At 72.4% G+C, this 230686-nt stretch carries 180 protein-coding genes, 5 pseudogenes and 1 riboswitch (2 of these 186 cut by a window edge); of the genes and pseudogenes, 102 read left to right on the forward strand and 83 right to left on the reverse strand.

Annotated elements, in window-relative coordinates; all coding sequences use genetic code 11:
* On the forward strand, positions 1-1297 hold the 3' portion of the coding sequence (locus ABD339_RS10965; protein WP_344564716.1) for a bifunctional glycosyltransferase family 2/GtrA family protein. It extends 224 nt beyond the left edge of the window; the window shows 1297 of its 1521 coding nt (coding positions 225-1521); its start codon lies beyond the left edge, outside the window; its stop codon occupies positions 1295-1297.
* Positions 1294-3513: an ArnT family glycosyltransferase gene (locus ABD339_RS10970; RefSeq protein ID WP_344564718.1), complete on the forward strand. Its 2220-nt coding sequence runs from the start codon at positions 1294-1296 to the stop codon at positions 3511-3513. The genes ABD339_RS10965 and ABD339_RS10970 overlap by 4 nt, the downstream gene beginning before the upstream one ends.
* A gap of 97 nt (positions 3514-3610) precedes the next feature.
* Here ABD339_RS10970 and ABD339_RS10975 read toward each other — a convergent pair whose 3' ends face one another.
* Entirely contained in the window at positions 3611-4195 is a 585-nt protein-coding gene (locus ABD339_RS10975) for a hypothetical protein (RefSeq protein ID WP_344564720.1), read from the reverse strand.
* Positions 4196-4866: 671 nt separating this feature from the next.
* Here ABD339_RS10975 and ABD339_RS10980 point away from each other — a divergent pair.
* The 3 genes from ABD339_RS10980 to ABD339_RS10990 all read left to right on the forward strand — a co-directional run bounded on the left by ABD339_RS10980 (position 4867) and on the right by ABD339_RS10990 (position 7686).
* The gene (locus tag ABD339_RS10980; RefSeq protein WP_344564722.1) at positions 4867-5262 is read left to right on the forward strand and encodes a hypothetical protein; all 396 of its coding nucleotides are present in this window, start codon (positions 4867-4869) and stop codon (positions 5260-5262) included.
* Between the two features lie 331 nt (positions 5263-5593).
* Entirely contained in the window at positions 5594-6688 is a 1095-nt protein-coding gene (locus tag ABD339_RS10985; protein ID WP_425575955.1) for a cation diffusion facilitator family transporter, read from the forward strand.
* A gap of 224 nt (positions 6689-6912) precedes the next feature.
* Positions 6913-7686 carry an SDR family NAD(P)-dependent oxidoreductase gene (locus ABD339_RS10990; protein ID WP_344564724.1) on the forward strand — a complete coding sequence of 258 codons (774 nt, stop codon included), beginning with the start codon at positions 6913-6915 and terminating at the stop codon, positions 7684-7686.
* Here ABD339_RS10990 and ABD339_RS10995 read toward each other — a convergent pair.
* The gene (locus ABD339_RS10995) at positions 7661-8629 is read right to left on the reverse strand and encodes an NmrA family NAD(P)-binding protein (protein ID WP_344564726.1); all 969 of its coding nucleotides are present in this window, start codon (positions 8627-8629) and stop codon (positions 7661-7663) included. The genes ABD339_RS10990 and ABD339_RS10995 overlap by 26 nt on opposite strands.
* Before the next feature lie 135 nt (positions 8630-8764).
* On the opposite strand from ABD339_RS10995, the gene ABD339_RS11000 reads away from it, so the two are divergent.
* Together ABD339_RS11000 and ABD339_RS11005 are read left to right on the forward strand one after the other, a co-directional pair.
* Entirely contained in the window at positions 8765-9706 is a 942-nt protein-coding gene (locus ABD339_RS11000; protein WP_344564728.1) for an SbtR family transcriptional regulator, read from the forward strand.
* A gap of 430 nt (positions 9707-10136) precedes the next feature.
* Positions 10137-11102: a helix-turn-helix transcriptional regulator gene (locus ABD339_RS11005; protein ID WP_344564730.1), complete on the forward strand. Its 966-nt coding sequence runs from the start codon at positions 10137-10139 to the stop codon at positions 11100-11102.
* A 72-nt stretch (positions 11103-11174) separates the two neighbouring features.
* On the opposite strand, the gene ABD339_RS11010 is transcribed toward ABD339_RS11005, so the two are convergent.
* Both ABD339_RS11010 and metE read right to left on the reverse strand, forming a co-directional pair.
* On the reverse strand, positions 11175-11927 hold the full coding sequence (locus ABD339_RS11010; RefSeq protein ID WP_344564732.1) for a uracil-DNA glycosylase: 753 nt from the start codon (positions 11925-11927) through the stop codon (positions 11175-11177).
* Positions 11928-12112: 185 nt separating this feature from the next.
* Positions 12113-14443, reverse strand: coding sequence for a 5-methyltetrahydropteroyltriglutamate--homocysteine S-methyltransferase (gene metE / locus ABD339_RS11015; protein ID WP_344564734.1), 2331 nt, complete (start codon positions 14441-14443; stop codon positions 12113-12115).
* 178 nt (positions 14444-14621) lie between these two features.
* Positions 14622-14844, reverse strand: a riboswitch (cobalamin riboswitch).
* 226 nt (positions 14845-15070) lie between these two features.
* Between metE and ABD339_RS11020 the strand changes: the two genes are divergently transcribed.
* Positions 15071-15502, forward strand: coding sequence for a CBS domain-containing protein (locus ABD339_RS11020; protein WP_344564736.1), 432 nt, complete (start codon positions 15071-15073; stop codon positions 15500-15502).
* Between the two features lie 87 nt (positions 15503-15589).
* A complete protein-coding gene (locus ABD339_RS11025) occupies positions 15590-16561 on the forward strand; it encodes an NADP-dependent oxidoreductase (RefSeq protein WP_344564737.1) in 972 nt (323 codons plus the stop codon).
* Between the two features lie 26 nt (positions 16562-16587).
* On the opposite strand, the gene ABD339_RS11030 is transcribed toward ABD339_RS11025, so the two are convergent.
* Positions 16588-16947 (reverse strand): ester cyclase, encoded by a 360-nt coding sequence (locus tag ABD339_RS11030; RefSeq protein ID WP_344564738.1) that lies wholly within the window; start codon positions 16945-16947, stop codon positions 16588-16590.
* 127 nt (positions 16948-17074) lie between these two features.
* On the opposite strand from ABD339_RS11030, the gene ABD339_RS11035 reads away from it, so the two are divergent.
* Positions 17075-17785: a maleylpyruvate isomerase N-terminal domain-containing protein gene (locus ABD339_RS11035; protein ID WP_344564739.1), complete on the forward strand. Its 711-nt coding sequence runs from the start codon at positions 17075-17077 to the stop codon at positions 17783-17785.
* A gap of 184 nt (positions 17786-17969) precedes the next feature.
* Positions 17970-18842 carry an alpha/beta fold hydrolase gene (locus ABD339_RS11040; RefSeq protein WP_344564741.1) on the forward strand — a complete coding sequence of 291 codons (873 nt, stop codon included), beginning with the start codon at positions 17970-17972 and terminating at the stop codon, positions 18840-18842.
* A gap of 218 nt (positions 18843-19060) precedes the next feature.
* On the opposite strand, the gene ABD339_RS11045 is transcribed toward ABD339_RS11040, so the two are convergent.
* The 4 genes from ABD339_RS11045 to ABD339_RS11060 all read right to left on the reverse strand — a co-directional run bounded on the left by ABD339_RS11045 (position 19061) and on the right by ABD339_RS11060 (position 23514).
* Complete coding sequence (locus ABD339_RS11045; RefSeq protein ID WP_344564743.1) at positions 19061-20020, reverse strand: UbiA family prenyltransferase; 960 nt, start codon at positions 20018-20020, stop codon at positions 19061-19063.
* Positions 20017-21405: a 4-hydroxybenzoate 3-monooxygenase gene (locus ABD339_RS11050; RefSeq protein ID WP_344564745.1), complete on the reverse strand. Its 1389-nt coding sequence runs from the start codon at positions 21403-21405 to the stop codon at positions 20017-20019. Before ABD339_RS11050 ends, ABD339_RS11045 begins: the two co-directional genes overlap by 4 nt.
* Positions 21406-21487: 82 nt before the next feature.
* The gene (locus ABD339_RS11055) at positions 21488-22285 is read right to left on the reverse strand and encodes a class I SAM-dependent methyltransferase (RefSeq protein WP_344564748.1); all 798 of its coding nucleotides are present in this window, start codon (positions 22283-22285) and stop codon (positions 21488-21490) included.
* Positions 22282-23514, reverse strand: a complete 1233-nt coding sequence (locus ABD339_RS11060) for a polyprenyl synthetase family protein (protein WP_344564752.1) — start codon at positions 23512-23514, stop codon at positions 22282-22284. Before ABD339_RS11060 ends, ABD339_RS11055 begins: the two co-directional genes overlap by 4 nt.
* Positions 23515-24027: 513 nt before the next feature.
* Here ABD339_RS11060 and ABD339_RS11065 point away from each other — a divergent pair.
* The 5 genes from ABD339_RS11065 to ABD339_RS11085 all read left to right on the forward strand — a co-directional run bounded on the left by ABD339_RS11065 (position 24028) and on the right by ABD339_RS11085 (position 31123).
* Entirely contained in the window at positions 24028-25008 is a 981-nt protein-coding gene (locus ABD339_RS11065) for an Lrp/AsnC family transcriptional regulator (protein WP_344565063.1), read from the forward strand.
* A 96-nt stretch (positions 25009-25104) separates the two neighbouring features.
* Positions 25105-26055: a polysaccharide deacetylase family protein gene (locus ABD339_RS11070; RefSeq protein ID WP_344564754.1), complete on the forward strand. Its 951-nt coding sequence runs from the start codon at positions 25105-25107 to the stop codon at positions 26053-26055.
* Positions 26052-27371, forward strand: coding sequence for an MFS transporter (locus ABD339_RS11075; RefSeq protein ID WP_344564756.1), 1320 nt, complete (start codon positions 26052-26054; stop codon positions 27369-27371). Before ABD339_RS11070 ends, ABD339_RS11075 begins: the two co-directional genes overlap by 4 nt.
* Positions 27371-28315, forward strand: a complete 945-nt coding sequence (locus ABD339_RS11080) for an SDR family NAD(P)-dependent oxidoreductase (RefSeq protein WP_344564757.1) — start codon at positions 27371-27373, stop codon at positions 28313-28315. Before ABD339_RS11075 ends, ABD339_RS11080 begins: the two co-directional genes overlap by 1 nt.
* 498 nt (positions 28316-28813) lie before the next feature.
* The gene (locus ABD339_RS11085) at positions 28814-31123 is read left to right on the forward strand and encodes a 2-dehydropantoate 2-reductase (protein WP_344564759.1); all 2310 of its coding nucleotides are present in this window, start codon (positions 28814-28816) and stop codon (positions 31121-31123) included.
* Between the two features lie 212 nt (positions 31124-31335).
* Here the strand turns inward: ABD339_RS11085 and ABD339_RS11090 are convergent, their stop codons facing one another.
* Positions 31336-31941, reverse strand: coding sequence for a hypothetical protein (locus ABD339_RS11090; protein WP_344564760.1), 606 nt, complete (start codon positions 31939-31941; stop codon positions 31336-31338).
* A gap of 206 nt (positions 31942-32147) precedes the next feature.
* Between ABD339_RS11090 and ABD339_RS11095 the strand changes: the two genes are divergently transcribed.
* Genes ABD339_RS11095 through ABD339_RS11105 form a run of 3 tightly spaced genes read left to right on the forward strand, consistent with a single transcriptional unit; the run spans position 32148 to position 35174 of the window.
* The gene (locus tag ABD339_RS11095) at positions 32148-32678 is read left to right on the forward strand and encodes a GNAT family N-acetyltransferase (RefSeq protein ID WP_344564762.1); all 531 of its coding nucleotides are present in this window, start codon (positions 32148-32150) and stop codon (positions 32676-32678) included.
* On the forward strand, positions 32671-33408 hold the full coding sequence (locus ABD339_RS11100; protein ID WP_344564764.1) for an ATP-binding cassette domain-containing protein: 738 nt from the start codon (positions 32671-32673) through the stop codon (positions 33406-33408). The genes ABD339_RS11095 and ABD339_RS11100 overlap by 8 nt, the downstream gene beginning before the upstream one ends.
* Positions 33405-35174 carry a hypothetical protein gene (locus ABD339_RS11105; protein WP_344564766.1) on the forward strand — a complete coding sequence of 590 codons (1770 nt, stop codon included), beginning with the start codon at positions 33405-33407 and terminating at the stop codon, positions 35172-35174. Before ABD339_RS11100 ends, ABD339_RS11105 begins: the two co-directional genes overlap by 4 nt.
* A gap of 78 nt (positions 35175-35252) precedes the next feature.
* On the opposite strand, the gene ABD339_RS11110 is transcribed toward ABD339_RS11105, so the two are convergent.
* The 6 genes from ABD339_RS11110 to ABD339_RS11135 form a co-directional block, all read right to left on the reverse strand.
* Entirely contained in the window at positions 35253-36194 is a 942-nt protein-coding gene (locus ABD339_RS11110; protein ID WP_344564768.1) for a metallophosphoesterase family protein, read from the reverse strand.
* A 523-nt stretch (positions 36195-36717) separates the two neighbouring features.
* On the reverse strand, positions 36718-38181 hold the full coding sequence (locus ABD339_RS11115; protein ID WP_344564770.1) for an aldehyde dehydrogenase family protein: 1464 nt from the start codon (positions 38179-38181) through the stop codon (positions 36718-36720).
* Positions 38182-38227: 46 nt separating this feature from the next.
* On the reverse strand, positions 38228-39343 hold the full coding sequence (locus tag ABD339_RS11120; protein ID WP_344564772.1) for an inosamine-phosphate amidinotransferase 1: 1116 nt from the start codon (positions 39341-39343) through the stop codon (positions 38228-38230).
* A gap of 73 nt (positions 39344-39416) precedes the next feature.
* On the reverse strand, positions 39417-40739 hold the full coding sequence (locus tag ABD339_RS11125) for an ATP-grasp domain-containing protein (protein WP_344564774.1): 1323 nt from the start codon (positions 40737-40739) through the stop codon (positions 39417-39419).
* A gap of 30 nt (positions 40740-40769) precedes the next feature.
* A complete protein-coding gene (locus ABD339_RS11130; RefSeq protein WP_344564776.1) occupies positions 40770-41606 on the reverse strand; it encodes an SDR family NAD(P)-dependent oxidoreductase in 837 nt (278 codons plus the stop codon).
* A gap of 16 nt (positions 41607-41622) precedes the next feature.
* Entirely contained in the window at positions 41623-42705 is a 1083-nt protein-coding gene (locus tag ABD339_RS11135) for an SIS domain-containing protein (protein ID WP_344564779.1), read from the reverse strand.
* Between the two features lie 487 nt (positions 42706-43192).
* Between ABD339_RS11135 and ABD339_RS11140 the strand changes: the two genes are divergently transcribed.
* From ABD339_RS11140 to ABD339_RS11150, 3 genes are all read left to right on the forward strand, one after another.
* Positions 43193-44485 (forward strand): phosphoribosylamine--glycine ligase, encoded by a 1293-nt coding sequence (locus tag ABD339_RS11140; RefSeq protein WP_344564781.1) that lies wholly within the window; start codon positions 43193-43195, stop codon positions 44483-44485.
* 45 nt (positions 44486-44530) lie between these two features.
* Complete coding sequence (gene ilvN / locus ABD339_RS11145) at positions 44531-44800, forward strand: acetolactate synthase small subunit (RefSeq protein WP_344564783.1); 270 nt, start codon at positions 44531-44533, stop codon at positions 44798-44800.
* Positions 44801-44902: 102 nt separating this feature from the next.
* A complete protein-coding gene (locus tag ABD339_RS11150) occupies positions 44903-46165 on the forward strand; it encodes a multidrug effflux MFS transporter (RefSeq protein WP_344564785.1) in 1263 nt (420 codons plus the stop codon).
* Positions 46166-46284: 119 nt separating this feature from the next.
* Here the strand turns inward: ABD339_RS11150 and ABD339_RS11155 are convergent, their stop codons facing one another.
* Positions 46285-47196, reverse strand: a complete 912-nt coding sequence (locus ABD339_RS11155; protein WP_344564787.1) for a LysR family transcriptional regulator ArgP — start codon at positions 47194-47196, stop codon at positions 46285-46287.
* Positions 47197-47290: 94 nt separating this feature from the next.
* Between ABD339_RS11155 and ABD339_RS11160 the strand changes: the two genes are divergently transcribed.
* Complete coding sequence (locus tag ABD339_RS11160; protein WP_344564789.1) at positions 47291-47908, forward strand: LysE/ArgO family amino acid transporter; 618 nt, start codon at positions 47291-47293, stop codon at positions 47906-47908.
* 165 nt (positions 47909-48073) lie between these two features.
* On the opposite strand, the gene ABD339_RS11165 is transcribed toward ABD339_RS11160, so the two are convergent.
* The 6 genes from ABD339_RS11165 to ABD339_RS11190 all read right to left on the reverse strand — a co-directional run bounded on the left by ABD339_RS11165 (position 48074) and on the right by ABD339_RS11190 (position 53516).
* Positions 48074-49213, reverse strand: a complete 1140-nt coding sequence (locus tag ABD339_RS11165; protein ID WP_344564791.1) for a PP2C family protein-serine/threonine phosphatase — start codon at positions 49211-49213, stop codon at positions 48074-48076.
* Between the two features lie 186 nt (positions 49214-49399).
* The gene (locus tag ABD339_RS11170) at positions 49400-50011 is read right to left on the reverse strand and encodes a GTP-binding protein (protein WP_344564793.1); all 612 of its coding nucleotides are present in this window, start codon (positions 50009-50011) and stop codon (positions 49400-49402) included.
* Positions 49992-50345, reverse strand: a complete 354-nt coding sequence (locus ABD339_RS11175) for a DUF742 domain-containing protein (RefSeq protein WP_344564795.1) — start codon at positions 50343-50345, stop codon at positions 49992-49994. The genes ABD339_RS11170 and ABD339_RS11175 overlap by 20 nt, the downstream gene beginning before the upstream one ends.
* Positions 50342-50746, reverse strand: a complete 405-nt coding sequence (locus ABD339_RS11180) for a roadblock/LC7 domain-containing protein (protein ID WP_344564797.1) — start codon at positions 50744-50746, stop codon at positions 50342-50344. Before ABD339_RS11180 ends, ABD339_RS11175 begins: the two co-directional genes overlap by 4 nt.
* Positions 50747-50749: 3 nt before the next feature.
* Positions 50750-52489 (reverse strand): sensor histidine kinase, encoded by a 1740-nt coding sequence (locus tag ABD339_RS11185; RefSeq protein ID WP_344564799.1) that lies wholly within the window; start codon positions 52487-52489, stop codon positions 50750-50752.
* A 529-nt stretch (positions 52490-53018) separates the two neighbouring features.
* The gene (locus ABD339_RS11190) at positions 53019-53516 is read right to left on the reverse strand and encodes an STAS domain-containing protein (protein ID WP_344564801.1); all 498 of its coding nucleotides are present in this window, start codon (positions 53514-53516) and stop codon (positions 53019-53021) included.
* A 703-nt stretch (positions 53517-54219) separates the two neighbouring features.
* Between ABD339_RS11190 and ABD339_RS11195 the strand changes: the two genes are divergently transcribed.
* A complete protein-coding gene (locus ABD339_RS11195; RefSeq protein ID WP_344564803.1) occupies positions 54220-54651 on the forward strand; it encodes an ATP-binding protein in 432 nt (143 codons plus the stop codon).
* 672 nt (positions 54652-55323) lie between these two features.
* On the opposite strand, the gene ABD339_RS11200 is transcribed toward ABD339_RS11195, so the two are convergent.
* The 6 genes and pseudogenes from ABD339_RS11200 to ABD339_RS11225 form a co-directional block, all read right to left on the reverse strand.
* The gene (locus ABD339_RS11200) at positions 55324-56061 is read right to left on the reverse strand and encodes an alpha/beta hydrolase (protein WP_344564805.1); all 738 of its coding nucleotides are present in this window, start codon (positions 56059-56061) and stop codon (positions 55324-55326) included.
* A 210-nt stretch (positions 56062-56271) separates the two neighbouring features.
* The gene (nrfD, locus tag ABD339_RS11205) at positions 56272-57393 is read right to left on the reverse strand and encodes an NrfD/PsrC family molybdoenzyme membrane anchor subunit (protein WP_344564806.1); all 1122 of its coding nucleotides are present in this window, start codon (positions 57391-57393) and stop codon (positions 56272-56274) included.
* Positions 57390-58368: pseudogene (locus ABD339_RS11210) on the reverse strand (4Fe-4S dicluster domain-containing protein). The gene nrfD and the pseudogene ABD339_RS11210 overlap by 4 nt, the downstream one beginning before the upstream one ends.
* Positions 58365-61628, reverse strand: a complete 3264-nt coding sequence (fdh, locus tag ABD339_RS11215; protein ID WP_344564807.1) for a formate dehydrogenase — start codon at positions 61626-61628, stop codon at positions 58365-58367. The pseudogene ABD339_RS11210 and the gene fdh overlap by 4 nt, the downstream one beginning before the upstream one ends.
* Positions 61629-61755: 127 nt before the next feature.
* The gene (ku, locus tag ABD339_RS11220) at positions 61756-62874 is read right to left on the reverse strand and encodes a non-homologous end joining protein Ku (protein ID WP_344564809.1); all 1119 of its coding nucleotides are present in this window, start codon (positions 62872-62874) and stop codon (positions 61756-61758) included.
* Between the two features lie 247 nt (positions 62875-63121).
* Positions 63122-63571: an SRPBCC family protein gene (locus tag ABD339_RS11225; protein WP_344564811.1), complete on the reverse strand. Its 450-nt coding sequence runs from the start codon at positions 63569-63571 to the stop codon at positions 63122-63124.
* A gap of 431 nt (positions 63572-64002) precedes the next feature.
* Here ABD339_RS11225 and ABD339_RS11230 point away from each other — a divergent pair, with 431 nt between their 5' ends.
* Positions 64003-65103 (forward strand): polyprenyl synthetase family protein, encoded by a 1101-nt coding sequence (locus tag ABD339_RS11230; RefSeq protein WP_344564813.1) that lies wholly within the window; start codon positions 64003-64005, stop codon positions 65101-65103.
* Here the strand turns inward: ABD339_RS11230 and ABD339_RS11235 are convergent.
* Positions 65090-66058 (reverse strand): CPBP family glutamic-type intramembrane protease, encoded by a 969-nt coding sequence (locus tag ABD339_RS11235; protein WP_344564815.1) that lies wholly within the window; start codon positions 66056-66058, stop codon positions 65090-65092. The two genes, ABD339_RS11230 and ABD339_RS11235, sit on opposite strands and share 14 nt — an antisense overlap.
* A 531-nt stretch (positions 66059-66589) precedes the next feature.
* On the opposite strand from ABD339_RS11235, the gene ABD339_RS11240 reads away from it, so the two are divergent.
* The 4 genes from ABD339_RS11240 to ABD339_RS11255 all read left to right on the forward strand — a co-directional run bounded on the left by ABD339_RS11240 (position 66590) and on the right by ABD339_RS11255 (position 70593).
* A complete protein-coding gene (locus ABD339_RS11240) occupies positions 66590-67891 on the forward strand; it encodes a CapA family protein (RefSeq protein ID WP_425575956.1) in 1302 nt (433 codons plus the stop codon).
* Positions 67892-68231: 340 nt separating this feature from the next.
* Positions 68232-68396: a hypothetical protein gene (locus tag ABD339_RS11245; RefSeq protein WP_344564817.1), complete on the forward strand. Its 165-nt coding sequence runs from the start codon at positions 68232-68234 to the stop codon at positions 68394-68396.
* Positions 68397-68793: 397 nt separating this feature from the next.
* On the forward strand, positions 68794-68919 hold the full coding sequence (locus ABD339_RS11250; RefSeq protein WP_344564819.1) for a hypothetical protein: 126 nt from the start codon (positions 68794-68796) through the stop codon (positions 68917-68919).
* A gap of 9 nt (positions 68920-68928) precedes the next feature.
* Positions 68929-70593, forward strand: coding sequence for an alpha/beta hydrolase (locus tag ABD339_RS11255; protein ID WP_344564821.1), 1665 nt, complete (start codon positions 68929-68931; stop codon positions 70591-70593).
* A gap of 331 nt (positions 70594-70924) precedes the next feature.
* Here ABD339_RS11255 and ABD339_RS11260 read toward each other — a convergent pair whose 3' ends face one another.
* Together ABD339_RS11260 and ABD339_RS11265 are read right to left on the reverse strand one after the other, a co-directional pair.
* A complete protein-coding gene (locus ABD339_RS11260; RefSeq protein WP_344564822.1) occupies positions 70925-72097 on the reverse strand; it encodes a S8 family peptidase in 1173 nt (390 codons plus the stop codon).
* A complete protein-coding gene (locus ABD339_RS11265) occupies positions 72094-72882 on the reverse strand; it encodes a hypothetical protein (protein WP_344564824.1) in 789 nt (262 codons plus the stop codon). The genes ABD339_RS11260 and ABD339_RS11265 overlap by 4 nt, the downstream gene beginning before the upstream one ends.
* A 660-nt stretch (positions 72883-73542) precedes the next feature.
* Here ABD339_RS11265 and ABD339_RS11270 point away from each other — a divergent pair.
* The 3 genes and pseudogenes from ABD339_RS11270 (at position 73543) to ABD339_RS11280 (ending at position 77083) form a co-directional block, all read left to right on the forward strand.
* Positions 73543-74562, forward strand: a complete 1020-nt coding sequence (locus ABD339_RS11270; protein ID WP_344564827.1) for a LacI family DNA-binding transcriptional regulator — start codon at positions 73543-73545, stop codon at positions 74560-74562.
* Positions 74563-74806: 244 nt separating this feature from the next.
* A pseudogene (locus ABD339_RS11275) lies at positions 74807-75489 on the forward strand (alpha-amylase family glycosyl hydrolase).
* Between the two features lie 265 nt (positions 75490-75754).
* Positions 75755-77083: a right-handed parallel beta-helix repeat-containing protein gene (locus tag ABD339_RS11280; RefSeq protein WP_425575965.1), complete on the forward strand. Its 1329-nt coding sequence runs from the start codon at positions 75755-75757 to the stop codon at positions 77081-77083.
* Between the two features lie 163 nt (positions 77084-77246).
* On the opposite strand, the gene ABD339_RS11285 is transcribed toward ABD339_RS11280, so the two are convergent.
* The gene (locus ABD339_RS11285; protein ID WP_344564828.1) at positions 77247-78689 is read right to left on the reverse strand and encodes a GntP family permease; all 1443 of its coding nucleotides are present in this window, start codon (positions 78687-78689) and stop codon (positions 77247-77249) included.
* Between the two features lie 324 nt (positions 78690-79013).
* On the opposite strand from ABD339_RS11285, the gene ABD339_RS11290 reads away from it, so the two are divergent.
* The 13 genes from ABD339_RS11290 (at position 79014) to ABD339_RS11350 (ending at position 93828) form a co-directional block, all read left to right on the forward strand.
* Positions 79014-80438 (forward strand): FAD-binding protein, encoded by a 1425-nt coding sequence (locus ABD339_RS11290; protein ID WP_344564830.1) that lies wholly within the window; start codon positions 79014-79016, stop codon positions 80436-80438.
* 213 nt (positions 80439-80651) lie between these two features.
* Positions 80652-82190, forward strand: coding sequence for an MFS transporter (locus ABD339_RS11295; protein ID WP_344564832.1), 1539 nt, complete (start codon positions 80652-80654; stop codon positions 82188-82190).
* 87 nt (positions 82191-82277) lie between these two features.
* Positions 82278-83336, forward strand: coding sequence for an acyl-CoA synthetase family protein (locus tag ABD339_RS11300; protein ID WP_344564834.1), 1059 nt, complete (start codon positions 82278-82280; stop codon positions 83334-83336).
* A complete protein-coding gene (locus ABD339_RS11305) occupies positions 83336-84706 on the forward strand; it encodes an aldehyde dehydrogenase family protein (RefSeq protein WP_344564836.1) in 1371 nt (456 codons plus the stop codon). The genes ABD339_RS11300 and ABD339_RS11305 overlap by 1 nt, the downstream gene beginning before the upstream one ends.
* Positions 84707-84805: 99 nt before the next feature.
* Positions 84806-85216 (forward strand): tyrosinase family oxidase copper chaperone, encoded by a 411-nt coding sequence (locus ABD339_RS11310; protein WP_344564838.1) that lies wholly within the window; start codon positions 84806-84808, stop codon positions 85214-85216.
* Complete coding sequence (locus ABD339_RS11315; protein ID WP_344564840.1) at positions 85213-86130, forward strand: tyrosinase family protein; 918 nt, start codon at positions 85213-85215, stop codon at positions 86128-86130. Before ABD339_RS11310 ends, ABD339_RS11315 begins: the two co-directional genes overlap by 4 nt.
* A 232-nt stretch (positions 86131-86362) precedes the next feature.
* Entirely contained in the window at positions 86363-87157 is a 795-nt protein-coding gene (locus ABD339_RS11320) for an AfsR/SARP family transcriptional regulator (protein WP_344564842.1), read from the forward strand.
* Between the two features lie 78 nt (positions 87158-87235).
* Positions 87236-88063, forward strand: a complete 828-nt coding sequence (locus tag ABD339_RS11325) for a 2-amino-3,7-dideoxy-D-threo-hept-6-ulosonate synthase (protein ID WP_344564844.1) — start codon at positions 87236-87238, stop codon at positions 88061-88063.
* A complete protein-coding gene (locus ABD339_RS11330) occupies positions 88060-89163 on the forward strand; it encodes a 3-dehydroquinate synthase II family protein (RefSeq protein WP_344564846.1) in 1104 nt (367 codons plus the stop codon). Before ABD339_RS11325 ends, ABD339_RS11330 begins: the two co-directional genes overlap by 4 nt.
* Positions 89164-89167: 4 nt before the next feature.
* Complete coding sequence (locus ABD339_RS11335; RefSeq protein ID WP_344564848.1) at positions 89168-89950, forward strand: amidohydrolase family protein; 783 nt, start codon at positions 89168-89170, stop codon at positions 89948-89950.
* Positions 89937-91274, forward strand: a complete 1338-nt coding sequence (locus tag ABD339_RS11340) for a phenylacetate--CoA ligase family protein (protein WP_344564850.1) — start codon at positions 89937-89939, stop codon at positions 91272-91274. The genes ABD339_RS11335 and ABD339_RS11340 overlap by 14 nt, the downstream gene beginning before the upstream one ends.
* Positions 91275-91384: 110 nt before the next feature.
* Positions 91385-92446, forward strand: a complete 1062-nt coding sequence (locus ABD339_RS11345) for an NAD(P)-dependent alcohol dehydrogenase (protein WP_344564852.1) — start codon at positions 91385-91387, stop codon at positions 92444-92446.
* Positions 92447-92700: 254 nt separating this feature from the next.
* Positions 92701-93828: a response regulator transcription factor gene (locus ABD339_RS11350; RefSeq protein WP_344564854.1), complete on the forward strand. Its 1128-nt coding sequence runs from the start codon at positions 92701-92703 to the stop codon at positions 93826-93828.
* A gap of 82 nt (positions 93829-93910) precedes the next feature.
* On the opposite strand, the gene ABD339_RS11355 is transcribed toward ABD339_RS11350, so the two are convergent.
* From ABD339_RS11355 to ABD339_RS11370, 4 genes are all read right to left on the reverse strand, one after another.
* Complete coding sequence (locus ABD339_RS11355) at positions 93911-95218, reverse strand: phenylacetate--CoA ligase family protein (protein ID WP_344564856.1); 1308 nt, start codon at positions 95216-95218, stop codon at positions 93911-93913.
* Entirely contained in the window at positions 95215-95991 is a 777-nt protein-coding gene (locus ABD339_RS11360) for an amidohydrolase family protein (protein WP_344564858.1), read from the reverse strand. Before ABD339_RS11360 ends, ABD339_RS11355 begins: the two co-directional genes overlap by 4 nt.
* 122 nt (positions 95992-96113) lie before the next feature.
* Positions 96114-97757, reverse strand: coding sequence for an FAD-dependent monooxygenase (locus ABD339_RS11365; RefSeq protein ID WP_344564860.1), 1644 nt, complete (start codon positions 97755-97757; stop codon positions 96114-96116).
* A gap of 115 nt (positions 97758-97872) precedes the next feature.
* The gene (locus ABD339_RS11370; RefSeq protein WP_344564861.1) at positions 97873-98364 is read right to left on the reverse strand and encodes a MarR family winged helix-turn-helix transcriptional regulator; all 492 of its coding nucleotides are present in this window, start codon (positions 98362-98364) and stop codon (positions 97873-97875) included.
* A 96-nt stretch (positions 98365-98460) separates the two neighbouring features.
* Here ABD339_RS11370 and ABD339_RS11375 point away from each other — a divergent pair, with 96 nt between their 5' ends.
* Positions 98461-100254 carry a DHA2 family efflux MFS transporter permease subunit gene (locus ABD339_RS11375; protein WP_344564864.1) on the forward strand — a complete coding sequence of 598 codons (1794 nt, stop codon included), beginning with the start codon at positions 98461-98463 and terminating at the stop codon, positions 100252-100254.
* 283 nt (positions 100255-100537) lie between these two features.
* On the opposite strand, the gene ABD339_RS11380 is transcribed toward ABD339_RS11375, so the two are convergent.
* The 7 genes from ABD339_RS11380 to ABD339_RS11410 form a co-directional block, all read right to left on the reverse strand.
* Positions 100538-101779, reverse strand: a complete 1242-nt coding sequence (locus ABD339_RS11380) for an aspartate kinase (protein ID WP_344564866.1) — start codon at positions 101777-101779, stop codon at positions 100538-100540.
* 143 nt (positions 101780-101922) lie between these two features.
* On the reverse strand, positions 101923-102963 hold the full coding sequence (locus tag ABD339_RS11385) for a methyltransferase (RefSeq protein WP_344564868.1): 1041 nt from the start codon (positions 102961-102963) through the stop codon (positions 101923-101925).
* Positions 102964-103124: 161 nt separating this feature from the next.
* On the reverse strand, positions 103125-103817 hold the full coding sequence (locus ABD339_RS11390; RefSeq protein ID WP_344564870.1) for an HAD family hydrolase: 693 nt from the start codon (positions 103815-103817) through the stop codon (positions 103125-103127).
* Between the two features lies 1 nt (position 103818).
* Positions 103819-104748 carry a pseudouridine-5'-phosphate glycosidase gene (locus ABD339_RS11395; RefSeq protein WP_344564872.1) on the reverse strand — a complete coding sequence of 310 codons (930 nt, stop codon included), beginning with the start codon at positions 104746-104748 and terminating at the stop codon, positions 103819-103821.
* Positions 104749-104905: 157 nt separating this feature from the next.
* Entirely contained in the window at positions 104906-105991 is a 1086-nt protein-coding gene (locus ABD339_RS11400) for an aldo/keto reductase (RefSeq protein ID WP_344564874.1), read from the reverse strand.
* Between the two features lie 135 nt (positions 105992-106126).
* Positions 106127-107044: an SDR family oxidoreductase gene (locus tag ABD339_RS11405; RefSeq protein ID WP_344564876.1), complete on the reverse strand. Its 918-nt coding sequence runs from the start codon at positions 107042-107044 to the stop codon at positions 106127-106129.
* A 167-nt stretch (positions 107045-107211) separates the two neighbouring features.
* A complete protein-coding gene (locus tag ABD339_RS11410; protein ID WP_344564878.1) occupies positions 107212-108909 on the reverse strand; it encodes a carboxylesterase family protein in 1698 nt (565 codons plus the stop codon).
* A 589-nt stretch (positions 108910-109498) separates the two neighbouring features.
* On the opposite strand from ABD339_RS11410, the gene ABD339_RS11415 reads away from it, so the two are divergent.
* The 9 genes from ABD339_RS11415 (at position 109499) to ABD339_RS11455 (ending at position 121730) form a co-directional block, all read left to right on the forward strand.
* On the forward strand, positions 109499-112324 hold the full coding sequence (locus ABD339_RS11415) for a LuxR C-terminal-related transcriptional regulator (RefSeq protein ID WP_344564880.1): 2826 nt from the start codon (positions 109499-109501) through the stop codon (positions 112322-112324).
* Positions 112325-112459: 135 nt separating this feature from the next.
* Positions 112460-114688, forward strand: coding sequence for an anthranilate synthase family protein (locus tag ABD339_RS11420; RefSeq protein ID WP_344564882.1), 2229 nt, complete (start codon positions 112460-112462; stop codon positions 114686-114688).
* On the forward strand, positions 114685-115908 hold the full coding sequence (locus tag ABD339_RS11425; RefSeq protein ID WP_344564884.1) for a 3-deoxy-7-phosphoheptulonate synthase: 1224 nt from the start codon (positions 114685-114687) through the stop codon (positions 115906-115908). The genes ABD339_RS11420 and ABD339_RS11425 overlap by 4 nt, the downstream gene beginning before the upstream one ends.
* Positions 115909-116004: 96 nt before the next feature.
* Positions 116005-116805 (forward strand): 2,3-dihydro-2,3-dihydroxybenzoate dehydrogenase, encoded by an 801-nt coding sequence (locus tag ABD339_RS11430; RefSeq protein WP_344564886.1) that lies wholly within the window; start codon positions 116005-116007, stop codon positions 116803-116805.
* 29 nt (positions 116806-116834) lie between these two features.
* Complete coding sequence (locus ABD339_RS11435; RefSeq protein WP_425575957.1) at positions 116835-117536, forward strand: isochorismatase family protein; 702 nt, start codon at positions 116835-116837, stop codon at positions 117534-117536.
* Entirely contained in the window at positions 117526-118155 is a 630-nt protein-coding gene (locus ABD339_RS11440) for a UbiX family flavin prenyltransferase (protein WP_344564888.1), read from the forward strand. The genes ABD339_RS11435 and ABD339_RS11440 overlap by 11 nt, the downstream gene beginning before the upstream one ends.
* Before the next feature lie 127 nt (positions 118156-118282).
* The gene (locus ABD339_RS11445; RefSeq protein WP_344564890.1) at positions 118283-119710 is read left to right on the forward strand and encodes a non-oxidative hydroxyarylic acid decarboxylases subunit C; all 1428 of its coding nucleotides are present in this window, start codon (positions 118283-118285) and stop codon (positions 119708-119710) included.
* A complete protein-coding gene (locus ABD339_RS11450; RefSeq protein ID WP_344564892.1) occupies positions 119707-120036 on the forward strand; it encodes a non-oxidative hydroxyarylic acid decarboxylases subunit D in 330 nt (109 codons plus the stop codon). Before ABD339_RS11445 ends, ABD339_RS11450 begins: the two co-directional genes overlap by 4 nt.
* 2 nt (positions 120037-120038) lie before the next feature.
* Entirely contained in the window at positions 120039-121730 is a 1692-nt protein-coding gene (locus tag ABD339_RS11455; protein ID WP_344564894.1) for a hypothetical protein, read from the forward strand.
* Positions 121731-121880: 150 nt separating this feature from the next.
* Here the strand turns inward: ABD339_RS11455 and ABD339_RS11460 are convergent, their stop codons facing one another.
* From ABD339_RS11460 to ABD339_RS33760, 6 genes are all read right to left on the reverse strand, one after another.
* The gene (locus tag ABD339_RS11460; protein ID WP_344564896.1) at positions 121881-123407 is read right to left on the reverse strand and encodes an FAD-binding oxidoreductase; all 1527 of its coding nucleotides are present in this window, start codon (positions 123405-123407) and stop codon (positions 121881-121883) included.
* Between the two features lie 350 nt (positions 123408-123757).
* The gene (gene meaB / locus ABD339_RS11465) at positions 123758-124774 is read right to left on the reverse strand and encodes a methylmalonyl Co-A mutase-associated GTPase MeaB (RefSeq protein ID WP_344564898.1); all 1017 of its coding nucleotides are present in this window, start codon (positions 124772-124774) and stop codon (positions 123758-123760) included.
* Positions 124775-124778: 4 nt separating this feature from the next.
* Positions 124779-127052: a methylmalonyl-CoA mutase gene (scpA, locus tag ABD339_RS11470; RefSeq protein ID WP_344564900.1), complete on the reverse strand. Its 2274-nt coding sequence runs from the start codon at positions 127050-127052 to the stop codon at positions 124779-124781.
* Positions 127049-128953, reverse strand: a complete 1905-nt coding sequence (locus tag ABD339_RS11475) for a methylmalonyl-CoA mutase family protein (RefSeq protein WP_344564902.1) — start codon at positions 128951-128953, stop codon at positions 127049-127051. Before ABD339_RS11475 ends, scpA begins: the two co-directional genes overlap by 4 nt.
* Before the next feature lie 222 nt (positions 128954-129175).
* Entirely contained in the window at positions 129176-129958 is a 783-nt protein-coding gene (locus tag ABD339_RS11480; protein ID WP_344564904.1) for an endonuclease V, read from the reverse strand.
* A gap of 60 nt (positions 129959-130018) precedes the next feature.
* A complete protein-coding gene (locus ABD339_RS33760; protein WP_425575958.1) occupies positions 130019-130633 on the reverse strand; it encodes a hypothetical protein in 615 nt (204 codons plus the stop codon).
* Between the two features lie 316 nt (positions 130634-130949).
* Between ABD339_RS33760 and ABD339_RS11490 the strand changes: the two genes are divergently transcribed.
* From ABD339_RS11490 to ABD339_RS11500, 3 genes are all read left to right on the forward strand, one after another.
* Positions 130950-131624 (forward strand): hypothetical protein, encoded by a 675-nt coding sequence (locus ABD339_RS11490; RefSeq protein WP_344564906.1) that lies wholly within the window; start codon positions 130950-130952, stop codon positions 131622-131624.
* A gap of 410 nt (positions 131625-132034) precedes the next feature.
* Positions 132035-133303 (forward strand): phenylacetate--CoA ligase PaaK, encoded by a 1269-nt coding sequence (gene paaK, locus ABD339_RS11495; protein ID WP_344565071.1) that lies wholly within the window; start codon positions 132035-132037, stop codon positions 133301-133303.
* Between the two features lie 57 nt (positions 133304-133360).
* Positions 133361-134968 carry a hypothetical protein gene (locus tag ABD339_RS11500; protein WP_344564908.1) on the forward strand — a complete coding sequence of 536 codons (1608 nt, stop codon included), beginning with the start codon at positions 133361-133363 and terminating at the stop codon, positions 134966-134968.
* Positions 134969-135066: 98 nt separating this feature from the next.
* Here ABD339_RS11500 and ABD339_RS11505 read toward each other — a convergent pair whose 3' ends face one another.
* Together ABD339_RS11505 and ABD339_RS11510 are read right to left on the reverse strand one after the other, a co-directional pair.
* Positions 135067-136260, reverse strand: a complete 1194-nt coding sequence (locus tag ABD339_RS11505) for a zinc-dependent alcohol dehydrogenase (RefSeq protein WP_344564910.1) — start codon at positions 136258-136260, stop codon at positions 135067-135069.
* Entirely contained in the window at positions 136257-137270 is a 1014-nt protein-coding gene (locus tag ABD339_RS11510; protein ID WP_344564912.1) for an SDR family NAD(P)-dependent oxidoreductase, read from the reverse strand. The genes ABD339_RS11505 and ABD339_RS11510 overlap by 4 nt, the downstream gene beginning before the upstream one ends.
* 170 nt (positions 137271-137440) lie before the next feature.
* Between ABD339_RS11510 and ABD339_RS11515 the strand changes: the two genes are divergently transcribed.
* The 3 genes from ABD339_RS11515 (at position 137441) to ABD339_RS11525 (ending at position 139892) form a co-directional block, all read left to right on the forward strand.
* Positions 137441-138403: a TIGR03557 family F420-dependent LLM class oxidoreductase gene (locus ABD339_RS11515; protein WP_344564914.1), complete on the forward strand. Its 963-nt coding sequence runs from the start codon at positions 137441-137443 to the stop codon at positions 138401-138403.
* 182 nt (positions 138404-138585) lie between these two features.
* The gene (locus ABD339_RS11520) at positions 138586-138993 is read left to right on the forward strand and encodes a RidA family protein (RefSeq protein ID WP_344564916.1); all 408 of its coding nucleotides are present in this window, start codon (positions 138586-138588) and stop codon (positions 138991-138993) included.
* 374 nt (positions 138994-139367) lie between these two features.
* The gene (locus tag ABD339_RS11525; protein ID WP_344564918.1) at positions 139368-139892 is read left to right on the forward strand and encodes a TerD family protein; all 525 of its coding nucleotides are present in this window, start codon (positions 139368-139370) and stop codon (positions 139890-139892) included.
* Positions 139893-140007: 115 nt separating this feature from the next.
* On the opposite strand, the gene ABD339_RS11530 is transcribed toward ABD339_RS11525, so the two are convergent.
* Both ABD339_RS11530 and ABD339_RS11535 read right to left on the reverse strand, forming a co-directional pair.
* On the reverse strand, positions 140008-141915 hold the full coding sequence (locus ABD339_RS11530; RefSeq protein WP_344565075.1) for an OmpL47-type beta-barrel domain-containing protein: 1908 nt from the start codon (positions 141913-141915) through the stop codon (positions 140008-140010).
* A 110-nt stretch (positions 141916-142025) separates the two neighbouring features.
* Positions 142026-144512, reverse strand: coding sequence for a ThuA domain-containing protein (locus ABD339_RS11535; protein WP_344564920.1), 2487 nt, complete (start codon positions 144510-144512; stop codon positions 142026-142028).
* 244 nt (positions 144513-144756) lie between these two features.
* Between ABD339_RS11535 and ABD339_RS11540 the strand changes: the two genes are divergently transcribed.
* From ABD339_RS11540 to ABD339_RS11550, 3 genes are all read left to right on the forward strand, one after another.
* Positions 144757-145740: a multicopper oxidase domain-containing protein gene (locus ABD339_RS11540; protein WP_344564922.1), complete on the forward strand. Its 984-nt coding sequence runs from the start codon at positions 144757-144759 to the stop codon at positions 145738-145740.
* A 276-nt stretch (positions 145741-146016) separates the two neighbouring features.
* Positions 146017-146220 (forward strand): cold-shock protein, encoded by a 204-nt coding sequence (locus ABD339_RS11545; protein ID WP_028436804.1) that lies wholly within the window; start codon positions 146017-146019, stop codon positions 146218-146220.
* A 195-nt stretch (positions 146221-146415) separates the two neighbouring features.
* Complete coding sequence (locus tag ABD339_RS11550; protein WP_344564924.1) at positions 146416-148071, forward strand: DEAD/DEAH box helicase; 1656 nt, start codon at positions 146416-146418, stop codon at positions 148069-148071.
* Positions 148072-148281: 210 nt separating this feature from the next.
* On the opposite strand, the gene ABD339_RS11555 is transcribed toward ABD339_RS11550, so the two are convergent.
* Positions 148282-150018, reverse strand: coding sequence for an L-lactate permease (locus ABD339_RS11555; RefSeq protein ID WP_344564926.1), 1737 nt, complete (start codon positions 150016-150018; stop codon positions 148282-148284).
* A gap of 165 nt (positions 150019-150183) precedes the next feature.
* On the opposite strand from ABD339_RS11555, the gene ABD339_RS11560 reads away from it, so the two are divergent.
* From ABD339_RS11560 to ABD339_RS11570, 3 genes are all read left to right on the forward strand, one after another.
* Positions 150184-150642, forward strand: a complete 459-nt coding sequence (locus ABD339_RS11560) for a BlaI/MecI/CopY family transcriptional regulator (RefSeq protein WP_425575959.1) — start codon at positions 150184-150186, stop codon at positions 150640-150642.
* Between the two features lie 3 nt (positions 150643-150645).
* Entirely contained in the window at positions 150646-151593 is a 948-nt protein-coding gene (locus tag ABD339_RS11565) for a M56 family metallopeptidase (protein ID WP_344564928.1), read from the forward strand.
* A 144-nt stretch (positions 151594-151737) separates the two neighbouring features.
* Positions 151738-153174: an LCP family protein gene (locus ABD339_RS11570; RefSeq protein WP_425575960.1), complete on the forward strand. Its 1437-nt coding sequence runs from the start codon at positions 151738-151740 to the stop codon at positions 153172-153174.
* Here ABD339_RS11570 and ABD339_RS11575 read toward each other — a convergent pair.
* Positions 153140-154105 (reverse strand): hypothetical protein, encoded by a 966-nt coding sequence (locus ABD339_RS11575; protein ID WP_344564930.1) that lies wholly within the window; start codon positions 154103-154105, stop codon positions 153140-153142. The genes ABD339_RS11570 and ABD339_RS11575 overlap by 35 nt on opposite strands.
* Before the next feature lie 67 nt (positions 154106-154172).
* Between ABD339_RS11575 and ABD339_RS11580 the strand changes: the two genes are divergently transcribed.
* The 3 genes from ABD339_RS11580 (at position 154173) to ABD339_RS11590 (ending at position 156759) form a co-directional block, all read left to right on the forward strand.
* Positions 154173-155690: an FAD-binding oxidoreductase gene (locus tag ABD339_RS11580; RefSeq protein WP_344564932.1), complete on the forward strand. Its 1518-nt coding sequence runs from the start codon at positions 154173-154175 to the stop codon at positions 155688-155690.
* On the forward strand, positions 155687-156499 hold the full coding sequence (locus tag ABD339_RS11585) for a class I SAM-dependent methyltransferase (protein ID WP_344564934.1): 813 nt from the start codon (positions 155687-155689) through the stop codon (positions 156497-156499). Before ABD339_RS11580 ends, ABD339_RS11585 begins: the two co-directional genes overlap by 4 nt.
* Before the next feature lie 131 nt (positions 156500-156630).
* Positions 156631-156759, forward strand: coding sequence for a hypothetical protein (locus ABD339_RS11590; RefSeq protein ID WP_344564936.1), 129 nt, complete (start codon positions 156631-156633; stop codon positions 156757-156759).
* A 150-nt stretch (positions 156760-156909) separates the two neighbouring features.
* Here the strand turns inward: ABD339_RS11590 and ABD339_RS11595 are convergent, their stop codons facing one another.
* Together ABD339_RS11595 and ABD339_RS11600 are read right to left on the reverse strand one after the other, a co-directional pair.
* The gene (locus ABD339_RS11595; RefSeq protein WP_344564938.1) at positions 156910-159195 is read right to left on the reverse strand and encodes a TOMM precursor leader peptide-binding protein; all 2286 of its coding nucleotides are present in this window, start codon (positions 159193-159195) and stop codon (positions 156910-156912) included.
* Complete coding sequence (locus ABD339_RS11600) at positions 159192-161393, reverse strand: hypothetical protein (RefSeq protein WP_344564940.1); 2202 nt, start codon at positions 161391-161393, stop codon at positions 159192-159194. Before ABD339_RS11600 ends, ABD339_RS11595 begins: the two co-directional genes overlap by 4 nt.
* A 352-nt stretch (positions 161394-161745) precedes the next feature.
* Here ABD339_RS11600 and ABD339_RS11605 point away from each other — a divergent pair, with 352 nt between their 5' ends.
* The 7 genes from ABD339_RS11605 (at position 161746) to fabF (ending at position 172195) form a co-directional block, all read left to right on the forward strand.
* Complete coding sequence (locus tag ABD339_RS11605) at positions 161746-161910, forward strand: hypothetical protein (RefSeq protein ID WP_344564941.1); 165 nt, start codon at positions 161746-161748, stop codon at positions 161908-161910.
* A gap of 140 nt (positions 161911-162050) precedes the next feature.
* A complete protein-coding gene (locus tag ABD339_RS11610; protein ID WP_344564942.1) occupies positions 162051-162542 on the forward strand; it encodes a YchJ family protein in 492 nt (163 codons plus the stop codon).
* An 828-nt stretch (positions 162543-163370) separates the two neighbouring features.
* Positions 163371-166670 carry a 3-phosphoshikimate 1-carboxyvinyltransferase gene (gene aroA / locus ABD339_RS11615; protein ID WP_344564944.1) on the forward strand — a complete coding sequence of 1100 codons (3300 nt, stop codon included), beginning with the start codon at positions 163371-163373 and terminating at the stop codon, positions 166668-166670.
* The gene (locus ABD339_RS11620; protein ID WP_344564946.1) at positions 166667-167839 is read left to right on the forward strand and encodes an acyl-CoA dehydrogenase family protein; all 1173 of its coding nucleotides are present in this window, start codon (positions 166667-166669) and stop codon (positions 167837-167839) included. Before aroA ends, ABD339_RS11620 begins: the two co-directional genes overlap by 4 nt.
* On the forward strand, positions 167836-168687 hold the full coding sequence (chcA, locus tag ABD339_RS11625; protein ID WP_344564948.1) for a 1-cyclohexenylcarbonyl-CoA reductase: 852 nt from the start codon (positions 167836-167838) through the stop codon (positions 168685-168687). The genes ABD339_RS11620 and chcA overlap by 4 nt, the downstream gene beginning before the upstream one ends.
* 75 nt (positions 168688-168762) lie before the next feature.
* A complete protein-coding gene (locus tag ABD339_RS11630; RefSeq protein ID WP_344564950.1) occupies positions 168763-170802 on the forward strand; it encodes an oxidoreductase in 2040 nt (679 codons plus the stop codon).
* Positions 170803-170977: 175 nt separating this feature from the next.
* A complete protein-coding gene (gene fabF, locus ABD339_RS11635; RefSeq protein WP_344565081.1) occupies positions 170978-172195 on the forward strand; it encodes a beta-ketoacyl-ACP synthase II in 1218 nt (405 codons plus the stop codon).
* Between the two features lie 61 nt (positions 172196-172256).
* On the opposite strand, the pseudogene ABD339_RS11640 reads toward fabF, so the two are convergent.
* From ABD339_RS11640 to ABD339_RS11650, 3 genes and pseudogenes are all read right to left on the reverse strand, one after another.
* Positions 172257-172562 (reverse strand): annotated as a pseudogene (locus ABD339_RS11640) (helix-turn-helix domain-containing protein); the annotation flags it as partial.
* A 332-nt stretch (positions 172563-172894) separates the two neighbouring features.
* On the reverse strand, positions 172895-173788 hold the full coding sequence (locus ABD339_RS11645; protein WP_344565087.1) for an Fpg/Nei family DNA glycosylase: 894 nt from the start codon (positions 173786-173788) through the stop codon (positions 172895-172897).
* A 110-nt stretch (positions 173789-173898) separates the two neighbouring features.
* On the reverse strand, positions 173899-174324 hold the full coding sequence (locus tag ABD339_RS11650; RefSeq protein WP_344564953.1) for an OsmC family protein: 426 nt from the start codon (positions 174322-174324) through the stop codon (positions 173899-173901).
* 630 nt (positions 174325-174954) lie between these two features.
* Between ABD339_RS11650 and ABD339_RS11655 the strand changes: the two genes are divergently transcribed.
* Entirely contained in the window at positions 174955-175524 is a 570-nt protein-coding gene (locus tag ABD339_RS11655; RefSeq protein ID WP_344564955.1) for a glycoside hydrolase family 25 protein, read from the forward strand.
* Positions 175525-176177: 653 nt separating this feature from the next.
* Positions 176178-176477 (forward strand): hypothetical protein, encoded by a 300-nt coding sequence (locus ABD339_RS11660; protein WP_344564956.1) that lies wholly within the window; start codon positions 176178-176180, stop codon positions 176475-176477.
* A 226-nt stretch (positions 176478-176703) separates the two neighbouring features.
* On the opposite strand, the gene ABD339_RS11665 is transcribed toward ABD339_RS11660, so the two are convergent.
* The gene (locus tag ABD339_RS11665; protein WP_344564957.1) at positions 176704-178575 is read right to left on the reverse strand and encodes a CoA transferase; all 1872 of its coding nucleotides are present in this window, start codon (positions 178573-178575) and stop codon (positions 176704-176706) included.
* A gap of 100 nt (positions 178576-178675) precedes the next feature.
* On the opposite strand from ABD339_RS11665, the pseudogene ABD339_RS11670 reads away from it, so the two are divergent.
* A pseudogene (locus tag ABD339_RS11670) lies at positions 178676-179868 on the forward strand (WD40/YVTN/BNR-like repeat-containing protein).
* Between the two features lie 30 nt (positions 179869-179898).
* Here the strand turns inward: ABD339_RS11670 and ABD339_RS11675 are convergent.
* A complete protein-coding gene (locus ABD339_RS11675; RefSeq protein WP_344564959.1) occupies positions 179899-180942 on the reverse strand; it encodes a LysR family transcriptional regulator in 1044 nt (347 codons plus the stop codon).
* A 201-nt stretch (positions 180943-181143) separates the two neighbouring features.
* Between ABD339_RS11675 and ABD339_RS11680 the strand changes: the two genes are divergently transcribed.
* Positions 181144-182700: an MFS transporter gene (locus ABD339_RS11680; protein ID WP_344564961.1), complete on the forward strand. Its 1557-nt coding sequence runs from the start codon at positions 181144-181146 to the stop codon at positions 182698-182700.
* 222 nt (positions 182701-182922) lie between these two features.
* On the opposite strand, the gene ABD339_RS11685 is transcribed toward ABD339_RS11680, so the two are convergent.
* From ABD339_RS11685 to ABD339_RS11700, 4 genes are all read right to left on the reverse strand, one after another.
* Positions 182923-183777 carry a DeoR/GlpR family DNA-binding transcription regulator gene (locus ABD339_RS11685; RefSeq protein ID WP_344564963.1) on the reverse strand — a complete coding sequence of 285 codons (855 nt, stop codon included), beginning with the start codon at positions 183775-183777 and terminating at the stop codon, positions 182923-182925.
* Positions 183774-184637 carry a class II fructose-bisphosphate aldolase gene (locus tag ABD339_RS11690; RefSeq protein ID WP_344564965.1) on the reverse strand — a complete coding sequence of 288 codons (864 nt, stop codon included), beginning with the start codon at positions 184635-184637 and terminating at the stop codon, positions 183774-183776. The genes ABD339_RS11685 and ABD339_RS11690 overlap by 4 nt, the downstream gene beginning before the upstream one ends.
* A gap of 277 nt (positions 184638-184914) precedes the next feature.
* The gene (locus tag ABD339_RS11695) at positions 184915-185808 is read right to left on the reverse strand and encodes an SIS domain-containing protein (protein WP_344564967.1); all 894 of its coding nucleotides are present in this window, start codon (positions 185806-185808) and stop codon (positions 184915-184917) included.
* A gap of 28 nt (positions 185809-185836) precedes the next feature.
* A complete protein-coding gene (locus ABD339_RS11700; RefSeq protein ID WP_344564969.1) occupies positions 185837-186529 on the reverse strand; it encodes a DUF1203 domain-containing protein in 693 nt (230 codons plus the stop codon).
* A 219-nt stretch (positions 186530-186748) separates the two neighbouring features.
* Between ABD339_RS11700 and ABD339_RS11705 the strand changes: the two genes are divergently transcribed.
* From ABD339_RS11705 to ABD339_RS11715, 3 genes are all read left to right on the forward strand, one after another.
* Positions 186749-187915 carry a CaiB/BaiF CoA transferase family protein gene (locus tag ABD339_RS11705; protein WP_344564973.1) on the forward strand — a complete coding sequence of 389 codons (1167 nt, stop codon included), beginning with the start codon at positions 186749-186751 and terminating at the stop codon, positions 187913-187915.
* A 75-nt stretch (positions 187916-187990) separates the two neighbouring features.
* Complete coding sequence (locus ABD339_RS11710) at positions 187991-189205, forward strand: acetyl-CoA C-acetyltransferase (protein ID WP_344564975.1); 1215 nt, start codon at positions 187991-187993, stop codon at positions 189203-189205.
* Between the two features lie 213 nt (positions 189206-189418).
* Positions 189419-191677 carry a 3-hydroxyacyl-CoA dehydrogenase NAD-binding domain-containing protein gene (locus ABD339_RS11715; RefSeq protein WP_344564977.1) on the forward strand — a complete coding sequence of 753 codons (2259 nt, stop codon included), beginning with the start codon at positions 189419-189421 and terminating at the stop codon, positions 191675-191677.
* A 232-nt stretch (positions 191678-191909) separates the two neighbouring features.
* Here the strand turns inward: ABD339_RS11715 and ABD339_RS11720 are convergent, their stop codons facing one another.
* On the reverse strand, positions 191910-192680 hold the full coding sequence (locus ABD339_RS11720) for a MerR family transcriptional regulator (protein WP_344564979.1): 771 nt from the start codon (positions 192678-192680) through the stop codon (positions 191910-191912).
* 507 nt (positions 192681-193187) lie between these two features.
* Here ABD339_RS11720 and ABD339_RS11725 point away from each other — a divergent pair.
* Positions 193188-194684, forward strand: a complete 1497-nt coding sequence (locus tag ABD339_RS11725) for an amino acid permease (RefSeq protein WP_344564981.1) — start codon at positions 193188-193190, stop codon at positions 194682-194684.
* A 298-nt stretch (positions 194685-194982) separates the two neighbouring features.
* On the opposite strand, the gene ABD339_RS11730 is transcribed toward ABD339_RS11725, so the two are convergent.
* From ABD339_RS11730 to ABD339_RS11755, 6 genes are read right to left on the reverse strand one after another with little or no spacing between them, the layout of a single operon-like run.
* A complete protein-coding gene (locus tag ABD339_RS11730) occupies positions 194983-195747 on the reverse strand; it encodes a cytochrome P450 (RefSeq protein WP_344564983.1) in 765 nt (254 codons plus the stop codon).
* A complete protein-coding gene (locus ABD339_RS11735) occupies positions 195680-196234 on the reverse strand; it encodes a hypothetical protein (RefSeq protein ID WP_344564985.1) in 555 nt (184 codons plus the stop codon). Before ABD339_RS11735 ends, ABD339_RS11730 begins: the two co-directional genes overlap by 68 nt.
* Positions 196231-196872: a GTP-binding protein gene (locus ABD339_RS11740; protein ID WP_425575961.1), complete on the reverse strand. Its 642-nt coding sequence runs from the start codon at positions 196870-196872 to the stop codon at positions 196231-196233. Before ABD339_RS11740 ends, ABD339_RS11735 begins: the two co-directional genes overlap by 4 nt.
* On the reverse strand, positions 196853-197215 hold the full coding sequence (locus ABD339_RS11745; RefSeq protein WP_344564989.1) for a DUF742 domain-containing protein: 363 nt from the start codon (positions 197213-197215) through the stop codon (positions 196853-196855). The genes ABD339_RS11740 and ABD339_RS11745 overlap by 20 nt, the downstream gene beginning before the upstream one ends.
* Positions 197212-197640: a roadblock/LC7 domain-containing protein gene (locus tag ABD339_RS11750; RefSeq protein WP_344564991.1), complete on the reverse strand. Its 429-nt coding sequence runs from the start codon at positions 197638-197640 to the stop codon at positions 197212-197214. The genes ABD339_RS11745 and ABD339_RS11750 overlap by 4 nt, the downstream gene beginning before the upstream one ends.
* Positions 197637-199430, reverse strand: a complete 1794-nt coding sequence (locus tag ABD339_RS11755; protein ID WP_344564993.1) for a sensor histidine kinase — start codon at positions 199428-199430, stop codon at positions 197637-197639. The genes ABD339_RS11750 and ABD339_RS11755 overlap by 4 nt, the downstream gene beginning before the upstream one ends.
* Before the next feature lie 367 nt (positions 199431-199797).
* On the opposite strand from ABD339_RS11755, the gene ABD339_RS11760 reads away from it, so the two are divergent.
* Positions 199798-200718 carry an oxygenase MpaB family protein gene (locus ABD339_RS11760; RefSeq protein WP_425575962.1) on the forward strand — a complete coding sequence of 307 codons (921 nt, stop codon included), beginning with the start codon at positions 199798-199800 and terminating at the stop codon, positions 200716-200718.
* A gap of 36 nt (positions 200719-200754) precedes the next feature.
* Here ABD339_RS11760 and ABD339_RS11765 read toward each other — a convergent pair whose 3' ends face one another.
* Positions 200755-202242 carry a M1 family metallopeptidase gene (locus ABD339_RS11765; protein WP_344564995.1) on the reverse strand — a complete coding sequence of 496 codons (1488 nt, stop codon included), beginning with the start codon at positions 202240-202242 and terminating at the stop codon, positions 200755-200757.
* 179 nt (positions 202243-202421) lie between these two features.
* On the opposite strand from ABD339_RS11765, the pseudogene ABD339_RS11770 reads away from it, so the two are divergent.
* Positions 202422-202706: pseudogene (locus ABD339_RS11770) on the forward strand (carboxypeptidase); the annotation flags it as partial.
* Here ABD339_RS11770 and ABD339_RS11775 read toward each other — a convergent pair.
* Entirely contained in the window at positions 202682-203662 is a 981-nt protein-coding gene (locus ABD339_RS11775) for an FAD-dependent oxidoreductase (RefSeq protein WP_344564997.1), read from the reverse strand. The pseudogene ABD339_RS11770 and the gene ABD339_RS11775 sit on opposite strands and share 25 nt — an antisense overlap.
* 154 nt (positions 203663-203816) lie before the next feature.
* Positions 203817-205436: an ABC-F family ATP-binding cassette domain-containing protein gene (locus tag ABD339_RS11780; protein ID WP_344564999.1), complete on the reverse strand. Its 1620-nt coding sequence runs from the start codon at positions 205434-205436 to the stop codon at positions 203817-203819.
* Positions 205437-205738: 302 nt separating this feature from the next.
* Here ABD339_RS11780 and ABD339_RS11785 point away from each other — a divergent pair, with 302 nt between their 5' ends.
* Positions 205739-206458 carry a nitroreductase family protein gene (locus ABD339_RS11785; RefSeq protein ID WP_425575963.1) on the forward strand — a complete coding sequence of 240 codons (720 nt, stop codon included), beginning with the start codon at positions 205739-205741 and terminating at the stop codon, positions 206456-206458.
* 147 nt (positions 206459-206605) lie between these two features.
* Here ABD339_RS11785 and ABD339_RS11790 read toward each other — a convergent pair whose 3' ends face one another.
* From ABD339_RS11790 to ABD339_RS11800, 3 genes are all read right to left on the reverse strand, one after another.
* On the reverse strand, positions 206606-209056 hold the full coding sequence (locus ABD339_RS11790) for a Tex family protein (RefSeq protein WP_344565001.1): 2451 nt from the start codon (positions 209054-209056) through the stop codon (positions 206606-206608).
* Positions 209057-209224: 168 nt separating this feature from the next.
* Entirely contained in the window at positions 209225-210097 is an 873-nt protein-coding gene (locus tag ABD339_RS11795) for an SCO6745 family protein (RefSeq protein WP_344565003.1), read from the reverse strand.
* A 153-nt stretch (positions 210098-210250) separates the two neighbouring features.
* Positions 210251-211069, reverse strand: a complete 819-nt coding sequence (locus ABD339_RS11800) for an enoyl-CoA hydratase/isomerase family protein (protein WP_344565005.1) — start codon at positions 211067-211069, stop codon at positions 210251-210253.
* Positions 211070-211652: 583 nt separating this feature from the next.
* Here ABD339_RS11800 and ABD339_RS11805 point away from each other — a divergent pair.
* Positions 211653-212057, forward strand: a complete 405-nt coding sequence (locus tag ABD339_RS11805) for an ATP-binding protein (protein WP_344565090.1) — start codon at positions 211653-211655, stop codon at positions 212055-212057.
* Positions 212058-212089: 32 nt separating this feature from the next.
* On the opposite strand, the gene idi is transcribed toward ABD339_RS11805, so the two are convergent.
* Together idi and galE are read right to left on the reverse strand one after the other, a co-directional pair.
* Positions 212090-212650 carry an isopentenyl-diphosphate Delta-isomerase gene (idi, locus tag ABD339_RS11810; protein WP_344565007.1) on the reverse strand — a complete coding sequence of 187 codons (561 nt, stop codon included), beginning with the start codon at positions 212648-212650 and terminating at the stop codon, positions 212090-212092.
* Between the two features lie 119 nt (positions 212651-212769).
* Positions 212770-213780: a UDP-glucose 4-epimerase GalE gene (gene galE, locus ABD339_RS11815; protein WP_344565009.1), complete on the reverse strand. Its 1011-nt coding sequence runs from the start codon at positions 213778-213780 to the stop codon at positions 212770-212772.
* 261 nt (positions 213781-214041) lie between these two features.
* Here galE and ABD339_RS11820 point away from each other — a divergent pair, with 261 nt between their 5' ends.
* From ABD339_RS11820 to ABD339_RS11850, 7 genes are all read left to right on the forward strand, one after another.
* Positions 214042-215835, forward strand: coding sequence for a DUF5941 domain-containing protein (locus ABD339_RS11820; protein WP_344565092.1), 1794 nt, complete (start codon positions 214042-214044; stop codon positions 215833-215835).
* Complete coding sequence (locus ABD339_RS11825) at positions 215832-216569, forward strand: phosphocholine cytidylyltransferase family protein (RefSeq protein ID WP_344565011.1); 738 nt, start codon at positions 215832-215834, stop codon at positions 216567-216569. The genes ABD339_RS11820 and ABD339_RS11825 overlap by 4 nt, the downstream gene beginning before the upstream one ends.
* Entirely contained in the window at positions 216557-217618 is a 1062-nt protein-coding gene (locus tag ABD339_RS11830) for an iron-containing alcohol dehydrogenase family protein (protein WP_344565013.1), read from the forward strand. Before ABD339_RS11825 ends, ABD339_RS11830 begins: the two co-directional genes overlap by 13 nt.
* On the forward strand, positions 217596-218375 hold the full coding sequence (locus ABD339_RS11835) for a CDP-alcohol phosphatidyltransferase family protein (protein ID WP_344565015.1): 780 nt from the start codon (positions 217596-217598) through the stop codon (positions 218373-218375). The genes ABD339_RS11830 and ABD339_RS11835 overlap by 23 nt, the downstream gene beginning before the upstream one ends.
* 17 nt (positions 218376-218392) lie before the next feature.
* The gene (locus ABD339_RS11840) at positions 218393-219265 is read left to right on the forward strand and encodes a glycosyltransferase family 2 protein (protein WP_344565017.1); all 873 of its coding nucleotides are present in this window, start codon (positions 218393-218395) and stop codon (positions 219263-219265) included.
* Positions 219266-219331: 66 nt separating this feature from the next.
* Complete coding sequence (locus ABD339_RS11845) at positions 219332-220276, forward strand: ABC transporter permease (RefSeq protein ID WP_344565019.1); 945 nt, start codon at positions 219332-219334, stop codon at positions 220274-220276.
* Positions 220263-221108, forward strand: a complete 846-nt coding sequence (locus ABD339_RS11850) for an ABC transporter ATP-binding protein (RefSeq protein ID WP_344565021.1) — start codon at positions 220263-220265, stop codon at positions 221106-221108. Before ABD339_RS11845 ends, ABD339_RS11850 begins: the two co-directional genes overlap by 14 nt.
* A gap of 144 nt (positions 221109-221252) precedes the next feature.
* On the opposite strand, the gene ABD339_RS11855 is transcribed toward ABD339_RS11850, so the two are convergent.
* A complete protein-coding gene (locus ABD339_RS11855; RefSeq protein ID WP_344565023.1) occupies positions 221253-223499 on the reverse strand; it encodes an MMPL family transporter in 2247 nt (748 codons plus the stop codon).
* A 124-nt stretch (positions 223500-223623) separates the two neighbouring features.
* On the opposite strand from ABD339_RS11855, the gene ABD339_RS11860 reads away from it, so the two are divergent.
* From ABD339_RS11860 to shc, 6 genes are all read left to right on the forward strand, one after another.
* Complete coding sequence (locus ABD339_RS11860) at positions 223624-224328, forward strand: TetR/AcrR family transcriptional regulator (RefSeq protein WP_344565025.1); 705 nt, start codon at positions 223624-223626, stop codon at positions 224326-224328.
* 275 nt (positions 224329-224603) lie between these two features.
* A complete protein-coding gene (gene hpnC, locus ABD339_RS11865) occupies positions 224604-225506 on the forward strand; it encodes a squalene synthase HpnC (protein ID WP_344565027.1) in 903 nt (300 codons plus the stop codon).
* An 8-nt stretch (positions 225507-225514) separates the two neighbouring features.
* The gene (gene hpnD, locus ABD339_RS11870) at positions 225515-226477 is read left to right on the forward strand and encodes a presqualene diphosphate synthase HpnD (RefSeq protein ID WP_344565029.1); all 963 of its coding nucleotides are present in this window, start codon (positions 225515-225517) and stop codon (positions 226475-226477) included.
* A gap of 90 nt (positions 226478-226567) precedes the next feature.
* Positions 226568-228028: a hydroxysqualene dehydroxylase HpnE gene (hpnE, locus tag ABD339_RS11875; RefSeq protein WP_344565031.1), complete on the forward strand. Its 1461-nt coding sequence runs from the start codon at positions 226568-226570 to the stop codon at positions 228026-228028.
* Entirely contained in the window at positions 228015-229187 is a 1173-nt protein-coding gene (locus ABD339_RS11880) for a polyprenyl synthetase family protein (RefSeq protein ID WP_344565033.1), read from the forward strand. The genes hpnE and ABD339_RS11880 overlap by 14 nt, the downstream gene beginning before the upstream one ends.
* 65 nt (positions 229188-229252) lie before the next feature.
* Positions 229253-230686, forward strand: the 5' portion of a protein-coding gene (gene shc / locus ABD339_RS11885; protein ID WP_344565035.1) for a squalene--hopene cyclase. The gene runs 567 nt beyond the window's last position; 1434 of the gene's 2001 nt are visible here — the first part of the coding sequence; the start codon lies at positions 229253-229255; its stop codon lies off the right edge, out of view.

Genomic DNA, 230686 nt, shown 5'->3' on the forward strand with positions numbered 1-230686 from the left:
CACCTTCCTCACCGGAAACTTCCCCTACGGCTTCCGCATCACCATCGCCGACAACGCCAGCGTGGACCGCACCCCCGAGGTGGCGGCGGCGCTCGACGGCGCCTACGGAGAAGTGCGGTCCGTACGGCTGGAGGAAAAGGGCCGGGGCCGGGCGCTGCGCACCGTGTGGAGCGCCTCGGACGCGCCCGTGCGCGCCTATATGGACGTGGACTTGTCCACCGACCTCAACGCGCTGCTGCCACTGGTGGCCCCCCTCATCTCCGGCCACTCCGACCTCGCCATCGGCACCCGCCTGGCAGGGGGGTCCCGGGTCGTGCGGGGCGCCAAGCGCGAGGTCATCTCGCGGGCCTACAACCTGATCCTGCGCGGGTCGCTGGCCGCCCGCTTCTCGGACGCGCAGTGCGGCTTCAAGGCCATCAGGGGCGAGGTCGCCGCGCGGCTGCTGCCGCTGGTGGAGGACACCGGCTGGTTCTTCGACACCGAGCTGCTGGTCCTCGCCCAGCGCGCCGGACTGCGTATCCACGAGGTCCCGGTGGACTGGGTGGACGACCCCGACAGCCGCGTCCACCTGGTCTCCACCGCCGTCGCCGACCTCAAGGGCGTCTGGCGGGTGGGGCGCGCGCTGGCCACCGGGGCGCTGCCCCTGGCCCGGCTGCGCCGCCCCTTCGGCGACGACCCCCGGGACCGCGAACTGGCCGGTGTGCCCGGCGGACTCGCCCGCCAGCTCCTGGGCTTCTGCGCCGTCGGCGTGGTGAGCACGCTGCTCTACCTCGCGCTGTATTCGCTGCTGCGCACGAGCGCGGCGCCCCAGCTGGCGAACGTGCTGGCGCTGCTCTTGTCGGCCCTCGCCAACACCGCGGCAAACCGCCGGCTCACCTTCGGCGTACGGGGCCGCGAGCGCGCGGTGCGGCATCAGGCGCAGGGGCTCGTGGTGTTCGCCGTCGGACTGGCGCTGACCAGCGGCTCGCTGGCCGCGCTGGACGCCGCCGATACGGGCGCCTCGCACGGCAGCGAACTCGCCGTGCTCGTCGTGGCCAACCTCGCCGCGACCGTGGTGCGCTTCCTCCTCTTCCGCACCTGGGTCTTCCACCCCGGCGCGACGCGGGCGGCCTCCCCGTCCGAGCCGTCGTCGTCCGCGTCCGCGTCCGCGTCCCCGGCCACGGGCCCGCGCCCGCACCCGGCCACCGGTACGCCCCCGCACCCGGCCACGTCCGCTCCGACGGCCGCTTCCGCTTCCGCCCCCAGCCCTGACCCGGCCGCCCGCCCGACCGGGCACGACGAACGGACCCGCGCATGACCGCCGCCCCCGCCTCGGCGCACCCGCACTCCCCGGACCGGGCCGCCCCCGACGACGCGCCGACCCGGACGCCCGGCCCGCTCTCGCGCCGGGAGCGCGGCGCCTACTGGGCCCTGCTGGCGGCCACCGCCGTGCTGTTCCTGTGGGGCCTCGGCGCCTCCGGGTACGCCAACTCCTTCTACTCGGCAGCCGCCCAGGCAGGGGGTGCCAGCTGGAAGGCGATGCTCTTCGGCTCGCTCGACGCGGGCAACGCCATCACCGTGGACAAACCCCCGGCGGCACTGTGGCCGATGGCGCTGTCCGTACGCCTCTTCGGGCTCGGCTCCTGGCAGATCCTCGTGCCGCAGGCCCTGATGGGTGTCGGCACGGTGGCCGTGCTGTACGCGGCGGTGCGCCGCCGCTTCGGGCACGGCGCGGGCCTGCTGGCGGGGGCGCTGCTGGCCCTGACACCGGTCGCGGCGCTGATGTTCCGCTTCAACAACCCGGACGCGCTGCTGTGCCTGCTGATGGTCTCGGCGATCGCCTGCGTACTGCGCGCGCTGGAAGGGGCCCGCACCAAGTGGCTGGTGCTGGCGGGGGCCTGCTTCGGCCTCGCCTTCCTCACCAAGACCCTCCAGGCATGGCTGATCCTTCCGCCGTCGGCCCTCGTGTACCTGGTGTGCGCCCCGGTCCGGCCGCTGCGCCGGGTGGGCCAACTCCTGCTCGGCGGGCTGGCGATGGTGGTCAGCTGCGGCTGGTACGTCGCGCTGGCCGAACTGTGGCCCGCCGGCTCCCGCCCGTACATGGGCGGCTCGCAGCACAACAGCTTTCTGGAACTGACCCTCGGCTACAACGGCCTCGGCCGCCTCACCGGCAACGAGACGGGCAGCGTCGGCGGTGGCGGCAACGGCGGTGGTCCCGGCGGTGGCGGCCCCGGCGGCGGGGGAGGCGGCGGCTGGGGCGAGACGGGCATCGGACGGCTCTTCAACGACTCCATGGGCGGCCAGATCTCCTGGCTGCTGCCCGCCGCGCTGGTCCTGCTGGCGGCCGGGCTGGTCGTGACGCGCCGCGCCGCGCGTACGGACGCGGCGCGCGCGGCGTTCCTGGTCTGGGGCGGTGCGCTGCTGATGACGGCGGCCACCTTCAGCTTCATGTCCGGGATCTTTCACGAGTACTACAACATCGCGCTGGCGCCCTACATTTGCGCGCTCGTCGCGATGGGCTGGACCACCCTGTGGCGGCGCCGCGCGCACCCGGCGGCCTCGGCGGCGCTGGCGGTGACGGCCACCGGCACGGCGGTCTGGTCCTGCGTACTGCTCGGCCGCGCCGACGGCTGGCTGTCATGGCTGCGCTGGACGGTGCTCGCGGTCGGCGTCATCGCGGCGGTCGCGCTGCTCGCGGAGCCGCGGATCTCCCCTCGGACGGCCTCGCCCCGGCGAGCGTCCTGGCTGGCGGCGGGCCTGGGCCTCGCGGCGATGGCCGCGGGACCGGTGGCGTACACCCTGAACACGGTCGCCACCCCGCACACCGGCTCCATCATCACGGCGGGGCCCGCCGTCGCGCGCGGCGGCCCGGGCGGGGGTGGCGGCGGCCCGCAGCCCCCGCAAGGCGCCCAGGGCGGAAACGCCAACACCGGCAACGCCAACACCGGTAAGGGCAACGGGAACACGGGCAAGCACCGGCAGCAGGGCGGGCTCCCGGCTCGGGGGCAGGGTGGCGTGCCCGGCGGCACCCCCGGTCAGGGCGGCCCTCCCCAGGGCAACACCCAGGGCCAGGCCCAGGGGAAGTCCGCCCACGGGAGCGCCCACCCCGGCCGTGGCGGCATGGGCCGCATGGGTGGGGGCGGCATGGGCGGCCTCCTGAACGGCAGTCAGGTCAGCGAGAAGGCCAGGAAACTGCTGGAGAAGGAGGCGGGCTCCTACCCTTGGGCCGGGGCCGCGGTGGGGTCCCAGAACGCCGCCAGCTATCAACTCGCCACCGGAAAGCCGGTGATGGCGATCGGCGGCTTCAACGGAAGCGATCCGTATCCCACGCTCGCGGGCTTCAAGAAGTATGTGAAGGAAGGGAAGATCCACTACTTCATCGCCGGTTCAGGCGGCCCGGGCGGCGGCCCCGGCGGCGGGCCCGGGAGTTCGGGTACCGCCTCCGGGATCAGTACGTGGGTGCAGAAGCACTACAAGAAGGTCGCCGTCGGCGACGCCGTCTTCTACGACCTGACCAGCCCAAAGTCGTCCTGACGCCAGGCCGGTCGGCTCGCATGCGACCCCCGGACCGGCCCCGCGCGGGGCCGGTCCGGTCCACCCGTCGCCGGGCGGAAAGGGGTGGCGGCCAGGCTCACGTGCCGCCGAGCACCGCCGCCGGGACGAGGTCCGGGTTGAACAACTCGTTGATGGCCAGCACCGGGTCGTCGCGGTGCCACAGGACGTACGTCTTGAAGGCCGCCAGCCGGCCGACGGCCCCGGGCCACGGGCGGCAGCCCACGTCCAGGACCGTGCGCCGGTGACCGGTGCCCAAGCCGTGCAGCGCCTCGCCCAGCGGAACCGTGGCGTCGGTGAGACATCTCTCAAGTCCGGCGCACTTGTCCAGCCGGGCCACCACCAGGTTCATCGACACGGTGGGCCCGTCCTCGCCCGCACCCAGCAGCGAAGCGCGTACGAGCAGTTCGCTCTCCTCGGCCACGCCCAGCAGCGCGGCGGCCCCGGCCGGGGCCGTGCCGCCTGGTATCCGCCGGCACTCCGCGCGCCGTACCCGCAGCCGGCTGCCCACCCAGGCACCCAGGAGCGTAGTGGTGAGCCCTTCACTGCTCAGCAGCATGCGGGTCGCGGGGGAGTCGAACAGCGAAACGGGCTGCCTGATCTCCCCGGACCGCTGGAAGACGACATCTGTCTCGGCCAGGAGGGAAAGCGTGGGCCACAGCATGGAACCTCATGATGTGAGTGATTCCGAGACCTGACCAATGCCGGGGAAATGCGTTTCGCCCCGGCACCGCTCATTCTCGGCTGATGACAGTCCTGTTCCTATCTGCGGGGAAAACTCCCGGTGGAGTACGGGGGGAATTCTCACACGGAAGTGTGACCGGAGGTTCGATATTCGGTGCTCTCCGGGGTGCTGGCACCGCATGCCGGACACCGTCTGCGCCGTGTGCCGACACGGCGGCACCGGGGAAGCGCCGCGTGCCTCCGGCGCCCGGCCCGCAATGCGGGAGCGGGATGTCCGGCCCGCAATGTGCGAAAGGGAAGAGGGTGAATGGCTCCGCCTCGGCCGTATCCGCCGTCGCCCGACTCCTGCCGTCTTCGTGTTCCTGGGCTGTGCGGACTTGACCCGCGTTCCCGTTTCGCCGCCTCTCGTGACGCGGATAGAGCGGGCCGGGCGGGCGGGTGGAGAATTCCGGACCGCCGGCCCGGGGTGCCACCGGCTGATCGGGACCGTGCCGATGAGAGGGGTGAATGGGGACAGGTGGTGATGAAGCCCTGCGTTCCGCTTCCCGCTCCCCCGGGGAGCGGGCCACGGCAAGGGGCGCGTATGGTCCTCTACCGGTCGTCGCACGACGACTTTGGAACATTCGCACGTATCAGGGAGGACCGGCCGCGATGCCGACCGATCACCAACCCGGGGCGCCGATCTACGACAGCCTCATCGAAGAACAGGGCGATGTGCTGGCCGCGGCTCGCGAAGCCGCGGAGGGCGTGCGGGCGCAGTCCGAGGGCCTGCGGGAGATCAGCGCCGGGGTCCGAACGAGCGCGGATGCGGACGCGGGTGCGCACACGCACACGCATCTGGGCGCGGGCGCGGAAGCAAACACGCATACGAGCGTGAACACGGGCGCGAGCGCGGATGCGCAAGCCGGCGCCGGGGCCGAGGCTGTGCCCGGACCGGACGCTGGTGCCACAGGAACTGCTGGCGCCACTGGTGCCGCTGGTGCTGCGGACGCCGACTGGGGCGCCGGGCAGCAGTACGGGCTCGAATCGGCCCCGGAGAACGTCTGAGGCCGCGGAACGCGCGCGGCTCATGGCGCACCCGCGACGCCGAGTTCCGATGTGCCTGAGGTGGCGGGGAGGCTGAGGCCCCCGAGACGCCCGAGGTGTCCGCATCGACGAGGCGCCCCGGCGCCTGACGGCCCGGGCCCGAGCCCTCCCCGCACCGTTCGTACCGCTCGCCTCGCTCCCCTCACCCACACCACGCACCCATCCCGCCCCGCCCCGGACCTGGGCGCGCCCTTCCCTGCCCCGAGCGCCCCGTCTCGGCTCCCGCGACGCGGGTACCTGGCCCCGGTGCGTGACGAGGTCGCGCCACGGACGACGAGCCGAGAGGGAGCCGATGAGCGGGCAGGACACGCGGACGGACACGGCCACGGACACGGGCGCGGACACGCGCACGGACATGGACACGCACACGGGCCGGGACGGCGAGACAAAGGTCACTGTCTGGGTAGCCCTGGGCGCCAACCTGTTGATCGCCGTGGCCAAACTCGCCGGTGGTCTGCTGTCGGCCTCCCCGGCGCTGCTCTCGGAGGCGGCGCACTCGGTGGCCGACAGCCTCAACGAGGTCTTCCTGCTCGCGTCGCTCAAGCGCAGCAAGCGGCCACCCGACGCCGGACACCCCTTCGGCTACGGCAAGGAGCGGTTCTTCTGGTCGCTGATTGCGGCCGTCGGGATCTTCGTCACCGGAGGCTGCTTCTCCTTCTTCCAGGGGTTCGAGGCCCTCACCACGGGCAGCTCCGAGACGAGGACCGGCTATGCCGTCGGGCTGAGTGTCCTGTTCGTCGCGCTGCTGGCGGAGGGCGCCTCGCTGGTACGGGCCCTGCTCCAGGTCCGGGCGCAGGCCCGTGCGGCGGGCCGGCGCATGCGGACCGAGGTACGGCGCAGCAACGACCCGGCGCTGCGCACGGTACTGGCCGAGGACGGCACCGCCTGCCTCGGAGTGCTGCTCGCGCTCGTCGGCATGGGGCTCCACATGGCCACCGGCGAGGTCGTCTACGAGGCCGTCGCCTCGCTGCTCATCGGGACGCTGCTGGTCTACATCGCGTACGCGCTCGGCCGCAGCGCCAAGGACCAGCTGATCGGTGAGGCGGCGGACCCGGAGTTGCAGCGTCGCATCCGCGACTACCTCGGCGAGCAGCCGGAGATCGATACCGTCACCGCGGCTCTCACCATGCACTTGGGGCCCGACTCCGTGATGCTCGCCGCCCGCGTCGATCTCGTCCCCGACCTGGACAGCGAAGTCGTCGAAGCCGCGCTGGTGCGCATCAAACACGGGCTGGAGCGGGAGTGTCCGGGCCTGGACCAGGTCTTCCTCGATGTCATCGATGCCTCCGCAGAGGACCGCCGCCACGCCCTCCGCGAACGCGCGGCGCTGGACCGCCGCCTGGAAGCGGCGGAGGAAGCGGCGGAAGCGGCGGAAGCGGCGAAGTAGGTGTGAGGCGACATCGCCCCTCGCCGCGCTGCCGCCCCTGCCCCCTGCCGCCCTCTCGGCGCCGGGGCCCGCTCCGGTCGCACGCGTTCCCCGTTTCCTGCCACGAGTCGGCGTTGACATGGGGTGGAACACTGTCGCAAGCTGCGGGCCACTTACCGGCGGGAGCCGGTCATCAGCGGGGAAGCGACCCGCGGGGAATTCAGCAGCGGGGAAAGGGGCCGCACGTGGGGGACGGCACGTTCCGTGGAGCGCTCGTGACGGGTGCCTCGCGCGGTATCGGACGCGCGACGGCGATCGCCCTGGCGGCGAACGGACACCGGGTCGCCGTCCACTACGGGCACCACCGCGAGGACGCCGAGCACACTCTCGCCCTCCTGCCCGGCGAGGGGCACACGGTCGTCGGCGGGGACCTGGCCGATCCGTCCGCCGCGCGCCACATCGTCGATGAGGCTGTGCGGGGCCTGCCCGCCCTCGATGTCCTGGTGAACAACGCCGCTGTGGCCCCGGGTCCGGCCAACCGGCACCGGATCGGCGAGGTCGGCTGGGAGGCGTGGACCGAGGCGTGGAACTCGATGATCAGCACCAACCTTCTCGGAGCGGCGAACGTCACCTGGGCCTTCGCCGACCAGCTGATCCGTCGCGGCGCGCCCGGCAGCATCGTCAACGTGGGCTCCCGGGGCGCCTACCGCGGCGAGCCCGACCACCCGGCCTACGGGGCGGGCAAGGCCGCCCTCCAGGCGTTCGGCCAGTCGATCGCGGTAGCCCTGGCGCCCCATCAGATCGCTGTCACCTCGGTGGCGCCGGGTTTCGTCGCCACGGAGCGGCAGGCCGCGAAGCTGGCCGGCGCCGAGGGCGACACGGTGCGGGCGCAGAGCCCGTTCGGCCGGGTGGGGTCAGCGGAGGAGATCGCCGAGGCCGTCGTCTACCTCGCCTCGCCGGGCGCGGTCTGGTCCTCGGGCGCCGTACTCGACCTCAACGGGGCCTCCTACCTGCGGTGACGCCCTCCACGGGGCCGAGCAGCGCGGTGAAGGCGGCGGTGCCGGTCTGCTTCAGCCAGGCGTCGAAGGTCAGCAGGCCGGGATGGAGCGTGCGCAGAGCCTCGGTGTCGACCAGTTCGTACAGGCCGTCGTTGAGCGACTGGATGCCGCGCGCCGCCTGCTCGCTCCGTGCGCGGATGGTCTCGATGGGGACCTGCACGTACGGGACGGTCCGGCCGGTGGCGCGGCTGATCGCGGCGGCCGTCTCCGGCGGGGTGAGGGTGTCCCCCGCGAGATCGAACGCGCGGCCCCGGAAGCGGGCCGGGTCCTCGAACGCGAAGGCGGCGAAGGCGGCGATGTCCGCCAGGGCGATGAACTGCTGGCGCGTGCGGGGCTCGTAGGGCGTCGCCAGCGCACCGTCCCGCAGACCCCACACGGGGTGGAGCAGGTTCTCCATGAAGGAGGCCGGGCGCAGCACCGTCGCCGGGATACCGAGGGAGGCGATGTGGTCCTCTACCGCGCGCTTGCTCTCCAACGTGGTGAGCCCGGTGGATTGCCGGGCGCCGAAGGCCGAGGCGTAGACGAGGTGACCGGCGCCCGCCGCGCGTGCGGCGTCCGCGACGGCCCGGCCCCGGCGTACCTCGTCCGCCGGACCGTAGCCGGGCGGCAGGCCGGGCATGCCGGGGGTGGGCTGGACGCTGAAGACGCCGTGGGCCCCCTCGACGGCGGCGCGGAGTGAGGCGGGGTCGTCCATGTCGCCCGTCAGCACCTCGGCGCCCGCCTCGGCGAGGGCGCGCGCCGCAGGTCCCGACGCGTCGCGGGTCAGGGCGCGGACGTGCCAGCCGTCGGCGAGCAGCCGCCCCGCGGTGGCGCCGCCCTGCTGGCCGGTCGCACCGGTGACGAGGACGGTCTTCCCGGCCCTGGGCACAGTCGTCGGCGTGGTCGTGGGCGCGGTCGTGGACATGGAAGCCTCCGGATACAATCGGAACGGGCAACCCGGTTAACGTAGCGGAACGCGCGACCCGGATGTCAAGTGCGGCCCGCGGGCGACCCGGTCGGGTGTTCGCGGACGCTGGAGGAGAAGCGCGGAGGGAAGCACATGGCGCAGGAGACGGCTTCGTCGCCGGTCCCGGCCGGGCGGGCCGACGGCAGGCGGAACAGGGCGCGCGTGCTGGCGGCGGCCAGAGCCTCGTTCGCGGCCGAGGGCAGAATCGCACCCCTCGGCGAGATCGCCCGCCGTGCGGGGGTGGGCGCCGGGACGGTTTACCGGCACTTTCCCTCCAAGAAGGCACTGTTCGAGGCGGTCATCACCGAAAGCGTCGAGGAATTCGTCGCCGAGGGGCGCGAGTTGGTCGCGGCGGGGAACGCCACGGGGGCCGGAGGGGCCGTCGGCCCCCGAGCCTCCGGGGAGACCCCGGAAGCCGGGGGCGCGGGTGCGGCGTTCTTCGGTTTCGTTACGCGCGTGGTCGAGCACGCCTCGCTCAACCGTGCGCTGTGCGAGGCGCTCGCGCAGCGCGTGGTCGAGCACGCCTCGCTCAACCGTGCGCTGTGCGAGGCGCTCGCGCGCGAGGCCCCGGACGGCAGCCCGCCGGAGACCGCGCCGGACGCCCGGCGCGAATACGGCCGCATCCTGGCCACACTGCTGGAACGCGCCCAGGCGGCGGGAGCGGTCAGGCCCGATGTCACCCCCGCGGAGGTGCAGGCGCTGCTGGTGGGGTGCGCGGCGATGGAACAGCGGCAGGAGAGGGAGCGGCGGCCCAAGGGCCCCGGCGGGGGCGGCGCGCGGGCCGGGGCCGGAGCGGGAATCAGGGCCGGGGTGCTGACGGCGGTCATGTGCGACGGGCTGCGCGCGGAACCGGCGTCCGTAACGGAACCTGGTGACGAAACCCTCGGCGAGGCGGCCGGGCGACGTCTCGGACCCCAGCCCTGCGGCATGTGCGGTGCCCCCGTCCCCACCGCCAGAACCGGCCGCCCCGCCCGCTTCTGCGGAGCAGCCTGCCGACAGAAGGCCCACCGGCGCCGGGCACGCGGGCGGTCGTGACGGTGACGATGGCGGTGGCGGAGGGCGGCTTCGCGGCGGCACGGGGCGCCGGGCCCGGCCCCGGCCCGGAAGTCCCCTCCTCGCACGGCGACGCCGGCTGCGGGGCGAGCGGACTGCCGTCGGTGCCCGCGCAGCGCGCGGTGCCCGCGCCACGCCCGCGCCGCGCCGCGCACATGCCCGCGCGCGTGAAGGTGCGCGTACGCGTGCGCGGGTACGGCGGGTACGTACGCCGGATTCGGTCCGGGCGGCGGGGGGCGGGCAAGATAGGGGCGGCCGGGAGGCGCGAACGTCCCTCGTGTTGACCGGCCCGGGGCCCAACACCCCCGCGGTTGCGGGCCCCCTCTCCGCCGGGGCGGCCGGTCCGCCTGACCCCCGCCTCGTCGGACCCGCACGGCCGACCGCTCGCACCGCTCTCCCCGAGGAGGCCACGTTGCCTTCCACACCCGCCACCCGCTCGACGCCCGTCACACCGGCGACGTCCTCGCCGGGCTCCGCGCCCGCCCTGTCCGCCGCCCGCTCCCCGGCACGCTCCGACCACGCGGACGCGTTCCGGCACGCCATTCGCCTGGCCCGCCGCCGCGCCGGGGTGCGGGTCGTCTTCGGCGGGCAGGTGGAGGACGGGGCGCTGGGGCTCACGGAGTTCGCCGGGACGCACGGCGATGCCATGGTCGGCCTGCGCGTGGCGCCGGGCAGGGGGCTGGGCGGCTACGTCCTCGCACACCAACGCCCGTACGCCGTCAACGACTACGTACCGGCGGCCACCATCACCCACGACTACGACAGCCCCGTCGTCCGGGAGGGGCTTCGCGCCATCGCCGCCGCGCCCGTCTCCGTCCAGGGCGGGGTGCGCGGGGTGCTGTACGCCGCGGTCAAGGACGCCGCGCCGCTGGGGGACCGTACGACCGGTGTGCTCATGGACGCCGCGCGGCGGCTCGCCGGGGAGATCGCGGTGCGGGACGAGGTCGAGCGGCGCGTCCGGCGGATGGAGACCGCCGCACAGGCGCCGCCCCCGCCGCCTTCACCCGGAACGGACGCGCTGCGTGATCTGCACGCCGAACTGCGCGGTATCGCCCATGAGATCGAGGACACGGCGCTGCGTGACCGGCTGCGGCACGCCTGCGACCGCTTTCTGCGCGTGGGCGCTACCGGGGCGCCGGGCGCCGGAACCGGCGGCGGGGACCAGAGTCGCGGCGCGCCGGTGCCCCGGCTCTCGCCCCGTGAACTGGACGTGCTCTCCTACGTCGCACTCGGCTGCACCAACGCCGAGGCCGCGCGACGGCTCTGCCTGGAGGCCGAGACGGTCAAGGCGTATCTGCGCAGCGCCACCCGCAAACTGGGAGCGCACGGCCGCCACCAGGCGGTCGCCGCCGCCCGCCGCCACGGCCTGCTGCCCTGAACGCCAGGGCGCCGGAGGGTTGTTCGCGGTACCGGGGCGCGGCGGGTGGCGGGCATGAGGGGCCGGAGGCGCTCACTTCCTGTGCCGGCCCAGCGGGATACCGGCTTCCTCGGCCGCCGCGCCGAGGACCTCCCGCAGCATGGCGGGGGTCAGCTTGCCGGTGAAAGTGTTCTGCTGGCTGACGTGGTAGCAGCCGTGGAGCGTCAGTTCCGGGCCGTCGCCGCTGTGCGGCAGCAGGACCCGGGCGCCGTGGCCGAAGGCCGGGCGGGGGCGCGGAACCGTCCAGCCGGCGGCGCGCAGCACCGGCAGTACCGCCTGCCAGCCGAAGGCGCCCAGCGCGACGATGCCGCGCACGGTGGGCCGCAACAGCTCCAGCTCGCGGGCCAGCCAGGGGCGGCAGGTGTCCCGTTCGCCGGGGGTGGGCTTGTTCGCGGGCGGCGCGCAGTGCACCGGCGCGGTGCAGCGCACCCCGCGCAGCTCCAGCCCGTCGCCCCGGTGGACGGAGTGGGGCCGGCTGGCGAGGCCGAGCGCGTGCAGGGCCTCCACGAGTACGTCGCCCGCGCGGTCCCCCGTGAACATGCGGCCCGTGCGGTTGCCGCCGTGCGCCGCCGGGGCCAGGCCGACCAGCAGCATCCGGGCATCCGTCGGCCCGAACCCCGGTACGGGCCGCGCCCAGTAGTCCCAGTCGGCGAACGCGCGGCGCTTCACGCGCGCGGCCTCCTCCCGCCACTCCACCAGCCGTGGGCAGGACCGGCAGTCGGTCAGCGCCGTGCCGAGCGCCGCCAGATCGTGCGCGGCGGCTGCCCGCTCCTCGGGGTACGTCATCCGCTACCACCCTCTCCGTCCCGCTCCGCGTCCCGTGCTCCGCCCGCCCGGGCCGGTGCCTCTCCTCCGGGTACCCCGCTTCCCCACCATGATCGCCCGCCCGCCCGCCCGCCTGCCTGCCCGCCCGCCCTCCTGCCTGCCCGGCCGGGACGGCAGCCGCGTCCCGGCCGGGTACCGCCGGTCGGTCAGTGCGTGGCGGCGTCGGGGAGTTCCGCGCGGACCGTCCGGGCGGCGGCGACCAGGTTCTCCAGCGAGGCGCGGGTCTCGGGCCAGGCGCGGGTCTTCAGTCCGCAGTCGGGGTTGACCCACAGGCGGTCGGCGGGGATGGCCTCAAGTCCCTTGCGGAGCAGGCCCGCCGCCTCCCCGGCGCTGGGGACGCGCGGGGAGTGGATGTCGTACACGCCGGGGCCGGCCTCGCGCGGGTAGCCGTGCGCGGCCAGCTCGCGGGCCACCTGCATATGGGAGCGGGCCGCCTCCAGGCTGATGACGTCGGCGTCCAGGTCGTCGATGGCCTGGACGATGTCGCCGAACTCCGCGTAGCACATGTGGGTGTGGATCTGGGTGTCCGGGCGCACCCCGGCGGTGGTGAGGCGGAACGCCTCGGTCGCCCACGCCAGATACCCGTCCCGGTCGGCGGCGCGCAGCGGCAGCGTCTCGCGCAGCGCGGGCTCGTCCACCTGGATGACGGAGGTGCCCGCGGCCTCCAGGTCGGCCACTTCGTCGCGCAGCGCGAGCGCCACCTGCCGTGCCGTGTCGCCGAGCGGCTGGTCGTCGCGGACGAAGGACCAGGCCAGCATGGTGACGGGCCCGGTCAGCATGCCTTTGACGGGCCGTTCGGTCAGTGACTGCGCGTACGACGTCCAGCGCACGGTCAACGGGTCGGGCCGGGAGATGTCCCCGGCCAGTACCGGCGGGCGCACATAGCGGGTGCCGTAGGACTGCACCCAGCCGTGCCGGGTGGCCAGGTAGCCGCTGAGCCGTTCGGCGAAGTACTGCACCATGTCGTTGCGTTCGGGCTCGCCGTGTACGAGCACATCGATGCCGGTCTCCTCCTGGAAGGCCACCACCTCGCCGATCTCGGCCTCGATGCGCTCCTCGTACGCCGCTGTGCCGATACGGCCGGCGCGCAGGTCGGCGCGGGCTGTGCGCAGTTGCGGCGTCTGTGGGAACGAGCCGATCGTGGTGGTCGGCAGCAGCGGCAGCCCCAGGTGGGCGCGCTGCGCCGGGGCACGCTGGGGGTAGGCGGGGAAGCGCCGGGTGTCCGCGTCGGTCACGGCGGCGGCGCGGGCGCGCACAGCCGGGTCGTGGATGAGCGGGGAGCCCGAGCGGGAGGTCAAGTCGGCCCGGTTGGCGGCGAGTTGTCCGGACACGGCCTCGGTGCCGTGGCTCAGTCCGCGGGCGAGGGTGACGATCTCGCCGGTCTTCTGGCGGGCGAAGGCGAGCCAGCGGGCGATTCCGGGGTCGATGTCGCGCTCGGCGGTGGCGTCCAGCGGGACGTGCAGCAGCGAGCAGGAGGCCGCGACATCGACCCGGCCGGCGAGGCCGAGCAGGGTGCCGAGGGTCGCCAGGGACTTCTCCAGGTCGTTGATCCAGATGTTGCGCCCATCGACGATCCCGGCGACCAGCCGCCTGCCCGGCAGCCCGCCCACGGCCGCGAGCGCTTCCACGTTGCCCGCCGCCGGCCCTGTGAAGTCCAGCGCGAGGCCCTCGATGGGCGTCCTGGTCAATGCGGGCAAGGCGTCGCCGAGCCGGTCGAAGTACGAGGCGACCAGGAGCTTGGGGCGGTCGGTGCCTGCCGCGAGTTCCCGGTAGGCGCGGCCGGTCGCCTCCAGCTCGGCCGGCGTGCGGTCCTGGACCAGCGCGGGCTCGTCCAGCTGCACCCATTCGGCGCCGGCTGCCCGCAAGTCGGCGAGGACCTCCGCGTAGACGGGCAGCAGCCGCTCCAGCAGCGTCAGCGGCTCGAAGTCCGCCGCGACCCCCGGCGCCGGCTTGGCCAGCAGCAGATAGGTGACGGGTCCGACGAGGACGGGCCGGGCCGCCGTCAGGCCGAGAGCGAGGGCTTCCCTCAGTTCGGCGACCTGCTTGGCGGAGTCGGCCGCGAACACGGTGTCGGGCCCCAACTCGGGTACCAGGTAGTGGTAGTTGGTGTCGAACCACTTGGTCATCTCCAGCGGCGCCACCTCCTGGGTGCCGCGGGCCATCGCGAAGTAGCCGTCCAGCGCGTCGGCTTCGACGGCGGCGCGGTGCCGGTCGGGGATCGCGCCGGTCATGACGGTGGTGTCCAGCATGTGGTCGTAGTAGGAGAAGTCCCCGGTGGGCACCTCGTGGATGCCGCTGTCGGCGAGCTGCCGCCAGGTGGCGCGGCGCAGGCGGGCGGCGGTCTCCCGGAGGGCCGCCGCGCTGACGCGGCCCTTCCAGTACCCCTCGATGGCCTTCTTCAGTTCCCGGTCGGGGCCCTGGCGCGGGTAGCCGTACACGGTGGCGTGCGCTGCTGCGGCTGCGGACTCGGCTGTCACGGAACTCTCCTTCGCGAGCGTGTCTCCAGCGGTCCCGGCACGGACGCGGAGGTGAAGGAGGGTGGCCCGGCGCGAGGGCGCGCCCGGCTGCGCACGCCTGTCCGCCTGCTCTCGACTCCCCGGACGGGTCCGGGGTGCCCCCAACCCGCCCGCGAGGTCACCGGGGCCGCACGCGGTCGGCGCGTGCGGGCAACGGGCAGGTCTTCGGACTCGCGGGCACGCCTGCCGGTCTCCCGGCGGGCACCTACTGGCCGTCGCTTCCCGGGACCGTACGGGCCCAGTGCTCATGACGGCGGTCGTTCCCGCTCACCGCTGCGGGGCAGTCCCGGATTCCCACCGGGTTCCCTCTTACGACGCCTCCCGCCTGGCGGGCGGGGCGAACCAGCTGCCCGCTCAGCGTAGACGGCGCCGCACGGCGGTGACCAGTGCGCACGCGACGGTCGCCGACCCGACCGTCCGGAGGGTTCGCCCCGCTCCTTCCGACGGTCGCTCCCGTCTCGTTCCGCACCGCCCGCCCCTGGTGTTTCGGCCCCCGCGCCGTTGGCAACCCGGTGGGCGCCGCCCCGTCGAGGGGCGGATACGGCACGAGTGCACGAACCCGAGAGAAGCGAAGCAGGAGGGTCAGCGATGACCACGACAACACGCACGGTCCGCGACATCATGACCAGCGGCGCCGACTGTGTACGGACCGACCAGACGGCGGCGGACGCCGCCCGGCTGATGAAGGAGCTGGGCGTGGGCGCGCTGCCCATCTGCGGCAAGGACGACAAACTCAAGGGCGTGGTCACCGACCGTGACCTCGTGGTGAAGGTGTACGGCGCCGACCGGGACCCGGCCGAGTACTCCGCGGGCAGCCTGAGCCAGCACGAGGCCGTCACCATCGGCGCCGACGACAGCCCCGAGGACGTCCTCGCGACCATGGCCCAGCACCGGGTACGCCGGCTGCCCGTGATCGACGGGGACCAGCTCGTCGGCATGGTCGCCGTAGCGGATGTCGCCCGCACCCTGCCCCACCCGGACACGGGCGCACTCGTGGACGCGCTGTCCGCGGACTACTGAGGCGGACAAGGCAGCAAGGGCAGCTCCCGGGGAAGCGGACCGCCAGGGCGGCTCCGGGAAGCCCCCGGTGAAGACGATGAGCGCGAGATGAGCACGATGGGCACGATGCGTGCGATCAGCCAGGACGCCTTCGGCGGGCCCGAGGCGTTGAAGCCGGTGGAGAAGACCAGGCCATCGCCCCTGCCGACCGAGGTGCTGGTGCGGGTGATGGCGGCCGGGGTGAACCCGGTGGACATCAAGACCCGCTCCGGCGACGGCATGGCCGCCGTCCTGGGCGATCCCCCCTTCACCGTCGGCTGGGACGTCTCCGGGATCGTGGAAGAGGTGGGCTTCGGCGTCCACACCCTCCAGCCCGGCGACGAGGTCTACGGGATGCCCTGGTTCCCCCGCGAGGCCGGCGCGTACGCGGAGTATGTGACCGCGCCCTCACGGCAGTTCGCCCGTAAGCCGCAGTCGCTGGACCACGAGCACGCGGCGGGCGTGCCGCTGGCGGCGCTCACCGCCTGGCAGACGGTGGTGGACGCCGCCGCCGTCCAGGAAGGGCAGCGGGTGCTGGTGCACGCCGCCGCCGGGGGAGTGGGCCACTTCGCCGTGCAACTCGCCAAGCACCTGGGCGCACATGTCATCGGCACCGCGCGGGCGCCCAAGCACGCCTGGCTGCGCGAGCTGGGCGCCGACAAGCTCATCGACTACACCTGGGAGCGCTTCGAGGACCTGGTCAGTGAGGTGGATGTCGTCATCGACCTCATCGGCGAGGGCGCCGACCGTACGAGCACCCGCTCCCTGGCGACCCTGCGCGAGAACGGCCTGCTCGTCGCCGTCCCCTCGGGCGTCCCCGGGGAGGTGCGGAGCGCGGCACGGGAGCGCGGCCTGCGCGCCACCGGATTCCTCGTCGAACCGGACGGGCACGCGCTGGCCCGGCTCGCACAGCTCATCGACGACGGCGCGATCCACGTCGAGGTCGAGGACGCGCTTCCGCTGGAGGAGGCCGGCGAGGCCCACCGGCGCAGCGAGACGGGCCGCACCAGGGGCAAACTCGTCCTGCGGGTCGCCTCCTGACGCGGTGTCCGCGAGAGGGCGGCCGGTCAGCCGGTCTGCACGGAGGCCACCCAGTATTCGGTGAAGCGGCCGTCCCGGATCTGGAGGATGTCGTTGCCGAAGAAGACGGCCACGCCGTCCTCCGTCCCGCCGTTCCCGCTCCACCGGCCCGCCACATAGCCGTCGCCCGCGAAGGGCCCGACCTGCACCTCGAAGCGCAGCGAGGTGAACATCCCGTGGGTCCGGGCGATCGTCTCGACCAGCTCGCCGGGGCCGTGGACGTCGTGCTCGGGCCAGTGGCCGACGAAATCCTCGGAGACCAGTTCGCGCGCGGCGTCGGCCGAGCCGTTCCACGCCTCTTCGATCCACCGGCGGTACAGCTCCTTGGCAGCGGCGTCGTCGCTCATACGGTCAGTCAAACACCGGCACCACAGGCGTACAACCGCACCAACCGCTGCCGCCGCCGTGTCCGCCCACGACTCCGCCGGGTGCCCGCCAGGATTTCCGGGCGGCCGGTCAGGCTACCCATGGCCCATGTCCCCCACCCGGGTCGAGGCGACCCTGCCTGAGCTGGCCCCCTTCGTCCGCGCCGTGCAGGCGCGGCGCCCCGACGACGGGACCTGGTGCGAGGCGTGGACAGTCCGCGACGTTCTCGTGCACCAGACGGGCAACGCCGGGGAACTCGCCCGGGTCCTCCGGGCGTTCCACGCGGGGGCGCCCGTGGAGACCAGAGGCTTCGACCGCGAGGAGCCCTACCGGCGGATGTCCGACGCCGAACTCTGGGACGCCTTTCTGAACCGCTGCGAACAGCTCACCGAGGTCACCGAAGCCGCCGTGCAGGACCTGTCACCGGATACGGAGGTGATGTGGACGAGCCGGTCCGTGCGGGTGCCCTCCTTCGCGGAACATATGCGCGAGGAGCTGATCTTGCACCGTTGGGCCCTGACCGGCGACGACCGCACCGCGGTGCGGGCCCTCACCGAGCCGTGGATGACGGAACACAGTGTGTTCTCGGTCGGCCGGCCCCTGCTGCGGAGGGGATACGCCGGACTGGATCTGGGACCCGAAGGACGGGTCGAGGGCCGCCTGCGCACCCCGGGCATGGACGATGTCGTGGTCGCCGCCGACGCCGAGGGCGGCAGTATCCGGCTCGCGGGCCGTCGTCCCGCCGACCCCTCCCGCTGGCACAGCTCCGCCGGCCCGGAGACCTTGCGCAGGGTGCGGGCCCTCCTCAGCGGCTACTGACTGCTCCGGCCGCCGTGAGGCGCGGCTTGACGGGCGAGGCATGACGGGCGAGGCGTGACGCCGGATTCGACCGTGTGGGCCGCTGACCGCTCGGTGCCGTGTCACTCTTTCCGGTGGTTGCCCGGTGCGGACGCGCCAGGGCTCCGTCGTCCCTGCACCGCCCGCGACCCGTGCGAGGAGAGCGATGACCGTGGACAGCGCCGGACAGCGATGGCTGCCCCGCCACCGGGTGGAGGGGCCCGACGGGGCGCCCGCCGTATTCCTCGGGCCCTCCATGGGGACCTCCTCGCGCGTGTGGGACCCGCAGGCGGGCGCACTGGCCCGCACGCACCGTGTCGTGCGCTGGGAACTCCCGGGCCACGGCCGCGACGGGGAGGACAGCGAGGGCGGCAGCGACGGCAGTGGCGGAGGGGGTGGCGGCGAGGGCGGTGGCGGCGGCTCGGAACTGCCGCCGAAGGGCGCGGACGTCGGCTGGCTGGGGGAGGGGGTGCTCTCACTGGCGGACGCGCTGGGCGTCGGGCGGTTCGCCTACGCGGGCATCTCGCTCGGCGGCGCCGTGGGCACCTGGCTCGCCGCCCACCACCCGCGGCGGCTGAACTCGCTGGCGCTGCTGTGCACTTCGGCGCGCTTCGGGCCGCCCGAGGAGTGGTACGAGCGCGCCGCGCTCGTACGTGCCGAGGGCACCGGACCGATGGCCCGCCTCGTGCAGGGCCGCTGGTTCACCCCGCCTTTCGCGGACAGCGACACCGCGCGGACCCTCGTCGAGGACACGCGCACCGCCGACCCGGTGGCCTACGCCCGGCTGTGCGAGGTGCTGGCCGGCTTCGATCTGCGCGCGGAACTCCCCCGCGTCACGGTGCCCACGCTGGTCCTCGCGGGCCGCGAGGACCTCGCGACGCCCGTCACCCATGCCCGGGAACTGGCCGACGGCATCCCCGGCGCCCGACTCGTCGAGATACCTGATGCCGCGCACCTGGCCAACGTCGAGCGCCCCGCCCCCGTACTCGCCGCACTGCGCGCCCACTTGGCCCGGCCGGGGGCGCCGCCGTCGCAGTGAAGGGGCCGGAGGGGCGAAACGGCGCGGGGCTGACGGCCTCAGTGGCGGCGGGCGGTCAGCGCGAAGCGGCGGCAGATGACCGAAAGTGTGCGCAGTACGTCGTCCTCACCCGTCTCGGCGACCTCGACGCCCAGCGGCTCCAGGCGGCGCCGGGCCACCGGCACATGGGGCGGATATCGGCCTCAGCTCAGCTCAGTGCATCGCAGCCCAGCCTCAGCTCAGCTCAGCGCGAGCGCTGCGATGAAGGCCGCGAGCACGCAGACGGGATGGAAGCTGGCCCGGTTGAACAGGGAGAGGGCGGGGCCGGACTCCGGACGCCGCAGCAGGCGCAGCCCCGGCACGACCAGGGTGACGGCCCCCGCCAGCAAGGTGCCCACCAGTCCGGCCGTGCCGAAGGAGCCGACCGTGACCACCGCCAGCGCACCCGCGGACAGCGCCGCGAGGACGAGAAGGGCGAAGGCCAGCACGGCGCTTCGCCGGGGGCCGTGGACGACCGGCACGGTACGGATGCCCAGCGGGGCGTCGTCGGCGAGGTCGGCCAGGTCGTTGGGGATGTTGCGCCCGCCGGTCTCCCAGGCGGCCATCCACAGCGCGAACAGGCCCAGCCGCAGTGGATCGACGCGGTCGGTGAACGCGAACCAGCCCGCCGAGGCCCCCACCGCGACCATCACGCCGCTCAGCACGCACTTGTACGCGGTGACCGTCGCCAGTCGGCAGTACACGGCTTCCAGCAGCGCCGCCACGACGAACAGCAGCACACACACCCAGCTGAGCGCGGCGGCCACCATCAGGGCCACCGCGCTCAGCCCCAGCACCCACGTCAGCGCCACGGCGAACGAGAGCCGCTCACCGGCCAGCGGGTGCCGGGCCCCGGCCCCGTCGAGGTCGGGCGCGACCCGGCCCTCGGGACCGGGCGCCGCCCCGTGGGGGAGGGGTGCCGCGCGGCCGTCGGCGCCTTCCGCGCGGCGGCGGTCCAGGTGCGCATCCAGCAGGTCGTTGGCGGCGAAGACCGCGAAGAACCCGGCGAAGGCCCCGGCCACGGCCATCGCCAGCCGGCCCGGCGCCGGCTCGGTGTCCGCGAGCAGCATCGCGACCAGCGGCTGGGCCACGCTCAACGCGGCCTGTGTGCCCCGCGAGAGCCCGTACAGCGCTTTGACATGCTCGACCGCCGTCGTCACCGGGCCGCCTCCACCGGGCACGAGGAACCTGTACACGGGGAACCTGGACGCGAGGAATCTGGACACGGGGAACCTGGAGAGGACGGGGTGGGCGACGGCGGGGGGAGGGGTGGGGCCGCCGGGCCCGGTACCGTCGCGCCGGAGCCCACGTACTCCCGCGCGAAGACCGCGCCCGTCGGCCCCGGTTCGATGAGCCGCTGGATCCGCTCCCGCTTCAGGCGCAGCGTGAACGGGGCGCCGCCGCTCGCCTCCGGAGCGGACAGATGCAGCAGCCGCAGCAACTGGTCGGAGAACTCCTGTACGCGCCAGGCGTGCGCCAGCCGCCGCCGCGAGTACGTCTCCAGCTCCGCTACGTCCCCGTCCCGGTAGTGGCGGACGAGGGCGTGGGCGAGGTCGGCGGCGTCGGCGACGGCGAGGTTCAAGCCCTTGGCCCCCGAGGGCGTCAGCAGGTGCGCCGCGTCGCCCGCGAGGAACAGCCGCCCGTACCGGAGATGCCGGCCGACGGCGCCGCGCATGCGCAGCACCCCGGCCTCCAGGACCCGGCCGACGCGCGGCAGCGCGTCCCGCGCGCCGGACAGCCGCGCCGCCAGCCGCTCCCGCGCCCGCGCCTCGGGCCACCGGCCGGCCTCGTCACCCGCCGGGACCTGGAGGTAGACGCGGGCGAGCCCGCCGGTGCGCGGCATCACCCCGGCGAACCCGTCCTCGTGCACGGCGTACAGCACGCCCTCGACCTGCCGGTCCACCTCCGTCAGCAGCGTGAGCCAGTCGTAGGGGTAGCGGTGGGTCAGCTCGCCGCGCATGTCCTCGGGCAGGGCGGCGCGGGCGATCCCGTGCCGGCCGTCGCACCCCACCACGTAGTCGCACTCGACGGTCAGCTCCGCGCACTCGATGCGCGCGGCCCCCGCCCCCGTGGCACCGCTCTCCTCCGCTCCCGTCCTCCCGGCTCCCGTTCCCCCTCCCCCGTCCGGTGCGGGGTGGACGGCTGTGGCGGGACAGCCGAAGAACGGGAGCCGTCCCGCCTCCTCCAGCCGCGCGATCAGATCCCGTACGAGGAACTGCTGCGGGTAGACCCAGTGCTGGGCCCCGCCAGTACGCGCGGCGTAGTCGAACCGCAGCCGGTCGCCCTCGCACAGGAACTCGCACCACCCGTGCCGCGTGCCCTCCGCCAGCAGGCGGTCCGCCAGCCCGTGCGCGCGCAGGTACTCCACCACCTGGTGCTCCAACAGCCCGGCGCGCGCCCGCTGTTCGGCCTCGGCGCGCGAGCCGCGCTCCACGACGTACGCGTCGATCCCGGCCGCCAGCAGGACGTTGGCCAGCACCAGCCCGGCCGGTCCCGCGCCGACGATCCCCACCTCAGTACGCACCAGGCGCCGCGTCCCGCTCATCGTTCCGCTCCCCTCCGTGGTCCCGCCGCCCGTCCGGCCCGCGGGGTCTGCGCCGGCATGCCTCCCGGCCGCCGCCTCGTGCTCAGCCGTCGTGCTGTGCCCGGTGGCCGTGCCGCGCTCGGTTGTCGTGGTGCTCAACGGCTCCGGGGCGCCGAGGTGCCGGGCGGGTCGCCACGGCCACGAGACAGCCCGGCGGGGCGAAGCGCGTCCGCAGCCGCACGGGCGCGCCGCAGCGTGCGGCGAGCGCGTACAGCGCGGCGGAGCTGTAGACCTTGCGCAGGCTGATGACGCCGTCGTGCGCGTGTGGCAGGCCGCCGGTGAGGAGCATCAGCGGCGCGGCGGCGAGCAGCAGCGGAGAGCGCCAGCCGTCCACGATCAGCAGGCGCCGGGCCACCCGGGTGCCCTCCCGCAGCAGCGCGGCCACGCCCGCGGGCGGCAGGTGGTGCGCCGATGTGGCGCATACGGCCAGGTCCCAGACCCCGTCCGGCGCGTCGATGTCCGTCGCGTCCAGCACCGCCGTCGTCACCCGGGGGTGGCGCCCGAGGGGCCCCGCGCGAAGCCGCTCGACCACGCGCGGATTGACGTCGCTCACCGTGACCCGCGCGGTCGGGTGGCGGTCGAGGAGCCGCTGTGCGACCCGGCCGTACCCCGCCCCCAGCTCCAGGACGCGCGGGGAGTCCACTCCGTCGAGCTGCGCGAGCGCGTGCCGGACGACGGTGCGGTAGCCCAGCGTCAGGCGCTGGAGGCGGTCGAGGCCGCGCAGCGCCCGGTGGCACTTCTCGCCGCTGTCCGGACGGTCGATGTACTCGGCCCTCCCCGTCTCGAACTTCCGGTCCCACCACGGCGCTTCGGGCCCGCCCCGGGGCATGTCGAACGTCACGGCAGCGGCGTCTTCGCACGCCCGGCACAGGTCGGCGCGGCGGGGCCGGAACCGTCCCCGCTTCCCGTGTCCCCGCTTCCCGCGTCGCCGTCGGCCGCGAGCTGTTCGGCGAGCGCGGCCAGCAGGTCGCGGTCCCGCCCGGCGGGCAGCGCGGACAGCGCGCGATGGCACGCCTCCACCTGCTCCTGGGCCATGCGCAGCGCCTCCCGGAGCGCGCCGGTCTCCTCCACGACCCGGCGCAGACGCGCGTGCCGTACGGACTCGTGCCGTACATGTCCGTGGGGCGGCTGGGGCGCCGGTGCCGGCCCCGCGCATTCGCCCGCCAGCGCGGCCAGCAGCGCCCGGTCCGCCGGGGTGCCCATGCGGTGGGCGAGCAGCAGGGGCAGCGCGGGCCGCTGGTTGCGCAGGTCGCTGTCGAAGGGCTTGTCGTCGGGCTGTGGGCCGCGCCGGTAGGGCAGCAGGTCGTCACGGATCTGGAAGGCGATGCCCAGCGCTTGGCCGTACTGGCTCAGCACCTCGGCCTGCGCCCGGGAGGCACCGCCGAGTACGGCTCCGGCGTGGCAGGCGGCGCGCAGCAGCGACGCACTCTTGAGGCGCACCATCTCCAGATAGCCCGCGACCTCGGTGTCGCCGTTGTCGCCTTCCCCGTCGCCCCCACCTTCCCCACCTTCCCCGTCGTCCCCACCTTCCCCGCCGCCCCCGTCCGCCGGTACCGGGGTGGCGGGCGGGGGGCCGCTGAGGGTCATCTCCAGGACGACACCGGAGGCCGCCTCACGGCCCGCCCGCGCGAGGAGTTCCATGACCTCCACGACGGCCGCGTCCGGCACCCCCCGGCGGCGGCACTCGCCGAGCTGCTGGAAGAGGGAGAAGAAGAGGGAGTCGGCACCCAGGATCGCCTGCGCGGTGCCGAAGCGGTGCCGCACGGAGGCGCGTCCGCGCCGCAGGTCGTCGTGGTCGATGATGTCGTCGTGCACCAGGCTCGCCACGTGCGCCAGTTCGACCCCGACGGCGACGGGCATCACCTGCTCGTAGCGTCCGCCCACCACCCCCGTGGACGTCAGCAGCAGCAGCGGGCGCAGCAGCTTGCCCGAGGGCAGCAGCGCCCAGCGGTGCACGTCCGCCAGCCGATCGTCCCCCGAGGCGGACAGCCAGCGCTCGACCCCCTCCTCGACGGCCGCGCACAACTCGGCAAGCGGGGGTTCAGGTCCTCCCGCAGGGGTGAGCCGCATCGCAATGAACCGCCTTCCGAAGAGCGCGTGGCAGGCGCCGCACCCCGCGCGCGGCTCGCGCGCGGGGACAGCACGTCGAGCAGCATCGACCGGCGGCCCCACGGCCCGGCGGCAGGCGCGCTGAGCGTTAGCCCTTCAGGGTGCCGTGGGCGCCCGTGCGCAGTCCCCCACCAGCGGGGTCGCGAATTCCGCGGATTCCGGGGACAGGCGACCCCGGGGACACGCGCCGGGCCCGGCCGCCCCCGTACCGCCGGGGCCCCGCTCCGCCGTCCCGCCGGCCGGCCTCCCGCCCCGGCGATCTTTTCCGCGCCCTGTCGCGACGGGATCCCGCACGGCCCCGGCACGGCCCCGGCGCGGTCGATCCCGCGCACGACGTGGGGGAAACGCTTGCCGAACCCCCGATGTACGCGGGATTTCCCGACTCCGCGGCCACGATCTGCGGGATTCCGGCATTGACGGGGATGTGAGGCGCTGCCTACCGTCTCGGCCATGATTCCGCGAGCGAGCGCCGACATGATCGATGCGCTGGATCGCCGCATCATCGCGGCGATCCAGCTCAACGGTCGCGCGCCGTGGAGCGCCATCGCCCGCTGGGCGGGAACGAGCGAATCGACGGCACAGCGCCGGTTCAACTCCCTGCGCGAACGGCGGCTGCTGCACGTGGTCGGCACCATCGAGCTGGACCGCACGGGCTCGGGCTCCTCGATGCTCGTACGGGCGCAGGCCCGGCCCGGCAAAGGGCTGGAGCTGGCCGAGCTGCTGGCCGAGCGCCCGGAGGTCCGCTTTCTCGCCCTCGTCACCGGCACGGCCGACCTGATCGTCGACTTCGTCGCCCGGGACAACGAGGAACTGCTGCGCCTGCTCTACACCGATCTGCCGGGCGCACACCTGATCACCAGCACGGAACATGTCGCGGTGATCCGCAATTTCATCTCGGCGGCGCTGTGGGACACCGGCCTGCTCCCGCCGGAGGCGGTGGCCGACCTGCGCCCCGCGCGCACCCTGCCCTACGAGCGGGCGGGCTGGGGCCAGGCGCCGACGCCGCTGACCGCGCTGGAGAGCGCCGTGGTGGACGAACTCGCCAAGGACGGCCGGATGCCCGTCAGCACGCTGGCCAGGACGCTCGGTCGCGGCGAGTCCAGCGTCGCCCGCGCGCTGGAGCGGATGGTCGCCCGGGGCACGCTGCACTTCCGCACCCTGGTCGAGCCCGCGCTGCTGGGCTACGAGGCGGAGTTCATGCTCTGGCTGTCGATCGAGCCCGGCCGTCTGGAGGCGGCCGGACGGCAGCTCGCCGAGCATCCGGGGACGAAGTTCCTGGCCGCCGCCACAGGCCGCTTCAACCTGGTCGGACACATGGTGCTACCGCGCCGTACCGACCTGTTCCGCTACACCGACGACGTGATCGGCGCGCTGCCCGGCCTCGTCGCCTCCGACATCACCCTCCATCTGGTCACCCTCAAGGGCGCGTGGACCCGCATGGACCAGTTCGCCTGACCCCTCTTCACGCACCCCTTCACCCCCCGCATCCTTCGCACCCGCACCTTTCGCATCCTTTGCCCCCTTCGCACCCCCTTCCTCCGGAGAGGTCCCATGCCGACGTCCGACCCTGGTACCCCCGTGCCCGCGCAGTCGCCCACCCCCTCCTGGCAGTGGCCCGAGTCCGTGTGGCGCGGGCATGTCGAGGCCGTGCGCGCCGGGCGCGCGCTCACCCCGGCCCGCTGGCCCGGCGGCGCGCGGGCCGCCGTCGCGCTGTCCTTCGACTCCGACCACGAGACGATCCCGCTGCGCGACGGCGAGACCAGCCCCGGCCGGCTCGCGCAGGGCGAGTACGGCGCGCGGGTCGGCGCCGTACGGATCCGCGAGCTGCTGCGGCGGCGCGAAGTGCCCGCGACCTTCTTCATGCCGGCGGTCTCCGCCCTGCTCCACCCCGACGAGGCACGGGGCTACGCCGAGGACGGGCACGAGGTCGCGGTCCACGGCTGGATACACGAGCGCAACACCCTCCTGGCGGCCGAGGACGAGCGCGACCTGATACGCCGCGCCCTGGACACCCTCACCGAACTCACCGGCAGCCGCCCCACCGGGATCCGCACCCCCTCCTGGGACTTCTCCGACTCCACCCTCGGCACCATCCTCGACCTCGGCTTCGCCTACGACTCCTCACTGATGGCCGACGACGAGCCCTACGAGGTGCTGGCCGACGGCCGCGCGACCGGGCTCGTCGAGATCCCCGTCGACTGGATCCGCGACGACGCGCCGTACTTCACCATGGAGCGCTACAGCTCCGTCCGCCCCCACACCCGCCCCCGCGACGTGCTGGAGATGTGGCGCGACGAATTCGACGAGGCGTACCGGTCCGGCGGCGTCTTCCAGCTCACCCTGCACCCGCACGTGATCGGTCACCGCTCCCGGCTGGTGATCCTGCGGGAGTTGCTGGACCACATCGGCGGCCACCGCGACGTGTGGTGGGCCACCCACGCCCAGCTCGCCGACGCGGCCCGCGCCCAGCTCACCGGCGCCCCGGGGGAGGAGGGACGATGAGATCCGCTGCCTCCCGCACAGCCGCGGCGCCCGCCGTCGCCGCCCCCTCGGCCAAGCTCACCAAGGCGCAGCGCAAGGCGATCGTCGCCGGGACCATCGGCAACACCGTCGAGTGGGTGGACTGGGCGCTCTACTCGATCTTCGCCAAGATCATCGCGGATGTCTTCTTCGCGAAGTCCGAGGGCGCCGTCGCCCTGCTGGCCACCCTCGCGGTCTTCGCCGTCGGCTTCGTGATGCGCCCGATAGGCGCCGCCTTCCTCGGTGCCTACGCCGACCGGCACGGCCGCAAGAAGGGCCTCACCCTGACCATCGCGCTGATGGCGGGCGCCTCCTTCGTCATCGCGCTGACCCCCGGCTACCAGACCATCGGCATCGCCGCGCCCGTCGTACTGCTGCTGGCGCGGCTGGTGCAGGGCTTCTCGGCGGGCGGCGAGTTCGGATCCTCCTCGGCCTTCCTCGTGGAGTCGGCGGCCCCGGGACGGCGCGCCTTCGCCGGGTCCTGGCAGCAGGTCTCGGTCGGCGGCGGAGTGCTCATCGCCTCCCTGCTGGGCACCCTCGTCACCACGCTGCTGAGCGACGAGGCCCTGCACACCTGGGGCTGGCGGGCCGCGTTCGTCGTCGGCGGGCTGCTGGGGCTGCTCGGCCTGTGGCTGCGGGTCTCCGTCGAGGACACCGAGTCCTTCACCAAGGCACGCGGCGAGGGCCGGGCCCGCGCCAACCCCCTCAAGGCGATGTTCACCGAGCACCCGGCGGCGGCACTGCGCGTCGCGGGCATCACCGTCGCCGGCACGCTGACCTACTACATCTGGGTCAACTACCTGCCCACGTACGCCAACCTCGCCACCGGCATCCCCCTCAACCAGGCGCTGCTGTCGCAGACCCTGTGCCTGATCGTCTTCGTCGTGCTGCTGCCCTTCGCCGGGCGGCTCTCGGACCGGGTGGGACGCAAGCCGACGATGGCGGTCTTCGCCGGCGGCTTCGTCCTGCTCTCGTGGCCGCTGCTGCACCTGATGGGCGACAGCTTCCTGAGCGTCTTCCTCGTCCAGCTCGTCGGCATGCTGCTGATCCTCGGATACTCCGCGAACTGCGCGGTCATCATGGCCGAGCAGTTCCCGCCCGAGGTACGCGCCACCGGCATCGCCCTGCCCTACGCGCTGGCCGTCGCCCTCTTCGGCGGCACCGCGCCCTACCTCACCACCTGGCTCAACGAGGCCGGACTGCGCGACTGGCTGTGGCTGTATGTCGCGGCCTCCTCGCTGATCTCCCTCGTGGTCTATCTGACGATGCCCGAGACCAAGGACAAGGAGTTCGACTGATGGCGCCAACCGGATCGGCGAAGGGCACTGGCGCGGACACCGCCGCGACGGCGGGCACGACGCGGACCGCCGCGAGCGCGCCGCACGTCCTGGTCACCGGCGCGGCACGCGGCATCGGCCGGGCCGTGGCCGGGGAATTCGACCACGCCCTCGCCCAGCGGGGGCCGGGCGGCGGGGTGCTGTCGCTGGTGGACCGGGACGGCGAACGGCTGGCGGGGACGGCACGCGAACTCGCCGAAGCGGGCCCGCGCCCAGGGGAGGGCGGCACCGTCATCGCCACCGACAGCGTGGACCTGTCCGGCGCCGAGGGCCCGGCCGGCGCGATCGCCCGCGCCTGGCGAGCCCGCGGCCCGGTCGATGTCCTGGTCAACGCGGCCGGGGCCTACCCGTCGATCGACATGCTGGAGGTCACGGCCGAGGACTGGGACCGGCTCTTCGCACTCAACACCCGGGCCCCCGTGCTCGCCACGGCCGAACTCGCCCGCCTGGCCGTGGCGTCGGGGCGCGGCGCCTCGGTCGTCAACATCTCCTCCGGCGCCGCGCTGCGGGCCCGCCCCGGCGGCGGCCCCTACGCCGCGACCAAGGCGGCGCTTGAGACGGCCACCCGCGCGGCGGCCCTCGAACTCGGCCCGCACGGCATCCGCGTCAACGCCGTCAGCCCCGGCTTCGTCGCCGTGGACAGCGACGTCAATCCCGTCGCGCCGGAGTACGCGGCGGCCGTCTCCGCCAACCCTCTGGGCCGCCCCGGCACCCCCGCCGACATCGCCCGCGCCGTCCGCTGGATCGCGGGCCCCGAGGCCGCGTGGATCACCGGCGAGGTCCTGCGCGTTGACGGCGGCTCCAGCACCGGCGCGAGCCACCTGCCGAGGCTGTGGCCCCCACGGGCGGCGGCCGAACACCCCGCCGCCGCCACGTCCGACGGGGACGCACCCGCCCCCGGCTGACCCCGGCCGGTCACTTCGCGTACGCCGGACAGCCGTCCGGTCCCGGTCCCGGTCCCGTCAGGACCCGTCCGGCCCCGCCCGACGGCGGTCGCGCCGCCCAAGCCCGCCTGCGTACGGCGCCGGGCCCGCGCGCTCCCCGTAGGCGTGTACCGACCAACGTGCCGCCAAAAGCGGCTGCTTGACGGCGCGTCACCTGGATACGCGCCGTCCGCCGGGGCACCCGCCGTGTATGCGCCGATCCCGGCGGGCCCGGGGCCCGGGGCCCGGGGCGGCGAGCGCCGGGCCCCAGGGCGGCGGCACTCCACGTGCACGTGCCGTCCGGCCCGCCCGTGCCACCCCCGGGCGGCGCGAGCAGCCGGCCCGTACCCCTCGCGAGCAGCCCGCTCGCATCCGTACACCAACCGCGCATTCGGGCCCCGCGGCGGCCCCCCCCCGGGGCGGCGCCCCGGCCCCCGTGGCATCCAGATCCCGCAGGATTCAGAAAGGCAGGACCTTCATATGACCGCCGACGACACCTCTGACGTCATCACCGTGGTCGGGGGTGGCGCCATCGGTGGCACCCTCGCCCACGCGCTGGCCAGCGGCGGGCATCCCGTCACCCTCATCGACAGCGATCCGGCACACGTCGCCGCCATCCGCGCACACGGGCTGCGGGTGCTGCGCCCCGACGGCAGCACCGAAACGGTGAACGTGGCAGCCCGCACCCCCGAGGAGTTCGACGGACCGCCGCCGCGCCGAGTGCTGCTCGCCGTCAAGGCACAGGCCACCGAGGCGGCGATCGGCTGGATCGCGCCGCGCCTGGCGGCGGACGGGTTCGTGGTCTCCGTGCAGAACGGCTTCAACGAGCCGCTGATCGCCGAGCACATCGGCGCGGAGCGCACCGTCGCCGCGTTCGTGAACATCTTCGCCGATGTCGAGAGCCCCGGCGTCATCCGCGACGGCGGCCCCGGCGCGCTCGTGCTCGGTGAGGTGGGCGGCGCCCCGGCCGGCGAGCGGGTCCGGGAACTGGTCGAGGCCCTCCACCCCGGCACCGGGGCCGTGGCCGGCGACAACGTCGAGGGGTATCTGTGGGCCAAGGCGGGCTTCGGCGCGATGCTCGCGGCGACCGCGCTCGCCGACGCGCCGATGGCCGACCTGATCGACCGGCACCGTCCGGCGATGTTCGCGGTGGCCCGTGAGGTCTTCGACGTCGCCGACGCGCTCGGCGTCCGACTGGAGCCCTTCGACGCCTTCGAGGCCCCCGCCTTCCGCGCTGACGCCGGTACCGGCAGCGGGAATGAGGCGCGGGCCGAGGCCGTCGCCCGCCTCACCGCCTGGCTGCGCACCCAGCCCAAGGACCGCAGCGGCATCTGGCGCGACCTGGCCGTCCGCCACCGCCCCGTCGAGGTCACCACCCACTACGAGACCGTCTTCGCGGAGGCCGCCAGGACCGGGGTGCCGACCCCCGTACTGCGTGAAGTGATAGCCGGACTGCGGGAGTTGGAGGGGCACCCCGAGGCCATGGCCGAATCCCGGCTCGACGCACTCGACCACCTCGCACAGGGCGGCGCACACAAAGCACCGGCTCTCCCCACGGACGCGGCCCTCCCCACCGCCGCTCTCCTCACCGAGGAGCAGGCCCGCGAGGTGCACGCCTGGCTGGCGGCGCACCAGGAGGACATGGTCGCCGACCTCGCCGCCTACACCGGGCTGGAGAGCCCCAGCGACGACCCCGCCGCGCTGGAGGTCTGCCTCACCTGGCTGCGCGGCTGGCTCGATGACGCGCTCGGCGCCCCGCAGGAGGAGAAACTGCTGCCCAGGGACGGCGCGGGCGACATCCTCGTGCGCCGGTACGCGGCCACCGGGCCGGGAGCGGGGGAGCGGGACGCCGAACCGCAGGAGGCGCAGCCGCCGTTGCTGCTGCTGTGCCACTACGACACCGTCTGGCCCGGCGGCACCCTCGCCGCATGGCCCTTCACCCGCGACGGCGACATGATCACCGGGCCCGGCGTCTTCGACATGAAGTCCGGGCTGGTGCAACTGGTGTGGGCGCTGCGCGCCCTGGACGCGCTCGGACTGCCGCGCCCCGCCTGCACGTTGCTGCTGAACGGCGACGAGGAGACCGGCAGCCTGGCCTCCAGCGAGGAGATCATCGCCGAGGCCCGCCGCTCCCGCGCGGCACTCGTCTTCGAGGCGAGCGCCGACGGCGCGGTCAAGACGGCGCGCAAGGGCGTCGGCCTCTTCCGGCTGACCGTCCACGGCGAGGAGGCACACGCCGGACTCGACCCCACGGCGGGCGCGAGCGCGGTCCACGAGGCCGCGCACCAGACCCTGCGGCTGGCCGCGCTCGCCGACCACGACGCGGGCACCAGCGTCAACGTCGGTGTCCTGCACGGCGGGACGCGCAGCAACGTCACGGCGGGCGAGGCCGTCGCCGACCTCGACGTACGGGTCGCCCAGTCCGGCGAACAGCGCCGCATCGCCGACGAACTCGCCGCGCTGGAGCCCGCGCTGCCGGGCACGCGCCTGGCGCTGACGGGCGACTGGAACCGCCCCGTCTTCGAGCGGACCCCGGACGTGGCGGCCCTCTACGACCTGGCCCGCCGCTGTGCCGCGCCCCTCGGGCTCGACCTGCGCGAGGCTTCGGTCGGCGGCGCCAGCGACGGCAACTTCGCCCAGTCGGCGGGCACTCCCGTACTCGACGGCCTCGGCGCCGTCGGCGGCGGCGCCCACGCCCGCTCCGAACACGCCACCGTCTCCGGCATGGTCACCCGCTCGGCGCTCACCGCCGCGCTGCTCGCCGCGTTCGCCGCGCCGTGCGCTGACTGACGCCGGGCGTTGACCGATCGGACGGCAAGTGTGTCCGCCACCCTCCCGTCGGCGCGGTGGCGGACCACACCTGCCGTCCTGGCGACGGCGCTCGCTCACCCGGGGCGGCTTTCCCTTGCCGAGCCGCTCCGGGCAAGGCCGGTAACCGCCGGGCGGGGCGGGTCAGTTGTCTTTGACAGGGGCGGACTCGGCTCCGTCGCAAGCGGTAGCTTTCACTTTGAGCGGCCATGGCCCTTGGGCTTTATCTTCGCCCATGCCTTGGCCATTTTGCTGGTGCGGTCCGGGTTGGGAGCGGCGGCATTTTGCTGCGGACGCGGGGTCCTTGCCAGGAGCGCGCGGGCCTCATTGCTCAGGGCGGCCTGGGGCAACGAATCGGTCAGGTGCCTGGGGTCGCTCAGCTTGGGGTCCGGATAGAGGCTGTACTTGTCCTTGGGAGCGGGCTGTTCGCGCGCTGCGGGCCCGGTGCTCGTGTCAGGGGACTGCGTGTTCGCTTGCGCCGGGTTCTGCTCGGCGGGAGCGGGCCGTGGATTCATGCCGGGTGGCCCGAGCACGGGGGAATCCGGGCCGGGGGCATAACGGGCGAACATTGGAGCGTCAGGCCCGACTGTGGGTGAATGGTCCTCGGCCACTGGGGAGGGGGAAGCCGCTCTGGAATTATCGACTTCCTGGGAAGCACCCGGGATTCTCAACCGGCTCAGTTCGGGTCGTTCGCGGTTCAGCCTGGCTTGGTTGCCCGACTTTGCCACCATCTTGTATTCATCATCAGAAGAATACGGGTCATCAGAATAATTCGTGTCATCAGGGGGAGGGGCGGTCATCGTCTTCCACTGTCCTTTCTGCGGTGGCCCGGCGTGGGAAGGGGATACACCAGGCCCCTGTCATGCGGCTGTTGTGCCCGTGTGTCCAGCGACACCTCTCGCCGACGACTACGAAAGACAACAGTCATCGGTTCAACTTTGTCCGGGCCCGGACCACCCTCGGGCCCGCCGGACCACCCCCGGGTCCGTTTGAGAGCATGACGGCCATGAAGCCTCCCGAGCGCAGGCCCGAGGCCGTGATCACCACGGAGCGGCTGGTCCTCAGACCGCTGACCGCCGACTACCTGGACCTCTTCGTCGAGCTGCAATCCGACCCGCTCGTCCACCGGTTCACCCCCGCATACACCCGCGAGCAGGCGCGGGAGCGCATCGCGGACATCGAGGGGCAATGGGCCACGCGCGGGCACGGCCTGTGCGCCGTCGAACTCAAGGCGACGGGGGAGTTCCTGGGCCGCTGCGGGCTCAACTACTGGGCGGAGTTCGACGAGGTGGAGGCGGGCTGGACCCTCCGGCCGGCCGCCTGGGGGCACGGCTACGCCACCGAGGCGGCCCGCGCCGTGGTCGAGTGGGGGCTCGCCCGCCTCGATGTCCCGTACCTCACCGCGATGATCGACCCTGTCAACACCGCTTCGGCCCGCGTCGCCGGGCGGCTCGGCTTCGCCCCCTCCCGGCAGGACACCTTCCTCGGCCACGAGATAACGGTGTTCGCCCGGCCCCGCGACCGCCACCGTGGCTAGGCCGGGCCCGCTGCCCCGAGGCCGGGGCAGCCAGGAAGCAGGGGCCGGAACCCTGCTGCGGCTGCGCGGGGTCAGCAGGGCCTACGGGCAGCTCCAGGCGCTGCACCCGCTGGACCTGGATGTGGACCGGGGCACGTGCACCGTGCTGTTCGGACACAACGGGTCGGGCAAGTCCACGCTGCTGCGCATCGCCGCCGGGCGCGATATGCCCAGTACCGGGCGGGTGTTGTTCGACGGAAGGCCCATCGACGAGGACGACCCGGAGGTGCGGGCCCGTGTCGCCGTCGCGGGCGACACGGTCGCCTTCTATCCGGACCTGACCGTGCGCGACCACCTCGAACTGATCGCTGTGGCCCACGACATCGCCGGTGCCGACGCGTGGATCGGCCAGGTGCTGGCCGACCGGGGCCTGAGCGCGCATGCCCACCACCTGCCCTCGGCGCTCTCGTCCGGGCAGATCCAGGCCCTGACGCTCGCCGCCGCGCTCGTGCGCCCCCGCGACCTGCTCCTCCTCGACGAGCCCGAACAGCGCCTCGACCCGGGCGCACGTGGACGCCTCGTCCACCTGCTGAACGGCGAGAAGGACGACGGCGTGGCCGTGCTGCTCGCCACCCACCAGGCCGAACTCGTCCACGCGGTGGCCGACCACGTCGTCGTCCTGGAGGACGGCGAGGTCGTCGCGGCGGGGGAGCCCGCCGCGGTCCTCGACCCGCACGGCGGCCTGGCGTGACCGCGCCGGACGAGACGTCGAGGAGAGCGCTGCTCACCGACGCGAGGGCCAGGACCGACAGCGAGTACGACAGCGAGTACGACGGCGAGGACGACGGCGCGGGCTGGACCCCCGACCTCGACCGGACGCCCGAGACGCTGCGCCGGCTGCGCGAGCTGCGCCGGGACCACCGGGGCAGGCGCAATCGCGAACTCGGCGTCCTGGCCTACACCCTGTTCCTGCTCGTCCTCGGCTACGGCAGCACACTCGGCTACCGCTTCGCCCGGCAGCTCGAATATGCCGCGGCGCAGGGCGACACCGCCGAGGCGCTGCGCCGCGCGCTGCCCACCGCTCTCGTGCTCGCGGCCTTCGCCTTCGCACTGGCCGCCGCGCGCGACGCGCTGTGGCGCGGCCCGGTGATCGTGCCGCGCCCCGCACTGGCCTGGCTGCTGGATCAGCCGGTGGACCGGGCCAGGGTGCTGCGTCCGGCCTTCCGGCTCACCGCCGCTCTCGCGCTGACCGCCGGTGTGCTGGGCGCCGAAGGCGGGGCCGCACTGCTGTGGCTGGCCGGACTGGCGCCGCTGGGCGAGGCGCTCGCGCTCTGCCTGCCCGCCGGGGTCTGCCTGCCGCTGCTCGCGGTCTCCCTGGGCCTCCACGTGGAACGGCGCCCCCAACAGGCTCACCTCGTACGGAGGTTGACGCCGTACGCGGTGCTGCTGCTGGCGGCGCTCGCGGCAGCGGCGGCGTGGGCCGCAACCGGAGGGCGGTCGGGCGTGCCGGAGGCATGCCTTCTGTGGTCCGGGCCCTGGGGCTGGGCCGTGGTGCCCGTCGTGCACGCGGTGCGCGTACCGGCGAGCGGCACGGCCGGGGCCTGGCCGGTGGCGGTCGTGCTCCTGGCCTCCTGCACGCTCGCGGCGCTCTGGCACGCCCACCGCGGTGCGGCGAGCGTCCCCTCCCGGCTGCTGCGGGCCAGGGCCGCGACCGCGGCGACGGTCGCCTCCGTGCTGTGGTCGGCCGAGCTGCGCGCGGCCCGGCTCGCGGTCTCCGAGGCGCTGGGCGGACAGGGGAGCCGGTCCGGGCGCTTGCGACTGCCGATGCCCCGCAACCGGCGCCTGGTGGTGGTGTGGCGCGATGCGGCAGCCCTCCTCCGGTCGCCCGGCAGGCTGGGCGGCGCGGCGCTGTGGACGGCGGCGGGCGCGGGCCTGGCCGGGCTCGCCGCCTCGCTCCACTCGCCGGTCAGCCGCACCGTGCTGCTGGCCGCCGCGCTGCTGTTCGGCTACCTCGGGGTCGGCAAGCTGGCGGAACCGGCCCGGCTGGAGGCCGACGACCTGCGGCGCTCGTCCTGGTCGTCGTTCCGCTTCGCGACGCTGATGCTGCACCACGCGCTCGTACCGGCACTGGCGGGCGGTCTGCTCGCGCTGCTGGCGGCTGTTCCGTTCGCGCTCAACGGCGGGACGCGCGCGCTGGCACTGATGCCGCTGTGCGCCCTGACGTTCGCCGCCGCGGCCGTTCTCGCCGCGGTGCGCGGCCCGGTCCGTACCGAGTTGCTGTTCCTCGGTGTCCCGACGCCGTTCGGCGACCCCAGCGTGGTCGTCTTCGTGCTCTGGTACGCCGGGCCCGCGCTGGTCTCGGTCACCGGCTTGACGCTCGCGCTGGGCGGCACTCTGGGGCCGGGCTCCGCTGCCGGCGTGTCCGGGTATGCCCTCGCCCTGCTGCTGGCGCTCCCGGCCGGAATGCTGCCGGTCGCCCGCCGGCTGTCCGGAAAGCTGCACGCGGCGGGACGTTGAGGGGCGGCCGGGACAGCGAGCGGCGGCGAGGCCGCGCTGAAGAGCGCGGCTGCGACGGCCGAGGGCGGGGGGCCCGCTTTACGCCGTCGCGGGCCCGGCCGCCTCCTGCGGCGGCTCGGGGAGGATCTGCCGCAGCAGACCGCGCGGATGGCCGCGCCGTCGCCACTCGCGCGGGTAGCCGATCGAGACCTCCTCGAAGCGGACACCGTCGTAGTGGGTGGTGCGGGGGATGTGCAGATGGCCGTAGACCGAGGCAGCCACGTTGTAGCGCGTGTGCCAGTCGGCCGTCTGCTCGGTGCCGCACCACTGCGCGAACTCCGGGTACCACAGCACCGAGGTCGGCTCCCGCACCAGCGGCCAGTGGCTCACCAGCACCAGCGGCGTCTGCGGGTCGTGCTCCTCCAGCCGCCGCCGCGTCCCGGCCACCCGGGCCGCGCACCAGGCGTCGATGGTGGGGTACGGGTCGGGGTGCAGCAGATACTCGTCCGAGCACACGACCCCCGCGTCGTAGGCGCGGGCCAGAGACTCCTCCTTCGTCGCCGTGCCGGCCACCCGGAACGTGTAGTCGTACAGCACGAACACCGGGGCGACGGCCACCGGCCCGCCCGCTCCCCGCCACACCGGATACGGGTCCTCGGGGGTGACGACCCCGAGCCGGCGGCACAGCTCCACCAGGTGTGTGTAGCGCGCCGTGCCGCGCAGTTGGAGGGGGTCTTGCCGGGGCGTCCACAGTTCGTGGTTCCCCGGCGTCCAGATCACGCGGGCGAACCGGCTCGCGAGCAGCCGCAGGGCCCACTCCACCTCGTCGGCCACCTCCGCCACGTCCCCGGCGACGATCAGCCAGTCCTCGTCCGAGGAGGGGCGGAGCGACTCGACGAGGGGGCGGTTGTCCGCCATCCCCACGTGCAGATCGCTCACCGCGAGAAGCCGGCCCCGGCCGGCAGCCCCGGAACCGTCGGGAGTCCCGGAGGCCCTGGGTGCGCCGGACGTGTCGGGTGCGCCGGGTGTGCCGGGTGTCATCGCGGGGTCCTCCTCCGGTCGTCCGGCCGACGATACCCGTAGCCAACCGGCTCGTGCCGGTGGGTACTTGCACCCCCTCTCTCTGGTGAACCGGCGCATCGGGCCTGCGGAGGAGGGCAGCGCGAGGGGGCCTGCCGAGCATCTCGGGCCGGATGAGCTGTGGGGGCTGCTTCATCGGGTGCTTTCGGAGACGGTTGTCCGACGACCGCGGGGCGCGGGGCGGTGGTGGTCGGTGTCACGGGGTTCCGGTGAGACGGTGGCGCGTCGTGTCCGGGAGTGCACGTCCCGCGCGATGGGGTGAGTCTGCCTTCGGCTCAGGCCGTCGGGACGGCTCTGGAACCTGCCCGTTGCCGCGCCGGGCGCCACCCCGATCGCCGGGTGACCACGCGGCACCGCGAGGTCGAGGGGGCAGGGGTGCCGTGCCCTGCCCCCGGAGGCCGGAAGCCGGAAGTGCTGGCCGGGCTGGTGGTCGGCGCCCGGCCCATGTCGCGCGCGTCAGTGCGGCCGGGGCGGCTGGAGTGCCTCAAATGTTGAGGCAGACGTTCTTTCTCTGGACGTGACCCATGAGCGCCTCCCGGCCTTTGAGACTCCCGTAGCCGCCGCGGCCGAAGCCGCCGAACGGGACTTCCGCGCCTCCGATGATGGATTGATTGGCAACGATATGTCCGGCCCGCACGCTGTTCGCGGCCCGCAGCATCCGCCCGAGGTCGCGGGTGAAGACGCTGCACATCAAGCCACTGTGGCCGGCGCCGTTGGCGAGTTCGATCGCTTCGCTCTCCTCGCTGAATTTCATGACCGCCATCACCGGCCCGAAGACTTCCTCAGTGGCCACGCGCATATGTGGTTCGACGTCACGGAGCACTGTGGGCCTGAGGAAGGAACCCTCGCCCGGAAGCCGGGTACCGCCCGTGACGTTCTTCGCCCCGGCCCGCGTCGCGTCCTCGACGATGCCCAGCACCCGGTCGAGCTGTGCCTCGCTGTCCAACGGCCCCATGTACGGCTTGAATTCGCCGTCTCCGCTCTCCATTCCGGGGCCGACCGTCAGACTCTCCGCCAAGGCGGCCGACCGGTCGAGGAGTTCTTCGTGGCGGGACTCGTGCACAATGATGCGGTACATGCCGCAGCAGAATTGCCCGGCATTCAGGTACGTTCCCATTCGCGCTTCGGCGACGAAGTCGTCGAGATCCGCGTCCTCGTGGACGATGGTCGGGGATGTACCTCCCACCTCCACGATGCTGGGAATGATTGTTCTGGATGTGTCGGCAAGGACCGCGCTGGCCCCGTCGGCCTGTCCGATGAACACCAGGTGATCGATGTCCGGGTGCCGGGCGAGAGCGGCCCCCGCATCGGCACGCCTCCCGCAGAATATGTTGACCGCGCCGTCGGGGAACCCGGCCTTCTGCGCGGCGAGTGCCAGCCAGGAGACGGAGATGGGAGCCATTTCGGAGGTCTTCATGACGCATGCGTTCCCAGCCGCCAGGGCAACCGCAAGCGTGCGCGACGGAATGTACACCGGGTAATGGCAGGGAATGAACTGCGCCGAGACACCGAACGGTTTGTACACCGTGAAATCGAAGCGGGTGCCGTCGCAGGGAACGGAACGCCCTTCCAACGACTCGGCCATGGATCCGAAATACTCGAAGAGGCGGACAGCCATTCGCACTTCCGCCTCGGCTTCGAACAGCGGCTTCCCCTGCTCCAGGGTGATGGTGCGCTTCACTTCATCGATGTTGTCGGCGAGGTACTCGCCCATCGCGCGGACCATTCGGCCGCGCTCCATCGGATGAATGTCGGCCAGCGCGCCGGACCGGTGCACCCGCCGCGCCGCGGCGACCGCTCGGCCGACGTCGTCCGCGTCCGCAAGGGCGTGCTCCGCCAAGGGGCCGCCCGTGCTGGGGTCCTCCACCGTGATCCGGCCCGCGCCGCCGTTACAGAATGCTCCGTCGATGAAGTTCGGCCAGTACGACTGGATGACTCCGCCGCTCATCAAGCCCCCTCTCCTCTCCCCGTCTCCCTTTCGCCCACGCGCCCGTTCACCCGAAGTAACTTTCCAGAGTGCCCTCACGCCTGGTGTCCAAGGTGGTGCAATGAAACCCGCCCGCGAACATGCGCGCATGACGAAGCTTCAGCGGCGCGACCTCCATACCGTGCTCTTCGAGGAGCCTGATCAGCGGCAGTTGGTCACGGTCCACGACGACGAGTTCGGGGCTGATGCTGAAGAGGTTCATATCGATCCAGCTGCTTCCGATGGCGTTCGACAGGTAGTCGCTGTCGAATCGATCGGCGCCGACCATCGGCGGACTGTAGATGATCTCCCAGTCGTCGAAGATCGACGGGAGCATTTCCCGCTTGACCCGCTCCGGGTTGCACAGCAGCAATCCAGGACGCAGCGCCACCACCGAGGTGTCGATATGGCTGCCCTGGTAGTCGATCCTGCAGACGTGGACCTTGAACTCGTCTCCCAGGACGGTCTGGAGCCATTGCGCGCCCAACTCGTTGCCGGTCGAACTGATCAAGTAGAGCAGATCGCGCCCGAAGCGCAGAACATTGGCGGCGTCAAAGACCGGCTCGTGATTCTTCGGAGCGGGGTGTGCGTGATCGACATCGAAGAGGCTGTCCAGCAGCATGGGCTTCGGGGCGCTGTACCATTTGGCGCCCGCTCTGAGGTACTCCACCATGATCTTTCGATAGCTGTACGACTCCAGCAGGCGCCCACGGATGGTGTTGGGCGTCTCGATGATCTGATCTCCCACGACCAGGAAGATGTCCCGTGGACAGTAGTTGTAGAAGCCTTTCGTCGACCAGAACGGCGTGGTGACCTCCTGGTCGTGCGGCCAGGTGTCGGGCCTCTTGACGACGATGCCGAGACCTTCGAAATGCTGGACTGTCGCCGCGAGATCTTCCTCGGCTTCCTCGACGATCCGCGCCGGGATCGCGCCGGTCGGGATCTGATCGGATGGCAGATGGGCGTACTCGGCGGCGTGCGAACTCTTGTCGAGATGAGGAAAGCGCGCATTGAGGGGATTTCCGACGATGACCTCCTTCAGTGGATCCCACTCGTTGCAGCTCCATACGCCTGAGGTGGTGTCCTCCTTCCGGCTCGGCCCGGAGGCGGCCCAGGACGCTTCAGCGTCGGCTACGTTCTTCATCGGCTTTGCTCCTACTGACCAGAGGGCTTGCGCGTACCTGCCGAGTGACCGATCGGCTCATGGGCATCCCGAGTCATACGCCGCGAGCGGGCCCGGCCGGCAAAGGGTTTCGATGCCCGGCTTCCGGTGCGAGGGCGATGCCCAGACAGCGTTCGATGTCCGCCTTGACCGCGGCGCAGGTCTCCTCCGCCCGCGCTGGATCCGTGTCGACGGCGCGGATCATCCCGAACCGGTCGAAGTTGCCCCGCATGGCATCGACGCGGTTGCCGGGCTCCAGGCGCGCCCACCCGGAGTGCAGCCGGTCGAGGAACGGGTCGAACCAGTCCGGTGCCAGATCGTCGCGCACGGTCGTGGTCTCGGCGGCGGCGAGGAGGGAGTGGGAGACGGCGCCGCCGAGCCGCAGCGGGGCGAGTGGTACGTCCCGGCCGAGGTAGAGGTCCACCAGGATCGCGAACATGTCCCGGTCGGCGACGGCGTTGACCGTCTCGGGCAGGGCGCCGCCGGCCATCCGCGGGTTGGCCTCGGTCAGCCGGAAGCCCCGGTCGGTGCGGATCATCTCGACGTGGAAGATGCCCAGAGTGAGGCCGAGGGTCCGGCACACCTGTGCGGCGTAGTCGCCGAGTTCACGTTCCACGGTGTCGTCGAGCGTGGCGGGGACCGTGCACCCCAGTTCCAGGACGGGGTTGTGCAGCCCGGTCTTCTGGATGGTGGAGACCAGTGGCACGAACGAACGGCCGTCGGAGGCGACTTCGACGGAGTACAGGTCGCCGATGGCGAGTTCCTCCACGATGAAGCGCTCATCGAAGTGTGCCGACATGCCGGCGGGGAGGTGCTCCAGGTCGCCGGTCAGGCCGGCGAAGTGGGCGCGTATCCGCGCGGGTTCACGGGCGATGGTGGTCGCGCCCTTTCCGACGCCCAGGACCGGTTTGACGATGACCGGATAGCCGATTCGGGAGGCCGCGGCGAGGGCTTCGTCCTCGGAGCCGGCCACCGAGAAGGCGAGGCTCGGAACGCTGGCCTCGTCGAGTGCGCGTCGGCAGCGGCTCTTGTCGCGGGCGGTGGCGACGCCTTCCGGGGGTGTGCCGCGAGCGCCGATGAGGGCGGCCAGCGAGGCGGCCTGCGGGATGCAGAAGGCGAGCGTCGAAAGGACCGCGTCGACCTCGCCGGGCCGGGTTCCCGCTGCCCGTAGCACGGCCAGCAGGTCCTCGGGGGCGCGTACATCGCGCATCTCGGCGGTGTGGTCCGCCAGTTTCCGCGCGAGGCGGCGCTGGTGCGGCGACGCCGTGAAGTCGTACCGGGGCGAATACAGATAGGTCACGGTGTGACCGGCCTGCTTGGCGTAGTCGATTGCGTTGACGCCCGACCCGGATGTCTCCACGAAGACGAGGTGACTCATGAAAAACCCCGCTTCAATGTCGTCGATTCCCTATCGATGTCTCACATCGCGCCGGGCGGCGTGAAACTCTTCGGCGTGGTAGAAGTCGTATTCCTCGGAGGTGGCGTCCGGGGTTCTGGCCACCCATTCGATGAACTCGGCGGAGAACTCGGCCGAGATGGTCCGCATATGGTCCTTGGGCGAGCGGTCATGCCACTCACCCGCCTGGAAGGGCGGAAGGCCGGCGGTCTTCACGGCGAAGGCCGGGTCCATGCGCGGGTGTCGGCGCAGATCGCGCTGAAGCTCGGTGTCGACGATGCCGGGGTGGGCGCGGGCAACGGTGAGATGGGGTGCCGTGAGCGCGAACTCGCGGCTCTGGACCAGGGCCATCCTGCTCAGCGCGGCCTTGGTCATGCTGTACAGCCCCAGACAGGCGAAGGACAGTTCGGGCACCGGACGTGCCAGGGATGAGGTGACGTAGACCACGCGTGCCCCGTCCGTCGCGAAGCGCGCGGCTCTCACCAGCGATGCCGTGATGGACAGCGGTGCGTACACATTGACCCGGAATGCCTGGTCGACCTCGTCGGGGGAGAGCTCGTGGAGCCATCCCAGGGGCGACACCGCAGCGTTGTGGATGAGCGTCGTGACCCGGTGGTCCGGGTGCGCGTCGAACCATGTCCTCAGGCATGGCTCGATGAGTGCCACGTCCGCCAGGTCCACGCTCAGGTTGTGGAGTTCGTGCGGCTCGCACCGAGCGGAGCCCCCGGTCTCCTGGGCAGGCGTTCTCGACACGTTGAGCACGTCCGTGTCCGTGAGGAACGACAGCACCAGGCAGTGACCGATGCCGCGGCTTCCCCCGGTGATGAGAGCGAGCGGCTTGTACGTCATGGAGAGAGGCGACCTGTCATCCGACGGCGGCGGACTCGGTGGACTCGGCGGGCTTCGGTTCGAGGCTCGACGGGATGTCGACGCACTTCGGGAACAGCTCGATCGAGCGCTGGCTCCACCACGGGTTGCCCGCCGCGACAGAGATGAGGTCCCGCCCGGTCACGTCGGCGTGGAGACCGAGGTAGTAGGCGATGTAGACGGTGAAGAAATGGCCGAAGAAGAACTTCTTGAAGAAGTCCTCCTGATCGAGGTCGACGGTGACGAACTCGATGTTCTTGTTCTGGGCGACGCCCTTGTCCCCGAACAGTCCTTCCAGTGTCTGGATCTTTTTCCGCGTGTAGTCGTCCGCCTCGGAGTCGCGGAACACGACCAGGGCCTGCTTGGCGGATGGGTCGGAGTACGCGGCGACCTCGGTGTGGCTGAACTCGTGGAGCAGATTGCGGTGGGTCGGGACCATCGCGATCTCGTTGAAGAACATGGTCGTCTGCTTGAGCAGGGTCACATACCAGTCCGCGGTGCCCAGCAGGACGATCCGACTGTCTCTCAGCTTCTCGGCGATGTCCTGGGCCCGTTGGAGCGTGCTGTCGTCGAACGTGTTCTTGAGGAACTCGACCGACTCCTCCAGCCCCTCCCGGTACGGGCGTGGGGTGATGCCCAGTTTGTGGAAGAGGTCGAGGAAGATCGCGAAGAACTGCTGCACGTGGTACAGGGGGTACTCCCGGTCGGCGTGCCGCAGTTTGTACTGGATCAGCGAGCTGCCGTTCTCCCGGCACAGACCAGCGATCTTGCCGCCGCCCGTGAGAACAATCAGGTTCCGGTTGCCGGTCATCTCCCGCATGGTGTCGTAGAACAGACAGGGTTCCACCGACCAGCCGCTGTAGCAGACGATGATCGTCAGCGTGGACGGGTCCTTCATGACCTCTCTGTCGACGAACCAGTCGAGGTCGTAGTCGTTGATGACCTGGACCTGAACGGGAATGCGCTCGGACAGAAAGAAACCCTTCACGATGTCCGACACCACGGACGAGCAGCCCATCCCGTAGAAGACGATCCGCTTGAACTGCCCCGCTTCGATCCGCTCCCGCAAATCCTCGTCCAAGCCACTGAGATCATACTCATGTCCCCAGAGTAAACTCTCAAAAAGGGGACTCCCCAGCATTGGCTCGAGTCGCTCTAAGCGCGGTTGCACGTGCTTGGCTCCTTCCGAGAAGGGGTTTCCAAAAAAATTAATGGGAGCCCTGAGGAACTGTCAAGAGATCGTCCGGCGAAAAAATCAGGCCAGGAAGGCCGAAAAAAGCGGAATCTTCGGAGCAGGTATTTGCCCGAGATTGATCTAAAATGCGACTCCCGTGAATGACCGGTTTGATCATTCTTGGGTGGCATGCTCGCTGCTCTGTGTTGAAGCCATGGCCAGGGAAACTAAGCGCAGCCTTTCCGTGTCAATCCGACACTGCGGCGAGGACGGCAGAATCTGGCCAATCCGACGCCCTCCTGACGAACGGTTCCAGGGGGTTGCCGCCCGGTGTCGCAGGCTCGATAATGCCTCAGGCCACGTGTCTCGGAACTCAAAGCTCGAGGTATTCGCAATGCCCAGATTCATGCTGTTCGGGGAAGGTAACGCGAAAGAGCAGGCGTTCTGCGAGCAGAGCTGGCGCGTCGGGACCCGAGCCGATGATTTGCTGTGCTGCATTTACGGCCGGAACCGATACCTTGAACGCAGTCCGCGGACCGTGCGCGTCAACGGCGTAGACGAAGCGATTACGGCCGCCAGGGAACATAACGTGGACACCGTCATCATGCTGGCGATCGAACAGTTCCAGGCCGGTCATGTGGAAGTTTTCCGGGCTGCCGGATTCCGCGTATCAGGGGTTTCCTCCTCCGGAACCTTCCTCGAGAACAGCAAAGTTCAGGCGAAAGCGTTCATGCAGCGGCACGGGGTGGCCTGTGCGTACAGTGAGCCCTTCTTTGGCGCTGCCGAGGCGGAAAGATTTCTGATCAGCAACTGGGCGGACCGGCGATTCGTCGTCAAGGCGAGCTGCTATCTGGACGAAATTGCATTCAGTTGCAGTGTTCCCGACACTCTCCAAGAGGCGATCGATGCCGTCCGCCGGCTGTCCGCCCACCTTGAAGACATAGCAGCTCCACCGGGCCTGGTCCTGGAGGAGAGGCTTGAGGGGCGTGAATTCTCGGTCCATGTTCTGGTCGACGGGGCCGACTACAAGGTCTTCCCCATGGTGAGGGACTACAAGCAGCTCCTGGAAGGCAACAAGGGCCCCAACACTGCGGGGATCGGCGCCATTGCCGTGGCTGCCGACTGGGACCCGGATCTGATGGCCGACCTGCGGTCGAGGATCATCGAGCCGACGATGGACGGGTTGTCGCGCGAAGGCATCGAATACAGATTCGTTCTCTATATCGGCGTCATGATGACATCGGACGGCCCGATCGCACTCGAATACAACGTGCGGCCAGGAATGCCGGAATTCCCGACTCTCTTGGCGCTGGCAAAGACAAGCGGACTGGAGATGGCCACCGCGCTTCAGGACGGCAAGCTCAGCTCGCTGGAGCTTGAGTGGGAAGAGGCAGAGCCCTATTCCGTTGCCGTCACGTTGACCACGTCCGGTTATCCGTTCTCCAGTGAGGGGATCGGCGAGTCGATGTTCGGCCTGGCAGAACTGGATGAGGATGTGTGGCCGCTCGCGGAGTGCATGCCGGACGAACCAAATCCCACCGTTTCAACCGGCAGGGTCCTGACCCTCATCGCGCGCGGGAAGTCGTTCCAGGAGGCCAGGGAGCGCGTGTACCGGAACATCGACCGGATACGGTTCCGTGGCCTTTACTGCCGCCGGGACATCGGCGACCTGACGGTACTCGAATAGCACGGTTCGGAAGCGACGTCCGACAGACTCCGAGGAAGAGTGCTGATGAGAAAACAGACGCTGTCGATGATGGTGGCGAACAAGCCCGGCGCCCTGGCGGAGGTGGCGGGGCTGTTCAGCCGGCAGGGCTGCAACATCGACTCGCTCGCGGTGGGAGAGGCCGCGCAGCGCGGCATCTCGTGGCTGACGATCGTGGCGAGCATCGACGAATCCTCACTGGAACAGATGACCGAGCAGCTGAGCAGTCTCCCGAAGGTGCTGAAGGTGGTTGAACCCGACGGCAAGCCGCCGGTACAGCGCGGCTGCCGATGGTGAAGGTGCGTAAGGTCTGCCACCCGGCCGGTGGTGGGACGGATTCAGGGAATCCACGACCACCCAGACCAACGGGTACGACACAAGCACGAGGAAGAAAGCGGCATGTCCAGGTCTGTTGACGCACAAAATTCCATGACTCCGCCTCGTCGCATCATTTTCATCGCACTCACCGCCATGTCGGTGCTTCCCGTGACCATCTACCTCCCAGCACTTCCGGATATCGCGGAGGAGTTCGACACCAGTTTTGCCCTGGTCAATCTTTCGGTTGCGGGATACGCCATCGCAACCGCCCTGACCGAAGCCGTCTCGGGTATTCTGTCCGATCGTTACGGACGCCGTCCGGTCGCGCTGACATCTGTTTCGATCTTCATCGTTGCGTCCATCGGATGCGCGCTGGCACCCAATATTGAATTCTTCCTCGTTTGCCGCACCTTTCAGGCTGCGATCGCCGCGTGCTTTTCGGTGGCGATGGTCGTCATCAAAGAAACGTCGAGCGGGCGCGATGCGGTAAAGGAGATCGGCTTCGCCGGCATGGGCTGGGCGCTTGCCCCGATGTTCGGGCCCACTGTGGGCGGAGTTCTGAACGAACTGTCCGGATGGCGCGCGATCTTCGTCGTCCTCGCTCTCCTCGGGGGGGCGGTCCTTGTGGCGTCGAGGCGGCAACTTCAGGAGACGTCGCAGCCCTCGGGAGCCTCGAAGGGGAGCCCGCTCGCTTCGTTCCGGCGATTGCTGGGTTCGGCCCGGTTCTGGGCCTACACCCTCTGCATGGCCTGCTCGACGGGGACGCTTTATGTCTTCCTCGGAGGAGCGCCTCTGGCCATGAGCGGTCAATTCGGCGGGTCAAGTGTCGCGTTGGGGCTCTACATGGCCCTGGTCCCGGGCGGGTTCGTCATAGGCAGCTATCTGACCGGAATCTGGGCTTCCCGCGTCTTCCGGAGCCACTTTCTTGTCTATGCCCGCATCGTGACGTGTGCCGGACTGACGGCCGGTTTGGTCCTCGCCATGCTGCACGAACCCCCCCCGTTCCTGTTCTTCGTTTCGTGCATGTTCATCGGAATAGGGAATGGCTTGACCTCACCCGTCGTCAACATGGGAGTGATGTCCGAACACGACGAGCTCGCGGGCACCGCAACAGGTCTGTCCGCCGCCATGTCCATCGGAGGAGGCGCGCTGATCTCCTCGGCCGTCGGCCCCTCTCTCAACGCCACGAGTTCGATCCGCATCCTGCTGGCTCTGCTGCTGACGTCGGCATCGCTCGCCTTGTTGGCGGCACTCTTCGCCGCACTGGTCGATCGACAGCCTCACGCGCGCGCGGCGGCCGGGGGAGGCCGAGGGGTTCGCGCGCGGGAAGAAGGCCGAGGCTGACATCGAAAGAGGTCCTGCCGCGGTCAGGGGTGCGGTGCCTCAGAGACACAGGGCTTCAGAGAGGCACCGGGACAGCGCTACAGCGGGTCGGCGATACAGGGATTCGCGGATGCAGCGACTCAGGGATACAGCGACTCGGCCGCCGCGGCCAGGACCGCCTCGGTGGTGGCGGCCAGCGGTGCGGAGTCCAGCTTCCACTGCTGCCAGAACAGCGGGACGTCCTTGCCACGCTCGGGCGTCAGCAGGGTGTACGTCCCCGCGCGCAGCCGCGGCCCGGCCTGCGGCTCGGGCACCAGGCCCCAGCCCATCCCGGCCTCGACGGCCTCCGCGAACCCCTCCGAGGTGGGTACATACTGGCGCCGCGGCCCGGCGCCGCGGCCTCCGGTCAGCTCGCGGACGAACTGGTCCTGGAGGGAGTCGCGCCGGTCGAAGACCACGACCGGCGCGCGCGGCAGCAGCCGCGCGAGCGGGGCCCGGGGCCAGCCGGGAAGGTGTCGTTCCACGAATCCGGGCGCGGCCACCGGCAGATAGCGCATCCGCCCCAGCCGCCGTACCGAACATCCGGCCACCGGCTCGGCGGAGGAGGTCACCGCCGCCATCACCACGCCCTCGCGCAGCAGCGCGGTGCTGTGGAACTCGTCCTCACGGCGCAGCTCGAAGCACAGCCGCAGGTCCTCGGGCAACCTCGTCAGGGCGGGGAGGAACCAGGTGGCCAGCGAGTCCGCGTTCACCGCGACCGGCACCGGTGCCGGCTCGTCCGGGCCGCTCGCCCCCAGCTCGGCGCGCGCGTCCCGCTCCAGCTGGGCCACCTGCCGGGCGAAGCGCACCACGGCCTGGCCCGAGGCGGTCGGCCGTACCGGCTTCGTCCGCGTCAGCAGCACCCGGCCCGTCCTGCTCTCCAGGGCCTTGACGCGCTGGCTGACCGCCGACGGCGTCAGGTGCAGCGCCGTGGCCGCCGCGTCGAAGGTGCCCTCGTCCACGACGGCCAGCAAGGTGCGCACCTGATCCAGGGGAAGGTCGGAGACCGGCATGGGCAGAATTCTAGAGGCGTACCTTAAGCATGGCGCAAGTTACGTGAAAATCCGTAACTGTACTTATGATCGGCCGGTTCTTAGCGTCGGTGTCATGGGAACAGCAGCTTTGACCTCGGCCGCCGCGGGATTCGGCACCGGTCTCTCACTCATCGTCGCCATCGGCTCGCAGAACGCCTTCGTGCTGCGCCAGGGCATCCGGCGCGAGGCGGTGCTCCCCGTGGTCGCGGTCTGCGCGGCCTCCGACCTGGTGCTGATCGTGGCGGGCGTCGCCGGAGTCGGGGCCGTGGTCGCCGCTTGGCCGCCCCTGCTGACCCTCGCCGGGCTGGCGGGCGGCGGATTCCTGCTGTGCTACGCCGTGCTCGCCGCCCGCCGTGTGCTCCGCCCGGCCGCGATGACGACCGAGGGGGCCGGCGCCGGGTCACGCCGCCGGGCGCTGCTCGCCTGTCTGGCGATGACCTGGCTCAACCCGCACGTCTACCTCGACACCGTGCTGCTGCTCGGCTCGCTGGCCGCCGGACACGGCGCGCTGCGCTGGGAATTCGGCCTCGGCGCCGTGCTGGGCAGCGTGTGCTGGTTCGCCGCGCTCGGCTACGGCGCCCGCCTCCTGACTCCGGTCTTCGCCCGCCCCGGCGCCTGGCGCGTCCTGGACACCCTGATCGCCGCGACCATGGCCGTACTGGGGGCGACCCTGCTGGCGGGCGCGCTGTGACGGCGGGCCGCCGGACCTCCCCCGCGCGGCGCGCCGGGCCGGTCGTCCCCGGTGGGTGCCGGCCCGCGGTGCGTCTGCCCCGGTACGGCCCGTTGTGTGTCCCGTGGTGCGTCCGCGGGATGTCGGAGCACCGGGGCCGGAGCACCGCAGGTCAGAGCACCGCAGTCAGAGCAGTTCCGCCGAGGGGGAGCGGTGGACGGTGAGGATGGCGAGGTCGTCCTGCTCCCGGGGGCTGCTGAAGGCGCGCACGTCCTCCCGCAGGGCCCGGACGAGGGAGCCGGGGGACAAAGCCGAGCCGTCTGCGGGCCCGGTCAGCTCCGCCAGCCGCCGCTCCACCGGGTAGTAGGTGCCCTCCGCGCCCCGCGCCTCGGACAGCCCGTCCGTGTACAGCAGCAGCGTCGAACCGGGCGGAAACGGGAACCAGCCGGCGGTGCGCGGCTCGGCGACCAGCGAGGCCAGCCCCAGCGGCACATTGACGGCACCGGGCCGCACCTCCTGCGGGCCGCCGGGCAGGCCCAGCAGATAGGGCGAGAGATGGCCGCAGTTGACGGCCTGCGCCGTCTCGTTGTCCACGGCGTCCAGGGAGAGCACCAGCGCCGTCACGAACCGCTCGGGCTCGCCCGAACTGCGCGCGTAGGCGTTGTGCCGCACCACGGAGGTCTCCAGCGACTCCACCAGCCCGGTCAGCGTCTGCTCGCGGTGCGCCGCCTCGCGGAAGGCGCCCAGGACGGCGAAGACGACCCCCACCGCCGAGAGCCCCTTGCCCTGCACATCGCCGATGAGGACCCGGGTGCCGTAGGGGGTGTCGGCGACGTCGTAGATGTCCCCGCCGAACAGTTTGTCCTCCTGCACGGGCTCGTAGACGCCCTCGATCAGGGCCTGGGCCGTCAGCTCGGGCAGCGGGTGCAGAATGTGCCGCTGGACGACGGCCGCCGTCGAGCGCAGCCGCAGCACCTCCCGCTCCCGTGCCACCCGCCAGTGGCAGCCGTAGACGGCGAGCACCGAGAAGAGCACGGTGAGCACCACCAGCAACACGCCGTCATCGAGCCGGTATTGGGGCGCTCGGGCCGTGGAGACGACCGCGCCGGCCGTGGCCCAGCAGGAGGCGGCGATGGTCTGCCGTACGGTGCCCACGCTCGACGCGACGGCGGGCAGGAAGATCAGCAGCCCGATCAGCCGCACCTCCGAGCCCGCCACTAGGCTCAGTCCGATGACCAGCAGGGTCAGCCCCAGGCTCCACAGCAGGAAGGCGCGGTTGGACAGGGCCTTCGGCTGCTCCATGCCCGGTTCCTGCTGCTGCTCCATGGCCCGATCCTCGGTGCGGCGCTGGGACCCGTCCATCCTGACCCGCCCCACGGTCCTCGCCGGGCGCGACACCATCCCCCAAGGCGGGGGAGTTGACATGACGGCGCCCCGCCCCCCGAACGCGCATTCGGGGGGCGGGGCGCCGTTTCTCCGCGTGATCAGTGCGGCTGGCCGTGATCAGTGCGGCTAGGGGGTCAGGGCGACCGAACGCAGGTAGCGCATCAGAGAGATCAGCACATCCCGGCTGGACTCGCGCATCCGCGCGTCACAGGTGACGATCGGGACGTTCCCCGGCAGGTCGAGCGCCATGCGCAGCTCCTCCGTGGGATAGGAGGCGGCGTCGGGGAAGGCGTTGACGGCGACCACGAAAGGCACCCCCGCCTCCTCCAGCCGTCCGATCACATCGAAGCTGACCTCCAGCCGGCGGGTGTCCACCAGCACGATCGCGCCCAACGCCCCGTCGAACAGGCCGTTCCACAGGAACCAGAAGCGCTGCTGGCCCGGGGTGCCGAACAGGTACAGCACCAGCTCGTCGCTCAGGCTGATGCGGCCGAAGTCCATCGCCACGGTCGTCGCGGTCTTGCGCTCGACCCCGGCCAGAGAGTCCACGCCGGCGCTGGCCTGCGTCATCGTCTCCTCGGTCGTCAGCGGCCTGATCTCGCTGACCGAGCGGACCAACGTGGTCTTGCCGACTCCGAAGCCGCCCACGATCACGATCTTGACCGCGGAGGCGGCGGAGGACGGAAGCCGGTCCTCGCTCCGAGGCCCGACGACCGTCTCAGAGCTTCTCAAGTCCATGGATTACCGCCTCTATCAGTGCAATGTCGGGGAGCGACGGGTCGGGCGAGCGGGCCTCGACCCGTCCGTCGGCCAGCAGATCGGTGAGCAGCACGCTGATCAGGCTCGGGGGCAGGATCAGGTAAGCGGAGATCTCGGCGACGGAGAGCGGCGAGCGGCAGATCCGCAGGATCTGGCTCAGCTCGGGCTGCATGCCCACCTTCGGCTCCTCGCGGGAGACGATCAGCGTCACCAGGTCGAGGCCCGCCTGCTCGGACGAGTCGACCCGGCCGCCGGTGATCACATACAGCCGCTCCGGGCCGCCTTCGTCCCAGCCCCCGTCGGACTCGCTCACGGGACCTGTCCGTCGTTGCGGGGCGGGCTGGTCAGATGGGCGCCGATCCGGGCCACCAGATCACGCATGCACTGGCCGACCAGACCCGCGTCCACACCCTCGTCGGCCAGCACCGCCAGGTGCGCGCCGGCGCCGGCGGCCATCAGATACATGAAGCCGCCGCTCACCTCGATCACGACCATCCGCATCCGGCCGTCACTGTGCGGGAACTCGGAGGCGACCGCTACGGAGAGACTCTGCAGGCCCGACCCGATGGCCGCGAGCCGGTCGGCCGCGTCCATGTCCGTGTCGTAGCGGGCCATGCACAAGCCGTCCGAGGACAGCACCACGATGTGCCGGGTCTGCGGGACGCTCTCGGCGAGATCCTTAAGCATCCAGTCCATGTCCGCGCGCTGTTCCATCGGCTACTCATCCTTGTCTGACGTGTCGCTACTACCGCGAATCGGCGCGGGCTTCGGCTTTCCGCCGGACAGTCCGCTCTGCAACTCGGCCATCCACACTCCGGGCGCGGGCTCCTCGGAGGCGACGGCGGCGGGGCCCGGCTGCGGCGCCGGGGGGCGCTGCGATCCGAAGGCCCCACGGGCGTTGGGATGGGGGCTGCGGCGGCGCCGCTGCGGCAGCCCGCCGGCCGTGCGTTCGGTCACGGGCGGGGCCTCCTCCTCTTCGAAGGGCGGGGGACCTGCCGCACCGTCGGGCGCCGCGATGTCCGCCAGTCCCGCGTACGAGATGCGGCCGTGTGCCGCCCCGTCCGCCGCCGGCGCGGCGCCCGCACGGGGCTCGGCCACCTCCGGGACGGCGGGCGCCGCCAGCGTGAAGTCCTGCCCGGACGTGGCATCCGGTACGACGTGTGGCGGCACCGCCGTCAGCGTCTCCTGCCCCGGCTCGGGCGAGCGCTGCGCGGCGATCGCCCGGGGGTCGGCGGGCGCGTGGTCCTGGCCGGACCGGGGCACCGGCCGGGGGCCGGAGGCCGCGCCGATGCCGTGCGCCTTGCCGGTCGCCGGCGCCGTCGTGATCAGGTTCTTCGGCACACACAGCACCGCGCGCACACCGCCGTAGGCGGACGGCGGAAGCGACACCTGGAAGTCGTACGCCTGCGCGACCCGGCCGACGACGGCGAGTCCGAGGCGCGGTGTCTCCCCCAGGTCGTTGAGGTCGATCCCGGCCCGCGCCTCGCTGAGCATGCGCTCGGCGCGGGCACGTGCCTCCTCGCTCAGCCCGACGCCGCCGTCCTCGATCTCGATGGCGATGCCCATGTGCACCTCACCGGCGGTCAGGTGCACGCGCGCCTTGGGCGGCGAGTAGCGCGTGGCGTTGTCCAGCAGTTCGGCGAGCGCGTGGATGAGCGGCTCGACAGCGGGGCCTACCACGGCCACATCGGCGACCGAGTGCAGCTCGACCCGCTGATAGTCCAGGATCCGCGACATGGCACCGCGCAGCACGCTGTAGAGCGGGACGGCCTTGCTCCACTGGCGGCCGGGACGCGCGCCGCCGAGCACGGCGATGCTGTCGGCGAGTCGGCCGATCAGGGCCGTGCCGTGGTCGAGCCGGAGCAGGTCGGCGAAGAACTCGGGCCGCTGACCGTGCCGGTCCTCCATGCCCCGCAGGTCGGTGGCCTGCTGGTGGACGATCGCCTGCACACGGCGCGCGATGTTGACCACACCGCGCTGCGCCGAGTCCCGCATGCTCTCCTCGGCCTGCACCGCCTCGACGACCGAGCGCAGCAGCGCCTCGTGCGCGGCCTGGAACTGCGGGCTGAGGCCGTCGGCCTCCGGCCGCATGGACATCAGCACGTCCTCGGCGAACTCGCCTTCCTGGAGCCGGGCGACCGCCTCGGGAAGCCGCTCTCTGGCCAGCCGTACCGTGCCGGCCTCCTGGAGGTCGAGCCGGTATTGGAGCGCGGTGAGGCGCTCCTCGCTCGCGGCGCGCAGCGCTCTGAGCGCCTTTCCGCGCCGGGCCACCTCGGCGGTGAGCAGGGCCAGGGCGACCGTGGCGATTCCCCCGCACAGCGCGACAGCGAAGCGCGCCTGCTCGGGTACCAGCACCGTGGCCACCACGGTGGCCACGGCCGTGACGACGGCGGGCACCGCCCATGCCGCGACGGAGCGCGACGGTATACCTCCGGGTGACGATTCACTATGAACCATCAGCATCCTCAAATCATCGGGAGATCACGTCAGGACAAGGGATGCTTGGCACCACGACAGGGCCGCCGGGACCGTCGTACGCGCGGACCCGAGGCGGCTTCAGGTCAGGGGTGGCCCGGGGCGACGCCCGCCCCAACTCTCCGAGCCCATCGCAGCATAGCCGCATTTGATCATCGTTCGCACGTGCCCCTCGTATATGCGTGCGAGGGGTGACGGTCGCTCAGGGTGCCCCGGAGGAGGGGCTGTCGACCGGAGCGGACGAGCCGGGGTAGGCGGAAGTTCGTCACGTAGCGTCATGAAAGACGCTCCCCGTCATGCGGAACCCCAGCATCCGGATGGTGTGGTCGTCGCGGGAGCATTCCCCTGGCGATAACCCTGCGCACACGGCGGGAGATGGGGCGCCCCGAGGTGATCACGCCACCGGAGCGCACGTCGTGACGGGTCAGGGAGCGGCGGTCACGAAAGTTTCACAACTCGGCGCCGCCCGGCTGTACTCGGGCCCCAGCGCGCCCGCTCGGCGGGCGCACGCTCAGTCCTTGGCGCGCGGGTCCAGTGGCAGGTGGGGATTGTGCTCCTGCTGCCAGGCGGTCGCCAGCGGCTCGGGGTTGTGCAGCGGGATACCCGGGTCGGCGTCTCCGGTGGGCGGCCAGTCAGGACGCTGGTCGGCGGGGAGAGTGCGCAGCGCCTCGCTGACGCTGGAGTAGACCGGCAGCATCTCGGTGCTCCCCGTCAGCGTGAGCACGGCGGCCAGCCGCCGCCCCACGCACGCCAGCAGGAGGCTGCCCTCCCTGCGGTGCAGCAGCCAGCGCAGCGCGAGCAGGCAGTTGAGGCCCCGGGAGTCGCAGAAGACCAGAGCCGTCACATCGAGGACGAGGTGGCGGTAGCCCGTTGCGACCACGGCGCCGATGCGGTCGAGGTAGAACTGCTCTGATCCCCGGTCCAGTTCCCCGCTGAAGCGCAGCACCGCGCACTCGTCCTTGACGGCGAGCGGGGTGATGGCCAGCCGGTCCTCCTCCCGCGCCCTCACTCCTCCTCCGTCCCCCGGCGCGGCGCCGGTGCTAGGGGGCCCGTCATGCCGGTCGTCCGTTTCCCGGGCGCCCGTTGCCGGTGTGTCCGCTGCGGGTACGTCCGTTCCGGGGCCGTGCGTTTCCGGGCCCACGTCGCCTGAGTATCCCAAACCGCGCCATGCGAACATGCCTTCCCTGAGTCGGACGCCACGGACAGCTTGGCGCGTTCCGGGCAGCTCACCTCGCCTCTCGTGCAGAGCGATCGTACGTCCCGGGCAGATCTCGTGACGGCTCCTGGGTACCGGTGCCGGGTGTGGGTGCCCCCGTGTAAGAGACAGCCTGCCCCTCGTTCGCGTCCGGGGGAACGCCGTCTCGTCGGCGCCCGGGTGGCGCGGTCGCCGCGCCCCCCTCCGCACGCCCTCCGCGCCCGGCCCCCGACCGCATCCGTCCGGTGCCGACGGTGCATGAAGGCGAAAGTGCCGGGTAAATGGAACCGCATCGTTCGACGGTTTACCCGGAGCCGTCCGGCTGATGGTGGAGTCGCGGGTAGCCGTAGCCTCCACCAAAGCAATCGATCGCGAATATCCCGGGACACCCCGAATATCAAGCCTTGCCGCGGGAAGGAGAGCCCGACAGCGCAGGGACAGCGTGATCCTCATGATTCCGGTTCATGATTCCGGCCCGCTCCTGCGGCAATTCACCTGGCGGAGACGGGAGACGCAGATGAACAACGCAACGGCCATCCGCAATGGCGATCCGCGGGAAGCCGCCACGGCCCATACCGCCCATACCCCCTACTTGCGCAGCAGCTTTCAAGCCCGGCAGATCACCCGCAGTTTTCTGTCCACCCTCTCACCACGGCCCTCACCCGAAGTGACGGAGTCCGTGCTCCTCGTGGTCTCGGAACTGGTGACCAACGCGCTGCGGCACGCGAACGGCGTGACGGGATTCCATCTCGGCGCAGCGCACCGCACCGTCACAGTCGAAGTCGAAGATTCCAGTTCCGCTTTTCCACGGGAACGACTTCCCGGCAGCTTCGACGAAGCGGAGAACGGCGGATTCGGCTGGCCGATCGTCCGCCATCTCGCCAATGATCTCACCGTCCGGCCGACCCGGAACAACGGAAAGATCATTCAGGCCCGCCTGCCCCTTTAGCGCCCGGCGCGGCTTCGGCATGTGCAGGTGCCATGAAGTCCGGTGCCCGGCTTGGCAGTGGCCGAGGCCGACGTGGCTCTTGGCGGGGAGCAATACCGCTGCGGGCCCCGGGCGTACTCAGTCGGATACGAGGAGTTCGGCCAGAGCCGGGTGCGCCGCAGCTGCCCGGCCGCGGTGTTCGGGGCGTCCGCCACCGTCTCGTTGCTGACCACGAGCACCGCCGCGTACCTGTGCCCGCGCCCGGTACCGATCGTGCGCGCCGTTGCCACGGCACCCAGGGCCGCGCGCCGTCGCGGACCATCAGGCGGCGGCCCACTCCATGCCGAAAGAGCCGCCCCCGACGGGTACGTCTTCGAGCGGCCCCGCCCCGAGGCGGTGAACAGGGCGTCGAACTCGTTCAGTTCGCGTTCCCCCGGTTCGTCACAGCGAGTCGCCGGCCGACGGCACCCGGGCTGCCGGGCACCCTGTCGACGACCGGGTCCTGGTACCTCTGGTGCGGTGCGGAGCCTGGCGCTTCGTCAGGCCGCGCGTGACGTCGGGCACCGCGGCCCACGCTGAGGAATCAGCAAGGGGCCGCGGTGCGGGGAGCCGTGAGGGGCCGGGGCCTGTCCTCGATGAGCGGCAGGCCGGCCGACATCAGCTACCGCCTGCTGCCGGTCCGACGGCTCGGCCTCACTTCAGATGTCGGGTGAAGAACCGGGCCGCGGCCTCCCCCGCGAACCGCGGGACGCCGGTGTGCCCGCCCATGTTGGCGTTCAGGCACTTCTCCTGGGAGCCGAAGGCGTCGAACAGGTCCAGGGCCGCCTGCCGGTCGTTCCCTTCATCGTCCCACTGCAACAGGACATGCAGCGGAATGGTGACCCGTCTTGCCTCCTCGAACATGGCGCGAGGCACGAAACTCCCGGCGAACAGACCGGCGGCCACGATGCGCGGCTCGACCACCGCGAGCCGGACGCCCAGGGAGATCACTCCCCCCGAGTACCCGACCGGGCCGCGCGTCTCGGGCAGCGACAGGAGTGCGTCCAAGGCGGCCTGCCATTCCGGGACCGCCTGTTCGACCAGCGGGAGAATGAGGGCGTCGATGATCTCGTCGCCGACCGGCTCGCCGGCCGCCAACGCCCGGCGCACGTCGGCGCGGGCCTGCTCGGTGGCGGGCCGGCGGGGCCGGTCGCCGCTTCCGGGGAGCTCGATGGTGGCCGTGGCGAAGCCCTCCGCCGCGGAGTGCCGGGCGCGGGCCGCCAGCCGGGGGTACATCTTGCCCAGTCCGCCGGGGTGGCCGAGCAGGATCAGCGGCACCGGCGCGGATGCGGACGCGGACGCTGGTGTCCACACAATGCCGGGGACCTCGCCGAGGGTGAATTCGCGTTCGAGCACGCCGTCGTCGAGGCGCTGCTCGGAAGTGAAATGCATGGTCGTGCCTTTCGGGAGTGCACGGGAACGGCGCTCCCGGACGACCTGTCTATCGTCCGACCGTGACCCCGGAGGAGAGCACCCATGTCGATACTGCGTTCACGGGTACCACCTCCTCGGTCTCTCGCACGGCCTCCGGAAACGTAGCAGCGGTCGTCTCCCGTCCGCCAACAGGTTTATGCGGAGCCCAGTGCCCCGTCGCCCGATGCCCTACGAGCGCGGTACGCCGCCGCCCCGCCGGCGCCCAGCAGCGCCCGACTCCGGCGGGGCTTCCGCCTCCGCCTCTGCCTCCTGACGTGCGCGCAGGCGCTCCCGCTGGGGGACCAGCGTGTACTTCGGGTCGGCCAGCGCCGCCCGGCCCGCGTGGAAGACCCCCAGCCGGGTGCAGAGCGAGCCCGCGAGGAGCGCGGCCCCGGACAGTGCCGCCGCGCCCCTGGAGAGCGCTGCCGTCCTACCGCCCAGGCGCCCCGCCGCGGAGCCCCCGTCCGGCGCGCCGCCGAGCACGCGGCCGAGCACCCCGCTCACGGCGCCGGCCAGCGCGCCGCCCGCCGTGAGGACCGAGGCGCTCTTCATCAGCCGCCCCGCCTTCCCCTCCTCGTACGTCTCGGCCACCATGCCGAGGCGGCGCTTCATCGCTCGCGTCGCGCCCGCTTCCAGGGCGGCGCCGAAGAGCGCGGCGTGCCGGGCCGGGGCGTTCTCCCACGCCGGGGACGCCAGGAGCGCCACTCCGGCGGCGGCGCAGGTGGCGGATCCCGCGAAGACGAACGGCAGTTCGCGGTGGCCGTCGTGCCAGGCGGGCACGGCCGTATCGGCCACCAGGACCGCCGTATAGGTGGCGACGGCCGGGCCGAGCAGCGCGGCGCCCGCCGTCGCCGCGTCCCCGGCGCGCGGCAGCAGACCCGTCAGATCGCTGACGGCCGCCGCGCCCGCCAGCGGCCCGTATCCGGCCAGCAGCCAGGAGCCCACGCTCATCGGTGAGGTGGGCTTGATGACGCGCAGCATGTTGCCGAACCGCGACGGCCTGCCCAGGTCGTGGACGAGGGCCGCGGCCGAACCGGCGATCGAGACCGTGGAGGAGATCTTCAGGGCCCGCGCCGTGCCGGGGCGGCCGGTCAGCCGGGCCCCTGCCGCCAGTACGGAACCGGCGCCCGCGAGCCCGCCGAGGAAGAAGTACCCGCCGATGTTGAGCGGCTTCCACGCCGGGGTGTTGAGGACCGGCCTGCCGTAGTACGAGGTGAACTCGGCCCGGGGCACCACCGTCCGCTCACCCCGGCCTCGGCCCCGGCTCCTGCCCCGGCGGCCCTGTCCGCCGTCTTGTCGCCGCCCGCTCATCGCCGTGCTCCCTTCCCCGGCAGGCCGCGCCCGCCCGCGGCGAACGCGGCGGCGGTGACGCCGAGCAGTGCCAGTGCTGCCGCGCCCGCGTGCTTCCACATCGCCGGCAGATCGCGTGTGGTGACCACCGGGTCCGGCGGCAGCCCGTAGACCTCCGGTTCGTCCAGCAGCAGGAAGAACGCGCCGTCGCCGCCGACTCCGTCCGCCGGATCGTGCCCGTAGAGCCGCGCGTCGGTGACGCCCGCGCGGTGCAGCTCGGCCACCCGCGCACCGGCCCGCTCGCGCAGTTCCGCCAGCGGACCGAACTGGATGGACTCGGTGGGGCACGCCTTGGCGCAGGCCGGCTCCTGGCCCTCGCCGAGCCGGTCGTAGCACATGGTGCACTTGAAGGCCCGGCCGTCGTCCGGGCGCTGCTCGATGACGCCGTAGGGGCAGGCCGGAACGCAGTAGCCGCAGCCGTTGCAGATGTCCTCCTGCACCACCACCGTGCCGAACTCGGTGCGGAAGAGGGATCCGGTGGGGCACACGTCCAGGCAGGCGGCGTGTGTGCAGTGCTTGCACACGTCCGAGGACATCAGCCAGCGCAGCTCGGAGGAGCCCGCGCCCCGGGGCGGCCAGCGCGAACACATCGGCCTCCGCCCCGCCGCCCGCCGCCGCGTCCTTTTCGGGCCCGGCCCCGTCACGTCCAGCCCCTTCGCGCGCCTCCCCTTCCCGCCCGGCCTCGCCGTGCGGCTCGCGTGCCAGTGGCTTGTTCTGCTCGATGAAGGCGACGTGCCGCCACGTGGAGGCGCCCAGGCCCTGGGAGTTGTCGTAGCTCATCCCGGTCAGCTCCATGCCGTCCTCCGGGATGGCGTTCCACTCCTTGCACGCCACCTCGCATGCCTTGCAGCCGATGCACACGGAGGTGTCCGTGAAGAATCCGAGGCGCTCGGCAGCTCCCCGCGGTGACCTGTCCGTCCGCGTCGCCTCGCTCATCCCCGTACCTCCGTACCGGTGTGCTCCGTGATGCCCGCGCGCTCGCGGTAGTCCGCCAGCAGGGCCGGCACGGCGGGGCCGCGGGGGCGGCGGCCCGGCCTGATGTCGGCCGTCAGCGCCTTGACCTCCTGGATGTGGACGTTGGGATCCAGCGCTATCGACGTCAGCTCGTTGGCGGCGTCCCCGCGCGCGTAGCCGTTGCCGCCCCAGTGGTAGGGCAGGCCGATCTGGTGCACCTCGCGCCCGCCCGCGCGCAGCGGCACCATCCGCTCGGTGACCAGCACCCGCGCCTCGACGACCCCGCGCGCGGTCACCACCGTCGCCCAGCCCGCGTGCTCCAGCCCGCGCTCGGCGGCAAGACCTGGGGAGACCTCGCAGAAGAACTCCGGCTGCAACTCGGACAGATACGGGGACCAGCGCGTCATACCGCCCGCCGTGAAGTGCTCGGTGAGCCGGTAGGTCGTCACCACGTAGGGGAACACCCCGGCGCCCGGCTCCAGTCCGCTGGGATGGTACGGATTGGCCGGGTGCGGGTGGGTCTCGCGCACCGGGTTGCGCTGCTGGCCGGGGTGGAGCGGGTTGTGGACGGGGGAGTCCTGCGGCTCGTAGTGGGTGGGCAGCGGACCGTCCACCAGCCCGGCCGGCGCGTACAGCCAGCCCTTGCCGTCTCCCTGCATGATGAACGGGTCCACGCCCGTCAGCGCGTCCGGGCCCGAGGCGTCCGGCCCGGGACGGTAGGAGGGCGGCCGGTCCTCGACGAAGTCGGGGATGTCGTGTCCCCTCCAGCGTCCGGCCGCCTCGTCCCACCACACCAGTGCCTTGCCCGCGCTCCAGGGGGCGCCCTCCGGGTCGGCTGAGGCGCGGTTGTAGAGGATGCGCCGGTTCGAGGGCCAGGACCAGGCCCATTCGGCGGCGATCCAGTCCTGCTCGGTGTGCGGTTTCTTGCGGGCCGCCTGGTTGACGCCGTCCTTGAAGACGCCGCAGTAGATCCAGCAACCGCAGGAGGTGGAGCCGTCCTCCCTCAGTTCCTGGTAGCGGGTCAGCGGACTCCCGTCCGCGCGGCGGCCGTTGATCTCGGCGAGGACGCTCTCGGCGACCGGCTCGTCCTGCGGCCCGTCCACCGGGTAGTCCCACGTCAGGTCGAGCACGGGGCGGTCCACCGGATCGTGCGAATCGCGCAGCCGCTCCCGGATCCGCCGCCCCAGGTGGTACATGAACCACAGATCGCTGCGCGCCTCGCCGTCCGGCTCCTTGGCCGGATAGTGCCACTGGAGCATCCGGTTGGTGTTGGTGAAGGAGCCGGCCTTCTCGGTGTGCGAGGCGGCGGGGAAGAAGAACACCTCGGTACTGATCTCCTCGGTGCGCAGTTCCCCGGTCTCGGTCTCCGGCCCGTCCTGCCACCAGGTCGCCGACTCGATGAGGGAGAAATCGCGGACGACGAGCCAGTCGAGGTTCGCCATGCCCAGCCGCTGCATCCTCGCGTTCGCCGAACCCACTGCCGGGTTCTCGCCCAGCAGAAAGTAGCCCTTGCACTCGCCCGCGAGCTGCGCGAGCACGGTGTCGTAGGTGCTGTGCGAGCCGGTCAGCCGGGGCAGATGGCCGAAGCAGTAGTCGTTCTCCTCGGTCGCCGCCTCGCCCCAGTACGCCTTGAGCAGGCTGACGAGGTAGGCCCGCATCCCGGCCCAGAAGCCCTTGTCGGTGCCCATCGCGCGCACGAAGGTGTCCAGGTCCTCGTGCCGGTGCGCGTGCGGCATCGGGATGTAGCCGGGCAGCAGGTTGAAGAGCGTCGGGATGTCGCTGGAGCCCTGGATGCTGGCGTGCCCGCGCAGTGCCTGGATGCCGCCGCCGGGCCGCCCGATGTTGCCCAGCAGCAACTGGAGCACGCACGCGGCCCTGATGTACTGCGCGCCGATGGTGTGCTGCGTCCAGCCCACCGCGTAGGCGAAGGCAGAGGTGCGCTCCCGGCCGGAGTTGGCCACCAGCGCCTCGCATACCTGCTGGAAGGCCGCGCGCGGAATCCCGCACGTCTCCTCCACCATCTCCGGCGTGTAGCGGGCGTAGTGCCGCTTGAGGATCTGGTAGACGCAGCGCGGATGCTGGAGCGTACGGTCGTGCACGCGCCCGTGCGTCACCGGAGCGCCCCCGGAACCGTGCGACTCGGCGCCCCCCGCGCTTGCCACGGTGCGGCCCTGCCCGGTGCGCTCCTCGTAGAGCGTGTCCCGCTCCCCGGCTGCGGCCTGCACCGTGTCGCCCTCGTACTGCCAGGTATCGACGTCGTAGTGCCCGGTGCTCTTGTTGAGGCCGGAGAAGACGCCGTCCAGGTCCTCGGTGTCGCGGAAGTCCTCGCCGACGATCGTGGAGGCGTTGGTGTAGTCCAGCACGTACTCGCGGAAGTCGGATCCGGTGCTCAGCACGTGGTTGATGATCCCGCCCAGGAAGGCGACATCCGTACCGGCGCGGATCGGCACATGCAGATCGGCCAGGGCGCTGGTGCGGGTGAAACGCGGATCGACGTGGATGATCTTCGCGCCGCGCGCCTTGGCCTCCATCACCCACTGGAATCCCACGGGGTGGGCCTCGGCGAAGTTGGAGCCCTCGATGACGATGCAGTCCGCGTGCTGGAGGTCCTGGAGGAAAGTGGTGGCCCCGCCCCGCCCGAAGGAGGTGCCCAGCCCGGCGACCGTGGAGCTGTGGCACACCCGCGCCTGGTTCTCGATCTGGACCACACCCAGCGCCGTGAACAGCTTCTTGATGAGGTAGTTCTCCTCGTTGTCCAGCGCCGCGCCGCCCAGCGCCGCCAGGCCCATGGTGCGGTTGACGGCCACACCGTCCCGCTCGCTCTCCCACGTCTCGGCGCGCGTGCGCACCACCCGGTCGGCGACCATGTCCATGGCCGTCTCCAGGTCCAGGCGCTCCCAGCCGGTGGCGTACGGGCGCCGGTAGAGCACCTCATGGCGGCGGGCCTCGCCCGTGGTGAGCTGAAGCGTCGCCGCCCCTTTGGGGCAGAGCCTGCCCCGGCTCACGGGGGAGTCCGGGTCGCCCTCGATCTGGACGACCCGCTCGTTCTTGACGTACACGTTCTGGCCGCAGCCGACCGCGCAGTAGGGGCACACCGATTTCACCACCCGGTCGGCCGTGCTGGTGCGGGCCCGCAGCCCCCGGGTGCGCGCCGAGGCCGCGGCCGGGCCCCGGCCGGTCGGATCGTCGCCGGTCAACTGCCGGTACACGGGCCAGTCCTGGATCCAGGTGCGTACGCCCATCCCACGTCCTTCCAGCGGTCGGTGCGCGAGACCGGTTCCCCTCTCGCGGCGGGTGACACGTCCTTCTCCTTCGCGGCGGGTGACGGGCGGCGGGTCATGGGTCCAGGCCATCTCGCCGCGCGCGGGCTCAGGCGGCCCGACGGGTGCCGGCGCGCTTGCTCCCGCGCTTGCTCGCGGACCTGCCCGTGGACTTGCCTGTCGCCGCGCCCGCGGACTTGCCCTTGCCCTGACTCGCCCTCTTACTCGTGCCCTGACTCGCCCTCTTACTCGGACTCGCGCTCTTGCTCTGACTCATGCTCTTGTTCCGGCTCGTACCTTTGCTCCCGCCCTTTTCGACGGCGTCGAGCAACTGGTCGCGGGTCATGCTGGAGCGGCCCCGGACACCGAGGCCGGCCGCGCGGCGGTACAGCTCGTCCTTGCCGAGGTCTTTGAGCGGGGCGGCGCGCTCGCGGCTGCGGCTCCCGCCCGAACGGGCCCGCTCGATGCTGCGGTTGAGGGCTTCGCTCAGGTCCACCACGTTCGTGGCCTCCGGCGGCCCCTCCTCGGGGGTGACCTCCTCGCCGTTGGCCTTGGCCTCGACCAGCGCGCGCACCCGGTCCTCGTAGGTGTCGGTGTACTCCTCGGGACGCCAGGTGGTGGACATGCTGTCGATGAGCTGTTCCGCCGTCTTCAGCTCCTTGCCGCGCGAGCGCTGCCGCCCGGGCAGCGCGGGCAGTTCCTCGTTCGGGTCGCGCACCTCGTCCGACCAGTGCAGGGTGTGCAGCGTCAGCACGGCGTCGGCCGCGCGCAGTGCTACCAGGTACTCCCTGCTGTGCATCACGAACGTCGCGATGCCGGTCTTGCCGGAGTCGGCGAGCGCGGCGCGCAGCAGTTCGTAGGGCTTGGCGTACTGCTCGCCGCTGGGGGACAGGTAGTAGGGGCGCACGAAATAGACCGGATCGACCTCGTCCGTCGCCACGAACCCGCTGACGTCGATGACCTGGGACTTGCCGGGGGCGATCTCGTTCAGCTCCGCCGGCTCGACGGTGATGTACTCCCCCTCGCCGATCTCGTAGCCCTTGACGATGTCGTCCCGGTCCACGTTCTTTCCGGTGCGCTCGTTCACCCGTTTGACGCGGACGCGGTCGTTGGTGCCGCGCTGGAGCTGGTGGAAGCGCGTGGTGTGGTCCTCGGTCGCGGCGTACATCCGCACCGGGACGGTGACCAGCCCGAAGGTGATCACTCCGCTCCAGACCGGGCGTGCCATTCGCGTCTCCCGCCGATGAGGCGACCGAGGTCGATGGATGGTGGTGCTCTTATCGGTGCCGGTGCCGGTGCCTGTACCTGTGCCGGTGCGTGCGGGCACCTCTCACCCTTCGACTTTCGCCGTCGTACGGCGCGCCCGCATCCGGGACGGTCAAGAGCGGAGTCGGGGCCGGGGCCGGGATCCGCGTAAGGATCCGGTCCCGGCCCCCGGCCCGTCAGGTGGCTCGGACAGGGGCCCCGCCAGCGGCTCAGATCGTGCCGCGCCAGGCGCCCGTCTCCGCGCCGCGCCGCTCGATGTAGGACTTGAAGCGCTTGAGGTCCCCCTGGGCCTGGCGGGTGACGAAGCCGAGCTTGTCGCCGACCGAGTCGGCGAGGCCCTGCGGATCGTGTTCGAGCTGAAGCATGACCTTGGCATGGTCTTCGTCCAGCCGGTGGAAGGTGACGACCCCCGACTGACGCACCTCGCCCTCCACAGTTGTCCACGCCACCCGCTCATCGGGGATCTGCTCGGTGATCTCCGCATCGAACTCGCGCCGGACGCCCGCCACGCTGGTGACCCAGTGCGTAAGCCTCGGGGTGCGCTGCTCGATGCGCTCGACACCGTCCATGAACTGGGGAAACTCTTCGAACTGCGTCCACTGGTTGTAGGCCGTCGAGACCGGGACGGCCACCTCGACGGATTCCTCTACCTTCGTCATGTCTCCCTCCCGGGAGTCGTGGCTTGCGAAGCGTCCCGGTCCGGGTTTCACCTCGCGGCCGTCTCACACACCGTGATCCGGTCTGATCCGAACCGGTCCGAACTGTCCGATGGACGGGGACCTGACGCGGCGACCCGGGATCGGGCTCGGGCTCGGCACCCCCGGGGAGCGGATGGCGGGGGAGGGGGTCGCACGCCGAACGGGCGGCACGGTACAGGTCGCACAGCGGGCGGGTGCGGTCGGCCGACGGGCCCCGGCCCGCCCCTGCGCGGGACCATGCGCCCCGTGTGCTTCGGACAGGGGCGCGAATGCGGGAGTCGAGTGGCAGCCGCGCGGGAAAGTCGATTACGGAGAGCGCATCGCTCCCCACGCTTCGCGCATATCGGCGCGCCCGGCGCTCCACTCCGGGAGAAGGGAGAAGCCCCTCCGCCATGATGAGTCAGGACCTTTCCACCGCGTCCGCCACGGCCCCCGCCCCGCTTTCCGGGCCCGTCGCTCCCTCCTTGCTGGACCACGCCAACGAACGGGCCGAACCGGTCCTGCGTGAAGTGGTCGGCACCCTCCAGCCGGAGCTGCGTCGCGTGTGCGGCTACCACTTCGGCTGGACCCAGCCCGACGGCAGCCCCACCCACGGGGTCACGCCGGGCGTCTGTCTGCGTGCCGCCCTGGCCCTGCACGCCGCGGGCGCCGGCGCCCGCACCACCGCGGGGGCGGCGGAGGCGGCGGAAGAGGCCGCCGCCGCTGTGCTGCCGGGGGCCGTCGCCGTGGAACTCATCCACAACTGGTCGGCGCTGCACGACGACGTGATGGACGGCGACGCGCTGCGGAGGGGCCGCGCCGCCGTGTGGGCGGTGTACGGCACGGGCTGGGCCATCCTCGCGGGGGACGCGCTGCTGGCCGCCGCCCACCGCCTCCTGCTGACGCTGGACGAACACGGTCCCGCCGCGCTGCGGCTGGCCGCGCACACCACCTCCCGCCTCGTCGGGGGCCGCTCGGCCGAACTCGCCCTGCGCCACCGGGCCCCCGCGGGCGTCAGCGTGGAGGAGTACGCGGCGGTGGCCGCCGCGCGCAGCAGCGCCCTGCTGGAGTGCGCGCTGGCGGGCGGCGCGCTGCTGGGCGGCGCGGACGAGCGGGTGGTGACCGCCCTGACCCGCGCGGGCCACCACCTGGGCATCGCCTGGCGCGCGTCCCGGGACATCGAGGACCTGTGGTCGGGTACGTCGCTGACCGGCAAGCCGGTCATGAACGGGCTCCGTGAGGGCGGCCCCAGCCTGCCGCTGATCGCCGCGCTGCACGCCGGAAACCCGGCGGCGCGCACCCTGGCCGACTCCCTGGGCGGCGGCCCCGCCTGCCCTCCGCCGCCGGACGAACTGGTCGCGCTGATCGAACACGCGGGTGGCCGGGCGGCGGCCCACGAGATCTCCGCCTGGCAGCTGACGGAGGCCCTGACCCGCCTGGACGAGGCGGGCCTGCCCTCCGCCACCCACTCCACACTGCGGGCCCTGTTCCGCTACACCCTCAGCCACGGGTGAGGGGCGCGCTGGGCACGACGGGCCCATCTGACTCGGCGCCGACGGGGGCGCTCCCGGCCTGTGCGGCCCGCCAGGTCCGGCGCGCCCGCCAACCGAGCGCCAGGAAGGCGGCCATGGCCAGCAGGAGGTGGACCGGCACCAGCAGGGGGACTTCAGGCGAGAGGCCGGTGGCCGACCAGCCGGCGCCGCGCCGTTCGCCCTCCAGAGCGAGCCGGTTGACCGTCAGAAAGGTGAGGTGGGTGCCGATGGCGGTCCAGAGGGGGGCGTGGCTCAGGGCCGTCCGCGCGGCCACGAGCGTGAGGCCGAAGACGGTCAACAGGATCAAGTAGTCCGCCGGTTGCTGCCCTTCGGGGACGAGGCCGATGGGGTGGCCCCCTTCCCCGACGGCCCATGCCGCACCCGCGCTCACGATCGTCGAGGCGCCCGGGACCAGCAGGAAGAGCGCCGTCGTTCCCAGTGCCGCGGTCCGGCCGCCGAAGGACGCGCGCAGGGAGGACCAGGCGTAGCCCCGCAGCGTCGTCTCCTCCGGAAGGGCCTCCAGAAGCAGGGCGGTCACCGTGTCGGTGACGAGGAACCAGGCCAGTGTGCCGAGGTCGGGGCGCGTCCAGCGCAGCATGCCCGCAGCCGTGCCCAGCCCGAACACGAGCACGGCGGCCCCACCCGTCACACCGACTCCGGTCAGCAGAGCGCGGACGCTCGCCCCCGCACCACCGAAACCGACCCGGACGGGTGACAGGCCCGAGCGGCGCAGCACGTACAGCACCAGGAGAACGGCGAGGACGGCCACGATCCCGGCTGCCACAAGCCGCCCGCCCGTACTCGAGGCGTCCAGTCCGAGGCCCCGCGCGAGCGCGGGTCCGGCCCCGGTGCCGACGCCCAGCGCCGTGGCCATCGTCAGCGCCCCGGCCGCAGCGCGCCCCAGTGCGCGGCCTGGTCCGGAATGAAACTCGGTCACGCGTTCCTCCGTCGGGAGTTCTCGTCGGTCGGCGGGTCTGCGGCGCCCGTTCGCGCGGTGCTCGATCGCGCCCCGGGCCGCGCCTCCGTCGGCCCGCATGTTCGCCTCGGCCGTGCGGGTCGCCGATCGCCGGGAGTCGCTCGCCGCAGCCCAGGTACCGGACGTCGGCCACAGATCGCAGGCCAGTGCTCGCACCGTCCGTACGGCCGGGAGGTGAGGCCCGGCGCGTCCGGGTGACTCGGTCCCAGAGCGCTTCGCGCACCGGGGAGTGCGCGGCCCGCCCCCGCCCTCACCTGCTCATTCTCGGCTTTCCGTGGCGGCCGGGGCCTCGTCCGGGGTGATGATCCGGAGGGATCCGGGAGTACACAGAACGATCTACCGGGTGCACCTTCTGGGCCGTATGGCCGGTATTCGCGGTGTCGCGAGCCGGAAGCGGGGACCGGTGAGCAACCAGTGCGTTTATCGCACTTATCTGACCGGTTCCCGTGACCGAGCACCGAGCACCGAGCACCGAGCCCCTTGGAGCACCTCGTGACGCATCGTCGGAGAACACGCGCCTCCCACAGACCCAGGTCCTCGTCCGTCCCCCGCCGCGTCGCGGGCGCGGCGGTGGCGGCTGCCCTGCTGGGCGGGCTCGCAGGCTGCGGTAGTCCGACGTCCGAGCCACCGCAGCACGGCGCGCCCAAGTACACGGGGACCGGATACGAGAAGGAGGAGGACGGCCAGGCGGCGGCGAAGGGCAGCGGCGAGACCGGCAAGCGCGGGCAGGCCCTGCCCCAGGGACACCGGAGCAAGCGGGCGGCACGCGGCTTCTCGCTCGTGGCCACGGGCGACCTGCTGATCCACGACTCGGTCATCCGGCAGGCCCGCGCCGACGCGGGCGGCTCAGGCTACGACTTCAGCCGGATGATCGCCGCGGCCAAACCCATGGCCAGCGGCGCGGACCTGGCGATCTGCCACATGGAGACCGTCTACGGGGCCGACGGCGGGCCGTTCACCGGATACCCGCTCTTCCAGACGCCGCCGCAGCTCGCACACTCCGTCAAGAAGACCGGCTACGACTCCTGTTCGACCGCGTCCAACCACACCCTGGACGCGGGCGCCGAGGGCGTGGGCCGCACGCTCAAGGCGATGGACGCGGCAGGGCTGAAGCACGTGGGATCCGCGCGGTCGGCCGCCGAGCGGAAGCGGCCGGCGGTGCTGCGGGCCGGTGGCGCCAAGGTCGCGCAACTCGCCTACACCTACGGCACCAACGGCATCCCCGTGCCCGAGGACAAGCCGTGGCTGGTCAACCTCATCGACCCCGAGCGGATCATCGCGGACGCCCGTGCCGCGCGGCGCGCGGGCGCCGACGTCGTCGTGGCCAGCATGCACTGGGGCACCGAATGGCAGGAGGACCCCGACTCCCTCCAGCGCTCGGTCGCCGGCAAACTCACCGCGTCGCGCTCACACGGGCGCCGCGACATCGACCTGATCATCGGCACCCACGCGCACGTTCCGCAGGCGTACGAGAAGGTCAACGGGACGTGGGTCGTCTACGGCATGGGCGACCAGATCGCGGGCAAGATGAACGATCCGCGCGGCAGCATGGGCACCGCCGCGCGCTTCCGCTTCGCGCCGCCGACCAAGCGTGGGCACGGCGAATGGACCGTCGAAAAAGCCGAGTTCACGCCCTTCCTCATGGAGACCGAGCCGCGCCAGACCCTGGTCGATCTCGCCACCAAGGAGAGCAGAAGCTCGGGCAACGCACAGCAGGACGAGGCGTACGACTCCATCCGCAAGGTCGTGTACAGCCGAGGGGCCGCTAAGGACGGGCTGCGCATGGTTCCTTAGCCCGCGTCAGGGCCACGACCGACTCCGGACAGCCGCCTCGGGGCTTCGGCCTCGACTCCGCGTCGGGTGAAGGGGCCTGGTGCCATGCGCCCCCGGCACCTGGCCCGGCCCGGGCCGTGGCGCGGCTTCGAGTTCGTGGCGCTGCCCCGGGTTTGTGGCGCGGCCTCGGGTTCGTGACACGGTTTCGGGTCCGTGGACAGCCTCGGGCTCGTGGCGGCGGCCTCGGACTTCTGGTCGTCGGCCGGAGGCGCAATAGTGCTCGCCCTACCATTCGTACTCGGGGTGGCCCCCCTCCGAGAGGGGGGGGCGGACTGGATGGCCGGCGCGGGATGATGACGGAATGCTTGTGTCCCATGACGAGGAACCCCTCACCTTCCCGACGCGCCACGACCCCGGCCCGCCCACCCACTTCGGGCCCGAAGCCTGCTCGGGGGCAGACGTCCGCTTCGGGCCTGCCGCCGTCTTCGGGCCTGGCCCTCTCTCCGGGCCCGGCGCCCGCTCCTGAGCTGTTGCCCGCTTCGGGCCTCGCGCCTGCCTCGGAGCTGTCGTGCGTCGGGCCGGCGCCGCCTTCCTCTGGCCCGCCGCCCGTACCACCGCTGCCGTTGAACACACGGGGTTTCACCCGCTGTTCGGCTCTCCTGGCCGAGCCTCCTCTCCTGTCAGCGGCTACGTGCCCTTCCCGTGATGCCACCCGTACACCGCTTCCGCCCGCGCCGCACGCCCGTAACCGCACCGGGCCCGGCCGCGCATCGTCAGCCACACCAAGTCCTTTGTGGCCGGTGCCTTGGGGGAGTTCGCCGCTGTCAGGGGGGACGAGGCCGGGGGCGCCACCGGCTGTCGGGGTCGCGGCGGTAGCGTCAGGGGCGCCAGGACCCGGGGCGGGATCAGCGCCGGCGGCAGCCGTGCTGGTCGTCGGTGACGAACTGGCGCACGCGGCGGACGCGTCCCAGGCCGTGGCGGACATCGAGGAGCGCACATACCGGCACGTCCCGCGCGGGCCCGTATACGCCCGCGCGGCAGAAAGGTGACACCCCGACATGAGGCGACGATCCCCGCAGCGCACCGCAGGCGCGGCGGCACTGGCCGGCGCCGCGCTCCTCACCGTGCTGCCCTTCACCGCCCAGGGCGCACTGGCTGTTCCACCGGCCCCCGGGGCCGACACGACGCAGCTGACGGAAACGGAGCGCGCGGGCACGGGGCGCGAGAGCACGGGGCGCACGGGCACCGAGGGAGGCGGGAAGAGCGCTGAAGAGACCGCCGCGCTCGCCCGCTTCGTCCAGCAGCGCCCCCACTACGAGAAGTGCGGTCACAAGGAACTGGACGCCGCCGGGGCGCGCTGCGCGCGCATCCGGGTGCCGCTGGACTACCGCCGGCCGGAGGGCAGCACCCTGACCATCGGGTTCTCCCGTATCAGGGCCAAGGACACCGAGCACCGCATCGGCTTGATGATGCACAACTCCGGCGGCCCTGGCGGCATTACGCTGGACATGCCGCTGATGGACGAGCCCGCCATGGGCAAGCAGCTGGCGGCGCGCTACGACCTGATCGGGATGGACACGCGCGGCGTCGGCCGTAGCAGCCCCCTGCACTGCGGGACGACGGGGCACTGGCTGCGCTCGGCGGGGTACGACGAGCAGGGCTTCCGCGCACAGGCACGTTACGAGAAGGACCTGATCGCAAGCTGCCGCCGCGTCTACGGCAAGGACCTGGCGTACCTGCGGCACTTCACCACCCGCAACACCGTTCGCGACCTGGACCTGCTGCGCGCGGTCCTGGGCGAGTCCAAGACCTCCTACTTCGGTATCTCCTACGGCACCTACCTCGGTGCCGCGTACGCGAAGATGTTCCCCGCCACCATCGACCGGCTGCTGCTGGACAGCGCGCTGAACCCGGCGCGGTGGAACGTGAAGAGCTTCCACGACGTCGCCCGGGCGAACGAGGAGTTCCTGGACACCTGGTCGGCGTGGGCGGCCCGGCGGAGCGGTACCTACGGCATGGGGGACACGCCGCGCGAGGTCCGTGCCACGGTCGAGGGCATCGCGCGCCAGGCGGCGCGCGAGCCGCTGAAGGTGGGGAAGTACACGGCGGACGGCCAGCAGGTGCCGATGGCGCTGGCGATGTCGATGTCCGACGACCGGGACTTCGAGCGGGCCGGGCAGAACATCAAGGCATTGCACGAGGCCGCGCTCGGCAGGCCGACCGAGCCGACCGGCGACCTGGCGGAGGCCCTGGGCATGCCCGATGAGGGCTCGGACGCCCAGAACTCCCTCCAGATGGCCCTGCTGTGTGCCGACAGCGAGGCGTCCCACGCACTGTCCTGGTACCGCAGGAACGTCGAGCGCAGCCGCGCCCGAAGTCCGCTCTACGGCCCGCTGTTCAACGGCGTCCACCCCTGCGCGCAATGGCCGAACCAACCTGTGGAGAAGCCGATGACCAGTGGAAACGGCCTACCGGGGCTGATAGTTCAGGCCACCGGCGACCCCCGCACCTCCTACGCCAACGGCAAGGGACTGCACCACAAGATGCCGCGCTCCCGTCTGATCACCCTCAAGGCGCAGGTGCACGGGGTCTATGGCCTCTACCCCAACCGCTGTGTATACCGCCAGGTGAACGCCTACCTGCGCACGGGCACGCTCCCGGCGAAGGACGTCACCTGCGAGAAGGACCCGGCGGGTGGCGAAGGCGGCCGGGGCGGGAGGTGAGCCGCCGCCCCCCGTGTGCCCCGGGTCCACTGGGCCGCCGCCCGCCCTGTCGGGATCGCCCGCTCTGTCCGGCCCGTCGGCTCGCCCACCCGGCCTGGTGCGTGGGTCACCCGCCCGGCACGGCCCGCCGGGGCCCCACCCGGTCCGGCGGGCCGGGCCGGCCGGACCGGACCGTGCTGGGCCTGCCGGACAGGCGGATCGGGAGCGTGCCGGGCGTGCTGGACGTGCCGGATGGGGGCAGGGCCGGGCGGGTCGGGCGGGCCGGGCACGGGGGCCGGGGCGCGGTCCGCCGGAGTCCGCGTACGCCGACTCCGGTCGTGCGGGCGCCGGTTCAGCGCGGGGGGCCGGGGAGTCCCGGGGCGGTGGGCGTGGGTGCCGGGTTCGCGCGGCGGCGGCCCGCCCTGCTGACGAGGACGGCGCCGGTCACCATCAGCAGTCCCGCCCCCGCCGCGCTCAGCCCGATGGCCAGGGGCTCGGTCTCCAGTTCCGGGTGCTGGACGGGGGAGGTGCCGTCCGGGGAGGCCAGGTGCTGCTTGCCCTTGTACGCGGTCGGGGCCGCTTGGTCGGCCGGGGGCTTGGCCACGGCGCGCACTGCGGCGGCGGCGTTGACCGTCCCGTGTCCGACCAGCGCGTTCCAGCCTCCCGAGGGGTGTGCCGCGGTCTTGGCGAGGAGCTGGCGGACCTGGGAGGGGCGCAGCTTGTGGTCCTTGGCGAGCAGCAGCGCGGCCACCCCGGAGGTGAGAGCGGCGGCCGGGGAGGTGCCGTTGACGGGTGCGTAGCCGCCGGTGTTCTTCGCGCTGACGATGCCCACTCCCGGCGCGGCCACCGTGTTGTAGGTCCGCACGGTGGAGAACTCGGCGCGGCTGCCGCCCTGCTGGACGGCGGCGACGGCGATGACGCCGGGGTAGCCGGCGGGGTAGGAAGCGTCGTTGAAGATGTCGCCGTCGTTGCCCGCCGAGGCGATGACCGTCACGCCCGCGTAGGCGGCGCGTGCCAGGGCCGCGGTGTCCTCGTCGTTGAAGCTGCTTCCGAAGGAATCGCCGCCCAGCGACATGGAGATGACGTCGGCACCGTGGTCCACGGCGTAGTTGATGCCCTTGGCGACCGGGCTCGGCCCGGACTGGAGCCCCTCGTGCTCCTTCTTGTCGTCGATGACCCGCACCGACAGGATTCTCGCCTTCGGGGCGACCTTCAGGACGTCGGAGGCCATCGCGGTGCCATGGCCGCCCCAGCGCGGATCGCCCGGCCGGAGGCTGTCCTTGAGGAAGTCGGGGCCGGTGGTGACCTTGCCCGTGAGTGCGGGATGGTTCGTCATGGCACCGCTGTCCAGCACGGCGACCTTGACGCCCTCCCCCTGGCTGATCCGGTGTGCCGAGGGCAGGCCGAGCGCCTGGGACTCCCAACTGGCGGGGGTGGCGGCCTGAGCCGGTGCGGCGGACACCGCGCACAGCAGCGAGCCGAGGCCGACAGCGGTGACGGCGGTGCCGAGGCGCCGGACGCTCATGAGGTCTCCTCCAGCAGCAGGTCGCCGTGGTACAGGTTCAGATCGTTGGCGAGGGATTTGGCGGCCTCGCGCCAGGGGCCCCGGTCGGACTTCGCGTCGAGGCTGGTCCGGCCCCACTCGCCCGGCAGGTGCCCGGCCTTGCGGCCATCGACCGAGCCGGTCGTCGCCACGTACGCGTACGGCAGGTCCAAGCTGGTGGCCTGGACGCCTTCGCCTCCGTTGCGGTTGCTGTCCTTGAATCCGGCGGCGACGGTGTGCGGGACGGCCATGGCCTTCACACCGGGCTTGGGGTTCCGCTTCTCCTTCTCCGTGTCGAAGAAGGCGCTCATGCCCTCCTCTGGGGAGTCGGTCCCGGGCAGGACGATGAGGCCGACGGTGCCCAAGACGTTGCCGGTGGGGTCCACATAGGTGGCGCGCAGCACCGCCTTGCAGCCCTTCTTCTCCGCCTCGGCCAGCGTGGCCCCGGTCAGCGAGTCGGCGCAGCCGGTCCGCTGGGAGACGCCCACCCGGTGCCATTCGGCGTGCTTGGGGTCGGAGGCGCCGGACCGGGAGTTCATCTTCGGGCCCAGGGTCTTGGGGAAGAGCTTGTCCGCCGACAGGTTGCGCCACATGGTGGGCCCGTAGCCGCTGCGATTGGGCACCTTCTGGGCCGCGTTGGAGAACGTGTGCGCGGTGAGCGCGGCGCCGCCCAGCAGCGCCAGGCCGCCGACCGCGCCGAGGAAGGCGCTCAGACAGGTGCGGCCGGTGTTCTTCTTCGGCGGCAGGGGCAGCGGCGCTTGCGGCATGCCGGGCGCCATCCCCGGGGCCATTCCGGGCGCCATTCCGGATGGCGTGCCGGGGGCGCCGGGGCCGGGCTGACCGGGGAAGCCGGGCGGGAAGCCGGGGCCGGGCGCGCCGTTCGCCCCGGGTGGGCCGACGGCACCCGGGGGCGCCGACTGTGGTGGCGGTGGCATCGGTGGCGGGGCGCCGCCCTGGCCCTGTACCTGCTCCGGCGCCCAACTCCGCTGCCACCCCCCATGCTGGGGCTGCTGCCCGTACGGCCCGGCGCTGCCGGGGCTTTCGGGCGGGCTCGGGTGTGACATGGCTCCCCTCCTGGTTTCTCGGCGCCCGGTGCGGGGCGCTGAACAGCGGGGGAGGTGGTGGCTCGGGCTAAATGCGCGTCCCCCCGCAGTTGCGTGAACACTATCGAGCATGTGCGGTGGCGAATCAGTCGATCCCCTGTCTCACCTCTGTCACAGGTGAGCAGCCCTGATCAGATGGTCCGCTTCTGCCGCTTTGGCTGCTTCTGTTACTTACGCTGCCTCTGCAACTTCCGCCGCTGCTGCGCGATGTGACGGGAAATCGGGGTGGCTCCCGGTCCCTCTCTCGTAGCGGGCTCTCCCGCAAGCAGCGCAAACAGGCAAGCAGCGCAAGCGGCGTGCAAAAGTTGCGTTAGCCTTGCGCGCATGACGCGACGACTTGCTCAGGTGGCGAAGAAGGTGGGGGTCAGCGAGGCCACGGTCAGCCGGGTGCTGAACGGGAAGCCCGGTGTCTCCGAGGCCACCCGTCAGTCGGTGCTCACGGCGCTGGACGTCCTCGGCTACGAGCGCCCGACGCAGCTGCGCGGCGAGCGGGCCAGGCTGGTGGGCCTGGTGCTGCCCGAGCTGCAGAACCCGATCTTTCCCGCGTTCGCCGAGGTGATCGGCGGCGCCCTCGCCCAGCAGGGGCTCACCCCTGTCCTGTGCACCCAGTCCAAGGGCGGGGTGACCGAGGCGGACTATGTGCAGCTGCTGCTCGAACAGCAGGTGTCCGGCGTGGTGTTCGCGGGCGGTCTGTACGCGCAGGCCGACGCGCGGCACGACCACTACCGGCTGCTCACCCGGCGCCAGGTCCCCGTCGTGCTGATCAACGCGCCGATAGGCGAGCTCGGCTTCCCCTGCGTTTCCTGCGACGACACGGTCGCCGTCGAGCAGGCGTGGCGCCATCTGGCCTCGCTCGGGCACGAGCGGGTCGGCCTGGTGCTGGGGCCCGCCGATCACATGCCCTCCCGGCGCAAGCTGGCCGCGGCGCGGGCGATGGCCGAGGCGGCGGGCCGCCCGCTGCCCGAGGAGCGGGTCGCGCGGGCGATGTTCTCGCTGGAGGGCGGTCGGTCGGCGGCGGCCCGGCTGCTGGAGCGCGGGGTGACGGGCTTCATCTGTGCCAGCGATCCGCTGGCGCTCGGGGTGGTGCGCGCGGCGCGGCGGCGCGGGCTGTCGGTTCCGGGCCAGGTCTCTGTGGTCGGCTACGACGATTCGGCGTTCATGAACTGCACCGAGCCCCCGCTGACCACCGTGCGGCAGCCCATCGAGGCGATGGGACGGGCCGCCGTCGAGCTGCTCGCGGTGCAGATCCAGGGCGGTGCGACGGCATCGGAGGAGCTGCTGTTCGAGCCGGAACTCGTCGTACGGGGCTCCACAGGACAGCCGGGGTCGCCGACAGCCGACTGACGGTCGATTAATTGCGAGTTCCGCGCAAGGTATTGCGGCTTCTTGTCGGCGGTGCTTGGCTGTGACCCGCACCGCACCAGCCAGCCCCGCACAGCGCCACATGGCACGGCACCGCACCACCAGGCACGGCACCGCACGGCGCGCCGCCGTGCGGCTTTCCCGGTCTCGCCCGAGGGGGGCCTCCGATGAGCCGCTCCAGGAAGGCAGTCAGGCCGCCGCGGGCGACCGGTGGCGCTCGGCCGTCATCTACCAGGTGTACGTCCGCAGCTTCGCCGACGGCGACGGGGGCGGCACCGGCGACCTGAGCGGCGTCCGTGAGCGGCTGCCCTACCTGGCCGAACTCGGCGTCGAGGCCCTGTGGTTCACCCCCTGGTACCTCTCGCCCATGGCCGACGGCGGCTACGACGTGACGGACTACCGCGTCATCGACCCCGCCTTCGGCACCCTCCCCGAGGCCGAGAAGCTGATCGGCGAGGCGCGCGAGCGGGACCCGATGCACGCGCGCTCCGGCGGCATCGACCCGGGAAGGGACGGGTGCCGGGTCCCGCTGCCGTGGATCAGACAGGCGCCGTACTGCGGATTCGGCTCGGCCCGCGAGCCGTGGCTGCCGCAGCCCCCCCGGCTGGGAGCGGTACGCGGCCGACGCGCAGGAGCGCGACCCCGGCTCGATGCCCAGCCTCTATCGGAGGCGCTGCGGCTGCGCCGGAGCGAGCCCGGCTTCGGCGGACCGGACCTGCGCCGGCTGCCCGCGCCCGAGGGTGTGCTCGCCTTCGTCCGGGGGAGTCCCTGATCTGCGCCGTCAACCTCTCCGGCGCTCCCGGCGGCTCCGTCGCCCTGCCGTCCCACCGCGCGCTGCTGCTGTCCAGTGCGCCGCTGGGCGCGGACGGCCTGCTGCCCCCGGACACGGCGGTCTGGCTGCGGGCCTGAGCCGCCTGTTCCCCACGCCCCGCACCGAAGCTCGCACACAAGCCCGCACCGCATCGCGCACCACAAGGCCCCGCCCTTGGAGAGGGATCGACATGACACACCAGGTCCACCGCCGCTCATGGCCGGGTTACGCGCTCTGCTCGCGCTCGTCTGCGTGGCGGCCCTCGGCACTCTGGCGCCCCTGGCCGGCGCGGCCCCCGGCGGGCCTGCCGCCGGGCCGCCTCCCGCCGGGTCCGCCGCGACGTCCGCGCCGCCCGCAGCGCCGGTGCAGTCCCCGTTCGACATCGCAGGCCGCGGGGCGACCGTGCCCTTCACCGAGTTGGAGGCAGAGCGGGCGGCCACCAACGGCTCGCTCATCGACCCCGACCGCACGTATACGACGCTGCCCTCGGAAGCGTCAGGCCGCAGCGCCGTACGGCCATCCGGCTCCGTCTCCGTCGTGGACAAGGGCGCCGATCCCAGCGGAGAGGGCGACTCCACCCAGGCGTTCCGCCAGGCCACAACGGACGCCAAGGGCGGCGCCGTCTGGATCCCCGAGGGCGATTTCAAGCTGACCTCGGAGCTGAGCGGCGTGCAGGACGTGACGCTCCAGGGCGCCGGGAACTGGTACTCACAGGTGCACAGCTCCCGCTTCATCAACCAGCCCTCCTCCCTGGGCAAGGTCCACCTGAAGGACTTCGCCGTGCTCGGGGAGGTCACCGAGCGCGTTGACAGCAGCCCCGACAACTTCGTCAACGGCGCGCTGGGCCCCGACTCGTCGGTCTCCGGGATGTGGCTCCAGCATCTGAAGGTGGGCCTGTGGCTGATGGGGAACAACGACAACCTGACCGTCAGCGGCAACCGTTTCCTGGACCTGACCGCCGACGGGCTCAACCTCAACGGCGGCGCCGAGAACATCACCGTCAGCGACAACTTTCTGCGCAACACCGGGGACGACGCGCCGGCCATGTGGTCGCTGAACACCACCAACTCCACCAGCACCTTCAAGAACAACACCGTCACCCAGCCCAACCTGGCCAACGGCATCGCCGTCTACGGGGGGCGGGACATCTCCGTCAGCGACAACCTGGTGCTGGACACCAATGCTCTCGGCAGCGGCATCGCGCTCTCCAACCAGAAGTTCGCCGAGCCGATCTTCCCGCTGGCCGGGACGGTCAAGGCCGACGGCAACGCGCTCGTGCGGGCCGGTGCGATGAACCCCAACTGGCACCATCCGATGGGCGCCTTGCGGGCCGATTCCTATGACTCCGCCATCGAGGCGCAGGTCAGCATCACCGACACCACGGCCACCGACAGCCCCTACAGCGTCTTCGAGCTGGTCTCCGGCGGCGGCGCCGGGCACCCCGTCAAGAACGTGACCGTGGACGGCGCCACCATCGAGAAGGCGGGCACCGTGGCCGTCCAGGCCGAGACCCAGGGGGCGGCCACCTTCAGCGGCGTCAAGGCCACCGGTATCGGCGTCACCGGCGTCTACAACTGCCCGTTCCCGCAGGGCAGCGGCACCTTCACCGTCGAGGACGGCGGCGGCAACGCGGGCTGGGACGGCCGGTGGGCGGACTGCGGCAGCCGGCCGCAGCCTGCGTCTGCACACTGACCCGCGTGCCGAGGGGCCCCACGTCGGCGTGAGCCGACGCCAGCGGGCTCACGTCGGCGCGGGCTCACGTCGGCGCGAGCCCGCAGGGCGACAGGCGCCCCCGGCCACCGGAACTCGGGCCCGGCCGGGGGCACCGCGCGCCCTGCCGGGGGCACCCGCGCGGTCACAGCACCACGCCGGCGGTCTGGATCAGGCCGAGGGCGATCACCGAGGCGCCCGAGACGGTGACCGTCACCGTCTTCAGCGTCCCCCTGGTCGTCTGTCCCAGCAGGGTCTGCAACAGCCAGAAGGTGTTGCTCGTCGCGTGGATCGCGAACAGGGAGCCGGCGCCGGCCGCCAGCGCGATCAGCACCGGCTGCACCTCCAGGCCCGGCGCCACCGGGGCCAGGATGCCGGCTGCGGTGATCGCCGAGGTGGTGACGGAGCCGATCGCCATGTGGAGCACCGCCGCGATCAGCCACACCAGCGCCAGCGGTGCCCACGTGCTCGCCGAGAACGAGTCCTTGACCAGGTCGCCCAGCCCCACCGCCTCGACCACGGCGGCCAGCGAACCGCCCACCCCCGTCAGTACCAGGATCTGGCCGCTGGTGCGGAACCCCTGCCCGAACGCCTCGCCGACCGCGCCGGGCGGCAGGCTGCGGCGGGCCACCAGGCAGGCGAGGACCAGCCCCGTCAGCAGCCCGGTCACCGGGTCGCCCAGAAATCCGGCCACGGGCGAACGCCACCCGGCCACTTCGGCGAAGGCCCCGGCGGCGATCATCACCAGCGCCAGCAGCAGTGGAGCGAGCGACAGCGCCAGGGGAGGGCCGGTGACGGCGGGTCCCGCGCCACCCTGGGGAGGGGCGACCGCCGTCTCGGAGACCGCCGTCTCGGAGACCGCCGTCTCGGAGACCGCCGTCTCGGAGACCGCCGTCTCGGAGACCGCCGTCTCCGATGCCGCCGCGTCGGTTGCCGCCGCCTGCGCGCTCTCGTCCCGCTCCGGGTTCCAGAAGCCCCGCTTGACAAGGGCGCTGAAGACAAGCTGCGTCAGCAGGATCGTCACCGCCGCCAGCGGGAAGCCGTACAGCAGCATGATGCCCAGCGGTATGTGCAGCAGTCCGGCCAGCGCGAGCGCGCCGATGCCGGGGACCGACAGGGCGATGCCCACCTCCACACCCAGGGCCATGGCCGCCGCCATCCGCGCGAGACCGTACGGGCCGATGCGCGCGCCCAGCGAGCGGGCCAGCGGCGCGGTCATCACCAGCAGGACGTCCGCGAAGATGGACTGGAGCACCGTGCCCATCGTCACGGCGAAGGAGTACGGCAGCCGCCGGGGTCCGAGCACCCGCAGCAGCAAGGTCACCAGCTTCTCGATGGCGCCGAGCGCGGACAGCAACTGGCCCAGCAGCACCCCGAGAACGATGAGCAGGCCCACCTCGGCCATGAGGTCCCCGAAGCCCTTGTTGACCGTCTCCAGGGTGCGTTCGGCGCCGAGCCCGCCCACCAGACCGAGGTAGAGGGCGCCGAGTACCAGCGCGAGGGCCGGGTTGACCTTCGCCTTGAGGATGAGCAGGACCACCGCCGCGATGGCGGTGGCGGTATGCACCAAAGGTGCCGCGTTTCCCATCGTTCCTCTCCCGTCCCGTCCCGACCCGTGTTGTGTCGTGCCGTTCGGTGCCGTCCCGTTCCGGCCTGGCGGAACGCCGGTTGCTGGTTCGTCCGTGGCCGGATCATCGTCGGTGCGCGGCGTCCCGGGCGGAATCCGTGTCTCACGATGTGGCCCGCGCGGCAGCCGGGCGCGCGCGCTCGGCCGGGTGCCTCCCCGCATCCCCCCGGCCGGGGACCGCCTCGCATCCCCTCGGATCGCACCCCCCTCAGATGAGGGATGTCTCCCGACGCGTGTGCCCCACAGGATTGCGGCGTTTCGTCCGGACACCGCGAGGAGGCAGCAGTGCCGTCAACCAGGGAGCACTACCGGCCACCGGAGGGGGCGGCACCGCCGCAGGAGGCGGTCGCCGGGCTCGTGGCGCGGTTAGGCGGACAGGTGCTGCGCCCGCGGGATCGCGCCTACGACGCCGAACTCGCCGGATACAACCGCATATCCGGGCACCGCCCCGCACTGATCGTCGTCGCCCTCCGCGATGAACACATCCGGGTCGCGGTCGATTTCGCGCGCGCCTGGGGAATGCCCGTCGGCGTCCAGGCCACCGGCCACGGGCCCGCCGCCGACACCGCGGGCGGCCTGCTGATCAGCACCCGCCATATGCGCTCCGTCAGCATCGACCCGGTCTCCAGGACGGCCCGCGCCGCCGCCGGTGCCCAGTGGCACCAGGTCATCGCCTCGGCGGCCCACCACGGGCTGGCGCCGCTCAACGGCTCCTCGCCGACGGCGGGCGTGGTCGGCTACACCCTGGGCGGCGGCCTCGGGCTCATGGTGCGCAAGTACGGTTACGCCGCCGACCATGTGCGCTCCATCGAGGTCGTCACGGCGGACGGGGAGCACCGCACGGCCACCCCCACCCAGGACGCCGGGCTGTTCTGGGCGCTGCGCGGCGGCAAGGGCAACTTCGGTGCGGTCACAGCCCTGGAGTTCGGGCTGGTGCCCGTGCCCCGGCTCTACGGCGGCGGCCTGTTCTACCCGGGGGAGCTGGCGGCCGAGGCCGTGCACCTGTGGCGGGAGTGGACCGGCGAGCTGCCCGAGGAGATGACCTCCTCACTCGCTCTGCTGCGGTTGCCCGACGTTCCCGGGACGCCCGAACCGCTGCGCGCCCGGCTCACCGTCCACATACGCGTCGCCTACGCGGGCCCGCCGCGGGAGGGCGCGCAGCTGGTCGCCCCGCTGCGCACGGCCTTGACGCCGATGCTGGACACCGTCGCGGACATTCCGTACACCGCCGTCGGCGACATCCACATGGACCCCGAGGGGCCGCAGGAATACCACCAGAACTCCCTCATGCTCGCCGACCTGGGCCACGAGGCGACCCAGCGGCTGCTCGCCCTGGCAGGCAGCGGCGCCGCCTGTGACGACTACGTCGTGGAACTGCGGCACCTGGGCGGCGCCGCCGGGCGCGCCCCGGCCCAGCCGAACGCCGTGGACCACCGCGACGCGGGCTTCGCGCTCACCACCATCTCGCCGCCCGCGCCCCCCGGCGCCACCCGGCCCGAGCCGCTCACGGACGCGATGGCGCCCTGGGGCACCGGGCTCAAGTACGCCAACTTCCTCGCCGGTCCGGGCACGGCGGACTGCGTGCCCGCGGCCTACGACAGCGCGACCTACGCCCGCCTCGCGCAGCTCAAGGCGGCCTACGACCCGCACAACGTCTTCCGCCTCAACCACAACATCCCCCCGGCGCCGGGCCCGGCCCCCTCCGAGTGAGCGGCCTCCCGGCCTCCCGGCCTCCTGGCTTCCCGGCCGCCCGAAAGCCGCGAAGAGATTCACCGACAAGTCGGCCAACAAGCCCGCGACGAAGCCCGCGACGAAGCCCGCGACGAAGCCCGCGACGAAGCCCGCGACGAAGCCCGCGACGAAGCCCGCGACGAAGCCCGCGACGAAGCCCGCAACGAAGCTCACGAAGACGAGGACTCCCACATGACAGCCAACTCCCCGGTGCCCTCCCCGATGCAGGGGTCTCCAGGCGCCGCGCTCAGCGCCCGCTCCACCGGTATCCGGCTCGGGGCGCTGTTCGGGCCCGCGATCTTCGGCGTCACCGCGGCGGGCGTCGCGTTGCCCGATGTCGCCGCCGCCCTCCACGCGACCCCCGCGGGCGCGGCCTGGGTGCTGACCGCGCACGCCCTCGCGCTCGGCGTCGGCACCGCGCTCTCCGGCCGCCTGTCCGACACCTGGGGCATCAAGACCACGCTCCTGGCCGGGACGGTCGCGCTGCTGCTCGGTGCCGCGCTGTGCCTGACGGCGCCCAACCTGGGCACGCTGGTCGCCGGCCGGTTCGTCCTGGCGGCCGGCTCCGGCGCGATGTCCTCCAGCGCCCTCGCGCTGGCCGCCTCCTCCCAACCCGCCGCGCGGCCCAGAATCCTGGCCATCTTCGGCGCCACCATGGCGATCTTCTCCGCCGGGGCGACCCTCGCCGGCGGGCTGGTCACCGACTGGATCCACTGGCGCGGCGCTCTCGTGCTGCCCGCGCTGTCGGTGCTGGCCGTGCCCTTCTGCCTGCGGATGGCGGCCGCCCGCCCCGGCTCCGGCAAGACTCCCGACCTGACCGGCGCGGGGCTGCTGACCGTCACCGCGGCCTCCTTGCTGCTCCTGGTCCAGTCCTCGGCGCTGGAGCTGGGCACCGGGCTGACCGTGCTGCTCGCCGCGCTGCTGGTGCTCTCGGCCGCCGGTCTCGCGCTGCGCGTCGCCCGCGAGGCCGACGGGTTCGTCCCGCGCGAACTCGCCACCAACGGCGCCTTCCTGCGCGCCTCGCTCGTCGGCGCCGGGGTCTACGCCGGGCTGTTCGGGGCCATGTACGCGGTGCCGCAGGCGCTGGTGGGCGGGCACGGCTGGAGCGTGCTCTCGGTCGGCGCCTGGCTGCTGCCGGGCGCGGCGGTGGGCGCCGTCGCCTCGCGTGCCGCGTCGCGGTTCACCGCGGGCAGCGGCGGCAACCGGCTGCTCGCGGGTACGGCGGCAGCCGCCGCGCTGGTGCTGGGGCTGGTCGGCGTGCTGCCGGGCGGACCCGTGCTGATCGTCACCGGCGCCTCGCTGGGCTTCGCCTCCTTCGCCGTCACCCAGGTGGTCACCACCGGGCTGATGTCCACGCTGATCGCCCCGATGCGGCGCGGCGGCGCGATCGCGCTGCTGAACCTCAGCTTCTTCGTGGGCGGCGGCGTCGGGTCGGCGCTCGCGGGCGCGCTCGCCAAGAACTACGCGCTGACCACTGTGCTGGGCTTCCTCGCGCTGCTGCCCCTGCTGGGCGCCGTGGTCGCACTCACCCTGCCCCGCCCGGCCCCGCAGGAACCGGCGGGGCAGCGGCCGTCCGTTCAGGGACAGCCGGGACCGGGTGAGCAGTCGGGACCGGGTGAGCAGTCGGGGCCGCGGGCTCCCGGACAGCAGGCGGCGAACGGCCAGCAGGCGGACGGTCGGCAGGCGGACGGGCCGCAGTCCCCGGCGCCGCAGCGGGCCACCGGACGATAGCCCGACGAAAACCCACGGATAGGCGAGGCGGAGACCGTGGCCAGCGGCACGGCAAGCACAAGTGGCCCACCGGAAGGACTCAGCAGCATGGACGCGGACGCGGCGGCGGACTTCGACAGCCATGTGCGCAAGTCGCTGGCCTGGCACTTCGGCACGGCTACCGGGTCGGCGTTCTGGCTCGGCAAACGGCAGAGCCTGGGCTTCGACCCGGTGGCCGACATCCAGGGGGCGGCCGGTCTGGCGCGATTCCCCGACCTGAGCGCCGAGTTGCGCACCGTTCCCGTACGGGACCTCATACCCCGGGGACTGGCCGACCGGCACTTTCGCGTGCACGAGTCGGGCGGCACCACCGGGGCCCCGGCGCGGATCGTGGCGGGCGAGGGGCGGCTGCCCATGCTGCGCTGGGCCCGCGAGGTGCTGCTGGCGGGCGGGCTGCCTCCCACCGGGGACTGGTTGTGCCTGGGCCCGAGCGGGCCGCATGTCGTGGGCGCCGATGTCCAGCGGCACGCCGCCATGGGAGGCGGGCTGTGCCACACCGTCGATCTGGACCCGCGCTGGGTCAAACGCGCCGTCACCGAGGGCCGCGGCGACCTGGCCGACGCCTACGTCCAGCACCTGCTCGACCAGGCCGGGACCGTGCTGGAATCCCAGCACATCGAGGTGCTCAGCAGCACACCGCCGCTCCTGGAGAGCCTGTGCGGGCGCCCCGCGCTGGTGGAGCGGATACGGCGCGGGGTGCGCGCGATCATCTGGAGCGGCACCTCCGCCTCGCCCGAGACCCTGCGTCAGCTCGACGAGGTGTACTTCCCCGAGGCCCGGCTCATCGGGGTCTACGGCAACACGCTGATGGGCCTGGCGCCCCAGCGGCCCCCGGCCCCGGGCGACACCCGCGCCTGCGTCTTCGAGACGCATCCGGACACCACGCTCGTCGAGCCCGTGGACGAGGCGGGCGCCGTGGTGCCGTACGGGGAGCGGGGGCGGGTGCGGCTCCACCTGGTCAGCGAGGAGACGTTCCTGCCGAACGTGCTGGAGCGCGACACCGCCGTCCGCGTCCCCGCCGCCCCCGGCGCCCGGCGCGACGGTCTGGCCGATCTTCAGCCCTACCGCGCGGCCGGGAGCGCCGACATCGTGGAGGGGGTCTACTGATGAGCGGCGAACACCCCGTCGTCCTCGACCCGCTGGTGGCCGGTGAGGCCGTGCCCAGCGCGGACCGGAGCACGCTGCGCGGCGTCCACGGCCGGGCGCTCGCCGATGTCGGGCTGGCGCCCCGGCTGATGGCCCAGAGCGCGGTCGATACGCTGCGGGCCCGGGCGAGCGGTGAACCGCCCGACCCCGCGCTCTTCCGCCGGGCCGCCGAGCTGCTCGCCCAGGACACCCTCGGCGGCGAGACCCCCGAGGACTACACCCGGCGAGTCGCCCTCAGCACCGGGCTCGCCCAGTCGGCCGTGCGCAACGCCCTGACCGAACTCGCCGCCGAATTACGGGAGTTGTCCGAGGCCACGGCGGCCGAGCTGCCGGGCGGCGACCTGGGCAGCGGCTTCCGTACTCGCTGGGTGCCCCGGGGCCGCCTCTTCGCCGCCGTCATGGCCAGCAACCACCCGGCCCCGCACGGCGCCTGGGCGCAGGCGCTGTTCCACGGCTACAGCGTGCTGGTGCGCCCCGGCGGCCGGGACCCGTGGACGCCCCGGAGGCTGGCCGCCGCGCTGCTGGGCGCCGGACTGCCCGCCGGGCGCCTGGCGCTGCTGCCCAGCTCGCACCAGGTGGGGGAGTTCCTGCTGGGCGCCGCCGATCTGGGCATCGTCTACGGCGGCGAGAGCGCCGTCGGCCGCTGGCGGGGCCGCACCACCACGGCCGTACGTGGGCCGGGCCGCACCAAGGCGCTGCTGGATGTCCCGCTGACCGAGGACGTCCTCGCACACCTCGTCCACACCGTCGCGTTCGACGGCGGCACCCGCTGCACCAACGTATCCGTGCTGCTGACCAGCGGGCCCGTGGAGCAGACGGCAGACAAGCTGGCCGAGCGGCTCAGCGCGCTGCCCGCGCTGCCGGTCACGGACCCGGCCGCCGCCTTGCCCGTGACCGGCCGGGAGCGCGCGGGGCAGCTGGCCGCGCAGGTGGCGCGGCTGGCCGAGGGGCTGACCGACCACAGCGCGCGGTTCGACAGCCGCCCCCTGGCGGTGGAGCTGGCGGACGGCTCGTACTGTCCGCGGCCCGTCGTCCTCTCCTCGGCCACCCACGACCACCCCTCCGTCGGCGCCGAACTGCCCTTCCCCTTCGTGGTCGTCGTGCCCTGGGACCCGGCGGACGGCACGGCGCCTCTGCGCGATTCGCTCGCCCTCAACCTGCTGACGGACCGGCCCGGTCTGCTGGCGGGCGCGGTGGGCGAGCCCAGCGTCCGCAAGGTGACCACGGGCGCCGTGCCGCCCTGGAGCACCGCACCGGGCATCCCGCACGACGGCAGCTTCACGGGCTTCCTGCTGGAGCCCAAGGGCGTCGTCGGCGACCACCTCCGGTGAGGCGGTCCGGCCACCGGATCCAGCAAGGCGGCGAAGACGACCGGATCGAGGACGACACCGAAGGCCACCGGAACGAAGACCACCGGAACGGGGAGCGATATGGGACGACGCGACATGAGACGGCGCGACGTGGTGAAGGCCACCACGGGCATCGCGGCGGGCGTCACACTGACCGGCGCCGCCGGGGCCGTGATGGTCTCGGCGGACGGGCCGGGCGGCCAGGAGCAGGCGGTCAAGAGCGCCGCAGCGCCGGGGCACACGGAGAAGTACCGGGGCAGGACCATCGAGGTCACCGAACACGAGGGCGTGGAGACCGTCCGGATAGACGGCGAGGAACTGCACCTGATGAAGCTGGGCGAGGGCGCCTACCTCAGCGCCCTGTGCCACTACGGACTCGTCGCCAGCCCGCTCCAGGCCGGGCGCCGCGCGGTAGAGGAACTGCGCGGCGCCGCCCTGCTGCCGCTCGGCCACGGCGGCCGGCACCACGGAAGCCAGGGGGAGAGCGCGTGACACACATCCGGAAGAACCACCTGGATATGACAGCCGAGGAAAAGCGCAGATTCGTCGCGGCCGTCAAAGAGATCAAACGCCGCGGAATCTACGACGAACTCGTCCGGATCCACATTCAGATCAATTCCACCGACTACATCGACAAGGACAGCGGAAAGAGGTTCGGGCACATCAACCCCGGATTCTTTCCCTGGCACCGCCAGTACCTGATGCGCTTCGAATCCGCGCTGCGCCGCGTCGATCCCCGCGTCACCCTGCCCTACTGGGACTGGACCACCGACCAGGGCGCCGACTCCCCGCTGTGGGACGAGGAGTTCATGGGCGGCAACGGGCGGCCCGGTGACCGGCGCGTGATGACCGGGCCCTTCGCCCGCGACAACGGCTGGATCCTGCGCAACAGCGTGGTGCCCGTCGGCGACGAGCCGCCGTCCTTGAACGGCCACTACACCCAGGACGACCGGGACTTCCTCGTCCGCGAACTGGGCACCCTCATCCCCGCGCTGCCCACGCCCGAGGAACTGTCCGACACGATGGCGCTGAGCGTCTACGACTGCCCGCCGTGGAACTACACCTCCGGCTCCGAGGCGCCGTACCACAGCTTCCGCAACCACCTGGAGGGCTACGCGAAGTTCTCCTGGGAGGCCGACTTCGGCAAGCTGCACGGCGCCGGGCACACCTGGATCGGCGGCCACATGCTCTACATCGGCTCGCCCAACGACCCCGTCTTCTTCCTGCACCACTGCTTCATCGACAAGATCTGGGCCGACTGGATGCGGCTGCACCCCGGGGTGCCGCACTACCTGCCCGCCGACGACACGGCCGACGTGCCCTCCCTGCGGACCAAGCTGCCGCCCTGGCGCTCCATGACTACGGCGGACCTGCTCGACCACACGGAGTTCTACCGGTACGCCTGACGCCGCCCGAGCGGTTGGGCCGCCTGGGCGGTTGACGGGGTGCCCCCTGGGGCGCGTTGCCGACCGCGGGTTGATTGTGGCTGGGAGCGCAGTTCCTCGCGCCCCTTCGGGTCCGTCGTTGTCCGGAAGGCGGCCCGTATCCCGGAAGTACGTGATGTGCCCGGCCCGCACCGGCGGGGACGCTGAAGCCCTACGCGGCGAGGCCCACTCGCCGTCGGATGGGGGAGGGCACATGGGGGGAACGCAATACCGCGTCCTGGGGCCGCTGGAGGTCGAACACGCGGGTGCGGCCGTGCGCGTGGGCGGGCTGCGGCAGCAGATCCTGCTGACGCTGCTCGCCCTGGAGGCCAACCAGGCCGTGCCCGTGCCCCGGCTCATCGACGGGATCTGGGGGGAGCGGCCCCCGGCCTCGGCCAAGGGCCAGGTGTGGATCTGCGTCTCGGGCCTGCGCAGACGGCTCACCGAGACCGGCGCCGGCGACGCGGTGGAGACCCGCCCGGCCGGATACGTGCTGCGCGCCGGCCGCGAAGCGCTGGATGTGACGCGGTTCCGCGACCTGGTGGCGCGGGGCCGCAGCGCCGCGCGCGAGGGCCGCGCCGAGGAGGCCGTCGGGCTGCTGCGCGCCGGAGCCGAACAGTGGCGCGGCCCGGTCGGCGCCGGGCTGGACAGCGCGCTGCTCGCCTCGGCGGCCGTGCGGCTGGAAGAAGAGCGCGTCGCCGCCGCCGAGGAGTGCTTCGACCTGGAACTCGCCCTCGGCCGCCACCACGGCATCGTCGGGGAACTGATGGGCCACGTGGCCGAGCACCCCTTCCGCGAGCGGCTGTGCGGCCAGCTCATGCTCGCGCTCTACCACTCGGGCCGCCGCGCCGACGCGCTGCGCGTCTACCGCGAGGTGCGGCTGCGCTACAGCGACGAACTCGGCCTCGAACCCGGCGAAAAACTCCGCGCGTTGCAGGGGGAAATCCTCGGCGAACGCGCCCTGCGGCCCATTCCCTTCACCCGCAGCGCACATGCGATAGGTGCCTGAAAGCAGGCCGATAGAACCCCGTCGCATGCTCACAGCGCAGCACAGCACTTCGGGTCTCGTTCTGGAGCAGGAGAAGGAATGGCAAACGAACTGAACACGCCGTTCGGCCGCAGACTGCGGCTCCGGCGCCTCTACGGCGGGGACTCCCAGCGGCTGCTGATCGTCCCCCTGGACCACTCCGTGACCGACGGGCCGGTGACCGGCGGCGGCCGGCTCGACGACCTCGTAGGGCAGCTCGCCGCCAGCCAGGTGGACGGCGTGGTGCTCCACAAGGGGAGCCTGCGCCATGTACGCCCCGGGCTCTTCCGGGAGACCTCGCTGATCGTCCACCTCAGCGCCAGCACCGTGCACGCCTCCGACCCCGACGCCAAGTACCTGGTGGCCACGGTCGAGGAGAGCCTGCGGCTGGGCGCGGACGCGGTGAGCGTCCATGTGAACCTCGGCGCGCTGGAGGAGCGGCAGCAGATCTCGGACATGGCGGCCGTCGCCGAGGCGTGCGACCGCTGGAACGTGCCGCTGCTGGCGATGATGTACCCGCGCGGCCCCCAGATCGACAACCCCCGCGACCCGGAGCTGGTGGCCCACGCCGTCAGCCTCGCCGCGGACCTGGGCGCCGACCTGGTGAAGACCATGTACGTCGGCTCCGTCGCGGAGATGCGCGATCTGACCCGTGCGGCGCCGCTGCCCGTCATCGCCGTGGGCGGCCCGCGCGCCGAGGACGACAGCCAGGTCGTCGCCTACGTGGAAGAGGTGCTGGCGGGCGGCGCCGCGGGCGTGGCGATGGGCCGCAACATCTTCCAGGCGCCCGACCCCGGCGCGATCGCCGCCAAGCTCGCCTCCCTCATCCACGCCGACTGTGTACCCCTCACCCCGACCATCCGTACGCGCGAAGGAGTTCTTTCATGAAGCTGAGCTGGCTGGACATACGTGGTCTCGGCGAGCTGAAGGAGGCCGTCCTCCAAGAGGCCCTGCACTACCGGATGGAGGGGATCGTCGCGGACGACGCCGCCGACCTGGCGGGGCTGCCCCCGACCCTGAGCAAGGTCCTCTTCCCGGCCGGCAGCACGCTGCCCGAGGACTTCGGCGAGGCCACGGTCGTCGTCGTCGACCCCGTCCGGCACGGCGTCACCCCCGCCGAACTCGCCGTACGCCACCCCGAGGTGGAGTTCGGCCGCTTCGTGGAGATCGTGGACGCGCCCACCCTGGAGGAGGCGTGCGACGCGGCCAGGACCGAGACCTGGAGCGTGCTGCTCTTCCGCGACCCGACGAAGATCCCGCTGGAGATCGTCATCGCCGCCGCCCGCTCCACCGGCAGCCTGGTGACCATCGCCAAGGACGTCGAGGAAGCGGAGATCATCTTCGGGGTGCTGGAGCACGGCTCCGACGGCGTCATGATGGCCCCCGCCAAGGTGGGCGACGCCGCCAAGCTGAAGGCGGCGGCGCAGTCCGAGGTGCCGGATGTGAACCTCACCGAACTGGAGGTCGTCAAGACCGAGCACATCGGCATGGGCGAGCGGGCCTGCGTGGACACCTGCACCCACTTCCGCGAGGACGAGGGCATCCTGGTCGGCTCCACCTCCAAGGGCATGGTGCTGTGCGTCAGCGAGACCCACCCGCTGCCGTACATGCCCACCCGCCCCTTCCGGGTCAACGCCGGAGCGATCCACTCCTACACGCTCTCCAAGGACGAGCGCACCAACTACCTGAGCGAACTCCAGGCCGGCAGCAAGGTGATGGCCGTGGACATCAAGGGCGGCACCCGCATGGTGACCGTCGGCCGCGTCAAGATCGAATCCCGGCCGCTGATCTCCGTGGACGCGGTCGCGCCCGGCGGCCAGCGGGTCAACCTGATCCTCCAGGACGACTGGCACGTGCGGGTGCTCGGCCCCGGCGGCACCGTGCTCAACAGCACCGAACTCAAGCCCGGCGACCGGGTGCTGGGCTACCTGCCCAGTGAGGACCGGCACGTGGGGTACCCCATCGACGAGTTCTGCATCGAGAAGTGACCCCATGACCGGTACGGAGCAGCACCCACCGGTGTTCGACGCCCACGCCCATCTCCCCGGAGCCGAAGGGGCCACCGAACGGCTCCTGGCGGTGATGGACAACGCCGGCATCGCCCGTGCCGTCGTGGTGGCGGGCGGGGCGGTCGATCCCGACCGCCTCTCCCGCCAGATCATCGAGGGCGGTCACGTCGAGACCGACGCCGACAACGGCGCCGTGCTCAGCGGGTGCGCCCGCTCCGGCGGCCGGCTCGTGCCGTTCTTCTTCGCGAACCCGCACCGCCACGGCGCGGACTACCGGGCCGCCGACGCACGCTTCCGCGGCCTGAAGCTGGCACCCTCCGTACACGGCGTCGGCCTCCTCGACGCGCGTACCACCGCGCTCGTCGAGGAGGCCGGTGCCAAGGGCCACGGCGTCTATCTGCACTGCCTCCAGCGGCCCGGCTCCGGCGTCGCCGAACTCGCCCGGCTGGCCCGTGAGTTCCCCGACATCACCTTCGTGCTCGGCCACGGCGGGGTCGGCGACATGGACCTCTACGGCATCGACTTGATCCGGCCCCGGCCCAACGTGCTCTTCGAGACCTCGGGCTGCTTCAGCGCCGTCGTCCGTGCCGCGCTCGACCGGCTGGGCGGCGAGCGGGTCCTGCTGGGCACCGAATACCCGCTCCAGCACCCGGCCGTCGAACTCGCCAAGTACCGGGCGCTGGACCTGTCCGACGAGGTGTGGCACCGCGTGACCTGGCAGAACACCTGCCGACTCATAGGAGACAACGCCCGTGAACACCCTTGATACGAGCGCCCCGCCGCCGGCCGCACCGCCCCCGCTGGGGGCGTGGGAGTCCGTCGATGACCTCTACCGGCTCCAGGACGCGCGGCTGCCCGCCGCGCTCGGCCTGGCCCGGCGCTCCCCGTTCAACCGGCCCCGCCTCGCCGCCGCGGGACGCTGGGAGACGGCCGCCGACCTCGACACGGTGCCGCTGACCACCAAGCAGGATCTGCGGGAGCAATACCCCTGGGGGATGCTGGCCGTCGAACGCCGCGAGCTGGCCACCTACCACGAGTCCAGCGGCACCTCCGGCGAGCCCACGCCCTCCTTCTTCTCCGAGCGGGACTGGCACGATGTCACCGACCGCTTCTCCCGCCACACCGTCGGCCTCTGCCACGACGACACCGTGCTGGTGCGTACGCCCTACGCGATGCTGACCACCGCGCACCAGGCGCACCAGGCAGCGCGCAGCCGGGGCGCGACCGTCGTCCCCGCCGACAACCGCTCGCTGGTGATGCCCTACGCGCGGGTCGTGAAGGCCCTGCACGATCTCGATGTGACCGTCGCCTGGTGCCTGCCCAGCGAAGCCCTGCTGTGGGTGGCCGCGGCGCGCGAGGCCGGCTACCGCCCCGAGCGGGACTTCCCTGCGCTGCGGGCGTTCCTCGTGGCGGGCGAACCGCTGAGCGGGGCCCGGCGCGCTCGGATCAGCGAACTGTGGGGCGGTGTCCCCGTCCACCAGGACTACGGCTCCACCGAGACCGGCAGCCTGGCGGGGGAGTGCGCGCACGGGCGGCTCCACCTGTGGGCCGACCGGTTCCTCGCCCAGGTGTACGACCCGGCGAGCGGCGCCACCTCGCGCGAGGGCCGGGGCCGGCTCACCATCACCACGCTCTACCGCGAGGCCATGCCGCTGGTCCGCTACGACCTGGAGGACACCGTCGAGATCTCCTCGGCCGAGTGCCCCTGCGGCTGGCAGCTGCCCACCGTGCGGGTGCTGGGACGCTCGGGACAGGGGTACCCCGTCGCCGGCCGCCGGGTGACCTCGCACGAACTGGAGGAGCAGGTCTTCCGCCTCCCGGCCGAGTACGGCGTGCTGTTCTGGCGCGCCCGGGTGTGCCCCGACGCGGTGGAGGCCGAGATCGAGACGGCCGAGGGCCGGGGCGCCCTGGCCGCCGCCGCGCTGACCCGCGCCCTGCACACCGGGCTCGGCATCCCCGCACGGATCCGGTGCCTGCCGCCCGGCGGCCTCGTCTCCCCGGAACTGCTGGGTCACAGGCGCGAGTTCGTCAAGCCGCGCACCGTCTTCGGCGCGGACGAGGACTGGAACCGCGCCGTCCAGTACTACTGACCACATCTACCGCTACTGACACACCTGCCGCTGCCGACCGCATGTACCACTACCGACCTCACGCACCACCACCGATCTCAGGGGCACGACCGACCGCAGGGGAGAGGCGTATGCCGACCGCCAACGCCGCACTGGAGAAGGTCCGGGCCTACGCGGCGCCCAAGGCCGGCTCCGCACTGGAGCCGACCGTCATCCGCCGCCGCCCGCCCGGCCCGCACGACGTACTGATCGAGATCCGCTACACCGGGATCTGCCACAGCGACATCGACCAGGTACGCGGCGACTGGGGCCAGGGCATCTACCCGATGGTCCCCGGTCACGAGATCGCGGGCGTCGTCACCGCCGTGGGCGAGCGCGTGACGCGCCACGCCGTGGGCGACCGGGTGGGGGTGGGCTGCTACGTCGAATCCTGCGGCAGCTGCGTGAACTGCGCCGCCGGGGCCGAACAGTTCTGCGCCCGCGGTATGACCTCGACGTACAACGCCGTCGGTACCGACGGCGAGCCGACGATGGGCGGCTACAGCACGCACATCACCGTCGAGGAACGCCATGTGCTGCGGATCCCCGACAGCATCCCCCTGCACCGCGCCGCGCCGCTGCTGTGCGCGGGCGTCACTGTCTACGCGCCCCTGCGGCGCTGGCGGGCGGCACGCGGCACCCGCGTCGCCGTCGTCGGCATGGGCGGCCTCGGCCACCTGGGCATCCGGCTGGCGCGGGCGATGGGCGCCGAGGTGACGATGCTGAGCGGCAGCCCCCGCAAGGAGGACGACGCACGGCGGCTGGGCGCGCACCACTTCCACACCCTGCCGGGCCCCGAGGAGTTCGCCGCGCAGGCCGGCTCCCACGACCTGATCCTCAACACCGCGCCGGCCGGCGTGGACCAGGACGCCTATCTGTCCCTGCTGGCCGTTGACGGCGTGCTGGTCCACCTCGGCATCGCGGACGGGCCCACCAGCGTGGGCCCCTTCTCCCTGGTGTACGGCAGGAAGGTGGTCGCCGGATCCATGATCGGCGGCCTGCGCGAGACCCAGGACACCCTGGACTTCTGCGGCGCCGCCGGCATCGGCGCCGAGGTCGAACTCGTCGATGCGGCACGGGTGAACGAGGCGTTCGCCAAGGTGGTCGCGGGCGAGGTGCGCTACCGCTTCGTGATCGACGCGGCCACCTTGTGAAGTCCGCTGCCCGGGTCCCGCTGCCCGGATCCCGACGCCCGGATCCCGACGCCCGGATCCCGGTGCCTGGAGTCCAACGTCCTGGAGCCCGACGTCCTGGAGCCCGACGTCGTGGAGTGCGACGCCGCGAAATCGTCACCTCCTGAAGGGGTTACCTTCTGAAGAGGGCCGCCACTCGGCCCGGACGGGGCCGCCACGCGGCGGCCCCGGGGCACGGCCCGGAGGACACGAGCCGAGGGGGCAGGGCCACGACAATGAGCGTTCCCTTACAGCGCAGATCGCCCAGGGAGCGGGAGGAGTTGCTCTCCGGAGCGGCCCGCGCCCCGGACGCCACCCGGCTGTTCGCCGGCGCCGCCGAGCGGATGCGCCGCCTCGTCCCCTACGACGCGGCCGTGTGGCGGGTCACCGACCCCCTCAACGGCATGATGACGGCGCCCGTGCACGCGGAGAACATCGACGGCACCGAGTGCGCCGCCTACTGGGAGTGCGAACTGCTCGCCGAACAGGTCAACCTCTTCCGCGACCTGGCCCGCGCCCCGCTGCCGGTGGCCGGCCTGTGGGAGAGCAGCCAGGGCCGCCCCACCCGCAGCGCCCTCTACCACGAGTTCATGCGCCCCCGGGGCATGCACGACGAACTGCGCGCCGTGCTGCGCGTCGGCGAGCAGACGCACGGCTACATCAGCCTCTTCCGCGAGCGGGGCCGCACCCCCTTCACCGCTGCCGACAGCAGGTTCGTCGGCACCCTGGTCACCCCGCTCGCGCGGCGCCTGCGCGCCTTCACCGTGCCGCTGGGTGCGCCGCCCGGCACCCGGGGCGGCCGGCCGGGGCTGCTGCTCTTCGACACCGGCGGCTCCCTCGTCTCCGTCAACGAGGCGGCGCTCGGCTATCTCCACGAACTCCCCGACGGCCCCGCCACCCCCACCGGGCTCGGCTACCGCATTCCGGTGTGGATCCACAGCACCGCCATGAAGGCGCGCGCCCTGGCCCGCGACGGTGAGCGCGGCGAGGCCCGTATCCGGCTGCGCACCCGCGCGGGACAGTGGCTGGTGTGCCACGCCTCGTGCCTGCGCTCGGCGGACGGGACGCTCCAGTCCTTCGCCGTCGTCATCGAACCGGCGGGGCTGGGCGAGATCATGCCGCTGATCGCCGGGGCCTACGAGATGTCGGGCCGGGAGCTGGAGGTGACGGTGCACGTCGCCCGCGGCCTGTCCACCGAACGCATCGCCCAGGAGCTGTACCTCTCGCCCCACACGGTGCGCGACCACATCAAGTCGGCCTTCGAGAAGGTCGGCGTCACCAGCCGCGGCGAGCTGGTCGGCAAGCTGTTCATCGAGCACTACGCCCCCCTCGCCGAAGCCGAGGGGGGCGGGCGCGAACTCTAGCGGGGTCGGCCGGCACTGCCAGGAGCACCGGTACGCGCCACGAGCACCGGTATTCGCCACGAGCACCGGCAGCGCCTGGCCCTCACTGGTAGAGCAGCGCCTTGTCCCAGTCCTCGTGGGGGCCGAAGAGGCTGCGGGGCTTGACCACATCGGGCATGGCCCGCAGCAGTTCGGTGGGCAGCAGACCGCCGGGCGGCAGGGCCTCCACCGCGGCGGCGACGCCGAGCCGGGTGCGCAGGACGTCGGTGAGCCGTGCCGCGGCGCCCTCGGCGCGGCCGGGCGCCGCCTCGATCTGCACGCGCAGCCGGTCCGGTTCGGCGCGGGCGCGCCAGAACAGCACCTCATCGGCGTCCGGCAGCCCGTAGACCAGCTCCTCCAGGCGGTGCTGGGTCACCGTACGGTCCCCCACCTCGTAGCCGAAGGCGGAGCGGCCCAGCACCGTGACGGTCGGCAGGTGCCAGCCGCAGGGGCACTCCTGGCAGGACACCTCCACCGTGTCCTCCAGGTTGTAGCGGACCAGCGGCATGGCCTCCCGGTAGAGGGTGGTGACCACGAGCTGCCCCGTGCCCTGGGGGGAGCAGTTGCCGGTGTCCGGGTCGAAGACCTCGAACCGTGCCCGGTCCGCCCACAGGTGCAAACGCCCCTCGGGGCACTCGCCGGCGAGTGTCCCGGTCTCGGTGGAGCCGTACTCCTCCACCACGGGCACCCCCCACAGCCGGCTGATGCGCGCCCGGCGCGGCCCGCTGAGCGGCTCCCCGCCGACGAACAGGGCGCGCAGCGCCGGGAAGTCGGCCCCCGGCTCGTACCCGGCGGCCCGCGCGCCTGCGGCCCACAGCAGGCACTCCGTCGGCATCGACCAGGTGAGCGTCACCTCCAGGTCGTGCAGCGCCCGCACGATGCGCGAACAGGGCGTCGCCAGCGAGCGGTTGTCGCCGGGGACGACGGTGGCGCCGTTCAGCCGCGCCGCGGCGTGCGCCAAGTGCCCGGTCAGCAGCAGCGCGTAGGGCGTGCGGACGAGCAGGGTGTCGGAGGGGGTGATGCCGACGTGCTTGCGCGCGAACCGCTCGGCCAGGTCCGTCCAGTCCTCGGCCGTGTAGTAGGAGGGGGTCGGGTGGCCTGCCGTGCCGCTGGACTCGTGGTAGGTGGCCAGCCGCTCCTTCTCCACCGACAGGAGACCGAACGGGTAGTTGTCGCGCAGGTCCTGTTTGGTCGTCAGCGCGAGGTCCGCCAGGTCGGCCGAGCCGGACGGCAGGGGACCGGGACCGAAGCGCCGCGCGTAGAAGGGGGAGCGGGCCGCCCAGGAGAGGCTGCGGGCGAGCTGCTTCTCCTGCCCCTCCAGCAGCTCCTGGATGCCGCCCCAGTCTCCGAGCTGCGGCAGAATCGAGTTCATACGACATCCTCCCCGAGTATGCGGTGGGCGTTCTCCCAGGTGATGCGGGCCAGCGTGGCGCCGTCGAGGCCGAGCGCGGCGAACTTGGCCAGCTCCACTCCCGGGTCCTGCAAGGGGTACTCGGAGCCGAAGAGCACCCGGTCGGCGCCGAGTTCGCCGAGCGCGGCGCGCAGGGTGACGGTGTAGCCGCCCGAGGTCTCGACCAGCACGTTGGGGCTGTCGCGCACGAGGGAGAGGCCCCAGACGTCGATGTTGCCGATGCCGCAGTGACCCATCACGAAGGTCACCGAGGGGAAGCCGGCGGCGAGACGGGCCAGGTCGGCGACGCCGGAGCCGGGCAGCGGCAGGCAGACGGTGTAGACGCTGTGCCCGGCGTGCTGTGCGGTCTCCACCAGCGCCGCCGTCCGGGGATCGGCCAGCGGCACCCCGTGCACGGCGGGGGAGATCTCCACGGCAGCGTGGTCCTTGCCCTCGGCGGCGTAGGCGTCCGGGTTGTGCGGGCTGGCGAAGTAGCAGGGCACCAGGCGTTCGTGGTGCTCCTGGCAGACGGAGAGCGCGGCGCCGTTGTCGGCGTCTTCGGTGACTCCGCCGCCCTTGATGAACTGCCGGGAGATCCGGGCCAGGGTCGCGGTGCCGCCGGGGGTCACCATGGCGCGCCGGATACCGTGCGCGTCCATGGTGGCCAGCAGCCCGGCGGCGGCGTCGGCGCCGGGCCGCAGCCGGACCCGGAAGTCGAACAGCGGCCCGGCGCCCGGCAGCCGGAGCGCCCCCACGGGCTCCGGCCCCCGCGCCCTCCCGTGCCAAGGACCCGGCTGCGTCCCCTGCCCCGCTCCCGCTCCCGCTCCCGGCTGCGGTCCCGCTCCCGGCTCCGGTCCCCGGCCCGGGCGTGCCACTGTCACGAGCCGCTTCCTTCCGGCCTGTTGCCGGTGACCAGGTCGAGCACCTCGCCCCAGTCCGCGGGCGGCGCCTCCCCGCGCCAGGCCACGTGCTGGTCCGGGCGGACGAGTACCAGGTCCCGTTCCCACACGCCACGCGCGTGCGGATCGTCCACGGCCAGCACCTCAAGTGGCATCCCGCGCTTGCCGGCCGCGGCGGTCACCGCCCGGCCGAGGTCCTTGCCGGAGAAGTCGACCAGGGTGAACCCGTCCGAGAGCCGGTCGAGCAGCGGCGCGCCATCCGGCAGCCGCACGCTCGGTACCCGTCCGCCCGGCCAGGTGGACGCGGTGATGCCCGTCCACTTCCAGTTGGGCGGCACCTCGCCGCCCGCGTCCTCCCCGAAGACGAGCGGCGAGGAGCTGTACCGGTAGCCGAAGTGGATGCCGGTGTTCTCGATCTGGTAGCGCTCCTGGGCCAGATAGCCGGCCAGGTGGCTGGGCGGGGTACCGGCGGCGGCGAGCTGCGGGAAGCGCTGCCACACCTCCAGGAGGTTGAAGCACATCTCCCGGTTGAAGAGCGCGACCGGCCGGCGCTCGGCCTCGTAGGACTCCAGCAGCCCGGGCCCGCCCCAGCCGTGGAGGACCCCGGCCAGCTTCCAGCCCAGATCCACCGCGTCGCCCAGGCCGGTATTGGCGCCGTGGCCGCCCATCGGGTAGAACTCGTGAGCCGCGTCCCCGGCGAGGAAGACCCGCCCCTCGCGGTAGCGCTCGGCCACCCTCATCCGGCCCCGCCAGCGGGTGACCTTCAAGACCTCCTCGACGGTGATGTCCGTGCCCAGGCGGCGGCTGAGCACGCCGATGGGGTCCCGCTCGAAATCGGTGTCCCCCAGGACGGGGAAGAAGGCCGTCCAGGTGTCCTTCTCGTCCCGGGAGACGAGGGTCGCGCCGGCCGCGGAGATGCCCAGGAAATACCTGCCGTGCGGGCGCAGACGCGGGTCGGTGCTGCGGAAGTACACGTCGCAGTGGTCGGTCTCGGGACCGATGGTGGGCACGGTGATGGCCGTGCTGCGCCGTACCGCGCTGTTGGCGCCGTCGCAGCCGACGACATAGCGGGCCCGTACGGCGTACTCGTCGCCGGTGGCCATGTCGGTGAGCGTCGCCGAGACGGTTCCGTCGGGCAGCTGGGTCAGCTCGCGGAAGGAGGTGCCGGTGCGCAGTTCGACCAGCGCCTCCTCACCGGCCCGCCGCCGCAGCAGCTCCTCCAGGATGTTGCCGGGCAGCCGCTGGTAGGGCTCCAACGGGCTGGTGCCGTCGTTGTGTTCGGCGATGCTCGCGAACACGTCGTCCACGCAGGGGTGGGTCCACTCGTCGACGGGCGGCTCGGCGAAGGAGCGGAACCACTGGAAGTTGAAGGAGTGCCGTGAGGGGACGCCGCGTGCGCGGATCTCCTCGGCCACCCCCAGACGGCGGAACAGTTCCATGCTGCGGCCGTTGACGAAGTCCATCTTCGGGTGCAGCGACGGCGCGTCGTGCCGTTCCACGAGGAGGCTGGTGACCCCGTGGTGGGCCAGTTCCAATGCGAGTGTCGAGCCGACCGGGCCGGCCCCGACGATCAACACGTCGTGTTCGCCGGGCTGTTCGGCCGGAGTATGCCGTTTTCCCATGGTCCGACTCTGCCGAGCGGCACGAGGGCCCACATCACGCGAACGCGCGATAGTCCCTCCGTCCCCGCCCCGGCTCCGGCGCGAGCCCCGGTGCGACACCCCGGCGCGAGGCGGCTCAGACCTTGCGCTGCCGCAGACCCTCGGCGAGCCCCGGCAGGGAGCCGCTGAAGGAGCGCAGATAGTCCAGGACCGTCTCCAGCTCCTCCTCGGTGTGCGCGGCGCACCAGGCGTCGAGGGCGTCCAGGACCGGGGTGTACAGCTCACCCGTGCGCTCCCGCTGGGCGTCCTGGGGATGGATGATCACCTTGCGACGGTCGTCCGGGTCCTTGGCGCGGCGCGCGAACCCCGCCTGCTCCAGGCGGTCGACGACGCCGGTGACCGCGCCCGTGGTCAGGCCGGTCAGCTCGGCCAGCCGGCCGGCGGTGACCGGGCCCGCGTGGTCGAGCACCCCCAGGCAGAGCAGGTCGGTGCTGCCGATTCCCAGCCGGGCCGCGACGGCCTGATCGACCAGCGCCTGCCGGGTGGCGGCGGTGCGCGCCTCCCGGTAGATCGACCGCGTCAGCTCCCGGCGCCGCGGGGCTCCCGTGTGAATCCGTGTGTCGCCCAACGCTGTTGCACATCCCTCACGTTGTAAATATCTTACCAACTAAGCTAAGTAAGTTACCTCACCTCATACCCACCCTCCCCGGAAGGACTCCTCAGCATGAGCAGTGAAGCAACGCAGGCGGCCGGGCCGCCCGGGGCCCAGGAGCGGGACGAGGGCGGCGGCCGGACCACGGGCGTCCTGGCCGTCGTCCTGATCGCGGTCTTCGTGGATGTCCTGGACGCCAACATCGTCAACGTCGCCATCCCCGCCATCCAGAGCGACCTGGGTGCCACCAACGCCGCGATCCAGTGGTCCCTCATCGGCTACACCCTGCCCTTCGCCCTGATGCTCATCACCGGCGGCCGGCTCGGAGACATCTTCGGCCGCAGGCGCCTCTTCCTCCTGGGAATGGCGGGCTTCACCCTCGCCTCCGCCTTATGCGGCTTCTCCGTCTCCCCCGCGATGCTGATCTGCGGGCGTGTCATCCAGGGCGCCATGGCAGCCATGATGGTGCCGCAGGTGCTCTCGATCATCGCCGCCACCATCCCGCCCGCCAAACGCGGCGGGGCCTTCGTCCTCTACGGGATGATCGCCGGGACCGCCAACGTCAGCGGGCCCATCCTGGGCGGACTGCTCCTGAAGGCCGACCTGTTCGGACTCGACTGGCGCCCCATCTTCCTGGTCAACCTGCCGGTGGGCATCTGCGCCTTCGTCATGGCCGTGCGGCTCCTGCCCGAGAGCAGGAGCGAGAAGCCGCTGAGACTGGACCCGCTCGGCGTCCTCCTGATCACCGGCGCCCTGCTGGCCATCCTCTACCCCCTGCTCCAGGGCCGGGAGATGGGCTGGCCCGGCTGGGGCTGGGGTCTGATGGCCGCCGCGCTCCCCGTCATCGCCGCCTTCGCCCTGTGGCAGCGGCGCAAGAACGCCGCCGACGGCTCCCCGCTGGTGCCGCCCACGCTCTTCCGGCTGCGCGGCTTCAACGCCGGGCTCGTGGTGATGCTCACCTTCCTCACGGCGATCATCGGCTTCTTCCTCATCCTGACCCTCTACCTCCAGCAGGGGCTGGGCTATTCACCCCTGGCAGCAGGTGCGGCCAGCCTGCCGTGGCCCATCGGGGTCACCCTCGCGGCGATCTTCATCAGCAACGCGGGCGCGGCACCCAAGCGGATCGTCGTCACCCTCGGCGCCCTCGGCATGGTCGCCGGACTGCTCATGCTGATCGGCACCATCCAACTGGCCGGCACCGGCATGAGCGGCTGGTACCTGATCCCCTCCCTGCTGGTCGGCGGCCTGGGCATGGGACTGGTGATGGCGCAGGCGACCAACGTCAGCCTGCTCGACGTCCCCGCCTCCGACTCCGGCGCCGCCTCCGGCGTCTTCAACGCCGTGATGCAGACCGGCGGCGTCATCGGAGTCGCCCTCATCGGCGTCCTGTTCTTCGGCGCCGTGGGCGGCCAGGCCCACGCCGGATCGGCCTCGGTGGAATCGTCACTGCGCGGAGACCTGCGAGCGGCCTCCGTCAACGGGGCGGTCCAGGACCGCGTCGTCGCCGACTTCCGCGCCTGCCACCAGCGGCAGATGCACGCCCAGGAGGGCGCGGCGGCCCAGCGCGGCTGCGCCGCCGCACTGGCATCCGCACCCGCCCAGGCGCGCCCGGCCGTCGGCAAGGCCCTCGCTCACGCCGCCGAGGACGCCCGCGCCCACACCTACACCGACGCGATGCAGCGCACCCTGTGGTGGAACGTCGGACTGCTGGTGCTGGTGACCGCCCTCACCGCCCTCCTCCCACGCGGCGGCAACGCCCCGGCCACCGCCGAACATGCCCAGGGCGACGGTGACTTCGCGGACGGCACCGAGGCCGCCCCAGGAGCGGCCCCCCCACCCGGGGAAGCAATCCGCCCCAGTAGCTGACCCGCCCGGCCGCACACCGCGAGGACGGGCCCGCGACCACCGCGGACCCGCCCTCGTGCCCCGGCGCCCAGGGGGCGCGGGGAACTGCGCGCCCAGCCACGAAGCACCCGCAGCCGAATGCGCGCCCCCCGGGGGGCACTCCGCCTCCGTACCCCAAAGCGCGCCCCCCGGGGGCGCTCAAGCGGCTCCGCCGAGCCGGGTGCGGCTCAAGGGGCGCGGGGAACTGCGCGCCCAGCCACGAAGCACCCGCAGCCGAATGCGCGCCCCCAGGGACACCCCGCACTCACTCCGCGCCACTACACGCCGTGCTACGCGCGGCCCCCGCGTCCAGGCCGAACGCGGTGTGCAGCACGCGTACCGCCTCGTTCAGCCGGTCCGCCGGCACCAGCGCCGAGGCTCTGATCTGCGAGGTGAGGATCCATGTCGTGGGGATGTCCGCGTCGGACAGGGCGCGGAGCATGCGGGCCGTGCACTCGGGCCGGTTGAGCAGCCCGGTGCCCACGACCGTCACTTTGCCCACCTCGCTGTCGATCCGGATCCGGCCGCCCAGCGTCCCGGCCAGCCGCTCCAGCGCCGGTGCGGCCTCGCACAGTTCGCTGCGGCGGGTGGCGAAGCCCATCCGGAATTCCTCCTCGTGCGGCCCGGAGCGGGCCACCAGGTCCACCGGCAGCGCGTACTCGGCGAGCACGGTGAGGAAGTCGGCGGCCATGTCCGGGGCCGTGCCGGCACAGTGCACCAGCACTCTGGCCACATCGGCGTCGTGGGTCACGGCGGTGATGGCCGGTGCGGTCTCCAGCGCCGTCTGGTAGGTGCCCGTGATCACTGTTCCCGGTCCTTCCGTGGAGGAGCTGAGCACGAGGGTCTCCACCCCGTGCGTGGCGGCCAGTTCCACCGCCCGCGAGTGCAGTACCCGCGCGCCGGTGAAGGCCATTTCGGCCATCACGTCGACGGGTATGTGCCGCAGCGGCCGGGGGGCCTCGACCACTCGGGGGTCGGCGCTGTAGACGGCATCGACGTCGGTGTAGATCTCGCAGCGCTCCGCGCCCAGCCCCGCGGCCAGTGCGACGGCGGTGGTGTCGGAGCCGCCCCGCCCCAGTGTCACCGTGTCGCCACTGGAGTTGACGCCCTGGAACCCGGCGATCACCGGGACGGCCCCGGCCTCCAGCAGCCCCAGGATGCGTCCGGGCGCCACCCGGTCGATGAGGCCGCTCCCGTGCCGGCCCAGCGCGCGTACGCCCGCCTGGCCGCCGGTCAGTGAGAGCGCGGGGGTGCCGCGCTCGTGCAGCGCCATCGCCATGAGCGCGGCGGAGGCGACCTCGCCGGTGGCCAGCAGTTGGTCGGCCTCGCGCGAGTCGCCGTGCGGCGCGAAGCCGCGGGCCCGCGCGAGCAGTTCGTCCGTGGTGTCGCCCTGGGCCGAGACGACCACCACGACGCGGCTCCCGCGCCCCCGGGCCGCGCTGATCCGCGCGGCGGCGTGCCGTACCTGTCCGGGCGTGGCCAGCGAGCTGCCCCCGTATTTGTGCACGACAAGATTCCGGCGCCGCCCCCGCGCCGCACCGGATACCTGTGGCGCGCCGGATGCCCGTGCGGCGCCCGGTGTCCGAGCCGTGCCGGACGCCTGTGCCCCGTGCGGGTCCGGGCCCCGCACCGGACCGTTCCCCCGGGGGATCATCGCGGCACCGGCCGGCCTTCGACGACGCGGAAGTCCGTCGCCTCGATCTGTGCGGAGACCGCGGCCAGTTCGAAGCCGGCCGCCTCGAAGACCCGCCGCATCTCGGCCTCGGTCCGCTCGAAGCCGCCGGCCGTCAGCACCAGCATGTTGACGTCGCTGAACGCGGTCTCGACGCACACCGACTCCCGCGCGGTGACGGGCAGCACGGGCTCCAGCACCAGCAGCCGGTCCGCCTCGTCCATCGCACGGCGGCAGGTGCGCAGCAGCGCGACGGCCCGTTCGTCGTCCCAGTTGTGCAGCACGCTCTTGAGGAGGTAGCCGTCGCCGCTCTCGGGGACCTTGTCGAAGAAGTCGCCCTCCACGACCTCGGTCCGGCCTGCCAGCCCCGCGCCCGCCAGCTGCTCGCGCGCCTGTTGGGCCGTGGCGGGGGTCTCCAGGACGACGCCGCGCTGTGCGGGGGTCTCGCGCAAGATGGCGGCCAGCAAGGTGCCGTCACCGCCTCCGACGTCCACGAGGGTGCGGTAGGGCGAGAAGTCGTAGCCGGCCACGATGTACGGGGCCTCGAACGCGGCGTTCGTGCCCATCGCGTCCCGGAAGACCTGCGCGAACTGCGGGTTCCGCGCCACGTAGGAGTAGAAGTCGGTGCCGTGGAGGGTGTCGAAGGCGGCCTCGCCCGTGGTGATGCTGTGGGTCAGCCGCTCCCAGGACTGCCAGAACTCCGCGCCGCAGAACAGCCGGACGATATCGGTGAGATGGCCGGGCGCCGTCGAGTCCAGCAGCGCGCCGGCCGACGCCGTCGCGAACGTGTGCGGCTCCGGCTCGGTCAGGATCCCGAAGGCCGCCAGCGAGCGCAGCAGCCGGTACAGGGACGGCGGGTGGGTCCCGGTCAGCGCGGCCAGTTCGTCGCTGTCGCGCGGGCCGTCCCGCAGCAGTTCGGGTACGCGCAGCTCCACCGCTGTGCGGATCATCTGCGAGGTCATGTAGCCGTAGGTCAGCCGGACGAGCATCGCCCGGGTGGCGGCGTCATCGTGCGTCATCGGAATCCTCCTTCACGAGGTGCGAGGTGCGCTTCACGAGGTGCGCTGCACGGGCGTACGGGCGTACGGGCGTACGGGCGCGAAGGCGTGCGGGCGTGTCCGGCGCGGGCGGGCGCCGGAGGCCGTTTCGCCCCCGGCGCCCGCCCGCCCGGCTCGCCCGCTCACGCGCCGACGGGGACACCGGCGAGTACGCAGGTCACCACGGCGTCGAAAGAGTCGACGACGGTGTCGGCGCCCGCCGCCGTCAGCTCCGCGGCGCGCGCGACCCCGTAGCTGACGCCGATGGTGGCCATGCCCGCCGAGGCGCCCATCTCGATGTCGCCCACGGCGTCGCCCACCACGACGCACTCCTCGGGCGCGAGCCCGAACTCGTCCGCGACCCGCAACGCCATGTCCGGGTGGGGCTTGCCGCGCGGGACGCTGTCGTGCCCGGCGACCGCGTCGAACAGCTCGTGGATGCTGGTGAGTTCGACGGTCTTGACCGCCGCCGCGTGCACCTTGGAGGTGGCGATGCCCAGCTTCCGCCCCGCCTCGCGCAGGTGCAGCAGCCCGGAGGCGACCCCCGGGAAGAGCAGCCTGCGGCCCTCGGCGCGCACATGCTCGCCGAACAGCTTGCGGTACTCGCCCATCGCGTGCGCGACATCGGCGTGGTCGGGGGAGAGGCCGAGCAGCTGGGCGAAGTTCTGGTCCAGCGGCTTGCCGACCGTCGCGCGGATCTCCGCCTCGTCGGGGGAGCGCCCCATGCCGCTGAGGATCTTCGCGGTGACGGCCGTGATCGCGGGCGCCGTGTCGGCGAGGGTGCCGTCCAGGTCGAAGATCACGCCCCGGCGGACGGGGCCGGTGGGAGCGGCCATCTCAGCTCTCCTTCCGCACGGCGGACAGCGCGACGGCGAACTCGCCCGCGAGCCGCGCGTTGCTGATGAGCACCGAGCGCGTCGCCGCGCCCGAGCGGCCCGCCGTGGCCTCGCCGACGGCGCGCATGAGGAACGGGCTGATCGCGTTGCCGACCACGCCCGCGCCGTCGGCCTCCGCCAGCGCGCCCTCGATGACCCGCTCGATCTCCTCACCGTCCAGCGCGTCCTGCTCGCTGATGGGCGCGGTCAGCAGTACCGAGCCGCCCTTGTTGACCTCCCAGTGCAGCAGGACGGCGCGGGCCGCCTCGGACAGGTCGTCCACCCGGGGCACCGGTACATCCGACTCGCGGACGTAGAAGGCGGGAAGGGTGTCGGTGCGGTACCCGAGGAGGGGCACCCCGGCGCTCTCCAGCACCTCGGCGGTCAGCTTCAGGTCGAGAATGCTCTTGGACCCCGCGCACACCACCGTCATCCGGCTGCGGGTGAACTGCTGGAGGTCGGCGGAGATGTCGAAGGTCTCCTGGGCGCGCCGGTGCACTCCGCCGATGCCGGCCGTGGAGAACACCGGGATGCCCGCACGCTCGGCGCCCACGATGGTCGAGGCGACGGTGGTGGCCCCCAGCCCGCCCCCGGCCATGACGCGGCCGATGTCCCGGGCGCTGACCTTCGGGATGCCCTTGGACTGGCCGAACCGCTCGATCAGTTGCTCGTCCATGCCCACGACGAACCTGCCGTCGGCGATGCCGATGCTCGCGGGTACGGCGCCGGTGTCCCGTACGGCCTTCTCCAGCGCCGTGGCGATCTCGACGTTGGCCGGGTAGCCGGGCCCGTGTGCGATGAGGGAGGACTCCAGTGCCACCACGGGGCGGCGCTCCGCGACGGCGGTCTGGATCTCCTCGCTGATGTGTGTCAGTGCGTCGATGTGTTCCACGTTGTGCTGCTTCCTTTCGATGCCGAATCCTGAGTCCGAGGCCCGAGGCCCGAGGCCCGAGGCCCGAGGTCCGGGAGTCCGGGAGCCGGGAGTCCGGGAGCCGGGAGTCCGGGAGCCGGGATCCGAGGGGGCCCGGGGTGCCGGGCCCCCGAGCGGCTTAGGTGTGCGGCGGTGCCGAGGGGCCGCGCCGCTCCCACGAGGGCGCCACGCGGCGGCCGGTGCCGGTGCGGCGCCGCAGCGCCGGGTCGGCCAGCGCCTCGGGGGTGTAGTGCGAGTCGGCGGTGTTGAGCACCGTGCCGGGCGGCACGCACGCGTCGATACGGTCGAGCAGATCGGCGTCCAGCTCCGTCTCGGCCGCCGCGAGCAGGCCCGCCAGCTGCTGCGGGGTGCGCGGGCCGATCAGCACGGAGCTGACCGCCGGGTGGTTGCGGACGAAACCGAGCGCCATCTCGATCAGCGTCAGCCCGGCGTCCGAGGCGAGCTTCGACAGCTCGGCGACGGTGCGCTGCTTGAGCTGGTTGCCGCTCAGGCCGAGGTCGAAGTTGGCGCGGTGCGCCGCCTGCCGGCCCTGGCTCAGGTCGATCTCGCCCTGGAACCTGCCGGTCAGCCAGCCCTCGCTCAGCGGACTCCAGGTGGTGACGCCCAGCCCGTGCCGCAGGCAGGTGGGGAACGTGGCCGCCTCCGCCGCCCTGTTGAGCAGCGAGTAGGGCGCCTGCTCGGTGCGGAAGCGGACCAGGCCGCGCCGCTCGGAGGCCCACTGGGCCTCCACGATCTCCTCGGCCGGGAAGGTGGTGGTGCCCACGGCGCACACCTTGCCCGCCGCGACCAGATCGGTCAGCGCGGAGAGCGTCTCCTCGATGTCCGTCTCGGGGTCGGGCCGGTGCACCTGGTAGAGGTCGATCCGGTCGGTGCCCAGGCGGCGCAGGCTGTCCTCCACAGCCCGGGTGATCCACCGCCGCGAGTTGCCGGAGGCGTGCGGCCCGTCACCCATCGGGAAGTGGAACTTGGTGGCGAGGACGACCTCGTCCCTGCGGCCCGCTAGGGCCTTGCCGACGATCTCCTCCGAACCGCCCCAGGAGTAGACGTCGGCTGTGTCCACGAAGTTGATCCCGGCGTCCAGGGCCGCCCCGATGACGCCGACCGACTCCTTCTCGTCCGGGTTGCCCCAGACGCCGAACATCATCGTGCCCAGACACAGCGGGCTGACCTGCATACCGGTGCGGCCCAACGTCCGTAGTTCCACTGCGAATCCTCCTCCTCGCGCGTGCGCGGGGTAGCTGTCGATGGCGGGCGGGTGCGGATACGGGTGCGACCGCTGCGGGGGCGCGTCCGGGTGCGCGTGGGAGCGCGGGTCCGGGTGCGCCGCCCGCCGCACCGGTCAGGAGCCGGAGTGCGCCCACTGGTTCCAGGGCTGCGCCGCTATCCACTGCCGCAGTGGGGTCAGCCGGATGCCCAGGTGCTTTTCCACCGAGTCCGGGTCGGCGGTGAAGGAGCTGTCGTCGGCGGCGGCACGGGCCCAGTGGTAGCCCCCCGCGATCCCGGCGCCCAGCTCCGGCCCGAGAACGGCGGAGACGGCGGCCTCGAAGTCGTGGGGATCCATGGAGTGGAACCTCACCTCACGGCCCAGCACCTCCTCGAAGACGGCCGCGAGCCGGGGCCCGGTGACCGCCTCCGCGCCGCCGACGCGCAAGGCGCCGCCCACCAGTTCGTCGGCGCCCTCCAGGGCCGCGACCGTGGCGGCGGCCATGTCCTCCAGGGACATCCAGCTCACCGGCAGGCTCTCGGGCAACGGGAAGGCCAGCACCCCGTCGTTGACGAGCGCGGGGGCGTGCCCGGGGCCGAAGAGGTTGTCCAGGTAGAGGGGCGGGCGCAGCACCGTGACCGGCAGGCCACTGGCCATCAGCGCCTCCTCGGCCAGCCGCCGGGTCTCGAACGCCGGATAGCCGGTCGGCGCCGGGGGGACGGGCAGATTGGTGTTGAACACCAGCCGCCGCACCCCCGTCTCGCGCGCGGCGTGCACGAGGTTGGCCGCGTAGCCCGCGGCGACCTCGGCCTCGTAGACCAGGGGCAGGCTCGCGGCCACCCGGGTCACCCCCTCGAAGGCGCGGCACAGGCCCGCGCGGTCGGCGAGGTCCACGGCGCGGGAGGCGACGGAGGAGCCTGCCGCCCCGCTAGCGGCGCCGCGCGAGATGCCGACCGCGGTGCGGCCCAGCGCGGTCAGGCGCCGTAGCACCGCGCCTCCCTGGGCGCCGGTCGCGCCCATCACGAGATAGCGCTCGGGCTGTGCGTCGGACATGGTGTTCCCTTCCTGTCGGGGGTGCGGGCCGGGCCCGTCTGGCCCCGGGACCGGTGCCTGCCGGAGGCGGGCACCGGCCCGCGGGACGGGAGCGGACGGTGGCCGGGCGGTTCGCTGCGGGGGCGGGGGCGGGGCCGGGGCCGGGCAGATCGGTGTCACGGCCCGGGTCAGGGCCTGGGCACCCAGCCGGCCCGGTCCCAGAAGTCGAGCTGGCGCAGCTTCGGGGTGGCCGCGATCCGCGCCACCGGCTCGCCGCCGAGCACCAGGGAGCGCGGTGCGCGGGGCGAGAAGAGGGGCCAGTGGGGGGCGTGCGCACTGCGGGGCACGCCCGTGTGGGCGAAGGAGGCCACCAGGTCGATGAAGGTGGCCGAGACCCGGCGCTCCAGCGGCCCGTCCCCGTACACCGGCGCGTTCTCGGGGATGCCCTGGGTGCCGAACAGGAACGGGGAGGTGGCCTCGTGCGGCGTCCCGTGCCCCGGCGGCAGCACGGGGTGCGCGAAGTCCATGTGGTACTGCGGGGCCCGGCTCTCGTGGGCGCGGCGAGCCGCCAGCCGCAGGATCTGGTAGCGGAACAGCCCGTCGCCGTAGATCTCGGTGTAGAGCGAGAACGGGTCCTGGGGCAGCCCGTCGGCCCGCGCCGCGTCCCGGTAGGCGTCGAGCACGCCGTCCAGCAGGGTTCCGGGGACCTGCTCGGCGCCGAGCAGGAGGTAGTCCCGTGTCATGCGCCGCAGTTCGGCCTCCGTCCGCGGCGCGGGCGCTGTCTGGTCCGTGTAGAAGGAGCCCTCGGTACGGGTGTTGACCACCATCGTGGGCAGTCCGGGCGTGGGGAGGGCGTGGTCGTAGCCGGTCATCCACCGGCCGTCCACGACGGGCCCCCGGAAGTACCGGCCGCTGGCGACCGCGCGGGATCCCGGGTCTCCGGTGAAGCGGCCCTCCCAGGCGTCCATGACTTCCAGCGCCTTCCGCCGCCGCAGCCCGGGGACGGTGGTCCCCAGCTGATCGGCCACCGCCGCGTAGGAGGTGCGCGCGTCCTGGGGCGTGAGGGCGCCCAGCGGGCCCCAGATGTGTGCGGCGCTGACCGGCACGATGCGGCGGATCAGCTGCCGGGTGGACTCGCGCAGGGCCAGCTGCCACACGCTGGAGCCGCCCGCCGAGGTGCCGCACAGCGTGATGTTGTCCGGATCGCCGCCGAAGGCGCGGGCGTTGTCGTGCACCCAGCGCAGCAGCGCGGCCTGGTCCTGGAGCCCCCAGTTGGCCACGGCGTCTCTGCCTCCGGCGGGTCCGCCGTCTCCGCCGTCTCTGCCGCTTGTGCCGTCTCCGCTTTCACCGAATCCCTCGTGCAGGCCGAAGCCGAAGCAGCCGAGCCGGTAGTTGAACGTGACGACGACGAGATCGCCGCGCCGGGCCGGCGCCGTTCCGTCGTACGTCGGGTTGTTGCCCGTGTTGTACAGCCAGGCGCCGCCGTGGATGTAGACCAGCACGGGGCTGCGGCCCCCCGTATCCGGGCTCCAGACGTTGGCGTGGAGCGCGTCCTCGCTGCCGTCGCGGGCGCCCGGTGAGAGGAAGGGGCGAGAGAACTCGGCTGTCTCGCGCACCCCCGTCCACGGCAGCGGCGGCGCCGGCGGCGCGAAGCGCAGCCCGCCCACGGGCGGCCGGGCATAGGGCACGCCCCGGAAGACGGATATCCCGGACTCGCTCACGCCCCGGATCCGCCCCGCGGTGGTCCGCACCACGGGGCCCGGCGGCGCGGCTGCCGCGGTGCGCGGGGCGTGGCTCGCGGCCTCGGCGGGCCGCGCGGCGGCCGGGGTGAGGGCACCGGTGGCGGCCAGGGCCGCCGACCCGGTCAGCAGGGTGCGTCGGTGCACCGGTCACTCCTTCCGAGGGCCGGTGCACACGCACCGGCGGACGACGGGCTGCGGCTGCGTCAGCCACGGTCAGCCTCGTACGGAAGGGCCCCGCGCCACCTCACGCGAACGCGGGATATGCGCGGCTCGCGTGGTCTGCGGGGCGGATCGGAGCGGGCTGCGGACATCGAACTGGAGTGCTGTCTTCCGCCCGGGAATTCCTGTATGCATGGCGCTGAGCATCACGCTCACGCACAACTCGATCCCTGCTCGAACAGCTCGCGGAAAAAAATGGGAATCCACGGGGGGTGGATCAGCGAATGACGCTGCCGTGCCGCAAGTGCCCGACAGCGCCAAAGAGATCAAGCGTCACAGAGATCAGCCGACTGATTCTCGACTTTCCGACCGCGCCGACCCGCAGCGGCTCAGGAGTCCCCGGTCCTGAGCCATGGCCCACACCAGTGGCCTCTCGAAAATCTCCGTTGTGAGCACTGCCGTGCCCTGGACGCGCAATTCCGCGTCGTTTCTTCGCACCGTGCCGTCCGCGGGCGGCATGAGCACTGCTCACATCGAGGCCGGCGCCGGTCGCCATTCCGAGGGAGATGGGAAAGTGTCCGTAACCGTACTGACGAGGGCGGAGATAATCCAGACAGCGGGCCGGAGCAAAGAGCAGGGCCTGCTCCGCACCGCACTGGCGGAATTACGCGGCGGCACCGGCGGCTGCGTGATGATCGAAGGCCCTGGAGGCATCGGCAAGAGCCATCTGCTGGAGGCCGCAGCGAGCGAAGCGGCCCGGCTGGGCATCCGGATCATCGCCGCGGGCGGAGCGGGGGGCCCGCTGGCACCGCACACGGGCGGACCCGCCCTCGTCACCCACCTCGCCGAGCAGCTCGCCACCGACCCCGCCGGCCCCAGCCCGCTGGAGAAGGCCGAAGCACACGTACGGGAACTCACCCTCGCCCACGGCCCCCTCCTCCTGACCCTGGACGACGCGGACAGCGCTCAGGAGGCAACAGCACGGCGCCTGACCGCACTTGTGCAGCGCACGGAGGGCCTGCCCGTGCTGTGGCTGCTGGCCCGCAAGCCGACGCTCGCGGTCACCGCCGGGAGCCGGGCGCTGGAAGAGATCGCCGGCCACCACGCGACCCGGCTCCGGCTGGGCCCGCTGGAGGAGGCCGCGATCGACGAGATGGCCGTCTCCGCGTTCGGCGCCCCGATGGAGCCCCGGCTCGCCGAGCTGGTCCACCGCTCCGGCGGCGCGCCCGCACTGGTGAAGCTGCTGCTCGACGCGCTCTCCCGGGAGGGCCTGGTACGCGTCACCCGGGGGCGCGTGAGCCTGCGCAGCGACGAGCTGCCGCGCCGCGTCCTGGACGCGGTGGCGCTCAAGATGCACGAACTGTCCGACGACGCGCGCTGGCTGGTCTCGGCGCTGGCCGTCTTCGACCGGCCCTGCACCCTGCACGAGGCCGGTGCGCTGGTGGGCAGATCCACTCTCGACATCGTCGGCGCGATCCACGAGGCGCTCGGCATGGGCGTGCTGGGCGAGCGGGACGGGGAAGTGGACTTCTGCTTCCCGCTGGTGCGGGACGCGACCTACGACAACCTGCCCGAGACCACGCGCAGGGCCCTCCACCGGGAGGCGGCCACCCTCCTCCAGCGCGACGGCAGCCGCAGCACCGAGGAGGTGGCCCGGCACATCACCCTCGGCAGCAGACCGGGAGAGGACACCGCGGGCAGACTCTTCGCCTTCCTGGAGCGCACGGCCCGCTCTCCCCGGAGCATCACCGACTCCATCCGCCTGCTCGCCACCGCCGGCCACCACGCGGAGGCGCGAGCGCTGGTGGCCGGCGTCCTGAGCGGCACCGGGCCCCACGGCCCGGCCGCCGATCCGGCCGTCAAGATGCGCACGCTGCTGGCCGTCGCCTCCGTCTGGCTCTACACCGGCAGGAACGACGGGCTGACCGCGCAGGCCGTCCGCCGGCTCGGGGAGGGGGAACTCCCCGCGCCCCAGCGCGCCCGGCTGCTGGTCGCCGAGACCGTCGCCCACCTGTGTGACGAGGCTCCCGCTCAGTGCGGCGAGGCCCCCGCGCGGTGCGGCGAGGCCCTGGCGCGCCCCGCCGCCCTCGCCGCCGCGACCGCCACCGGCCGCCGCGCCCTGCGGCAGGGCGAGGCCGACGGGGACATGCTCTCCCAACTCCTGGCCGACATGCTCCTGAGCCGCTGCGCCCTGGAGTCGGGCGACCTCGACGAGGCCGTCCGCCGCGCCTGCGAGGGCATGCACCTGGCCCAGCTCGGCGGCAGCGAGACCGCCCACCACTACCCCCATCTGATGATGGCCGCCGCACTCGCCGCCCACGACGAACTGGCCGAGGCCGAGATCATGCTGCGCCTGGGAGAGCAGCAGGCCGTACGCAAGGGCGACACCTGGCTGCGCCCCATGTGGCACTACCAGCGCGCGCAGCTGCGGCTGGCGGCCGGGCGGCTCGCCGAGGCCGAGGAGGCCGCCGAACTGGCGGCGGCGGCCGTCGAACCGCGCAGCCCCGTCGGCTCCGCCGTCCTCGCGCTGCTCAGCCATCTCGCCCTGCTGCGCGACGACTTGTCCACCGCCCGCTACCACCTGCGCTGTGCGGCCCTGGGCCCGTTCGAGACCATGCACTCCGCACCCGAGGACCTGGTGTGGCGGCGCGGCCTGCTGCGGCACGCCGAGGGCGACATCGCCGGGGCCTTCAAGGAGCTGCGCCCGCTGTACGAGACGCTCCCGGCCCGCCCCCGGCTGCTCACCCGCGAACCGGAGGCGGCGGCGACCCTGGTGCGGATGGCGCGCTGCGCCGGATCCAGGGAGCACGCCGGGACGGTCGTGGCCGTCATGCGCGACCTGACGAGCCGTCACCCCAACATCCGGGCCCTCCAGGGCGCCGCCATGCACGCGGAAGGCGTCCTGCGCGACGACCAGCGCCTGCTGGAGCGCGCGCACCAGGAGCAGCGGCTGGCCCGGCGGCCCCTCGCGCTGGCCGCCGTGCTGGAGGACGGCGGGGTACTGTCGCGCGGCGCGGGCGGGCGGCCGCCGTCCGGCCAGGTCCAGCAGGCCACCGCCCGGCTGCGCCAAGCCCTGTGCCTGTACGAGAAGGCGGGCGCGGCCCTGCACGTCCGCCGGGTGCGCGGACGGCTGGCGGAGCAGCCCGCGCGGCCGAACGCGGCGCAGGCGGCGGCCACCGTGCCCGGCTGGGAGTCGCTGACGGAGGCCGAGCGGCGCGTGGGCACCCTCGTCGCCGAGGGGCTGACCAACCGCGAGGTCGCCAAGCGGCTGTTCCTCTCCCCGCACACCGTGGACAGCCATCTGCGCCAGTGCTTCGCGAAGTTCGCCGTCAACAACCGGGTCGAACTGACCAGGGCCGTGCTGGAGCACCACACGCCGGACGATCCCGAGAACACGTGATGTGCCAGGGTCCCGTGCCACGGGAGAGTGAGGAAGCGGTGGCGCTCTCAAGGGCGCGCCGCCCGTGGTCCTCCGGCCGCAGCCACACCGGCCAAGCGACGTACAGGGGGCCTCCTCACGCTGGAGGGAACGACCGTGCCAGTACGATCCTCACCCGCCCAACCCGACCTCCCCGCCTCATCAGCCCCGCCCGCCTTGTCCGTACCGGCCGCGGCGGGGGCACCACGCGCCGCGTCCGAGGCGGGCATCGAGCGCATCCTGGGACCCGACCCCGGGCCCTTCGCCCTCCTGTGGCGGCCCGCCGTCCACGGGCAGGACACCGTGGAAGTGCTCACCGGGCCCGTGCGGGAACTGCGCGAGCTGAGTGAACTGTCCTGGCACCGCACCGGGAACCCCCGATCCCGGGCGGTGCTCGCCCTGCTGCCCTTCCGGCAGATCGCCGAACGCGGCTTCGACTGCCACGACGGCAAGGAACCCGTGCTGGCCATGCTCGTCGAGCAGCGGGCCGACACCCCGGCCCAGGGCCTCCTGCCGCTGCTGGAGCGCCTGCCACTGGGGGAGGCCGAGGCCGCCTTCGACCTGGACGACGCCGAATACGCCGCGTGTGTGCGCCGCGTCGTGGACGAGGAGATCGCGACCGGCGCCGGCGCCAACTTCGTCATCCGCCGCACCCTGAGCGCGAAGCTCCCCGGCTACTCCCACCTGAGCGCGCTCGCCATGTTCGGCCGACTGCTGCGCCAAGAGGCGGGCGCCTACTGGACGTTCGTGATCCATACCGGCGAGCGCACCTTCGTGGGAGCCACCCCGGAGCGGCATGTGTGCCTCAACGGGGGCCGGGCCGTGATGAACCCGATCAGCGGCACCTACCGGCACCCCGCGACCGGCGCCGAACTGGAGGGCCTCGTCTCCTTCCTCGCCGACCGCAAGGAGACCGACGAGCTGTCCATGGTCGTGGACGAGGAGCTCAAGATGATGGCCGGGGTCTGCGCGCGCGGCGCCAGGCTGCGCGGCCCCTACCTGAAGATGATGGCCCGCCTCTCGCACACCGAATACCTGCTGGAGGGGGAGAGCGACCGCGACCCGGTGGACATCCTGCGCGCCACGATGTTCGCGCCCACCGTGACCGGAAGCCCCCTGGAGAACGCCTGCCGCGTCATCACCCGGCACGAGCGGGACAGCCGCGGCTACTACAGCGGCGTGGCGGCCCTCATCGAGACCGACCACCTCCAGCGCCCCGTGCTCGACTCCTCGATCCTCATCCGCACCGCGGACATCGACTCCGCCGGCACCCTGCGGCTGAGCGTCGGTGCCACGCTCGTACGCCACTCCGACCCGGCCTCCGAAGCGGCCGAGACGCGGGCCAAGGCCGCCGGGCTGCTGGACGCCACGGGTCTGCGGCTGGCCGGGGAGACCGAGCTGCCGGTGTCGGCGCCGGGGCGGGTGCCGAGGCCGACGCCGGTGCGGGTGCCGTCGCCGTCGCCGTCGTCGCCGGAGGGGGAGCGGGGCGCGGGCGTGGAGGAGGCCGGGACCGGGGAGCTTCCGTCCCCTCCGCGTATGCGCCCCGCGCACGCGCTGCTGGCCGGGCATCCGCGTATCCGCGAGGCACTGGAGCGGCGCAACGCACCGCTCGCCGGATTCTGGCTGGCGGACACCCCGAGGCCGGACAACACCCGCCGGGCGGACGGCACTCGGCGGGCGGGCCGCTCCGCGCCGGCGCAGCCGCTGCTGGGACTGGACACCCTGGTCGTCGATGCCGAGGACACCTTCACCGGCATGCTCGCCATCCAACTGCGCGCCTTGGGCGCGCGCACCACCGTCCTGCCCTACGGCCAGGCGGCGGCGCAGCAGCGCGGCGGCGGACGGGACCTCGTCGTGGTGGGCCCGGGTCCGGGCGATCCGAGGGACGAGGAGGACCCGCGCATCCGCACCGTCTCGGGCATCGTCGAACGGCTGCTGGCGGGGAACACCGCCTTCGTCGCCGTCTGCCTCGGCCACCAACTGCTGGCACGGCGGCTCGGCTTCGAGGTCGCTCCGCGCGCCCTGCCCCACCAGGGCTTGCAGAAGGAGATCGACTTCTTCGGGCGCGCCGAGTCCGTCGGCTTCTACAACTCCTACGCCGCGCGCGCCACCGCTCCCCAGGTCAGCTGCCCCGGGGTGCCGGGCGAGGTGCTGGTCTCCCGGGACCCGCACACCGGCGACATCCACGGGCTGCGCGGGTCCGGGTTCTCCTCGGCCCAGTTCCACCCCGAGTCCGTGCTCACCCGCAACGGCATCGACCTGGTGGCCGGCCTGGCCACCAGTGCCCTCGCAGGCCGTCCGGCGGCCGGCGGCCGAACCACCGACGACGCACGGAGGAGCGCATGACCAGCCCGGTGGGCCACCCGGCCACCCGTAACCCGGCCGCCGTCCGGCCACTTCGCACCGATCCGCCGCTCCCGGCGGTCCCGCCGGTCAGGGACGCACAAGGGCCCCGGTGGCGTGACCACCCCGAACTGGGGGAGATCACCGCACGGCTGGCCGCGGCGCCGCCGCTGGTGGAAGCCGGGGAGGTCCGGCGGCTGCGCGAGACACTCGCCTCGGTCGCGCGCGGTGAGGGGCTGGTCCTCCAGGCGGGCGACTGCGCGGAGAGCCTGGAGGAGTGCGGGCCCGTCCAGGCGGACCACCGGGTCAGCGTCCTGGGCCAACTCGGCGACCATCTCCAGCGCAGCTCGGGCCGCCCGGTGGTACGCGTCGGGCGGCTGGCGGGACAGTTCGCCAAGCCCCGCTCCCAGCCCACCGAGCGGGTGGAGGGCCGCGACCTTCCGGTGTTCCGCGGCCATATGGTCAACTCCGAGGTGCCGACGGCCGAGGCGCGCCGCCCCGACCCCCGGCGCATGCTGCGTGCCTACGAGGCCAGCGGTGCCGTCTTCGAGGCGCTGCGCGGCCATCGGGGCGAGCGGGTCGCGGGGCCCTGGGCCAGCCATGAGGCGCTGGTGCTGGACTACGAATCCCCCCTCGTGCGCGCCGATCCGCTCACCGGCGAGCCGCTGTTGACCTCCACCCACCTGCCGTGGGTCGGCGAGCGTACCCGGCAGCCGGGGTCGCGGCATGTGGCACTGCTGGCATCGGTGGCCAACCCGGTCGCCTGCAAGATCGGCCCCTCGGCCACCCCCGACGAGGTCCTGATGCTCTGTCAGCAGCTGGACCCCGAGCGCCTTCCCGGCAGACTCACGCTGATCGTCAGGATGGGGCGGGCCCGGATCTCCGAGGCACTGCCGCCCGTTGTCGCCGCCGTACGCCGGGCCGGCCACCCCGTGGTGTGGCTGTGCGACCCCATGCACGGCAACACCGTCAAGGCCGCGGGCGGTCTCAAGACCCGCTATCTGCCCGACATCATCGCCGAGGCCGCCGCCTTCCGCGCGGCACTGGACCGGCAGGGGCAGCACGCGGGCGGCGTCCATCTGGAGGTCGCGGCAGGCGGGGTCACCGAGTGCGTGGGCGGGCCCGTCACCTCCCAAGAGCGCCTCACCGAGCGGTACACGACCCTGTGCGATCCGCGGCTCAATCCGGAACAGGCCCGCCGCTTCTTGAACACCTGGGCCTGAACACCTGGGCCCGGGCCTGAAGACCTGGGCCTGAGCATCTGGCTCGAACACCCGGTCCCGGCGCTTCGGCTCCGGGCCGTCCGAAGGGGGAGAAGCATGAGCACCACAGCTGGAGACCCGGCGCCGCTGCCGGAGCCCGTCGCGCTCGTGACGGGCGCGGCCGGCGGCATCGGTGCCGCCGTCGCCCGTACGCTCGCCCGCCAGGGCATGGCCGTCGCGGCGGCCGACGCCGCGGCCGAACCACTTTCGTCACTGGTCAAGGAGGTGACGGAAGCAGGCGGCACCGCCCGCGCCTACGTCCTCGACGTCTCCCGCAGCGCGGACGTGGAGGAGACCGTCTCCCGCGTCGAGGACGAACTCGGCCCCATCGGGGTGCTGGCCAACGTGGCCGGAGTGCTGCGCCCCGGCCCCGCGCTGTCGCTGAGCGACGAGGACTGGACGGCGACCTTCGCCGTCAACACCACCGGCGTCTTCCACGTCTCGCGCGCCGTCGGCAAGCGGATGGCCGTGCGCCGCGCGGGGGCGATCGTCACGGTCGCCTCCAACGCGGCCTCCGTACCCCGCTCGCAGATGGCCGCCTACGGCGCCTCCAAGGCCGCGGCCACCTCCTTCACCAAGACCCTCGGACTCGAACTCGCCGAGTACGGCGTGCGCTGCAACGTGGTGGCGCCCGGGTCCACCGACACCCCCATGCTGCGCGGGCTGTGGCACGACGAGGCGGGCGAACAGGGCACGCTGCGGGGCGACATGGCCGCCTACCGGGTCGGCATCCCGCTGGGGAAGCTCGCCGCGCCGCAGGACGTGGCCGACGCCGTCGTCTTCCTGCTGTCCTCGGCCGCGTCCCACATCACCATGCACGACCTGTACGTGGACGGCGGCGCCGCGCTCGGCCGCTGACGACCACCGACCCCAAGGAGGCGTCCGCGGTGCGGATACCCGACAACGTGACCTACCCGATGCCCGACACCGGCCGCGCGCCGGGCGAGGGCGACGAGGCGGACCTGTGGCGGCTGGCCCCGGGGCGCGCCGCGCTGCTCGTCCACGACATGCAGCGCTACTTCCTCGACTTCTTCGCACCCGACGCGGCCCCCCGCACGCAGCTGGTGGCGCACACCGCCGCGCTCGTCGGGGCGGCCCGCGCCGCCGGGGTGCCCGTCCTCTACACCGCGCAGCCCGGCGCCATGTCCCGGCAGGACCGCGGACTCCTGCACGACGTATGGGGCCCCGGCATGTCCGCCGACCCCGCACACCAGGAGATCCTCCCCGAGGTCGCGCCGCGCGAGGGCGAGACGGTGCTGACCAAGTGGCGCTACAGCGCCTTCGCGCGCACCGACCTGCTCACCCGGCTCGCCGCACTGGAGCGCGACCAGCTGGTGATCTGCGGCGTGTACGCGCACATCGGCTGTCTGGTCACCGCCGTGGACGCCTTCACCTCCGACATCCAGCCGTTCCTGGTGGCCGACGCGGTGGCCGACTTCACCCCCGAATACCACGCCCTCGCCCTGGAGTACGCGGCGGAGCGCTGCGCCGCGACCCCCACCACCGCGGAACTGCTGCGGGCGCTGGAGGGCGCCCGTCCGGACGGCGGAGTGAGCGCGGCCCGTGCGGTGACCTCGCATGCGGGATGAGCGCGACGGCCGGGAGGCAGCGGCCCGGCCCCCGCGCCGGCTCGTCGTCGGCATGACGGGCGCGACCGGCGCGGTCTTCGGCATCCGGCTGCTGGAGGCACTGACGGCCGTGCCCGATGTGGAGTCCCATCTGATCCTCACCCGGTGGGCCCGCTCCACCATCGGTCTGGAGACGGACCGCACCGCCGCCGAGGTCGCCGGCCTCGCCGATGTCCACCACGGCGCCGACGACCTGGGCGCGACGGTGGCCAGCGGCTCCTTCCGCACCGACGGCATGATCATCGCGCCGTGCAGCATGAAGACCCTCGCGGCGCTGAGGTCCGGATACACCGAGGGCCTTGTCGCCCGCGCCGCCGATGTCACGCTCAAGGAGCGCCGCCGACTGGTACTCGTCCCCAGGGAGACCCCGCTCACCGAGGTGCACCTGGAGAACATGCTCACCCTCTCCCGCATGGGCGCCGTCGTCCTGCCGCCGGTCCCGGCCTTCTACAACCACCCGCGCACCATCGACGACCTCGTGGACCACCTGGTCTCGCGCGTGCTGGACCAGTTCGACATCCCCGCACCGGCCCACCGCTGGGAGGGCCTGCGCGCGGCCCGGCTCCGCGCCACCTCCTAGCGCCGTCCAGCGCCGTCCAGCGCCGTCCAGCGCCGACCAGCGCCGACCAGCACCGTCCTCCGGACCACGGACAGCCCCCACCCAGCCCGCACCCACGACACCCACACTCCCTGGAAGGCGGCGAACCGTGCCGTACGACGATCTCCGCGGCTATCTCGAAGCACTGGACAAGCACGGCCAGTTGCTCCGTATCGGGGAGCCGGCCGACCCCGAACCCGACCTCGCCGCGGCGGCCAACGCCGCGGCCCGCATGGGCGCCGAAGCACCTGCCCTGTGCTTCGAGAACGTCACGGGCTACTCGGCAGGCCGGGTGGCGCTCAACGTGCACGGCTCCTGGGCCAACCACGCCCTCGCGCTGGAGCTGCCGCCCAGCACCCCGGTCCGCGAACAGGTCGCGGAGTTCAGCCGCCGCTGGGAGTCCTTCCCCGTCGCGCCCGAGCGCCGCGCCGACCCCCCGTTCCTCCAGAACACGCTGGAGGGCGAGGACGTGGACCTCTACCGGGTGCTGCCGCTCTTCCGCCTCAACGCGCACGACGGCGGCTTCTACGTGGACAAGGCGGCCGTGGTCACCCAGGACCCCGAGGACCCGGAACACTTCGGCAAGCAGAACGTGGGCATCTACCGTCTCCAGTGCAAGGGCAGGCGCCACTTCGGCATCCAGCCCGGCTCCGTCCACGACATCGCCCGCCATCTGCGCTCGGCCGAGGAGCGCGGCGAGGACCTGCCGGTGGCCATCGCGCTGGGCAACGAGCCCGTCATCTCCCTCGTGGCCGCCGCCCCCATGGCGTACGAGGAGTCCGAGTACGAACTCGCCGGTGCCCTGCGCGGGGCCCCCGCGCCGATCGCCCGGGCGCCGCTCACCGGGATCGACGTGCCCTGGGGGTGCGAGGTGCTGCTCGAAGGCGTGGTGGAATCCCGCGTCCGGGAGATCGAGGGCCCCTTCGGCGAGTTCACCGGGCACTACTCCGGTGGCCGCAGGATGCCCGTCATCCGCGTGGACCGCATCTCCTACCGCACCGACCCGCTCTTCGAACACCTCTACCTCGGCCTGCCCTGGACCGAGATCGACTACCTCATGGGGCCCGCCACCTGCGTGCCGCTGCTCCAGCAGCTGCGCGCGGAGTTCCCCGAGGTGGTCGCCGTCAACGCGATGTACACGCACGGCCTCGTCGCGATCGTCTCCACCCGCTCCCGCCTCGGCGGCTTCGCGCGGGCCGTGGGGCTGCGCGTGGCCACCACCCCGCACGGGCTGGGCTACTGCAAGGTCGTCATCGTCGTGGACGAGAACGTCGATCCCTTCGACCTGCCGCAGGTGATGTGGGCGCTGTCCACCAAGTTCAACCCCACCGACGACCTCCTCCAGCTGCCGGGCATGTCGATCCTGCCGCTGGACCCCTCCTCCGACCCGACCGGAATCAGCGGCAAGGTCGTGCTCGACGCCACCACCCCGGTCGCCCCCGACCGGCGCGGCAGACACACGACTCCGGTGCGGGACCTGCCCGAGACCGGCGCGTGGCTGGAGCGGCTGCGCGCCCTCACCCAGGAGGTCCGATGACCGGCCCCGACACCGGCCCCGACACCGGCCCCGGCCCCGGCCCGGAAGGAGAGCCCGCCGTGATCTGCCCGAGGTGCCGCTCGGAGCACGTGGAGACCGTCACGGTCGCACCCCGGGGCGGAGTGTGGGAGGTCAGGCAGTGCACCCGCTGCTGGTACGCGTGGCGCACCACCGAACCGGCGGCCAGGACCACACCCGAGCTGTTTCCCGAGGAGTTCCGGCTGACCGGGCAGTCCATCGAGAGCGCACCCGAACTGCCCGCCGTGCCACCGCTGTTGGAGCGTCCGGACGGCGCGGCGGCGCGGGCGCGCGAGGAGAGGAGCTGAACATGGGGCAGGACGTGCACGCGACGTGGCCACGGCAAGGCGCCCCCACGCAGAAAGACAGCCAAGACAGCGAGGGCCGCCAAGACCGCAGGGGCCGCCAAGACGGCAGGGACAGCCAAGACAGTCCAGGCGACAAGGGCGATCCGGGCGGCCACCGGCACGGCAGGCGTCCGCTGGGCCGCCGTCAGGCGCTGAGCGGCCTCGCCGCCTCGGCCGGGGCCGCGGCGCTGCTCGCCCCCGGCGTCCCCGCGGGCGCCGCGGCCCGCATCGGCGCGGGGAGCGCCACGAGCGGCTCCGGCGACGCGTACGAGCCGCACTTCACCACCACCCACACCTTCCGCCCCGTTGACCTGATCGCGCCGCGCTTCCTCGACCACGACACCGGGCCGCTGCACCACCCGCCCGCACGGCTGCTCGCCCCGACCGGCCCGGCCGCCCCGTTCGCGGCCGTCATCGCGGACGTGGTCGCGCTTCCGCCGGGAGCCGGCGTGGCCCCGGGCCTGGAGACGGCCGACGGCCGCGAAGCGGTCCGGGTGCGCTGCCACAGCACGGGAACGCTGGCGATCGAGGTCGTGGGGCCCGGCGGTACCACCACCGTCGCGACGGTACGGGAGCGGCTGAGCGCGCCCTTCCGCCTCGCCTTCACGGTGACCGGCCACACCGTCGCCGCGTTCGTCTCCACCGGGTCGGCGCGCGGCGGGCTGCCCTGGCGGCCCCTGCTCACCGACAAGGGCGCGGTCGCGGCGCTGCTCGACCTGCGGCGGCCCGCGCTCCTCGGGCGGCTGCGCTACTCCTGCCGCAGCGACCGGGGCGCGGCCCTGCGGCGGCTGCGGGCCGGCCACTTCGGGCAGCTCGGGCTGCGCGACCTGCACCTGGTACGGGACGCGGGCGGGCGCCCGTACGTGCGCGGCGGCAAGGTCTTCTTCACGGCGGGCTGCGCCGGCGCGGGCTTCTCCCAGGAGGCCCACACGGGGGTGTGGGCGATGGACCCGGCCCGCCCCGAGAGCATGGAGCAGGTCGCCAAGCTGTTCTTCGCCCGCGACGGGCTGCTGTTCGGCGACCACGGCGGACAGCTCGTGCACGACCCGGCCCGGGACCGCTTCATCGTCCTCACGGTCGGCGGCAACCTGCCCACCCCCGGCGTGGCGATGTATCACACGACGACCTCGGCCGACGTGCTGCGCGGGGTCCACATCCTGCACGACCGGCCGCTGGAGGCGCCGTTCACGCGCAGCGCCTGGGACCCGGCCCTCATCCGGTACGAAGGCCGCTGGCACTGGGCCTATGTGGACGTCACCGACTACGAGCCCGAGCTGAGCTTCCGCCCGGTGCTGGCCGCCGCCGCGCCGGGCGGCGACTACGCGGACGGCATCGCCTTGCGCCGGGTGCCCAAGGGACCGCTCGACACGGAAGGCTGCCGCTGGCAGCGCTTCGGCGGCCGGCCCCGGCTGCTGGTGAGCGACCGGGCGCGCAAGACCTATCCCCGCTTCGACCTGTCGATGCGCCCGCGCGGCGCGATCGACGCCCCCTACCCGCTGGGCACCCCTTTCCCCCAGGTCTTCCCCGAGCCGGGCAGCCGGTCCGGTGACTGGCTGCTGGTCACCTTCGACGAGTCGATGTACGAGGAGACCGTGCTGTCCTACGGCACCCACGGCAAGGTCGTCACCATGCGCGCCCCGGGCCCGGGACGGTAGCCGCCCAGCGCGCCATGGACGCGACGGCCGCGCGCACCCGAAGGGGCTCCCCGTGCCCGGCACGGAGAGCCCCTTCGCGTATGTGCTGTTCCCTCACCGGCATGCCCTCACCGGCGTTCCCTGACCCGGCGTCCGCTCACCGGCGTTCCTTCACCGGCCGATGGCCTGGGGGAAGTCGAAGAAGCGGCCCGGGTCGTAGCGGTGCTTGACGCCCACCAGACGCCCGTAGTTGCTCCCGTAGTAGGCCCGCCGCCAGTCCTTCAACTCCGGGTCGGTGTAGTTCTGGTACGACTCGCCGGAGGCCCACGGCAGCATCGAGGTGTGCAGCGTCCTGGCCCAGTCCGTGACGGCGCTCTTGTGCGCCTCGGGCGAGTCCATCGGCACCTGCGCCAGGTACTGGAGCAAGAAGCGCTGCCGCCGGTGGACGAACGCGGTCTTCCCGGGCCGGGGCCTGTTGTACGCGCCGCCGAAGGCGTGGAACTCCAGCCCGCGCAGCTGCGCCCCGGCTCCGGGGGCCGTGAAATTCTTCACGAGCGTCGCCACGGCCTCGGGGGTCATGACATCGGTGAAGAAGCTGGACTTGGTCAGCGCGTACTCGAACCGCTGGAGCCGCGCGTCCGGCGTCTGGCCCTCTCCGTGGCACTGCGAGACCGTGAACTCCGAGCAGCCCGCCCAGTGCTTGACCGCGTCCATGTAGGACATCGTCTTGTGCACCACCTTGGCCGGTGCCTGGCCGACCATGCTCACGAGCCGGTCGAGATGAGACCGGAGGTCGCCGGGCGCGCCGCCCCACTGGCCGAAGGCGTACAGCATCGGCTCCACGGCCGGATCCGGGGAGCGCACGAACATCCCGGCGCTGAGGTCGTCGGGTGCCTTGGGCGCCCAGCGCTGCCAGGCGGGCAGCACCTTCGCGGCCAGCGACCAGGGCCAGTGCAGCTCGAAGACCGTCGGGTCGTCGGCGCTGAAGGGCTCGAACTCGAAGTCGCTGACGAAGCCGAAGCTGCCGCAGCCGCCGCCGCGCAGCGCCCAGAACAGGTCCGGCTCGTGGTGCGGGTCGCAGGTGACGAGCCGCCCGTCCGCCAGCACCACCCGGATCGCGGTGAGCCGGTCGGAGGTGAGGCCGTGCCGCCGCCCGGCCATGCCGAAGCCGCCGCCCAGCGTCAGCCCCGAGATGCCCACGGTGGGGCACATGCCGCCGCTGATGGTGATGCCGCGCGCGAGCAACGCGTCCTGCATATCGACGAGTTTCGAGCCCGCCTGCACCCGCGCCAGCCCCCCGGAGACCGTCGTGCGGTTCATCGGTGACAGGTCGAGCACGATGCCGGGGCCGGTGGAGTAGCCGCCGAAGCTGTGCCCGCCGGACCGGGCCACGGTACGGACACCGAAGCGCCGCGCGAACTTCACCGTCTCGGCGATGTCCTCGGCACGGGTCGCCTGGACGACGGCGGCGGGCCGCACGGCGTCGTACCGCTTGATGTACGTGCTGTGCGCGAAGTCGTACCCCTCGTCCCCGGGCAGCAGTACCTTCCCGTCCACGCTGCGGCGTAGCGCGTTCCAGTCGGGCTTTCCGTGGCCGGAGTCATGGGCCCTGGCGGTCGCCGCCGATACCAGCGGCGCGGTGCCGAGGGTACCGGCGGCGGTGAGGCCGCCGAGTGCCATGAATCTCCTGCGGTCCATCATGTGGCCTCCTTCGAGGAACCGTTGCCGAGCACGTCGCAGCGGCAGCGCGGGCCCGCCCGGGACGCACCCGGCCGGCCCACGCTGTCCGCTGTGCAACGTAGCCGCGGCGCTCGCTCCTCCGGATCACGGGAACACGTGATGTACACGGGCCCGGTACGGCACCGGGACCGCTCCGGCACGGCGCCGGGGCCGGGTCAGGCCCGGCGCGGCGCGGAGACCGGGTAGGCCCGGCGCGTGCGCCGCTCAGCATGAACCGCGCGCGTACGCCGCTCAACAGGCATGCCGCCCGTCCGCCGCGCGGGCCGGTAACAGCGCCGCTCAGCCGTGCCGCTCAGCACATCCGCGGCTCAGCCCGTCCCGCCCGGCTCCTCGGCGCGCGGTGTCAGCCCGAACGCCTCGACGATGCGCCGGGCGGCCAGGGTCGCCGTCAACGAGCCCTCGCGGACCCGCTCTTCGAGCAGTGGCGTCAGCCGCCGCACCTCCGGGTCCCGCCGGAGGCGGCCCAGCAGGTCCTCGCGCACCATCGCCCACACCCACTCGACCTGCTGGTCGCGCCGCTTGGCCGCCAGCTCCCCGGTGGACTCCAGCAGGCTCCGGTGCCGCTCCAGCCGCTCCCACACCTCCTCCAGACCGCTGCCCTCGCGCCCGCTACAGGTGAGCACGGGCGGGGTCCACGCGGCCTCCGGGGACTTCATCAGCCGCAGGGCGCCCGCCAGTTCGCGGGCCGCCGAGCGGGCGTCGCGCTCGTGCGGGCCGTCGGCCTTGTTGACCGCCAGCACATCGGCCAGCTCCAGCACGCCCTTCTTGATGCCCTGCAACTGGTCTCCCGTGCGGGCCAGGGTGAGCAGCAGGAAGGAGTCGACCATCTGCGCGACGGCCGACTCCGACTGGCCCACGCCCACGGTCTCGACCAGCACGACGTCGTATCCGGCGGCCTCCATCACGATCATCGTCTCGCGCGTGGCCTTGGCGACCCCGCCCAGCGTCCCGGAGGTGGGGGAGGGACGCACGAACGCCGCCGGGTTGACCGACAGGCGCTCCATCCGCGTCTTGTCCCCCAGGATCGACCCGCCCGAGCGGCTGGAGGACGGATCGACGGCGAGCACGGCCACCCGGTGCCCCCGCTCGGTCAGCAGCGTGCCCAGCGCGTCGATGAAGGTCGATTTGCCGACCCCGGGCACCCCACTGATCCCCACCCTGCGGGCCCCGCCCGCGTGCGGCAGCAGCGCCGTCAGCAACTGCTGGGCCAGCTCCCGGTGGTCGGACCTGCGGGATTCCACCAGGGTGATGGCGCGGGCGATCTGCGCGCGGGAGCCGTCCAGAACGCCCTTGGTGTAGCTGTCGAGGTCGATCGTCGGGGGCACGGGCTCACCACTCGTGGCCGAGCGAGACGGCCAGCTTGCGCACCAGGTCGTAGGCCGCGTCCGGGATGACCGTGCCGGGCGGGAAGACCGCGGTGGCCCCCGCCTCGTGCAGGGCCGCCACATCCGCCGGGGGGATCACACCGCCGACGACGATCATGATGTCCTCCCGTCCGGCGGCGGCCAGCTCCTCGCGCAGCGCGGGCACCAGCGTCAGATGCCCGGCGGCCAGCGACGAGACGCCCACGATGTGCGCGTCCGCCTCCACCGCCTGCCGCGCCACCTCGGCCGGGGTCTGGAACAGCGGGCCGACATCGACGTCGAAGCCCAGGTCGGCGAAGGCCGTCGCGATCACCTTCTGGCCCCGGTCGTGCCCGTCCTGGCCCATCTTGGCCACCAGCAGCCGGGGCCTGCGGCCCTCCGCCTCCTCGAAGGCGTCCACCAGTTCACGGGTGCGCGCCACCCCGGACGACGATCCTGCCTCCTCGCGATACACACCGGAGATGGTACGGATCTGCCCCGCGTGCCGCCCGTAGACCTTCTCCAGCGCGTCCGAGATCTCCCCGACGGTCGCCATCGCGCGCGCCGCGTCCACCGCGAGGGCCAGCAGGTTGTTCGCCGGCCCGCCGCCGGATCCGGCCTCGGCGGCGCGGGTGAGCGCGGCCAGCGCCGTGCGGCAGGCGTCGTCGTCGCGCTCCTGGCGCAGTCGGCGCAGCTTCTCGATCTGCTGGGCGCGCACCGAGGAGTTGTCCACCTTGAGGACGTCGATCTCCTCGTCGCTCGCCGCCCGGTACTTGTTGACGCCGATGACCGGCTGCCGCCCCGAGTCGATCCGCGCCTGGGTACGGGCCGCGGCCTCCTCCACCCGCAGCTTGGGGATGCCCGCGTCGATGGCCTTGGCCATCCCGCCGGCCGCCTCGACCTCCTCGATGTGCTGCCAGGCCCGGTGCGCCAGGTCGTGGGTGAGCCGTTCGACGTAGGCGCTGCCGCCCCACGGGTCGATCACCCGGCAGGTGCCCGACTCCTGCTGGAGCAGCAGCTGGGTGTTGCGCGCGATCCGGGCCGAGAAGTCGGTCGGCAGCGCCAGCGCCTCATCGAGCGCGTTGGTGTGCAGCGACTGGGTGTGGCCCTGGGTGGCCGCCATGGCCTCCACACACGTACGGGTGACGTTGTTGAAGACGTCCTGCGCCGTCAGCGACCAGCCGGAGGTCTGCGAATGGGTGCGCAGCGACAGCGACTTGGGGTTCTGCGGGCCGAACTGCGCGACCAGCTTGGCCCACAGCAGCCGGGCCGCGCGCAGCTTGGCGACCTCCATGAAGAAGTTCATGCCGATCGCCCAGAAGAAGGACAGCCGGGGCGCGAAGGAGTCCACGTCCATCCCGGCGGCCTGGCCCGCGCGCAGGTACTCCACCCCGTCGGCCAGCGTGTAGGCCAGCTCCAGATCGGCCGTGGCCCCGGCCTCCTGGATGTGGTAGCCGGAGATGGAAATGGAGTTGTAGCGCGGCATCTTCTGCGAGGTGTACGCGAAGATGTCGGAGATGATCCGCATCGAGGGCTGCGGCGGATAGATGTAGGTGTTGCGGACCATGAACTCCTTGAGGATGTCGTTCTGGATGGTCCCCGCCAGCTTCTCCGGCGGCACCCCCTGCTCCTCGGCGGCCACGATGTAGAGGGCCAGCACCGGCAGCACGGCGCCGTTCATCGTCATCGACACCGTCATCTTGTCCAGCGGAATGCCGTCGAAGAGCTGCCGCATGTCGTAGATCGAGTCGATCGCCACCCCCGCCATGCCGACATCGCCCGTCACCCGGGGATGGTCGCTGTCGTAGCCGCGATGGGTGGGCAGGTCGAAGGCGACGGAGAGGCCCTTCTGTCCGGCGGCCAGATTGCGCCGGTAGAAGGCGTTGGACTCCTCGGCGGTGGAGAAGCCCGCGTACTGGCGGATCGTCCACGGCTGGTTGACGTACATCGTCGGGTACGGGCCGCGCAGATACGGCGCGATACCGGGATAGGTGTCCAGGAAGTCCAGGCCGCGCAGGTCCTCGGCCGTGTAGAGCGGCTTGACCGTGATGCCCTCCGGCGTGTGCCAGGACAGGTCCTCCACACTCCGGCCCGTGCGCTCCTTGACCGCCTCCTGCCACCGCTCGCCGCTGTCCGCCGTACCGGCCTCCGCCGGGTCGCCGGGATCGAGGCTGACGGTGGTGAAGTCGGGGACGGGGCCGCCGGGTCCGTCGCCCGGCGCCGGCTCCGCCCCTGCACCCGGTGTCCGCTCCTGGCTCATGCGACCCCCATACGGTCGAGAAGGGAGGTGAGGGTGGCGACCGCGTCGCCACCCGCGAAGACGAACTCGTCCACACCGGCCGCCAGATACTCCTCGCGCGGCCCGGCGCCCGGCCGCCCGGCCAGCAGCACCCGCTCGGCGCCCGCCGCCTTGAGCGCGGCGGCCGTCGCCGCGCCCTGCTCGGCGTAGAACGCGTCGCTGGAGCACACACAGGCCACCGTCGCACCGCTGGCGGCGAACGCCTCGGCCACACTGTCCGCGTCCACTGTCACGGGATCGTGCACCGGCCGGATGCCGCCGGCCTGGAGCAGGTTGACGACGAAGGAGACCCGTGCGGTGTGCGCGGCGGCCGGGCCCAGCGCCGCCAGGAAGAGCGCGGGCCGGGCGCCCGCGGCGGCCAGGTGCGCGTCCGACCTGGCGCGCAGTGCCTCGAACGCGTCGTCCCGGCGCACCCGGGGCAGCCCGCCGCCGGGCCGCTCGGGCGCCGGCTGCCGGGGCAGGGACCGCTCCTCCAGGGTCGGGAACTCGCTGACCCCGGTGACCGGTTCCTTCCTGCGGGCCAGCCCCGCCGCACGCTCCGCCCAGCCCTCGCGCAGCCGTTCGGCCACCAGCCCGTCGCGCAGCGCCGCGGCCATGCCGCCCGCGCCCTCGATCTCCTGGAACCAGCTCCAGGCGGCGCGGGCCAGCTCGTCGGTGAGCGCTTCGACGTACCAGGAGCCGCCCGCCGGGTCGATCACCCCGGCCAGATGGGACTCCTCCAGGAGAATGGAGGAGGTGTTGCGCGCGATGCGCCGGGCGAACGCGTCGGGCAGCCCGAGCGCCTCGTCGAAGGGCAGCACCGTCACCGCGTCCGCGCCCCCGACCCCGGCGGCCAGCGTGGCCACAGTGGTGCGCAACATGTTCACCCACGGGTCGCGCCGCGTCATCATCACCGGCGAGGTCACCGCGTGCTGGCGCTGCGCCCCGGCCTCCCCGGCCGCGCCGCACGCCTGCGCCACCCGCGCCCACAGCCTGCGTGCGGCGCGGAGCGCCGCGATGGTCGTGAACTGATCGGCGCTCGCCGCGTACCGGAACTCCAGCTGCGCGCAGGCCGCTTCCACCGGCAGCCCCGCCGCCGTCATGTCCCGCAGATAGCCGACGCCGGTCGCCAGCGCGCAGCCCAGCTCCCGCGCGGGGGAGGCGCCCGCCTCGTGGTAGGGCAGCGCGTCCACCACGTAGGCGCGCAGGCCCGGATGGTCGGCGGCGCAGCGGGCCGCCAGCTGGGCCGCTTCCCGGCGCAGTTCGACGGCCTGCTCGTGTGCTCCGGTGCGGGCCGCGTGGCCCAGCGGGTCGGCGCCCAGCGCGCCGCCGGACGCCGGGGGAGTGGCCGGGCCCAGCGCCCCGCGCAGCCGCAGCAGTTCGTCCGCAGCGGCGCCGAACTGGTCGCCCGCGTCGAGTACGACGGGCGCCAGGTCCAGATAGACGCCCTCCAGCGCCCGCTCCAGCTCGCCGACGGGCAGCCCGCCGGGGCCGAGGGTGAGCCACACGGAGGTGACGCCGTTCTCCAGATCGCCGAGCACGGCATCGCGGGTGCCTTCGGCGTCGGCGCGGGTGTGGCGTTGCCGTATGTCCCAGCCCCGCACCACGTTCCCCTCGGGGAGGGCACCCCGGGTGAACGGGGGAAGGCCCGGCCGCCCGTGGGGGCCCTCGCCTCCCTCGCGGCGCGTATGGCGCGTATAGAGGGGACGCACTGTGATGCCGTCGGGGAGCGTGGTGGTGAGGGCGGATTCGGGAACGGTGTCGTCCGTTACCGTCGCTCCCGTCTTGCGGAGAACTCCGGAGACCAGTTGCTGCCACTGTTCGTACGTGGCCTCCGGGAAGTCCTCCGCCAGGGAGAGCCCTTCTTCAGGCGGGACCGTCATGGCCGCAGATTAGGGGAGGTGGCCCGGCCTCCGCAGTGACTGTCGGTGTGACCTTGGACTCTCCGGGTGCTCGGGCGGTGCGCGGCGGTGGTGCGCGGGACCGGCGCACGCCGGAGCGGTGATCCGCTGCCGGGCTGCTGTCGCGCTGTCGCCGTGCTGTAGCCGCGCCGCCGCCGCCCGGCCGCCGCGCTGTCGCGGGACGGGGAGAGCGGCGGTCGGCCGTCAGGCGCTGCCCGCCGCAGGGGCCCGGCCCGGACCGCCCGGACCGCCCGGACCGCCCGGTCCGTCGGGTCCGTCGGGTTCGCCGAGTTCCTTGGCCAGGCGCCGGCCGGCCAGGTGGTCCGCGTGGCGGGTGGTTTCGGGCAGACGGTAGGCGGGGGTCAGCCGGAGCGTGAGGGCCGCCGCGTTCTCCTCGCTGATGCCGCTGCCAACCGACACGAACACCGGTTTGACTCCCGTCCTGGTGCGCAGCGCGCGGCCCACCCGTTCGCCGTCGAGCGTCAGCGGTGTCCAGGCGCCGCGCTCGCGGCCCGGCTCTTCGAAGCGGGAGACGAAAGGGGTCTTCGCCACGCCGAAGCAGGGGATCCCGGTCAGTACCCCGAGGTGGACGGCCAGTCCGGCGCGGCGCGGGTGGGCGAGACCGTAGCCGTCGCACACCAGCACGTCGGGACGGTGTGTCAGGCCGTCCAACGCGGCCCGTACGGAGGGCAGTTCGCGGAACGCCAGCAGGCCGGGCAGGTAGGGGAAGGTGGAGGTGCCCACGTGCACGGACTCCTCGACCACCTCCAGTGTCGCCACGTCCAGCACGACGGCGGCGGCCACCAGCAGACTCCCACCGCCTTCGCCGTCGCCGCTGCGGCTGTCCGCGTAGGCCACATCCACCCCGGCGACGGTGCGCGCCTCCTCCGGTCCGGGCCCCGGCCCGGTCGCATCGGCGGCCCCGCGCAGCCGCTCCTGCGCGGCGACCGCCTCGGCCTCGGTGGTGGGCCAGTCACCTATCTCCACGTACCGCTCCGCTCATGTCCACGTACTGCTCGGCTGTCTTCGCAGGTCATCCTGCACAGATCATCCCGCACACACCACGTCGTGCAGTTCGATCGGACGGGAGTCCAGGGCGACATAGGCGGTCGAGGTGCTGGTGGTGCCGTCCGCCCAGTACGCGGTGACCGTCGCCCACCCGAAACCGGCGGACTGCGCGACGGTGACGGGGCCGACCTTGATGTCCTGCGGGACGTTCTGCGCGCACAGGATGACGTCCTGCCCGGGGTTCTGGTCCTGCTTCTCCTTGAGGAAGGCGGACACGTTTTGCTCGCGCTGCCGCGGGGTGGGGCCGTGGTCGCCGTAGAACCAGGCCAGGAAGCGGTGGATCTGCGGCCCGGTGTGACGGCCGGTCACCACGGGTGTGCTCGCGGCGGGCGGCGACCCGGCGGCGGGGGAGGCGGACACCACCTGCGCCACCGCTTCGGCAGGCTGCGCCCCCGCGGCCGTCACCGACACCGCCACGACGGCGGCCAGCGCCGCAGCCGCGCGGCCGGCGGTCCGGGCGGTGGTGCGGGCCGGGGGGTGAGCGCTGGTGGGCGGGAGGGCGCGGACACGTGCGGTACGGACACGTGCGGTACGGACACGTGCGGTACGGACACGTGCGGTACGGACACGTGCGGTACGGAAGAGGGAGAACATTTCGAACACCTCGTCTGCGGGGCGCTGTCGGAACCGTTGACCGCATCGTGGGCCCCGCCGGCCCGTACGGAAGGACGGGAACAACGATGCGCCCCCGAATTCCCCCGTGTGGGTGAGAGGTGCCAGGAGGTGCCGACACCGCGTGTTCGCTGCGGGGGCAGCTGGAGGGCACCGGTGTCGGCGTCGTCGAACTCGTCCCCCGGCCGTCGCCACAGCGGGCCGGGAAAAGGACCCCACCCCTGCCGGGGCGGTGACGGTGGACCGATGAGGAATGGGCGCGCGCCGCTGGGTAGATGCTCACCCAGGGGGTGGTCGTATGCACGGATCCCGGTGGGACTGGCCGGAGTTCGCCTTCCATGCGACAGGCGCGGTGGTCGCGCCCGCGTGCGTCATCGGCGTGGCGTACGGGGGCGCCTGGTACGCGGTCAACGGCAGGTCGGGAAGCAGCGTCTTCCTCGGGAACGCGCTGGTGGTGATCGCGTTGATCGCCGGGTGCGCCTCGGGGTTCCTCTTCGGCGAGGACCATCCCTGGCAGCCGTTCGTGGCCATCGCCACCAGTCTCGTGCTGGCCACGGGGGTCATCGCGGTGGCCGACCTCGTGAACGAGGAGACGTTGCGCATCCGGGGCGAGGCCACCCGGTGCGCCGTGCTGGACGTCGACAGGCAGGTGCACACGACCACGTACACCGACAGCAACGGCATCACGCACACCAGCACCAGGGTCGACTACAAGCACACCCTGGACTGCGCGGCCGGGCGGCCCCGCACGATGACGCTGGACAAGAAGTGGGCGGACAAAGGGGAGCGCATCAAGGTCACCTACGACCCGCGCGGACGCATCGACCCGGAGCCGACGCGGAAACTCAAGAAGGACGGCTTGTGGCACACGACGGCGTTCGTCTGCCCGCCCGTGGTGGTGGGCGGACGGTGCGCCGTGCTCGTCGCGGCGCTCTGGTCGGACCGGCGATGGCGGCGGTCGAAGCGATGGTGAAGCTCGATGGCGGCGGCCGTCCGAGGTCCGGGGCCGCGCGGCGGGTGAGCGGGCGAGCGGGCGAAGAATTTCCGTCACCGCCTGAACCGGTTACGGAATGGAGGGCGGTGCGGGCCGGGGGCGATCTCTTGACAGGCCCCGCGATCGGCTGGATTACTGGCGCTTCACCGAATGTTCGGTCTACAGGTGTGCGTGGAGGCGAGAGTGCGGCACAGCGCGGAGGCGATGTCCGAGGGGGATCAGGTGGACACGCCCTTCGCCTGCGCCCGCAACAGCCGTAGTCGCGGCGGCGGCAGCCGTGCAGGCGTCCCGGACGCGGAAGGAATACCGGCGTGACGGGCTCCGGTCCGGCGGGCGGGCCGAGGAGAGGGGACCCGCCGCCGGACGGACTGCTCGACGCGGGTGAGCGGATGAGCCTCGGGGAACTGCGCGCCCACCAGCTCGCACACCTACGGGCCACGCTGCGGCACGCGTACGACGACATCGAGCTGTACCGCGCCAAGTTCGACGCGGCCGGGGTGCGGCCCGAGGACTGCCGCACGCTGGAGGATCTGGCCCGCTTCCCGTTCACCACCAAGGCGGACCTGCGCGACACCTACCCGTTCGGGATGTTCGGCGTCCCGATGGACAGTGTCCGCCGCATCCACGCCTCCAGCGGCTCCACGGGACGCCCGACGGTCGTCGGCTACACGCAGCGCGATCTGGACAACTGGGCCGGGCTGGTGGCGCGCTGCATACGCGCGGCGGGCGGCAGGCCGGGGCACAAGGTGCATATCGCCTACGGCTACGGGCTGTTCACCGGAGGGCTGGGCGCACACTACGGCGCCGAGCGCGCCGGCTGCACCGTCATCCCCGCGTCCGGCGGTATGACGGCGCGGCAGGTGCGGCTCATCCAGGACTTCCGGCCCGAGATCATCATGGTCACTCCGACCTACATGCTCGCGCTCCTCGACGAGTTCGAGCGCCAAGGCGTCGATCCGCGCTCGACCTCACTGCGCGTGGGCATCTTCGGCGCCGAACCGTGGACGGAGGAGATGCGGCGCGAGATCGAGGACCGGCTCGATCTGCACGCGGTGGACATCTACGGGCTCTCCGAAGTGATGGGCCCGGGGGTGGCCCAGGAATGTGTGGAGACCAAGGACGGGCTCCACGTGTGGGAGGACCACATCTACCCCGAGATCGTGGACCCGCTCGGCGAACAGCCAGTCCAAGAAGGTGAGTTGGTGCTGACCACACTCACCAAGCAGGCGCTGCCCGTCATCCGTTACCGCACCCGCGACCTGACGCGGCTGCTGCCGGGCACCGCGCGCGCCGCGTTCCGCCGCATCCGGAAGATCACCGGACGCAGCGACGACATGATCATTCTGCGGGGCGTCAATGTCTTCCCGAGTCAGATCGAGGAGATCGTGCTGCGCTCACCCGCCGTCGCCCCGCACTTCCAGCTCCGGCTGACCCGCCCCTCTCGCCTGGACCACCTGACGGTCGTCGTGGAGGCGCGCCCGGACGCCACCGCCGACGAGCGGGCCGCCGCGGCGGCGGACATCTTCCAGGGCGTCAAGGACGGCGTCGGCGTCACGGTCGAGGTCGAGGTCGTGGACCCGGAGACGATCGAGCGCTCGGTCGGCAAGTTCCGTCGCGTCAAGGACCTGCGCACCGCCCCACAGGAGCGGGAGGGGTGACCGAAGTGGTGCAGTCCGCCGCGCCATCCGCACCTTTTGTGAGGTTTACTCGACCTCATGTGTGCCGCCATGCCCACCCGGCCCCGCCCCAGCCGACGTCCCCGCCCCGGCCGCCGCCCCCGCGCGGGCCTCACCCTCCCCCTCGCCCTGCGCGGCTCCCGCCTGCACCGCACCGGAGTGCGCTGCTTCGACGCGGTGGAGGGCGCGCTCGTGCCGCCATCCGGGCCGGGGGTGCCCGAGGACAACATGACCGGCGTCATCGGCTGGGGCATCTCCTGGCGGATGCAGGGCTATGTGCTGATGGCCGAGCGCACCGGGAACCCCGCCTACGCCGAACGGCTCGCCGAACTGATCGACGGGGTGCTCGCCGCCCGCGACGAGGAGCGGGGCATCGCCGACCACCGGGGCCACAGCGGGCCGGTGTGGAGCACCGCGGGGAAGTTCACCGCGGCGACCGCCACCGTCGAGGACGAGCAGGGCCGCACCGCGTTGGAGGTGACGGTCTGCCCGCCGCGCGCCCTGCCCGCGCGGGTGACCGTACGCCCGGAGGAGGGCGGACGCTTCGGCCTCACCGTCTCCGGCGCCGGCCGTCCCACGGTCACCGTGTCCGGCCTCAGCCTCGACCCCGCCGACCCGCGACGCGCCGACCGCGTCCTGTACGAGGCGTACGAGCAGCGCGGCGGCATCACCGGCCGGCTGGTGCCGCCCGGACCGCCCGCCGGCCCCGGTGAGCCGGGCGGGCCGGGCGGATGGGGCGGACGGGACGGGCAGGAACGCCGCGTGGCGGCGGGCGAGTACGGCGTACGCCCTGCCACGGTGGCTCTCGCCGCCCAGACGGGCATGATCACCTACCCCCTCGCCGGGCTCGTCCGGCTCGCCCGCCAGGAGCGGACCGCCCGGGCCGTGCCGCCCTCGGTGCGGGCCGGATCGGAGGGCTATCTGGACGCGGTGCTGCGCGCCGTGCGCGCGCACGACCACCAGTGGCAGCCGGTCGCGGGCGGGCGCGGCTGTTACCGGTGGCTGCGGGACGAGCCGGTCTCCTTCGCCGGGGCCGAGCTGCCGACGAACGAGTTCCTTGCCATGGGCCGCACGCTGATCCAACTGGCGGTGCTGACGGGGGAGGAGGAGTACGCCGAGCGGGCCGCCGCCATGGCGCGGTCGCTGCGCGATGACCTGCTCCGTACCGAAGGCGTCGCGGTCTGGCCGTACTGGCCCGGCTTCGGCCGCGTGCACAGCGGCTGGCAGGCCACCGGCTCCCCGGACCGCGACGGCTCGCTCTACCGCCCCTCGTACGCGCCCGTCACCGTGCCGGAGGATGTCACTCACGCCCTGATCGACCTCGACTTCCTGCACCTGTACCAGCGGGCGGGCGGGCTGCCGCCGGTCTTCTCCGAGGGCGATCTGCACGCCGTGGCCGCCGCCTTCACCCGGCATGTCGTGGACCCCGGCGGGCGGGACCAGCGGCCCCGCATGCGGCACGACGTCGGCGGTGCGGGGCGGCCCGGCACCGACCGCGAACAGGCCCATGTCGCCGCCTGGCTGCCCCTGCGCGCCTGGTCCCCGCAGATCGCGCCGCTGGTCGCCGCGATCCATCCCGTGCCGCCGCCGTCCCCGCCGATGGGCGTGGACACCTACTGTGCGGCGCTGCTGGCCCGCTGGGGCTGAGCGCGGGCAGCCTCTCGGCCACTGCCCGGCCGCCGCCCGCCCCGCCCGCCACGGCTGCCACGTCCGACCCGGCCACCCCCTCCACCCGACGGCGGGGCTCAGCCCGCCGAAGGCTTCAGCAGCGTCTTGATCATGCCGTCCTCCTTGCGCTGGAAGGTGCCGTACGCGTCCGGCGCCTCCTCCAGGGACAGGGTGTGGGTGGCGAAGTGGTCGACGCCCAGCGGGTCCTGGTCGGTCAGCAGCGGCAGGATGTCATCGACCCAGTGGCGCACATTGGCCTGGCCCATGCGCAGCTGGAGCTGCTTGTCGAACATGGTCAGCAGCGGCAGCGGGTCCATCGCGCCGCCGTAGACGCCGGAGATGGACAGCGTCCCGCCGCGCCGCACCACATCGATGGCCTCCGTCAGCGCCGCCAGCCGGTCCACCCCGCCGCGCTCCATCACCTTCTCCGCGATGCTGCCGGGCAGCAGCCCCACCGTCTGGTGGGCGGCCCTGGCCAGCGGTGCGCCGTGCGCCTCCATGCCGACCGCGTCGATGGCCGCGTCCGTGCCCCGGCCTCCGGTCAGCTCGCGCACCGCGTCACCCAGCCTGTCGCCGTGTTCGCGCAGGTCCAGAGGGTGCACCCCGTGCGCGCGTGCCCGCTCCAGGCGTTCGGGCACCAGATCGACGCCGATGACGAGGTCCGCGCCCTGGTGCAGTGCGATGCGGGCCGCCATGTCGCCGATCGGGCCGAGCCCCAGCACGGTGACGCTGCCGCCCTTGGGGATGTCCGCGTATGCCACGGCCTGCCAGGCGGTCGGCAGCACGTCCGAGAGGTACACGAACCGCTCGTCCGGCGGGCCGTCGGGCACCTTCACCGGCAGATGGTTGCCGAAGGGCACCCGCAGGAACTCCGCCTGGCCGCCCGGCACCTGGCCGTAGAGCTTGGTGTAGCCGAACAGCGAGGCGCCGGTACCGCGCTCGGTGACCTGGGTGGTCTCGCACTGCGAGTGCAGGCCCCGCTCGCACATCCAGCAGGTACCGCACGAGACGTTGAACGGCACCACCACGCGGTCGCCGGGCTTGAGCGCGGTCACCGCCGAGCCCACCTCCTCGACCACGCCCATCGGCTCGTGCCCCAGCACGTCACCCGGGTCCATGAACGGCCCGAGGACCTCGTACAGGTGCAGGTCGGAGCCGCAGATGCCGGTGGAGGTGATCCGGACGATCACATCTTCCGGCTCCTGCAGTTCCGGATCGGGGACGGTCTCGACGCGGACGTCGCGCTTGCCCTGGTAGGTGAGAGCCCTCATGTGTCACTCCTCGAGCTGTTCGAGCTGTCCGAGCCGGCCGCGGTTCCGGCCGTGCGGTCCGTCCGGTCCGTCCGGCCCGTCCGGTCCGTCTGGTTGAGGCGGCGGGAGGCACGGTCGTTGAGCGCGCTGACCGCGTACTGCCAGCGGGAGCGCCCCTGCCTGCCGCTCGGCCGGGTATCCGGCATCAGCCGTGCCACCGCCCCGTTCACGCGGGTCACCAGCGCGGGGGCCACCCCGTACGCCTTGGCGCCCAGGTGCGCGGCGGGGGTGAGCACCACCCGGGTCCTGCGGCGCTCGACGGCGGTGACGATGCGCTCCGCCGCCCGGCGCGCGTCCATCGACAGCAGCGGAAGCCCCGCCAGCGTCGCGAACCACGCGTACTCCTGCCCCTCGTCGCCCGCGAACTCGGCCTGGATGTGGGAGCCGGTGCGCATCAGCCCCGGATGGACGGCGGTGACGCTCACCCCGCCCCCGCCCTGCTCGGCGCGCAGCCCCTCGGCCAGCGCGGCGACGGCGGACTTCGCACACGAATACGGCAGCAGATGCGGCACCGGCAGCAGCCCGCCGACCGATCCGGTCAGCGCCAGCCGGCCGCCGCCGGGGCTCTCGCGCAGATACGGCAGCGCCGCCATGGAGGTGTGCAGCGCACCGAAGAACATCGTCTCCATCGCGTCCCTGAACCCCGCCGTGCCCGCGGCCTCGGCGGGACCGACCTGGATGATCCCCGCGTTCGCCAGCACCACATCCAGCCCGCCCTGCCGCTCGGCGGTGCGGGCCGTCACCTCGCGGACGGCGGCCTCGTCCCGTACGTCGCACACCTGCCCGGTGACAGCGGTGCCGTGCGGGCGGGCCCGGCGGCGCAGCAGACCGACGGCGTAGTCCAGCTCCTCCTGGTCACGCGCGGTGACCGTCACCTCGCAGCGCCGCTCCACGCACTGCCGCGCCAGCAGCAGTCCCAGCCCCCGTGAGCCGCCCGCCACCAGCACGGACTGGTCCGCGATCGTCCCCATCGCCGCCTCCTTCACCGGCCCGCCTCGGGCCGTCACCGGACCGGGGTGTCGGTACCCGGCGGTTCCCCGCAGGCGCCGTGTCACACCCCTGCCGTGGTTCGAGTCGGTGGGAGTGTGCGTAGCGGCTGGAGGTAACCCGAGGGGGGAAAGCGACCAAGGAGCCAACGGACATGCAGATCGGTTACAAGCTCGCCTCCGAGCAGTACGGCCCCCAGGAACTCATCCGGCAGGCGCGCGCCGCCGAGGCGGCAGGCTTCGACTTCGTCGAGATGAGCGACCACTACCACCCCTGGCTGGATGGCCAGGGGCACTCCTCGTTCACCTGGACCGTCCTGGGCGCCATCGCCGTCAGGACCGAACGCGTCGGACTCGTCACGGGCGTGACCTGCCCGACCCTGCGCTACCACCCGGCCGTCGTCGCCCAGGCCGCCGCCACCCTCGCGCTCGTCTCGGAGGGGCGCTTCGTCTTCGGCGTGGGCTCCGGCGAGCGGCTGAACGAACACGTGATCGGCGGGGGATGGCCGGCGGTCTCCGAGCGGCACGTGATGCTGCGCGAGGCGCTGGAGATCATCCGGCTCCTGTGGCAGGGCGGCTACCGCTCCTACGAGGGCAAGTACCTGGAACTGGAGGACGCCAGGGTCTTCGACCTGCCGCGCGAGTCCCCGCTGATCGCCGTGGCCGCCAGCGGCGCCCCCTCCTGCCGGATCGCCGCCGAGCTGGGCGACGGGATCTTCTCCACCGAGGAGAAGCCGGAAATCATGCGCCACTACCGCGAGGCGGGCGGCACCGGCCCCGGCTACGCGGAGGTGCCGATGGCGTGGGCCGACGACGAGACGACGGCGGCGCGCTCGGCCTTGGAGCACTTCCGGTGGGCGGTGACCGGCTGGAAGGTGATGAGCGAGCTGCCCAACCCGGTCAACTTCGACGCGGCCACCGCCACGGTCCGAGAAGAGGACATCCGCGGCCGGTTCGCCTGCGGCAGCGACCCCGAGCGGTACCTGGAGGTGGCCAAACCCTTCGCCGAAGCGGGCTTCGAACGCCTCGTGCTGATGAACGCCGGGCCCGACCCGGATGGTTTCATGGACTTCTACCGGAGCGAACTCGACGCCCCGCTGCGCCGGTTGCGTGGCTGAGCGTGCGCCCGAAAACCGGTTGCACCGGGTGAGAGCATGGCCGGTGCTCTGTGATGACGGCAGACCCGGGTCGATCGACGACCGGCCCACGCGACTGACCCGGGACGGCCGTCGAACTGTCTGAACCGGGCCGTCAGGCCCACGGAACCCGTGATGACGACTCTCACCGAAGGGGGAACGCCGTGGCAGGTGCAGTGACTCTGATCCGGTCGGCGATGCTGTCGGACGCCGCCGAGTACGCCTACGCGGCCACCGCGCCCGCCGGGGCGCGGCTGGTGTTCCTGGCCGGGGCCTGCCCGCTCGAAAAGGACGGCACCACCGCCGCCGTCGGGGACTACGCGGGTCAGGCGGCGAAGTGCGTGGACAACCTGCGGGTGGCGCTCAAGGAGGCGGGGGCGACGCTGGAGGACCTCATCAGCACGCGCGTCCTGGTCGCCGCCACCCGCCGGGAAGACCTCGTCACCGCCTGGCAGGTCTACCGCGACGCGCTCGGCGAACACGACGTGCCCAGCACACTGATGGGCGTGACCGTCCTCGGCTACCGCGACCAGCTCGTGGAGATCGAGGCGGTCGCCGCCGTGGCCGACTGACGCGGCGGCCCGGGGCGGACGGGCGCACCGCGCCCGGTCCGGCAGCTTGAACGGGGCCGGCTCCCGCGGGCTGCCGGGCCGCCCGTGCAGCCCGCGGTGCGTGTCCAGCACGGTGGTGTACCAGTCGCCGAAGCGCTCCTGGCCGAAGTGGAGGCAGCGGCCCATGACGTAGGCCGCCGGGAACTCGCCCCATGGTCCCCGTACCAGGGGCCGACTCGCACTTCAGCAGCCGTTCTTGGACATCGAGCCAGTCCTCGCGCCCCCGCACGCCCCGGGAGTCCTCCACACGCTCGACCTCGTTGCGCCCGGCGCCGCCGTGGCAAGATGGAACGGCCGCGAAGATCCAGTCAGTTGGCGGCCGGAGGGGAGATCAGGTGAGCAGTCTCAATAAGGGGATCGACAAGGTGGAGGTCACCCTCAAGTGGGACCCCAGCCCGATGGGCACCGCGCCCCATGACCTCGACATCATCGCCGCGACGTACACCGCCGACGCGCCCTACGGTGAGCCCGCGTACCTCGTGCACTTCGACAGCCGTTCGCCGGACGGCACCATCACCCTCAACCGCGACAGCCAGACGGGGCAGGGCTTCGGCGCGGATGAGGTGATGACCCTGGAGCTGGAGCGCCTGGCCCCGGAGTACACCCGCGTCGTCGTCGGGGTCGCCATCCAGCAGGGCGAGGGCCGCAAGACGTTCGGCGACATCCCCAACCCCGGCGTCCGCGTCCGCGAGGGCTACGAGGAGCTGTCGCAGAGCGACTTCGCGGGGGCCGCCTCGGCGACGGCGGCCACCGTCGCGGAGTTCGCCCGGGGCGAGGCGGGCGAGTGGCACCACAGGGTCGTGCTGCGCGGATACGACGGAGACCCCGAGGAGTTCGCCTCGGCCATGGGCCGCGCCTGACGGAGGCCCGGCGGACGCGTGCGGGCTCCGGGGGCGTGCCCGGCCACGGAACAGCTCCGGCGCGGCGGGGTGAACCGCCGCGCCGGAGCGTGCCCTTCAGGAAAGCGTCCGGGCGCTACAGCTCCTTGATCCGCACATCGCGGTAGGAGATGACGTCGGAGGTGCTGTGGACCTGGAGGCCCACGTACCCCGAGGCGTAGCGCCGCCCGTCGGTGCCCGGGTCGTCGTCACGCGGCGGGTTGAACAGCTGCCCGCCGTTGTTCTCGAACTCGTTGAGCAGCACACCGTTGCGGTAGATCTGGTAGTGCTGCCCGATCACCCGGATCTCATAGTCGTTCCAGGTTCCCTTGGGGGTGACCCCGGCCCCGGCCAGGCCCACCCGGTCGAAGCCGTAGACGGATCCGGTCTTGTACATGTCCCCGTCGGGGCGGTCGTTGATCTGGAGTTCGTGGCCGTATTTGATGGCCACCCACTCGGGCCGGGACTCCTCCGGGTGGTCGTGGACGTCGGGGAAGCGCGCGAACACGCCGCCGTTGGCGTTGCCGCCGCCCGGCGCGTCGTCACGGAACTGGAGCTTCAGCGAGAAGTCCGCGTACTTGCGCTGCGGATACCACAGCATGCCCATGCCCTCGACCTTCGGGCTGCTGGTCATGCTGCCGTCGCCGTTGAGACCGAAGGCCCCGCCGCCGACGTGCTCCCACTTGGCGAAGCTCTCCTCGCTTCCGTCGAACAGGTCGCGGTAGCCGGTCTCCTGTCCCGGGGTGCCGATGCCGGACTTCCTCGCGGCCTGGTTGATGAGCTTCTGCTCCCGGGCGACGAGCACGCCGTCGGTGACCAGCTGCCCGGTGACGCCGCGTACGTGCTTGAGGAACAGCGCCTGTGAGGTCCACTCCTTCTCGTCCTCGATGAGTTCGTTGATGGTGCAGCGGCGCTGGGTCATCCGGTTGGGCACGCCCGAGTCGATCGTTCCGACGATGACGGTCAGCCGCTCGTCGTATTCGGGGCAGTCCGGCGAGGGCACGCCGCCGCCCGCGACCACCCGGAAGGACAGCTCGGCCGGCTCGGAGGTGTTGCCCGCCTTGTCCGTCGCCCGGTAGGTGACCGAGTGGTGGCCGGGGCGGTCGATGACGACCGGATCGGTGTAGGCGAGGTAGGGGCCGCCGTCGAGGGAGAACTCGGTCTTCTCGACGCCCGACTTGTCATCCGTCGCGGTCACCGTGACGGTCGCCTTGCCCACGAAGTGGCCGTCGGAGTTCTTCTTGCCCTCGGCCTTGCCCTGGACGGCCGGGGGAGTGGTGTCCTCGTCCGGGGGTTCGACCACGGTGAAGGTCACCGACTTCTCCGCGGCGGTGTTGCCCGCCTTGTCGCTCGCCCGGTAGCGGAGCGTGTGGTCACCGGGGTCCTTGACGGTGACCGGCGCGGTGTAGGTCTGGAACGCGCCGTCGCCCAGGGCGTATTCGATCTTCTCGACGCCCGACTCGGCGTCGGAGGCGGTCACCGTGACCGTGGCGCTGCCCAGGTAGTTGCCGTCGGAGTCCTTCTCGCCCTCGACCGTGGCCGAGGTCTCCGGCGCCGTGGTGTCATCGCCCGGCGGCTCCCCGGTGACCACCAGGGTGCCCTGCATCGCCAGGTGTCCCGGGATGGTGCAGTGGTAGCGGTAGGTGCCCGGGGTGAGGGTGACCTCGGCGGTGTGCTTGCCGCCCTTCGAATCGACCGGGCTGGCCAGGATGTTGAGGTCCACGTCCTGGTTGTAGTCGGGGTTGGAGGTGTCGAAGGTGAGGGTGTGGGACATGCCGGAGGTGTTGCCGGTGGCGGTGCTGTTCTCGAAGACGATGGTCGCCTTGCCCGCGACCGCCGTGGTGGGCGCCGAGGCGTACTTGGTCATGTCGTCGTTGGCCGTCCAGGTCAGCACCTGCTCGGCCGTGGTGTCCGGGCCGGCCGCCCGCTTCGTGGCCTGGTCCGGGCCCTGCCCCCACGCGGTGGCGGAGGTGAGGCCCAGCACCATCAGCAGCGCCGCCAGCATGGCCGTCAGCAGCCTGCGCCGCTCGCGGCGGGCGCGCAGCGCCGCTGTCGTCGCCTGGCCCCGGGTTCTGGCGCGGCCGGGTTTCCGTACCCGTTCAGCCCTTCCGGGTCTCATCGGCCCGCTCCCTTCCGCAGCGCCGGTTCGGCCAGGTCACCGGCCGCGGGGGTGGGCGGGCCACCCTTGTAGGTGACCTGCCACAGCGCCGACTTGTCGTCGGAGGTGAAGAAGCCGCGCCCGTAGTCGAGGACGTACAGCGAGCCGTCGGGGGCGAACTTCCAGTCCATCAGGTTGCGGATGCCCTTCTCGCCGACCGGGATGATCTTCTTGAGGCTCTCCGCGTGGACGGGCGGCGCCCCCACCGCCTTGCCTTCGGGCATCACCACGGCGTGCCGCGGCTGGTCGCCGTCGTAGAAGTCGCCGACGAACCACTTGCCCTCCCAGTAGGAGGGCCACTTGTCCTTGGAGTCGCTGTCCTTGTCGAAGCGGTAGACGGGGCCGTTCATCGTGGCCTGGCCGCCGCCCTTGAGCCAGGGCATGGTGAGTTTCTGCTCCGAGACCTTGTAGCTGGGCACGCCGTCGGCGTTGCGCGGGTAGTCGGGTCCGCCGCCCTGGGGGGAGTACCAGATGTTGTTGGAGCGCGCGGGCGGGATGTTCACGAGGCCGTCGTTGTTGGGGGACTCGTTCTTGAGGTGGTCGCAGTCGTACCAGCCCTGCGGCTTGCTGGGGTCGGGCAGATTGCGGTCGCGGTAGGGCTGCTTGTTGCCCATGCAGTACGGCCAGCCCTGGTTGCCCGCGCTGTTGATCCGGGCGAACGTGTCGTACTTCGCCGGCCCCCAGGTCTCGCTGGGCTCGGCGGCGTCGGGCCCGACCCAGCCCGCGTACAGGGTGTCGGTCTTCTTGTCGATGGAGATGCGCGCCGGGTTGCGCACGCCCATCACATAGATCTCCCCGCGGGTCTTGCCGCCGCCCTCGTCGGTCTCCTTGCCGGTGAACAGGTTGCCGTCCGGCAGGGTGTAGGTCCCGTCGTCCTCGGGGTGGATGCGCAGGATTTTGCCGTTGAGGTTGTTGGTGTTGCCGGCGGTGCGGCGCGCGTCTGCGAAGGAGATGCCCTTGAAGTTGGGCTGCGGGTTGTTGCCCGAGTAGCCCTCGGAGAACTGCGAGGAGTTGTTGTCCCCGGTGGCGATGTAGAGGTTGTCCTTGGAGTCCCAGGCCATGCCGCCGCCGGCGTGGCAGCAGCTGTGGATCTGCACCGGCCACTTCAGCAGGACCTTCTCCGAGTCCATGGCCAGTTTGCCGGTGGCCTTGTCCAGGGTGAAGCGGGAGACCCGGCGCTCGGCCATGTGGGTCTCGCGGTTGATCTCGCTGTGCGGGGTGTAGTGCAGGTAGACCCAGCCGTTGCCGGCGAAGTCGGGGTCCAGCTCGATGCCGAGCAGGCCCTCCTCGTTCTTCACCAGCTCGTCGCCGCCGCCCTTGTTGCCGAAGACGGTCAGCTCGCCGGCCAGCGTGGACTTGCCGGTCTTCGGGTCGTAGATGTGGACTTGGCCCTTGCCCTTGCCGATGTCAGGGTTGTTCCAGTCGGTGACCACGGGCTGGTCGGCGTCGGCGCCGCCCCTGCCGATGGTGAAGACCCGGCCGTCCTTGGCGGTGACCACGCCGTGCGGCTCGCCGATCTGGTCGTTCTTGCCCGGCTGGTTGGGCTGGGTGACGCGCTTGGCCTCGTAGTTCGAGGTGATCGCGGCCTGGCAGTCGGCGCGCGCGAGCCGCGTCGTCCACATCAGGGCGCCGCGCAGGTGGGTGCGGAAGTCGGTCTCCTCGTAGCTGGCGGCCGTGCCGCCCATGGCGGTGTAGAAGGACCGGCCGCCGTCGTAGTCGCGGCACCAGGAGACCGGGTGGTCCCAGCCGCCGGAGTTCTTCCCGGGGTCGTAGGTGCTGGTGCGGACCCGGGCGACCGTGTGGACGGAACCCGACGGGTTCTCCTTCCAGTTGAGCCACTTGTCCGGGCGCTTCCACTCGACGGGCAGGTCCTTGGTCGCCGGGTGCTGCCGGTCGCCGACCTCGACGGTGGCACGCTGCGTCTTCTGGGGGCTGTTGGCCGCCGGGCGGGCGCCGATCAGTCCGGTGAACCAGTCCGAGTACGGTTCGGCGCGCGCCGCGTCATGGACGCCGAGGAAGCCGCCGCCCGCCTCCAGATAGCTCTCCAGACCGGCTTCCTGCTCGGGGTCGAGCACATCGCCGTCCCCGGTCAGGAAGACCACGGCGTTGAACGTGCCCAGTCTGGGCTTGGTGAAGATGGCGGGGTCACCCGTGGCCTGGATGGTGAACCGCTCCTGCGCCGGGCCCTGTTGCCCGATCTTCTCGATGGCCTCGATCCCGGCGTTGACGGTGGGGGACTCCTCGCCCGTGGCGCCGTGGAAGACCAGGACGCGCACGTCCTCGCCGCCCGGCGGGCTCGGCAGAGCCAGCTTGGGCACGGACCGGTCGGGTGCCTGGCCCGCGAGCGCGGGCGCGCTGAGCAGGCCGGCGGCCAGCGCGCCGGCCAGCAGCACGGCGGCTCGTCTGCGCCGGGTCCGCCGCCGTGCGGGGCCCGGCTTGAACATGCTCAACCCTCGCTGCTGTGAGGGTCTTTGATGCGGTTCGTGCCGCATGAGTGATCCACCCCTCTTCTGTCACAGAAACGTGGCTGAAGCTAGACCTCTTTCGGCGCCGCGCCAAGAGCTATGACCGCAACACGACAAACTTTGTCCTGAGTGTGGATAAACAGACGAGCGGACGCTACGGTCCCAGGTGATCCGCTCAACTCGCCTCACGCTGCGCACCATTGGCCTCGCCCGGGGGAGAACGATGACCGGAACCGCCAGCAACCACACCCGACGCGCCTTCCACAGACGCCTCCTCGCCTCGGGGGCCGTCGCCGCCGTCGGTACCGGCGCGCTGAGCGCCGCCACCCCGTCCTCGCAGGCGGCCCCCTCCGCCGCGGCCGAGCCGCGGCGCGCGGGCAAGGGCGGCGCCACGCGGCGCATCAAGCTGTACGCGGAGAAGCTCGCCGACGGGCAGATGGGATACGGCCTGGAGAAGGGCAAGGCGAGCATCCCCGGCCCCCTGATCGAGATCGTCGAGGGCGACACCCTGCACATCGAGTTCGAGAACACCATGGATGTCGCCGTCAGCCTGCACCCGCACGGCGTGGATTACGACATCGCCAACGACGGCACCAAGATGAACAACAGCCACGTCGAACCCGGTGAGACCCGCACCTACACCTGGCGCACCCACGCCCCGGGTCGGCGCAAGGACGGCAGCTGGCGCCCCGGCAGCGCCGGATACTGGCACTACCACGACCACGTCGTCGGCACCGAACACGGCACCGGAGGCATCCGCAACGGGCTGTACGGGCCCCTGATCGTGCGCCGCGAGGGCGACATCCTGCCCGACCCCGACCGGCAGTTCACCATCGTCTTCAACGACATGACCACCAACAACCTGAAGAAGGGTCCCGACTTCAAGGCCACGGTCGGCGACCGCGTCGAGATCATCATGATCACGCACGGTGAGTATTACCACACGTTCCATGTGCACGGTCACCGCTGGGCCGACAACCGGACCGGGCTCCTCCAGGGCCCCGACGACCACAGCGCCGTGATCGACACCAAGATCACCGGCCCGGCCGACTCGTTCGGGTTCCAACTGATCGCAGGGGAAGGCGTGGGCGCGGGCGCGTGGATGTACCACTGCCATGTCCAGAGCCACTCGGACATGGGGATGGCGGGGCTGCTGCTGATCGCCAAACCGGACGGCACCGTCCCCGGCCACGGCGACCACCACTGAGGGTGACCGGCGCCGGCCCAAGTGGTGAGGACCGGCGCCCCTCCCGCGCCTGTCCGGGGTTCCGTCGCCGGTCAGCTGCGTGATCAGCGCCGGTTTCGTTCCCGGCGCAGGCGTGGTACCTTTGACGAGTTGCAGTTTTGGTACCCATGACTTATGTGCGCCCGAGCTTCGTAGCTCGGGCGCTTTTGTTTTCCGGAGTTCTTTCTGGATGGGGTCAACGCGGCGACGTGGGGCCCGCGAAGTGCGCGGCTCCCAGCCACCCTGAAGGAGAAAAGCATGGCAACTGGCACCGTGAAGTGGTTCAACTCGGAAAAGGGCTTCGGCTTCATCGAGCAGGACGGTGGCGGCGCTGACGTCTTCGCCCACTACTCGAACATCGCGGCTCAGGGCTTCCGTGAGCTGCACGAGGGCCAGAAGGTCAACTTCGATGTCACGCAGGGCCAGAAGGGCCCGCAGGCGGAGAACATCACCCCCGCCTGATCGTGTCGTAACGCTGGGGCCCGCACCGACCAGGTGCGGGCCCCAGCGCCGTGCTGCGGGCCCACGTTGCCTATCGTGGGCCCGCAGCACCCCCGTTCGTCCCTGTCCACCTCTGTTCACCCACCCGCTCCCCCCGTACGGGCAGCGTGGGCCCTCGCGACGGCCCCGACGCGCCGCACCGAGGAAGGCAGTCACATGACCCCACGCTCGTCGAGCACCCGCCGCTCCCCGCGCCCCCAGCGCGACCGTTCCGGGCGCCCCCAGCGCTCCGCCCGCTCCGGTGGCCAGAAGGCGGCCCCGCAGCCCCGCACGGCGGGTGACTTCGCGGTGCCCGTCAGCAAGACCCCCGCGCTGCCGGCCGTCCACGCCTTCGCCGACATGGGCCTGCCCGCACCGCTGCTGGACACGCTGACCCGGCAGGGCGTCACCGTCCCCTTCCCCATCCAGGCCGCCACCTTGCCCAACGCGCTGGCCGGACGCGATGTGCTCGGACGCGGACGCACCGGATCCGGCAAGACCCTCGCCTTCGGCCTGGCGCTGCTGGCCAGGACGGCGGGACAGGTGGCCGAGCCCCGCCGGCCGCTCGCGCTGGTGCTCGTACCCACGAGAGAGCTGGCGCAGCAGGTCACGGACGCGCTCACCCCGCACGCCAGGGCGCTGCGGCTGCGTACCACCACCGTCGTCGGCGGCGTCTCGCTCACCCGGCAGAGCCACGCGCTCCGGGCGGGTGCCGAGATCCTGGTGGCCACCCCGGGGCGGCTCAAGGATCTGATCGAGCGGGGGGACTGCGGCCTGGAGGACGTGCGCGTCTCCGTGCTCGACGAGGCCGACCAGATGGCCGACATGGGCTTCCTGCCCCAGGTCACCGCGCTGTTGAAGCAGGTGGACCCGGACGGGCAGCGCATGCTGTTCTCCGCGACGCTGGACGCCGAGGTCGATCGCCTGGTGCGGCGCTTCCTGACCGACCCCGTGGTGCACTCCGTGGACCCCTCGGCCGGGGTCGTGACCGATATGCACCATCACATCCTGCACATCGCCGCCGACGACAAGCTCGCGGTCGCCGCGCACATCGGCGCCCGGGAGGGGCGCGTCCTGATGTTCCGCGACACCAAGCGCTCCGTGGACCGGCTCACCAAGTCGCTGCTGAACCACGGGGTCCGCGCGGTCGCCCTGCACGGCGGCAGGAGCCAGCCCCAGCGCAACCGCGCGCTGGACCACTTCCGCTCCGGCGAGGCCACCGTCCTGGTCGCCACCAACATCGCGGCGCGCGGCATCCACATCGACGACCTCGACCTGGTCGTGAACGTCGATCCGCCGACCGACCCCAAGGACTACGTGCACAGGGGCGGGCGCACCGCGCGTGCCGGGGCCTCGGGCAGCGTCGTCACGCTCGTCCTGCCCGAGCAGCGGCGCGACATGGACCGTCTGCTGACGCAGGCCAGGGTCGATGCGACGGCCCTGCGGGCCCACCCCGGCGACGAGGAGCTGACGCACCTCACCGGCGCACGCACGCCCTCCGGGATACCGGTCACCCTGCCGACCGCCGGGCCGGCCACCGCGCAGAAGCCGGCCTCCGCAGCCCGCCCGGGGCGCGGACGCAGGGCCGGGAAGGGCAGCGGCGGCGGCACGGGCGCCGGTACTGGCAAGGGCAGGTCCAGTGCGAACGGCGCCGGCGGTCGCGGCGGTACTGGTGGCCGCGGCGGTGCCGGTAACGGCACTCGCGGGGGCAGCGGTGCCGGTGGTGCCGGTGGTGCCGGTGGTGGCAGCGGTACCGGCGAGAAGAACGCCGGTGCGGGACGCAGCCGCCGTTCGCGGAGGCCCCAGCCGCAGTCGCGCAGGAACGCCGCCTAGTCCCGGCCTCCTGGCCAGGGGCTGTCCGGCCATTCCCGCCCGGTCCGGCGGATCACGTGTGTGGCCCGGCACCGGAGCGCCCCGAAGGGGCGCGGGGAACGGCGCGGTCGGCGCACCCGTACCCGCGCCCGCACTCTGCTCAGCGCGGACAGAGGCAACTCCTGCTCGGCATCAGGAAAGAGGGCGACAGGAAGATCCGCCGGACAGGCATCAGGGCAGCATCCACGCCAGGATGTGCGACTGGAGGAACACCAGCACGCACATGACCAGCAGGAGCAGCAGGCTCCAGGCGATCGCGCGGCGGAAGAGCACCGCTTCCTTGCCGGGCAGTCCGACGGCCGTGGCGGCGATGGTGAGGTTCTGCGGGCTGATCATCTTGCCCACCACGCCGCCGGAGGTGTTCGCGGCGACCAGCAGTGTCGGGTCCAGCCCGGCCTTGCCGGCCGCCGTCTGCTGGAGCGTGGCGAACAGGGCGTTGGCCGAGGTGTCCGAGCCGGTGACGGCGGTGCCGAGCCAGCCGAGGAGCGGGGAGAAGAAGGCGAAGGCGGCGCCGGCGCCCGCGATCCACGTGCCGATGGTGATCGTCTGGCCGGACAGGTTCATGACGTACGCCAGCGCGAGCACCGAACCCACCGTCAGCAGCGCCCAGCGCAGCGTGGCCACCGTCCGGCCGAACTCCCGTACGGCATCCAGTACGCGCACCCGGTGAAGGACGGCCACCAGCAGTCCGCAGAGCAGCAGCAGCGAGCCGGGCGAGGAGAGCCACGGGAAGACGTAGACGGTGGTGCCGGACCGCTCTCCGGCGGCCGTGAGCACCTTCCCGTCCAGCCCCGGCCAGCTCACCTCGATGTCACTGGCGGCCAGGAACTCCTTGGCCGGGTCCCAGAGTTTGGCCACGGCGAAGACCGCGATCACGATCAGATACGGCACGAAGGCCATCAGCACCCGGGAGCCCGCGATCCCCGCGTGGGCCCCCTTGGTGCCTTCCGTCTCCCCGGCACCTCCAGCACCCTCGGTGCCGTCCGCCGCCTCGGCCCGCGTCCCCGCCGCAGGACCACCGGCCGCCTCCTCACCTGCCTCCTGCCGCTCCCGCCGTGCCGCCTGCCGCAGGTCCTCGCGCACCCGCGCGCCGCCGGCCGGCTGCCACACCCGCAAGAAGGCGACCACGGCCACCAGCGCCGCCAGCGAGGCGATGATGTCGGTCAGTTCGACGGAGATCCAGGTGGCGCTCACGAACTGGGCCAGCGCGAACACGGCCCCGCACACCAGCGCGGCCGGCCACGTCTGCCGTATCCCGCGCACCCCGTCCACCAGCGCGACCAGCAGCAGTGGGACGAACAGCGCGAGCAACGGGGTCTGCCTGCCGACGTAGGCGCCGATGTCCGCGTAGTCGATCTTCGTGAGGCTGCCGGCGGTGATGATCGGGGTCGCGATGGCGCCGAAGGCCACCGGCGCGGTGTTCGCGACCAGCACCGTCACAGCGGCGCGTACCGGCGAGAAGCCGAGCGCCATCAGCATCACACCCGTGATCGCGACCGGGGCGCCGAACCCGGCCAGCGCCTCCAGCAGCGCGCCGAAGCAGAAGGCGATGATGAGCGCCTGCACCCGCGGATCGTCGCTGACCACGTTGAAGGAGCGGCGCAGATCCTCGAACCTGCCGCTGACCACGGTGAGTTGGTGGACCCACAGTGCCGCCAGCACGATCCACATGATCGGGAAGAGCCCGAAGGCCGCCCCTTCGGTGCCCGCCAGCAGGGCCAGATCCACCGGCATCCCGTACGCCGTCACCGCCACCACGAGGGAGACGCCCAGCGCGGCCAGGCCCGCCCAGTGCGCCGTGAGCCGCAGGCCGCCCAGCAGGACGAAGAGCGTCAGCAGCGGCAGCGCTCCCACGAGCGAGGACAGCGCGAGGCTGTCGGCCACGGGGGACAGGTCGGGTCGGAACATTGCTCACCCTCGCTCTGACGCGTACACCGAAAGCTCGAACTGATCGTTCCGCAAGGGTTGTGGGGGCGCGGCCTCCTGTCCAGGGGTGTGCACGCCCCACTTTCGCGTGCGGCTGTGTCGGTGGCGGTGAGTAGGATCGAGGCGGCGTGCACGTGAAGAAGAGGCGTGAGCGTGAAGGAGAGGGAGGTGAGGGCCGTGGCGGGCAGCGGAGCCGAGGACCACGGGCGCAGAGCGGGCGGTCGCCGGCGCGGGCAGGGCCAGCTGGAGGCCCAGGTGCTCTCCGTGCTGGGCACGGCATCCGGCCCGGTGACGGCCACCTGGGTCCAGCAGCGGCTCGGCGGCGATCTGGCCTACACCACGGTCGTCACGATCTTGACCAGACTGCACGTCAAGCAGGCCGTCACCCGCACCCGCGAGGGCCGCAGTTACGTCTGGAGCCCGGTCGCCGACGAAGCCGGGCTGGCCGCGCTGCGCATGAGACGGGTCCTGGACAGCGAGACGGACAGGGACGCGGTGCTGGCCAGCTTCGTCTCCTCCCTCGGCCCCGAGGACGAGCAGCTGATGCGGGAGTTGCTGAGAGCCGCCGAGGAGGGGCCGGTGCGGCCGGAGGGCCTGGAGGGCTGAGTGATGGGGGTCTTCGTCTTCCTGCCGCTCATCCTGCCGCTGTCCGCGCTGCCGATCGTGCGCGTGGCCGCGCAGCACCTCCACCCCCGCAGCGCCACCCGGCTGCTGACCGCGCTGGGTTGTGTGCTGGCGCTGTGCAGCACGCTGTGCCTGGTGCTGCTGATGGTCGTCGGCACGGCCCAACTGCCGGGCAACCCGCTGCCCGACGGCTGGGCCGACCCGGAAGTGCGCGCCGTGGTGCCGTACGCGGACATCACGGGCACCACCGCCATCGTGGCCCTGGCGGCGGTCGTGGCCGCCTGCGCGCTGACCGTCCACCGCCACCGGCGGGTACGGGTCCGCGCGCACGAGGCGCTCGCCGGGCTCCCCGCCGGTCCCGGGGAGGACCTGACGGTGCTGCCGGACGCCGCGCCCTACGCCTACGCGCTGCCCGGCACCCCGCGCTCGCCCGGCCGCGTGGTCGCCTCGACGGGCATGCTGGGCGCGCTCGCGGAGGAGGAGTGCGCGGCCCTGCTGGCGCACGAGCGCGCACACCTCAGTGGCCGCCACCACCGCTACCTGCTGGCCACCCGGCTCGCGGGCTGCGCCAATCCGCTGCTGCTCCCGCTGCGCGAGGCCGTGGCCTACAACGCCGAGCGGTGGGCGGATGAGGAGGCGGCGCGGGTGGTCGGTGACCGCAGGGTGACGGCCCGCGCGGTGGCCAGAGCCGCGCTGCTCACCCCCCAGGGGCCGCCGCTGCCGGGCGTCGCCGCGTTCGCCGCCGGTCCGGTGCCGCGCAGGGTCGCCGCGCTGCTGGAGCCGGTGCCGCCGGCCCGGATCTGGCCGCCGGCCGCCAGCAGAGCCGGGCTCGCCGCGTACCTGGCGGCGGCGGGTACCACGGTCTCGGCGGCCTCCTCTCTCAACGCCGCCCTGGGGCTCTTCCTCGTCCTGAAGGCGGCCACTCCGCTCTGAGTCCGCCTGCCGGTCGGCGCTCGGTGGCGGGGCTTCGGCGCCCCGGGGCCTGGGCGCGTCCGCGCCATGAATCCTGATCGCCCGTATAAGCCCTGGGTAAGCGAGCATTGCCGCTAACTTCTACACGTCTGTAGTATTCGGCTGGTGGTGCAGAAGACATCCCGGCGCCGTGCCGGGCACAGGCGCGCCCGGCGGGCGCGCACAAGCCGTTTCACCCGGCGGGGCAAGATAGCGCTCTGGAGCGGAGCGGTGCTGGCCGGTCTGCTGCTGCTCGGCGGCGGAGCCGCACTGTTCGCCTATCTCAGCCTCGACGGCAACATCCACTCCGCCGACATCGGCGACCGCCTCGGCGGTGACCGACCCGACAACCTCAGCCCCGGTTCCAAGAACATCCTGGTGGTCGGCTCGGACTCCCGCGCCGGCGCCAACTCCGAGTACGGCAAGGGGCTGGAGACCATGCAGTCCGACACGCTGATGCTGGTGCATCTGTCGGCGGACCGGAAGTGGGCCGGCGTCCTGTCCCTCCCGCGTGACTCCTATGTGCCCATCCCCTCCTGCGACCGGGGCGACGGCACCCGCTCGAAGCCGCACTCCTTCAAGATCAACGAATCGTTCGCGATAGGCGGCCTCAAGGGCGAGGTCGAGGGCGCGGCGGCCTGCACCATCAAGACCGTCGAGCACAACACGGGGCTGCGCGTCGATCACTTCATGTCCCTCGACTTCCAGGGCTTCAAGGGAATGGTCAACGCCCTCGGCGGCATAGAGGTCTGCCCCGAGGAGGCCATCCACGACAAGAAGGCACACCTGGATCTGGCGGCGGGCTGCCAGACCATCCGGAACGAGGAGGCGCTCGGCTACGTCCGCGCCCGCTACGGCATCGGCGACGGCACGGACACCGGACGCATCGGCAGGCAGCAGGAGTTCATGCGCGCGCTGTCCGACAAGGCCCGCTCGAAGCTCACCAGTCCCAAGGACCTCTACGGCTTCCTCGACTCGGCCACCAAGTCCCTCACCACGGACAAGGACCTCGCCGGGATCACCCCGCTCTACCGCCTCGCCTCCAGCGTGCAGAAGATCCCCGAGAACCGGCTGCACTTCCTGACCGTCCCCAACTACCCCCGCGAGGCCGACATCCCCACCGACAAGGCCAACCTCGTCTGGCAGCAGCCGCAGGCCGCCACGCTCTTCAAGAAGCTGGCCGAGGACCGCGAAGTCACCGCCAAGGCTCTCAAGTCGGCCTCGGCCCACCCCGTCCACGCCGCCCAGGTGCGCGTCCGCGTCCTCAACGGGACCTCGGAGCCCGGCGCGGCGGCCGAGGCCGCCGAGGGGCTGCGCGCACTCGGTATCCGCGCCACGGTCGGCAACGCGGCACACTCCGCGTCCAAGACCTCCGTCACCTACGCTCCCGGCCGGCGCACCCAGGCGGGAATAGTGGCCGCACATCTGCGCGATGGCATCGCGCCGAAGGCGGAGAGGGACGGCGGCGACACAGGCGGCGACTCGGGCGGGGGTGGCGGTTCCGGCGCCGCCGGAGCTGAGGTCACGCTCACGCTGGGTCCAGGTTTCGAGGGCGTGCGGTGAGGCCCCCGGAGCGCTCTGGGTGCTCTGGGGGCTCTGGGTGCCGGGCCTGCCGGGTGTGTTCGGCGCGCTCGGGACTCCCGGAGTCCCCAGGGCGCTCCGGGGAGTGGATCACCCATACGTTGGGCTCGGTGTAGCGGGCCGATCTGCCGTCGGGCAGCAGTTCCAGCGGGGCGAGCCCGCCCGCGATCGTCGCGTCACCCTCCGGGGGGAGTGCGGCGCCCCACGTGGCCCAGTCCTCCAGCGGGGCCTCCATCACCGTCGAGGCCGCCGCGATGCCCGCGATCCGGCCTCCGGCCCGCACGTGAGTGCGCAGCCAGGGGTCGGCCGGCAGCCCGTCGGGACGAACCCGGCGCACGTACTCGCCCATCGGCGTGTGCGGGCAGGCCGCCTTGAGCGTGGGCCGCACCGGGGCGAGGACGGCCCGCAGTTCCAGCCGGGCGGCGAGTGCGCGTGCGAGCGCGATGGCGGCGGCGCCCAGGCCGGTGCCGCGTGCTTCGGGCAGCAGGCTCAGCGACATCATGGCCAGGGCGTCGGGCCGGTGGCCGGCCCGCAGTCCCTCGACGGCACGCCGCATCAGATCGTCCCAACCGCCCGGCAGTCCCCGCCCTTTTCCGGGCCCATTTCCGGCCGGCCCCCGTCCGCCGTCCGGTGGCCGGGCCGTGCCGTCGCGGGTGAAGACCGGCGCCGTATCGAGCCAGCCGAGCAGTCGCCCGGACTCCGGCCCGGCGAGCAGGAGTTGGGCGTAGGGCCACAGGGTGCCGAGCGGCCGGTGGAGCCGCATGCTGGGCGCGGCGAACAGGAATCGGGGCCACAGCGGCTCGTAGGAGACCTGCGCCGCGAGCGCGGGGGCGTCGGAAGGGAGTACGACCTCGCAGGCGGGAAGGGACAGTTGGCGTACGAGCTGCGCCGGTTCAATGCCGTTATGTCGCATTGTTCTCATGCTGAGCGACCTTAGCCCCGGAGGGGTTGACTCGCAGGAGAGTGGATACTTTGAGTAGGTGAATGGATACGGAACGTTGTCAACGGTGCCGTCGGCCGCCTCGTGGGCGGCCCTGCGGCACGACCTGGCAGGGGAGTTGCTCCTCCCGGAGGAGACCGGATACGGCGCCGCGCGCCGCACGGCCGACGTCCGTCACGACGCGGTACGCCCCACAGCGGTGCTGCGGTGCGCCACCGAGCACGACATCGGGGAGGCCCTCCGCTTCGCCCGCAGGTACGGCGTCGCCGTCCACACCCGCGCGGGCGGCCACTCCTTCGCCGGCTTCTCCACGGGCCCGGGCCTGGTCCTCGATGTCTCCCCCCTGGACGACATCGAGGTGGACCTCCCCGGGGCGCGCGTGCACTGCGGCGCCGGAGTGCGCACCGGAGCGTTCGCCGAGGCGCTCGACGCCGCCCGCCAAGTCGTGCCCACCGGGCTGTGCCCCACCGTGGGCGTCACCGGGCTCACCCTCGGCGGCGGCATGGGCACCACCGGACGCCGCCACGGCTTCGCCCTCGACAGCCTCACCTCGGCCCGCGTCGTCCTCGCCGACGGACATACCGTCCACTGCGACGCCGAACACCACCCCGGCCTGTTCTGGGCGCTGCGCGGCGGCGGCCCGCTCTTCCCCGGCGTGGTCGCCTCGCTCAGCTTCCGCACGCGCGCCGAGGAGCCCGTCACCGACTTCCTGCTCGGCTGGCCCGCCGAGTACCGCGCCAGAGTGCTCACCGCCTGGCAGGAGTGGGCGCCCGGGGCACCCGACCGGCTCTCCAGCATGGCCGGGATCACCGCGGGCGAGGTGTGGGACGGCCTTCCGCCCGCGGCCGTCGGCGGCTCCTGGCTGGGGGAGGGCAGCGACCTGGAGCGCCAGCTGTCCGCGCTCGTCGCCGCCGTCGGACGCGGCCCCGACACCTATACGACCGCCAGCCACGGGCACCGCGCCTCGCTGCGCTTCTGGGGCGGCTCGCCCCGGGGCAGACTGCCGCTGCTCCTGCGCCGCCACGACTTCTTCGCACGCACCCTGCCCGGCAGCACCGCACGCGAGCTGATCGCCGCACTGGAGCGAGACCTGCACCCGGGGGAGAGCCGCAACTGCGACTTCGAGGCGCTGGGCGGCGCCTACAACCGCGTCCCCGAGCACGCCACCGCCATGGTGCACCGGAGTCATCTGTTCGGCATGCTCTCGCAGTTCAGGCCCGGCCGGGGCCGGTCCAACCGGCGCGCGGCCACCGCCGCGCTCGACAGGCTGCACACCCTCGTCGCCCCGTGGGCCTCCGGATACGCCTACCAGAACTACGCCGAAGCCGACCGTATGGACTGGCGGCGCACCTACTTCGGCGCCAACTACCCGCGCCTGGCGGCCGTACGGGAGCACTACGACCCGCACGGGCTCTTCCGCGTCCCCTTCCCCGCACCCTCCGGGCTGCTGCCCGGACTCCCGTCACCGGCCGGGCCCCAGCTGCCGCCGGGCCCCCCGGGGCCCGTGCGGGAGACCGGCGCGGAGACCGGACCCCGGCACGAAGGATGCCGCCCGTGACAGCCTTCGGCGCACCCTCCGCGTACGACTGGCTGCTGCCGGCGGCGGGCGAGGACGACGACGCGGGTCGTCCCGCGGCCGGCGACGCCTTCGGCCGGGCGGTGACCGACTGCTGGCGTACCGCCGCGGCGCCCGGCCGCACCTTCGAGGTTCTGGAGGTCGAGGACGGCGACGTACACGTCGGGGATGTGGCCGCCTTCTACTTCCCCGACCCGGCCGAAGTGCCCGAACTGGAACGGGAAGTGTGCGCGCGGGCCACGGGCCGGGTACTGGACGCCGCCTGCCGGGCGGGCAGCAGGGCGCTCTGGCTGGCCGCCCAGGAGGCCGTCACCACTGTGACGGGAGTCGAGTTCTCGCCCGGCGCCGTTCGGCTCGCCCGGGAGCGGGGCGTGGACGCGCATCTGGGCAGCCTCTTCGAACTGCCGGCCGGCATCGGGCCGTTCGACACGGTGGTGCTGGCCGGTGAAGGGCAGGGCGCCCTCGGCAACGCCGCGCTGGCACCCGAGGCCCTGCGCAACCTCGCACAGGTCGCGGCGCCGGAAGCCGTGCTGCTGTACGAGGGACTGGACCCCTACCGGGCGTTCCCGGCTTTCCACGGGCCACGGCTGGAGCGCAACCGGGCGCGCGGCCGGCTGCCGGGGACCTTGCGCGTCAGGAGCCGCTACCGGGAGCTGGCGACACCGTGGTTCGACTACCTGTACTGCTCGGCCGAGGAGTTCACCGGGCTGGTGGCAGGCACCGGGTGGGAGGTGCGGAGTGTGACGAGCGACGGCGCCTGCTACCTGGTGACGTCCCAACTGGTGGTTTGACGGGGCGCGTTCACCCGTAGAGGTGGTGCCGCGTTATTTCACGATTTGATGGGTGCCGGTCCGGCAAGCCATGGAGCGGTACCGGAAGCGAACCGGTGCCGTCCCCATACGTCCGCCCGAAGGGACCCGTCATGAGTGCTTCCACACAACTCGCCGCCGCACTGGCCGATCTCGACACCCATACCGAGGCCGGGAGCGAAGGCGGCGAGGGTGAGGCCGTCCCCCGCTGCGGCTGCTACGCGGCGGAGACGGACGTCTGACCGGCGCCCCGCCCACAGAACCAGGGCTCCGGGACGCCTGCCGTCCCGGAGCCCTGCCGTGCTCCCGGAGCCCCTGGCCACCCCCGGAGCCACACCCCCGTCGAGGAGGGCAGCCGACAACCCTTCAGGTGGTGTGGGGGTGGGGGTTCTTCAGGGGAAGGGGTGCGGATGGGGATTGATCTCGCCCTCCGCCAGCGCGTCCGCGCGCAGGCCGAGTGCGCGGGGCAGGGTCCGGACCCGTGAGAGCCCTTCGATACGCCGCGCCGCGTGCCCGAACGTCATCGGCAGCGTCCCCGGCACCAGCACCTTCACACAGCGCAGCCCTCCGGCCCGGTGCTCGGGGCGGGTCTGGTCCACCACGATCACCTCCATACCATCCGCCTCATACCTGCGTACCAACTCGCCCACCTGCGCCGCCAGATCGGAGTGCGGCGGCCACGGATGCGCCGCCGCCAGCGCGGGCAGCGGCGCACGCTCCCCGTCCACCCGCAGGAACGACAGCCGCTCCCGGGCGGCCGGGTGGGAGTACAGCAGTTCGTGGTCGCCCATCGTGCGCACCGCGTAGGGGTCCGCCAGCATCGCGGCGGCCCGGTCCGTGTCGTAGCGCGGCGGCGCCAGCAGCGTGCACGTCAGCTCTTCGAAGGCGGCCACCAGCGCCTCCTCCAGACTCGGCCGTGCCGCGGCCCCGCACACCACGGCGGGCTGCCCCACGGCCCCGGGGCCCGCCGCCGCCATCGCCCACACGGCCGGGATCCCCTGCTCCAATGTCGCGTCGAACGCCATCAGTTCGCACCCGGCCCGCTCGTGCGCCCAGGCGGCCAGCAGGGGGATCCGCCCGTCGGCCGCCGAGCCGAGGTCGATCCGGGTCAGCGGCAGGCGCGCATACCACGTGGCCAAGAAGGCGTCCCGCTCCGCCACCTCCAGCAGCGCGTGCAACACCGCTTCGGTCGTACTCGCCCCCAGCGCACACCCGTTGGAGACCTCCTGCACGAAGCGCGGCCCCGGCGGCGACGGGTCGGCGTAGTGGACCAGCGCGGCGGGCACCAGCACCGGACGGTCCAGGGTGAGCGAACGGCCCCACATCCAGTCGGTGCGCAGCGAGGCCGACCAGCGCACATACGGGAAGTCCGGCCGGTCGTAGGACGCGCCCGGATGCAGCCCGAGCGACGGCGGATACACCGCGCTGCCCGCCACCTCCCGGTAGGCGGCGACCGGCCCTCCGCGACCCCCGGCGCGGGGAGCCGAGATGCCGCCGAGCCGTTCCAGGGCCTCCAGCACCGCGGCCGAGGTGGCCGAACGGAAGTCCCCGCCGTGACCGTACCCGTGGTACGCGACGGCCGCGGCCCGCGCCGGATCACGTACCGCCACCGCCACCGGCCGCCCCCCGTCGGAGCGTTCCACCACCTCGTGCACCACACCGACGCACGGATCCACATACTCGGCCGCCACCCGCGCCGCCGCCTCGCCCGACAACGCCCGCAAGCGCCCCGGAACGCCCACCGGCACCGGCACCAGTACCGGACTCCTCTCCGCCGCGGCCAGCAGCGGCCCGCAGCGGGGGCACTCGGGGTCGGGCAGCACCGGATGCCGGGTGATCCCGCCCCGCTCGGTGCCGATCCGCAGCACGGCGTCCCGCGTGCGGGGTGGCCGGTGCGGGACGGCCGAAGCCGTCCGGCCCTGCCGCTCGTGTCGTTCCGTCTGCTTTCGCCGGTCCTTCTGCTCTTGTCGGCCCCTCTGTTCGTGCCGCTCTTCCCGTGTTGTGGGTTGCGAAGGGGCCGCCGGTTCCGGTTCGAGTCGTGTCGTCGGTTCCGATTGCGCTGTCGGTTCCGGTTGTACTGCCGGTCCCAGCCGCGCTGTCAGTTCTCCGGCGAGGAGGACACCGGCCAGCGCCGCCACGGCGGGGGCCGGCGGCGCGAGGGGATAGGGGCCGGGGCCCGCGCCGGGACCCGTGAGGCGGGGGAGGTTGCGGAGTCGCCGCAGTCGCGCGCAGCGCGGGCAGCCGGGACGGCCCGGCCGCCCGAGCGGCCCCACCAGCAGCGCCCCCGGCTCCCACACGAGGGAGAGCCATACCCCGTCCGAGGCGGCGGCCCCCGCCTCGGCCTCCGCGAAGGCGCCGGGCACATCGCCCGGCTGCGACAGGTCCTCGCGCACACACGCCAGCCAACGACGAGCGCGCGCACCGGGGGCGGACGCCTCCCCGGCCCCTCTCAAAGCCCAGTTGCCGAGCCGCACATCGCCGCACAGCCGTACGACTTCGGAGCCGACGCGAAGGCTGGACGCCGCCGCGAAGTCCCCGCGCCCCGCGGGGAGATCACCCTCGCCGTCGCCCCCGTGCCCGTACTCGACCCGGCCCTCCTCGCTCCTGCCCCCGATGCTCGTGCCTCCGAGCGGCTGCTCGGCCCCGTCCTCCTGGACCGGTGCCCCGCCCTCGCTCACACGTCCGTCCTCCGCACGGCGTCGGCAGGAGAAGGCACGCGTTCGGGGCCGAGGAGGACCACCTTCGCCACGTAGGGGCCGCCGCCGCGCAGGGGCACGGCCACCGGGTGGAGCCCCGCGGCGGCCAGCCCGTCGAGCAGGCCGACAGGACGGGTGGCGGCTTCGCCTCCGCAGGCCGGCAAGGTGTCGGCGAGCCGGGGCAGGGGATGCGGCAGGCGGGGCGCGTAGGCGGCGTCCTCGTCATGCGCCGCCTGCCAGGACAGCAGGGCCAGCCCGAGCGCCTCGGCGAGCGCCGCGCCTGGTTGCTCCCCGCATCGCAGGACGACGGGCTCGCCGTCGAGCGTCACGGCGTAGGCGGGCACCCCGCACAGCACGGCGGACAGGTCGAAGACCCGTACCTCGCACCCCGCGGCCCACAACAGTTCCCGTGCCCCGCCGCCGGGAAGACCGACCGGCAGCGCCCCCTGACATCCCGCCAGGCGGGCGGTGACCTCGCCTGTGGTCAGCCGGACGCCGCGTGGCCTGCCGTCCCGCTTCCCCTTCCGCTCGCTGTTCCGCTTACCGTGCCGTTCGCTGTACCGCTCGCTCCCGCCTCCGTCTTTGTCGAGCCGCAGGACGAGCCGCCGGGCGACCTCGCGTTCGGCCCATGCCCGTACACCGTCCAGTGCCGCCTCTGCCGGGCTGAGCCCCGCCGCCGGACAGCTCTCCGCCTCCACCGGTCCCGTCAGCAGGCGGGGGGCCTGGGCGACGAGGTCCCAGCCCCAGGCCGGGCCACTGGGAGAGCCGGTCATGGCGAGGGCCCGCAGTACCGCCAGCGCGCGCGCCGACTCGCGGGTGGCCCCATGGGCGCCGACGCGCGTGCCGTCCGCGAGCACCGCGCCGCAGGTCCACCACGGGTGCTGGAGCCAGGGGCCGGCGGTGACCTCGCGCAGTACGCCGGTGTACGGGTCCACCAACGGGGCGACACGGCCCCACAGTTCGTGCTCGGGGAGCGCGGCCGAGGCCCACCACGCGCTGACGGCCTCCGCTGTGCGGTGGGGGACTGCCGGATGCCGGGCCGTCGCGCCGCGTGTGTCCGGATGCCTGCCCGGCGCGCCGTGCGCCGCCGGGTGACCTGCCGTCGCTTCACGCGTGACCGGATGCCGGGTCATTCGCCCGTGCGTGGCCGGATGCCGGGTTGTTGCCTCCCGCGGGACCGGATGCTCCGATGTCGTCAGCTCGATCAGGTCCACCCGCACGGCTGGGGCCGTCGGCGGGCCCGTACCGGATGCCCCGTGCGCCACGCCGGGACCCTCGCCGCCGGTACCGGCCTCCAGGCCCGCCAGGTACCTGGTGCACACGAGCACCACCTGGGCGGCCACCACGCCGGCCGCGCCCCCGCTGCCGACCCCGCCACTGCCGTCCGTATCCGTATCCGTATCCGTCTCCGTCTCCGTGTCACCGGAGGCGTCGCCGCCCTCGCCGATGTCACCGGCCTTGCGGCGGGCCCCGCGGGGCTCGTGCTCGTTCGCTCCGAGTACCGGCCCCACCCATGCGGCCCCCGCCATGAGCCGGACCGAGCACCACGCTCCCGGGCCGGGATCGGGAGGGGGCTCGCCCCGGTCGGTCACCCAGATCAGCAGATCGCTGTACGGAGGGGGAGTCCGCGCGCCGGATGCCCTTCCCCCGCGCTCCCGCACCTCGACCCGTACCGCACGCCATCCCGAGTGCGGGCCCAGCCGGGCCACTTCCGACAGGACAGGCAGGGTTCCGGCGCTCCCGGAGACCGTGACGCGGGCCTCGCGCAGGCGCTGGAGGCGGAGTTCGGGCCGGTCGGCGGCGTAGCCGAGGAACGCGAGCTGCTCGGCGTGCGTTCCGTCGCGAGTGTTGTCGCGAGTGTTGTCGCGGGGCGGGATGCCGCTGTGCGGCTCGCGCGTCGCGGGGGCGGGGCCGGACGGCGGCGGCGCGGGGGTGTGGTCGCGTACGTATCCGCCCCGGGCCAGCTTCTCGACCAGCCGCTCGACCATGCCACGGCGGCCTGGCGGCAGCTCTGCGACCAACTCGGCGAGGGTGTGCTCCCCCGTGAGGAAGGGCGCGAGACGGGACAGCCATGGATGCAGTCCGGGGCCCCTGAGAAGCATGCCGCCGTGCGGGCCCTGCACATGGGTACCGTCCGGCCGCTCCGTGAACAGCACGTGATCCCGCAGCTGTGGCCGCATGCGTCGTATCCCCTCGTCATGCGTCGTCTCGCGTGGGACGCGGGGGCAGTGCCCTCGCCATGCCTGTCATGGGTGCGGGGCACCGGCTTCCTGGCCTGCCCGCCTCCGCCGTCCCCGCCTGACTGGCCCCGCGGCCGGTCGCCCATGCGCCGGCCGCGGGGGATTCGCCGCAACGAGTGATCTTGCGGTGCGGGTGGTGTGCGCGGCCGGTGCGTCGCCCAGTATTCGGGCCATGTGGCGAACGACCAGCGCTGACGCGCACGACGAGCACGCGGAACAAGCTGTTCCGTCGGCGCTCGGCACTGGGAGATTACTCCTGGCATGGGTCCCTCTTGTGGCTGTTGTCACCTTGATGAGCGCGGTGTGTCTGCTCTGCAACGCGCCGCCCTCACCCTTGCGTTCGGCGGTGGAGCAGCGCGCGGACACCGTGCTCGGGCCCTGGCACGGCAGAGGACTGGGGCCCCTGTACGGCCAGGAGCCGGACCTGACCGTGCCGCCGGAGCAGCGAGGCCGGTAGTCACGACAGCAGGTCTGGCCGGGAGGGCGGGGACCGGCCGGGGGACCGCCGGGGCGACCGGAACCGCCAGGGCAACAAGGAAGAGGGGGCCTCTCCGAGCCCGGCCGCACCCCTCCAAGCCCGTCCGGCACCATGGGGGGATGTCCCGACGCAAGCCCTCCCGCGCAGAGCGCGCGAACCGCGCCACCCGCCCCCGTGGCACGCCAGGCCGCACACCACGGCAGGGCGGCCCGGTGGCCGGAGCCCCGGAGCCAGGCGCTCCCTGCCCGTGCGGTCGCGCAGGCGCCGCCTACGGGGAGTGCTGCGGTCGGTTCCACGGCGGAGGCGCGGTGGCGGGCACCGCGGAGGAGCTGATGCGCTCGCGCTATGCCGCCTTCGCCCTGGGCGACCCGGCCTATCTGCTGCGCACCTGGCATCCGGAGACCCGCCCCGCGCGCCTGGACTTGCCCGGCGGCCGGCGCTGGAGAGGGCTGGAGGTCCTGGCCACGTCCGGCGGCAGCCCGTTCCACATCGAGGGCACGGTCACCTTCCGGGCCCACTACGCCACGGCTGACGGGGAGTCCGGTACGCAGAGCGAGCACAGCCGGTTCACGCGCCATGAGGGCGACTGGGTCTACCTCGACGGGAGCTGACCCGGGGACCGGTGCCCGCGCCTCCCGCCGGCCCTTGCTGCGCCCATGTGGCCTGAGCAGTCGTCAGGTCGCGGCGGCGGGGGTGCTTATTTAGATGGCACATACACCTGATATACCTGTGGTCATGACTGAGCATGACCGAACGGAGTGCGGACGTCCGTCCGCCCGCATCGGGCTCGTCATCCGGGATGCCCGTCATGGGGCTCCTGCCACGACCTCGCGCCGCGACAGCAGCCACAGCGGGTCCCCTCGGATGAGGGCTCTCCTTCCGCCTCTCTCTCCTGCCTTCGCCGGCAGTCCATAGGCCCGACGGGCCGCGCCGCCCGCTTCCGGCCCCACCATCCGGTCCAGTTCGCTACGCGCTCGCCCCGCCCCCCGCTGCCTCCGGCCGCCCCGCGTCCGGCGCGGGTACGGGACGGGCGGCGGGTCACCGCGTGCTGCCCGCATGGCCTCCGCCCCGGCGTTGCCGCCTTTGCCGCACCCGCCTGCCGCGTGGCTCCCGCGCCGGGCCCGTGGCTCCCGCCACCGGCCTCCGGCTGCTGCCCGGCCTCCCGCAGGCCGCGCCGTCCAGTGCGCGATGCGGCTCAGCGGCTCGTAAGGGCCCGGTCCGGTGCGCGCTGCTCCGGGCGTTACTCCGAGAGGTTGCGGTCCGGGGGTCGGACGGCACGGCTCCGCGCGTACCGCTGGGGCGGTCGTAAGGATCGGCACGGCACAGATCCGCATATATCCGCCAAAGCGATTCGCTCACCGCGCCGCGAAACCCCTCGTCCTTCATCCGCCCATGGCACGCCCCGCCGTGCCGTAACCCGGGTATGGGAAGCGCCACATATGCACCTTCTTGTCAAAGGGACCCGCCAGCCGCTGACCGGTGAGGTCCGTGTCCCCAACTCCAAGTACCACGCGCACCGCGCCCTGATCCTCGCCTCCCTCGCCGAGGGCACCAGCGTCGTACGCGGCCTGTCCGACGCCCGTCATGTGCAGTACACGGCGCAGCTCCTGCGCGGGCTCGGCACACGTGTCGAGGTGGACGGCGACTCCTTCGTCGTACACGGCGGCCCCTACCGGCCCCGCCGCTCCACCGTCTCCGCGGGCAGCTCGGGCACCACCTTGTACTTCATGATCGGGCTGGCCTCGCTCGCCGAACGGCCAGTGACCGTCACAGGGCAGAAGTACTTCAAACGCCGCCCCATCGGCCCCCTGCTGGACGCACTGCGCGGTATGGGCGTGGCACTGGAGTCGGCGGACGGCTGTCCCCCCGTCCACGTCGGCGCCAAGCGGCCCACCGGCGGACACGTCCGGATCGCCGGGACCCTCTCCCAGTGGATCTCCGGCCTGATCCTGCTCGCACCCTTCGCGACCGGGCCCACCGTCATCGAGGTCGAGGGCGAACTGAACGAACAGCCCTACCTGGAGCTGACCGTCGCCATGATGCGGCAGTTCGGGCTGACCGTGAGTGTCTCCGAGGACTGGCGGCGCTTCGAGATCGAAGGCGGCCAGCGGGCCACCCCGGCCGAGCTGACCATGCCGCCGGACATCGGTTCGGCCGCCTTCGGAATCGCCGCCGCCGCGCTCCACCCCTGCGATGTGCTGCTACGCGGCATGAACAAGCTGCACGGCAGCCCCGCCGACCACCCCGAGGCGCACTTCCTCGACCTCGTCCAGGCCATGAACGTTCCCTTGGAGCTGGACCCGGCCGGGCACGGCGTCCGCATCCAGCACGACGGGATCGACCTCAAGGGCGTCGAGGTGGACTGCCGGGAGGTGCCCGACATGCTGCCCGTGCTGGCCACCCTCGGCACCTTCGCGCGGGGCGAGACCGTCTTCCGGCACGTCGCGCACACCCGGCTCAAGGAGTCCGACCGCGCCGCCGCCATGCTCCAGCTCAACGCGATGGGCGGCGAACTGGAGCTGACGGGCGAGACGTTGCGGGTCGCGGGCGGGGCGGGACGACTGGTCGGAGCCCGGCTGTCCTCCTTCAACGACCACCGGGTGCTGATGTCCCTGGCCGTCGCCGCCTCCCGCGCCTCCGGCCCCAGCACGCTCACCTACCCCCACGCGTACCGGATCTCCTATCCGGCCTTCCTGGAGTCCATGAACACCCTCGGAATTCCCATGTCGGCCGAAGGCGGCAGACTCGCGGCCCGCCAAAGCGGCAGGCGTGCGGCGGCCGGGGGCGGCAGGCACACGGGGACCGGCGACGGAGGCGCGCGGGCAGCTGCCGGAAGGAGCGCACCCGCGGCCACCGAATCCCGCGCGCACCCGGCCGGTCCGGGCGGTGGGCGGAGCGGAGCGCGCGCCCGGCGGGCCCCCGATGTTTCCCGCCCCGACGAGGCCGCGGTCCACACTCTGTCCGAACTCCTCGCACTCCGCGCCGAGTCCGACCCCGACGGCACCGCCCTGGTGGACGTGCGGGCCGACGGCAGCGACACCGTCACCTGGTCCGCGCTCCAGGAGCGCAGCGAGCACATCGCCGCGCTGCTGCTGCGGCTCGGCGTCCAGCCCGGCGAGGCCGTCGCCTTCCAGCTGCCCAACCGCGCGGAGTTCACCGCGATCGCCCTGGCCTGCGTGCGGGTGCGTGCCCTGTGCTGCCCCATCATGCCGATCTTCCGTGAGCGGGAGACGGCGTTCGTGCTGCGCCGTTCCGGCGCGCGAGTACTGCTGCTGCCCGAGGAGTTCCGCGGCAGGCGGCACGCCGCCGAGATCGCCGGGCTGCTGGCCGAGGGCGCCGTGGACAACGCGGATTTCGCAGACAGCACAGACAGCACAGACAGCACAGACAGCACAGGCAGTGCGGACAGCACAGGCAGTGCGGGCAGCGGCCTCGGCCGGCTCGAACACGTCGTCGTCCTGCCCAAGGAGCGCGGCCCCGCCCAACTGCCCGTCACAGCACAGCGGCCCGCCACCGCCGGGGCCGTCCCTCGCGTGCAGTGGCACGACTGGGAGTCGGCTCTCGCCACCACGCCCCTGGACGAGTCGGCGCTCGCCTCCCGCGTCCCTGGCCCCCAGGACCTCACCCAGCTCCTGTTCACCTCCGGCACCACCGGCGAGCCCAAGGGCGTCCTCCAGCGTTCCGAAGCGCTCACCCGCGCCGTGGCCATGGAGATCCGCCACCTCGGACTCACCCGGGCCGACACCATCTGGATCCCCTCGCCGCTCGCCCACCAGACCGGCTTCCTCTACGGCATGTGGCTCGCGCTCGTTCTCGGCGTGCCGCAGATCGTGCAGGCCGAGTGGGACGCGAGCTTGGCACTGGCGTCGCTGCGCGCACACCGCGCGACCTTCGTCCAGGCCGCCACACCCTTCCTGATGGACCTCGTACGCGCCGTCGAGGGCGGCGAGCGGGCACCCCAGGACCTGCGCATCTTCGTGGCCACCGGGGCCACCGTGCCGCGCGGGCTGGCCGAACGCGCCGGCCGGGTGCTGGGCACCACCGTGCTGGGCGCCTTCGGCTCCACCGAGACCTGCCTGGCGGCCCTCGCCGCACCCGGCGACGAGCCGGCCCAGCGCTGGGGCACCGACGGGCGGGCACTGCACGGGGTGAAGCTCCGCGTCACCGATGGGCAGGGCACCGAACTGCCGCCCGGGACCGAGGGCCACTACGAGATCCTCACCCCCACGGTCTTCGACGGTTACCTGGAGCGGCCCGACTTGACCGCCGAAGCCTTCACCGCCGACGGCTGGTACCGCACCGGAGACCTGGCGACCCTCGATACCGCCGGTTTCCTGCGCATCACCGGGCGGGTCAAGGACGTCATCAACAGAGGCGGCGAGAAGATCCCCGTCGCCGAGGTCGAACAGCTTCTGCACGACCATCCGGCGGTCGGCGACGTGGCCGTCGTCGCCATGCCGGATGAACGGCTGGGGGAACGGGCCTGCGCCTTCGTCGTTCTCGAAGAGGACGGGGTGGGGCTGGAGTTCGAGGAGATGCAGAAGTACCTCGACTCCCACCAGGTGGCCAAGCAGTACTGGCCCGAGCGCCTGGAGATCCTCGCGGGCGCCCTGCCCCGCAACGAGGTCGGCAAGATCCAGAAGTTCCTGCTGCGGGAGAAGGCACGCGGCCTGCGCCCGCAGCGCCAGGAGACGAACCGGGCGCCGATGGCCGGCGCCGGGAGGGAGAACACCAAGTGAGCGAAGAGCAGGGCGTCGGCCCGGCACAGTACAGGCGGCTGCGGGAGCAGGTTCTCGCATGGGTCGCCGGGCCCGGTGAGGAGTGGGCCGAACGGATCGAGGCCACCGGGCAGGTGCCCGAACAGCTGTGGGCCGAACTGCGCGAGCGGGGCTTCCTGCGGATGGCGGCCCCTCGCGCGTACGGGGGCCACGGACTGTCGTTCACCCAGTGGATGGGCCTGATGGAGATCTTCTCCCGCTCGCACGGCTCCATCCGGATGGTCGTGCACGTCGTCAACGGCATCTGGCGCGCCATGGACCCCTTCGCCACCGAGGAACAGCGCAAGAAGTTCGTGCTGCCCGCCATCGAGGGCGACATCAAGATCGCCTTCACCCTGACCGAACCGGGCAACGGCACCGGCGCCGACATCAGCGCCTCGGTCGTCCGCGAGGGCGACACCTACTACCTCACCGGCGACAAGCACCTGATCACCTTCGGCGTGCGCTGCGACTACTACCTGCTGGCCGCCCGCGTCGAGGGTACGACGGGCCACGAGGGCACCGTCTCGCTGCTCGTGCCCAGGCAAGCGGAGGGCCTGGAGGTCGAGGACACCTCCCGGACCATGGGGGTCACCGGCACCGACCACGCCTCCCTGCACTTCGAGCGCACCCCCGTACCCGTCGCCAACAGACTCGGCAAGGAGGGCCAGGGCCTGGAGGTGGCGCTCGGCGGCTTCCTCACGCCCTCCCGTATCTCCGTGGGCATGAGCTGCGTCGGGCTGGCCGAGCGCGCCCAGGAACTCGCGCTCGACTACGCGCAGCGCCGCGTCACCTTCGGCAAGCAGCTCAGCAGGCGGCAGGCCGTCCAGTTCATGCTCGCGGAGAACGCCGCCGACATCGAGGCCGCCAAGCAGCTGGTGCTGCACGCGGCGCGCACCTTCGAGGAGGGCGGCGAGGACGCCTCCATGCTGTCGTCCATGGCCAAGATGACGGCCGTCTCCATGCTCACCCGCGTCACCGACAACGCGCTCCAGGTGCACGGCGGACTCGGCTACTGGAAGACCAGCCCCATCGAACGCGTCTACCGCGACGCCCGCGCCCAGCGCTTCGAAGAGGGCACCAACGAGATCCAGAAGACCGTCGTCTTCCGCGAACTGCTGCGCGCGTACGCCCAGGAGGGAACCCGATGAGCGACCGGACCAGCGAGCCGGCCGGGGAGACCAGGACCGGACAGATCGCACTGATCACCGGCGCCTCGCGCGGCATCGGCAGGGAGCTGGCACTGACCCTGGCCCGCCGCCACCGCGCCACGGTCGCCGTCAACTACAAGAAGAACGCCGACCTCGCCGAGAAGACCGTCGCCGACATCCAGGCGCTGGGCGGCAGCGGCTTCGCCGTCCAGGCGGACGTCGAGACGCCCGAGGGCATCACCGCGCTCTTCGACGAGGTCGCCCGGCGCTGCGGACGCCTGGACTGGTTCGTCTCCAACGCCGCCGCCAGCGCCTTCAAGAACATCGTCGATCTCAAACCTCACCACCTCGACCGCTCCTACGCCATGAACCTGCGCCCCTTCGTGCTCGGCGCGCAAGAGGCGCTCAAGCTCATGGACCAGGGCGGCAGGATCGTCACCCTCTCCTCCTACGGCTCCCTCCGCGCCTACCCCACCTACGCCACGCTCGGCGCCATGAAGGCGGCCATCGAGGCGTGGGTACGCTCCATGGCACTGGAGTTCGCGCCCTACGGCGTCAACGTCAACGCGGTCAACGGCGGCCTGATCGACTCCGACTCACTGGAGTTCTTCTACAACGTCCAAGGCATGCCGGACATGCGGACGGTGCTCGACCGTATCCCCAAGGGCCGGCCCGGCACGGTACGGGAGGTGGCCGAGGTGCTCGCGTTCCTGCTCGCCCCCGAGTCGGAGTACATCACCGGCCAGACGTTGATCGTCGATGGCGGACTCAGCACCGTGGCACCGCCGTTCTTCGCCGACGCCGGACCCGAACTCCAGCTCCCGCCGCGCCCCCAGCGCACCGAATGACCGCCCGCCGGACCCGCCTCCCCCGCCGGGCGGGCGGGCCCGGCACACCGGCCCGCACACAGTGAGGAGTCCCGCGTGTTCACGCACGTCCTGCGTCCCGGCGCGATCGGCTCGCTGAAGGTCGCGAACCGCCTCGTGATGGGGGCGATGCACCTCAACCTGGAGGCGCTGGACGACGGCGGAGCCGCGCTCGCCGCCTTCTACGCCGAACGCGCCCGCGGCGGCCCCGGACTCATCGTCACCGGCGGCTCGGCCGTCAGCCCCGTCGCCGCGGGCGGCCCCGGATACAGCCTGGTCAACGACGCCGCCCACCACCCGGCGCTGCGCCGCGCCGCCCGCGCCGTCCACGACGAGGGCGGCACCATCGCCCTCCAGCTCTTCCACGCCGGCCGCTACGCACTCCCGACCGGCACCGGCACCGCTCCGTTGGCGCCCTCGCCGGTGTACAGCCGCTTCTCGCGCACCACGCCCCGCGAGATGACCGAGGACGACATCCTGCGCACCGTCGGGGACTTCGCCCGCGCCGCCGCGACCGCACGCGCGCTCGGCTACGACGCGGTGGAGGTGATGGCCTCCGAGGGCTACCTGCTCAACCAGTTCCTCTCCCCGGTCACCAACGTGCGCACGGACGCCTGGGGCGGTGACCCGGAGCGCCGCCGCCGCTTCCCGCTGGAGGTGCTGCGCGCCGTACGGGAGGCGGCGGGCGACGACTTCCCCGTCCTGTTCCGGATGTCCGGCGCCGACCTGATGCCCGGCGGCCCGGGCCAGGAGGAGACCGACGCGTTCGCGGTCGCGCTCGCCGAGGGCGGCGCGGCGGCGCTCGACGTCGGCGTGGGCTGGCACGAGTCGCGGGTGCCCACCGTCCAGTCCGCGGTCCCGCCGGGGACCTGGGCCTGCTACGCCGAAGCTGTCAAGAAGGCGCTGTGCGCCGCCGGACACCCCGATGTCCCCGTCATCGCCTCGAACCGCGTCAACCGGCTCGAACAGGCCGAGAGCCTGCTGCGCGGCGGCATCGACTTCGTGTCCATGGCCCGGCCCTTCCTCGCCGACCCCGGACTGCTCGCCAAGTCCCGCGCGGGCCGGGGCGACCTCGTGAACATCTGCCTCGCCTGCAACGAGGCGTGCATCGACAGGTCCTTCGGCGAAGAGCGCGTCTCCTGCCTGGTCAACCCGCGCGCCGGACACGAACTGGACTATCCCCGGCGCCCGGCCCGCACCCCGCGCTCCTACGCCGTCATCGGCGGCGGCCCCGCCGGGCTGGAGGCGGCACGGGCGCTGGCCGAACTCGACCACCGGGTCGAACTGTTCGAGGCCGCAAAGGAGTTGGGAGGGCAGTTCCGGCTGGCACGCCAAGTCCCCGGAAAGGAGGACTTCGGCGCGACCGTGCGCTACTACACGGCCGAACTGGCCCGCCTCGGGGTACGCATCCACCTCGGCCGACGGCTCGGCCTGGGCGATGTGGCGGAACTGCGGCGCTTCGACGGAGCCGTCCTGGCGACCGGAGTACAGCCCCGGCTCCCCGACATCCCCGGCTGGCCGCTGCTGCACACCCTCACCTACCAAGAGGCGTTCGCCGCCCCCGAATCCCTGGGAGAGCGGGTCGTCCTGCTGGGCGGCGGCGGCATCGCCATGGACCTCGCACACCTGCTGACCGGCGCCCGCACCGGCCACCCCGAGGCATTCCTGGAGAAATACGGTCTGACGGCACACGGCCTGTCCACGGCGCCCGCGCCCCCGCCGCCCCCCGCCCGCGCGCGGCTCCTCACCCTCGTACGGCGCGGCCCCCGCATCGGCGCCGGCACCGGGCCCAGCACCCGCTGGGTCATCCTCTCCCAACTGCGCTCCCACGGCGTGGAGATGGTCACCGGCGTCGAGTACCGCGAGATCACACCCGAGGGCATCCTGGTCCGCGACACGGACGGCGCCGACCGGCTGCTGCGGGCCGACTCGGTGGTCTTCGCCACCGGACAGGAACGCGAACGGGGCCTGGAGCCCGCACTGCGTGCGGCGGGCGTGCCGTACGAGACGGTGGGCGGCGCACGGGACGCGGACGGTGTCAACGCCGTCCGCGCCACCTCCGAAGCTCTGAGCGCCGCCTACCGCCTGAGCACCTGACCCCGGCCCCTGCCGCCCGCCCGGGCGACCCGCACCCGGCCCCCACCCGGCCGGAGCCGGGGGAGGAGCCTGTGCGCAGGAAGCCTGTGCGAGCAGCGGGAGACGGCCGGGCCCACACCGCGACAGCGACAACGAAAGCAGAAACGTGTCCCACCACCCCAGCACCACCACCGCGGTGGTCACCGGAATCGGCGCCCTCACCCCCGTCGGCAACGACCGGGAATCCTCATGGCAGGCCCTCCTGTCGGGAACCTCCGGCGTGGCCGGAATCACCCGGTTCGACCCAGCGGGCCTGCCCACCCGCATCGCCGCCGAGGTCAAGAACTTCACCCCCGAGGACCACTTCGACCGCAAACGGCTCCGCCGCTCCGAACGCTTCTCGCAGTACGCCGTCGTCGCGGCGCGTGAGGCCGTGGAAGACGCCGGACTCACCCTCGACGGCGACCCCGGAGCCCGGGTCGGCGTCCAGGTCAACAGCGCCGTCGCCGGTTTCCCCGGCATCGAAACCGCCACCGGCCGGATGCACGAGGACCCCCGCAAGGTCAGCCCGTACTTCGTCTCCTCCGTGCTCCCCAACATGCCCGCCTGCGAGGTCGCCATCGACCTCGGCGCGCACGGCCCCGTCAACGCCTCGGCCCTCGCCTGTGCCAGCGGCATCCACGCGCTGCTGGAGGCCCGCAGGACGATCCTCGCCGGTGAGGCCGACCTCGTGCTGGCCGGCGGCACGGACTCGGCGATCACCCCGGTGATGTTCACCGGACTGAGCACCATGGGCGCCCTCTCGACCCGCAACGACGAACCCGAGCACGCCAGCCGCCCGTTCGACGCGGACCGGGACGGCTTCGTGTTCGGCGAGGGCGCGGTGGTCTTCGTCGTCGAGTCGGCCGCACACGCGGCGGCGCGCGGCGCGCGCCCCTACCTGGAGATCAGCGGCGGGGCGCTCACCTCCGACGCCTTCCATGTGAGCGCGCCGCACCCCTCGGGCGGGCACGCCGAGACGGCGATGCGCCGCGCCCTGAGCGCCGCGCACGCCACTACCGGCGACGTGGACTACATCTGCGCACACGGCACCGCCACCCGCATCAACGACCGGCTGGAGAGCGCGGCCGTGCGCGCCGTCTTCGGCGAAGACGCCGACCGGCTGCTGGTCAGCTCGCCCAAATCCATGGTGGGTCACATGATCGGCGCCGCCGGAGCGCTCTCGGCCATGGTCGCCGCGCTGGCCATGCGGGACGGCGCCGTGCCCCCGACGGTCAACCTCGACACCCCCGACCCCGAGTGCGACCTGGACTACGTCGCGCACACCGCGCGCAAGACGGACGTCCACACCGCCGTGGTCAACGCCTTCGGCTTCGGTGGCCAGAACGTGGTCGCCGTCCTGCGCAAGCCATAGGCGACGCGCCGCAGCCGCTGCCCGGCAGCGTGGCCGGTTGTCCCCGAAGGAGGATCACGAGTCAGCTGATGGTGCGCCGGTAGGTTTGCGGGCTGACGCCGGTCGTGCGCTTGAAACGGTCGCGGAAAGTGGTGGGCGAGCCGAATCCGACCTGGTGGCCGACGCGCGCGACGGGGTGCCCGGTGGTCTCCAGCAGGCGCTGTGCCCGGCGGACGCGGGCCCGGTGGGGCCACTGCAGCGGGGTGGTGCCCGTCTGGTTGCGGAAGCGCCGGATCAGGGTGCGAGTGCTGGTTCCGCACTGCGCGGCGATGTCGCCCAGGGTGGGGTCGCGGCCGAGGTCTTCCCGCAGCCAGGCCGGCAGCGTCTCCCACATCCGGCGTGACCCAGAGCGTGCTGTCCGCGCACGTCCTGGCCGCCATCCCGGCCGTCGGCCCCGTCACCGTCGCTGCGAGATGCTCCCCGCGACACTGCGCCGCACTGCCGGCGACCGGGACGGCACCCCCCGACCCTGCGGAGGGGCCCGGTGGCCTGCCGGAACCGCTGGTCGTCCAGACGCGGCATGCCCAGGATGTGCAGGGAAGGGACTTTCCGCCGGACCTCGCCGCCGCGTGCGGCCCCGCGGTCTCGCAGCCCCGCTGGTGGGCTGCACACGTCTCCTTCGGCCCGCTCCGGTCCGGGCGAGTCCGGGCCGGACCGGACTCACTTCAGCAGACGTGACATCCGCCGGTCGGCGAGCGGCTTGCCGCCCGTCTGACAGGTGGGGCAGTACTCCAGAGCCGAGTCACGGAAGGAGACCGAGCGGACCGTGTCGCCGCACACCGGGCACGGCTCCCCGGCCCGGCCGTGCACCCGCAGCCCGAGCCGTTTTCCCGCCTTCAGCTCAGCCGCCGACAGGCCGCGCGCTCGCTCGACGGCGGCGCCGAGGGTGCTGGTGAGCGCGGAGTGGAGCCGGTCGGTCTCCTCCTCGGTGAGATCCGCCGCGAGCTTGAAGGGCGACATCTTGGCGGCGTGCAGGATCTCGTCCGAATACGCGTTCCCGACACCGGAGATGACCGACTGGTCGCGCAGCAGGCCCTTGATCTGCTGGCGTCTGCCGGCCAGGAGCGCCTCGAAGGCCGCACGGTCGAACTCGGGTGCGAGCGGATCGGGGCCCAGCCGTGCGACCCCCGGCACCTCGGACGGCTCGCGGACCAGATGGACCGCGAGCCGCTTCTGTGTACCGGCCTCGGTGAGGTCGAACCCGCCCTGCCCTCCGGCCAGTTCGAGCCGGAGGGCGAGTGGGCCCTTGCCGGGGCGGGGAGGGGCGGCGGGCAGCGTTTCCTGCCACCGCAGCCAGCCCGCCCTGGCGAGATGGATGATCAACCGCAGGCCGCCGCCCCCGGCCGCCGTCTCCGACCCCTCCTCAAGTCCCAGATCCAGGAACTTGCCGTGCCGCGTCACGCCGGTGAACGTCCGCCCCTCCAGAGCGCTGAACGGCGGGTCGTACGTCTTCAGCACGTTCACCGCGACCGGCATGACGCGGCGGACGGCGCGGCCGGTCAGGCGCTCGTTCAAAAAGCCCTTCAGGGCCTCGACTTCGGGCAGTTCCGGCACGGCGCCCTCCGGAGCGAGTCGTACGGGTCGGCTTCGCACGGCCGTGGTTTCGCATGGCCGTGGGTTCGTACGGTGTGGAGCCGTACGGACGGGGCCGGCGGCCCCGCGGATCAGGCGAGCTTCGCCTCGTGGGTGATGGTGGTGCCCGCGAGTGCCTGGCTGACCGGGCAGTTCTTGGCCGCGTCCTCGGCGGCCGAGGTGAAGGCGGCCTGGTCGATACCCGGCACCTCGCCCTCGACGGTCAGGTGGATGCCGGTGATGCCGGTGCCCGGCTGGAAGGTCACGGCGGCCCGCGTCGTCAGCTTGGTGGGCGGGGTACCCGCGCCGTTCAGCCCGTTGGACAGCGCCATGGAGAAGCAGCTCGAATGCGCTGCGGCGATCAGTTCCTCGGGGCTGGTCTTGCCGCCCGGCTCCTCGGAGCGCGCGGGCCAGGACACCGGGTAGTCGCCGATCCCGGAGGAAACGAAGGTGACGACTCCGGAGCCCTCGGTGAGATTGCCGTTCCAGACGGTGTGTGCGTTGCGTGTGGTGGCCACGATGATCCCTTTCCGTAACGTCAAACGGTCGTGCGGTCGCTGCGGGTTCCCCGCGCATCTCCGCGAGGAGCCCCGCGGGGAAAGTGTCGCAGTACCCGATCTTGCGCCCTCACCCCGCGCGCCGCGAATTCTCCCGTACCGGACATCCGCCGACACTTCAGGTGAAGGCGGGACGCGTGCGGCCGGACACGCGACGACAAGCCTCCGACCGCCCTCCGACCGCTCTCCGGTGGTCCTCAGCCGCCGTCCATGGTGACGCGGGCCCGCGCCGCGCGCCGAGGCGCGGGAAACCGTCCCGGCCGGAACCCCCGGGAAGTGGCGCACAACGGAACTTCATGTGGTACGCCCTCCTTTCCGGAGGAAATTTCAAGGGAACGTGCCAAGGGAACGTGTCGGCGGAATTTGCGCGCGGAAGGGGGCAGGGAAGGGGAAATCGGGCAGGGAAGGGAAAAGGTGTGCGGGGTGCGCGCCCCCCTTCGAGGGGCGACGGTTACCGACTCCCGCAACAGTCCTCTCCTGCGGCAACTTCCGTATATCCACAGGGTGTACGGAGGTACGCTGCATGTCTCAGCGGGTATCTAAGCGTAATCAGGAATCGCCGGAGAGCGAACAGAGAGGGCGGCGGAAGTTATGATCAAGGGAACCGATGTTTCCTCCTACCAGTCCGAGGACTACAGCACGAGGGGCTTCGAGTTTGTCTTTATCAAGGTCACGGAAGGCAAGTCCTACACCAATCCGAAATGGGTCGCGCAGCGTAAGACCGGACGGGACGCGGGGCTTGTCACCGGCTTTTACCATTTCGTAAGGCCCGGCAGCATGAAAGCGCAGGCCGATTACTTCCTCTCCAAGATCAAGCTCGCCGCGGGCGACATCCTCGCGCTGGACTGGGAGGACGCGAAGGTCGGCAACGACGACAAGGACGAGTGGATCAAGTACGTCCAGGACAAGGCTCCTGGCCACAAGGTCCTGCTCTACTGCAACGTCGACTTCTGGCTGAACAAGGACAAGACCTCGTTCGCGGGCGACGGCCTGTGGATCGCGCACTACAACGGAAAGCCGGGCGAGCCCGGGATCAAGCACCGGTGGCGCTTCCACCAGTACACCAGCAGCCCGGTGGACACCAACCTCGGCGATTTCGACAACCGGGACGCACTGCGCAGCTGGGCGGGCGTCAAGAAGGGCCAGGCGAACGAGGAGTGACGGCCGGGGCGTGACGGGCGGGGAGCGGTGGCCGAGGCTGCCGTGTGACACCTGGGGCAGATACGCTCCCGTGCATGCCGGAAGCCAACTCGCCCTCCTCCCCAGCCCCGCGCGTCCGCACGGAAGACGAACCGCACGCGGACGGAGAACCGCAGCCCCCCACGGGTGACAGCCGTGGCAACCCCCGTCCGGGCGCGCGGCCGGACCCCTCCGCGCAGGCACGCCCGGATGCCGGGCTGGACACGGGCGCGGGCGCGGCGCCGGGCGGTGACGCGAAGGCGGGATCGGGCGGTGACGCGAAGGCGAGGCCCGCTGGCGACGCGGAAGCGGAAGCGGACGCCGAGCCGGATGAACCCGGTGGATCGGATGCCAGGGCCGAAGCAGGCCGGGCTGCTTCTGAGAAGGCCCGGACGGATGGCGAGTCATCGACTGCCGGACCGGACGCCGGATCGGACGCCGGATCGGACGCCGGGTCATCGGATACAGGACCGGATATCGATGCGTCGGACACCGGACCGGATGCCGCGGTTTCCGGCCCTGGGGCGGAGGCCGACTCGCCGCAGGCCGGACCGGATGCCGTTGCCGGACGGCAGGAGGACGGGGAGGGCCGGGGGGGCCGGCAGAGCCACGGGGACGAGGAGTCGCACGGGAGTGTGCGCGAGCGGAACGGCCAGGAGGACCGGCCGTCCCTGACTCCCCGCCAGGCGCGGCGCGTCCGGATAGTGCTCTCCGCCGTGGTCATGCTCGTCGTGGCGGTCGCTCTGGTCATACGTCTGGGGTCGGCGCCCTCGGTGCTCACCGTGGGCTTCTACGGCATCGCGCTCATCCTCTCGGGTACGGCCATCGTGCTCAGCCGCAGGGGGCGCACGCGGGTCGCGACAGCGGTACTGGGCCTCGGCTTCGTGCTCGTGCTGCTGGGCGAGTGGATGCTGGGCTTCCCCGGCGGGGTCTGACCACGGAGCGGCGGAATCGGATCGTAGGAGCGAAGACCGCCTGAAGGGGGCAAGTTGGGGCGGTCGGGGGGAGTGCCTGCGGCGAGCTGGACGAACGCTGCCTGGCCGTGACGTGCCGGGCCCGCACCGACGCGTTGTCGGTGAAGCTCGCCGGCGATCTGCTGCCCCCGTCTCCGTCTCCGTCTCCGACTCCGCGCCAGGGCCCCGGTGTTGCGAGCGGGCGGATTCAGAGCCAGGCGGCCTCGTCCGCGCCCGCGATACCGGTGACCCGCGTCCAGTCCCCGGGACTGCGCGTGATGTCCGGCGCCTCGGTGGGGGCATGCGTGGAATTCACCGCATCCGGTACGCCGGAATCGGCCGGACCGAAAGCGACCGCCGGCAGCGAGTACCGCAGGCGGCCCAGCGGACTGTCGGCCTCTGTCAGCCACGGCGCCGGATCGAACGCGGCACCCGTCCCGGGCGTATCGGCCGCGCCCGAAGCGGGTTCCGCCGCCAATTCCTCCACCAGCCAGTGCGCCGTACGCGCCAGGGCGAGCCGTACCAGCCGGGAGCCCGCCGTACCGGTGCGCTGCTCGGTCAGCGCGCGCAACAGTCCTGCCGCGAGCAGGTAGCCGGAGCCGTGGTCGAGGGCCTGTGCCGGGAGCGCGCCCGGTGACAGATCCCTGCCCCTCTCCCGGTTCCGGGCAGCCCCGGCGCCGTGCCCGCGCTGGGCCCCGCGCCCGCGCTGGGCCCCGCGCCCGTGCTGGGCCCCGTTCCTGTGCTCGGCCTCGATGAGGGCGATGCCGGAGGCCGCCTGTACCAGGCTGTCGAAGCCGCGCCTGCGCTGCCACGGCCCCACCGTTCCCCAGGCGCACAACTGGCCGACCACCAGGCCGGGGCGGCGGTCCGCCAGTGACTCCGGTGCCAGCCCGAAACGGTCCAGTGCGCCGGGCCGGTATCCGGTCACCACCACATGGGCCCAGGCCAGAAGTTCCTCGAACGTAGCCTGACCCGCGCGGGTGGACAGGTCGAGGAATGTCGAACGCTTCCCCAGGTCCGTGTCCGCGTGCGTGTCCGGCAACTCGGGCCGCTCCGGCGCGTCGATGCGGAGGACCTCGGCGCCCAGGAGCGCGAGGGTGCGGGTGGCGACCGGCCCGGCCAGCACCCGGGTCAGGTCCAGGACGCGCAACCCCCGCAGCCCCCCGGGCCCGGGCGGCCCGTCGAGCGGCAGGGGCGGCGCCGCGTCCAGCCGGCTGGTCGCCACGAGCGGCGTCGTGGCCACGGCCTCGCGCTGCGGGTGCGCCGCCCACTGCTCCGGTGTCCGGACGGCGACGGCCAGGCCCCCCGCGGCGTACACGGTCTCCTCGACGGCCTGGGCGGGCCGCTCGGCCAAAACGGCCGCCAGCCTCTCGCCCGCCGCCTCGTCGCCGTCGGGGCCGGAGTCGGCCTGGCCGAGGGAGGAGAGCAGGCGGGACCGGTGGTGGGGGTAGTTGGCGTGGGTGCGCACCCAGCCGTCCGCCGTGCGCCAGAAGCGGGAGAGCGGCGCGAAGGTCACCGGATCCCTGCCGTCGATACGCATCAGACGGTCGCTGTGGAAGGCCGCTGCCACCGCACCGTCGTCCACGCGTACCGGAGGCAGCAGCGCGCTGCGCGCGCGTACACAGGAGAACTCGGCCGCGGCCAGGGAACAGGCGGCCACCGTGGAGGTGGCGAGCTCCAGGACGGGCAGCGCCGAGGGGAGCAGTCCTGGGCGGCGGTGGCGCGAGACACGGGCCAGGAGCGCGGGGTCCCCGCCGAGCGCGGCCCACGCCTGGGCGGTGCCGGGTCGGGTCTGTGCGGTGCCGGGCTGTGCCGTGCCGGCCGTCGACGGCGCGTGCCGGGTCTCGAACTCGATATCGAAATCGCACCTGGCCCCGCCCGTCGTCAGGGGCCCTTGAGCCCGGCCCACGGCGGAAGCCGCCGGCGAGCCCGCTACCGGACCCGCCGTCGGATGCGTTGCCGGATCCGTTGCCGAACCCGCCTTCGGGTCCGCTGCCGCCTCCTCGGCCTGCGTCCCGCCCTCGTCCGCGGTGACGTACTGTCCAGCCCCTGGCTCTCCAGCCGGTGAAAACTGATCCATATCGCGCATTTTGGCACCGCGGGTGCGAGAGCTGGCGACGGCGGGGCGGTAGTGGGCTAGGTTACGGCGGCCGACTGGGGGCGAGCGAAGGGCGGGGACGATGAGACGGTTGTGGGCTCTCACACTGTGCGGAGCAGCTGTGTGCACCGCGCTCGGTAGCGCCCCCGCGTCGGCGCGGGCGGGTGCGGAAGCGCACTCCGGCTCGCACGCCGCACTGTCCTCCGGCAGGCACGCCGACACACAAGCCCACACGTACTCCGCCGGATACGCCGGGCAGCTTGAGCGGTCGCCGGGATGGTCGCTCAAGGACAGCGGGAGCCGCTCCAGGTTCCGGGGGCTGTCGGCCGTGAGCCGCTCGTCCGCCTGGGTCGCGGGCAGCGGCGGCACCGTACTGCGCACCGGGGACGGCGGCAGGAACTGGCGCGATGTGTCACCGGCCGGTGCCGCCGGTCTGGAATTCCGCGACATCGAGACGTTCGGTACGCGCGGCGCCGTGGTGCTCGCGATCGGCGAAGGGGACGCCTCGCGTGTCTTCCGCACCGAGGACGGCGGCGCCCACTGGCGCGAGACCTTCCGCAACGAAGACCCGGCGGCCTTCTACAACTGCGTCACCTTCTTCGACCGGCGCAACGGGCTGATCGTCGGCGATCCGGTCAACGGCACGTTCCGGACACTCACGACCCGCGACGGCGGACACAGCTGGCACCGGCTGCCGGCGGACGGCATGCCCGCCGCGCGCGAGGGCGAGGCGAACTTCGCGGCGAGTGGGCAGTGCCTCACCAGCTCCGGCGGCCGGAACGCGTGGTTCGCCACCGGCGGGGCCGACGCGTCGCGGGTCTTCCGCACCACCGACCGGGGCCGCCACTGGAGCGCGAGCACGACCCCCCTCCCGGCGCCGGGCCCGCGCGCGGAGTGTTCGCGCTCGCCTTCCGCGACGCGCGCCACGGCCTGGCCGTCGGCGGCGACTTCGAGCCGGGCGCGCGTTCCCCGGACGCCTCCGCCACCTCGGGGGACGGCGGTGCGGCATGGAAGCCGAGCCGCCGTCCCGTTCCCGAATACCGCTCGGGGGTCAGCTGGCTGCCCGGCACCCGGCACGCGGCGCTGGCAGTCGGCCCCACCGGCTCGGACCTCACGCTGGATGGCGGACGCAGCTGGAGAACCTTCGACAAGGGCTCCTACGACACCGTTGACTGCGCCCCGGACCTGGGCTGCTGGGCAGCGGGGAAGCAGGGCCGGATCGCGCGGCTGGAGCCCGGACATCCCCCGGGCCGGCGGTCGTCGGCGGGCGGCTGACGGCCAGTGGCCGGGGGCGGCGCGCGGCGGTCAGCGGTGGCCGCCGCGACGGTGCAAGTCGTACCGGCCGTGCCCGTCGTACCGGCCGTGCCGGCCGCGCTCGTCGTGCTCTTCGGGCCGGGCCGGATGTACCCACGCCGGTGTCCAGGTCCTGGCGCCGGAACGGGTCGTGCCACCGGGGGAGAGGCGGTTGCGGGCGGGGCCGAGGTGGTCACGGAGCGCGCCGAGCGCCGGGTGCGGGTTGTCGCGGTGCCAGAGCAGCGAGTGCGGATAGACCGGCGTCGGATCCCGTACGGCGATACGCCGCAGACCGTGCTCGGCGGGCCAGACGAGGTGCGTCCGCTCACCGACGAACGTCGCGGGTGACGGGGCGGCGGCGAGAGTGTCCAGCAGCGGCTCGGTGCCGAAGTCGGGACCAGTGATCTCGATGGTGAGGCCGAACGCGGCGGCGAGATCACCGTAGAAGGCGGCCCATTCGGTTCCGGACACGATGCCGGGCATCCAGATCCGGTGCCCGGCGAGTTCGGCGGGCGCGACCGTGCGGACTTCGGCCAACTCGTGGGCAGGCCCGGTCAGAAGCTGGATGGGCTCGTCGAAGGCCCGAACGGCTGTGACGTCGTCGGGAAGCCGGCTGCCGGGCATGGTGACGGCACGGAAGGACGCGTCGATCGTGCCGGACCGGATGGCGTCGATGGCCGCGTCGGCGTCGAACAGCGTCACGACGTCCAATTCCACCTCGGGATGGGCGCGACGGAAGTCGCCCAGCACGGCGGCCGGGGCGAGCCGCCGGCCGATCACATCGACGCGCAGCGCCCGGCGCCCGGGACGCACAGCGGCCACCGCCCGCTCTTCGGCCCGCAGGAGATCGCGTGCGTGGGGCAGGAACGCCTGCCCGTCGAGGGTGAGCCGTGCTCCGCGCGGGGTACGGGCGAACAGCCGCACGCCGAGGCCCTTCTCCAGCGCGGCGACGCGCTTGGAGACCGCCTGCTGGGTGACCGACAGTTCGGTGGCGGCGTCCTGGAACCGCCCCGCGTCCGCGATGGCGACGAAGGTGCGCACGGCGTCGAGATCCACGTCGGCGAGGATATCGGCACAACCGATGGTTGTGTCCTGGTGGAGCGTCGGTTGTTTGATCTCGCCACTCGCTTCTCGCTTGGATGCCGGGGGCCGGCGTGCGGGTGTCCGACCCGGGGCGGCGCCGCGACGTGCGAGGTGCGACCGGCCAAGGGGCGACGCGGAAATGGGGCGACGGTGACGGGGAGAGGTGCGTGGAGCATGGCGGGCAGGCGGCGGCTGGGGAGAGAGTTCCGATGGCTGTGGGCGGCGTACGCGGTCAGCTCCTACGGCACCGGGTTCGGACTGGGCGCCTTTCCTCTGATCGCTGTCCTCGTGCTGCACTCCGGACCGGCCCAGGTGGCGGCGCTGGCCGCCGCCGGGCGGATCGTGGGGGCCGTGCTCGCGGTGCCGCTCGGTCCGTGGGTGGAGTTCCGCCGCAAGCGGCCCGTCATGATCGCGATGGACCTCACCCGGTTCGCGGTGCTGCTGAGCATCCCTGTCGCCTTCGCGTTCGGGCGGCTCAGCTTCGCGCAACTCCTCGTCGTCTCCGTCGTCACCGCGGGGGCGGACATCACCTTCAAAGCGGCCAGCGGCGCCTACCTGAAGGCGCTGCTGCCCTCGGCGGACCTGCTCGTCGCGAACAGCCGGTTCGAATCCACCATGTGGACCTCGACCACGCTCGGGCCGCCCCTCGGCGGGGCCGCGATGGGGGTGTTCGGCCCGGTGACGACCGTCGTCGCAGACGCGCTCAGCTTTCTGCTCTCGGCCCTGGGCCTCCGCGCCATCGGCGGAACGGAACCACGCCCCGAGCGCCAGGCGCGCCCCGCCCGCCCCGTGGAGAGCTCCGACGAGGGCCCTGCCCAGGGCAGTCCGGCACGGGGAGATACGGAGGAGGGAGATACAGAGGAGGGCCCCGTGCGGGACGGCCGGGTGCAGGGCTCCGCGTACAGTCGGGCGCGGGGCTCCGCTGGGGGGCACGCACGGGTATCCGCGGCGGAGCCTCAGCGGGAATCGGCGCCTGAGCGAAACCCGGCGCCTGAGCGGGACTCCGCGCGGGGTTCCGTGCGGTCCGCTGCGCCGCGACCGCGTGCGGGCGAACTCCTCGAAGGATGGCGCCACATCCTCGCCCACCCCACGCTGCGTCCGCTGTTCTTCAACGCCCTCGCCGTCAACGCTCTGATCATGGTCTCCGAGCCGCTGCTCGTCGTACTCCTCGTGGATCACCTCGGGTTCGCCCCCTGGCAGTACGGCCTCGCGTTCGCGGCTCCCTGCGTCGGCGGACTCATCGGATCCCGCCTCGCGCGCCGGCTCGTGGCACGGTTCGGGCAGCGCAGGATGCTGTGCACGGCCGGGACGCTGCGCGTGATCTGGCCGGTCGGACTGGCCTTCGTCCAGCCTGGCGTCCCCGGTCTCGTACTCATCATCGCCCTCCAACTCGGCCTGGTGACCTGCATCAGCCTCTACAACCCGGTGCTGGCCACCTACCGTCTCGACCACACCGCCCCCGACCGGGTGGCCCGTGTGCTGTCCGCCTGGTCGGTCAGCGGCAGTGCCACCATCGCGGCCCTGACCGCCGTATGGGGCCTGCTCGCCGCCGCCACCAGCCCCCGCACCGCGATCGCCGCCGCCGGGGTGCTCCTCCTGGCCACCCCGCTGCTGCTCCCGCGCGGTGCGAAGGCGCCCCAAGACGGGTCACAGGTCCCGCCACAGAGCAAGCCCGAGGACAAGCGCACAGGCGCCGGGGCGCAGGAAACTGTCGATCGCGCCCGAGGGTGAGCCGAAGCCGAAGCCGAAGCCGAAGTCGAAGCCAGGGCTGGGGCCCGAGAGCGGAGTCGGGGCTGGGGGGCTCGGGTGAGGCGGTTCCGGCCCCAGCGAGGGGCGGAGTTCCCGGGCCCTTTGTCGTGTCGGCTCCTGCGATTCCGGACCTCGACGGTGGCGGAGCGGGGGCTCCGAGCTGTTCCCGCCCCCGGGCGGCGGTCGGTGTCGGCGAACCGGCCGCTAGTCGGCGCGGCGCCCTTCGTCCGGCTGGTCGGCACTCGCTCTGTCCCCGGGTTCGGCCGGGCCCTCCTCGGCCAGCACCACCCGCAGCCCGCACTCCTCGAACTCCCGCCGCACCGGTTCCGGGATGCCGGTGTCGGTGAGGAAGGTGTCGAAGATCTCCGACCCGCCGACCCGGGCGAAGCAGCGGACCCCGACCTTGGAGGAGTCGGTGACCACCACCGCCCGCTCGGCCCGCTCCGCCATGAGGCCGTTGATACGCGCCTCCGCCTCGTCGTGGACGGTGGCGCCGGTCTGCGGGTCCATCCCGTTGGCCCCGATGAAGGCCAGATCGACCGAGACCTGACGCAACATCAATTCACTGTAGGGGCCGGTCAGTTCGAAGGTTCTGGAGTGCGCGACACCGCCCGTCAGTACCGTTTTGATCTGTGGTCGCACGGCCAGCTCGTTGGCGATGTTCAGTGCGTTGGTCACGATGGTCAGATGCGGCTGCGGACCGGGTTCGGCCAGGTCGGCGCGGGTCGCCAGGGCGCGGGCGATCTCCGTGGTGGTCGTACCGCCGCTCAGGCCGATCACGCTGCCCCGCTCGACCATCGCGGCGGCTGTCCGGGCCAGTGCTTCCTTGGCCGCCGTGTGGTGCCCCCGCTTGTAGCGGATCGGCAGGTCGTAGGTCACGGCGCTCAGTACGGCTCCGCCCCGCGTGCGGGTGAGCAACTGCTGTTCTGCCAGCGCGTCCATGTCGCGGCGCATGGTCGCCGCCGAGACCTCCAGCGCTGTGGCCGCTTCCTCGACCTCCAGGCTGCCGCTCTGCCCCAGCAGCTCCAGCAACGCGTTCATCCGCTCGTGGCGCTTCACCCGGCGTCCTCTCCTTCCCCCGCTCCCTTGCCCCCGAGAACCCCCAAGAGTCGTGCGGCCTCGTCCGTGACCGCGTCCCGCGCCGGGGCGATGTACTTGCGCGAGTCGATGAGCGCTTGGTCGGCATCCAGCACCTTACGCAGGCCCTGGGTGAAGACCGACACCAGGTGAGTCGATATGTTGATCTTGGTCATGCCCGCGGTGATGGCCTGCCACAGCTCTTCGTCCGGCACCCCCGACGAGCCGTGCAGTACCAGCGGAACGGGCAGCTTCGCACGCAGCCGCCGGATCAGCTCCAGGTCCAGCTTCGCGGTGCGCTCCCGCATGGCGTGGGACGAGCCTACGGCCACGGCCAGTGCGTCCACCCCGGTGGCGGCCACGAATTCCCGCGCCTCGTCGGGGTCCGTCCGCACGCCCGGCGCGTGCACCCCGTCCTTGCCTCCGACCTCGCCCAGCTCTGCCTCCACGAACACATTCCGCTCGTGGCACCAGGACGTCAACTGCGCCGTCGTGCTCACATTCTGCTCGTACGGCAGGGTGGAGGCGTCGATCATCACCGAGCCGACACCGGCCTCGACCCCCTGCCGCACCAACTCCGCGTCGGTCACATGGTCCAGGTGCACGGAGACGCCGGTGTGCGCCGCCTCGGCGAGGGCCAGGGTCGCGCGGGTGAGGGGCAGCAGACTGCCGTGATAGCGCACGCAGTTCTCGCTGATCTGGAGGATGAGCGGGGTACCCGTCCGGTCGGCGGCGGCGACGAGGGCCTCGGCGGTCTCCAGGTGGATGACGTTGAAGGCGGCGGCCCCGGACCCCGCCGCACGGGCGTCGGCGAGGATCGAGGCGGTGGAGACGAGAGGCATGGTCCTGGGCTCCCTTGAGCGGCGGCTGGAGTGGGCGGGGATGTCGGGCCGGTGGTCTGTCGCGTGGTCAGTCGGAGGGGGGCGGGGGCGACAGGGGTGACAGAGAAGACGAAGGTGACAGCGATCGCCCTGGGCTCGGTGCCTGGGACGGGGCCGGGCCTGGTCGAGGTGAGGCGTGCGGGGCGAGGAGCCTCCCCCGCCAGGGGCTGCCGGGGCCGTGTATGGAGCCCCGGCAGCCACTCGGCGGAGTCAGGGTCCGTGAGGGCCGGGCTGCCGCTCAGCCGTCCAGCATCACCGAGCGGGTGAGGCTGCGCGGGTTGTCCGGGTCGAGCCCACGGGCCCGCGCCCGCTCCAGCGCGACGCGCTGGACGAGGACCAGGTCGGCGAGCGGATCACGCGCGTGGCACACGAACCGGGCGCCGGTGGCGGTGACGTCCCCTTCCAGTCCGTCCGGGGCCTCGCCGAACAGCCAGGTGACCCTGCCCGGTGCGGCGATCGCTATCGGGCCGTGGCGGTATTCCATCGCGGGATAGGACTCCGTCCAGCTCTGGGACGCCTCCCGCATCTTCAGCGCGGCCTCGTTGGCGAGGCCGTAGGTCCAGCCGGTGCCGAGGAAGGAGAACTGCTCGGCGTCCACCCACTCCTTCTCCACCGGGACCTCAAGCGCCGCCTCCGCGTCCTGGACCGCCTTCGCGAGGTCCTCGCCCAGGTGAGCACGCAGCAGCGCGAGGGCAGAGGTGGCGAAACGGGTCTGCACCACCGACTTCTCGTCGGCGAACGGGAGCGGGACCGTCTCGTCCGACAGGGGGGTGGCGGGGGTGTCCGCGTCCCCCAGCACCGTGACTGTCGGGACGCGGCCCTTGACGGCCTCCAGGACGCGCAGCACCTCGGTCGTGGTGCCGGAACGAGTGATCGCGATGATCGCGTCGTATCCCCGGGCCTTGCCGAGGAACGCCTCCGACGCCGCGAACGGGTCCGTCACGCCCAGGCCGGCGCTCTCGCGCAGAGCGGCGTATGCCTGAGCCATGAACCACGAGGTCCCGCAGCCGATCACGGCCACCCGTGCTCCTGCCGCCGGGAGCGGGCTCTCTCCCGCGCCGATCCTGGCCGCCGCACGCCAGGTCTCGGGCTGGCTGCGCAACTCCTGCTCCATGTATGACGTCTGGCCCATGTGCGGGCACCCCTCCGGTTCTGAGGTCTTAGCCTCTGCGTGAAAGTGCGTGAAACTGCTCGCTTTCACGCAACTTTACGCACCGTGCCATTCCGCTGTCCATCCCCCTTCCGGGCGAACGCCCCGCCCGTCCGGGCCGTGCGGGGCCGGGCGCCCCGCACGCCGCGCCGCGTCCCGACGAGGAAGCAGCCGGATTCCACCGCCCGCACGTGCGCGGCGCCACGCGCGGGTCCGCGTACGCCTCCGTGCGGCCCTCCTCGACGGCGGCTGTCCGCTCCCGGGTCCCGCCGAGCAGCAGGCCGCCGAGAACGCCGAGAGCGTGGCCCTCCGCCGAGAACGCGCGCGGCATGCGGCGCTCGCCCGGCATCGCCTCCGGGAAGGCATCGGACGGCCCGCGCCGGCCGCCGCAGTCGTACAGGTGGTGAAGACCGTCCCCCACCTCGCCGTAGGCGCCCGGGTCGGCCCCGGTCCCGCGGGCCCCTTTGCGCAGTGCCGCGTAGGAGACGAGGCTGACGGTCTCGCCCGGCTTGCTCCGTTCCATGCGGCAGCGCGGCGGGCTGCCGCCGTCGGCGTCCACCACGCTGCGCGGCGTCGCTCCGGTGTCGTCCGTGACGCGCAGGCCGTCCAGCACCCCGGGCGAGATGGCCCGTATGTCGTAGATCGGGTCCGTGTGCTCCAGATTCCGTCCCGGAGCGGGATCTCCGTCGGCGAATACGGACACGGCTCCGGGGGCGGCGGGCATTTCGCCAACGCCTGCTGGGGGCAGGCGTATTGGGGGCCACTTGCGGTGTGCGCCTGATGCCGTGCGCCCCCTGGGTGCTGGCCGCGACCCGCGTCGGGGGAGTTCACCTGCCGCGGGGGCCGCGGGGCTTGTGGAATGGAAGAGCCGTTCTTAGCATTCCTGGTGTTACATCAGTTGTGTCACATCGCTGGGGGCTTGATGACGGCAGCCGGACCGCTGGCGGGCGTGCGCGTGGTGGAGCTGGCCGGTATCGGTCCTGGGCCCTTCGCCGCGATGACGCTGGCCGACCTGGGGGCCGATGTCGTCCGCGTCGACAGGCCCGGCGGTGGCAGCCTCGCGGCCTCGCCCCCGCATGACGTCACCAACCGCAGCAAGCGCTCGGTCGTCCTCGACCTCAAACAGCCCTCGGGAGTCGAGGCGGTCCTCTCGCTGGCAGAGCGCGCCGACGTGCTCATCGAGGGGTTCAGGCCCGGCGTGGCCGAACGCCTCGGGGTGGGCCCCGAGGTCTGCCTCGTCCGCAACCCCCGGCTCGTGTACGGCCGGATGACCGGATGGGGTCAGGAAGGGCCGCTCGCGCAGCGCGCCGGCCACGACCTCGTATACATCGCCGTCACCGGCGCCCTGGGCATGACAGGCGCCGCTGAAGGGCCGCCTGTCGCCCCCGCCAATCTGCTCGGCGACTACGCGGGAGGCGCTCTGTATCTCGTCATCGGTGTTCTGGCCGCCCTCCGCCACGCGGGACTCCCGGGCGGCGCGGGGCAAGTGGTCGATGCGGCGATCGTGGACGGCACCAGCCATCTGACCGCCATGATCCAGGGCATGCTCGCCGCGGGCGGATGGCAGGACAGGCGCGCCGCCAACCTGCTCGACGGCGGCTGCCCCTTCTACGGCACCTACGCCACCTCGGACGGCGGGTTCATGGCGGTGGGCGCGCTGGAGCGCCCGTTCTACGAGGAGTTCATGCGCGTCCTCGGTATCGAGGAGGAGGCACCGCTGCGTGATGATCCCGCCTCCTGGGGGGCGCTGCGTGAGGCCATCGCCGCCCGGTTCGCCTCCCGCACCCGCCAGGAGTGGACGGACCTCTTCCAGGGGTCGGATGCCTGTGTGGCCCCCGTGCTCTCCCTGACCGAAGCGCCGGAACACCCTCATCTGGCCGCACGCGGCACCTTCATCCGGTACGGCGGGATCACCCAGCCCGCACCCGCCCCCCGCTTCTCCGCCACGCCCACCGGAGTCTCCAGCGGGCCGGCCAGGCCAGGCGCCCACACGGCGGAAATCGCTCGCGACTGGGACGTCCCGTCTCTGACAGCTGCCGGCGCCGCCGATCCGGGAGGGCCGTCCTCAGTGCCACCGTCCGCCCGCTGACCCCACGGCCCCCGACCCCCTCGCCCCTGCCATCCGGACCCGCTGTCTCAGCCCCGCACCGACGAAAGGCACCCCGTGACCACCGAAGCGTTCGTCTACGAGGCCATCCGCACCCCTCGCGGGCGGGGCAAGGCCAACGGCGCACTGCACGGCACCAAGCCGGTCGATCTCGTCGTCGGGCTCATCCACGAGATGCGCCGCCGCCTGCCGGGCCTGGACCCGGCCGCCATCGACGACCTGGTGCTCGGCGTGGTGGGCCCCATCGGCGACCAGGGCTCCGACATCGCCAAGATCTCCGCGATCGCCGCCGGCCTGCCCGACACGGTCGCCGGGGTCCAGGAGAACCGCTTTTGCGCCTCCGGCCTCGAAGCCGTCAACCTGGCGGCGGCCAAGGTCCGTTCGGGCTGGGAGGACCTGGTTCTGGCGGGCGGCGTCGAGTCCATGTCCCGGGTGCCGATGGGCAGCGACGGGGGCGCCTGGTTCGCCGACCCCATGACCAACTTCGAGACCGGCTTCGTGCCGCAGGGGATCGGCGCCGACCTCATCGCCACCATCGAGGGATTCAGCTGCCGCGACGTCGATGAATACGCCGCCCGATCCCAGGAGTTGGCCGCTGCGGCGTGGAAGGACAGCCGCTTCGAGCGCTCCGTCGTCCCCGTGCGCGACCGCAACGGGCTGACGGTGCTGGAGCACGACGAGCACATCCGTCCCGGCACCACCGCCGACTCCCTGGCATCGCTCGGCCCGTCCTTCGCCACCGTCGGCGATATGGGTGGTTTCGATGCGGTGGCGCTGCAGAAGTACCACTGGGTCGAGCGGATCGACCACGTGCACCACGCGGGCAACTCCTCGGGGATCGTCGACGGCTCGGCGCTGGTCGCGATCGGGAACGCGGAGGTGGGCAAGCGCTTCGGCCTCCGGCCGCGAGCCCGTATCCTCTCGGCGGCCGTCTCCGGCGCCGAGCCGACGATCATGCTGACCGGCCCCGCGCCCGCGTCCCGCAAGGCGCTGGCCAAGGCGGGACTGACCGTGGACGACATCGACCTCGTGGAGATCAACGAGGCGTTCGCCGCAGTGGTCCTGCGCTTCGCCCGCGATATGGACCTCCCGCTGGAAAAGGTGAACGTCAACGGTGGAGCCATCGCCATGGGCCACCCGCTGGGCGCGACGGGCGCGATGATCCTCGGCACCGTCGTGGACGAACTGGAGCGCAGGGATCAGCGATACGGCCTGGTCACGCTGTGCGTAGGGGGTGGGATGGGGGCCGCCACCGTGGTCGAGCGCCTCTGAGGCAGGGCCGCACCGAGGCTCTGCGCCCGCCACCGCACCCTGTCCCCGGCCCCCGTCGGAGCCTCCTGGCCCCGTGCCAGGGGTTCAGCCCCCGGAACGGGCAACTCCCGCCCCCGTTCCGGCCCCGCCCCGGTCCGACTCGCCCCGCAAGGCCGCCACGCCGGGCCGCGCGGGAGACCCGGTCCGCACCACCCACCTTGGAGACGACCAGAAATGCCCGAGTCCACCACCATCCGCTGGGACCTCGACAGCGAAGGCGTCGTCACCCTCACCTTCGACGACCCGGACCAGTCGGCGAACACCATGAACGCCGCCTTCCAGACCTCCCTCACCGCCGTGGCGGACCGGTTGGAGGCCGAGCGCGACAGCGTGCGCGGCGTCATCCTCACCTCCGCCAAGAAAACCTTCTTCGCCGGTGGCGACCTGCGCCTGCTCATCCGGGCCCGCCCCGAGAACGCGCGGGAGATCTTCGACGGTGGCATGCGCGTCAAGCGGGACCTGCGCCGGATCGAGACTATGGGCAAGCCCGTGGTCGCCGCGATCAACGGTGCGGCGCTCGGGGGCGGGCTGGAGATCGCACTCGCCTGCCACCACCGGATCGCGCTCGACGCCAAGGGGTCCAAGATCGGCTGCCCCGAGGCGACCCTCGGGCTGCTCCCCGGGGGCGGCGGTGTGACCCGTTCCGTCCGGCTGCTCGGCATCGCCGACGCGCTGTTGAAGGTGCTCCTCCAAGGGCAGCAGTACGTACCGGCCGAGGCCAGGGATGTCGGCCTCGTCCACGAGGTCGTTCAGACCCGCGAGGAAATGCTGGCGGCGGCCCGCGCCTTCATCGAGGCCCACCCCGAATCCCAGCAGCCCTGGGACGTCAAGGGCTACCGGATCCCCGGCGGCACCCCGGCGCACCCGAAGTTCGCCGCGAACCTGCCGGCCTTCCCCGCCAACCTCAAGAAGCAGACCGGCGGGGCCCCGTACCCGGCACAGCGCAACATCCTCGCCACCGCAGTCGAGGGCTCCCAGGTCGACTTCGAGACCGCACAGGTGATCGAGGCCCGGTATTTCGTGGAGCTGGCCACGGGCCGCATCTCCACGAACATGATCCAGGCGTTCTTCTTCGATCTCCAGGCGGTCAACGCCGGCCGCAGCCGCCCACGTGGCGTCCCGGAGCGTCAGGTCCGAAAGGTCGCGGTGCTCGGGGCGGGGATGATGGGTGCCGGAATCGCCTATTCCTGCGCGAAGGCAGGTATCGAGGTCGTTCTCAAGGACGTCTCCCAGGAGGCAGCCGAGAAGGGCAAGGCGCGTTCGGCGCGGCTGTTGGACAAAGCGCTCTCGCGCGGAAGGACGACGGAGGCCAAGCGCGACGCGCTGCTCGCCCGCATCACCCCGACCGCCGATCCGCAGGCCGTCGCGGGCTGCGACGCCGTGATCGAGGCCGTGTTCGAAGACCCCGCGCTCAAGCGCAAGGTCTTCCAGGAAGTCCAAGAGGTCCAAGAGGTCCAAGAGACCCGGGACTTCGTCGCTCCCGACGCCTCCGGAGACTCCGGGGACTCCGGGGACTCCGGCCGAGACCACCCACTGTTGTGCTCCAACACCTCCACCCTGCCGATCACCGCGCTCGCCGAAGGAGTAGCCCGCGAGCAGGACTTCATCGGGCTGCACTTCTTCTCGCCCGTGGACAAAATGCCGCTGGTCGAGATCATCAAGGGCCGTGCCACCAGTGACGAGACCCTGGCCCGCGCCTTCGACCTGGTACGGCAGATCCGCAAGACGCCGATCGTGGTCAACGACTCCCGCGGCTTCTTCACCTCCCGCGTCATCGGCCACTTCCTCAACGAGGGCATGGCGCTGCTGGCCGAGGGCGTCGAGCCCGCCACCGTCGAACAGGCGGCGGCCCAGGCCGGATACCCGGCCAAGGTGCTCTCCTTGGTGGACGAGTTGACGCTGACCCTGCCGCGCAAGATCCGCGACGAGACCCGGCAGGCACTCCGCGCCGAGGGCAAGGAACTGCCCCCGCATCCGGCGGACGCGGTGCTCGACCGGATGGTGGAGGACTTCGGCCGCACGGGCCGCAGCGGCGGAGCCGGCTTCTACGACTACGACGAGAACGGCCAGCGCACCGGGCTGTGGCCGGGCCTGCGCGAACACTTCGCCAAGAAGCAGCATCCGGACATCCCTTTCGAGGACATGAAGGAACGGATGCTCTTCTCCGAGGCGTTGGACTCGGTCCGGCTCTTCGAGGAGGGCGTCCTCACCTCGGTCGCGGACGCCAACATCGGCTCCATCATGGGCATCGGCTTCCCGGCGTGGACAGGCGGCGTGATCCAGTACATCAACGGCTACGAGGGCGGGCCCGCCGGATTCGTGGCCCGCGCCCGTGAGTTGGAGGAGCGGTACGGCGCGCGGTTCGCCGTACCGGCGCTGCTCGTGGAAAAGGCCGGCAAGGGCGAGCCCTTCGCCGACGCCGTGACCGATTGACCCGGCATCCTGCCCGTCCGCGGGCGCCAGGCACCTCCTCGGTACCAGACACCAGACACCTCCCGAGTACCAGACACCCCGTACCACACACCCAGCACCAGGTATCAGGCACCCGGTCCCGGGCACAGGGACCCGCCCTGGGCACCGGCCTGGGGGCCCGCCTGCCCGGGGCCGGGTCCCCTGCCCGGGGCCGGGCCCTGCCCCGCCCTCCCGCGCCCGTTCCCCGGAGGACTCAGTCCGGTCCTGTCTGCGGAATGCTCTCCTCCGGGAAGGCGTCCCGCAGTTCCTCCTTCATCGAGCGCTGGAAGGCCGTCACCAGCGCCTGCACCACCATGGGCTGCATGTGCGCGGACAGCGATTTCATCCGCTCCACCCGCTCGGGGTCCGACTCCAGTTCGCGGTAGGGGTCCCACACCTCCCGCTTGAACAGCCGGCTCAACTCCCGTGCTGCCGAGCGGGTGTGCTCCATCATCACCTCGCGCGCCGCCAGGATCGCCTCCAGCGACATCGGCACGTCCAAGAGCCGAACTCCCAGCTGCACCAGGGCCGGATCCACCCGGAAGACCTCCGGATCCTCCGTGGCGGCGAGCACGCTCATCGCCTCCAGGCGCTTGAGGTCCTCGCCGGTCAGCCGCCGCCCGACGCGGCCCTCCAGCTGTTCGCGTGTCGTCTCATCCACCGTGTCCGGCATCCAGGAAGCGACCACGGCGCGGTGGATGGCCAGATCGTGCGCGCTGAGGTCGCCGGGCAGCCGCTGGAGGTAGCGCTCGATGGCGGCCAGCGTCATGCCCTGGTTCTGCAACTCCTCTATCAGCGCCAGCCGGGAGAGGTGGTCCGAGCCGTAGTGACCCACGCGGCGGGGGCCGATCGCGGGTGGCGGCAGCAGCCCGCGGGTGCTGTAGAAACGGATGGTGCGGACGGTGACGCCCGCGCGGGCGGCCAGCTGGTCCACGGTGAGCCGATCCGTCGTCCCGGCCTCTGGCGTCCCGGTCTCTGGCTCCATGCGCCCCGCCCCTCTCGTCACCTTCACCGCTGACCCGGCGCCCGTACCTGCCGATCATGTTCAACAGTATTGCTGTCTCACCACCCCTGTGAAACTTTCCGACCGGTATCCGGAGCGGCCATCGGGCGCACGCCCGCGACGGCGCCGAAGTTCCCTGCCAGTAACCGTTTTTGGGCTTGAGAGGGCTGGGGGTCTGGCGGGGGCGGGGGGTGGCTGCGGAGACGGCATGCCCTCTCCTCCGGTGGTCCGCTCCGCGCGCACCCCGGCATCCGTCGCGGAGCCCGGGAAGGCGAGTTCGCCCAAACTTCGCCGCTGTGTCATCTCGGACAGTTATCGGCGGGTAATCGGCGGATTCTATGGAGATTGTGTGTGACAAGATCCCTTGTGTGAGATCCACCACCGCATAGTTGGCCGCTGAAGGGAAAGGTGACGCCTTGGTCCGCAGCCGTGGACTCACGGCGGCCGATCCCGGCAAGCCCATACCAGAGTGAGTTGGACCAACTAACTGTGAGCAACGACGTCGTCCAGGGCACGGTTCCCCCGCAACCAGGCGGAGGTGACGGAGCCCAAGGACAGGGCACCAGTCCTGCACCGGATGCCGGTGACACCGGCTACAGCAAGGACCTCAAAGCACGCCACATCAACATGATCGCCATTGGCGGGGCGATCGGTACCGGACTCTTCCTCGGAGCGGGAGGGCGCCTCGCCTCGGCGGGCCCCGCTCTCGCCATCGCCTACGCCGTCTGCGGCCTCTTCGCCTTCTTTGTCGTCAAGGCACTGGGCGAACTGGTGCTGCACCGCCCGTCCTCGGGCTCCTTCGTCTCCTACTCGCGCGAGTTCCTCGGCGAGAAGGGCGCCTACGTCGCCGGATGGATGTACTTCCTCAACTGGTCGACCACCGGCATCGCCGACATCACCGCCATCGCGCTCTACACCCACTACTGGAGCTTCTTCACGAGCGTCCCGCAGTGGGTGCTGGCGCTGATCGCGCTGGCCGTGGTCCTGGCGATCAACATGATCTCCGTGAAGATCTTCGGTGAACTGGAGTTCTGGTTCGCGGTGATCAAGGTCGCCGCGCTGGTCCTCTTCATGATCATCGGCATCGTTCTGCTGGCCACGCAGCACCCGGTCGGCGGCTCCACGCCGGGACTGGGCTCCATCACCGACCACGGCGGGGTCTTCCCCAACGGCGTGATGCCCGTGGTCATCGTCATGCAGGGTGTCGTCTTCGCCTACTCCTGCGTGGAACTGGTCGGAGTCACGGCGGGTGAGACCGCCGAGCCCCACAAGGTCGTGCCCAAGGCCGTCAACGCCATCATGTGGCGGGTGGGCTTCTTCTACGTCGGCTCGGTGGTGCTGCTCACGCTCCTGCTGCCGTGGGGCGAGTACAAGGACGGCCAGAGCCCGTTCGTGACGGTGCTCTCCAAGCTGGGAGTGGACGGCGCGGGAGACGTGATGAACCTCGTCGTCCTCACCGCCGCCATGTCCAGCCTCAACTCCGGTCTGTACTCGACCGGACGCATTTTGCGCTCCATGGCGATGGCCGGCTCAGCACCGAAGTTCACCGCCCGGATGAACCGCAGCCAGGTGCCCTACGGCGGCATCCTGCTGACCTCGGCGGTCTGCGTGGCCGGTGTCGGTCTCAACTACGCCATGCCCGGCAAGGCGTTCGAGATCGTGCTGAACATCGCCTCGCTCGGCATCATCAGCACCTGGTGCACGATCATGCTCTGTCACCTGGTGTTCGTCCGCCGCTCCAAGGCGGGGCTCGTCGAGCGGCCGTCCTTCCGGCTGCCAGGGTCGCCGTACACCGAGTACGTGACGATCGCGTTCCTGCTCGGCGTCATCGCCCTCATGTGGAACGACCCGGACGTGGGACGCAAGACGGTGCTGCTCGTGCCCGTGATCGCCGTCGCGCTGGTCGTCGGCTGGTACGCGGTACGGCGGCGCGTGGCGTCAGCGGCGCAGGAGAGCGCGGAATCCGGCGCGGGAGTGCGGGACTAGTGCTCTGATCGGCAAAGCTCGCCGGGAGGGGCACTGGTGCCGCACTCCCCGCCGCCAGCCGGTGTGAACGGTGCCGGGCGCGCTGCGATCAGCTCGCCCGGCACCGTGCGTCGCGTGCCGGTGCACCGAAATCCGGTGCACCGGCTCGCCGCTCGCATCCCGGTGTTCCGGCATTCCCGCGTTTCGGCGCTCCGCAGGGCGCCAAACCGGTGCTCCGGCGCGACGAGGATCCGCTCGCGCCCGTGCGAGCCGCTGTCAGCCCCGTGAGAGCCGCTGGCAGCGCCGGCGCGAACCGCCGTCAGCGCAGCAGCACCGGAAGCTCGTACAGCTCGTTCTGGGTGACGGCCGGCTTGTGGCGCAACTCGGCGGGGTCGATGGCCAGCCGCAGATCCGGAAAGCGCTCGAAGAGCGCCGGGAGTGCCACCAGGGCCTCCAGCCGGGAGAGCGGCGCCCCCGGACACACGTGCGGGCCGTGGCCGAAGGACAGATGGCGGCTCGGGGCGCGGGTGATGTCGAACCGGTCGGCGCAGGCGCCGTGCTGCCAATCGTCCCTGCCGATGGGGCCGTAACTGATGATCACCGCCTCGCCCTTCCCGACGCGGGTGCCGCCCACCTCCAGGTCCTCGGTCGCGAAGCGGATGAGTACGTGCGTGGTCGGCGCGTCCCAGCGCAGAGTCTCCTCGATGGCCGCTTCCCAGGAGGCCGAGCCCGAGCGCAGGAGGGCCAGCTGCTCGGGATGGGTCAGCAGGGCCACCACCGCACTGACGATCAGGCTGATCGTCGTCTCGTGACCCGCGGTGATCAGGACCTGGACGGTGGCGAGGACCTCCTCGTCGCTGAGTGAGTCGCCCTCCTCGGCAGCGGCCAGCAGTGCGCTGGTCAGGTCGTCGCGGGGCGACTCCTTCTTCCGGGCCAGCACAGCTTCGAACAGGGAGCGCAGTTCGGCGATGATGGCCTGCACCTCCTCGCCGGGAGTGACGCTGCTGAAGAACCCGTCATAGAGGGTGCGCAGCCGCGGGATCCGGGCCGTGTCGATGCCCAGCAGGCTGCCGATGACGGCCATGGGCAGCGGGTAGGCGAACGCCGCTTTCAGATCGACGGCCTTGCCGGCTTGACCGGCCTTGCCGTCGTGGCCGCCGTGACCGTCCGGTGCGGTGCCGACGGCGTTCTCCGACGGTGTAGAGGACGGATGCCTGCTTGCCGATCATCGGCCGCAGCGGCCAGTCCGCGGGGATGCGGGGCCACTGGTCCCACAGGGCCGAGTCCCGGCTGAAGAGCCCGGAGTCGGTGGTGACCTGGTGGAGTTCGCGGTATCCGAGCACCAGCCAGGCGGGTACCTCGCCCGGCAGCGTCACAGGAGCGATGCGGCCGTGTTCGGCGCGCAGGTCCCGGTAGAGGCGGGAGCGCCCGTTGTTGCGGAACCTCGGCCCCATCAGCGCCACCGCTTCGGCACCGGCACTGGCGTCCGCACCGGCATCCGCACCGGCGTCCTGGTGCGCGGGGCAGCCCGCGGGAGCGGAGGTCGTGGTGCTGTGGCGCGGGCTGGTCACGGAGCGGTCTCCCGGGCGGCGCGCGCGGTGGACAGGGCGTACAGATGGTGGACGAGCGCGAGCAGCACGTCCCGGCTGGACTCCCGTGAGCGCGCGTCGCACTCGACGAGGGGGATCTCCTCGGACAGGTCGAGCGCCTCGCGCACCTGCTGGGAGGTGTGCCGGGGCCCGCCGAAGTCGTTGCAGGCGACGATGAACGGGGTCCCGTGCGCCTCCAGCCGGTCGATCGCATACCAGGAGTCGGTCAGCCTGCGGGTGTCCACGAGGACCACGGCGCCCAGCGTGCCCGAGAACAGCCGGTCCCACAGGAACCAGAACCTCTCCTGGCCGGGTGCGCCGAACAGATAGAGCACCGTCTGCTCGTCGAGGCTGATCCGTCCGAAGTCGAACGCGATCGTGGTCGTGGTCTTTCCCCGGACGTCGGCGAGGTCATCGACGCTCTCTCCGGCGCGGGTCATCGTCTCCTCGGTGTTGAGGGGCCGGATGTCGCTGACGGCGCGGACCATGGTCGTCTTGCCGACCCCGAACCCGCCGACGATCACGATCTTCAGCCCGTGCGCGGCCGTGCTCTGCAGCGGCGGCCTGGTCTCGGGATCAGGCATCGTCCCCGGGAGCGCTTCAGATGTTGCGGAGTCCAACGAGCACCTGCTTCAGGAGGTCGGGGTCGGGCAGCGCGCCGGCGGCGGTCGCCTTGCGCGGATGGCGGGCGGTGATCTTCCCCTCGGCGAGCAGGTCGCCCAGCAGGATGCGGACGACACTCACGGGCAGGCCGAGATCCGAGGCCAGTTCGACGACCGCCGTGGGAAAGCGGCAGACGCGCAGGATCGCGGCGTGCTCCGACTGCATGCCGCGCACGGGCTCACTCTCGCTGATCACGAGTGTCACCAGGTCGAAGGCGTCCGCCCCGGCGGCGGAACGGCTGCGACCGCCGGTGACGGTGTACAGCCGGTCCGGGTTGTCGTCCCGGCCCGGCCGCTTCATGCTGGTCCGCCTCCGTGCCCGTCACCGGGGGCGGGCACACGGGGCGGTGAACTGAGGTACTCGCTGAGCTGTTCGACCAGTTCGTTCATGTTGTGGCCGATCAGCCCGACGTCGGAGTCCTCGTCGGCGACGACCGCCAGATGCGCGCCGTCCCCCGCCTCCACGACGAACAGGATGCCGCCGTAGAACTCGGCCATGGCCTGCCGCACCCCGCCGTTGCCGTCGCCGAACTCCATGGAGGCGCCGTGGGAGAGGCTCTGGATACCGGCGGAGATGGCCGCGAGCTGGTCGGCCTGGTCGATGGACAGCTCCGGAGTGCGGCAGAGCTTGAGTCCGTCGCGGGAGAGCACCAGGGCATGCCGGGCGCCGGGCGTACGTTCCAGCAGACTCTCCAGCAGCCAGTCGAGCTTGCTGTCAGTGATCATTCGGTGTCGTCCTCCGAGAGGGGAGAGGAACGGGCGGGGGAGGAGGCCGGAGCGGCAGAGGTCCGGCTGGTCTCTTCGGACGGGCTGCCGCCTTGCACGGCGCGGCGGAAGTCGCCGAATCGCGCGCCGGACGGGCGCCGGGACCGGGCGCGGTCCATCTCGGTGCCGGGGGAGCCCGGTGCACCGGCGGAGTCGGCGGCACGGGCGGGCCCCGAGGAACCGGTGGGGCCGGTGGGATCGGCGGGGGAGGGGCTGTCGGGGCCGGACGGTCCAGGGGTGCCGCTCCGCGCGGGGGTGGCCTCGGAGCGGGCGACCGCGGCGAGCGTCTGCCCCCGCCGCCGCTTGGGGAGCCCGCTCTCGCCGAACTCCAGCGGCGGCGGCGCGACGGCATGCCCGTGCCCGCCCCAGGTGCCCCCGTCACCCGCGCCACGACTGCCGCCCGCGTCACGGCTCTCGCCCGTGCCGGAACTGTCACCCGGTCCGTGGCTGCTGTCGGCGGTGCCGCCCTCGCCCACCCTGTCGCCGCCGTGGGCGGCGGCCGGTTCCCGGGGCGGCGACAGGACGGTCGGCCGGGCGCCGCGGCCCGCTGCGACGGTGCCGCGCGGGGTGCCGTGCGGCGGTGTCCGGGTGTCCTCGGCGCGCGGTTCGGCGATCAGCTCGCGCGGGACCCGCACCAAAACTCCCGTGCCGCCGTGCGCCGAGGGCCGGAAGGCGACCGACAGGCCGTGCTTGCGTGCCAGCCGGCCCACGACGGCGAGACCGAGGCGGGTGCCGGACAGTGTCGTGAGGTCGCCGTGTTCGGCGGAGACGGCCTGCTGGGCGCGGCGCAGCGCGACCTCACCCATGACCAGGCCGCCGTCCTCGATGGTGATGACGGCGCCCGCGGCCACCTCCTCGACGTAGACGTGCACTTCGGAGGTGGGCGGCGAGAAATTGGCCGCGTTGTCCATCAGTTCGGCCAGCGCGTGCATCACGCCCTCGGCCGCGTGCCCCGCGATGGCGACGGTACTGGTGGAGTGCAGCCGCACGCGTCGATAGCCGCTGATGCGGCCCATGGCGCCGCGCAGGATGCTCTCCATCACGATCGGCTTGGCCCAGCGCCTACCCGAACGCGCCCCCGTCAGCACGGCGATGGAGTCGGCTATACGTCCGGTCTGCGCCGTCCGGTGGTCCAGGTGCAGCAGGTCGCCGAGTACGTCCTCGTCCGCGTGCCGGTGCTCCATCTCGCGCAGGTCGGCGGCCATGCTCGTGGCCAGCGCCTGGACGCGGCCCGCCGCGTTGGCGCACGCCGACATGGCGGCGGCCCGTGTGCTCTCGCCCCCGTGCACCTCGGTCGCCAAGGTGACCAGGACCTCGCGCTGGGCCTCGGAGGCCACCGGGGGAGCTTCGGCGAGCGCCGTCTCGGCCGAGCCGCCTTCGCGCAGCCGCTTGACGACGGCGGGGACGACCTCGCCCGCGAAGTACCCGTCCGCCGCCTGCCGTTGGGCGGCCTCCGCGTCCCTGGCGGCGAGCCGGGCGCGCAGCGTCCGCGCGGTGAGCAGGGAGTGCGCGGCGACGACGGCGGCGGCACACAGCACCAGTCCGGCGACACCGCCGCCCCAGGCGACCGGTACCCGACCGGAGTTGGGCGCGGCGTGGACGGCGCTCAGCCAGGCGACGGCGGTGACCACCACAGCGGCCAGCAGCGCGAGGGCCGTACCCGTCGCCGCCCCTGGTGCCGCGGCCGGCTGCCCTTCCGTGCGACCCGCCGCACCGGCGGCCGGAGGCGGTGATATCTCGGAGGAGGTCATCAATCAGGTCCTCGGGACGGAACCGGGCAGAAGCGAGGGCTGGGCCGCAGCCCTCCGTTCAACGTCGCCTCAATATAGTTCAGTTAGTGATCACGTTGTGACAGTAAGGGGTATATCCGCTCGGTCACGCGTACCTCGCCAGGCCCAGGCCCGGCTCCCCGTCGCCGCCCGCGTGTCCGCGTGACCTGGTTTCTCGTCACCCGCCGCCCGCCGCCGATCGCACCCGACACTCCCGGCACTCCCAGGTACCCGCTGCACCCCCGGCGCTCTCAGCACCCCAGGCACTCCGGACGCCCACAGCACCTTCGGCACTCCGGGCGCTCCGGGAACCGCGCGTCGGCGAAGCACCGGATGCATCATGAAAAGTGTGACGGCACGCGACACGCACTCCCACTCTCCCGCGGACCCGGCCCCGCCCCGGCACCCGGACAGCACCGGCCACCGGCCGCGCGGCAGCGACCCGCAGTCGCCGCCGCCGGACGGCATCCTGTGGGAGGTGGCGGGCGAGATCCGGATGCTGCTCATGCTGCCCGCGGCGCTGACGATGCAGGTCGCCCATCCGGCCGTGGGCGCGGGCGTGGACGAGCACTCCGTCTTCCGCACCGACCCCTGGGGCCGTGGCGAGCGCTCGGTGCGCAGCGTTCTGCTGTGGGTGTACGGGGGAGAGGAGGGCGCCGAGGAGGGGCGCAGGCTGCGCGAGCTGCACAAGACGATCCAGGGCACCGACGCGCACGGCAGGAGATACCACGCCCTCACCCCCGCCTACTACTCCTGGGTACACGCCACCGGATTCCCCACCTACCGGCATGCCCAGCGCTACCTGGGCCGCCGCCCCTACACGGCGGCCGAGGAGCGGCAGCTGTACGCCGAGTGGCTCCAGGTCGGCCGCGTCCTGGGCATCAGCGACCGGGACATGCCGCAGACCCTTGAGGAGTTCTGGCCGTACTGGAACCGGATGCTCGTCGAGGAGATCGAGCCCACCGGGGTCGCGGTCGAGCTGGCCTCGGTCAACCTCGATGTTCCGCCGCCGCCGTACGGACCCCGCGCCGTGCGGGTGGCGCTTCGGACGCTGTGGCCGCTGCTGATGCCGGGGATCGCGCGGTTCCGGTGCTTCGTGACCATCGGGATGATGCCGCCCGAGGCGCGCCGGGCGCTGCGGCTGCCGTGGACGGTGAGGCAGGAGCGGCGGCTGAGGAGGCTGGGGCGCCTCCTTGCCTGGACGGTTCCGCTCCTGCCGGAGCGCCTCAGATACCTCCCCTACGCCCGGCGCGCCCGTGCGGCCCGGTGAGAGGCCCGGCCCGCGAGGCGGCCGGGGGCGAGCCCGCTAACGCGATCCGGTGACCGGATGGTCCGCGGTCTGGATCTGCTTCCAGGACCGGGGCCGCTTCGGTGCCGAGTCGGCGAATGCGGCGCCCGCTGCCGAGGCGCCGGGCTTGGATGCCTGGTACAGCCACGTGTCGAAGAGTGAGTCCAAGGGTGTGCCGGACACCTTCTCCGCATAGGCGATGAAGTCGCCGACATTCGCGTTGCCGCCCGCGTGCTGCTTCGGCCAGCCCTTCAGGATGGCGAAGAAGTCCTTGTCGCCGACCTTCTCGCGCAGCGCCTGCACCGCCATGGCGCCCCGGTCGTAGACGGCGCTGTGGAACTGGTTGGCCGCGCCGGGGTCGCCCGGCTCGACTTTCCAGAACGCGTCGTCGGCAGGGTGCGAGGCGTAGGCGTAGTCGGCAAGTTCGCGTGCGGTGCCCTCACCCTGGTCCTCGGACCACAGCCATTGGCTGTACCGCGCGAAGCCCTCGTTGATCCATATGTCCTTCCACCCCTTGAGCGAGACGCTGTCGCCGTACCACTGGTGTGCCAGTTCGTGGACGACGACCGAGGTGTTGGAGCCGTCGGCGAAGTCGTCGGGACTGTAGAAGGGGCGGGTCTGGGTCTCCAGCGCGTAGGTGGTGTCCGTGTTGGGGACGTAGCCGCCGACCGCGTCGAAGGGGTACTTGCCGAAGTATTTCTCCAGCCATCCGGTCAGCTCGGCGGTCCGTTCGACGCTCGCCCGCGCCGCCCCCGTGTGCTCGCCGAGATCCTTGCTGTAGGCGTTGATGACGGGCAGTCCGGAGTCGGTCTTCCCCCGCGTGATGTCGAACTTGCCGACCGCGAGGGTCGCGAGGTAGGTCGCCTGGGGCGCGCGGGAGCGCCAGTTGTAGCGCGTCCATCCGGCGCGCGAGGACTGCGACTGGAGCGTGCCGTTGCTGATGGCCTGGGTGCCGTCGGGGACGGCGACGCTGACGTCGTAGCTCGCCTTGTCGGTGGGGTGGTCGTTGCTGGGGAACCACCACCAGGCGGCCTCCGGCTCATTGGCCGCGACCCCGCCGTCCGGGGTGCGCAGCCACGAGGTGAAGCCGTTCACCTCGACCTTGGAGGGAGTGCCCCGGTAGCGCACGACGACGGTCGCCTGTTCGCCCTTGGCCAGGGGCTTTGCCGGGGTGATCTCCAGCTCGTGCGCGCCGGAGGTGGTGAACTTCGCCTTCTTGCCGGCCACCCGTACCTCGCTGACATCCAGTGCGAAGTCCAGGTTGAACCGTGAGAGGTCCTGCGTGGCGGTGGCCAGCAGGGTCGCCGTGCCCTCCAGCGCATCCGACTTCGGCTGGTACTTGAGCCGCAGGTCGTAGTGGGAGACGTCGTATCCGCCGTTTCCGTAGTCCGGGTAGTAGGGGTCGCCCACGCCCGGCGCTCCCGGGGCCGGTTCGGCGGCCGAGGCCGGGACGGCCAGCAGGAGCGAGGCCGCCACCGCGCCCGGGACGATCAGTCTGTGACGCACGAGTCCTCCAACTCTTCTGCAACTTCTCCGCGACAGGAGTCACTTCGTCCGAAGGCTATGTACTCACGGTGCGCACTGCATGTCCACGCCACCATCCGTCATACGATTGCCATCCCGTGGACACACGCCTCTTCTGCACCGGAGGCCGCACGGTTGACGTCCGTGGCATGGCCCTGCTCATGCGCTTCAGCCGCGCCCACCGGAAGACGGCGGCACTGACGGCGGCCGCACTCCTCCCCCTGCTCGCCACCGCACCCCTCGCCCACGCGGCCCCCGCCCCGCGCCCGGCCGCGGACCCGCCCCGTACCGGCTTCGAACGCACCGACGGCGCACGCTGGACGACCCAGCCCGAGGAGCAGGACTTCCTGGCCGCCGTGGACAAGGGCAGCCGCCGCGTCAGCCTCGACACGATCGGAAAGACCAAGCAGGGCAGGCCCGTTCAGCTCGTCCGCATCGGCGGGCCCACCAGCCGCGCCGCATCGACCGCGCAGCCCCACGAGACCGTGATGCCCGCGCCGCCGTGCCCGTAGTTGTGCACACACAGGGACTCGCCGCCGCGCCCGTCGGGTATGCGCTCGGCCTCCAGCCGCACGCTAGGGCGGAACGGCCGCAGTCCGACCCGGTGTTCGAGGACCTTCGTCTCCGCGAGTGCCGGAGCGATCGCGGCGCAGCGCCGCACGATGGCCTCGGCGGTCGCCGGATCGGGCGTGCGGTCCTCGGCGCCGTCGTGCGCCGTGCCGCCCAGGATCAGCCCGAAGGGCTGCGGCACGAAATAGGTCGTCTCGCTTGCCGCGCCGCTCGCGGCCACGTACCACTCCTCGATGCCGGGGTTCTCCACGACGAGGACCTGCCCGCGCACGGCGCGCACGGCAGGATCCGGCACCAGCTCGCGCGCCCCCAGCCCGCTGCAGTTGACGACGACGGGAGCCTCGGCGGCGGCCTCCGCGAGCGAACGCGCCGCGCGGCGCTCACAGCGCCCGCCCGCCGCCTCGAACCGCCCCAGCAGGTAGGGGAGATAGGACGTCATATCGACAACGGGGGCCCGGGGCGGGGTACCCGTGAGAGCGCTCCACTCCGGCGGCGGCACACTGTCCGGCATCGTCCCCCGCACCAGCCGGACCCCGGTGAGGGGCGGCTGCTCGGCGAGCCACGCGAAGTGGCGGAAGGAGCGGACAGCCCACTCCAGAGCCCGCGCCCGCGGCTCGATCCGGTACGGCCAGCACAGGCCGCCCGCCACGGCCGAAGTCGTCTCCTCCGGCGCCTGCGGATCCCACAGCCGTACGGACATGCCGCGCTCGGCCAGGAGCACCGCCGTCGTCAGACCGATGACGCCGCCGCCGATGACGACGGCCGCCCGGCCGCCCTCGCTCCCGCCGCTGTTGCCGCTCCTGCTCCTGCTCCCTTGCGTCACATCTCCCATACGGGAGAGCATGCGCCGCTCGCGCCGCATGCGGTAGCGCGGGGTGCGGCGCAGGTCCGGGCTCCGGTTCTCTGCGGCCGTTCCCGGACCGCCCCGCCGGCACCGCGGAGCGCTGCCCCGCCGCGCGCTGCCGCTCCCGCTGCCCCGCCGCGCGCTACAACTCCTCCGGCTCCACCTCCGTCAGTTCCCCGTCCGCCAGCCGCAGCCAGCGCGTAATCCCCAGCTCCCGCAGGAAGGGCACATCGTGACTGGCGACCACGAGCGCCCCCTCGTACGCCGCCAGGGCCTCCCGAAGCTGGCGGACGCTGGCCATGTCCAGGTTGTTCGTCGGCTCGTCCAGCAGTAGCAACTGCGGCCCGGGCTCGGCGAGCATCACCGCGGCCAGCGTCGCGCGGAAGCGCTCGCCGCCCGAGAGCGTGCCCACCGCGCGCTCGGCGCGCTCGCCCCGGAACAGGAAGCGGGCCAGCCGGGACCTGATCTGCTGGTTGTTGGCCTCCGGCGCCAGCCGGGAGACGTTCTCCACCACGGACAGGGCGTCATCGAGCACATCCAGCCGCTGGGGCAGCCAGCGCAGCGGCACATGGGTGCGCACCTCGCCGGACGCGGGCGCGAGCTGCCCGACGAGGGTCCGCAGCAGCGTCGTCTTGCCCGCCCCGTTCGGGCCGACGAGCGCGATCCGGTCGGGCCCGTTCACCCGCAGGGTCACCCGCGCTCCGGTCCGCAGCTCGGCGTCCTCCACGGTGAGGACCTGCCGTCCGCGTGGCACGGCGGTGAACGGCAACTCGACGTGGATCTCCGCGTCCTCCCGTACCCGCTCGGCCGCCTCCTCCAGCCGCTCCTTGGCGCCCTCCAGCCGCTGCTCGTGCAGATTGCGGTGCTTGCCCGCCGTCTCCTGGGCCCTGCGCTTGCGGGCGCCGAGCAGGATCTTCGGATCGCCGCTGGTGGCGGCGACCCTGCTGCCGTAGCGCGCCCGCCGGGCCAGCTTCGTCTGCGCCTCGGCCAGCTCGCGCTTTTGCCGCCGCACGTCCGTCTCGGCCGCGCGCACCATCCGCTCGGCCGCCTCCTGCTGGGTGGCCACAGCCTCCTCGTACGCCGCCAGATTGCCGCCGTACCAGGTGACCGCACCGTCGCGCAGCTCGGCGATCTGCTCGACCCGGTCGAGGAGTTCGCGGTCGTGGCTGACGATGACGAGCACGCCGTGGAAGCCCGCGACCGCGTCGTGCAGCCGGCGGCGGGCCTGCCGGTCCAGGTTGTTCGTCGGCTCGTCCAGCAGCAGGATGTCCGGCCTGGCCAGCAGCAGCGCGGCCAGCCGCAGCAATACCGACTCGCCGCCCGAGACCTCGCCGATGGTGCGGTCGAGGCCGACGTGGGCGAGCCCGAGCTGATCGAGCGTCGCGCGGGCCCGCTCCTCGACATCCCAGTCGTCGCCCACCGCGGTGAAGTGCTCCTCGCTCGCGTCGCCCGCCTCGATGGCGTGCAGCGCGGCCCGCGCGCGGTCGATACCCAGCGCCTCGTCCACGCGAAGGGAGACGTCCAGGGTGAGGCTCTGGGGCAGATAGCCGACCTCACCCGAGACCTTGACCGAGCCGGTGTGGGGCGTCAGCTCTCCGGCGAGGAGCTTCAACAAGGTGGACTTGCCCGTGCCGTTGAGCCCGACCAACCCTGTGCGGCCGGGCCCGACCGAGAGGTCGAAACCGGTGAAGACGGGGCTGCCGTCCGGCCAGGAGAAGGACAGCCGGGAGCAGGTCAGGGCAGGGGTGGTGAAAGCGTTCATGGGACCTCCGGGTCGCATCGCGTACGGGGTGGAGCGGGGCGGTGAACAACGCGGGAGACACCGGACCCCGGGCGCGATACGCCGCAGAGGCAGGAGGTCAGAAGACGGAGAGGCGGAGAGAAAGGGCCGGCTCGCTTCCGAGGTCACACTCGTGGCACACAGACAGGGCACACGGTGTCTCAGACCTCAGATACGCAACGGCCTCTCCAATCGACGGCAACAGGGCCAGTCCGGGACCATACGCTGCGCACTTGGCGCTCGCAAGCCTTTTCCGGCGAGCCGGGATGTGCTGTGCTGCCGCTATGGTCCGTACCACAGCGTCTCGCTCGCTCTCCGGCCCGAACCCGAACCCGGATCTGAACCCGGCTCCGGGCCCGTACCCGACGGTGCCGCTCCGGCTGATGGAGGTCCCCGCCCAGCAGGCGGAGGACCGTGCCAAGTCCTTCTACGAGATCATGTCCCGCCGCCGTACCGTCCGTGACTTCGACGCCCGCCCGATACCCGGCGATGTCCTGGAATGGGCGGTGCGCGCCGCCGCCACCGCGCCCAGCGGCGCCCACGTCCAGCCCTGGCGCTTCGTCGTCCTCACCGACCCGGCACGCAAGCGGCGGCTGCGCGAGGCGGCCGAGGCCGAGGAGCGCGAATTCTACGAGCGCCGCGCCTCCGACGAGTGGCTGGCCGCGCTGGCCCCGCTGGGCACCGACGCGGACAAGCCGTTCCTGGAGACCGCGCCCGCCGTCATCGTCGTCTTCGAGGTCCACAAGGGCCCGCACTCGCCCCGCCCCTACTACACGAAGGAGTCGGTCGGCATCGCCGTCGGCTTCCTCCTCGCCACCCTCCACCAGGCGGGCCTGGCGACCTTGACCCACACCCCCAGCCCCATGCGCTTCCTCAACGAGATCTGCGAGCGCCCTGCCGAGGAGCGGGGCGCCTACGTCGTCCCGGTCGGATACCCCGCCCCACAGGCCCGGGTGCCGGACCTGACGAGGAAGGAACTGGACGAGGTGATGGTGCGCCTGTGAGCGCGCGCCGACAGCGCCGGTGAGCGCGCGTCGGCAAGTGCGTCGTGGGACGCGCGCCGCCGCTACGTGGATGAACGCGGATGAACGGGGAAGGGCGGCCCCGGCCGGGGACCGCCCTTCATCACCTCGGCCCGCTCCGAGCGACGGCTACGCCAGTCCGGCGCGGCGCAGTGCCTCAGCCATCTCACTGTTGCCCGGTGCGGGCGCGGCAGCGCTCTGCCCGCCACGGCGCTTGGCGCCACCCTTCTGGCCGCCCCTGGGACCGCCGCCCTTGCCGCCGCCGTCCTTGGATGAGCCCTGCCGCTGGCGCGGGGCGCCGCCGCCCCGGTTCTCGGTGCCGCCCTCGCGGCCCTCGCCGCCGCGCCGGCGATCCCGGCCGCCGCGCCGCGCGCCGCCGCCCGCCTCGGGCTCGTCGTCCAGGCGCAGCGTCAGCGAGATCCGCTTGCGTGCCTCATCGACGTCCAGGACGCGCACCTTCACGATGTCGCCCGGCTTGACCACATCACGAGGGTCCTTCACGAAGGTCTTGGACATCGCCGAGACATGCACCAGGCCGTCCTGGTGCACCCCGACGTCCACGAAGGCGCCGAACGCGGCCACGTTGGTGACCACACCCTCCAGCACCAGCCCCGGCTCCAGGTCGCTGAGCTTCTCGACACCCTCCTTGAACGCGGCCGTACGGAAGGCCGGACGTGGGTCGCGGCCCGGCTTCTCCAGCTCGCGCAGAATGTCGGTGACCGTCGGCAGACCGAACGTGTCGTCCACGAAGTCCTTCGGGTCCAGGGCGCGCAGCGCCGAGGAGTTCCCGATGATGCCCGTCACGTCCGTGCCGGTGGTGCGCACCATGCCGCGCACCACGGGGTACGCCTCCGGGTGCACCGCCGAGGCGTCCAGCGGGTCGGTGCCGCCGCGGATGCGCAGGAAGCCCGCGCACTGCTCGAACGCCTTGGGGCCCAGCCGCGCGACATCCTTCAGCTCGGTCCGGTTCTTGAAGGGCCCGTTGCTGTCGCGGTGCGCGACGATGTTCTCCGCCAGCCCCGAGCCGATGCCCGAAACCCGCGAAAGCAGCGGCGCCGAGGCGGTGTTGACGTCCACCCCCACGCCGTTCACACAGTCCTCGACCACCGCGTCCAGCGAGCGGGACAGCTTCACCTCGGACAGGTCGTGCTGGTACTGGCCCACGCCGATCGACTTCGGGTCGATCTTCACCAGCTCCGCCAGCGGGTCCTGGAGCCGGCGCGCGATGGAGACGGCCCCGCGCAGCGAGACATCCAGCTCCGGCAGCTCCCGTGAGGCGAAGGCCGAGGCCGAATACACCGAGGCGCCGGCCTCCGAGACCATCACCTTGGTCAGCTTCAGCTCCGGCTTGGCCGCGATCAGCTCGCCCGCCAGTTTGTCGGTCTCCCGCGACGCGGTGCCGTTGCCGATGGCGACCAGCTCGACACCATGACCCTCCGCGAGGGCGGCCAGCTTGGCCAGGGACTCCTCCCACCGCTTGTGCGGTGCGTGCGGGTAGACCGTGTCCGTGGCGGCGACCTTGCCCGTCGCGTCGATGACGGCGACCTTCACACCCGTACGCAGCCCCGGGTCCAGGCCCAGCGTGGCGCGGGTGCCCGCGGGGGCCGCCAGCAGCAGGTCGCGCAGGTTGGCGGCGAAGACGCGCACCGCCTCGTCCTCGGCCGCCGTGCGCAGCCTTGTGCGCAGATCGATGCCCAGGTGCACCAGCACGCGGGTGCGCCAGGCCCAGCGCACCGTCTCGGCCAGCCACTTGTCGGCCGGACGGCCCTCGTCCCGCACGCCGAAGCGGTGCGCGATGGAGCGCTCGTAGGAGCTGGGGCCCTCCTGCACCGCGTCCTCCCCGGCGGGCTCCGGCTCCAGGGTGAGGTCGAGGACCTCCTCCTTCTCGCCGCGCAGCATCGCGAGAATCCGGTGCGAGGGCAGTGCGGTGAAGTCCTCGGAGAAGTCGAAATAGTCGGCGAACTTCGCGCCCTGCTCCTCCTTGCCCTCGCGCACCTTCGCGGCGAGCCGGCCCCGCTCCCACATGCGTTCGCGCAGCTCACCGATCAGGTCGGGGTCCTCGCTGAAGCGCTCCGCCAGGATCGCGCGGGCGCCTTCCAGCGCGGCGGAGGCGTCCGCGACTCCCTTCTCGGCGGCCCCGGCGTCGACGAAGGCGGCTGCCGCGGCCGACGGCTCGGTCGTGGGATCCGCGAGCAGCCCGTCGGCGAGCGGCTCCAGACCGGCCTCCCGGGCGATCTGTGCCTTGGTGCGGCGCTTGGGTTTGAAGGGAAGGTAGATGTCCTCCAGCCGCGCCTTGGAGTCGGCGGCGCGCAGCTGCGCCTCCAGCTCCTCGGTGAGCTTGCCCTGGCCGCGCACGGACTCCAGGATCGACTCGCGCCGCTCCTCCAGCTCCCGCAGATACCGCAGCCGCTCCTCCAGGGAGCGCAGCTGCGCGTCGTCGAGCATCTCGGTCGCTTCCTTGCGGTAGCGCGCGATGAACGGCACGGTCGACCCGCCGTCGAGCAGCTCGACTGCGGCGCTGACCTGCCGCTCGCGTACGCCGAGTTCCTCGGCGATCCTGCCTTCGATGGTCGTCGTCACGATGGTTCGTTCCGCCTTCTCGGTGCTGTGGTCCCCCGGTAGGCATGCATTGTGGCAGGTGGGTACGACAGCGCGGAGCAGGCGGGGCGGCCGTGGAAGGGCCCTGAGCCGCTGGTCAGCCGGGCCGGTTCCGCTCCGGCGCGCGGGCGGCCCCGGTCGGCTCGCTGGTCAGCCCTTGCTGATGAGGTCGGCCGGATAGGCGCCCGCCTCGGCCGCCGCGCGCGCGAACCCGCCTGCCAGTTCGGTCAGCCGCGCGACGCCCTCGGCGCCCAGCCGTTCGTAGGGGTGACGATCCAGCCGGTCCGTCTCCTCCTCCAGCGTTCGACGTAGCCGCACGCCCTGTTCGGTCAGCTCGCCGTCCCTGCCCAGCAGCCCGCGCTCGACGAGCCGCAGCTGGGCCGCCGACCAGTCCTGCGTGTTGTAGCCGCGCGTGCTCATCACCCAGGCGGGGCTCATGCCGCGGCCGGTGGCGGTGTGGCTCACCAGGGCTTCCAGGGCGTCGAGTTCGGCGTTCTGGAGCGCGGTGATGTGGCTGTCTCCGCGGTGCTCGCGCAGCAGCGTCGCCGCGTGCCACAGCGCCAGGTGCGGGGCCTGGGCCACGGTCGGTACGGGCAGGTCGGCGTTGGCCGCGTACAGCGGGCGGCCCGAGCGGGTGCAGCCCTCCGCCGCGGTGAGCGCCAGTCCGGCGGCCTCGGCCATCTCCTCGGAGGTCACCGCCTGCTCGCCCAGGAGGTTGCGCAGCGTGGCGTCCACCGCGCGCAGCCGTGCGGCCAGCACGGTCGCGGGGGAGGCGGAGTCCCACACCTCGGGGACGAAGCGGGCGACCAGCGTGTGGCTGTAGTTGTAGAACGTGGCCGTCACGGTGCCGGCGGACGCGGCGCCCAGGGGTGCGGCCCGCACGGCCAGGTTCACCGCGTGCGAGTCCTCGATGCCGTAGGGCGCGAGTTCCTTCCCCAGCACGGGTGAGAAGTACAGCGTGGAGTGCAGGGCGTTCAATGCGCTGTGACAGCGCCGCCCGGCGCGTTCGGGGAGTGACGTCATGCCCGTACGCTACCGGGCGGTATGAGCGACCTGAAGGGGAGGGGAACGACAGACTCCGCCTCGCTCTCCGGCTGCGCTCCTCCACCCGGCATATGCCGCTGCCGAACCGCGGCCGACCGCACACCGGACGCGGGCGGATCGTGAACGGCCGGATCAGGAAGGCCAGTTGAACCGGGGTGGCCGGCGCTCCAGAAAGGCGGCCACCCCCTCGGCGGCCTCGCCGCCCGCCGCGGCTTCCCGCTGCCAGCGGGCGCGCCGCGTGGGGTCGGTGCGCCCGTCGGCGAAGTCCTTGGCCGCCGCCTGGGTCAGGGCCGAGCACCGGGTCAGCGTACGGGCGAAAGAGGCGATTCTCCGGTCCAGTTCGTCCGCCGGGTGCACCTCGTCGGCCAGCCCGGTGCGCAGCGCGCGCTCCGCGCCGATCAGTTCGCCGGAGAAGAGCAGGTACTTCGCGGTCGCCGGGCCCACCAGGCGTACCAGCCGCTCGGTGGAGGCGGCCGGATAGACGATGCCGAGCTTCGCGGGGGTGATGCCGAACAGCGCGTCCTCGGCGGCGAATCGCAGGTCGCAGGCGGCGGCGAGCTGACATCCGCCGCCGACGCAGTAACCGCGTACGGCCGCGAGGGTGGGCTTGGGGAAGCGGGCCAGTGCCTCTTCCGCCGTCGCCGCCAGGGCTTGCTGCTCCGCCAGGGCGCCGCCTGGGGAAGACCCGTCCCCCTCAGCCCCGGTGTCGCGCAGGGAGCCGATGTCGGCGCCCGCGCAGAAGGTGTCCTCGGCCCCGGTCAGGACCAGCACGCGCACGCTCGGATCGGCGGCGAGGTCCTTCAGGAGCACGGGCAGCCGCCGCCACATGCCGGGTGTCATGGCGTTGCGCCTTTCCGGGTGGCGGATGGTGACGGTCACGACCCCGGCGCCGCCGCCGGGGCCGTCCGTGGTGGCCGCGTCGTCCCGGGAGGTGAGCAGAGTCGGCTCCATGGACGTGATCGTATCCACGCGGATGCCCGTACGGGCCTCGGGGGAGCCACCATGACGGGCCGGTGAGAGGCCGACGAGGGGCCGGGACAGTGCAAGATCAGTCGCAGATCTGATCGGTGCGTAAGTCTTCTGTCAATTGCCATCGATAAGTGCCAACTTGCAGTCACTGGACCGGGCCTGGCCCTCGGAGCGCCAACACTCGGTGCAAGTGCATCTGCAAGAACGCTCATGCGCCGGAAGCCCGAACAGTGACCACCGAGGAGAGCGGGGTGCGGAGATGGAGAGCCGCGGCAGGCGTGGATCCGTCGTCGTCAGCAAGGCGCCCCCGGGCGCGGGGAGAGTCGTTTCTTCCGTTACCGGAGAGTTCGCTCCGGCCGCGACGCCGGTACAGGAGCGCGGCGGGTACCCGTGTCAGGAGAACACCGTGCGGGTAGAGCCGCGCCCGGAGCGCGCCGGGCCGCCCGAGGAGACCACCACCCGCCGGGAGCGCCAGGGCCGCTCCGAAAGCCGTGTCACCGTCACCGGATCAGGCGCCGCACCACGCGCCGAGCCCCGCGTCGCCGACGGCACCTGGCGCTTCACCGTGCCCTCGACGGACGCCTCGGTGCCCCGCATACGGCACGCCGTACGGGATCTGCTGCGGCGGCAGCCGGCTCCCGTGGGCGAGGAGACGGTGGAGGGCCTGCTGCTGATCCTCTCCGAACTGGTCACCAACGCCGTGCGGCACGCGGCGCTGCTCTCACCGCAGATCGGCGTGGAGGTCTCCCTGGGGGGCGGCTGGCTGCGGGTGGCAGTCGAGGACTGCCACCCCTACCGCCCCAAGGCGCTGGACGCCGATCCGCTCGCGGAGCACACCGGCGGTCGCGGGCTGCTGCTGGTCAAGGCCGTCACCGGCGAGGCGGGCGGCATGTGCGACATCGAGCAGACCAGCTCCGGCGGCAAGGTCATCTGGGCCGCGCTCCCCCTGACACCCCCAGCCGCCGGCTGAGCCCGGTGCGACAGCCGTATGGCCGCCGGCGCTCACCAGCCGCCGGCGCCACCCGTCACTTCGCGGATCGCGGGACGCGCCGCGTCCAGGACCGTCATGAACCAGGTGGAGAACGCGTCGGTGGCGTGCCGCTTCTCCAGCTCTTCCGGCGTCACGAACGCCGTTTCGGCGATCTCCTCGGGATCCGGCCGCAACTCCTCGCGCACCAGCCCGGCGAACAGGTGGTTGTACTCCTGCTCGACGAGACCCGAGGCCGGGTCCGGGTGGTTGTAGCGCACCGTGCCCGCCTCGCGCAGCAGCGAGGGGGCCACGCCCAGCTCCTCACCGACCCGGCGGGTGGCCGCGGCGAAGGGGGGCTCCTCGGGGTAGGGGTGCCCGCAGCAGGTGTTGGACCACACTCCCGGCGAGTGGTATTTCCCCAGTGCACGCCGCTGGAGCAGCAGTCTGCCCGCGGCGTCCAGGAGGAAGACGGAGAAGGCCCGGTGCAGCCGGCCGGGAGGCACATGGGCGGAGAGCTTCTCCGCGGTGCCGATCGTCGTCCCGTTCTCATCGACCAGTTCGAGCATGATCGGGGCCGCTGAGCTGTTCGCCATGTTGATCCTTCTTGTGGGCCTGTGGGCAGCGCGATCCAGTGTGCCGCAGTTAACGCCCCGACTCCGCATCGTGAGCGCTTCTGTCCACTCCGCACACCCCGAGGGCGCCCCCTGACTGCTCAGTGCGCCGGGTTGCGAGCCTCCGGATCGCGAGCTTCCGGATGGTGCAGCAGCCAGCCCTCCCACGCCGAGGAGACCATCTCCCGGACGCCGAAGCGCGGCTGCCAGCCCAGCTCGGCGCGGATCCGCTCGGCCGAGGCGACCACCCGCGCCGGATCACCGGGGCGGCGCGGCAGCACCCGGGGCGCGGGCTCGTGCCGGCTGGTGACCTCCGCGATCACCTCGGCCATCTCCCGTACGGAGACGCCCTCGCCGGTGCCGACGTTCAGCGTCAGATCGCGCCCCGCCCCCCGGCCGCCGCCCAGCGCGCGGGCAGCCGCGACATGTGCGTCGGCCAGGTCGCGCACATGGATGTAGTCCCGGACGCAGGTGCCGTCCGGGGTCGGATAGTCGTCGCCGAAGATCCCGGGGGCCACACCGCGGGTCAGGGCGTCGAAGTACATCGGGACGATGTTGAAGACGCCGGTGTCCGACAGGCCGGGCTCGGCGGCGCCCGCCACGTTGAAGTAGCGCAGACAGGCCGTCTCCAGCCCGTGGGCCCGGGCCGTGGCGCGCACCAGCCACTCGCCGGCCAGCTTGGTCTCGCCGTACGGGTTGATCGGCACGGCCGGGGTGTCCTCGGTCACCAGGTCCACATCGGGCATGCCGTAGACGGCGGCGGACGAGGAGAAGACGAAGCGGCGGATCCCCGCACCGACCACGGCGCCCAGCAGTTCCGTCAGGCCCTGCACGTTCTCCCGGTAGTAGTGGAGCGGCTGCTCGACCGACTCGCCGACCTGCTTCTTGGCGGCGAGATGGATCACGCCGCTGATCCCGTGCCCGGCGAGCGTGCGCTCCAGCAGCGGGCGGTCCAGCACGGAGCCGCGCACCAGGGGCACCTCGGACGGAAGGCGCTCGGGGATACCGCTGGTCAGGTCGTCGAGCGCCACGGCGCGCTCGCCGGCCGCCGTCATCGCCCGGGCGACATGTGCGCCGATGTAACCGGCCCCGCCGGTGATCAACCACGTCATGCCCGAACCCTATCGGCCCTCGTGAGAGCCGCGAGCCGCCCCGGTTGTGACCCGGGCCCGTGATCGACCATGCTGGTGCGCGCGGGCTCCCGGCGGGCAACACCGGGGCGATGAACGCTCGGTGAAGGCCCCGCTCCGGCGATCCGATACTCTCTGCCGACATGCCGCGCCAGCCCCCGGCCGGGCGATGGCGCGCCGTGCCCGCTGCCCCTGCTGTCCCCTCTTGCGCGGGTACGCCAGCTTCCAAGGAGTGAGTTCGTTCTGTCGACCGCCATCCTCACCGGTCCGCCGGTCGCCGGGTCGTCGCTGGAGGACGACCTGCGGTCGCTCGGCTTCGACGTGCGCGTGGCCGCCGACGCGGCCTCGGCCGCCGCACAGCTCACGGCGGCGGCACCCGGCGAACGCCTCGCCCTGGTCGATCCCCGCTTCGTCGGCCACCGGCACGCCCTGCGCCTCGCGCTGAAGGACCCCAGGTTCGACGCCGCCGCCCTCCCCGGCGTACTCGGGCTCGCCCCCGGGACCCGGCGGACGCTGCCCGACGGCCTGACGGGCGGCCCGGACGAGGCGGCGCGGGCGCTGGAGGGCGCGGGTGTGGCGGTCCACCGCCCCGAACTGGGCGTGCTGGTCGCCGGCGTCCCCGACGGGGAGGCGGCGCGTGCGCAGGCGGCGTCCGCCGTGGCGGCGGTGGACGACGAGCGGGTGCGGCTGCGCTCGGCCGTGAAGTCCCGGGACGGCTTTTTCACCACCTTCTGCATCAGCCCCTACTCCCGCTACCTCGCCCGCTGGTGCGCCCGCCGGGGCCTGAGCCCCAACCAGGTCACCACCGCCTCGCTGATCACCGCGCTGATCGCCGCGGCGTGCGCGGCGACGGGGGAGCGGAGTGGCTTCGTCGCGGCCGGGGTGCTGCTGATCGCCTCGTTCGTCCTGGACGCCACCGACGGCCAGCTCGCCCGCTACGACCTGCAGTATTCGAAGCTGGGCGCCTGGCTGGACGCCACCTTCGACCGCGCCAAGGAGTACTCCTACTACGCGGGCCTCGCGCTGGGCGCCGCACGCGGCGGCGATGACGTCTGGGCGCTGGCGCTCGGCGCGATGCTGTTGATGACAGCGCGCCACACCGTGGACTTCTCCTTCAACGAGGCCAACGCGGGAGGACCGGACACGGCCACGGGCGCCAACACCAGCCCCACGGCGGCGCTTTCGGGCCGGCTGGACAGCACGGGCTGGACCGTATGGGCCCGCCGCATGATCATCTTGCCGATCGGGGAGCGCTGGGCGCTCATCGCGGTACTGACAGCGGCCACCACCCCGCGCATCACCTTCGTCGCCTTGCTGATCGCCGGCGCCTTCGCGGCCTGCTACACCACGGCCGGCCGGCTGCTGCGCTCGCTGACCCGCCGGGCCCCGCGCACCGAGGCCGCCGCCGAGGCCGTACGGGCACTGACCGACAGCGGCCCGGCCGCCGAGCTGTGCGCCCGCGCGCTGCACGCCGTGCGCCTGCCGCGCTTCGGTCCGCCCGCCGTGGCACTGCTCGGCACCGCGGTGATCCTCGCCACCGCGTGGGCCGCTCCGCTCGGCAGCCTGTGGCCGGTGCTCGCCGCGGTGCTGTACCTCCTGTGCACCGGTCTCAGCCTGGCCTCGCCCCTCCGGGGGCCCCTGGACTGGCTGCTCCCGCCTCTCTTCCGTATCGCGGAATACGGCACCCTCCTCGTACTCGCCGCCAGATCATCCGCCGACGGGGCGCTTCCCGCGGCTTTCGGGCTGGTCGCGGCTCTCGCCTACCATCACTACGACGCGGTGTACCGCATCCGCGGTGGCACGGGTGCGCCCGCGCGATGGCTGGTGCGGGCGGTCGGCGGACACGAGGGCAGGACCCTGGTGGTCACGATCGCCGCCGCCCTGTGGCTGGGTGGAAACAGCCACACACAAGGCTTCATTTTCGCGCTGACCGCGCTCGCAGTGGTCATCGCGGCCCTGGTGCTCACCGAGAGCATCCGTTTCTGGGTGTCCTCCCAAGCACCCGCTGTACACGACGAAACAGGAGAACCCGCATGATCGGCCTCGTGCTGGCAGCCGGCGCTGGACGGCGTCTGCGCCCCTACACCGACACCCTGCCCAAGGCCCTGGTGCCTGTCGATGGTGAGACCACCGTCCTGGACATCGCACTGGCCAACTTCGCGGAGGTCGGGCTGACCGATGTCGCGGTCGTCGTGGGCTACCGCAAGGAAGCCGTCTACGAGCGGCAGGCCGAGCTGGAGGCCAAGCACGGCGTCAAGCTCACCCTCATCGACAACGACAAGGCCGAGGAGTGGAACAACGCCTACTCCCTCTACTGCGCCCGTGAGGTCTTCAAGGAGGGCGTGCTGCTGGCCAACGGCGACACCGTGCACCCCGTCTCCGTGGAGAAGACCCTGCTGGACGCGCGCGGGAACGGCCAGAAGATCATCCTCGCGCTCGACACGGTCAAGGACCTGGCCGACGAGGAGATGAAGGTCGTCGTCGATCCCGCCAAGGGCGTCCAGCGCATCACCAAGCTGATGGACCCGGCCGAGGCCACCGGCGAGTACATCGGCCTCACCCTCATCGAGGCCGAGGCGGGCGCCGAGCTGGCCGACGCGCTCAAGGCCACCTTCGAGAAGGACCCGCAGCTCTACTACGAGGACGGCTACCAGGAGCTGGTCAACCGCGGCTTCAAGGTCGATGTCGCCCCCATCGGCGACGTCAAGTGGGTCGAGATCGACAACCACGACGACCTCGCCAAGGGCCGGGAGATCGCATGCCAGTACTGACCCGCCTCATTCCGTCGCCGGTCGTCGTGGACATCAGCCGCGGCGCGCTGGACGACCTGGCGGGCCTGTTGGCCGATCAGCGGATCTCCACCAACGGGAAGCTCGCCTTCGCCATCAGCGGCGGCTCCGGCGCCGCGCTGCGTGAACGGTTCGCGCCCGAGCTGCCCAACGCCTCCTGGTACGAGGTCGGCGGCGGCACCATCGACGACGCGGTCAAGCTGGGCGACGCGATGAAGTCCGGCCGCTACGACGCCGTCGTCGGGCTGGGCGGCGGCAAGATCATCGACTGTGCGAAGTACGCGGCGGCCCGTATCGGCCTCCCGCTGGTGGCCGTCGCGACGAACCTGTCGCACGACGGCCTGTGCTCGCCGGTCGCCACCCTCGACAACGACGCCGGGCGCGGCTCCTACGGAGTGCCCAACCCGATCGCCGTCGTCATCGATCTCGACGTCATCCGCGAGGCCCCCGAGCGCTACATCCGCTCCGGCATCGGCGATGTCATCTCCAACATCTCGGCCGTCAAGGACTGGGAGCTGGGGCACGAGGTCTGCGGCGAGGACATCGACGGGCTGGCCGCCGCCATGGCACGCCAGGCGGGCGAGGCGATCTTGCACCATCCGGGAGACGTCAGCGACGACGGCTTCCTCCAGGTGCTCGCCGAGGGCCTGGTGCTCACCGGGATCTCCATGTCGGTCGCCGGGGACAGCCGCCCTGCCTCCGGTGCCTGCCACGAGATCAACCACGGCTTCGACCTGCTCTACCCCAAGCGCGCGGCGCCGCACGGTGAGCAGTGCGGCCTCGGCGCCGCCTTCGCCACCTACCTGCGCGGGGACAAGGACACGGCGAAGCTGATGGTGGAGGTGCTGCGGCGCCACCATCTGCCGGTGCTGCCGCAGGACATCGGGTTCGACGCCGATGAATTCGTCAAGGTCGTCGAGTACGCCCCCCAGACCCGGCCCGGGCGCTACACGATCCTGGAACACCTCGACCTGTCCACCGACCAGATCAGGGACGCGTACGCGGACTATGCACAAGCCATCGGTAGCTGAGCTGCGGCCGGTCGTCCACCCCGCCGGGGTGAAGGACCGGCGAAGCGGTGAGCACTGGGCGGGCCGGCTCTACATGCGCGAGATCTCGCTGCGGATCGACCGGCACCTGGTGAACACCAGGATCACCCCCAACCAGCTGACGTATGTGATGACCGTCGCCGGGGTCCTCTCGGCGCCGGCCCTGCTGGTGCCCGGGATTCCCGGAGCGGTCCTCGGCGCGGTGATGGTCCAGCTCTACCTGCTGCTCGACTGTGTGGACGGCGAGGTGGCCCGCTGGAAGAAGCAGTTCTCGCTCGGCGGGGTCTACCTGGACCGGGTCGGGGCCTACCTGTGCGACGCCGCGGTGCTCGTCGGCTTCGGCCTGCGCGCCGCGGACCTGTGGGGCGGGGGCCGCATCGACTGGCTGTGGGCCTTCCTCGGCACCCTCGCGGCGCTCGGCGCCATCTTGATCAAGGCGGAGTCCGACCTGGTCGGCGTCGCCCGCCACCAGGGCGGGCTGCCGCCGGTCAAGGAGTCGGCTTCCGAGCCGCGCTCCTCCGGTATGGCGCTGGCACGCAAGGCAGCCGCGGCGCTGAAGTTCCACCGGCTGGTCCTCGGCATCGAGGCGTCGTTGCTGATCATCGTGCTGGCGATCGTGGACCAGGTCCGGGGCGACCTGTTCTTCAGCCGGCTCGGTGTCGCGGTCCTCGCGGGGATCGCGGTCCTCCAGACGCTGCTGCACCTGGTGTCCATCCTCGCCTCCAGCAGGCTCAAGTGACGGGGGGCGAGGGGAAGATGCGACTCGGTGCCGTCGTCCTCACCATGGGCAACCGGCCCGAGGAACTGCGCGCGCTGCTCGACTCGGTCGCCAAGCAGGACGGCGATCCGGTCGAGGTCGTGGTGGTGGGTAACGGTGCGCCGTTGCCGGAGCTGCCGGAAGGTGTACGGACGGTCGAGCTTCCGGAAAACCTCGGGATCCCCGGCGGGCGCAATGTCGGCATCGAGGCGTTCGGCCCCTCGGGCGCCGAGATGGACGCGCTGCTCTTCCTGGACGACGACGGGCTGCTCCCCGCCACCGACACCGCGGAACTGGTGCGCGAGGCGTTCGAGGCGGACCGGAAGCTGGGCATCATCAGCTTCCGCATCGCCGACCCGGACACCGGCGAGACCCAGCGCCGCCACGTCCCCAGGCTGCGCGCCGCCGACCCGCTGCGCTCCTCGAAGGTCACCACCTTCCTCGGCGGCGCCAACGCCGTGCGCACCCGCGTCCTGGCCGAAGTCGGCGGCCTGCCCGAGGAGTTCTTCTACGCCCACGAGGAGACCGACCTCGCCTGGCGCGCCCTCGACGCGGGCTGGGGGATCGAATACCGCGCCGACATGGTGCTGCACCACCCCACGACCGCGCCGAGCCGCCACGCGGTCTACCACCGGATGGTGGCCCGCAACCGCGTATGGCTCGCGCGGCGTAACCTTCCGGCCACCCTTGTGCCCGTATACCTGGGCGTATGGCTGTTGCTCACCCTCGCCCGCCGCCCGTCGCTGCCCGCGCTCAAGGCGTGGCTGGGCGGATTCAAAGAGGGCTGGACGACGCCGGCCGGGGCCCGCAGGCCCATGCGGTGGCGTACGGTATGGCGTCTGACGCGGCTCGGACGCCCTCCCGTGATCTGACAGGCTCGTATCTGACAGCATCAGCACCGGATCCACTTGCGCAGTGTGAGGACGAAAGTTTCCAACGTGAGCGAGAAAACCCACGACAGTGCCGTCGGTGTGACCCCTCCGCCGTCACTGGACGACCGTCTGACCCCGGCCGAACTCGCGGCCAAGTACGGCCTGTCGGTGAGCGGAGCCCGGCCCTCGCTGCCCGAGTACACGCGGCGGCTGTGGGCGCGGAGGCACTTCATTCTCGCCTTCTCCCGGGCGAAGCTGACAGCCCAGTACAGCCAGGCGAAACTGGGCCAGTTGTGGCAGGTCGCCACCCCGCTGCTGAACGCGGCGGTCTACTTCTTCATCTTCGGCATCCTCCTCGGCAGCCGCCGGGGCACCCCGGGCGGAGACCAGAACTACATTCCCTTCCTGGTCACCGGGGTGTTCGTCTTCACCTTCACCCAGACCTCGGCGCTCAACGGGGTCCGGGCCATCTCCTCGAACCTCGGACTCGTGCGCGCCCTGCACTTCCCGCGCGCCTCGCTGCCCATCTCGATCTCGCTCCAGCAGCTCCAGCAGCTGCTCTACTCGATGATCGTGCTGGTCGTCATCCTGCTGGGCTTCGGGCAGATGCCGACCTGGTCCTGGCTGCTGATCCTGCCTGCCCTGGTCTGCCAGTTCGGGTTCAACACCGGCCTGGCGCTCATCATGGCCCGGCTCGGCAGCAAGACGCCGGACCTGGCGCAGCTCATGCCCTTCATCACCCGGACCTGGATGTACGCGTCCGGCGTGATGTTCCCGCTGCGGCACATGCTGGAGACCCGGGCGAACGCGCCGAGCTGGGTGACCGACGTCCTGCTGGCCAACCCCGCCGCGGTGTACATGGACCTCATGCGCTTCGCCTTCATCCACGAATACCCGGCCGCCGAGCTGCCGCCCCACGTGTGGGCCCTCGCGCTGGGCTGGGCCGTGCTGGTCGGCGTCGGCGGATTTGTTTTCTTCTGGAAGGCGGAGGAGCGTTATGGCCGTGGCTGAGCACACCGAGCAGAGCGGTAGCCCCGCCGAGTCCGGTCAGAAGACGGAAGCCCAGGCCCAGCAGACCCCGGGGCCCTGGGTGCCGACCGTCATCGCCGAAGACCTGCACATCGTCTACCGCGTCTACGGCGGATCCAAGGGCAGGGGCAGCGCGACGGCGGCCCTCAACCGCATCGTGCGGCGCAGGCCGGGCGGCGGTATGCGCGAGGTGCACGCGGTCCGGGGCGTCAGCTTCACCGCCTACAAGGGCCAGGCCGTCGGCCTCATCGGCTCCAACGGCTCGGGCAAGTCCACGCTGCTCAAGGCCATCGCCGGCCTGCTGCCCGCCGAGAGCGGCAAGGTCTACACCGACGGCCAGCCCTCGCTGCTGGGCGTGAACGCGGCGCTGATGAACGACCTGACCGGCGAGCGGAACGTGGTCCTGGGCGGACTGGCGATGGGCATGACCCGCGAGGAGGTCGCCGAGCGCTACCAGGGCATCGTCGACTTCTCCGGCATAAATGAGAAGGGCGACTTCATCACGCTGCCGATGCGCACCTACTCCTCCGGCATGGCCGCCCGGCTGCGTTTCTCGATCGCCGCCGCCAAGGACCACGACGTGCTCATGATCGACGAGGCGCTGGCCACCGGCGACAAGAAGTTCCAGAAGCGCTCCGAGGCCCGCATCCGCGAGCTGCGCAAGGAGGCGGGCACGGTCTTCCTGGTCAGCCACAACAACAAGTCCATCCGCGACACATGTGAGCGGGTGCTGTGGCTGGAGAAGGGCGAGCTGCTGCTCGACGGCCCGACCGAGGAAGTGCTCAAGGAATACGAGAAGTTCACGAGCAAGTAGTCCCCGGCGCGCAGCCGCCCCGCACCACAGCGCGTGGCCCGCACCTCCGGCGAGAGCCGGAAGTGCGGGCCACGGTGCGTCATGCGTCGTGCGGCCGGACGGGCGGCCCGGGAGGGGCCGGACGCAATCCGGGCGGGCCGCCGCTCAGACGCTGGTGGACGCGGGCAGCCGCTCCTCCGCCCCGGCGGGTCCAGCGGGTTCGGCGGGCTGCTCGGCGGGATCGTCCGCCGCTCCGCCGCTCTCGCTCAGGCCCGCTTTCGCGTGCAGCTTGCGCAGGGGGCCGGGCGCGTACCAGGCGGCGCGGCCCAGCAGCCGCATCGCGGCGGGCACCAGCACGCCGCGTACCGCGACCGCGTCGATCAGGATCGCCAGCCCGCTGCCCAGGCCGAACATCTGGATGAAGCTGACGTTGCCGGTGACGAAGGCGAAGAAGCTCACCGCCAGCAGCCCCGCCGCCATGGTCACGATCCGCCCGGTGTGCGAGAGCCCGCCGACCACGGCTTCCCGGTCGCTCGCGCCCGCGTCGTGCAGTTCCTTGACGCGGCTGGTCACGAAGACCTCGTAGTCCATGGAGAGCCCGAAGACGATGCAGAACATCAGCACTGTCATGGAGGTGTCCATCGGCATCGCGGTGAAGCCCAGCAGCGAGGAGAGATGGCCGTCCTGGAAGACCCACACCATCGCGCCGATGGCGGCGGTCAGGCTGATGCCGTTGAGCACCAGGGCGCGCAGCGGCTGGACGATGCTGCCGGTGAACAAGAAGAGCAGCACGAACGTCGAGCCGACGACCCAGGCGATGGCCGCCGGCAGCTTGTCACCGATGGACGCCTTGGAGTCGACGAGCGCCGCGTCCCGGCCGCCGACCAGGGTGCCGGTGCCGGGCCCTGGCACGTCGCGGATCTCGTGCACCAGGTCCTGCGCCCGGTCGGAGGCGGGAGTGACCCCGGTGGTCACATCCAGCCGGTGCACACCCTGCTCGCTGTACCCGGCGGGTGTGGCGCCCCCGGGCTCCCGGAGCGGGCGCCCCTCGGCGTAGGTGCCGGTCGCGGCCCGGACGCGGACGACGCCCTCCAGCCGGGAGATCTTCCGCGCGTACGCGGCCACGGCCCCGTCGGCGGCCCTCCCCTCGGTCACTACCGGGATGGCCGCCGACTCGTTCCCGGCGAAGTCGTGCTGGAGGGCGGCGGCGACCTGCCGGCTCTCGGCGTTCTCCGGGAGCACCCGCTCGTCGGGTGAGCCGAAGGAGGCGCCCAGCAGCGGAGCGGCTGCCAGGAGCAATGCGGCCAGCACCGGCAGCGCGGTGAGCACGGGCCGCCGCATGACCGTCCCCGCCACCCGCCCCCACAGCGGGGCATCCGGCTTGCGCACGGCGTCCGCCCACGGCAGCCGGCCCCTGTTGACGCGGTGGCCGAGCGCGGCGAGCAGCGCGGGGACGATGAACAGCGCGGAGAGCGCCGCGATGAGGACGACGCCGATTCCGGCGTAGGCGAACGAGCGCAGGAAGAACGGCGGGAACAGCAGCAGCGCCGCGAGGGCCGCGATCACGGTGGCGGCCGAGAAGAGAATGGTGCGCCCGGCCGTGCGCACCGTCGTCCGGAGTGCGGCGTGGACCTCGTCACCGGCGCCGAGCCGTTCTCGGAAGCGGCTGACCAGCAGCAGGCCGTAGTCGATGCCGAGCCCGAGGCCGAGCGCGGTGGTCAGGTTGACGGCGAAGACGGAGACGTCGGTGACGCCGCCGATCACATACAGCTCGGCGAAGGTGCCCAAGATGGCGACCAAGCCGATGGCCAGCGGAACCAGGGCGGCCACCACGCTGCCGAAGGCGATGGTCAGCAGGATGAGGGTGAGGGGCACCGCGATGCCCTCGGCCACCGCGAGGTCCTTGGAGACCTGCGCGTTGACCTGCTCGTTGAGCGCGGCTCCGCCGCCCGCGCGCACGGAGATCGCGCCGCGGTCGCCGGTCCACTTGTCGGTGATCTTCTTGACCTCCTGGGCGTCCTCCTGATCGACGTGGGCGAGGACCAGCGCCTGGGTGTGGTCGCGGGAGGTGAGGGCCGAGCCGCCCGGCGCCCAGTAGGAGGCGACCCGCGTGACCCCCGGCTGGGACTTGAGCCCCTTGGTCAGTTCGGTGCCGGCCTTCTGGACGGCGGGCGCGGCGAGTTCGCCGCCCTCGGCCCGGACGAGCAGGACGAGGTTGTCCTCACCCTGGAAGGTGTCGTCGATGACGGCCGCCGCGCGCGAGCTGGGCGAGTCGGGGTCGTCGAACCCGCCGCCCTTGAGCTGGCCGAAGGCGCCGAGGCCGATGGCGCCCAGCCCGACCGCCGCGAGCAGGGAGAACAGCAGTACCAGGCGGGCTCTGCGATGGGTGAGATCGGCTATGCGTCGGAGCACGATGAGATATCCCCCGGGACATCGGAGATGGGTGGCGCGCACGGCGGACGCGATGAATGTTGACGCCGTAAACTTGATAGTGGCAGTAGATGTTAATGGCGTCAACATAGGGCAGGATGGGGGCATGGAGGCGAACACCAGCGCTGCGGGTTCCGGGACGGGTGAGGGGGGCAGAGGCCGCTCCGCCCGCCAGGGCAAGCGCGGCTACCACCACGGCGACCTGCGCAACGCGCTGATCGATGCCGCCATCGAACTGGCCGGCGAGGGCGGCCCCGACGCCGTCGTGCTGCGCGCCGCGGCCCGCCGGGTCGGCGTCTCGGCGACGGCCGCCTACCGCCATTTCGAGGGCCAGGCCGAACTCTTCCACGCCGTCAAGGAGTACGGTCAGCAGCGCCTGGTCGAATGCATGGAGGCGGGGGGCCGGGAGATCCACGGCGACGGCCCCGAGGCGGTGAAGGAACGCGTCATGGCGCTGGGCCGCGGCTACATCCGCTTCGCCCTGGAAGAGCCGGGGCTCTTCCGCGCGGCCTTCTGTCCCTCGTTTCCCGACCCGATCCCGATCACCGAGGACGGCGGGCTGGGCCGGATCGCGGAGCAGTGGAGAGCCCGGTCGTTCGACATGCTCATCGAGACCCTGGACGAGCTGGTCGCCGCCGGAATGATGCCCCCCGAGCGCAGGCCGGGCGCCGAGCTGAGTGCCTGGGCCACGGTGCACGGCCTCGCGATGCTGCTCGTCGACGGCCCGCTCGACACGCTCACCCCGGAGCAGGTCCACTGCATCACCGAGCGGGTGATCGGCGACATCCTCACCGGGCTGACCGCTCCCTGACTGCCTCCTGATGGCCCGTAGGGTTCGGCTCCCACCTGCGCGCCGCCGCGTTCCGGGGCCCCGGCCGGGGCTTCGGGGTCACCCCCCGCGCGAGGGGTTGATGTACGGCGTAAGCTGTTTCGGTGCTGATTAGCGGCAAGTCGGGCGGAGAAGCCCCGGCTGACCTGTGCTGTCGGCCGGATCCGCGGGCCGGCGAGCGCGGCGTGTCCGAAATAGGATGTTCTGGCGCAGCGGTGTAGAAACGGAGATGTGACGGCAATGGCCATGGGCAGCACGTGGTGACCGCGGAGGAGGACGCGCACACGCGCGCTGTGCTCTCCCAGGCCAAGACGGAGAACTTCCCGGTGGCACCCCGCTTCCTCCCTCGCGAGTGGCGGGATGACCTGATGGCCGTCTACGGCTTCGCGCGCCTCGTCGATGACATCGGGGACAGCGACCTCTCCTCGGGCCCCGCCCACGCGGCCCGTCTGGGGCTGCCCGCCGACCAGGCGGACGACCCCCTCGCGATGCTCGACGCGTTCGAATCCGATGTGCGCCGGATCTTCGCCCCCGACGGGCCGCAGCCGGGCCACCCCCTGCTGCGCGCCCTCGTCCCGACCGTGCGCGGACGCGCCCTGTCACCCGAACCGTTCCTCGCCCTGATCGAGGCCAACCGGCAGGACCAGAAGGTCCGCCGGTACGCCACCTACGCCGAACTCCTCGCCTACTGCGAGCTGTCGGCGAACCCGGTGGGCCACCTCGTACTCGCGATCACCGGCACCGCGACCCCCGAGCGGGTGCGGCTCTCGGACGCCGTGTGCACCGGGCTCCAGATCGTCGAACACCTCCAGGACGTCGCCGAGGACCTGGCCAAGGACCGCGTCTACCTGCCGGCCGAGGACATGGACCGCTTCCGGGTCGGCGAGGGCGACTTGGCGGCTCCCGTCGCCAACGCCTCGCTACGCGCGCTGATCGCCTTCGAGACCGAACGCGCCCTGGGCCTGCTGGACGAGGGCACACCGCTGGTGCACAGCGTGCGCGGCAGGCTCCGGCTGCTGCTCGCGGGATTCACCGGCGGGGGCCGGGCCGCGGCCGGCGCCCTGCGGACCGCGCGATACGACGTACTGGCAGGGCCTCCCCGGGCAGGCGCGCTCAGCGTGGCGCGCGAGTCCTGGGCGGTCATGCGAGGAGAGGGGTGACCGGGGCCATGAGCCGAACCGACCGGGCCGGAGCCAGATCCGCCCAGCAACTGCCCCCGCAGGTGGCCGCCGCCTACCGCTACTGCGAGGCCGTCACAGGACAGCAGGCCCGCAACTTCGCCTACGGCATCCGGCTGCTCCCCACGCCCAAGCGCCAGGCCATGTCCGCGCTCTACGCCTTCTCCCGCCGCGTGGACGACATCGGCGACGGCGCGCTGGACACCCCCGCGAAGGAGACCCGGCTGGAGGAGACCCGCCAGCTCCTCGCCCGCGTACGGGACCGGGACATCTCCTGGGACGACACCGACCCGGTCGCCGTCGCCCTCAGCCACGCGGCGGGACGCTTCCCGGTCCCGCTGGCCGGCCTCGACGAACTGATCGACGGTGTGCTGATGGACGTGCGCGGCGCAACCTACGAGACCTGGGACGACCTCAAGGACTACTGCCGCTGCGTGGCGGGAGCCATCGGCCGCCTCTCGCTGGGAGTCTTCGGCACCGTGCCAGGCGCACGCGAGGCCACTCACGCCCCCGAATACGCCGACACCTTGGGGCTGGCCCTGCAACTGACCAATATTCTCCGGGATGTGCGGGAAGACGCGGACAACGGACGTACGTACCTGCCCTCGGAGGACCTCGAAAAATTTGGCTGTGCCACGGGCTTCAACAGCGATACGGTGCCGCCCGGTGCTGATTTCACCGGACTCGTGCACTTCGAAGTACGGCGCGCCCGCGCGCTGTTCGCCGAGGGCTACCGTCTGCTGCCGATGCTCGACCGCCGCTCGGGAGCCTGCGTCGCCGCGATGGCCGGGATCTACCACCGGCTGCTGGACCGGATCTCCGCCGACCCCACCGCCGTGCTGCGCGGACGCGTCTCACTGCCGGGACACGAGAAGGCATACGTGGCCGTGCGCGGCCTCTCCGGCTTCGACGCGCGGCTGGTCTCACGCCAGGCGCCGCGGCGGGGCACCTGATGTCCCACCGCCGGGCAACCCGCGCACCAGGTCCGGCGTCCCAGCGGACACGGACCACACCGATCAGCTGGACCCAGGGGAGGAGCGCGCATGACGGCCGACGAAGCGCGATCCGGTGAGCCGCGGGAAAGAGCCCGGCGCGCCGTGGTCATCGGCGGCGGCATCGCCGGCACGACCGCCGCACTGCAACTCGCCGAGGCCGGCTTGGCGACCACCCTCATCGAGACCCGCCCCCGCCTGGGCGGCCTCGCCTTCTCCTTCCGCCGCGACTCGGCCGCCGGAGAGCTGACCGTGGACAACGGCCAGCACGTCTACCTGCGCTGCTGCACCGCCTACAGCTGGTTCCTGGAGCGGGTCGGCGGCGGCGGGCTCGCCCCCCTCCAAGAGCGGCTGGACGTGCCCGTGCTGGACGTCGGCGGCAGCCGGCCCCGCCTGGGCCGGCTGCGGCGCACCGAGTTGCCGGTACCGCTGCACCTGGTCGCGAGCCTCGCCACCTACCCGCACCTCTCGCTCGCCGAGCGGGCGTCGGTCGGCCGGGCCGCGCTGGCGCTCAAGAACCTCGACCCCGCCGACCCGGCGCTCGACGACATCGACTTCGGCACCTGGCTGCATCGGCACGGCCAGTCGGAGCGCACCATCGAGGCACTGTGGGACCTGGTGGGCGCCGCTACCCTCAACGCCCGCGCCCCGCACGCCTCCATGGGACTGGCGGCCAAGGTCTTCAAGACAGGGCTGCTGTCCGAGCCGGGCGCCGCCGACATCGGCTGGTCCCACGTCCCGCTCGGCGACATCCACGACGTACTCGCCCGCGCCGCCCTGGAAAAGGCGGGAGTGCGCACGCTGCTGCGCACCCGCGCCCGCGGCCTCGCACCCGCGGGAGAGGGCGGCGGCTGGCGGGTCACCGCCGATCAGGGACCCGCCGGCGCCGAGGAGTTGGAGGCCGGGACGGTCGTTCTGGCCGTACCCCAGCGCGAGGCGCACGGGCTGCTGCCCGACGGCGCGCTCGCCGACCCCGGCCGGCTGCTGGAGATCGGCACGGCGCCCATCCTCAACATCCATGTGATCTACGACCGCAAGGTGCTGCGGCAGCCCTTCTTCGCCGCCCTCGGCACCCCCGTCCAGTGGGTCTTCGACCGCACCTCGGCGTCGGGGCTCGCCGGGCGCGGCCAGTACCTGGCGCTGTCGCAGTCCGTGGCGCACGACGAGATCGACCAGCCGGTGGCCACCTTGCGCGAGCGCTATCTCCCCGAGCTGGAGCGGCTGTTGCCGGCTGCCCGGGGCGCGGGAGTGCGCGATTTCTTCGTCACCCGCGAGCGCACGGCCACCTTCGCGCCCACCCCGGGCGTGGGCCGGCTCCGTCCGGGGGCCCGCACCTCGGCTCCCGGCGTCCACCTGGCCGGGGCGTGGACCGCCACGGGGTGGCCCGCGACCATGGAAGGCGCTGTACGCAGCGGAGTGACAGCCGCGTGCGAGGCCCTCGTCGCGCTGGGCCGTCCGCACCCGAAGGACCCGGTCCCCGGCATCGAAGGAAGGGCCCATGAGCACCACTGACGCGGCCGGCGCGGCCGGTACAGCCAGCACGACAGCACCGCACAGAGGAGACCCTGTGACCCCGGCCAAGCAGCACCTCGTGGATGAGGGCGATGCGACCACCACGGGCGGCCCAGCCGACACCAAGGGCGTGGTCGCCCTGCTGGAGCGCGGACGTACGCTCGCCACACCCGTGCTGCGCGCGGCCGTCGACCGGCTGGCGCCCCCCATGGACACGGTGGCCGCCTACCACTTCGGGTGGATCGACATGGAGGGGCGCCCCTCGGCCGCCGACGGTGGCAAGGCCGTGCGCCCCGCGCTCGCACTCCTGTCGGCCGAGGCCGCCGGCGCCCTGCCCGAGACCGGCGTCCCCGGAGCTGTCGCCGTGGAGTTGGTGCACAACTTCTCGCTGCTGCACGACGACCTCATGGACGGCGACGAGCAGCGCCGCCACCGCGACACCGTCTGGAAGGTGCACGGCCCCGCCCAGGCAATCCTGGTCGGCGACGCGCTGTTCGCGCTGGCCGGCGAAATACTGCTGGAGCTGGGGACGGCCGAGGCGGGCCGGGCCACCCGCAGACTGACCCTGGCCACCCGCAGACTGATCGACGGCCAGGCCCAGGACATCTCCTACGAACACCGTGACCAGGTCACCGTGGAGGAGTGCCTGGAGATGGAGGGGAACAAGACCGGTGCGCTGCTGGCCTGCGCCGCCTCCATCGGCGCCGTCCTCGGCGGCGCCGACGACCGTACCGCCGACGCGCTGGAGTCCTACGGCTACCACCTGGGCCTGGCCTTCCAGGCCGTCGATGACCTGCTCGGCATCTGGGGCGACCCGGGGGCCACGGGCAAGCAGACCTGGAGCGACCTGCGGCAGCGCAAGAAGTCCCTGCCGGTCACGGCGGCGCTCGGCTTCGAGGGCGAGGCCGCGAAGCGGCTGGCGGAGCTGATGGCGGCGGACGCGAAGAAGAGCCAGGCCGAGTTCGAGGACTTCGACGAGGCGGAGTTCGCCGAGCGGGCCGCGCTCATCGAGCAGGCCGGCGGCCGGGAGTGGACCTCCCAGGAGGCGCAGCGCCAGCACACCACGGCCGTCGCCGCGCTGGACTCCATCGACCTGCCGGGCAGGGTGCGGGAGCAGTTCGCCGCGCTCGCCGACTTCGTCGTCGTACGGCAGAGGTGACGCCCTGGCAGGCCGTCTGAGATCCGATCGGTTCGAACTCTCGGAGCACTTCGGAAGGAGAAGGGATGACAGCCACGACGGACGGACCCGCGGGCCCCGGCGTCTCCGGAACGAAGCACAGGGAACACGACTCTCCTGGAACGGTCCCCCCGGACCAGGACAGTGTGACCGGCCGGGCGGAGCGGACCACGGCCCGCGCTGTTGAGTATCTGCTGGCCGTCCAGGACGAGGCGGGCTGGTGGAAGGGCGACCTGGAAACCAACGTCACCATGGATGCCGAGGACTTGCTGCTGCGCGAGTTCCTCGGCATCCGTGATGAGAAGACCCTGCGCGCCGCCGGCCGCTTCATCCGCTCCCAGCAGCGCGAGGACGGCACCTGGGCCACCTTCCACGGCGGGCCCGGCGACCTGTCCGCCACCATCGAGGCGTACGTCGCCCTCAAGCTCGCGGGCGACGATCCCGGGGCGCCGCACATGGCACGCGCCGCCGAATGGGTGCGCGAACACGGGGGAGTGGCCCGCGCCAGGGTCTTCACCCGCATCTGGCTCGCGCTCTTCGGCTGGTGGCGCTGGGAGGACCTGCCGGAGCTGCCGCCGGAGATCATCTACCTGCCCAAGTGGTTCCCCCTCAACATCTACGACTTCGGCTGCTGGGCCCGCCAGACCATCGTCCCGCTCACCGTCGTCTCGGCGCTCCGGCCCGTCCACCCGGCGGGGTTCAGGATCGACGAGCTGCACCGCGACCCCGCCCGCCCCCGGCCGCCCGCGCCCATGGCGCCCGCCACCACCTGGGACGGGGCGTTCCAGCGCATCGACCGCGCCCTGCACGCCTACCGCAAGGTCGCCTCGCGCCGACTGCGCCGCGCGGCCCTGCGCGACGCCTCCCGTTGGATCATCGAGCGCCAGGAGAACGACGGCTGCTGGGGCGGCATCCAGCCGCCCGCCGTCTACTCGCTCATCGCGCTGCGGCTGCTGGGCTACGACCTCGAACACCCCGTCATGAAGGCCGGACTCGCCTCCCTGGACCGCTTCGCGATCTGGCACGACGAGGAGACCCGGATGGTCGAGGCATGCCAGTCCCCGGTCTGGGACACCTGCCTGGTGGCCATCGCCCTCGCCGACGCCGGGCTGCCCGCCGACCATCCAGCGCTGCTCAAGGCCGCCGACTGGATGCTGGGCGAGCAGGTCGTACGGCCCGGAGACTGGTCCGTGCGCAGACCCCAACTTCCGCCGGGCGGCTGGGCGTTCGAGTTCCACAACGACAACTACCCCGACATCGACGACACCGCCGAGGTCGCCCTGGCGCTGCGCCGCGTCAAGCACCCCGACCCCGAGCGCGTCAACCGCGCGGTCGCGCGCGGCGTGCGCTGGAACCTGGGCATGCAGTCGAGTGACGGCTCCTGGGCCGCCTTCGACGTGGACAACACCAGCAGGTTTCCCAACCGGCTGCCCTTCTGCGACTTCGGCGAGGTCATCGACCCGCCCTCGGCCGACGTCACC

It is taken from the genome of Streptomyces axinellae (assembly GCF_039532135.1).
GTDB classification, from domain to species: domain Bacteria; phylum Actinomycetota; class Actinomycetes; order Streptomycetales; family Streptomycetaceae; genus Streptomyces; species Streptomyces axinellae.

Excerpts from the sequence above, each read along its gene's own strand:
- ABD339_RS11785 (WP_425575963.1), top strand. The coding sequence starts at position 205,739 with ATGGTCCGTACCACAGCGTCTCGCTCGCTCTCCGGCCCGAACCCGAAC.
- chcA (WP_344564948.1), top strand. The coding sequence starts at position 167,836 with ATGAGCGACCGGACCAGCGAGCCGGCCGGGGAGACCAGGACCGGACAG.
- ABD339_RS11550 (WP_344564924.1), top strand. The coding sequence starts at position 146,416 with ATGACCCCACGCTCGTCGAGCACCCGCCGCTCCCCGCGCCCCCAGCGC.
- ABD339_RS11610 (WP_344564942.1), top strand. The coding sequence starts at position 162,051 with ATGTCCCGACGCAAGCCCTCCCGCGCAGAGCGCGCGAACCGCGCCACC.
- ABD339_RS11840 (WP_344565017.1), top strand. The coding sequence starts at position 218,393 with ATGCGACTCGGTGCCGTCGTCCTCACCATGGGCAACCGGCCCGAGGAA.
- ABD339_RS11000 (WP_344564728.1), top strand. The coding sequence starts at position 8,765 with ATGGCGCAGGAGACGGCTTCGTCGCCGGTCCCGGCCGGGCGGGCCGAC.
- ABD339_RS11720 (WP_344564979.1), bottom strand. The coding sequence starts at position 192,680 with ATGGAGCCAGAGACCGGGACGCCAGAGGCCGGGACGACGGATCGGCTC.
- ABD339_RS33760 (WP_425575958.1), bottom strand. The coding sequence starts at position 130,633 with ATGTTCTCCCTCTTCCGTACCGCACGTGTCCGTACCGCACGTGTCCGT.
- ABD339_RS11455 (WP_344564894.1), top strand. The coding sequence starts at position 120,039 with ATGGGGCAGGACGTGCACGCGACGTGGCCACGGCAAGGCGCCCCCACG.
- ABD339_RS11825 (WP_344565011.1), top strand. The coding sequence starts at position 215,832 with ATGATCGGCCTCGTGCTGGCAGCCGGCGCTGGACGGCGTCTGCGCCCC.
- ABD339_RS11535 (WP_344564920.1), bottom strand. The coding sequence starts at position 144,512 with ATGTTCAAGCCGGGCCCCGCACGGCGGCGGACCCGGCGCAGACGAGCC.
- ABD339_RS11605 (WP_344564941.1), top strand. The coding sequence starts at position 161,746 with ATGAGCGCGGTGTGTCTGCTCTGCAACGCGCCGCCCTCACCCTTGCGT.
- ku (WP_344564809.1), bottom strand. The coding sequence starts at position 62,874 with ATGGCACGCCCGGTCTGGAGCGGAGTGATCACCTTCGGGCTGGTCACC.
- ABD339_RS11305 (WP_344564836.1), top strand. The coding sequence starts at position 83,336 with ATGAGCGGCGAACACCCCGTCGTCCTCGACCCGCTGGTGGCCGGTGAG.
- ABD339_RS11140 (WP_344564781.1), top strand. The coding sequence starts at position 43,193 with ATGCCCAGATTCATGCTGTTCGGGGAAGGTAACGCGAAAGAGCAGGCG.
- ABD339_RS11065 (WP_344565063.1), top strand. The coding sequence starts at position 24,028 with ATGATCGATGCGCTGGATCGCCGCATCATCGCGGCGATCCAGCTCAAC.
- ABD339_RS11350 (WP_344564854.1), top strand. The coding sequence starts at position 92,701 with ATGAGCGTTCCCTTACAGCGCAGATCGCCCAGGGAGCGGGAGGAGTTG.
- ABD339_RS11500 (WP_344564908.1), top strand. The coding sequence starts at position 133,361 with ATGTGTGCCGCCATGCCCACCCGGCCCCGCCCCAGCCGACGTCCCCGC.
- ABD339_RS11600 (WP_344564940.1), bottom strand. The coding sequence starts at position 161,393 with ATGCGGCCACAGCTGCGGGATCACGTGCTGTTCACGGAGCGGCCGGAC.
- ABD339_RS11425 (WP_344564884.1), top strand. The coding sequence starts at position 114,685 with ATGACCAGCCCGGTGGGCCACCCGGCCACCCGTAACCCGGCCGCCGTC.
- ABD339_RS11090 (WP_344564760.1), bottom strand. The coding sequence starts at position 31,941 with ATGACCGCCCCTCCCCCTGATGACACGAATTATTCTGATGACCCGTAT.
- ABD339_RS11040 (WP_344564741.1), top strand. The coding sequence starts at position 17,970 with ATGACCGTGGACAGCGCCGGACAGCGATGGCTGCCCCGCCACCGGGTG.
- ABD339_RS11180 (WP_344564797.1), bottom strand. The coding sequence starts at position 50,746 with ATGGAACAGCGCGCGGACATGGACTGGATGCTTAAGGATCTCGCCGAG.
- ABD339_RS11490 (WP_344564906.1), top strand. The coding sequence starts at position 130,950 with ATGCACGGATCCCGGTGGGACTGGCCGGAGTTCGCCTTCCATGCGACA.
- ABD339_RS11130 (WP_344564776.1), bottom strand. The coding sequence starts at position 41,606 with ATGACGTACAAGCCGCTCGCTCTCATCACCGGGGGAAGCCGCGGCATC.
- ABD339_RS11530 (WP_344565075.1), bottom strand. The coding sequence starts at position 141,915 with ATGCTGGCGGCGCTGCTGATGGTGCTGGGCCTCACCTCCGCCACCGCG.
- ABD339_RS11745 (WP_344564989.1), bottom strand. The coding sequence starts at position 197,215 with ATGAAGCGGCCGGGCCGGGACGACAACCCGGACCGGCTGTACACCGTC.
- ABD339_RS11800 (WP_344565005.1), bottom strand. The coding sequence starts at position 211,069 with ATGGAGCCGACTCTGCTCACCTCCCGGGACGACGCGGCCACCACGGAC.
- ABD339_RS11075 (WP_344564756.1), top strand. The coding sequence starts at position 26,052 with ATGAGATCCGCTGCCTCCCGCACAGCCGCGGCGCCCGCCGTCGCCGCC.
- ABD339_RS11300 (WP_344564834.1), top strand. The coding sequence starts at position 82,278 with ATGGACGCGGACGCGGCGGCGGACTTCGACAGCCATGTGCGCAAGTCG.
- ABD339_RS11565 (WP_344564928.1), top strand. The coding sequence starts at position 150,646 with ATGGGGGTCTTCGTCTTCCTGCCGCTCATCCTGCCGCTGTCCGCGCTG.
- hpnD (WP_344565029.1), top strand. The coding sequence starts at position 225,515 with ATGAGCCGAACCGACCGGGCCGGAGCCAGATCCGCCCAGCAACTGCCC.
- ABD339_RS11705 (WP_344564973.1), top strand. The coding sequence starts at position 186,749 with ATGACGGCAGCCGGACCGCTGGCGGGCGTGCGCGTGGTGGAGCTGGCC.
- ABD339_RS11200 (WP_344564805.1), bottom strand. The coding sequence starts at position 56,061 with ATGCATTTCACTTCCGAGCAGCGCCTCGACGACGGCGTGCTCGAACGC.
- ABD339_RS11345 (WP_344564852.1), top strand. The coding sequence starts at position 91,385 with ATGCCGACCGCCAACGCCGCACTGGAGAAGGTCCGGGCCTACGCGGCG.
- ABD339_RS11690 (WP_344564965.1), bottom strand. The coding sequence starts at position 184,637 with ATGCCTCTCGTCTCCACCGCCTCGATCCTCGCCGACGCCCGTGCGGCG.
- ABD339_RS11365 (WP_344564860.1), bottom strand. The coding sequence starts at position 97,757 with ATGGGAAAACGGCATACTCCGGCCGAACAGCCCGGCGAACACGACGTG.
- ABD339_RS11185 (WP_344564799.1), bottom strand. The coding sequence starts at position 52,489 with ATGGTTCATAGTGAATCGTCACCCGGAGGTATACCGTCGCGCTCCGTC.
- ABD339_RS11755 (WP_344564993.1), bottom strand. The coding sequence starts at position 199,430 with ATGACCTCCTCCGAGATATCACCGCCTCCGGCCGCCGGTGCGGCGGGT.
- ABD339_RS11170 (WP_344564793.1), bottom strand. The coding sequence starts at position 50,011 with ATGGACTTGAGAAGCTCTGAGACGGTCGTCGGGCCTCGGAGCGAGGAC.
- ABD339_RS11590 (WP_344564936.1), top strand. The coding sequence starts at position 156,631 with ATGAGTGCTTCCACACAACTCGCCGCCGCACTGGCCGATCTCGACACC.
- ABD339_RS11775 (WP_344564997.1), bottom strand. The coding sequence starts at position 203,662 with ATGGGAGATGTGACGCAAGGGAGCAGGAGCAGGAGCGGCAACAGCGGC.
- ABD339_RS11460 (WP_344564896.1), bottom strand. The coding sequence starts at position 123,407 with ATGGACCGCAGGAGATTCATGGCACTCGGCGGCCTCACCGCCGCCGGT.
- ABD339_RS11795 (WP_344565003.1), bottom strand. The coding sequence starts at position 210,097 with ATGACGTCACTCCCCGAACGCGCCGGGCGGCGCTGTCACAGCGCATTG.
- ABD339_RS11450 (WP_344564892.1), top strand. The coding sequence starts at position 119,707 with ATGACCGGCCCCGACACCGGCCCCGACACCGGCCCCGGCCCCGGCCCG.
- ABD339_RS11545 (WP_028436804.1), top strand. The coding sequence starts at position 146,017 with ATGGCAACTGGCACCGTGAAGTGGTTCAACTCGGAAAAGGGCTTCGGC.
- ABD339_RS11115 (WP_344564770.1), bottom strand. The coding sequence starts at position 38,181 with ATGAGCGGCGGAGTCATCCAGTCGTACTGGCCGAACTTCATCGACGGA.
- ABD339_RS10970 (WP_344564718.1), top strand. The coding sequence starts at position 1,294 with ATGACCGCCGCCCCCGCCTCGGCGCACCCGCACTCCCCGGACCGGGCC.
- ABD339_RS11150 (WP_344564785.1), top strand. The coding sequence starts at position 44,903 with ATGTCCAGGTCTGTTGACGCACAAAATTCCATGACTCCGCCTCGTCGC.
- ABD339_RS11405 (WP_344564876.1), bottom strand. The coding sequence starts at position 107,044 with ATGTCCGACGCACAGCCCGAGCGCTATCTCGTGATGGGCGCGACCGGC.
- ABD339_RS11195 (WP_344564803.1), top strand. The coding sequence starts at position 54,220 with ATGAACAACGCAACGGCCATCCGCAATGGCGATCCGCGGGAAGCCGCC.
- ABD339_RS11085 (WP_344564759.1), top strand. The coding sequence starts at position 28,814 with ATGACCGCCGACGACACCTCTGACGTCATCACCGTGGTCGGGGGTGGC.
- idi (WP_344565007.1), bottom strand. The coding sequence starts at position 212,650 with ATGGCGAACAGCTCAGCGGCCCCGATCATGCTCGAACTGGTCGATGAG.
- ABD339_RS11335 (WP_344564848.1), top strand. The coding sequence starts at position 89,168 with ATGACCGGTACGGAGCAGCACCCACCGGTGTTCGACGCCCACGCCCAT.
- scpA (WP_344564900.1), bottom strand. The coding sequence starts at position 127,052 with ATGAGCCAGGAGCGGACACCGGGTGCAGGGGCGGAGCCGGCGCCGGGC.
- ABD339_RS11165 (WP_344564791.1), bottom strand. The coding sequence starts at position 49,213 with ATGGAGCAGCAGCAGGAACCGGGCATGGAGCAGCCGAAGGCCCTGTCC.
- ABD339_RS11835 (WP_344565015.1), top strand. The coding sequence starts at position 217,596 with ATGCACAAGCCATCGGTAGCTGAGCTGCGGCCGGTCGTCCACCCCGCC.
- ABD339_RS11440 (WP_344564888.1), top strand. The coding sequence starts at position 117,526 with ATGCGGGATGAGCGCGACGGCCGGGAGGCAGCGGCCCGGCCCCCGCGC.
- ABD339_RS10980 (WP_344564722.1), top strand. The coding sequence starts at position 4,867 with ATGCCGACCGATCACCAACCCGGGGCGCCGATCTACGACAGCCTCATC.
- ABD339_RS11850 (WP_344565021.1), top strand. The coding sequence starts at position 220,263 with ATGGCCGTGGCTGAGCACACCGAGCAGAGCGGTAGCCCCGCCGAGTCC.
- ABD339_RS11285 (WP_344564828.1), bottom strand. The coding sequence starts at position 78,689 with ATGGGAAACGCGGCACCTTTGGTGCATACCGCCACCGCCATCGCGGCG.
- ABD339_RS11095 (WP_344564762.1), top strand. The coding sequence starts at position 32,148 with ATGAAGCCTCCCGAGCGCAGGCCCGAGGCCGTGATCACCACGGAGCGG.
- ABD339_RS11375 (WP_344564864.1), top strand. The coding sequence starts at position 98,461 with ATGAGCAGTGAAGCAACGCAGGCGGCCGGGCCGCCCGGGGCCCAGGAG.
- ABD339_RS11695 (WP_344564967.1), bottom strand. The coding sequence starts at position 185,808 with ATGGGCCAGACGTCATACATGGAGCAGGAGTTGCGCAGCCAGCCCGAG.
- ABD339_RS11860 (WP_344565025.1), top strand. The coding sequence starts at position 223,624 with ATGGAGGCGAACACCAGCGCTGCGGGTTCCGGGACGGGTGAGGGGGGC.
- ABD339_RS11730 (WP_344564983.1), bottom strand. The coding sequence starts at position 195,747 with ATGGCCGTCATCGGCAGCCTGCTGGGCATCGACACGGCCCGGATCCCG.
- ABD339_RS11080 (WP_344564757.1), top strand. The coding sequence starts at position 27,371 with ATGGCGCCAACCGGATCGGCGAAGGGCACTGGCGCGGACACCGCCGCG.
- ABD339_RS11330 (WP_344564846.1), top strand. The coding sequence starts at position 88,060 with ATGAAGCTGAGCTGGCTGGACATACGTGGTCTCGGCGAGCTGAAGGAG.
- ABD339_RS10985 (WP_425575955.1), top strand. The coding sequence starts at position 5,594 with ATGAGCGGGCAGGACACGCGGACGGACACGGCCACGGACACGGGCGCG.
- ABD339_RS11780 (WP_344564999.1), bottom strand. The coding sequence starts at position 205,436 with ATGAACGCTTTCACCACCCCTGCCCTGACCTGCTCCCGGCTGTCCTTC.
- ilvN (WP_344564783.1), top strand. The coding sequence starts at position 44,531 with ATGAGAAAACAGACGCTGTCGATGATGGTGGCGAACAAGCCCGGCGCC.
- ABD339_RS11430 (WP_344564886.1), top strand. The coding sequence starts at position 116,005 with ATGAGCACCACAGCTGGAGACCCGGCGCCGCTGCCGGAGCCCGTCGCG.
- ABD339_RS11510 (WP_344564912.1), bottom strand. The coding sequence starts at position 137,270 with ATGGGGACGATCGCGGACCAGTCCGTGCTGGTGGCGGGCGGCTCACGG.
- ABD339_RS11320 (WP_344564842.1), top strand. The coding sequence starts at position 86,363 with ATGGGGGGAACGCAATACCGCGTCCTGGGGCCGCTGGAGGTCGAACAC.
- ABD339_RS11070 (WP_344564754.1), top strand. The coding sequence starts at position 25,105 with ATGCCGACGTCCGACCCTGGTACCCCCGTGCCCGCGCAGTCGCCCACC.
- ABD339_RS11540 (WP_344564922.1), top strand. The coding sequence starts at position 144,757 with ATGACCGGAACCGCCAGCAACCACACCCGACGCGCCTTCCACAGACGC.
- ABD339_RS11385 (WP_344564868.1), bottom strand. The coding sequence starts at position 102,963 with ATGACGCACGATGACGCCGCCACCCGGGCGATGCTCGTCCGGCTGACC.
- fdh (WP_344564807.1), bottom strand. The coding sequence starts at position 61,628 with ATGGGCGTACGCACCTGGATCCAGGACTGGCCCGTGTACCGGCAGTTG.
- ABD339_RS11230 (WP_344564813.1), top strand. The coding sequence starts at position 64,003 with ATGATGAGTCAGGACCTTTCCACCGCGTCCGCCACGGCCCCCGCCCCG.
- ABD339_RS11120 (WP_344564772.1), bottom strand. The coding sequence starts at position 39,343 with ATGAAGAACGTAGCCGACGCTGAAGCGTCCTGGGCCGCCTCCGGGCCG.
- ABD339_RS11010 (WP_344564732.1), bottom strand. The coding sequence starts at position 11,927 with ATGACGTACCCCGAGGAGCGGGCAGCCGCCGCGCACGATCTGGCGGCG.
- ABD339_RS11355 (WP_344564856.1), bottom strand. The coding sequence starts at position 95,218 with ATGAACTCGATTCTGCCGCAGCTCGGAGACTGGGGCGGCATCCAGGAG.
- ABD339_RS11715 (WP_344564977.1), top strand. The coding sequence starts at position 189,419 with ATGCCCGAGTCCACCACCATCCGCTGGGACCTCGACAGCGAAGGCGTC.
- ABD339_RS10995 (WP_344564726.1), bottom strand. The coding sequence starts at position 8,629 with ATGTCCACGACCGCGCCCACGACCACGCCGACGACTGTGCCCAGGGCC.
- hpnE (WP_344565031.1), top strand. The coding sequence starts at position 226,568 with ATGACGGCCGACGAAGCGCGATCCGGTGAGCCGCGGGAAAGAGCCCGG.
- ABD339_RS11515 (WP_344564914.1), top strand. The coding sequence starts at position 137,441 with ATGCAGATCGGTTACAAGCTCGCCTCCGAGCAGTACGGCCCCCAGGAA.
- ABD339_RS11295 (WP_344564832.1), top strand. The coding sequence starts at position 80,652 with ATGACAGCCAACTCCCCGGTGCCCTCCCCGATGCAGGGGTCTCCAGGC.
- ABD339_RS11160 (WP_344564789.1), top strand. The coding sequence starts at position 47,291 with ATGGGAACAGCAGCTTTGACCTCGGCCGCCGCGGGATTCGGCACCGGT.
- ABD339_RS11555 (WP_344564926.1), bottom strand. The coding sequence starts at position 150,018 with ATGTTCCGACCCGACCTGTCCCCCGTGGCCGACAGCCTCGCGCTGTCC.
- ABD339_RS11245 (WP_344564817.1), top strand. The coding sequence starts at position 68,232 with ATGCTTGTGTCCCATGACGAGGAACCCCTCACCTTCCCGACGCGCCAC.
- ABD339_RS11030 (WP_344564738.1), bottom strand. The coding sequence starts at position 16,947 with ATGAGCGACGACGCCGCTGCCAAGGAGCTGTACCGCCGGTGGATCGAA.
- ABD339_RS11575 (WP_344564930.1), bottom strand. The coding sequence starts at position 154,105 with ATGCGACATAACGGCATTGAACCGGCGCAGCTCGTACGCCAACTGTCC.
- ABD339_RS11655 (WP_344564955.1), top strand. The coding sequence starts at position 174,955 with ATGATCAAGGGAACCGATGTTTCCTCCTACCAGTCCGAGGACTACAGC.
- ABD339_RS11475 (WP_344564902.1), bottom strand. The coding sequence starts at position 128,953 with ATGACGGTCCCGCCTGAAGAAGGGCTCTCCCTGGCGGAGGACTTCCCG.
- ABD339_RS11125 (WP_344564774.1), bottom strand. The coding sequence starts at position 40,739 with ATGAGTCACCTCGTCTTCGTGGAGACATCCGGGTCGGGCGTCAACGCA.
- aroA (WP_344564944.1), top strand. The coding sequence starts at position 163,371 with ATGCACCTTCTTGTCAAAGGGACCCGCCAGCCGCTGACCGGTGAGGTC.
- ABD339_RS11225 (WP_344564811.1), bottom strand. The coding sequence starts at position 63,571 with ATGACGAAGGTAGAGGAATCCGTCGAGGTGGCCGTCCCGGTCTCGACG.
- ABD339_RS11310 (WP_344564838.1), top strand. The coding sequence starts at position 84,806 with ATGGGACGACGCGACATGAGACGGCGCGACGTGGTGAAGGCCACCACG.
- ABD339_RS11390 (WP_344564870.1), bottom strand. The coding sequence starts at position 103,817 with ATGGCCGCTCCCACCGGCCCCGTCCGCCGGGGCGTGATCTTCGACCTG.
- ABD339_RS11050 (WP_344564745.1), bottom strand. The coding sequence starts at position 21,405 with ATGAGCGGGACGCGGCGCCTGGTGCGTACTGAGGTGGGGATCGTCGGC.
- ABD339_RS11035 (WP_344564739.1), top strand. The coding sequence starts at position 17,075 with ATGTCCCCCACCCGGGTCGAGGCGACCCTGCCTGAGCTGGCCCCCTTC.
- ABD339_RS10975 (WP_344564720.1), bottom strand. The coding sequence starts at position 4,195 with ATGCTGTGGCCCACGCTTTCCCTCCTGGCCGAGACAGATGTCGTCTTC.
- ABD339_RS11255 (WP_344564821.1), top strand. The coding sequence starts at position 68,929 with ATGAGGCGACGATCCCCGCAGCGCACCGCAGGCGCGGCGGCACTGGCC.
- ABD339_RS11505 (WP_344564910.1), bottom strand. The coding sequence starts at position 136,260 with ATGAGGGCTCTCACCTACCAGGGCAAGCGCGACGTCCGCGTCGAGACC.
- ABD339_RS11325 (WP_344564844.1), top strand. The coding sequence starts at position 87,236 with ATGGCAAACGAACTGAACACGCCGTTCGGCCGCAGACTGCGGCTCCGG.
- ABD339_RS11270 (WP_344564827.1), top strand. The coding sequence starts at position 73,543 with ATGACGCGACGACTTGCTCAGGTGGCGAAGAAGGTGGGGGTCAGCGAG.
- ABD339_RS11020 (WP_344564736.1), top strand. The coding sequence starts at position 15,071 with ATGACCACGACAACACGCACGGTCCGCGACATCATGACCAGCGGCGCC.
- ABD339_RS11155 (WP_344564787.1), bottom strand. The coding sequence starts at position 47,196 with ATGCCGGTCTCCGACCTTCCCCTGGATCAGGTGCGCACCTTGCTGGCC.
- ABD339_RS11110 (WP_344564768.1), bottom strand. The coding sequence starts at position 36,194 with ATGACACCCGGCACACCCGGCGCACCCGACACGTCCGGCGCACCCAGG.
- ABD339_RS11830 (WP_344565013.1), top strand. The coding sequence starts at position 216,557 with ATGCCAGTACTGACCCGCCTCATTCCGTCGCCGGTCGTCGTGGACATC.
- ABD339_RS11750 (WP_344564991.1), bottom strand. The coding sequence starts at position 197,640 with ATGATCACTGACAGCAAGCTCGACTGGCTGCTGGAGAGTCTGCTGGAA.
- paaK (WP_344565071.1), top strand. The coding sequence starts at position 132,035 with ATGAGCCTCGGGGAACTGCGCGCCCACCAGCTCGCACACCTACGGGCC.
- ABD339_RS11260 (WP_344564822.1), bottom strand. The coding sequence starts at position 72,097 with ATGAGCGTCCGGCGCCTCGGCACCGCCGTCACCGCTGTCGGCCTCGGC.
- ABD339_RS11025 (WP_344564737.1), top strand. The coding sequence starts at position 15,590 with ATGAGCACGATGGGCACGATGCGTGCGATCAGCCAGGACGCCTTCGGC.
- ABD339_RS11265 (WP_344564824.1), bottom strand. The coding sequence starts at position 72,882 with ATGCCGCAAGCGCCGCTGCCCCTGCCGCCGAAGAAGAACACCGGCCGC.
- ABD339_RS11060 (WP_344564752.1), bottom strand. The coding sequence starts at position 23,514 with ATGCGGCTCACCCCTGCGGGAGGACCTGAACCCCCGCTTGCCGAGTTG.
- ABD339_RS11680 (WP_344564961.1), top strand. The coding sequence starts at position 181,144 with ATGGCGGGCAGGCGGCGGCTGGGGAGAGAGTTCCGATGGCTGTGGGCG.
- ABD339_RS11880 (WP_344565033.1), top strand. The coding sequence starts at position 228,015 with ATGAGCACCACTGACGCGGCCGGCGCGGCCGGTACAGCCAGCACGACA.
- galE (WP_344565009.1), bottom strand. The coding sequence starts at position 213,780 with ATGACGTGGTTGATCACCGGCGGGGCCGGTTACATCGGCGCACATGTC.
- nrfD (WP_344564806.1), bottom strand. The coding sequence starts at position 57,393 with ATGAGCGGGCGGCGACAAGACGGCGGACAGGGCCGCCGGGGCAGGAGC.
- ABD339_RS11665 (WP_344564957.1), bottom strand. The coding sequence starts at position 178,575 with ATGGATCAGTTTTCACCGGCTGGAGAGCCAGGGGCTGGACAGTACGTC.